This window comes from Pseudomonas sp. J380, from assembly GCF_009827115.1.
Taxonomy (GTDB): domain Bacteria; phylum Pseudomonadota; class Gammaproteobacteria; order Pseudomonadales; family Pseudomonadaceae; genus Aquipseudomonas; species Aquipseudomonas paracarnis.
The window spans coordinates 452,747-683,432 of sequence record NZ_CP043060.1; the positions used below are offsets into that span (position 1 = coordinate 452,747).

The following is a 230,686-nucleotide window of genomic DNA, read 5'->3' on the forward strand; positions in this document are numbered from 1 at the left end:
GGCACCAGCCTGCCGATTCGCGTTCACGGCGCCTTTGTTTCCGATGACGAAGTCCACCGTGTGGTCGAAGCCTGGAAACTGCGCGGCGCGCCCGAGTACAACGACGACATCCTCAACGGCGTCGAAGAAGCCGGCAGCGGCTTTGAAAATGGCGGCGGTGGCGGTGATGACGATGCCGAGACCGACGCTTTGTATGACGAAGCCGTGGCCTTCGTACTGGAAAGCCGCCGTGCCTCGATCTCCGCGGTGCAGCGCAAGCTGAAAATCGGCTACAACCGTGCCGCCCGCATGATCGAAGCCATGGAAATGGCCGGCGTCGTGACCGCAATGAACACCAATGGCTCGCGTGAAGTCATCGCCCCCGGGCAGATGCGCGACTGATTCCGCGCCGCGTGGCAACACGCGGCGTGCCCTGACTACTCAATGAGGACTCCCATGCGCTTTATCCGCATGCTGTTGTTGCCAGCCTTGGCCCTGACCGCTGTTTCGGCTCACGCTGACCCGGCTTCCGTCGCCAGCCTGAAGAACCTGTTGGACAAATCCCAGACCCTCACCGCGCGCTTCTCCCAGCTGACCCTGGATGCCGGCGGCACCCAGTTGCAGGAAACAGCCGGTGAAATGGCCGTGCAGCGCCCAGGGCTGTTCTACTGGCATACCGAAGGCAAGGCGGAGCAGACCATCGTTTCCGACGGCCAGAAAGTCACGCTGTGGGACCCGGACCTGGAACAGGCGACCATCAAGAAGCTCGATCCGCGCCTGAACCAGACCCCGGCACTGCTGCTGTCGGGTGATGTGTCGAAAATCAACGACAGCTTCGACATCACCTCCAAGCAGACCAGCAACGTCATCGAGTTCACCCTCAAGCCAAAATCCAAGGACACGTTGTTTGACACGCTGTCCCTGTCGTTCGGCAACGGCGTGATCAACAACATGCGCCTGGTCGACAGCGTCGGCCAGCGCACCGATATCCTGTTCTCCGGGGTCAAGGCCAACCAGCCGGTGCCCGCGTCCAAGTTCAAGTTCGACATCCCCAAGGGTGCCGACGTGATCCAGGAATAAACTGCCCAGAGGTTTCAAACGCTGCCCATGGATCTGTTTCGAAGTGACCCGATTGCCCAGCCGTTGGCCGCGCGCTTGCGTTCGACCAACCTGGATGAGTACGTCGGTCAGGAACACCTGCTCGCTCGGGGCAAGCCCTTGCGCGAAGCCCTGGAGCAGGGTGCGCTGCATTCGATGATTTTCTGGGGGCCGCCGGGCGTGGGCAAGACCACCCTGGCGCGGTTGCTGGCGAAGGTCTCGGATGCGCACTTTGAAACGGTCTCGGCGGTGCTCGCCGGGGTCAAGGAGATCCGCCAGGCGGTGGAAGTCGCCAAGCAGCAGGCCGGGCAATACGGCAAGCGCACTATCCTGTTCGTCGACGAAGTGCATCGCTTCAACAAGTCGCAGCAGGATGCGTTCCTGCCTTATGTCGAGGACGGTACGCTGATCTTTATCGGCGCCACCACCGAAAACCCTTCCTTTGAATTGAACAACGCCTTGTTGTCACGGGCGCGGGTCTATGTGCTCAAGAGCCTGGATGAAGCGGCGATGCGAAAGCTGCTGCACCGAGCCTTGAGCGAAGACAAGGGGCTGGGCAAGCGCCAGCTGAGCCTCAGCGATGAAGGTTTCAAGATTTTGCTGACCGCCGCCGATGGCGACGGGCGCCGCTTTCTCAACTTGCTGGAGAATGCTTCCGACCTGGCCGAAGACGGCGGCGAGATTGGCGTCGACCTGTTGCAAAGCTTGCTCGGTGACACACGCCGGCGTTTCGACAAGGGCGGCGAAGCCTTCTACGACCAGATTTCCGCGCTGCACAAATCCGTACGCGGTTCCAACCCTGATGGCGCGCTGTATTGGTTTGCGCGCATGATCGATGGCGGTTGCGACCCGCTGTACCTGGCGCGTCGTGTGGTGCGCATGGCCAGCGAAGACATCGGCAATGCCGACCCGCGGGCCCTGAGCCTGTGCCTGGCCGCCTGGGAGGTGCAGGAGCGCCTCGGCAGTCCGGAAGGCGAGTTGGCGGTCGCCCAGGCCATCACTTACCTGGCCTGCGCGCCCAAAAGCAACGCAGTGTACATGGGCTTCAAGTCGGCCCTGCGTGCGGCCGCCGAGCATGGTTCCCTCGAAGTGCCGCTGCACCTGCGCAACGCGCCGACCAAGCTGATGAAGCAGCTGGGGTATGGCGACGAATACCGTTATGCCCACGATGAGCCGGACGCCTACGCGGCCGGCGAAGACTACTTCCCCGATGAGCTGGAGCCGCAGCCGTTCTACCAGCCAGTGCCCCGTGGCCTGGAGCTGAAGATCGGTGAGAAGCTCAACCACCTGGCCACCCTCGACCGTCTGAGCCCCAGGCAGCGGAGAAAAACATGATTCCTTTAGTGGTCGCCGTCTCGGCGGGAGGTATCGCCGGTACACTGCTGCGCTTCGCCACCGGCAATTGGATCAACGCCAATTGGCCGAAACACTTCTATACGGCGACGCTCGCCGTTAATATCGTGGGCTGCCTGTTGATCGGCGTGTTATACGGCCTGTTTTTGTTACGCCCGGAAGTGCCTGTCGAGGTACGTGCCGGCCTGATGGTTGGCTTTCTTGGCGGCCTGACGACTTTTTCATCCTTTTCACTGGATACCGTGCGCCTGCTGGAAAGCGGGCAAGTGCCGCTGGCGATTGGCTATGCGGCCATCAGCGTATTCGGCGGGCTGCTCGCCACCTGGGCTGGCCTGTCCTTGACCAAACTTTGATAACGAGAGACCGACATGCTCGATTCCAAACTGTTACGTAGCAACCTTCAGGACGTAGCGGACCGCCTGGCATCCCGTGGCTTTGCCTTGGATGTTGCGCGCATCGAAGCGCTGGAAGAACAGCGCAAGACCGTCCAGACCCGCACCGAAGCACTGCAGGCTGAACGTAATGCGCGCTCCAAGTCCATCGGCCAGGCCAAGCAGCGCGGTGAAGACATCGCGCCGTTGATGGCGGATGTCGAGCGCATGGGCACTGAGCTGTCCGATGGCAAAATCGAGCTGGAAGGCATTCAGACCCAATTGGATTCGATCCTGCTGGGCATTCCGAACCTGCCCCACGAATCTGTGCCGGTCGGCGAAGATGAAGAAGGCAACGTCGAAGTGCGCCGCTGGGGCACGCCGAAAGCCTTCGATTTCGAGATCAAGGACCACGTCGCCCTGGGCGAATTGACCGGTGGCCTGGATTTTGAAACCGCGGCAAAAATGTCCGGCGCACGCTTTGCCTTGTTGCGCGGCCCGATTGCGCGCATGCACCGTGCACTGGCGCAGTTCATGATCAACCTGCACACCGGCGAGCACGGTTATGAAGAGGCCTACACCCCGTACCTGGTTCAGGCGCCGGCGTTGATGGGCACCAGCCAACTGCCGAAATTCGAAGAAGACCTGTTCAAGATCAGCCGCGACGGCGAAGCCGACCTGTACCTGATCCCGACCGCCGAAGTGTCGCTGACCAATATCGTCGCCGGCGAAATCCTCGACGCCAAGCAACTGCCGTTGAAGCTGGTTGCTCACAGCCCGTGCTTCCGTAGCGAAGCCGGCGCCTCGGGTCGCGACACCCGTGGCATGATCCGCCAGCATCAGTTCGACAAGGTTGAAATGGTCCAGGTAGTAGAGCCGTCGACCTCCATGGAGGCCCTGGAAGGCCTGACTGCCAACGCCGAGCGCGTGCTGCAGCTGCTGGAGCTGCCTTACCGCGTACTGGCCCTGTGCACGGGCGACATGGGCTTCAGCGCCGTGAAAACCTACGACCTGGAAGTGTGGGTGCCGAGCCAGGACAAATACCGCGAGATTTCGTCGTGCTCCAACTGCGGTGACTTCCAGGCCCGTCGCATGCAGGCGCGTTTCCGCAACCCGGAAACCGGCAAGCCGGAGCTGGTGCACACCCTCAACGGTTCGGGCCTGGCCGTAGGCCGTACCCTGGTGGCCGTGCTGGAAAACTACCAGCAGGCGGACGGTTCGATCCGTGTACCTGAGGTGCTCAAGCCGTACATGGCGGGCGTTGAGGTCATCCGCTAAATGGAATTTCTGCCGCTGTTTCATAACCTGCGCGGCAGTCGTGTGTTGGTCGTCGGTGGTGGGGAGATTGCCTTGCGCAAATCCCGGCTGCTGGCCAACGCCGGCGCGGTGTTGCGGGTGGTTGCTCCCCAGATCGAAAGCCAGCTGCGTGAGCTGGTGCTGGGCAGTGGCGGGGAACTGATGTTGCGCGGTTATCAGGAGGCCGACCTGGACGGTTGCACCCTGATTATCGCAGCCACCGACGATGAGCCACTGAATGCGCAAGTATCCAGTGATGCCAAGCGTCGCTGCGTGCCGGTCAATGTGGTGGACGCGCCAGCGTTGTGCAGCGTGATCTTCCCGGCAATTGTCGACCGTTCACCCTTGGTGATTGCCGTCTCCAGCGGCGGTGACGCGCCGGTACTGGCACGGCTGATTCGCGCCAAGCTGGAAACCTGGATTCCCTCGACCTACGGTCAATTGGCTGGGCTGGCCGCGCGTTTTCGGGCTCAGGTCAAAGGTTTGTACCCGGATGTGCAGCAACGCCGGGCGTTCTGGGAAGAAGTGTTCCAGGGCCCGATTGCCGACCGCCAGTTGGCCGGGCAGGGCGAGGAGGCCGAGCGCCTGTTGATCGAAAAGGTCAACGGCGCGCCGCCTTACGCGCCCGGAGAGGTGTACCTGGTGGGTGCGGGCCCAGGCGACCCGGATTTGCTGACCTTCCGCGCATTGCGCCTGATGCAGCAAGCCGACGTGGTGCTGTACGACCGTTTGGTTGCGCCGGCGATTTTGGAACTGTGCCGTCGTGATGCCGAGCGCGTGTACGTCGGCAAGCGTCGCGCCGATCACGCGGTGCCCCAGGACCAGATCAACCAGCAACTGGTAGACCTGGCCAAGCAAGGCAAGCGCGTGCTGCGCCTCAAGGGGGGGGACCCGTTCATCTTTGGTCGTGGTGGCGAAGAGATCGAAGAGTTGGCGGCCCACGGCATTCCGTTCCAGGTGGTGCCGGGTATTACGGCAGCCAGTGGTTGCGCGGCCTATGCCGGGATTCCGCTGACTCATCGCGACTATGCCCAATCTGTACGTTTTATTACCGGGCACTTGAAGAACGGTACCTCGGACTTGCCTTGGCAAGACCTGGTCGGCCCCTCACAGACCCTGGTGTTCTACATGGGCTTGATTGGCTTGCCGATCATTTGCGAGCAGTTGATCAAGCACGGACGCGCGTCGGACACCCCAGCGGCGCTGATCCAGCAGGGCACCACGTCCAACCAGCGCGTGTTCACCGGCACCCTGGCCGACCTGCCGCGCATGGTGGCGGAGCATGAAGTGCATGCGCCGACATTGGTGATCGTGGGTGAGGTGGTGGTGTTGCGTGAGAAGCTCAAGTGGTTCGAGGGCGCTCAGTCTCAAGTCTGAACCGGCTCTTGTGGCGAGGGAGCTTGCTCCCGTTGGAGTGCGAAGCGCTCCCAAAATTTTGGGGCCGCTACGCAGCCCAGCGGGAGCAAGCTCCCTCGCCACAAGAGTTATCAGCCAAAGACACCTTTACCCGGCAGCCGCACCCGATCATGCTTCGTATCAAACCCCTGCAACGGCCCCTTCGGCACAATCCCCGTCGGGTTGATCGTGCGATGGCTGGCATAGTAATGCCCCTTGATATGCTCGAAATCCACCGTCTCGGCCACGCCTGGCCACTGATATATCTCCCGCAGCCAGTTCGACAAATTCGAGTAATCGGCAATCCGCCGCAGGTTGCATTTGAAGTGGCTGTAGTACACCGCATCAAAACGAATCAGCGTGGTGAACAGCCGCACATCGGCTTCGGTCAGGTACTCGCCGGCCAGATAACGATGGCTGCCCAGGTGCTGTTCCAAATGATCCAGCTCGGCAAACACATCATCAAACGCACTTTCATACGCCTGTTGTGAGGTGGCGAAGCCTGCGCGGTACACGCCGTTGTTCACGGCGGGGTAGATGCGTTCGTTGAGGCTGTCGATGGTCGAATGCAGGGCTTGGGGGTAGAAATCCAGGGTATTGCCGGTCAGCGCATTGAACGCACTGTTGAACATGCGGATGATCTCCGCCGATTCATTGCTGACGATGCGCTTGAGCTTTTTGTCCCACAGCACCGGCACGGTCACGCGCCCGGTATAGTCGGCGGTATCGGCGGTGTAGCGTTGGTGCATGAAGTTGAAACCGTCCAGTTTGTCGCCGCTGGAGCCGTGGGCCTTGTCGAAGGTCCAGCCGTTTTCCAGCATCAGCCAACTGACCACCGAGACGTCGATCAGGCTTTCCAGGCCCTTGAGCTTGCGCAGGATCAAGGTGCGGTGCGCCCACGGGCAGGCGAGGGATACATAGAGGTGATAGCGACCGGCCTCGGCCTTGAAGCCGCCTTCACCACTCGGGCCTGGCCCGCCATCGGCGGTCACCCAGTTGCGGCGTTGTGCCTGTTCCCGTTGGAAAGCGCCATCGGCGCTACTTTCGTACCACTGGTCTTTCCACTGTCCTTCGATCAATAAACCCATGACTGGCTCCTTGGCTGATAAGCGTTGGAGCCCAGTCTAAAGGGATGAGTTCGAACTAAAAGCGCAAAGAACCGGCGTGAATGATCGATTAAATCGATTTATCCCGTGCGTCCCAGTACTGCTGGGCCAACTCGAACGCCTGCTGCCGCGGGTGACCAAGGCCGCGCAGGGCCAACGCCATGGTGGCGATCAACGCCAGTTGCGGGTAGCTGTCCTCAACGTCGCCGCGCCACAGTGCTTTTAGGTGCTCGGGCTCAAGCGTTGCTGGCTTGACGTGGCGCTGGACGGAAAGGGCGGGCCACTCTTCGTCCCAGCTCTGGCCGTCGGTGGTGCCATACAGGTGACTGAGGGTGTCGGGGTTGATCTCGATCTCGCCGCCGTCGCCCTTGACCACAATCACGTTGTCACCCAGCAAGCCACTGGCATCACGATGCACGCCCTGGTAACCGGGGTGGAAAATGCTTTGCAGGCCACAGCGCGCATTCAGCGGGTTGAGCAGGCGCGCCAGCGAATGGATAGGCGAACGCAGGCCCAAGGTGTTGCGCAGATCGATCATGCGTTGCAGCTGTGGCGCCCAATCACCCAACGGGATAAATGCCAGGTTGCCGTGGGCAAAGGCGCTCTCGACCTGTTGCCAATCGCGGCACAGCGGGATCTGCAAGCCGTCCAGCAATTGCTCGGTGTACAAGCGCCCCGCAGTGTGGGCGCCGCCGCCGTGCATCAGGATGCGCACGCCGTTCTGTGCCAGGCATTTGGCTGCCAGCAGGAACCACGGCAGGTGGCGCTTTTTACCGGCATAGGTCGGCCAGTCGATATCGACGTTCAGCGCTGGCGCGTGCAGGCGCTCACGTACGGCTTCGGTGAAACCGGCGAGTTCTTCCGGGCTTTCTTCCTTGTGGCGCAGCAGCATCAGGAAGGCGCCGAGCTGGGTGTCCTCGACTTTTTCGTCGAGCAGCATGCCCATGGCTTCCCGCGCTTCCTCGCGGGTGAGGTTGCGCGCGCCACGCTTGCCTTTGCCGAGGATGCGCACGAACTGCGCAAAGGGATGCTCTTGGGGCGTTACGAGAGTCAGGGGGGCAAAGTCGGTCATAAGCAATTCGTCGGCCTGGGCAGGCCCGCCAGCTTGGCGGCGAGTTTGGCGGGAGTGCCGTTGAACAGTTTGTTGAGGTGCAGGCTGTTGCCCTTTTCCGGGCCCAGCTTCAAGGCGGTGTACTTGATCAGCGGGCGCGTGGCGGGGGACAGCTGGAACTCGGTGTAGAACTGGCGCAGCAGGGTGAGGATTTCCCAGTGTGCCGGGGTCAGCTCCAAGGCTTCGGCAGCGGCCAGGGCATTCGCCACTTCATCGGACCAGTCGTTGAGGTCGACGAGATAGCCGTCCTTATCCAGTTCCAGGGTGTGTGCGCCGACGGTCAAGGTGTTCATAGCCAGGTGTTGACCTTGTCGTAGTCGATCGACAGTTGCACGAAGCCTGGGTAATCGACGCTGTCAGCCCAGTCGGGCAGCGGCAGGTTGCGCGCCTGCATGTCTTCGGCCAGCACAAACACCTTTACGCCTTTGGTTTGCAGGGCGGGCGTGTGCAGGCCGTAGGCTCCGTCGCCGCACAGCAGGATTGCGTCCTCGGCGCCACAGATGCGCAGGCAGCTATCGAGGCGGCTGTCGGTAAACGGGGAATGAGACACCACATGTAGAGTCGACATCAGAGGGTAATCACCTGGTCGTAACGGTCAATCAGTTGGGAAATGGCTTGGCTGTCGAGCACCTGTGCGTTGGCGGGTGGCGGCAACCCGCGTGCGGAAAGACTATGGCTGCACGCGAACACGTCATCAATGCCGAACAGGCCCAGGGCCTGCAGGTTGGCACTCAGGTCTTTCTGTTGCACGGCCTTGGCCGCTTGGTTCGGCGCCAGTTGGAACACACCGTCATCCAGGAACAACAGGCCAATGGGCAGATCGAACGCGCCACCGGCCAGCACGATATCCAGTGCTTCCCGCGCACTCGGCCCGGACCACGGGGCCTGGCGGCTGATCACCAACAAGGATCTGGGCATGTCACGGCCCTCCAAAACAGATCAGGCGGTCGGCGTCCTGGATCGCGTCATGCAACTGCCCAAGGCCCGATAACGCCCAGGGTGCCTCCAGATTCACGGCGCTGCGTTGATAGCGCGTAGCCTCTTCGGCATTCAGCACACCACGGCGCAAGGCGGCGGCGATGCACACCACACCGTCGAGCTGGTGCTGGCTGACGAACTCGCGCCATTGGCGCGCAATGTCTGGCTCGTCCTGGGGCGCAACGATGTTACTGGACGCGCTGTACACGCCATCCTGATAAAAAAACATCCGCACAATCTCATGCCCGCCGGCCAACGCCGCCTGTGCGAACAACAGGGCGCGGCGCGAGGAGGGCGCGTGGGCGGCGCTATACAGTGCAATCGCGAACTTCATGGAAGACTCTGCCAACAAACGTCGGCCAATGATAAAGCCGCCGCCGCGAAAAAGCCCGCCGTGATCAAAACGGTCACTGTGGTTGATCGTTCTGACGATTGCCGGCAGGCGCCAGGCTGCCTAGTCTGTGGGTATTCGCAACCCAACTGGAGTCCCCATGTCAGGTCCCTTGGCGTCCCTTAAAGTGCTGGATTTTTCCACCTTGCTGCCCGGCCCGTTTGCCTCCCTGATGCTGGCGGACATGGGCGCCGAGGTGCTGCGTATCGAATCGCCCACGCGGATGGACCTGTTGCGTGTGTTGCCGCCCCATGATCGTGGCACCTCGGCCAGCCACGCCTACCTCAATCGCAACAAGCGTAGCCTGGCCCTGGACCTCAAGCAGGCCGAGGCGCTGGAGATTGTGCGTGAGTTGATCAAGGGCCATGACATCCTGCTCGAGCAGTTCCGCCCCGGTGTCATGGCGCGCCTGGGCCTGGGCTATGAGGCGCTGAAGGCGATCAACCCGCGGCTGATCTATGTGTCGATCACCGGCTACGGCCAGACCGGCCCCTATAAGGACCGCGCCGGGCACGATATCAACTACCTGGCGTTGGCCGGCGTCGCCAGCCATACCGGGCGCCAGGACACCGGCCCGTTGCCCCTGGGCGTACAACTGGCGGATGTGGCGGGTGGTTCGCTGCACGCCGTGGTGGGCTTGCTGGCGGCGGTAATTGCCCGGCAGCAGAGCGGGGTGGGGCAATACCTGGATGTGAGCATGACCGATTGCTCGTTCAGCCTGAACGCCATGGCTGGGGCCGGTTACCTGGCTTGCGGGGTCGAGCCTGGGTGGGAGAACCATGTGCTCAATGGCGGGAGTTTCTATGACTATTACCGCACGCGCGATGGGCGCTGGATGTCGGTGGGCAGTCTGGAGCCGGGTTTTATGCAGCAGCTGTGCGCGGCCTTGGGGCGCCCGGAACTGGCGGCACACAGTGTGACGCCCGAACGGCAGGGCGTGCTCAAGCAGGCGTTGCAGGTGGAGTTCGAGAAGCGCAGTTTTGACCAGTTGTGTGAGTTGTTTGCCGGAGTGGATGCCTGTGTTGAGCCGGTGTTGAGTTTGAGCGAAGCGGTGGAGCATCCCCAGTTGAAGGCGCGGGAGCTGGTCAGCCAGGTGCCCCGGGGTGATGGCTCGACACAAGCGCAATTGGCCTGCCCGCTGAAATTCTCCGGGGGGTTGCCGGCGCCCAGGCATATTGGAGTGGCGGTGGGGGCGCACAGTGATGAGGTGCTGGCGGAGTTGGGGTTCGGTATTGAGCGGATAGAGCAATTGCGGCAGGCCAAGGTTGTAGGTTGACTGAGCCGACGCTTTCGCAGGCAAGCCAGCTCCCACATTTGGGATTGTGTTCACAGATCCAAATGTGGGAGCTGGCTTGCCTGCGAAGAGGCCCTCATTCCACCCGAGTTTCCCCGGTGAACACCAGCGTCTGCCGACACCGCCGACACAAATACCGCCGCCCCTGGTTCACCAGCCCATGGCGCTGCGGTGAAAACGGAAAATCACTGTCCGCACACGGGCAGCGGTAAATATAGCGAGTCACTTGCCGGCGCTTGACCTCGTAGGTATGGCAACGGTCGGGCGGCAGCTCGTAAACCCCGCGCATGATCAACTGCCACTCCTCGCCATGGGGCTGGATACGCTCGCCAAACAATTGGTGGGCAATCAGGTGCGCCACTTCGTGGGCCACGGTTTGCTTGAGAAAGTGTTGGCTGTTTTCACGGTACAACTGAGGATTGAAGCGCAGCAGGTTCTCGTGCAAATGCGCGACACCGGCTTTCTGGCCCCGCAGCTTGAGGCTGACCTGGGGGCGTTTGAAGCTTCGTTTGAAAAAGGATTCGGCTTGCAGGAAACAATCTTCGACGCGGGTATTGAGTTGCTCGGGCATGCTGTACATATCTCCAGAGACGCCCAGTATGCCGCAAAGCTGGGTGTTTCCGAATCTGTCAGGCGCCGAATGGTCATGCATAACGCACAAAGCCACCTTGCGGTGGCCTTGCCTGCGGGGTTTTTCGTTCAACTGGTGTAGATCGGCCCGACGCCCAGGCCCCAGACAATCACGGTAAAGGCCATGATCGCTACCAGCACCACCAGGCCGACGGCCAATACCGAGCTGGAAAACAGGAAGCCTTCATCCGGGTCGATACTCATGAAGGTTGGCAGCCCCACATACAGCAGATACACCGTATAGCAGATCGCCGCCGTGCCCACGACCATGCCCAACCACATATGCGGGTAGAGCGCCGCCAGCCCGCCGATAAACAAGGGTGTGGCGGTGTAAGTGGCAAATGCCACGCAGCGGGCCATGCTTGGGCTGGCGTCGTAGGTGCGGGCCATCCAGTGAATGAACGCGCCCATCACCGCCACGCCGCACAGCATGGCCGCGTAGGACATGAGGGTCATCCACAGCGCGCTTTCCTGGGTCAGCATCACCGGGGCGCGGTTGCCGATGACCCAGCCGACCTGAGTGGTGCCAATAAAGGCGGAAATGGCGGGGATCGCCGCGAGAATCAGGGTATGAGTGAGGTACATGTGGCTGATGCTTTCTTCTTTATCGCCACGGATTTCCCGCCATTCCTGGTCGGGATGGGTAAACAGCCCCACGACGTGATGGATCATGCCAGTCACTCCTGTCGTTATTACCATCGCCCCCCATCGGAGCGCCCACGGGCCAAATGGCCTGAAAGGTCTGGATAGATGTGCGACCTCAAGTCGCAGTATAGAAAGGGATGACCGGAATAACCGTAGGGCCTTTAGAGCAAATTGCGCTGTAAACAGGAGGGCTAATCGCGGTGTGGTCTGTCAGGATTTATGGGATCCAGTGTGGGAGCTGGCTTGCCTGCGATGGCGGCCTGTCAGGAACAGAGATGTTGACTGGCACACCGCTATCGCAGGCAAGCCAGCTTCCACATTGGATCTGCGCCAGTCTTACCGGTAAAATGCTGCGCTTTTCGTCACACACCTTTGCGGATCCAAGCGCCATGGGCACTCTTACAGTCAACCAGAACAAACTGCAAAAACGCCTGCGTCGCCTGGCCGGTGAAGCGGTCGCCGATTTCAACATGATCGAGGAAGGCGACAAGGTCATGGTCTGCCTCTCCGGCGGCAAAGACAGCTACACCATGCTCGACGTGTTGCTGCACCTGCAAAAGGTCGCGCCAATAAAGTTCGAGATCGTGGCGGTCAACATGGACCAGAAGCAACCCGGTTTCCCTGAGCATGTGCTGCCGGCCTATCTGAAAGAACTGGGCGTCGAGTACCACATCGTCGAGAAAGACACCTACTCGGTGGTCAAGGAATTGATCCCGGAAGGCAAGACCACCTGCTCGCTGTGTTCGCGCCTGCGCCGTGGCACGCTCTATACCTTTGCCGATGAGATCGGCGCGACCAAGATGGCCCTGGGTCATCACCGCGATGACATCGTCGAAACCTTCTTCCTCAATATGTTCTTCAACGGCTCGCTCAAGGCCATGCCGCCCAAGCTGCGTGCCGATGATGGGCGCAACGTAGTGATCCGCCCGCTGGCGTATTGCAACGAGAAGGACATCCAGGCTTACTCCGATTTCAAGCAATTCCCGATCATCCCGTGCAACCTGTGCGGCTCCCAGGAAAACCTGCAGCGCCAGGTGGTCAAGGAGATGCTGGTGGACTGGGAGCGCAAGACCCCTGGGCGTACCGAAAGTATCTTCCGCAGCCTGCAAAACGTGATCCCGTCGCAATTGGCCGACCGCAACCTGTTCGACTTCACCAGCTTGAAAATCGATGAGACCGCCGCATCGCGTTTCGTCAATGTAGTGAACCTCTGAGTCTTCCCGAGGCTCTAGTACACGGCGCTTGCGGGCGCCGTTTTCAATTCGACTGACAGGAGAGGGCATGCGCGATTACAAGTGGCTGCACGAATATTGTCTGAACCGCTTCGGTTCGGCGGCCAAGTTGGAAGCCCATCTGCCGGTGCCCAAGACCCCGGCGCAATTGCGCAAGATAACGGATGACCGTTACCTGTCGACCTTGGCGCTGCGGGTGTTCCGCGCCGGTTTGAAGCACAGCGTGGTCGATGCCAAATGGCCGGCGTTCGAGCAGGTGTTCTTCGGTTTCGACCCGGAAAAAGTCGTGCTGATGGGGGCCGAACACCTGGAACGGCTGATGCAGGACACCCGCATCATCCGCCACCTGGGCAAGCTCAAGAGTGTGCCGCGCAACGCGCAGATGATCCTGGATATCGAGCAGGAGAAAGGCAGCTTCGGCGCGTTTATCGCTGATTGGCCGGTGACCGATATCGTCGGGCTCTGGAAGTACCTGAGCAAGCACGGCCACCAGTTGGGCGGCCTGTCGGCGCCTCGCTTCCTGCGCATGGTCGGCAAGGACACCTTTGTACCGAGCGATGACGTGGTGGCAGCGTTGAATGCGCAGAAGATCGTCGACAAGGCGCCGACCAGCCTGCGCGATTTGGCGACAGTACAGGGTGCCTTCAACCAGTGGCATGCCGAGAGTGGGCGGCCGATGTGTCAGCTGTCGATGATGTTGGCCTATACCGTCAACCATTGATACTGATCGTTCCCACGCTGCTGATCGTTCCTACGCTCCGCGTGGGAATGCTGCTCAGGACGCTCTGCGTCCCAGGCCTCGTGCAAGGGTGACGCGGAGCGTCACAGGATGCATTCCCACGCGGAGCGTGGGAACGATCAGTCACGATCAGTCAATCGGCCAGTCGCCGGTTCAATTGATGCCGCCAACGCACGTACAGTAACGCCGTGCAAAACACCGCCAGGCTCGCCAGCATTTCCAGCACACCAAACCACTGGCGGTTCGGGTCATACGCAGCCAGTGCGCCCTTGATGAAATACAGGTTCACCACAAAGCACATCCACGAATGCCCGCGTGCGCTGCCCATCAGCATGCCTGGCGCAAGTATCAGCAGCGGCACCAGCTCGATCAGCAGGATGACCCACGGGCGCGCCCCATGCAGGTCGGCGACCAACAGGTAGTACACGCACAACAAGCCCACCAGGCCCAAGAACGCCAGCAGGCTTAGCGCGCGTGCCACCTTGACCCGTGGCTCCAGCCACTCCCGTGGCGGCAGGACCTTAGGCTTCCTGGCCACGGCCGTTCTCCAACAGCGTGGCGGTCTTGGCCAGGCGCAGGCCCAAGGCCCGGCACAAGGTGATTTCATGTTGATCGAGCATACGCTTGCCGTCTGGCCCGGAATGGTGGCTGGCGCCATACGGCGTGCCGCCGCCCTGGGTGTCGAGCAGCGCCTGCTCGCTGTAGGGCAGGCCGGTGATCAGCATGCCGTGGTGCAGCAGCGGCAGCAGCATCGACATCAGCGTGGTTTCCTGGCCGCCATGCAGGCTGGCGGTGGAGGTGAACACGCCGGCCGGCTTGCCGACCAGAGCGCCGGTGAGCCACAGGTTGCTGGTGCCATCGAGGAAGTACTTGAGCGGCGCGGCCATGTTGCCGAACCGGGTCGGGCTTCCCAGAGCCAGGCCCGAGCAGTGCTTCAGGTCGTCCAGGCTGGCATACAGCGCGCCCTCGTCGGGAATGCTCGGCGCCACCGCTTCGCACTCGGTGGAAATCGCCGGCACGGTGCGCAACCGCGCTTCCATGCCGCCTTGCTCGATACCGCGGGCAATCTGTCGGGCCATCTCGCTCACCGAGCCGTTGCGGCTGTAATACAACACCAGCACATAGGGCGTAGTCACGGCAGGATCTCCAGCACGTTCTCGGGCGGGCGGCCAATGATGGCTTTGTCGGCGGTTTTCAGGATCGGGCGTTCCATCAGCTTGGGATGGGCTGCGATGGCGGCGATCAGTTGGGTGTCGCTGAGGCTGGCGTCGGCCAGGTTCAGGGTTTTGTATTCGTCTTCGCCGGTGCGCAGCAGTTGGCGTGCGCTGATCCCCAGTTTTTTCAGCAGGGCCTCGATTTGCGCGGCATCCAGCGGGGTTTCCAGGTAGCGCACGACGGTCGGGGTGAGGCCGTGGGCTTCCAGCAGTTCCAGCGCACCGCGGGATTTCGAGCAGCGCGGGTTGTGATAAAGCGTCAGATCGGTCATGTGCGGGTCGCATCTTGCGTAAGGTGGCGGGTATTCTACCTGCGCTGGCGCCTGTCCTTAAACCGTAAGAGGCGATAGGCCGCAGCCAACGTTCATTTTTGCGAAGGAATACCCCATGACAAGGCGACTGATCGGTGCATTGGCGATCATCACAACCCTGCTGCTCAGCGGCTGCGGTAACGATTACGGCGTTGACCAATACGGCCAGAAAGTGGCGGCCGAACGCCTGGACAAACAGTGGCTGGTGGTCAACTACTGGGCCGAATGGTGTGGCCCGTGCCGCACGGAAATCCCCGAGCTCAATGCCCTGGCAGAACAGTTGAAAGGCCAGAATGTCGGGGTGTTCGGCGTCAACTTCGACAATGTGCAGGGTGAGGAACTGAAGGCCGCCAGCGACAAGCTGGGGATCAAGTTCACGGTACTGGCCCAGAACCCGGACGGGATCTTCGAGATTCCGCGCAGTGAGGCCTTGCCGGTGACCTACATCATCGACGACAAGGGCAAGGTGCGTGAGCAGTTGATGGGTGAGCAGACAGCGGAAGGGGTGTTGGCCAAGCTCAAGGCCCTGAAAGGCTAGAACTATGGGAGCTGGCTTGTCTGCGATGGCCATGGGTATCTACACAATTTTGGAGTGACGCTGGACCTGTGGCGAGGGAGCTTGCTCCCGTGACGGCTTGACAGCCGACGCTGATCTAACTGAGGCACGGTGATCCAAATGTGGGAGCTGGCTTGCCTGCGAAGGCGGCCTGCCAGCCGACCGGGATATTGGATTTGACCGAGTACATATCCATTATTTAGGTAACGGCCACCGATGGTTCCGCTCTGACAGCGGCTCACTTTTGAAAAGCCGGAATGCCGGCCCAGACAAAAGTAAGCAAAACGCTCTTGCCCCACCACTCGGCACCTCGCTTATGCTCGGTGTGCCCGTAATCCGCCAGTGATTTGGGGGGCCGCCGCCACGCGCCATCCATGGCGCGGGGTGGCTAAACCGGCATCCCTGCCGGTTTACCCCCCAAATCCCTGTCGAATTCCGGCCAGCGTGGTTTGACGGGGCGCCTGAGATCAAGATCAAAAGCAGATCAAGATCAAGAGCGACTCGCTTCGCATCGTGGTTACCGTCTGCTGTTACAACCCACAAAGTTGTGTAGATACCTATGCTGCGATGGCATCGCTGCGGTGTACCTGATACGCCGCGTCGTCCGCATCGCAGGCAAGCCAGCTCCCACAGAGCCCGAGGACAACGCGTTAATACAGGAGAGTGCGCCTAGGTCAGCCTTCTTCGAGCCACAAACGGATCGGCTTGCCTTCGGCCGGCCAGAACCGCGTCTGCTCGAGCGGCGAGATGTCCCAGCGCTGCACGCCTTGCAGGGCCTGGAAGAAGCGATGCTCTTGCTCCATCAGGGCCTCGGCGCACATTTTTCGAGTGCTGCCGACCGGGCCGAAGCTGAGCTTGTCGCCTTCGACCGTGTACGGCGCAAACCAGTGGTTACAGCCGCCATTGCCATAGGCGCGGCCATCGGCGCCCAGGGTGACGGTAAGGTGCGCGTAGTCCATCAACGGCCGCTCACCGATCCATTCCACGACGTAGCTGTGGTCGCGCTCCAGCTTGGCGCCATCGGCGGCGCAGCCTGCCAGGCCCAGGCCGATTGCGGCGAGCAGCAGCCGGCCTTTCATTGCGCGGCCTGCTGGCATTTCGGGCAACGGTGCTTATCGCCTTCGCTGGCCCAGCCCAGTTCTTTGATACGCGCGTTGGCGGCCGGTTGCAGCGGTGCCTTGGTCAGCTTGGTTTCTACCGCGAATTCAAACTCCAGCACGGCGTCGCAGCTGTCGCAATTGACCTTCCAGGTGTGGATCTCGAGTTCGCCGAACTTCGGCCCTTGGGCCATGGCGACCCACTGGCCCGCCGGGCGGATGGAGTAGCGTGCGTCACCTTCGACGGTGAGTCGCATCGACAGGGTTTTACTGCCGCGCAGGCTGACGATCAGGACGTCGCCATGTTTGATCGAACCACCGTTGCCGGTGACCTGGTAACGGCCCGGCACCAGGGCACGGCATTCGATCAGGGTGTGTTGCGGGCTCAGCAAGCTGAAGCGGAAATCGTGTTCGGCCATGGATCCTCCAAATAGGCGCGGCATCCTATCACGGGTGCCGGCCTATCATGAGCCTGGTATGTGACCGCTGATCATCCCTCGACCAGGTTCTGGGCGCGGCCATCGGCCCACGCGGCAATGTTGGCCAGCGTGGTGCCGGCAATCGCCGCCAGGGCCTCACGGGTGAGGAAGGCCTGGTGCGCGGTGATGATCACGTTGGGGAAGGTCAGCAGGCGGGCGAGCACGTCATCCTGCAGGGGCAGGTCCGAGCGGTCCTCGAAAAACAATTGGGCTTCTTCTTCGTAGACGTCCAACCCCAGATAGCCCAACTGTCCCAGCTTGAGCGCTTCGATCAGTGCCGGCGTATCGACCAGGCCACCACGCCCGGTGTTGATCAGCATCGCACCGGTTTGCATCTGCGCGAGCGAGCGGGCATTGATCAGGTGTTTGCTGTCGGCGGTCAGCGGGCAGTGCAGGCTGATGATTTGTGCCTCGGCCAACAGTTCAGGCAGGCTCACGTAGCGGGCCCCGAGGTCCTGCACCTGTGGGTTGGGGAAGGGATCGTAGGCCAGCAACTGGCAGCCGAAGCCGGTCATGATCTTGGCGAAGGTCGCGCCGATCTGACCGGTGCCGACCACGCCGACCGTTTTGCCGACCAGATCAAAGCCGGTCAGCCCGTGCAGGCTGAAATCACCGTCGCGGGTACGGTTGTAGGCACGGTGCAGGCGACGGTTGAGGGCCAGGATCAGGGCGACGGCGTGCTCGGCCACCGCGTGGGGCGAATAGGCGGGTACGCGCACGATGGTCAGGCCCAGGCGCTGGGCGGCGGGTAAGTCGACATGGTTGTAGCCCGCCGAGCGCAGGGCAATCAGGCGTGTGCCGCCCTTGGCCAGTTGCTCCAGCACGGGGGCGCTGAGGTCGTCGTTGATAAAGGCGCAGACCACCTCGTGGTGTTCGGCCAGGGCCACGGTCTCGAGGTTGAGGCGGGCGGGTTGGAATTGCAGTTCCAGGCCAGCCGGCAGCGGTTCGCCGAGGAAACTCTCGCGGTCGTAGGTTTGGCTGCTGAAGAGAATGACGCGCATTAAGAAGGCTCCCTGCAATTTACACATTGGAATGCTGACTGAATGTGGGAGGGGGCTTGCCCCCGATAGCGGTACATCAGCGATGGATTCGTCTACTGACACACTGCTATCGGGGGCAAGCCCCCTCCCACATTGTTGATTCGTTGCCCATGAAAACAGGGTCAGGCACTCACTCTGGCTTCACTGGCCAACCGCGCAATCGCCATGTCCAGTTCGTCCAGCGCGGCCATGGCCTTGGCGTCATCCTGTTTGAGCAGGGTTTCGGCGCGCTGGCAGGCCGCCCGCAATTGCGGTACGCCACAGTAGCGGGTGGCGCCGTGCAGGCGGTGAACGCGTTCGATCAAGGCATGGCTGTCATTGGCTTCGCGGGCGACGGTAATCGCCAGGCGATCAGCCTCCAGGGAGGCCAGTAGCATGGCGAGCATATCAGCGGCCAGGTCGGCCTTGTTGGCGGCCAGGCGCAGGCCTTCTTCGTGATCGAGTACCAAGAGTTGCACGCCCTGGGCCGCGCCTTCATGGGTACGCTCCGGGCCTTGGTTACGCAGCGCCAGGCCGGTCCATTTCAATACCACCTGGGCCAACTGCCGTTCGCTGATGGGTTTGGTCAAGTAGTCGTCCATGCCGCTTTGCAGCAGAGCGCGTTTTTCGTTGGCCATGGCGTGGGCCGTGAGGGCCACCACCGGCAGCGGCGTGCCGTGGCGCTCGCTTTCCCACTGGCGGATCGCCTCGGTGCTCTGACGGCCATCCATGCCGGGCATTTGCACGTCCATCAGCACCAAATCGAACGTTTCCTGCTTCACGGCGTCGACCGCCGCGTAACCGCTTTCCACCGCCTGCACCTTGGCGCCCATGTCTTCCAACAGGGTTTGCACCAGCAACAGGTTGGCCGGGTTGTCGTCCACGCACAGCACCCGTGGCGCACGGCTGGACAACGGCTCACCGGGTTCGCTGCGCGAAGGGCGCGGGCTGATCAGGTCGGCCAGGGAGCGGCGCAACTTGCGCGTACAGGCGGGCTTGGCCTGCAGTTGGCTGTTGGGGTTGGGCACCGATTGGTTGAACAGCATCTGCTCTGTGGTCGGGCACAGCACCAGCACCTTGCAGCCCAGGTGTTCAAGGTCCCACAGGTGTTGGTTGAGGCGCTCGGGCGGAATGTCGTTGGCCGTGACGCCGAGCACCGCCAGGCTGATGGCCTGTTCGGTCTGGTGGGCACTGGTGATGCCGTTGGTCAGGCTTTCCAGGGTATTGAACGGCGTGACTTCCAGGCCGCAGTCTTCCAACTGATGTTGCAGGGCCTGGCGCGCCAGTTCGTGGTTTTCCAGCACGGCCACACGACGCCCCAATAGCGGCGCGGCGGGCAGGTCTTCGACGTCGTCACGGGTCTTGGGCAGGTTCAGGCTGATCCAGAATTCCGAACCTTCACCCGGCGTGCTGTCGACGCCGATTTCGCCGCCCATCTGCTCGATCAACCGCTTGGAAATCACCAGGCCCAAACCGGTGCCGCCGGGCTGGCGCGACAGCGAGTTGTCGGCCTGGCTGAATGCCTGGAACAGGGCGCGCACATCCTGGTTCGACAGGCCAATGCCGGTGTCTTGCACACTGATGCGCAATTGCACGCTGTCTTCCTGCTCGTCCTCGATCATTGCCCGGGCCACAATGGTGCCTTCGCGGGTGAACTTGATCGCATTGCTGATCAGGTTGGTCAGGATCTGCTTGAGCCGTAGCGGGTCGCCCACCAACGCCAGGGGCGTGTCGCGGTACACCAGGCTTACCAGTTCGAGCTGCTTGGCATGCGCGGCGGGGGCGAGGATGGTCAAGGTGTCTTGCAGCAAGTCGCGCAGGTTGAAAGGCACGCTGTCGAGCACCAGTTTGCCAGCTTCAATCTTCGAGAAATCGAGGATTTCGTTGATGATGCCCAGCAGGTTATCCGCAGATTTTTCGATAGTGCCCAGGTAATCGAGCTGGCGCGGCGACAATTCGCTTTTTTGCAGCAAGTGAGTAAAACCGAGGATGCCGTTGAGCGGTGTGCGGATCTCATGGCTCATGTTGGCCAGGAACTCCGACTTGATACGGCTGGCTTCCAGGGCTTCCTTGCGTGCCAGGTCCAGCTCGATGTTCTGGATCTCAATGGTTTCCAGGTTCTGGCGCACGTCTTCGGTGGCCTGGTCGATGCTGTGTTGCAGCTCTTCCTGGGCATTTTGCAGGGTTTCGGCCATGCGGTTGATGCCAGACGCGAGCTGGTCCAATTCCTGGCTGCCCAGGGGTGGCAAGCGTGTTTCCAAGTTGCCGTCCTTGAGCTGCGCCACCGCTTGCTTGATCTGGCCAATCGGCGAATTGATGGTACGGCTGATACGCAGGGCGAGGGCGGCGGTGCACATCAGGCCGATGGCGATCAGCAGCAGGCTGGCGAACAGGCTGCGATAGCCGCGCAACAGCATGCCATTGTGGGACAGCTCGACTTCCACCCAACCCAGCAGCCGGTCGGCCTCATCGGGAATCAACTCGCCCGCCAGGTTGCGATGGCGGCCAAACACCGGCAGTAGATAGCGGGTGGCGTCGTTGCCGGAACGCTGTAACAGTTGCGAGCTGTTGCCGGTGGGTGGCTGGTTGAGCATGGTCGGGCCGGCGTGGGCCAGGGACGCGCGGTCTGGCGCCAGGAACGACACGGCGCGCACATCCGGTTGTTCCAGGGACTGGGTGGCGATACGCTCCAGCAGGTTGGTGTCCTTGTGGCCCATGGCTGGGGCCACCAGCGGTGCCAATTGCTCGGCGATCATTTCGCCGCGTTGCAGTAGCTGGGTCTGCAATTCCGAGAGTTGCATCCAGGTGAAATAGCCGCCCAACAACAGCGCCATCAGGCTGGTCGGTAATAAGGTCAGCAACAGTACGCGGCCTTTTATCCCCATTTTTCTAAGCACGCCACTCTCCTGCTACCACGTTGTTATCAATCATCCACGCCGGCATCCGGCCAGCGCCACCTGCGCAGTGTAGCCATTTGCGCGGCCTGGAATCTTGCAAATTAATGACATGCGGCAATCTTCGGGCCATTCGGCGCCGGGTGGCGATTGCCTGTGAACGTTTAATCTTGAATAATCAGTGATTGAGAATGACTTGCAGACGCTAATGACTCCCGCAGCAGTTGGCCTACCCAGTATCCTGACCATCGAAGATGACCCTGTGTTGGGCGCCTACGTGCACGATCAACTGGGCCGCAGTGGTTTCCAGGTGACCTGGTGCCAGAACGGCCAGCAGGGCCTGCAACTGGCCCGCGCCCAGGCGTTCGACCTGGTGCTGATGGATATTCTGCTGCCGGGGCTGGACGGTTTGTCGATCCTCACTCATTTGCGCCAGAGCCACGCCATGCCCGTGATCCTGATGTCAGCCCTGGGCGCTGAAGCCGACCGTATCAGCGGTTTTCGCCTGGGTGCGGACGACTATTTGCCCAAGCCGTTCAGCATGGTTGAACTGTGCGTGCGTATTGAAGCGATCCTGCGCCGCGTTGCCCTGGATCGCCGGCCCGAGCCGACGCGGCCCCCGGCACTTGAAGATGCCCGGGTGCTGCACTTTGATGATGAACGCTGCGATGTGTCCTGCCAGGACCAGTGGGCCGCGCTCACGCGCAGCGAATACCGCCTGCTGGAAACCCTGCACCGCAACGCCGAAGAAGTCCTCAGCAAAGCCTTCCTGTATCAGCAGGTGTTGCAGCGCGGTTATGCGCCCCATGACCGCAGCCTCGACATGCATGTCAGCCAGATCCGCCGCAAGCTCAAGGCCATCGGTTACATCGAGCGTGAAGTACGCACCGTATGGGGCAAGGGCTACGTGCTGAGCGGTCACGATGAAGGGCTTTGAGCGACTGCCCGGCAAGCACTCGTTGTTCTGGAAGCTGGCCTGCCTGTTGATCGCCTTCTGTTTGCTGATGATTTGGCTCAGTTGGTCGTGGGGCCGCTATATGGAACAGCAGAGCGCGTATCTGTCCGACAAGTCGCGGGAGATTCTCAATGGCTATGCCGCGGGTGCCGAACTGGCGTGGAGCACGCAAGGCAGCGCGGGCGTAGATGCCTGGCTGCAGCGGATGGCCGAGCGCGAAAGCACTTGGGTAGGGGTGATCGGTAACGACCTGCAGTCCCTGGGCAGCACGCCCTTGAGTGACAAGGAAAGCCAGCGCCTGACGTTTTTGCGTGGATTGGACTGGCCGGTCAGCCGGCATGTCATTGGTTTGCCCTGGATGAAAGTACCGTTTCCGGTCGACCCTGGCGCGGGGTCGCTGGTGATCGAGCTGCCGCAGCGCTTTATGCCTGGGCGCTATCAACTGTTCTGGCGGGTGGTCACCAATGGTGTGATCCCAGGTCTGTTTACCCTCTTGCTATGCATCGGCCTTTACCGGCTGTTGATCATGCCCCTCAATCAATTGCGCGAGCAGGCCAATGCCTGGCGTGCGGACCAACTCAATACGCGGATGTCCCTGGATGCCACCAGCCGCCAGGACGAACTGGGCGAGCTGGGCCGCGCCTTTGACCATATGTCCGAACGCTTGCAGGGCACGGTGCGTTTGCAGCAGCAGTTGCTGCGCGATATGTCCCATGAACTGCGCACACCCTTGAGCCGCCTGCGGGTAGCCTGCGACAGCGAGCAAGACCTGGCCAAGCTGCGCGAGCGCCTGGGTCGGGAAATCGACGCCATGCAGCGCCTGGTGGAAGACAGCCTGCAACTGGCCTGGCTCGACAGCGAAACTACACCGTTGCCCCAGGAAGATATTCAGCTCCAGGCCTTGTGGGACATATTGCGCGAGAATGCTTGTTTTGAAAGCGGTTGGTCCGCATCGCGCTTGCCGTGCCTGTTACCCGCGGACAGTTGGGTGCGTGGCAACCTCAATGCACTGGCCCAGGCCTTGGAAAATATCCTGCGCAACGCCATACGCCACTCGCCCCACGACGGCTGCGTGCAACTCGACGGATGTCGGGAGGGGGGCTATTGGCATATCTGGCTGCAGGATCAGGGAGCCGGGATTGCTGAGGATGATCTGGAGCGCATCTTCGCGCCCTTTACCCGCCTGGACGGCTCGCGGCCCGGCGATGGCGGTTTCGGCCTGGGCCTGAGCATTGCCCGCAACGCCGTGCAGCGCCAGGGCGGCCGCTTATGGGCGGAAAATACCGGGCGGGGTCTGCGGGTGCATTTGCGTTTGCTGGCCCGTTAGCGCTCAGCGCCGGCGCAGTTTGCGTTTTTTCCACTGGTGCGCCACCCACCAGCGCCAGTACGCCATGGTCAGGCAATAAGCCAAGGCGCCCAATACCACCCCCAATACCACCGAACCCAGCAGGAATGGCTGCCAAAGAGTGCTCAACTGGCCGCTGATCCATTCCCACGTCAGGTTATCGGGCAAGCTGCGTGGCGGCACATTCATCAGCCAGGCGCCGGTCATATAAGTACAGATGAACACCACCGGCATGGTGATGGGGTTGGTCAACCACACCAGGCTGATGGCGATAGGCATATTGCCGCGCACCGAAATCGCCAGGACCGCGGCAAGCAACATCTGCAATGGAATCGGGATAAACGCCGCAAATAAACCCACCGCCATGGCGCGAGCCACTGAGTGCCGGTTCAGGTGCCAGAGGTTGGGGTCATGCAGCAGCGTGCCAAGAAACTGTAATGACTTGTGTTCCCTGATACTGCTGGGATCGGGCATGTACCGTTTGAATAAGCGCCGGGGCATAAGGGGTCCAGGTCAATTCGAGGGGCAAGTATGCCCGGATTCTATAAACAGAAAATTCAGACTTTGTGACAAAACATCATAGGCGCTGTCGTTCAGCCGGCTAAGACTGAGTGGATCACTGGAAAAGGATGATCCATGAAGACAGGGATGTTGGCGTTGGCGCTGGGGTTGCTGGCGTTGCGGTGGTTACCGGTGTTGCCGCCTGGCGCCGGGTTGTCGGCAATGCTCGTGCTGGCCTTGATGCTGTTGCCTTTTCGGTCCTATCCCGTGGCGTTCTTTCTGGTGGGCTTGAGTTGGGCCTGTCTCAGCGCGCAGCGGGCGCTGGATGATCGGCTGCAGCCGGCCCTGGACGGGCAGACTCGCTGGGTGGAGGGGCGTGTGGTGGGCTTGCCTCAGCAGACGGGTACGGGCGTGCGCTTTGAACTGGCCGACGGCCGGTCGCGCAAGATTCGGCTGCCCAAACGTATCCGCGTGTCCTGGCACGGCGGGCCAGTGGTGAACAGCGGTGAACGCTGGCGTCTGGCGTTGACACTCAAGCGGCCTGCGGGCCTGCTCAATTTCCATGGGGTCGACCATGAAGCCTGGCTGCTGGCCCAGCGTATCGGTGCTACTGCAACGGTAAAAGACGGTGAGCGTCTCGCACCGGCCCGCAATGCCTGGCGCGATGCTGTGCGCCAGCGTCTGATGGCGGTGGATGCCCAAGGCCGCGAGGCGGGCTTGGCAGCGCTGGTATTGGGCGACGGTTCCGGCCTGGCGCCTGAGGATTGGCAGGTGTTGCAGGACACGGGCACGGTGCATCTGCTGGTGATTTCCGGGCAGCACATCGGCTTGCTGGCGGGGTTGATCTACGGCTTGGTCGCGATGCTGGCGCGTTATGGTTGCTGGCCCCGAACCTGGCCGTGGCTGCCGTGGGCGTGCGGTCTGGCATTTGGCGCGGCGTTGGGTTATGGGCTGCTGGCCGGGTTCGGCGTGCCGGTGCAACGGGCCTGCATGATGGTTGGCCTGGTGCTGCTGTGGCGTCTGCGTTTCCGCCATTTGGGCGTGTGGTGGCCGTTGCTGCTGGCACTGAACGGCGTGCTGGTACTGGAGCCCTTGGCCAGCCTGCAGGTAGGGTTCTGGTTGTCGTTTGCGGCGGTCGCGGTGTTGCTGTTGGCGTTCGGCGGGCGCCTGGGGCCTTGGAGCGCCTGGCAGGTGTGGACCCGGCCCCAGTGGCTGATTGCCATTGGTTTGTTTCCAGTGTTGTTGGTGCTGGGTTTGCCCATCAGCCTCAGCGCACCTGTGGCCAATCTCCTTGCCGTGCCTTGGATCAGCCTGGTAGTGCTGCCTTTGGCGCTGCTGGGCACGGCGTTGCTGTGGGTGCCGCTGGCTGGGGAGGGGTTGCTGTGGCTGGCCGGCGGTGCGCTGGACGGATTGTTTAAAGGCCTGGGGTTGCTGGCCGCGCAATTGCCGGCCTGGGTACCCGCCGAGGTACCTTTGGGGTATTGGTTGGTTAGCCTGGCTGGCGCGGTGATTTTGTTGCTGCCCAAGGGGTTGCCGTTCCGGGTGCTGGGCTGGCCCATGCTGTTGATGGCTGTATTTGCGCCCAGGGAGTGGGTGCCCCACGGGCAGGTAGATGTAGTGCAACTGGACGTCGGCCAGGGGCAGGCACTGATCCTGCGCACCCGTCATCATACGTTGCTCTACGATGCCGGGCCGCGCTCGGGGCCTGTCGACCTGGGCGCGCGCGTCGTGTTGCCGTCGTTGAAAAAGCTCGGGGTAGCCCAGTTGGACATGATGCTGCTCAGCCATGCCGATGCCGATCACGCGGGGGGTGCGGCGGCGGTGGCTCGGGGGGTGCCCGTCAAGCGTGTAGTGGGCGGTGAAACCGAAGGTTTGCCAGACTTTCTTGCCACCCAACCCTGTACCAGCGGCGAACGATGGGAATGGGAGGGTGTGTCATTTCAATTGTGGCAGTGGGCTGATGGGCTTGATGGCAATCCGAGGTCTTGTGTGTTGCAGGTTGAGGCCAGTGGGGAGCGCCTGCTGCTCACCGGTGACATTGATCGCGCCGCCGAACAGGCTTTTCTGGCCTCTTCGTTGGCGGTTCAGACCGACTGGCTGCAAGCCCCGCACCATGGCAGCCGCAGTTCGTCATCCTGGCCGTTCCTGCAACGGTTGGCACCCACATCGGTGTTGATTTCCCGCGGGCGCAGCAATACGTTCGGTCATCCCCATCCGCAGGTCCTGGAGCGCTACCACGTGCTGGGCAGCCGGGTTTACGACAGCGCCGAGCAGGGTGCCGTACGCTTGCGTCTGGGGGCGTTTCTGCCACCGATGGTTGCGCGCAGTCAACGCCGTTTTTGGCGCGAACCGTTACCGTAATCGCGTGTTACCAAAGACCCGAGCCGCAACAGGCGGGTGTGTAGCCGACGAACCCCGCTGTCGAACCTATATGATAAAGTGGCGCACTTTTTCGAGGGGGCATTCACTGTGTGGGAATTGGTCAAATCCGGCGGCTGGATGATGTTGCCGATCATTCTGAGTTCCATCGCTGCACTCGGCATCGTTGCCGAACGCCTGTGGACCCTGCGCGCCAGTCGCGTCACCCCTGAGCATCTGCTGGGGCAGGTCTGGGGCTGGATCAAGAACAAGCAGCTCGACAAGCAGAAACTCAAGGAGCTGCGCGCCAATTCGCCGCTGGGTGAAATCCTCGCCGCCGGTCTGGCCAATTCCAAGCATGGTCGCGAGATCATGAAGGAGTGCATTGAAGAGGCGGCCGCCCGGGTCATCCATGAACTGGAACGCTACATCAACGCCCTTGGCACCATCGCCGCCATGGCGCCGTTGCTCGGTTTGCTCGGCACAGTACTCGGCATGATCGATATCTTCAGCTCGTTCACAGGCTCGGGCATGACCACCAACGCAGCGGTCCTGGCCGGGGGGATCTCCAAGGCGTTGATCACCACCGCAGCCGGCCTGATGGTGGGTATCCCTTCGGTGTTCTTCCACCGTTTCCTGCTGCGTCGCATTGATGAGCTGGTGGTCGGTATGGAACAGGAAGCCATCAAGCTGGTGGAGGTGGTGCAGGGCGATCGTGATGTAGACCTGGTCGAGGGTAAAGCGTGAAATTTCGCCGCAAGCAACGGGAAAATGTTGATATCAACCTCGCGTCGTTGATCGATGTGGTGTTCATCCTGCTGCTGTTTTTTGTCGTGACCACCACCTTCACCCGCGAAACCCAGTTGCGTGTCGACCTGCCTGAAGCGGTGAGTGGCTCGCCTGCCGAAGACCAGCAAGTCAAGCAACTGGACATCGCTATCAGCGCCGAAGGGGTGTTTTCGGTGAATAACCAGTTGCTGGAGAAAAATGACCTTGCCAGCCTGATGGAGGCGTTGCAGAAGGAGTCTGGTGGCGACACCCAGTTGCCGCTGTCCATCAGCGCTGATGGCAAAACCCCGCACCAGGCCGTGATCACCGCCATGGACGCTGCCGGCAAGCTCGGTTTCAGCCATTTGCGCATGACCACCGTCGAGGCGGCGAGCCCGCCCTGATGGCCATCTCCGACCGTTTACTCAAGGCATGGTACGAAGGTCATCCAGCACTAATGTTGCTGCGACCGCTGGAATCGCTGTATCGCTGCGTGGTTCAACGTAAGCGTGCGCGCTTCGTGGCGGGCGAGGGCGAGATTTATCAGTCGTCTGTGCCAGTGATCGTGGTGGGCAATATTACAGTGGGAGGCACCGGCAAGACGCCTTTGATCCTGTGGTTGATCGAGCACTGCCGACGCAGCGGCTTGCGCGTAGGAGTGGTCAGTCGAGGCTACGGTGCCAAGCCGCCGCAGTTGCCGTGGCGGGTCGAGGCCGGCCACAGTGCCGAGGTGGCCGGTGATGAACCCTTGCTGATCGTGCAGCGCAGCGGTGTACCGCTGATGATCGATCCTGATCGCAGTCGTGCGGTAAAGGCCCTGCTGGCCTGCGAGCCCCTGGACCTGATCCTCTCCGATGACGGCCTGCAGCACTACCGCCTGGCCCGCGATCTTGAACTGGTGCTGATCGATGCCGCCCGTGGCCTCGGTAACCGCCGGTGCCTGCCTGCCGGGCCGTTGCGCGAACCGGTGGAGCGCCTGCAGAGTGTGGACGGGGTGCTTTATAACGGTGCCGTTACAGACCGTGAAAATGGCTTTGCCTTCCGCCTGCAGCCCACAGCGCTGGTCAACCTGCACAGCGGCGAACGCCAGCCGGTCACCTATTTTCCGCAGGGCCAGCAGGTGCATGCGGTGGCCGGAATAGGCAATCCGCAACGTTTCTTCAATACCCTTGAAACGCTACACTGGCAGGCGATACCCCATGCTTTTGCCGATCACGCGCCCTACAGCGCCGAGGTCTTGAATTTTACCCCGTCATTGCCGCTGGTCATGACCGAAAAGGACGCGGTGAAGTGCCGCGTCTTTGCCCAGCCCGACTGGTGGTACCTTGCGGTGGATGCGGTACCGTCGCCGGCGTTCGTCGCCTGGTTCGACACGCAGCTGATGCGTCTGTTGCCCAACCGTCTTTTGCCTTAAAACGCTTTTTTCCAGGAAACATTCATGGACACCAAACTGCTCGATATCCTTGCTTGCCCGATCTGCAAAGGCCCGCTCAAGCTCAGCGCCGATAAAACCGAGCTGATCAGCAAAGGTGCCGGCCTGGCTTACCCTATCCGTGACGGCATCCCGGTCATGCTCGAAAGCGAAGCCCGCACCCTGACCACCGATGAGCGCCTGGATAAATGACCACCGCCTTTACCGTCGTCATCCCCTCGCGCTATGCCTCGACACGCCTGCCGGGCAAACCGCTGCAAATGATTGGCACCAAGCCGATGATCCAGCTGGTATGGGAACAAGCGTGCAAGAGCAGCGCCGAGCGCGTGGTGGTGGCCACCGATGACCCGCGTATCATCGAGGCGTGCAAAGGTTTTGGAGCCGAAGCGGTCCTGACCCGCGAAGACCATAACTCCGGCACTGATCGCCTGGCCGAAGTCGCCACTCAGCTGGGTCTGGCACCCGACGCGATCGTAGTGAACGTGCAGGGTGACGAGCCATTGATACCGCCGGGTGTCATCGATCAGGTCGCTGCCAACCTCGCGGCCCATGGCGAGGCGCGTATGGCGACCCTGGCCGAACCGATCGAAGACATCGAGACGCTGTTCAACCCGAACGTGGTGAAAGTGGTCAGCGACATCAACGGCCTGGCACTGACGTTCAGTCGCTCCACCTTGCCGTGGGCGCGGGATGCCTTTGCCAAGAATCGCGACGTGTTGCCGGAGGGCGTGCCATATCGCCGCCATATCGGCATCTATGCCTACCGCGCCGGTTTCCTGCACGACTTCGTCAGTTGGGGCCCGTGCTGGCTCGAGAATACCGAGTCCCTGGAACAACTGCGCGCCCTCTGGCACGGCGTGCGTATCCACGTGGGCGATGCGTTGGAAGCACCGCCAGCCGGTGTCGACACCCAGGAAGACCTCGAACGCGTCCGTCGCCTGCTGGGCGCCTGATGGAAGTTCTGTTTGTATGTCTGGGCAATATCTGCCGCTCGCCAACCGCTGAAGGCATCTTGCGCCATAAGTTGCGTGAAGCAGGCTTGGCTGGCCAGGTTGAGGTGGCGTCTGCTGGCACCGGAGAATGGCATATCGGCAACCCGCCGGACCAGCGCAGCCAGCGTGCGGCGCTGGCGCGCGGCTATGACTTGTCGGGCCAGCGTGCCCAGCAGGTTTCCCGTGCTGATTTTGCCCGCTATGACCTGATCCTGGCCATGGACAACAGTAACCTGCGCAACCTCAAAGCCATGCAGCCAGGGCAGGGCAAGGCGGAGCTGGATTTGTTCCTGCGTCGCTTTGATGGCGAAGTGGACGAGGTGCCAGACCCTTACTATGAAGGTGAGCAAGGTTTCGAACGGGTCCTTGACCTGATCGAACGCGCCTGTGACTTATTGGTGATCGAATTGAAGGGGCGGTTATGACCTTGCAAGTGCGTGCGCAGGTATCGCTCAAGCCATTCAACAGCTTTGCCATTGATGTGAGCGCGCAATTATTTGCCGAGGCCCACAGTGATGCTGACGTGCGCGAGGCCATCGCCTATGCCGCCGCACATGCGGTGCCGTTGCTGGTGATCGGTGGCGGCAGCAATTTGCTGCTGACCCAGGACGTTCCGGCGCTGGTGTTGCGTATGGCGACCCAAGGCATTCGTGTGCTGAGCGATGATGGCACGCACGTGGTTGTCGAAGCCGAAGCGGGAGAAGCCTGGCATCCGTTCGTGTTGTGGACGCTTGAACACGGCTTTTGCGGCCTGGAAAACCTCAGCCTGATCCCCGGCACTGTCGGTGCCGCGCCGATGCAAAACATCGGCGCCTATGGCGTAGAGATCAAGGATGTCTTCGCCGGCCTCACTGCCCTGGATCGCCAGACGGGCGAGCTGCGGGAATTCAGTCTCGACGAATGCAAGTTCGCCTACCGTGACAGCCTGTTCAAGCACGAAGTCGGGCGTTGGCTGATCCTGCGGGTACGCTTTTCCCTCAGCCGTGCCACTCACCTGAAACTCGACTACGGCCCGGTGCAACAGCGTCTGGTTGCGCAGGGCATCACCCACGCCACGCCAAGCGATGTGAGCCGCGCGATCTGCAGCATTCGCCGCGAGAAACTGCCAGACCCGGCAGAGCTGGGCAATGCGGGCAGCTTCTTCAAGAACCCACTGGTGTCCCAGGCCCTGGCGATTGAACTGCAAAGCCAGTATCCGGACCTGGTGGCCTACCCTCAGGCAGACGGCCAAATGAAACTCGCCGCCGGCTGGCTGATCGACAAGGCCGGTTGGAAGGGGTTCCGGGAGGGCGATGCGGGCGTGCACAAGATGCAAGCGCTGGTACTGGTCAACTACGGCACCGCCACCGGGCAAGAGATTGCCCAGCTTGCGCTACGCATCCAGCAAGATATCTTCAAGCGCTTCAAGGTCGAGCTGGAAATGGAACCCAATCAGTACTGAGCTTTATCTGCTCTGAAAATGAAAATGCCCCGTATCTCGCGATACGGGGCATTTTTATTGCTGCGATTGATCAGTCATCGCGGCTCATGATGCCGAAGATCTGCAACAGGCTGATGAACAGGTTGTAGATCGATACATAAAGGCTGATGGTCGCCATGATGTAGTTACGCTCACCGCCGTGGATGATGGCGCTGGTCTGGAACAGGATGCACACCGAGGAAAACAGCACAAAACCCGCGCTGATCGCCAGTTGCAGGCCGCTGATCTGGAAGAACATGCTGGCCACCACCGCCGCCAGCAACACGAAGAAACCTGCGGTGATGAAGCCACCCAGGAAGCTCATGTCCTTACGGCTGATCAGTACGTAGGCCGACAGACCACCAAACACCAGGGCCGTCATGGCAAATGCCGAACTGACCACTTCCGCACCGCCGGCCATGCCCAGGTAACGGTTGAGGATCGGGCCGAGGATAAAGCCCATGAAACCGGTCAAGGCAAACGCCGACACCAGGCCCCAGGCCGAGTCACGCAGCTTGTTGGTCAGGAAAAACAGACCATAGAAGCCGATCAACACGACAAAGATATTCGGGTAGCCGACGCGCATCTGCTGGGCCACGTAAGCCATCACGCCGCTGAATGCGAGGGTAAGGGCGAGCAAGCCGTAGGTGTTGCGCAACACGCGGCTGACTTCAAGCTGCTCAGCCTGCGCGTTGCCATTCACTGCGTAATTCTGTTCGCGCATGGCGACACTCCTTCAGTTTTGAAACGTTCAGTCGCAAAGATCATAACAGACGCCTTGTAACAAGCGATGCAGAGAGTTTGACAGTGTGTTTCATTCGGGTATTATGGCGCCCGCTGACACGGGATGGGCTACTATAATCCCGTGATGCACAAGGGAAATTGGCAGAGTGGTTGAATGCACCGGTCTTGAAAACCGGCGGACGTTAATAGCGTCTCCAGGGTTCGAATCCCTGGTTTCCCGCCAAGATTTACACGAAAGCCTCGCGAAAGCGGGGCTTTTGCGTTTCTTGGGTTTGGGTGTGCTGATAATCAAACAAATGCTGTTTGTCGCATTCATACCTTTCAAAGACGAACCACCATTCGTCTAACATCCGGCACTCTCCATCCGTTGCTTCCTCTCAATCTTAAGCACGGATATCCCGAGCGATACACGGAGAGCCAGCATGGAAATCAACGAGAAAGCCCCAGGCAACATTTCCCAGCAAGCGGTTACTCGTAACACCGATAATGAGACGGGACATGACCCGAGGCGCGATGAGGACGATATCCCGCTACCCCCGGATGACGAGGCCCCGATCGAGGAGGACATGTCGGATGTAGACGCGGCGGACTCCGTAGCAAGTGAGCACCCCGCTACCTGAAGACCTCCCGATCAATGAAACCCGGCCCAGCGCCGGGTTTTTATTGCGGTTTTCGGCGCATTTAATTAACCGTAATCCTTAAGTATTGGCATCGCATAATTGTGAATGGCTTCACGATGCCTCTATGATCAGCACGCACTGTATTGGATCGCTGAGCCTCAACCCTTTGAAGGACATGAGCATGGACAAGCATTTCGGTAATTCGGGCCTTTTCAAGAACCCTTCGTATCAAGGCAACGACGCTCACGACGGCTGCAGCACTGCCGACTGGGAGCTGAAAAACAGTGCGCTGAATACGAAGGAGTTTTTGATATGTCCAAAGAATTACTCGGAGTTTTTGCTCTAGGGTTGATGGTGGTCGGTGAGTTTTGTGCAATCTACAGTGAGGTGGTGACCGCCAAGTTGGCCCAGGCCGGCAGTGGTTCCTGGGAGGTCTTTGTACTTCCCGGGGTCTTGATGTGTTTTGCCGGGCTTTGCCTGCTGGGCGCCTATTGGCTGGGGTTTGTGGTTGTCGGTGATATCTGGATTGTCACGGTAGTCTCGGTCACTTCGTTATTGCTTCTGGAGCCTGTGGTGGTCTGGGCGCTGTTTCATGAAGCTCCAGGGCGGGGCGCGTTGATCGGGTTCTGCCTGGGCGCCTTGGGGATGCTTGCGACGGTAGTGCTCTAGCACGCCGGGGAATCAAGTGTCGGGTCAGATCAGCGTCTGTAGTCCGATGCTGATCTGACCCGCACCGCTGCACTTTTTTCCATTCTGCTGATCTACCCTGTCCCAGCCACCCGACTCCCACGGGTGGCCAACAGAATCAGACCCGGTGCCGATGGATCGAACGTCAACTGTTTCCACCTCCCGATGGCCGCTGCTGCTGGCTGCGATATTAACGCTGTGTGCCGCAGGTTGCAGCCAACAACAGGGCCGCGATATCGCCAGGCAGTTCAGCGATGGCAAGCCCGATGAATTCTTCCAGACCAGCGTCGACCGCATGGCCACCCTGGGGATGCGTGACAACCTGCAAAGCCTCTACTTGCTGATGAGCAAGCTCTACCTGCGCAACCCCAACCAGTGGCGTCAATCGGGGTATCCGGATGCAGTGACCGCCGCCCGGCAAATCCGTCAGGCCATCGAAAATCGCCGTCCCTTGCCCGCACTGGGAGATCGTAGTGACCTGGCTGCCCTGAGTTATTCCTTGAGCCCTGACTTTCGCGGCGACCGCGTCGGCGCGTTCATCTACGCGATTGGCAGCATGCTCGTGACCGCTCACGGCGGGCGTACGCAGTTTTATGTGACCGACTCGATCAACCCGCAGTTTGTCAGCAATGCCGCGCGCAATATCGAAAAGGCCACCTGGCTGCTCAGTCAGCGTCAGGATGCCAATGGCGTGCTGCTGTTGTTTTCCAACGAGATATCAGAGGAGGGCAGTAACCTCAGTTTTGCCGTTGAGTTCGGCAAGATCGTCGCGCGTTTGGACCTGCTGACCCAAATCCTTGATGAGCGCTACCGGCGCATTGGCCTCAATTACGCACAAAGCCTGTTGCTGATGAATTTCCTGCCGGTGCAGTGAGGCCCATCGCATCGACCAATCGGTGCGGTGTTTCCCTTTCCGCTGTAGGAAGCGGCCTATCTTGCCTCCGGCGGCTTGAAAGGCTTGCCTGCGGGCAATAGCCTCGGATTTTTCTTAAACACGAGGCCCTCCCTTGGGTAAACGAAAAACGGTTTGGCCCACGGATCGCGAAATACGCTTGCGGTTTATCCTCTATGCGGTGATTGACGCCGCGACCGCCCAGGGCGTGTCTGCCGAGTTATTGCTGCCGGCGCATAAGTTATTGCGTGACTCGCCCACGGAAGTCCAGTTGCGCGACACCTTGGGGGAGATTCTCGCCACTGACGAAATGTATGGCTTCCGCTTTCCGCCGGGGTCGGATGCCGATGACCTGATGCGGGCATTGGCAATGCCTGACGACCAAACCTGATTCATCCTGTTTTTAAAACGCCCCTGTCCGTCATCAAGGAGTGACCTGACGGGCATGCCTGCCTTCCCATCACTGTTCGCGTGGTGGGTTTGGCCTGGCACGTTCCCGGATTCCAAGGACCTGCCCACATGCTGCTGCGCCACCCCCCGTTTATTTTTGCCGCCTTGACCCTCAGTTCGCTGGTACAGGCTGAAAGCCTGCAATTGGCGCCGGTTGAAGTCACCACGGCTGAGGCCAGCGCCGCAGAAATCGCCCAGGCACAGCTCAAAAGCGTGCCCGGTGGCACCAATTACATCGATATGGACAGCGTGCAGCAGGGGCGGGTCAGCACCAACGAGGATGTCTTCAAGTACCAGGCCGGTGTGTACGCCAAGGCGGCCAATAACGAAGGGGTGAAGGTGTCCATTCGTGGCTCGGGCCTGAACCGCGCCCCCGGTGCCCATGCCTCCGGCCTGTATGAAATGTTCGACGGCCTGCCGCTTACCGGCCCAGGCGGCACGCCCTATGAGCTCAAGGACCCGCTGTGGCAAAGCCGGGTAGAGGTGCTGCGTGGCGCCAACGGGTTCGATCAGGGTGCATTGGCCTTGGGCGGTGCGGTCAACTACGTCACCCGCACCGGCTTGGACGCGCCCAAGCTACAGGTACGCTATGAGGTCGGCAGTCGCGGCTATGCCCAACGTGAAGTCAGTTCCGGGCAAGTGCTGGGGGACGCCGACTATTACATCAGCCTCACCGATTCGGAGTCCGACGGTTATCAGCACCAAAGCGCCGGCAGCGGCAAGGGCATCGCCGCGAACTTCGGCTACCGCTTTAGCCCGGACCTGGAAACGCGCTTCTACTTGCGTTACCGCGAAACCACCAACGATTCACCCGGCAGGCTCACGCGTGACCAGATCAGCCATGATCCGCGTGCCGCCAACAGCCTCAATGCCGCCCGCGATTCAAAGCGCCTGCAACCGGGCTCTACCTGGATTGCCAACAAGACCACCTTGCGGTTGGACGATAATGCGCGGGTCGAGGTCGGGCTGGCCTATCACGATTACCCCATGGACCTGCGCGAAGGCACCAACCGCCTCAAAGTTGCCTACACCGATATCAGCGGCACCCTGAATTACATCCGGCAGGACAGCCTGTTCGGCCATGCCAGCACCACCACTCTCGGCCTGCGTACTACCCAGGCGATGCCGAACAATGGCGCGTCGGAATACGTGCGCATCCCTGCGGGCAATACTGCCATTTATGCCCCCGGCACCAAGACCCGCGACTACAGCTACCTGGGCTCCGATACCGTGCTGCATGTAGGCAACGAGCTGGAACTGGTGGAGGATCTGTGGCTGACCACCGGCCTTGCCGCCATCTATACGCGCCGCGAAACCCAGGTCACTTACCCCGACGGCCAGGCGCCGCTCAGTCAGCATGATTGGGACTACGCGCCGCGCATTGGCCTGCGTTACGACTTCACCCCGCAGCTGCAGATTTACGGCAACCTGAGCCGCTCGGTAGAGCCACCGCACGCGTGGTCGATGATCTGGGGCTCGAACAAATACTTTGGCCCGGGCAGTGGGGCAGCCACGGGGTTGCAGCGCGAAGGCGTGAAGCTGCGTAATCAGACCGCCACCACCCTGGAAGTCGGCGGGCGCGGTGAAGCCTGGCTCGGCCAATGGGACCTGGCGCTCTATCGCTCGGAAGTTCGCCACGAGCTGCTTTCTGTAGAGACCCAGGCCCAGACTGCCACCAGCAACGCCATCATCGCCGAATCCAACGCCAGCCCCACCGTGCACCAGGGCGTGGAACTGAGCCTGCTCAGCCCGCTGTGGGACGGCGGCGGCAGCGGTAAGCTCGAGCTGCGCCAGGCCTACACCTTCAGCGACTTCCACTACCGCGACGACGAGCGTTTCGGCGACAACACCTTGCCCGGCATTCCCAAGCACTACTACCAGGCGCAACTGCGCTACAGCCACCCGACGGGTTTCTACACCAGCCTCAATACCGAACATGCATCACGGGTAGCGGTGGACTACGCCAATTCCTACTACGCGGCGGCCTACACCACCCTCGGCGCCACCTTCGGCTACGACGCGCCCAAGCAGGACTGGCAAGCCTGGGTCGACCTGCGCAACCTCACCAACCGCCGTTACGCCAACACCGTCACGCCGGGCTACGACGACAAAGGCATGGACGCTGCACGCTCCACCCCCGCTGATGGGCGTGGTATCTACACCGGCGTTTCCTGGAGCTGGCGTTAAATCAACCTTCGTGTTGGCGCAGGCGCTTGTACAGGGTGTTGCGACTCACCCCCAGCTCTCGCGCCAGGTGGGAAATATTCCCGCCCACGGCTTCCAGGCGCTGGCTCAGGTCGAGACTTTCATCCAGGTGTTCAGGTTTAGACAGCGGCACTGTCGCCTGCAAATCCACAAAAAAATCATCGGGCAGGTGCTCTGCGCGGATCGGCTGCTCCTCGGCCATCGCCAGCGCCACCTGCAACACGCTGCTCACCTGGCGTAAATTCCCCGGCCACGGGTGTTGCTCGAATAGCCTTAGCACCTCGGCGCTCAGCCCGGCCCATTGCGTCGGCTCGCGGTGTTGCTGCCACAGTTGCTGGAACAGCGCCTGCTTGTCGGTACGCTCGCGCAACGGCGGCAATTCCAGGGTCAGGCCGCCGATGCGGTAGTACAAGTCCTCGCGAAAGCGCCCGGCCTGCACCAGCTCGCGCAGTGCGCGGTTGGTCGCCGAGATGATGCGCAAGTCCACCGGGAACACCTCGCTACTGCCCACCGGCTGCACACAGCGCTCCTGCAATACCCGTAACAGGCGGGCCTGGGTGGGCAGCGGCATATCGCCGATTTCGTCGAGAAACAGCGTGCCCTTGTCGGCCTTGCGGATCAGACCGATGCTGCCTTTTTGGTTGGCGCCGGTGAAGGCGCCTTTTTCGTAGCCGAACAGTTCCGATTCCACCAGTTCTGCGGGAATCGCCGCACAGTTCACTGCGATTAACGCCTGCCGGCTGCGGGAACTGGCCTGGTGCAGGGCTTTGACGAACACCTCTTTGCCCACGCCGGTCTCGCCGTGAATCAACAACGGAATGTCCTTTTCCAGCAGGCGCTCGGCCTGGCGCACGGCTTTTTCCACGCGCACATCGCCAAAATGCAGGGTTTGGAGGTTGATCGAGGTCGGTGCTGGCGGCTGCGGTTGGCTGAACACCCGGGCCTGCACCGGCATCTGCCTGGGGCGCTTCAATAGGCACTGGAACCGATTGCGTCCCGCCGCTTGCAACGCAAAGGGAAGCCCTTCCGGCTGGTTGAGCAACTCCAGCAGCGACACCTTGAACAGACCGTCGATCATCACCCGCGAGAGGCTGATGCCCAGCAAGTTATCCGCACGCCGATTGGCCGAGAGCACCTGGCCGCTTTCATCAAAGATCAGCAGGCCGGCCCATTGGCTGTCGAGGTTGCTCAGGCCGGTGTTGAAGGTCAGTTGGAAATGTTCGCCGCGAAACAGGTTGAGGATCAGCCGGTTTTCCACGGTCTGGCTCATCATCTTGACCATGCCCAGGGTGTGGGAGGGCGGCAGGTAACTGTCGCTGGACACGTCCAGCACCGCGATGATTTCGCGCTGGGCGTCGAAAATCGGTGCCGCGGAACCGGTCATGAAGCGGTTGGCCTTGAGGAAGTGTTCATCGTGCTCAATATGCACGGCCTGGGCGCAGGCCAGTGCGGTGCCGATGGCGTTGGTGCCACTGGCGCGTTCCATCCAACTGGCGCCGGGGCTGAAGCCACGGGCCAGCGTGGGTTCGATAAACCGCTGGGTGCCCCACGAGGTCAGCACCTGGCCCTGATTGTCGGCCAGCATGATCAGGCAATTGGAATTGCTGAGGATGTTCTCGTAGTAGGGCAATACTTCCTGGTGGGTGGTCTGCACCAGAGAATGCTGGCTTTCCAGGAGCTGGCGAATGCCTTCGGCGGGCAGTTGGTCAAAGCTGGGGGCGCTCTGGTGGTCCAGGCCGTAGGCGCGGCAACGGCGCCAGGATTCCTGGATAAGGGTGTCGTGGGTCAAGGGTTCGGCCATCGTGCGACCTTCTTTATTATTGTTGTCGGGTCTTGCGCCATCTAATGTCGGACATCGAACAATGTGGGAGCGGGCTTGCCCGCGATGGCAGAGGGTCAGGCACAGCATCTACAAACTGATGCACCGCCATCGCGGGCAAGCCCGCTCCCACATTTGATCTTCGTCGCGCATAAAGTGTTGTTCACAACTGTTCATTGTCAACCCCGGCAGTGTTCAGTTGTTCAGCCGGATTGTTCACTCCTGAACATCATGATTCACCCATCTCCTTACACATCAAGCGCTTGCGGTTTTGGCACGAAACTCGCTCTGACAACGCACCAGATTCATTCCAATAATAAAAAAGGTCGTGTCATGTCATTGACCCTGGATCATGTCTCCCGCGTTGTCGACGGCCAAACCTGGATCGACGACGCCAACCTGCGGTTCGAAGCCGGTTCTTTCAACGTCCTGCTCGGTCGCACCCTGTCCGGCAAGACCAGCCTGATGCGCCTGATGGCCGGCCTGGACAAGCCCGACAGCGGTCGCATCCTGATGAACGGTGTGGATATCACGCAAAAGCCGGTACGCCTGCGCAATGTGTCGATGGTCTACCAGCAGTTCATCAACTACCCGACCATGACCGTGTTCGAGAACATCGCCTCGCCGTTGCGCCAGGCCGGTGTGTCCCAGGAGGTGATCCAGAGCAAGGTGCTGGAAACCGCCAAGATGCTGCGCATCGAGAAATTCCTGCAGCGCCACCCCCTGGAATTGTCCGGTGGCCAGCAACAACGCACCGCCATGGCCCGCGCCCTGGTGAAAGATGCCGAACTGATTCTGTTCGATGAGCCGCTGGTCAACCTGGACTACAAACTGCGCGAAGAGCTGCGCCAGGAAATGCGCGAACTGTTCAAGGCGCGCCACACCATCGCGATATATGCCACCACCGAGCCCAACGAAGCCCTGGCCTTGGGTGGCACCACCACCATTCTTCACGAGGGGCGAGTGATTCAGAGCGGCAAGGCCGCCGAGGTCTACCATCAGCCGCAAACGGTCCTCGCCGCTGAGCTGTTCTCCGAGCCGCCGATCAACCTGATGCCAGGGCGCATCAGCGGCAACGAAGTGAGCTTCGCCAATTTCGTGCATTTCCCACTCAATGTTGACCTGCGTCCTATCGGCGAAGGCGAATTCCGCTTTGGCGTGCGCCCCAGCCATATCAGCCTGGTGCCCAGCAACGATGATGACCTGGAGCTGGCGGTGACCGTGGAAGTCGCCGAAATCAGCGGCTCGGAAACCTTCCTGCATGTGCGCAGTGAGCATTTCCTGCTGGTGCTGCACCTGCCGGGGGTGCATGAATACGATGTCGACGCGCCGATCCGCGTGTATATCCCCACCCATAAACTGTTTGTGTTCGATGGTCAGGGCCGCTTGGTCCAGGCCCCCGGACGCCGTGTCGCGAGGGTTGCCTGATGGCCGAGATCCATTTGCGCAACCTGGCCCATAGCTACAGCCCTACGCCTACAGGGCCAGATGACTACGCCATTCGGGAAATGAACCATGTGTGGGAGCAGGGCGGTGCCTACGCCTTGCTCGGGCCGTCAGGCTGCGGCAAGTCCACGCTGCTCAATATCATTTCCGGCCTGCTCAGCCCGTCCGAAGGCCAGGTGCTGTTTGATACCCAAGTGGTCAACGACTTGACCCCGGAAAAGCGCAACATCGCCCAGGTGTTCCAGTTCCCGGTGGTGTACGACACCATGACGGTGTTCGACAACCTGGCGTTCCCACTGCGCAACCAGGGCATGTCCGAAGCGAGAATTCACAGCAAGGTGCAGGAGATCTCCGAAGTCCTCGACCTGCAAAACCTACTGAGCAAAAAAGCCCGCAACCTCACCGCCGACGAAAAACAAAAAGTCTCCATGGGCCGTGGCCTGGTGCGCGATGACGTGTCGGCCATTCTGTTCGATGAGCCGCTGACGGTGATCGACCCGCACCTGAAGTGGAAACTGCGGCGCAAGCTCAAGCAGATTCACGAGCAGTTCAATATCACCATGGTCTACGTCACCCACGATCAGCTGGAAGCCTCCACGTTCGCCGACAAGATCGCGGTGATGTACGGCGGGCAAATCGTGCAGTTCGGTACGCCGCGTGAATTGTTCGAGCGGCCCAGCCACACCTTTGTCGGTTACTTCATCGGCAGCCCTGGGATGAATCTGATCGAGGTGCAGGCCAAGGCTGGCGGTGTAGGGTTCGCCAATACCCTGTTGCCGCTGTCCGAAGCGATGCAGCAACGTCTCGACACCACCGACTACAAAAAGCTCCAGGTCGGCATTCGTCCGGAATTTATCCACGTGTGGGACGAGTACAACCCTGACGCCCTGCAAGCCGACGTCGTACATGTGGAAGACCTCGGCACCTACAAGATCATGACCCTCAACCTCGATGGCGCCACCCTCAAGGTGCGCCTGGCCGAGGACAAACCGGTGCCGGAAGGCAAGGCCTCCATCAGCTTCCCCGCGCAATGGCTGATGCTCTACGCCGACGATTACCTGCTGGAGGTGGCGCCATGAACAAGGTGCAGAACAACAAGGCCTGGTGGCTGGTGCTGCCGGTGTTCCTGCTGGTGGCGTTCAGTGCAGTGATCCCGATGATGACCGTGGTCAACTATTCGGTGCAGGACATTTTCGACCAATCCAGCCGCTATTTCGTCGGGGCCGACTGGTACAAGCAGGTGCTGCTCGACCCACGCCTGCAAGACTCGCTGCTGCGCCAGTTCATCTACTCGGCCTGCGTGCTGTTGATCGAGATCCCGCTGGGCATCGCCATCGCCCTGACCATGCCCACCAAGGGCCGCTGGTCCTCGCTGGTGCTGATCATCCTCGCCATTCCCTTGCTGATTCCGTGGAACGTGGTCGGCACTATCTGGCAGATTTTTGGCCGTGCCGACATCGGCCTGCTGGGCTCGACCCTCAACGCCCTGGGCATCAGCTACAACTATGCGGCCAACACCATGGACGCCTGGGTCACCGTGCTGGTGATGGACGTGTGGCACTGGACCTCACTGGTGGCGCTGCTGTGCTACTCAGGTTTAAGGGCCATTCCGGACGTGTACTACCAGGCCGCGCGGATTGATCGTGCATCGGCCTGGGCGGTGTTCCGACATATCCAGTTGCCGAAGATGAAAAGCGTGCTGCTGATTGCGGTGATGCTGCGCTTCATGGACAGCTTCATGATCTACACCGAACCCTTCGTGCTCACCGGCGGCGGGCCGGGTAATGCCACCACCTTCCTGAGTCAGACGCTTACCCAGATGGCCGTCGGCCAATTCGACCTGGGCCCGGCGGCGGCGTTTTCCCTGGTGTACTTCCTGATCATCCTGTTGGTGTCCTGGCTGTTCTACACCGCCATGACCCATTCCGACGCCAACCGCTGAGGCCGCCAACATGAGCAAGCGCAAGCTTATTCCATTACTGATCTACATCCTGTTCCTGCTGGTACCGATCTACTGGCTGCTGAACATGTCCTTCAAGAGCAACACCGAAATCCTCGGCGGCCTGACCCTGTTTCCGCAAGATTTCACCCTGGCCAACTACAAGGTGATCTTCACCGACCCGAGCTGGTACACCGGCTACCTCAACTCGCTGTACTACGTGAGCCTGAACACGGTGATTTCCCTGAGCGTGGCGCTACCAGCGGCGTATGCGTTCTCGCGCTATCGCTTCCTGGGTGACAAGCACCTGTTCTTCTGGCTGCTGACCAACCGCATGGCGCCGCCGGCGGTGTTTTTGCTGCCGTTTTTCCAGCTGTATTCCTCCATCGGGTTGTTCGACACACACATTGCCGTTGCCCTGGCCCATTGCCTGTTCAACGTGCCGTTGGCGGTCTGGATCCTTGAAGGCTTCATGTCCGGCGTACCCAAGGAAATCGACGAAACCGCCTACATCGACGGCTATAGTTTTCCCAAGTTCTTCGTGAAGATTTTTATCCCGCTGATCGGCTCCGGTATCGGCGTCACGGCGTTTTTCTGTTTCATGTTTTCCTGGGTAGAACTGCTGCTGGCGCGCACGCTCACCTCGGTCAACGCCAAACCCATCGCAGCGGTGATGACCCGTACGGTGTCGGCTTCCGGCATTGATTGGGGCGTGCTGGCAGCGGCGGGGGTGTTGACCATCCTGCCGGGCATGCTGGTGATCTGGTTTGTTCGCAACCACGTGGCCAAGGGCTTTGCCCTGGGCCGGGTCTAGAGGAGTCGATGATGGAATGGATGGCCTGGACCACCCCCACTGCGCTGTTCTTTGGCGGTATTGCCCTGATTCTGGCGGGCATGACCACTTGGGAATTGCGTTCGCCGAGTATCCCGCGGCGCGGTTTGCTGCCGATCAGCACCACCCGTGGCGATCGCTTGTTTATCGGTCTTCTCGGCAGCGCCTACCTGCATTTGCTGGTGATCGGCGTTACCGACTGGAGCATCTGGGTGGCGTCCGCGCTCTCCCTGGTATGGCTGTTGAGTGTGATGCGTTGGGGCTAGCTGTGCACGGGCTTGTGTGGCGAGGGAGCTTGCTCCCGCTGGAGTGCGCAGCACTCCCAAACCGATAACCGACTCGGATATCTATTTTGGGGCCGCTTCGCAGCCCAGCGGGAGCAAGCTCCCTCGCCACAGCAAGCTCGCTCCTACAAGCCCCGTTTGAAATTAACCTGGAGGTCTCTATGTTGAATAAAAACAATAAGCTGCGACATAGCATTTCATTGGCCGCCGTACTGGCCCTCAGTGGTTTGAGCGCTTCGGCCTGGGCCGATGCGTATGAAGATGCCGCGAAAAAATGGATCGGCAGCGAGTTCAAACCCTCGACCCTTACCGAAGCCCAACAGCTTGAAGAGTTGAAGTGGTTTATCAAGGCGTCGGAGCCGTTCCGTGGGATGAAGATCAACGTGGTGTCGGAAACCCTCACCACCCACGAGTACGAATCCAAGGTGCTGGCCAAGGCCTTCAGTGAAATCACCGGCATCAAGCTGACCCACGACCTGCTGCAGGAAGGCGATGTGGTGGAGAAGCTGCAAACCCAGATGCAGTCCGACAAGAACATCTATGACGGCTGGGTCAACGATTCCGACTTGATCGGTACGCACTTTCGCTACGGCAAGACCGAATCCATCACCGACCTGATGGCCAACGAAGGCAAGGATTTCACCTCGCCCACCCTGGACCTCAAGGACTTTATCGGCCTATCTTTCACCACCGCGCCGGACGGCAAGATCTACCAGTTGCCCGACCAGCAGTTCGCCAACCTCTACTGGTTCCGCGCCGACTGGTTCGAGCGGCCGGAGCTGAAGGCCAAGTTCAAGGAGAAATACGGCTACGACCTTGGCGTGCCGGTGAACTGGTCGGCTTATGAAGACATCGCCAAGTTCTTCAGCGAAGACGTCAAGGAAATCGACGGCAAGCGCATTTATGGGCACATGGACTACGGCAAGAAAGACCCGTCCCTGGGCTGGCGTTTCACCGATGCCTGGTTCTCCATGGCCGGCGGCGGCGACAAAGGCTTGCCCAACGGTTTGCCGGTGGACGAGTGGGGCATCCGTGTAGAGGATTGCCACCCGGTGGGCTCCAGCGTCACCCGCGGCGGCGACACCAACGGCCCGGCAGCGGTATTCGCCACGCAGAAATACGTGGACTGGATGAAAGCCTACGCGCCACCGGAAGCGGCGGGCATGACCTTCTCCGAATCCGGCCCGGTGCCGTCCCAGGGCAACATCGCCCAGCAGATCTTCTGGTACACCGCGTTTACCGCCGACATGGTCAAGCCGGGCCTGCCGGTGGTGAATGCCGACGGTACGCCGAAATGGCGCATGGCACCGTCGCCGGTCGGGCCGTATTGGGAAAAGGGCATGAAGAAGGGCTATCAGGACGTAGGTTCCTGGACCTTCCTCAAGTCCACCCCCGAGAAGCAGAAACTCGCGGCCTGGCTCTACGCGCAATTCGTGACCTCAAAAACGGTGTCGCTGAAGAAAACCATCGTTGGCCTGACGCCGATTCGTGAGTCCGATATCAACTCCCAGGCCATGACCGACATGGCGCCCAAACTCGGGGGGCTGGTGGAGTTCTACCGCAGCCCGGCCCGCACCGAGTGGTCCCCGACGGGCACCAACGTGCCGGACTACCCGCGCCTGGCGCAACTGTGGTGGAGCAATATCGCCGCAGCGGCCAGCGGCGAGAAGACCCCGCAACAGGCGCTGGACAACCTGGCCAAGGAGCAGGATGCGATCATGACGCGCCTGGAACGCTCCAAGGTGCAACCGGTGTGCGGCCCGAAAATGAACCCCGAGCGTGACGCGCAATACTGGTTCGACCAGCCGGGTGCACCGAAGCCGAAACTGGCCAACGAAAAGCCCAAGGGCGAAACCGTGAACTACAACGACCTGCTCAAGCAGTGGGAGGCGGCGCGTAAGTAACAGCGCCATCTCAACCCCTGTAGGAGCGAGCTTGCTCGCGAAGAACTCACCGACGCCGCGTTTATTCAGGAAGCACGCGTTATCGTTGACGTTTTTCGCGAGCAAGCTCGCTCCTACAGGCATTTTTTGGTTTTGTGAGCCCTGACAAACGACCGCTTATCCCTCCCAACCCAACCTCATTTGAATTTTCCGCACGCCCCGAGGCTCTGCATTTTAGAAGCGCGTGATGTTGAGCGCTCTTGCGGGGCCACCTTGTGGGAGGCCCGTTGTAACGGACTTTGCGGAAACTGCCATCATGACACTCCTTACAGCGCTGTCTGGCCAGCCGGCCTCTCTCACCGACTCGGCCCAGGGCCGCCATCAACGGGTCTACCAACAGCTGCATGGCGAAACCCAAGACGCCACCGAACTGGCGCGTGAATACCTGCACGATCAATTGGCCCTGGTAGAGGACACCGACTGCGACTTGCCTGAGGCGCCCGAACAGCTGATGGCCTGGGTCGAGCAACGCTGCGCCGAGGTGGCCCAGGCCTATGCCGACTACCTTGAGCAGCGCCAGCAAGGGGGGCCACGACGGTATTTCCAGAACAAGGCCCATGCGTTGTACTTTCTGCAGCGCGTGGCACCCACCAAACAGGTCGACGGCGCCTGGCTCTATGGCTTGCTGCGCTATTGGCAAGACCAGCGCTTCGACGGCCTGCTCACCACTTACCTGGAAGAATTGGGCGACGGTGAAGCCGCGCAGAACCATGTGGTGATCTACCGCAAGTTGCTCAGCGAACACGATGCCGACAGCGAAGCCGGCCTTGAGGATGACCATTACCTGCAAGGCGCGCTGCAACTGGCGCTTGGCGTGTGCGCCGACGAGTTCCTGCCGGAGGTCATTGGCTTCAACCTGGGTTACGAGCAACTGCCGCTGCACCTGTTGATCACCGCCTATGAACTCAGTGAGCTGGGTATCGACCCTTATTACTTCACGCTGCATGTCACCATCGACAACGCCAGCAGCGGCCACGCGAGCAAGGCGGCGCAATCGGTGCTGAACCTGTTGCCGCTGGGCGAGGGCAGGGCAGACTTCTATCGCCGTGTGGCGGCAGGCTACCGTCTGAATGATTTGGGCCTGGGTACCACGTCTATCATCAAACAATTCAACTTGCAGGACGAGGTGGTGGCGATGCTTGAGCGCAAGCGCGCCTTCGGCCAGCACATGCATTCGGACTATTGCCGCTTCGAAGGGCAGACCGTGAACCAATGGCTGGCCCAGCCTGGGCAGATCGGCGCGTTCCTCAAGGCCCTCGAAGACAAAGGCTGGATCAAACACAACCAGGACCCCGCCAACAGCCGCTTCTGGCAATTGATCGAGGGCGCTGGCGCCGCGATGTTCGGGGTGTTCAGCGGTTATGAAAAACAACTGATCCATGACTGGATTGCGGGTGAATGGGTTACCAGCGAACGCGTGCCGCCCGTGCGGCCGGGACGCGGCAGCCGGTTTTCCCGCGAGCAGCATCGTCCCGCGGATCCTGATACCCAGGCCCTGGCGGAGTCATTGTGCAACTTGCCCGATGTGCAGCAGCTCAATGCACTGATCCCGTGGCTGTCGGCACGCCGTCACTGCACGCCTGCCGGGCTGTATGCCACTCGCCGCTTTATCCAACTGCGTGCGCGCCTGCGCTAAGGAATGTGCCTATGTCTGCGCAACAACTGGCTGATCGTGCCTTGTTGAATTTGGGCCGGGGGTTGAAGGAGGGTGGTTATCGCTTTATCACGCCAACGCCCTTGACCCATGAGCGTGTCTATCGGCGGCTGGCGACGCCCCTGGCAATGACGCTGCGCGATGTGTTCGGTTGGTCGATGCCGTTCGATCAAGGCTTGTTGCCCGAGGCCCTGCGCGAAGAATTGCAGCAAGCGGATGTGATCGAAAAGCACGGCGCGTTATGGCGCAGCGCAGTGCGTTGGTCGAGCCTCGACGGGCTGCTGTTCGCCCATTCGCCTTATCCCACCGACCAGGCGGACGCGGTGTTTTTCGGCCCCGACAGCTACCGCTTTGCCCACGTGATCGAAGCCTATCTGCAACAGCGTTTCGAGCCGCTCAAGCGCGCTGTAGACATTGGCTGTGGCGCCGGCGTCGGTGCGCTGGTGATTGCTAAAGCCCGGCATGACGCCCAGGTGCTGGCGGTGGATATCAACCCCCGTGCCCTGCGCATGACCGCGGTGAATGCCGAGCTGGCCGCGCTGAATAACGTCAGCGTGTACCACAGTGATGTGCTGGCCAGTGTGGAGGGCGAATTCGACCTGATCGTCGCTAACCCGCCGTACATGAAAGATGACCGCCAGCGCGCCTATCGCCATGGCGGCGGCGCCTTGGGGGAGCAGTTGTCGCTGCGCATCGTCAGTGAGTCCATCGGGCGCCTGGCCCTGGGCGGTAGCCTGTTGCTGTATACCGGGGTGGCGATGGTGGCCGGCAGCGATCCCTTCCTGGAGGCCGTCAAGCCGCTGCTGGGCAGCGACGCCTACGGCTGGACCTACCGCGAACTGGACCCGGACGTCTTCGGTGAAGAACTGGAAAAGCCAGGCTATGAGCAGGTGGAGCGCATCGCCGTGGTCGCACTGACTGTCACCCGATTGCGCTGAATACCCGATGCTCACCTTTGGCATTGAAGAGGAATACTTCATCACCGACCTGCACAGCCGCCAGATGGTCGGCGAGCCCTCGGCGGCAGTGCTGGCGGCCTGTCGCGAAGCGATTGGCGCGGGCTTCTCGTTTGAGATGTTCCAGGGCCAGATCGAGGCGGCCTCTCCGGTGTTCACCTCCAGCGCCGAAGCGGCGGACTACTTCCGGGCAGTGCGCGGCAACCTGGCGCAATCCCTGGCTGAGTTCGGCCTCGGTGTGGTGTGCGCCGGCAGCCACCCCCTGGCCGATTGGCGTGGGCAGCGGCCAACCGATCAGGCGCATTTCCGGCACCTGTTCGACGATATTCAATATGTAGCGCGGCGCAGTGTGTTGTGCGGGCTGCATGTGCATGTGCAGGTGCCGCACACGCTGGACCGTATCGCGGTGATGAACCAGGTGTCGCCGTGGTTGCCGTTGTTGCTGCTGCTCAGTTGCTCGTCCCCCTTCTGGGACGGCGCGCCCAGCGGCTTCATGAGCTACCGCCAGGCCGCGTGCGACGAATGGCCCCGTATGGGCGTGCCGGAACACTTCAGCGATTGGGCCGAGTACCAGCGCTACCTGGTCATGTTGCAGCGCATCGGCGCGATCAAGGCCGATGGCAATGGCTGGTGGGGCATCCGCCCCGCGGCGCGTTACCCCACCCTGGAACTTCGCATGACCGACGCCTGCCCACGGCTGGCGGACGCCTTGGCCCTCGCCACGCTGTTTCGGGTAATGGTTACCCATGCCTGCGCGATGCAGCGCCCTGGCGCCAGATTCAATGCCGAGGCGCGCTGGCTGCTCAAGGAAAATCGCTGGCAGGCCAAACGTTATGGTGCCGCCGGCACGTTCGCGTTAGACGACGCAGGCACCCTGGGCAGCGCTGAGCAATGGCTGCAGTGCGCCCGGCAGACCTTTGCCGCCACCGCAGAGGCCATGGGCGAGCCGCTGCTGTTCGATACCCTGCAGGCACTGCTGCGACGCGGCAACAGCGCGGCCGAGCAGTTGCGCTGGGAGGCCCAGGCCCAGGCGAGCGGCGCCGATGCGCTTGCCAGCTTGCGCCAGGTAGTCGACCTGCTGTTGGCCCAGACTCGCGGCGACCATTGATCGGGTCTTGAACGAGGTTGATGGAACACTGATGGTGTTGCTCCGCCCTTAATCAGTAACCCCTCAACGGCAGGAGCGCAGAGCATGCGAGCGATGACTTACCAGGGCGCACACAAGGTGCAGGTGGATACCGTGCCCGATCCGATCATTGAACAACCCGACGACATCATTCTGCGGGTCACCGCCACCGCGATCTGTGGCTCGGACCTGCACCTGTACCGGGGCAAGATCCCGACCGTGGAGCACGGCGATATCTTCGGCCATGAGTTCATGGGCATCGTCGAAGAAACCGGCCCGGCCGTCACCGCCGTGCAACGCGGCGACCGTGTGGTGATTCCGTTCGTGATTGCCTGTGGCGATTGCTTTTTCTGCCAGCTCCAGCAATTCGCCGCCTGCGAAACCACCAACGATGGGCGCGGCGCGATCCTGAATAAAAAATCCATCCCACCGGGTGCCGCGCTGTTTGGCTACAGCCGCCTGTATGGCGGTATTCCCGGCGGCCAGGCGGAGTGGGTGCGGGTGCCCAAGGCCAATACCGGGCCGTTCAAGGTGCCCGGCACCCTGGCGGATGAGAAGGTGCTGTTCCTCTCCGATATCCTGCCCACCGCTTGGCAGGCAGTGACCAACGCTGGCATCGGCAAAGGCTCCAGCGTGGCCATCTATGGCGCCGGGCCCGTAGGCCTGCTCAGTGCGGCCTGCGCGCAGATGCTGGGTGCCGAGCAGATCTTCATGGTCGACGACCATCCGTATCGTTTGGCCTATGCGCAAAAAATGTACGGCGTGATCCCGATCAACTTCGAAGAAGACGAAGACCCGGCGGACACCATCATCCGCCAGACCGCCGGTATGCGCGGCGTCGATGGTGTGGTGGACGCGGTGGGCTTCGAGGCCAAGGGCAGCACCACGGAAACCCTGCTCACCGCGCTCAAGATCGAGGGCAGCAGCGGCAAGGCGCTGCGCCAGTGCATCGCCGCCGTACGTCGCGGTGGTGTGGTCAGCGTCGCCGGGGTGTATGCCGGGTTTATCCATGGCTTCATGTTTGGCGATGCCTTCGACAAAGGCCTGACCTTCAAGATGGGCCAGACCCATGTGCAGCGGTTCTTACTGGAGTTGTTGGAGCACATCGAGCTAGGGCATCTGCACCCGGAAGCGATCATCACTCACAGGCTGCCCCTGGAGCAGGCGGCGCGGGGGTATGAGCTGTTTGATAAAGCCGAGGAGGAATGCCGCAAGGTGATCCTGCTGCCGGGTGGGAGCGACCGGCCGCTGACCGAGCCGCTGGACGAACTGACCCCTGACTTGCGCGTGCAAAGCGTTCCCGGTTTCTAGGCCAATAACCGGAAAAATGTGGGAGCTGGTTTGCCTGCTATAGCGGTGGTTCAGTTGAATATTCAGTGACTGACACGCCGCCTTCGCGGGCAAGCCCGCTCCCACAGGGGATCTGCGCCGGACGCTGATTTTGTGGGCGATGCATGACCAATGTGGGAGCTGGTTCTTCTTTGCTTCGACAGTGGTGTTTCCCACATTAACCGGTGTCAGGCTGCGGCTTGCGGCTGGATGCGCAATTCACCTTCGACATCTTTGACCAACCCGCTGGCGACAAACAGCGGCGCCAGGCGTTTGTGCCACTGTGGCTCGACAAACTCCTTGACCGTATCCAGCGCCAACGTACCACTGAGCGGCAGCTCGGCCTTGGTGTACGACAACCATGCCTTCTTCAACGCCATCAATACATCACTGCCCGCCGTCGAAGCGAAGCGACGGTGCAGGGGCTTGGCGTCGAAGGTGAAGGTGTGTTGGAACTCATAGCCGCTTTCATCGCCGCCGTTGGCCGTGCAGCGCACGCAGGTGCAAGGGCCGTCGCCGAAGGCGCTGCGCAGGTAGGCGTTGAAGTCCACCACGGGCTTGAGTGACAGGCGCTTATCAACCTCGAACAGGTCCCCGGTCATTTTTTCGTCAGTGTTCAACGTCCATTTCCTCGCAGTCGGTTGCTGTGTTTCAAAGCGCGGCACAATACCAGCCGAGCGTGGGTTTGGGGATTATTTGCGTCGTGGGAGGGTCAGCGGAAGAACTCACCGGGGGTGGAATCGAACTGCTGACGAAATGCATTGATAAAGGCTGAGGTCGATTCATAGCCACACCCCAATGCCACATCCGTCACCCGCTCGCCTTGTTCCAGGGCGGGCAGGGCGCTCAACAGGCGCAGGCGCTGGCGCCACGCGCGGAATGTCAGCCCGGTGTCACTCAGGAACACCCGGCTGAGGGTCTTTTCGCTGACCCCCAGTTTGCGGCTCCACTCGCCCAAGGTGGTCTGCTGCTCGGGGTGCAGGTTCAGGCTGCGGTAGATCTGTCGCAGCCGTGGGTCGTGAGGCAGCGGCAACATCAAATCCACCTGGGGTGCGGCGGCGAGCTGATCGAGCAGTACCTGAGCCAGGCGCCCGTCCGGCCCGTCCTCGGTATATTCCACCGGCAATTGGCTGAAGTTGCGGATCAGCTCGCGTAGCAAACTGCTCACCTCCAGCACCTGGCAACGCTCGGCGGCCCACGCGGTGACGCTGCAATCGAGGTACAAGCTGCGCATCTCCGTATGGGGCGAACTGAACACACGATGGGGCATGCCGGCCGGAATCCATACGGCGCGCTGCGGTGGCGCGACGAAACGACCGACGCTGGTCTGGATCTCCAGCACCCCGGAAATCGCGTAGGACAACTGCACCCACGGGTGGCTGTGGCGTCGTGTCAGCGCCCGGTTGGGCAAGGATTCAGTACGCCCGTACACCGGCCTCGGCAGGCTGGAAAGCCCAGGTACACTGCGGCGCACGGCTTTTTCATGTCCTTTAGGCGGCATTTACTGGCTCATTGGCGTTAGTCGGTAACAGGTGGTTACGTTAGAGTCGTCGCGACGCTCTTGGCAACCCCTGGATGAATTGCTTATGACCCGGCCCCGGTTTCTCCCCGACAACTTCACCCTCACCCTGATCGCAACGGTGATCCTCGCCTCACTGCTGCCCGCCAGCGGCCAGACCGCCGTGGCGTTCGGCTGGGTCACCAACCTGGCCATCGCGCTGCTGTTTTTCCTGCACGGCGCCAAGCTGTCGCGCAAGGCCATCGTCGCCGGTGCCGGCCACTGGCGTTTGCATTTGCTGGTGTTCAGCCTGACCTTCGTACTGTTTCCGTTGCTGGGCCTGGCGCTCAAGCCAGTGCTGTCGCCGTTGATCGGCAACGAGCTGTACATGGGCATGCTCTACCTCTGCGCCTTGCCGGCCACTGTGCAATCGGCGATTGCCTTTACCTCCCTGGCCCGCGGCAATATCCCGGCGGCCATCTGCAGCGCGGCGGCGTCCAGCCTGTTCGGCATCTTCCTGACGCCGCTGCTGGTAGCGCTGCTGCTCAACGTGCATGGGGATGGCGGCTCCACAGTCGATGCGATTGTCAAAATCAGCGTGCAGTTGTTGCTGCCGTTCATTGCCGGGCAAGTCGCCAGCCGCTGGATTGGGGGCTGGGTCGGGCGTAACAAAGCCTGGCTGAAATTCGTCGATCAGGGCTCGATTCTGTTGGTGGTCTACGGCGCCTTCAGCGAGGCGGTCAATGAGGGCATCTGGCACCAGATCCCGCTGTGGGAATTGGGCGGGTTGGTGGTGGCCTGCTGCGTGTTGCTGGCCCTGGTGTTGGTGGCGTCGACGCTGCTGGGCAAGGCGTTTGGTTTTAACCAGGAAGACCGCATCACCATCCTGTTCTGCGGCTCGAAGAAAAGCCTGGCGACCGGCGTGCCGATGGCGCAGGTGCTGTTTGCCGGGGCGAGCATGGGGGTGTTGATTTTGCCGTTGATGCTGTTTCACCAGATCCAGTTGATGGTCTGCGCGGCGTTGGCCCAACGCTATGCCCAGCGGCCGGAGAGCATTCCTGAATTGATGGGGCAGGTAGATCCGTGATGCACCTCTCATTCGCGGGTAAATAAGCTCAAGTTAACCGGCGTGCCGACGACTTACTTCTTAACTAACCCAAGAAGGAGTGTCGGCATGAACGTTCGTCGTGTTGCGGTAATGACTGGCCTCCTGGGCCTGTGGGCAAGTACCTGCGGCGCCGCCCAGACCGTGGGGCAGGGCACCATCAGGTTCAGCGGCGCGATTGTCGAGTCAGGGTGTGCGACAAATGCGCGCAGCGGCTCGGTAATGGAACTGCGCGGTTGCGCCCAATCCAGTCGTGGCAGCCGAATCGAGGTGCGCAGTGTCGCGCCGGTGGTCAGCGTCGACGCACCCCATGTGCGGCTGGTAGCGGACACCGGCGAGGGGCGCTATTACGATCAGCGGTACGTGCTGGTAGACCGCGCCGGCAAGCTGATTCAGTCGGGCAATTACGTGATTACCATGACCTCGCCATAAACCCTGGGGCGACGATCCGCAGCAACAGCGGTGCGAGAAACCTATAGAATGCTCGGCGGCGGCGCTTGTCCTGGGTGGCCGCTTGATCACTGTCAGAGTACCGCGCCCGTCAATGAGCCTTTCAGCCGCAACCCCCCAAGCCAATTGGCAACCGGTCATCGCCCTCGCGCTGGCCGCGTTTGTGTTCAATACCACCGAATTCGTCCCCGTCGGGCTGCTCAGCGCCATTGGTGCCAGCTTTGACATGCCCGTGGCCAGCGTCGGCCTGATGCTCACCATCTACGCGTGGATTGTGTCGCTGACCTCGCTGCCGGTGATGCTGCTGACCCGCAACGTCGAACGGCGAAAATTGTTGATTGTGCTGTTCGGTCTGTTTATCGCCAGCCATATTCTCTCCAGCGTGGCCACCAGCTTCGGCTTGCTGATGGTCAGTCGGGTCGGCATTGCCCTGGCCCATGCGTTGTTCTGGTCGATCACGGCTTCGCTGGCTGTACGCCTGGCGCCAGAGGGCAAGCAGGTGCAGGCCCTTGGTTTGCTGGCCACCGGCACGTCCCTGGCGATGGTACTGGGCATTCCGTTGGGCCGTCTGTTGGGCGAGGCCATGGGCTGGCGTACCACCTTTCTGGTGATCGCCGCCTTCGCCGCCGCCCTTGTGTTCTGGCTGGCGCGCACCTTGCCGCTGCTGCCCAGCCAGAACTCCGGCTCCCTGCGCAGCCTGCCGTTGCTGTTCAAGCGCCCGGCGCTGGTGGCGCTCTATGTGCTGACCGCAATGACTGTCACTGCGCAATTCACCGCCTACAGCTACATCGAACCCTTCGTCGAAGGCGTCGCCGGCCTGGGCGGCAGTGCCGTGACCCTGATCCTGCTGGTGTTCGGTGGTGCTGGCATCATCGGCTCGTTGTTGTTCAGCCTGGTTCATCGCTTCAACCCCCACCTGTTCGTGATCGGCGCAGTGTCTATCCTCGCCGCGTGCCTGGCGCTGATGCTGCCGTTGAGCGGCGCCGAGTCTTACCTGGTGGGGCTGAGCATTTTCTGGGGCATGGCGATCATGGGGTTTGGCCTGGCCATGCAGTCCAAGGTGCTGGTGCTGGCACCGGATGCCACGGATGTGGCCATGGCGATGTTTTCCGGGATCTACAACATTGGCATCGGCGGCGGCGCGTTGATGGGCAGTTGGGTGGGCAGCCACTTCGGCTTCGCCTGGATCGGCGCGGCGGGCGGTTTGTTGGCGGGGCTGGCGTTGGTGGGGTATTGCCTGGCGATTCGGCGGTTTGGGCAGGGTGTGCCGCTTAATAAATGAATTTCACAGGGATTGGTGATTGATGAAGTACTTGATCGTTGCATGTGTTCTGTTAGGGCTCAGTGGTTGCGTTACCAACCAGTTGCACTTCGCGGCGTACTCGACGGAGGCCGAGTTGGCGGCAATCAAAAGTAGTGTTGTACAGGCCGACATCGTGCAAGTGACTGGCGCTGAAAAGTGTACGCGCTGCAAGGAGTCGAGCAAGCTTGTTTGGCATGCTGCTAATTACAATGTCGGCCTTTACGAGGGGTTCGCCAACGTTCCTGTTGACGACTGGACCGACTTCACCAAGCGTGCGGTGGGCGTTTCTCCCTCTTCGACACTCAAAACCAGCGTCGAGATCGACAGAGTCTTCGTCAAGACTTGGAACTCTCCTGACTATTACGCCTGTGAGGTTAGCCTGACGGTGGATATCGCCGGCACGAAATATGCCGGGCATTCCCGGCTCAAGTTGAAGCAGGCGGGGCAAAGCTTGATAGGTGACAAGCTTGCTGCCCTTAACGCGAAGGTATTGGATACTGTAGGCCTGACCGTTAAAGCAGCATATATGAATGCTTTGGCCAACTATCACAAGGTACGCTGAATAAATGCGGCTTTGCTGATTTGCTGAGTTTATAGAGGGCGACCGTAAGGTCGCCTGTTTTCGGTTACGACATCCTTGCCCTTAGCCTACGCCCGATCACATCCAGTAAATCGCAGCCGTCCCGCAATGGAATACTCAACAGCGACGCGAAGTCCTGCAGCACCACGGTATCGCTGCTGATTTCATCGCGAAGTGCCAGGTTTTCCAGAACTTGAGTGACTGCCCGAATACGAAAAACTGCTGCGTCATGCAAAGCATCAAGCGGCGCCTGAGTATCGATTAGCAGTGTAGGTATGGTGCAATCGGGGCCCGTTATGGGCATATACCGATCAGATGAGGTCATGGTTCTTGCTCCTATATCTAAGTGAGCCGTCACCTTCTGCCGCCAAGCAGAATTAGGGTGGCGGATTACGCAAGGTTGGCGGACCGGGGATATAGGACCCGGCACTTCCGAAGAAGTCCCTGCGCAACCCGCCATTGCACGAAATCACGGGCGCAAAAAAAGCGCCTGCAATCGTGTTGGGGGCGCCGTTGCGCCTATATCTGGTCGGACCGCCAAGTCCAATCGCAGCACTTGCTGCGAGTTGAAAGAGTAGCCTGCGCGATGCTCCATCGCAACCGGGAAGTGGATGACATCAAAAAAATGGATCGTTCACATCCTGTCATTGTAGTGAGCAACGCGAAGTTCTACGCCACCGGGATCAACGGATCCGCCGCCGCCAACGCCACCTTTCTATCCGCTGCCGGTGGGTAGATCCACACGCTATTGATCTGCTGTTTGAGTTCCTTGGCTTCCTGGCCCACCAGCTTGAGCTGACGGTCCCAGCCTTCGGTGTACACCGCGCCCCAGGCGCCGAGGTCGAGGCAGGTCACGTATTTGGGTTGGCTGTAGGCCATGGGGGCCACGCCGATCAGATCGGCGGCGACGTTGTTGCCGGCGTAGCGGCCCAGCGCGATGGCGTGCTGGCAGGACATGGCAGCGAAGTTGCCCAGCGCGTCTGTGGCGGCGTAGGCCACGTCGCCAGCGGCGAAGATGGCAGCCTGGCCCTTGACCTTGAGGTGGGCGTCCACGTGCAGGCGGCCCTGGGGATCGCGGGTGCCCTCAATCTGTTCGGTCAGCGGGTTGGCGCGAAAGCCGATGGTCCAGATCACGGTGCTCGATTCAATCCGCTGCCCATCTGCCAGGGTCACGCCACCGGCATCCACCGAGGCGACCGAGGTGTTCAGTACCCATTCAAGCCCCAGTGCCTGGCTGGCTTCGATGATCGATGGGCGTATGCCATCGCCCATCGACGCGGCAATCTGCGGCCCGCGGTCGACCACGATCACACGGATGTTGGCCGTCTCACCCAGTGCCGCACGCAGGCGCGCCGGCATTTCGGTGGCGGTCTCGATACCGGTGAAGCCGCCGCCGGCCACCACCACGGTATTGCGGGCCGGGGTGTCGGGCAGGTTTTTCAGGGCGTTGATATGGGCTTCAAGGTGCGCGGCGTCTTCGATCTGATCCACATCGAACACATGCTCGATGCCGTCCATGCCGGGGCGGTTCAAGCGGCTGCCGGCGGCCACTACCAGGCGATCGTAGGCGAGGGTGGCCGGGATGCCGGCCGCGTTGCGGTAGGTCACTTGCTTATTAGTGGCGTCGATGCTGTCGGCGGCGCCTTGCACAAAGGTCACGCCCACAGCGTCGAACAGCGCATCAAGCGGAGCCAGCATGGTATGTACATCGGGCTCGTAGAACCGCGGGCGGATACGCAGCTCCGCTTGGGGGGCGAGCAGGCTGATGCGCACATCGTTGCGGTCGTGTTTATCCAGTAGCCGAGCCGCGCTCAAGGCGCTCCACACGCCACCGAACCCGGCGCCAATGATCAGAATGTGTTGTTTCATGGGGTTGCTCCAGAGACCAGATAAGCCGCAAGGCATTGCCGGATCACTGTAAAAGCAGCAGGGTCTGTCCGAAAGGACATATAACCCTGGATGACTGCCACCTCTGCCGGCCTAGCGGGAAAAGCGCTCGCGGTAGTCGCGCGGTGAGATGGCCAGGTGGCGGTGGAAGGTGCAGCGCATGCGTTCCTCATCGCCAAACCCGCAAAGCCCGGCGATCTGGTCGATGCTGCGCTGGGAGTCTTCGAGCATGCGGCGCGCCGCTTCCATGCGAAACAGTTCGATGGCCTTGGCCGGGGTGCGACCGGTTTTTTGCTTATAGACCCGGGCAAAGTTGCGTGGGCTCATATGGCTCTGCGCGGCCAGGCGCTCGACGCTGAGGTCGCTGTCGCGCAGGTTGTCGCTGATCCACGCATGCAGCGCATCAAAGCTGGCGCTGTCGGCGGTTTGCGCTTGCAGCACCTGGCTGAACTGCGCCTGGCCACCGGGGCGCTTGAGGAACACCACCAATTCGCGTGCCACTTGCAGCGCCACTTCGCGCCCGCAGTCAGCCTCCACCAGCGCGAGCGCCAGGTCGATCCCGGCGCTGACGCCCGCCGAGGTCCACACCTGGCCTTGCTGCACGAAGATCGCGTCCACGTCCACCTCGATGCTCGGGAAACGTTGCTTGAGCAGCTCGCACATGGCCCAATGCGTTGCCGCGCGGCGCCCCTCCAGCAAGCCCGCCAGCGCCAGCAAAAACGTGCCGCTGCACACCGAGGCGGTCCGTCGCGCCTGGCCGGAGGCGTTGCGCAACCAGTCCACCAGCGCGGTATTTTCCAGCATGGCTTGCTCAATGGCCGGCGCGCCGGGTACCACCAGGGTGTCGATGGCAGCGGGGTCAAACTGTGCCAAGGCGACGGTGTCGACGCTCAAGCCCTCGGCGGTCGGCATCAGCCCGCCCGCCAGGCTGGCGTTGTGCAACACATAACCTTGCAAACCGCGCTCGGCCATGGCCTTGGTCGCGGCCCAGAACACCGTCTGGGCGCCAGTCAGGTCGAGCAAGCCCATGTGCGGGTAGGTCAGGAACACCAACGTGCGTGGTTGGGCCAAAGCAGAGAGTGCAGTCATGCGCAGGCCAGCAGCTTTTCCAGTTTTTCCTGATCCCGCGCAAACTGTCGGATCCCTTCGGCACGCAATCGCTCGGCGTATTCCGGGATGGCGCAGGCCTTGAGCAGCAGCGACGGGTTGGTGGTGGCGCCCACGGGCCCCAGGCGGCTGATGGCTTCCAGATTGCCGCTGTCGCAGACCACGGTGGTGAATGGCTTGAGTTGTTCAAGTTTGGACGTCATCGCCGCGTTCTCCGGAAAAGGGCACGGCGCTGTTTTACCATGTCCCGCGCACCTTGTTTACCCTGAGGCTGTCAGCTCCGGGCCGCCTTGGCATCCACAGAGAGGGGTAACCGCCAGAGTCCGGCGGAACCCTTCAGCCGGGCACTTGTCCCCGCTTCCCATGTCACCCCCCAGCCCACAGATACCTTAATTTTCCAAGCCTGCCGGAAGCCACTCCAGGCCCTCGGCTGCGCCCGCTATTTTTTCCTGGGCGCCCGGCACTGCCGATCCAAGCGGCAAAACTGAATACGGACATTCTCGTCAACCGTGAATTATCAGGCAGGTTACCCATGCAGTTCAGCGACTTACTGGCAGCGATCTCCACCCATGCGATCCGTCTGCAGACCGAAGAGGGCGACCTGATCGTCCTGGGCGATGACGAAGCGTTGGACGACGCGCTCTGGGATCAATTGATCGCGCACAAACCCCAACTGTTGCAGTTGGTCGCCGAACATGGCGGTGACTGGCTGAGCCCGGCCTACCGCATCACACCGGACATGCTGGCCCTGGTCAACCTCGACCAGCCGGCCATCGACCGCATCGTCGCGGCGGTCCCAGGCGGCGCGGCGAATGTGCAGGATATCTACCCCCTGGCGCCGCTCCAGGAAGGCATGCTTTATCACCATCTTTCGGCGCAGAAGGGTGACCCTTACGTGCTGCACGCGCAGTTCGTGTTCGACAGCCGCGCACGCCTTGAGGCCTTTGCCGAGGCGTTGCAATGGGTCATCGACCGTCACGACATCCTGCGTACCTCGATGGTCTGGGAGCGCCTGGACGAGCCGCTGCAAGTGGTGTGGCGCAAGGCTGTGCTGGCCTGCGAAGAGGTGCCTCTGGACGGTGCTGACCGCCTCGCTCAATTGCTCGCTCGCTATGATGCCCGCGCTTATCGCATGGACCTGGGCCAGGCGCCGCTGCTGCGCCTGGTGTTCGCTGACGACCCGGCCAACCAGCGGGTGGTGGCGATGTTGCTGTTCCACCACACCATCCTTGACCACACGGCCCTGGATGGCGTTCGGCATGAGATCCAGCTGTACCTGGCCGGGCAGCAAGCCCAGGCCCCTGCACCGGTAGCGTTTCGCAGCTATATCGCCCAGGTGCGCCATGGCGTCAGCGAGCATGCCCATGAGGCGTTCTTCCGCGACATGCTGGCGGATATCGATGAACCGACGCTGCCGTTCGGCCTGCAAGATGTGCAGGGCGGCGGCCAGGGGATCGACGAAGTGCGCATTCCCGTCGACAGCGCTCTGAGCCGCCGCCTGCGAAGCATGGCGCGCCCGCTGGGGGTGAGTGTGGCGAGCCTGATGCACCTGGCCTTGGCGCGAGTGCTGAGTGCGGTTTCGGGGCGGGAGGCGGTGGTATTTGGCACCGTTATGCTCGGGCGCATGGGCGCAGGCGAGGGCGGTGAGCGGGCCTTGGGCATGTTCATAAACACCTTGCCACTGCGGGTGGATGTGGGTGAGCAGGGCGTGCGCGCTGCGGTCAAGATCACCCATGAGCGTCTCACGCGCTTGCTCGATCACGAACATGCGTCCCTGGCGCTGGCACAACGGTGCAGCGGCGTGGCTGCGCCTACGCCGCTGTTCAGCGCGATACTCAACTACCGTCACAGCGCCGCCACCGACATGGCGGCGGTGATCGCAGTCGCCGACGGCATCCAGGTGTTGGGCGCCGAGGAGCGCACCAATTACCCGCTGACCCTGAACGTCGATGACCTGGGTGAAGACTTCGCCCTGACCGTGATGGTTGATGCGTCCATTGGCGCGCAGCGGGTTGCGGGTTATCTGCATACGGCCTTGCAAAGCCTGGCCGACGCCCTTGAACAACGACCGGATATGCCGCTCTGCGGCCTGAACATCCTGCCTGACGCTGAACGCCACCATTTGCTGCACACCTTGAATCATTGCTCCACGCATTACGCCGACACCCAACTTATCCACCAGCAAGTCGAAACCCATGCCGCTGCCCAGCCCGATGCCATTGCGTTGCGCTTCGAGCACCACGTCCTGACCTACCGCCAACTCAACGAACGCGCCAACCAGGTCGCCCACGCGCTCCTGGCCCACGGCGTGTGCCCCGACGCGCGCGTGGCGATTTGCGTGGAGCGTGGCCCGCAGATGATCATCGGCCTGCTTGGCATTCTCAAGGCCGGTGCGGGCTATGTGCCCATCGACCCGGCCTATCCCCAGGAACGCATCGCCTACACCCTGGCCGACAGCCAGCCGGTGGCGGTACTGGTGCAGGCCAACACGGCGCAGCAGGTCGGCGCACTGGCCCGGATCGACCTGGACCACCTGGGCCCGTTGCCCATCACCAACCCTGGGTTGCACCTGAGCCCGGCCAACCTGGCCTACGTCATCTACACCTCCGGCTCCACTGGCCAGCCCAAGGGCGTGATGATCGAGCATCGCCAGGTCGCACGCCTGTTCAGCGCTACCCACCACTGGTTCGGGTTCAACCCGCACGATGTGTGGGCGCTGTTCCATTCCTTCGCGTTCGACTTTTCCGTGTGGGAAATCTGGGGCGCGCTGATGCACGGCGGCCAGTTGCTGATCGTGCCGCAACTGGTCAGCCGCTCGCCGGATGAGTGCTACGCGCTGTTGTGCGACGCCCGGGTGAGCATCCTCAACCAGACGCCGAGCGCGTTCCGTCAGTTGATCGCGGCCCAGGGCAACAGTGCCCAGTCCCATTCCCATTCCTTGCGCCAAGTGATTTTCGGCGGCGAAGCCCTGGAACCGGGCATGCTCAAGCCGTGGTACGCACGGGCAGTGAATGCCGGTACGCAACTGGTGAACATGTACGGCATCACTGAAACCACCGTGCATGTGACCTACCGTGCGCTGGAAGCGGCCGACGCGCACTTGGTCGGCGTGAGCCCGATTGGCGTGCGTATTCCCGATTTGCAGTTGTATGTGCTGGATGAGCGCCATGAGCCCTTGCCCCTGGGTGTGGTGGGCGAGTTGTACGTGGGCGGTGCCGGGGTGGCGCGTGGTTACCTCAACCGCCGAGCGCTGAATGCCGAACGCTTCCTTGCCGACCCGGCCACCGGCTTGCGCATGTACAAGACCGGCGACCTCGGCCGCCTGCTGGCCGACGGCAGTGTCGAGTACCTGGGGCGTAACGATGACCAGGTCAAGATCCGTGGTTTTCGTATCGAACTGGGTGAAATCCAGGCGCACCTGGCCACTGCCAGCGGCGTGCGCGATGCGGTGGTGATCGCCCGTGAAGATCAACCGGGCGATAAACGCCTGGTGGCCTATGTGATCAGCGATGGCGAACTCAACGTGGCCGCCCTGCGTGACCATCTGCTGCTGAGCCTGGCCGAACACATGGTGCCCAGCGCCTTCGTGCGCCTGGATACGCTGCCGTTGACCACCAACGGCAAACTCGACCGCAAGGCCTTGCCCGCACCCGATGCCGACGCCGTGGCCCGGCGCGAGTATGCGGCGCCCCAGGGGGCGGTGGAAACCACCCTCGCCATGCTCTGGCAAGACCTGCTCAACGTCGACCGTGTCGGTCGTGAGGACAATTTCTTCGAACTCGGCGGCCATTCGCTGCTGGCGGTCAAGCTGATCGAACGCATGCGCCAGGTCGACCTCAGCGCCGATGTGCACGTGCTGTTCGGCCAACCGACCTTGGCGGCGCTCGCTGCGGCGGTGGGCGGCCAGCAGACCGTGCAGGTGCCGGCCAACCTTATTCAAGCAGACACCCAGGCCATCACCCCGGACATGCTGCCCCTGGTCGAGCTGGATCAGGCCGCTATCGGCCATATCCTTGAGGCCGTGCCCGGTGGCGTTGCCAACGTGCAGGACATTTATGGCCTGGCGCCGTTGCAGGCCGGCATTCTCTACCATCACCTGGCGACCACCGAGGGCGACCCCTACGTGTTGCAGGTGCAGTTGCGGTTTCACGACCAGGGCGCCGTCGACGGGTTTGTCAACGCGCTGCACACGGTGATCGAGCGCAACGATATCCTGCGCACCGCCATCCTCTGGGAGGGCCTGGAAGAGCCGGTGCAAGTGGTGTTACGCCAGGCACCCTTGGTGATCGAACGCCTGGATGCGCTGGGCAGTGATGCACTGGGGCATCTGCAACAGCGTTTCGACCCACGCCACTATCGCCTGGACCTGTCACGCGCCTCGCTGATGCGCCTGGCGTATGCGCAGGACAGCCACGGCTTGGTCGGCATTTTGCTGCTGCACCATATCCTCCTCGACCACACGGCCCTGCACGTGCTGGTCAAAGAGATGAGTGCCAGCCTGCATGGCCACAGCGCGCAACTGCCTGACGCGGTGCAGTATCGCAACTACGTGGCCCAGGCCCGCCTCGGTGTCACCCAGGCCCAGCATGAAGCCTTCTTCAGCCAGATGCTGGGCGACATCGACGAGCCGACCCTGGCCTTCGGCTTGCAGGACGTGAATGGTGACGGCAGCGGCATCCATGAAGCGCGCCTGCCGCTGGAGCCTGCGCTCAACCTGGGCTTGCGCGAACAGGCGCGGCAACTGGGCGTGAGCACCGCGAGCCTGGTACACCTGGCCTGGGCCCAGGTGCTGGGCCAGGTGTCTGGCCAGCAGGAGGTGGTATTCGGCACCGTGTTGCTGGGCCGTATGCAGGGCGGCGAGGGCGCGGACCGGGCGCTGGGGATGTTTATCAATACCTTGCCGCTGCGGGTCAGCGTTGGCAGCGTCGGCGTGCAGGCCGGCGTGCGCGCCACCCATGCGCGCCTGGCGCAACTGCTCGGGCACGAACATGCCTCGTTGTCCCTGGCCCAGCGTTGCAGTGGCGTGCCGGGCTCGCTGCCGCTGTTCAGCACCTTGCTCAACTACCGGCACAGCGCAGCCGATGAAGCGCCGGGGGACAACCCCTTTGCCGCTTCCGGTATCGAGATTCTCAGCTCCGAAGAACGTAGCAACTATCCGCTGGTGCTCAACGTTGATGACCTGGGGAGTGGCTTTGCGCTGACGGTGCAAGGCGTCGCGCACCTGGATGTGCAACGCGTGGGTGAGTACATGCTCACCGCGTTGCGCCATGTGGTGAGCGCGCTGCAACATGCGCCGACCACGCCGCTGCAGGCGGTGTCGATCCTGCCGCCTTCCGAGCGTCATCAAGTGCTGGTAGGTTTCAACGCCACCGCCCGGCAATACCCCTCGCAACTTACTGTCTCGCAACTGTTTGAAGCCCAGGCGCTGGCCCGCCCTGAAGCGTCGGCGGCGGTGCAGGGCGAGCTGTCACTGAGCTACCGTGACCTCAATCGCCGTGCCAACCGCCTGGCCCATCATCTGATCAGCCAGGGGGTGCAGCCGGGCGAAAGCGTGGCGATTGCCTTGCCGCGTTGCCTGGATCTGCTGGTCTGCCAACTGGCGATCCTCAAGTGCGCTGCGGTGTATGTGCCGCTGGACGTCAACGCGCCTGTCGAACGCCAGGCTTTCATCGTCAAAGACAGCGGCGCACGCCATGTGCTGGACGACCTGGCGCAGTTGGATCTGGACACGCAGTCGCCCGCTAATCCCGACCTGGCCCAATCCGCGCAGAGCGTTGCCTACATCCTCTACACCTCCGGCTCCACCGGGACGCCCAAGGGCGTGCAAGTGCCCCACCTCGCCATCTCGCGGCTGGTGCTGAACAACGGTTTTGCCGAATTCAATGCCCACGACCGGGTGGCCTTTGCTTCTAACCCGGCATTTGACGCCAGCACCCTCGAGGTGTGGGCACCGTTGCTCAATGGCGGTTGTGTGGTGGTGGTCGAGCAGGTGCAGTTGTTATCCCAAGCCGCGTTCGCCGAGCTGTTGCGGGAACAGGCGGTCAGCGTGTTATGGATGACCGCCGGGCTATTTCATCAGTACGCCGATGCGTTGATGCCGGTGTTCCGCCAATTGCGCTACCTGATCGTCGGCGGCGACGTGCTTGACCCTCAGGTGATTGGCCGGGTACTCAAGCTCGGCAAACCCCAGCATCTGCTGAATGGGTATGGCCCGACCGAAGCCACCACGTTCTCCACCACGTTTGAGATCACTACCCTTGGCGAGGGCGCTATTCCGATTGGTCGACCGATTGCCAACGCTCAGGCCTATGTACTGGACGCGCGCCAGCAACCGCTGCCCGTGGGTGTGACCGGCGAGCTCTATATCGGCGGTGCGGGCGTTGCGAAAGGCTACTTGAATCTGCCTCAGCTGAGCGCGGAAAAATTCGTCCCGAACCCATTCGGCGATGGCCAACTCTACCGCAGCGGTGATCTGGCCTGCTGGCGAGCCGACGGCAATTTGATGTATCTGGGGCGCAATGACCTGCAGGTGAAGATTCGTGGCTTTCGTATCGAACCCGGTGAAATCGAAGCGTGCCTGTGTGCCTGTGCCGGGATCAGGGACGTTGTGGTATCGGTTCGCGAAGACGAGCCTGGCCACAAACGGTTAGTGGCCTATTACACCGCCGACGCAACGTTGGATATCGCAACCCTGCGAGCTCATGTGCAAGGCCGGTTGCCCGATTACATGGTGCCTTCGGCTTATGTGTGGCTGGCGCAGTTGCCGCTCACCGCCAACGGCAAGCTCGACCGCAAGGCATTGCCGGTACCCGACCAGGCTGCCTTGATCAGCCGTGGCTACGAAGCCCCACAAGGCGAGGTGGAAAGCCTGCTGGCGCAGATCTGGCAGGACGTGCTCAAGCTTGAACGCGTGGGGCGCCATGATCACTTCTTCGAATTGGGCGGGCATTCGTTGCTGGCGGTCAGCCTGATCGAACGCATGCGCCAGGTGGGCCTGAGCGCCGATGTGCGCGTGTTGTTCAGCCAGCCAAGCCTGGCCGCGCTGGCGGCAGCCGTGGGCAGCGGCAGAGAAATCGTGGTGCCGGCCAATGGCATCCCCACCGGCTGCATACAGATCACACCGTCGATGCTGAGCCTGGTGCAACTCACCCCGCAGGCCATCGCGCGGATTATCGCCAGCGTGCCGGGTGGTGCAGCGAATATCCAGGATATCTACCCGCTGGCGCCGCTACAGGAAGGCATTCTCTACCACCACATCAGCGCCGAGCAGGGCGACCCGTACCTGCTGCAATCGCGCATGGCCTTTGACACTGCCGAGCGCCTGCACGGTTTTATGGGCGCGCTGCAACAGGTGGTGGCGCGCCACGACATTCTGCGTACCGCTGTGGTGTGGGAAGGGCTCGAAAGCCCGGTGCAAGTGGTGTGGCGCACCGCCCATTTGGGGGTGCACGAGGTGATGCTCGACCCGGCACACGGCGACGTGATGGCGCAACTGCATGAGCGTTTCGATGCGCGTCACTACCGCCTGGACATTACCCAGGCGCCCTTGCTGCGCATGGTCTATGCCCAGGACCCGGCGCACAACCGGGTCGCGGCGATCCTGCTGTTCCATCACCTGGCGCTGGACCACACCGCCATGGAAGTGGTCGGCCAGGAAATGCGTGCCTTTATGTTCAACCAGGCCCAGGATTTGCCCGCCGCCGCGCCGTTTCGCAACTATGTGGCCCAGGCGCGACTGGGCGTCAGTGTGGCGCAGCATGAGCAGTTTTTCCGCGACATGCTCGCCGAGGTCGACGAGCCCACCTTGCCGTTTGGCCTGCAGGATGTGCAGGGCGATGGTCGTGCAATCGAAGAAGTCGAGGTGCACCTGGAAGCGGGCCTGGCCCAGCGCGTACGCCAGCAGGCGCGCCAACTGGGGGTCAGCGCCGCCAGCCTGATGCACCTGGCCTGGGCCCAGGTGTTGGGCCTGGTCTCGGGCCGCGACGAGGTGGTATTCGGCACGGTGCTGATGGGCCGTATGCAAGCCGGCGAGGGCGCAGACCGTGCGCTGGGGATGTTTATCAACACCTTGCCGCTGCGGGTCGATATTGCAGCCGGCGCAGCGCAGGCGGTCAAAGCCACCCATGCACGCTTGAGCGCCTTGCTCGGGCATGAGCATGCGTCACTGGCCCTGGCCCAGCGTTGCAGCGGTGTGCCGACCAGCACGCCGTTGTTCAGCGCCTTGCTCAATTACCGCCACAGCAACCCAGGCGAAATGGCCCGCGACGGCCACGGCATCTGGGAAGGCGTGCAACTGCTGGGCGGTGAAGAACGCAGCAACTATCCGCTGACCCTGAGCGTGGATGACCTGGGCGCAGGCTTTGGCCTGAGCGTGCTGGCCGTGCCGCAAATCGGCGCGCAGCGCCTGTGCGACTACATGCTCAGCGCCGTGGAGCAACTGGTTGCCACCCTTGAGACGGCGCCCCACCGCGCGCTGCGCCAGTTACCGATTCTGCCCGCCGCAGAGCGCGACACGGTGCTGCGCGAGTTCAACGCCACTGCCCACGACTTCCCCCGTGGCCAGACGGTGCACGGTGCGTTTGAGGTGCAGGCCGAGCGCCAGCCCCATCGCATTGCCGTGCAGCAAGGCAGCGAGGCGCTGACGTATCAGCAGCTCAATCAACGGGCCAACCAGTTGGCTCATCACTTGCTGGAACTCGGCGTGCAAGCCGATGACCGCGTGGCATTGTGTTGCCTTCGCGGCCCGCAGATGCTGGTGGGGCTGTTGGGCATTCTCAAGGCTGGCGCGGGCTATGTGCCGATCGACCCGGCGTACCCCGCCGAGCGTATCGCCTACTTGTTGCAAGACAGCGCGCCCGTGGCGGTGCTGGCCGAGACCAGCACGCGGGAGCTGCTGGGGCCCGTCGCCGTGGTCGATCTGCAGGACCCCGGTTGGCAGCGCCACGCCGTCAGCAATCCGCAACTGCCCGCCCTGACGCCCGCGCACCTGGCGTATGTGATCTACACCTCCGGCTTCACCGGCCTGCCCAAGGGCGTGATGGTGGAACACCGCACCGTGGAGAACCTGGTGCATTGGCACTGTGAGGCCTTTGGTCTGACAGCGGTGAGCCACACCAGCAGCGTGGCCGGCATGGGGTTTGATGCCATGGCCTGGGAAGTCTGGCCGGCCCTGTGCGTCGGCGCGACCCTGCACCTGCCACCCGCCGACATCGGCAACGAAAACATCGATGAACTGCTGGCCTGGTGGCTGGCACAGCCGTTGGACGTGAGTTTCCTGCCCACCCCGGTGGCCGAGTACGCGTTCAGCCTGCCCCAGCAGCACCCCACCTTGCGCATCCTGCTGATCGGCGGTGACCGCCTGCGTCAGTTCACCCAGGAGCGGCGCTTTGCGGTGGTCAACAACTACGGCCCCACCGAAGCCACGGTGGTTGCCACCTCCGGCCGCGTGCGGGCCGGGCAGGTGTTGCATATCGGCCGGCCCATCGCTAATGCCACCAGCTACGTGCTGGATGCGCACCTGCGTCCGGTACCGGTGGGTGTGGCCGGTGAACTTTATGTGGGCGGCAGCGGCGTGGCGCGGGGTTACCTGAACCGTCCCGAGCTGACGGCCGAGCGCTTCCTGCAAGACCCGTTCAACCCAGGGCAGATGTACCGCACCGGTGATCTGGTGCGTTGGCTGCCCGATGGCAACCTTGAGTACCTGGGCCGTAATGACGACCAGGTAAAACTGCGCGGCGTGCGGGTTGAACTGGGTGAAATCGAAAGCCGCCTGACGGCACTGGACGGCATCCGCGAGGCCGTGGTGCTGGTGCGCGAAGGCCGCCTGTTGGCCTGGTTCACCGAACAGCGCCCGCTGCAGATCGAGACCTTGCGTGCGCACCTGCAAGCCCAACTTCCCGAGGCGCTGGTGCCGGTCGCCTACATGCGGCTTGATCAGTTGCCCCTGACCGCCAACGGCAAACTGGACCGCAAGGCATTGCCAGAGCCAGACCAGTGCGCCTTGCTCAGCCGTGAATACCAAGCCCCCCAGGGTGACGTCGAAACCACCCTGGCGCGGCTGTGGGCCGAGGTGTTGCAGGTGGAGCAAGTGAGTCGCCATGACCACTTCTTCGAACTGGGCGGCCATTCATTGCTGGCCGTCAGCCTCATCGAGCGCATGCGCCAGGCCGGCCTCAGCGCTGATGTGCGCGTGTTGTTCAGCCAGCCAACCCTGGCCGCGCTGGCCGCCGCTGTCGGCAGTGGCCGCGAAGTGCAGGTGCCGGCCAATCGCATCAGTGCCGGTTGTGAGCGCATCACCCCGGACATGCTGGCCCTGGTGGACCTCGACCAGTCGGCGATCGACCAGGTGGTGGCCCAGGTGCCTGGCGGCGCTGCCAACGTGCAGGACATCTACCCGCTGGCGCCGTTGCAGGAAGGGATTTTCTATCACTACCTCACGGCGGCGCAGGGCGATCCTTACCTGCTGCAATCACACCTGGCGTTTGACGGTGTCGAGCGCCTGCAGGCCTTTATGCGCGCACTGCAACAGGTGATCGACCGCCACGACATCCTGCGCACCGGGGTGGTGTGGGAGGGCCTGGCGCAACCGCTGCAAGTGGTGTGGTGCCAGGCGCAGTTGTGCGTGCAGGAACTGCAACTGGAAGGTGACGTACTCGCCGGCCTGCACGAGCGGTTTGATGCGCGGCGGTATCGCCTGGAGATCAGCCAGGCGCCGCTGATCCGCCTGATGTATGCCCAGGACCCGGCCAACCAGCGCGTGGTGGCGGTGTTGCTCTATCACCATATCGTGTTGGACCACACCGCCTTCGACGTGGTGTTGCGCGAAATGCAGGGCCACCTGTTGGGCCACGCAGCACCCACCGCCGCGCCAATGCCGTATCGCAACTATGTGGCCCAGGCCCGTTTGGGTGTCAGCGAACAGGAGCATGAGCAGTTCTTCCGCCAGATGCTGGGCGATGTCGACGAACCGACGTTGCCGTTCGGCTGGCAGGACGTGCGCTGCGACGGCAATGCCATCGATGAACATACCCTGCAACTGGACAGCCAGCTCAACCGCCGCCTGCGCAGCCAGGCGCGGCTGCTGGGGGTCAGCGCTGCCAGCCTGTTCCATCTGGCCTGGGCGCAGGTGCTGGCCGCGGTATCGGCGCGCCACACGGTGGTGTTCGGTACGGTGCTGGTAGGCCGTTTGCAAGGCGGCGAGGGCGCCGACCGCGCCCTGGGTGTGTTTATCAACACCTTGCCGCTGCGCCTGGATATCGACGACCAGGGCGCCCGCGCCGCCGTGCGGGCCACCCATGCGCGTCTGACCCAATTGCTCGGCCATGAACACGCCTCCCTGGCGTTGGCCCAGCGTTGCAGTGGCGTAGCGGCCCCGGCGCCCTTGTTCAGCTCGATGCTCAACTATCGCCATCGCGGCGCCGCCACCCGTTCGGCGGATGCGCAGTTGGCATGGGAAGGCATGCAGACCTTGGTCAATGACGGGCGCACCAATTACCCGCTGACCTTGAACGTGGACGACCTGGGCGACGGCTACGCGTTCACCGCCCTGGCCCAGGTGGATGCGCAACGGGTGTGCGGCTATATGCATAACGCGTTGAGCGGTCTGGTCGAAGCCCTTGAGCAGGCCCCGCACCAGGCGCTGAACCGCCTGCCGGTGCTGGGGCTGCAAGAGCGGCAACAACTGCTGGTGCAGTTCAACGCCACCGAGGTGAACTACAACCTCGACCAGACCCTGCACGGGCTGTTTGAAGCCCAGGTTGTACGTACCCCGCAGGCCGTGGCGGTGAAGGCCGGCGAGCACACCTTGAGCTACCAGCAACTCAATGAACGCGCCAACCGCCTGGCCCATCACCTGCGTGACAGCGGTGTACGCCCGGATGCACGGGTGGGCATCTGCGTCGAGCGCGGCCTGGACATGGTCGTCGGCCTGTTCGCCATCCTCAAGGCCGGCGGTGCCTACGTGCCGCTGGACCCGGCGTACCCGCCAGAGCGCATCGCCTACATGCTGCACGACAGCGCGCCGGTGGTGGTGCTGGCCCAAAGCGCCACCCGCACCCTGCTGGGGGACGTGGCGGTAGTCGACCTCGACCACAGCACCTGGCAACACCAACCCCCCACCAACCCGCAAGTACCAAACCTCATTGCCCAACACGCGGCTTATGTGATCTACACCTCCGGTTCCACCGGCCAACCCAAGGGCGTGATCAACGAACATGCGGGGGTGGTCAACCGCCTGTTGTGGATGCAGGACGCCTATAGCCTCAAGGCTCACGATGCGGTGTTGCAGAAAACGCCGTTCAGCTTCGACGTGTCGGTGTGGGAGTTCTTCTGGCCGCTGTTCACCGGCGCGCGTCTGGTGATGGCGCGCCCTGAAGGGCACAAGGACCCGGCGTACCTGTGCGAGGTGGTCGCGGCGGAGCACATCACCACCTTGCACTTTGTGCCGTCGATGCTCGATGTATTCCTGGCCCACGGCGATGTCAGCCAGGCGGCGGGGTTGGTGCGGGTGATGTGCAGCGGCGAGGCCTTGCCGGGCAGCCTGGTGCGGCGTTTCAAGCAGCAGTTGCCGGGGATTGGTTTGTACAACCTGTATGGCCCCACTGAAGCGGCGGTGGACGTGACGGCCTGGAACTGCGCACGCCCTGAGGTGCCGGACAATACCCCGATCGGCAAGCCGATTGCCAACACCCGCCTGTATGTACTCGATGGGCAGTTACAGCCGGTGCCGCTGGGCGTGGTCGGTGAGCTGTTCATCGCCGGCGTGCAAGTGGCGCGGGGTTACCTGAACCGTCCTGAGCTGACCGCCGAGCGCTTCCTCGACGACCCGTTCACCCCCGGGCGCATGTACCGCACCGGTGACCTGGGCCGCTACTTGCCCGACGGCACGCTCGAGTACCTGGGGCGCAACGACGATCAGGTGAAGATCCGTGGCCTGCGCATTGAACTGGGAGAAATCCAGGCGCGCCTGATCGAGCATCCGGCGGTCAAGGACGCCGTGGTCGTCGCCCGTGACCAGCGCCTGGTCGCGTATTACACCGGCGCGCCCACCGATATCGAAAGCCTGCGCGCCCAACTGTTGCAGCACCTGCCTGACTTTATGGTGCCGGCGCTGTTCATGCACTTGGACGCCTTGCCCCTGAGCCCCAACGGCAAGCTCGACCGCAAGGCCCTGCCTGCACCGGGTATGGACGCGTTGCAGGTACGTGAGTACGCGGCGCCCGAAGGCGACACCGAGATCCTCCTGGCCCAACTCTGGGCCGAGCTGCTCAAGGTGGAGCGGGTAGGGCGCCACGACAACTTCTTTGAACTGGGCGGGCACTCGCTGCTTGCCGTGAGCTTGATCGGGCGCCTGCGCCAGGAAGGCATGGAAGCCGATGTGCGGGGCTTGTTCGAACAACCGACCCTGGCCGGCTACGCCGCAATGACCGAACGAATGGAGATCGTCCTGTGAACATCCTCGAGCTGCTGGCAACCCTGAAAACCAAGGATGTGCAACTGGCGCTCAAGGGCGAGCAATTGTCGGTGAACGGCAACAAGCAAGCCTTGAGCGACCCGGCGATATTGGCCGCCTTGCGTGAACACAAGCCGGCGCTGATCGAACTGATCAAGGCCGTTGAATACACCGCGACCAAGGCCGGTGAGGTGCAGGTACCGGCCAATGGCATCCCGGCCAATGCCGAGCGCATCACTCCCGACATGCTGACCCTGTCGACCCTGAGCCAAGACGAGATCGAGCGCGTTGTCGCCACGGTGCAGGGCGGCGTGGCGAATATCCAGGACATCTACCCGCTGGCGCCGTTACAGGAAGGCATCCTGTTCCACCATGTCAGTGCCGAGCAGGGTGACCCCTATGTGATGCAGTCGCAGTTCGCCTTTGACAACCTTGCGCGTTTCGATGCGTTTGCCCAGGCGCTGCAACGGGTGATGGACCGTCACGACATCCTGCGTACCGGGGTGGTCTGGGATGGCCTGACGCAACCCTCGCAAGTGGTGTGGCGCCAGGCACGCCTGCCGGTGCAAGCCTTGATGCTGGACCCGGCCGACGGCGATATCGCCGCGCAACTGCATGACCTGTTTGATGCCCGCCACTATCGCCTCGACGTCACTCAGGCGCCGTTGCTGCGCCTGGTTCGCGCTGAAGACCCGGCCAACCAGCGCATCGTCGCCACCCTGTTGTTCCATCACATGGCGCTCGACCACAGCGCCCTGGACGTGGTGTGCCACGAAATGCAGGCGTGCCTGTTGGGCCAAGGCGCGGCCCTGGGCCAGGCCGTACCGTTTCGCAACTATGTGGCGCAGGCGCGGTTGGGGATCAGTGAGCAGGAGCACGAACGTTTCTTCCGGCAGATGCTCGGCGATATCAGCGAGCCCACCTTGCCGTTCGGTCTGCAGGACGTGCAAGGTGATGCGCGGGGCATCGCTGAAGTCAGCCTGCCATTGGCGCCGGCACTGGCCCAGCGCTTGCGCGGGCAGGCGCGCCAACTGGGCGTGAGCGCCGCCAGCCTGTTTCACCTGGGTTGGGCCCAGGTGCTGGGGGTGTTGGCCGGCAAAGCCCAGGTGGTGTTCGGCACCGTATTGATGGGGCGCATGCAGGGCAGCCATGACACCGACCGCGCCCTGGGCATTTTCATCAATACCTTGCCGTTTCGCGTGGACGTAGACGCCCAGGACGTACGCACCGCAGTCAAGGCCACCCACGCACGCCTGACCACCTTGCTGCGCCATGAGCACGCGGCGTTGGCCCTGGCCCAGCGTTGCAGTGGCGTGCTCGCGCCGACGCCGCTGTTCAGCGCGCTGCTCAACTATCGCCACAGCGCGCCCGCCGCCAGTGCCGAGGCGGTGTCGGCCTGGCACGGCATCACCGCACTGCGCGCCGAGGAGCGCACCAACTACCCGCTGACCCTGAGCGTGGACGACCTGGGTGAGGGCTTCGGCCTGAGTTTGCTGGCCAGCACCCTGGTTGACCCTCAGCGCGTCTGCGCCTACCTGCACACCGCGCTGGAAAACCTGGTGAGCGCACTGGAGCAGGCCCCCCATACCGCGCTTGATCAACTCTCGGTGGTGCCCGTTGCCGAACAGCGCTTGGTGCTGGAACAGTTCAACACCACCCAGACCGTTTTCCCCCAAGGCACCACCCTGCATGGCCGCGTCGAAGCCCAGGCTAGGCTCACGCCGGACGCGATTGCCGCTGTGCATCAGGGCCGGCAACTGACTTACGCCGAATTGAACCAGCAAGCCAACCTGCTGGCGCATCATCTGCTGGCGCTGGGGGTCAAGCCCGACGACCGCGTGGCGATTGTCGCGCGGCGCGGCCTCGACACCCTGGCCGGGTTGCTGGCGATTCTCAAGGCCGGCGCCGGTTATGTGCCGGTGGACCCGTCCCACCCGGCCGAGCGCCTCCACTATTTGCTCAGCGACAGCGCGCCGGTGGCGGTACTCACCCAGCATGCGTTGCTGACGCGCCTGCCGGTGCTGGAAGTGCCGGTGATCAACCTGGACCGCTTCACCTGGCAGCACCATTCGGCGAGCAATCCCACAATCGCCGTCGGCCCGACGAATCTCGCCTATGTGATCTACACCTCCGGCTCCACTGGCTTGCCCAAGGGGGTGATGGTGGAACACCACAGCGTCGCCAACCTGGTGGACTGGCATTGCAGCGCCTTCGACCTGCGCGCCGGGCGGCATACCGCCAGTGTTGCCGGCTTCGGCTTTGACGCGATGGCCTGGGAAGTGTGGCCGGCGCTGTGTGTGGGCGCCACCTTGCACCTGCCACCGGCCCATGAGGGCGGCGAAGATATCGACGCACTGCTGGCCTGGTGGTGCGCGCAGCCACTGGATGTGAGCTTTCTGCCGACGCCGGTGGCGGAATACGCCTTCAGTCAGAACATCGAGCACCCGACCTTGCGCACCTTGCTGGTCGGTGGCGACCGCCTGCGCCAGTTCGGGCGGGCACAGCGCTTTGAGCTGATCAACAACTACGGGCCCACCGAAGCCACGGTGGTGGCCACTTCCGGCAAGGTCGAGGCGGGCCAGCCGTTGCATATCGGCAAACCCATGGCCAATGCCAAGGTCTACGTGCTCGACTCACACCAGCGTCCGGTGCCGCTGGGGGTGGCGGGGGAGTTGTACGTGGGCGGCAAGGGCGTGGCACGCGGTTACCTCAACCGCCCGGAACTGACCGCCGAGCGTTTTGTGCGCGATCCGTTCAACGAAGGACGCATGTACCGCACCGGCGACCTGGTGCGCTGGTTGCCAGACGGCACGCTCGACTACCTGGGGCGCAACGATGACCAGGTGAAGATCCGTGGCGTGCGCATCGAACTGGGCGAAATCGAAACCCAGCTCAACCAGTTGCCCGGGATTCTGGAAGCGGTGGCGGTGGTGCGTGAAGAACGGCTGGTGGCCTACTTCACCGAAAACCCACAACTGGACCCGCTGACGGTGGCCCAGATTCGCGCCCACCTGGTGGCGCATCTGCCGGACTACATGGTGCCCGTCGCGTTCATGAAACTCGACGCACTGCCACTGACGGCCAATGGCAAGCTTGACCGCAAGGCCCTGCCGGCGCCGGACATGGCCGCCGTCTTTACCCGCGAGTACGCCGCGCCCCTGGGCGAAATCGAAACCGTGCTGGCGCAGATCTGGGCCGATGTGTTGCAGGTGCAGCGCGTGGGGCGCTATGACCATTTCTTTGAGCTGGGTGGGCATTCGCTACTGGCCATGCGCATGGTGTCCCAGGTGCGCCAGCGGCTGGGCGTCGAGTTGGCGCTGGGCGACCTGTTTGCCAACGCCGAACTGGCGGCGGTCGCCGAGGTACTGGCCCAGGCCGGTCGCAGCACCTTGCCGGATATCTTGCCGGCCAACCGTGATGAGGACGTGCCGCTGTCCTTCGCCCAGCAACGCCTGTGGTTCCTGGCCTTGATGGAAGGGGCCAACACCGCCTACAACATTCCCATCGGCTTGCGGTTGCGCGGGCAGTTGCATGTGCAAGCGTTGCAACGGGCCCTGGCGCGCATTGTGGCGCGGCATGAAACCCTGCGCAGCCGCTTCGCCCAGCAGGGTGACCAGGCCCAGGTGCTGGTCGTGCCGGCCGAAGAGGTATTGCCGCTGCAAGTGCAGGACCTGCGTCGCCATCCGCAGCCGCAACAGGCCCTGGACGCGCTGATCCACGGCGAAGCTTCGGCACCGTTCGACCTTGAGCGCGGCCCGTTGCTGCGCGGGCGCCTGGTGGTGATGGCCGATGATCACCATGTGCTGTTGCTGACCCTGCACCATATCGTCTCTGACGGCTGGTCCATGGGCGTGCTGACCCGCGAGCTGATGGCGCTGTACCAGGCTTTCAGCCACGGCCACGCCGACCCGCTGCCTCCCTTGCCGATCCAGTACGCCGACTTTGCCGTGTGGCAACGCCTGTGGCTGAGCGGCGAGGTGCTGCAGCGCCAAAGCAGCTACTGGCAACAGGCGTTGGCCGGTACGCCGGCGTTGCTGACCTTGCCCACCGACCGCCCGCGCCCGGCGCAGCAGGACTACGCTGGCAGCAGCGTCGAAGTGCGCCTGGATGAACGCCTCACCGCCGGGCTCAAGGCCTTGAGCCAACGCCATGGCACCACCTTGTACATGACCTTGATGAGCGCCTGGGCTTCACTGTTGGCGCGCTTGTCCGGGCAGCCCGAGTTGGTGATCGGCACGCCGGTGGCCAACCGCATGCGCACCGAAGTCGAAGGGCTGATTGGCCTGTTCGTCAACACCCTGGCGCTGCGTATCGACACCTCGGGCGAGCTGAGCACCGAGGCGTTGCTGGCGCGGGTCAAGGTGTTGACGCTGCAAGCCCAGGCCCATCAGGACTTGCCCTTCGAGCAGGTGGTGGAAATCACCCGGCCGCCGCGCAGCCTGGCCCACAGCCCGCTGTTTCAGACCCTGCTGAGCTGGCAGGACAGCAGCGCGCCGACCCTGGCCCTGGGCGACCTGGCCCTGGAGAGCATTGTCGAGAACAGCCATTTCGCCAAGTTCGACCTGTCGTTGAACCTGGGGGAAGTGCAGGGCAGCATCCTCGGTGCGCTGGAATATGCCGTGGCCCTGTTTGACGAATCGACGATGCAGCGTTACGTCGGCTATTTCACCCGCGTGTTGCAGGCCATGGTCGATAACGACCAGGCGGTGCTGGCGCAGGTGCCGCTGGTGGATGCGCGCGAGCGTCGGCAACTGCTGGTGGATTTCAACGCCACCGCCGTTGAGTACAACCTCGACCAGACCCTGCACGGCCTGTTTGAAGCCCAGGTACTGCGTACACCCCAGGCCATTGCCCTGAAGGCGGGCGCGCAGCAACTGAGCTATGCCGAACTGAACGCGCGCGCCAACCAGTTGGCCCATCACCTGCAAGCCCTGGGTGTGCAGCCCCAGGCGCGGGTGGCGATCTGCGTGGAGCGTGGCCTGGACATGGTCATCGGCCTGTACGCGATCCTCAAGGCCGGCGCCGCCTATGTGCCGCTGGACCCGGCCTACCCGTTGGAACGCATCGCCTACATGCTCCACGACAGCGCGCCGACGGTAGTGCTGGGCCAGTCCAGCACCCTTGGGTTGCTGGGCGAGGTGCCGGTGGTAAACCTGGATTCGCCCACCTGGCAGCACCAGCCCACCCATAACCCGCAGGCGGCCAGCGTGGCGGCCTACGTGATCTACACCTCCGGCTCCACCGGCCAGCCCAAGGGCGTGATCAACGAACACCCTGGGGTGGTCAACCGCTTGCTGTGGATGCAAGACGAATACGCGTTGACCGCCAGCGATACGGTCTTGCAGAAAACCCCGTTCAGCTTCGACGTGTCGGTGTGGGAGTTCTTCTGGCCGCTGTTCACCGGCGCACGCCTGGTCATGGCTCGTCCTGGTGGGCATAAAGACCCTGACTACCTGTGCCAGGTGATCGAGGCCGAGGGGGTCACGACGCTGCATTTTGTGCCGTCGATGCTTGACGTGTTCCTGGCCCACGGCGATGTCAGCCAGGCCGCCGGGCTGGTGCGGGTGATGTGCAGTGGCGAAGCCCTGCCGGGCAGCCTGGTACGGCGCTTCAAACAGCAATTGCCGGGGGTTGGCTTGTACAACCTGTATGGCCCCACCGAAGCGGCGGTGGATGTCACCGCGTGGGGCTGCGCAGGCGCCGTGGTGCCGGATAACACCCCCATCGGCAAGCCGATTGCCAATACGCGCCTGTATGTACTGGACGAGCAGTTGCAGCCGGTGCCGTTGGGGGTGGTCGGTGAATTGTTCATCGCCGGCGTGCAGGTGGCGCGGGGTTACCTCAACCGTCCCGAGCTGACAGCCGAACGCTTCCTCGACGACCCGTTTACCCCGGGGCGCATGTACCGTACCGGTGACGTGGGTCGCTACTTGCCCGACGGCACTCTCGAGTACCTGGGGCGCAATGATGACCAGGTGAAGATTCGTGGCCTGCGCATCGAACTGGGGGAAATCCAGGCGCGCCTGACCGAGCATCCAGCGGTGCAGGAAGCTGCCGTGATTGCCCGCGAGCAGCGCCTGATCGCCTATTACACCGGCGTGCCGAGCGACGTCGAAAGCCTGCGCGCCCACCTGCTGCAACACCTGCCGGAATTCATGCTGCCGACGAGCTTTATGCACCTTCAGGCGCTGCCGCTGAGCCCCAACGGCAAGCTCGACCGCAAGGCACTGCCGGCGCCGGGCCTGGACGCGTTGAGCGTGCGCGACTATGAAGCGCCCGTGGGTGATACGGAAATCACCCTGGCCGCACTGTGGGCCGAATTGCTCAGCGTGGAGCGCGTGGGTCGGCATGACAATTTCTTTGAATTGGGTGGCCACTCATTGCTGGCAGTCAGCCTGATCGGGCGCATGCGCCGCCTGGGCTTGTCGGCGGATGTGAAAGTGCTGTTCGGTCAACCGACGTTGTCCGCCCTGGCTGCGGCCTTGGGCGGTGGGCGTGAAGTGACGGTGCCGGCCAATCGCATTGCGCCCGATTGCACCCGGATTACGCCGGACATGCTTGCGCTGATCACCCTGGACCCCGCTGCCATCGAGCGCATCGTTGCCAGCATCCCCGGCGGCGCGGCGAATGTGCAGGATATTTACCCGCTGGCACCCTTGCAGGCCGGCATCCTGTATCAGCATCGCGCCGTGCAAGGTGAGGACGCCTATGTGCTGCAGGCGCAGTTTGCCTTCGACAGCCGCCTGCGCCTGGACGCCTTTGCCCATGCCTTGCAGGCGGTGATCCAGCGCCATGACATCCTGCGTTCATCCTTCCACTGGGACGGGCTGGAGGAGCCGGTGCAGGTGGTATGGCGTACCGCCTCATTACGTATTGAAAACGGCTCGGTGCCGCCACGCCTGGACCTCGCCCAGGCACCTTTGATGCGCCTGGTGTATGCCGAGGAGTCGCAGCGGGTGGTGGTGACGTTGCTGTTCCACCATCTGGTGATGGACCACATCGCGTTGGACATCCTGCAACAGGAAATGCAGGCTTTCCTGTTGGGCACGCAAGACACCTTGGCCGCGCCCGTGCCGTACCGCAACTACGTGGCCCAGACTCGTCTGGGCGCTGAGGACCACGAGCCGTTTTTCCGCGAGATGCTCGCTGAGGTCGACGAACCCACCGACGTACCGCACCTGGGTGCCGATGAGCGCGTGAAGGTGAGTCTCGACCTGGGGTTGAGTCGGCGCCTGCGCCACCAGGCGCGTCAAGCGGGAGTCAGCGCCGCCAGCCTCATGCACCTGGCCTGGGCCCATGTGCTGGGCACGGTCTGCGCCCGTGAACAGGTGGTGTTCGGCACGGTGATGCTCGGTCGCCTGCAAGGCGGCGAAGGTGCCGAGCGCGCCATGGGGGTGTTTATCAATACCTTGCCGCTGCGAGTCGACCTGGGTGAACACTCGGTACTGACCGCGCTGCGTGCCACCCATGGCCGCCTGACCCAATTGCTCAGCCATGAACACGCGCCTTTGGCGCTGGCCCAGCGTTGCAGCGGCGTACCCATGGCCACGCCGTTGTTCAGCGTGCTGTTCAACTACCGTCACAGTGCGCTCCAGGCCGGGGGCGTGGCCGAGGCGTGGCAGGGGATCGAGGTGCTCAAGACCGAGGAACACACCCACTACGGCGTGTCGATGAGTGTGGATGACCTGGGTGAAGGTTTCAGCCTCACGGCCATGGGGCAGGGGGCCCGACGCTTGGGCGACTACCTGCATAACGCCTTGGTGCAGGTGGTGCAGGCACTGGAAGAGCGCAGCGACATCGTCCTCAGTGGTTTGCCGATCCTGCCCCTGGCTGAACGCCAGCAACTGCTTGAGGGCTTCAACGCTACGGCTCGTGCGTTCCCACGTGAACACAGCGTGCAGCAGGTGTTCGAAGCCCAGGCGCAGGCGCGCCCCGACGCGGTGGCGGTGCTGCACGGCGAACAACGGATAAGCTATGGCGAACTCAACCGCCGCGCCAACCGCCTGGCCCATCACCTGCTCGGCCTGGGTGTGTGCCCCGGCGATAACGTGGCGATCCTGCTGCCACGCTCGGTGGCGTTGCTGGTCAGCCAACTGGCGATTCTCAAATGCGCCGCCGCCTATGTGCCGCTGGACATCAGCGCGCCGGCCGAACGCCAGGGCTTCATGCTGCAAGACAGCGGCGCGGCCTGGCTGTTGACCGGTAGCGACTGCAGCGTGGAGAGCGCGGCGCAGCGCCTGGACCTGGACACCCTGGGCCTTGACTCGCACCCCGACCACAACCCGGGCCTGCCGCAATCCTCGCAGAGCGTGGCGTACATCATGTACACCTCCGGGTCCACCGGCATGCCCAAAGGCGTATTGGTGCCTCACCGTGGCATCACGCGCCTGGTGCTCAACAACGGCTACGCCGATTTCAATCCCAATGACCGCGTGGCCTTCGCGTCGAACCCCGCCTTCGATGCCAGCACCATGGACGTCTGGGGGCCGTTGCTCAACGGCGGTCAGGTGCAGGTGATCGACCACGCCACCTTGCTCGACCCGCTGGCGTTCGGCGCGGCACTCAACGGCGTGACGGTGCTGTTCGTCACTACGGCGCTGTTCAACCAGTATGTGCAACTGATTCCCCAGGCCCTGGCCGGCTTGCGTATTTTGCTGTGCGGCGGCGAGCGTGCCGACCCGGCGGCGTTCCGCAACCTGCTGGGGCTGGCTCCGGGGCTGCGCCTGGTGCATTGCTACGGGCCGACCGAGACCACCACCTACGCCACCACTTTTGAAGTGCGCGCCATTGCCACTCAAGCCGACAGCGTGCCGGTAGGGCGACCCATTTCCAACACGCAGGTCTACGTGCTGGATGCGCAGTTGCACCTGCTGCCCCTGGGGGCGACCGGCGAAATCTGCATCGGCGGCGACGGTGTCGCCCAGGGCTACCTGAACCGCCCTGAGTTGACGGCGGAAAAGTTCGTGCAAAACCCGTTCAACCCAGGCGCCTTGCTGTACCGCACCGGCGACCTCGGACGCTGGACCGCAGACGGCCTGCTGGAGTGCATCGGGCGCAATGACGATCAAGTGAAGATCCGTGGCTTTCGCATTGAGCTGGGTGAGATCGAAGCACGCTTGGCGACATTCTCCGGAATCCGCGAGGGGGTGGTGCTGGCCCGCGAAGACGTGCCGGGGGACAAACGCCTGGTGGCCTATTTCACCTGTGCGGGCGAGCCGGTCGGCATCGAGCCGGTGCGTGCTTATCTGCAGACGCACTTGCCGGCCTACATGGTGCCGTCGGCCTTTGTGATCCTTGAGCAACTGCCGTTGACGGCCAATGGCAAGGTCGATCGCAAAGCCTTGCCCGTACCGAAGTGGGACGCTTCGGCCAGCGGCACATTTGAAGCACCGGTCGATGCGCTGGAGCAGACCTTGGCCCAGCTGTGGGCCGAGGTATTGAAGCTTGAGCAGGTGGGGCGCCATGACAGTTTCTTCGAACTGGGCGGGCATTCCTTGTTGGCGATTCGCCTGGTCAATCGGCTGGACGAGGCCGGGTTGTTGGTGTCGCTGGCCGAGCTGTTCGAGCATGCCAGCGTGGCCTCGGTCGCGGCGCTGCTGCGCCTGCGCGGTGACGACGTGCTACCTGAGACGGCGGTGATTACAGTGCGTAGCCGCGGGGCGCAGGCACCGTTATTCCTGGTGCATGAGTTCAGTGGCATGGACGTGTACTTCCCTGCGCTGGGCCAGCACCTGCCTGGCGATTACCCGATATATGGCCTGCCGGGCCTGGCGCTCGGCGAGGCGCATCTGGACAGCATGGAAGGCCTGGCCGCGCGCATGGTCGGGCTGATTCGCCAGATCCAGCCCCACGGTCCTTACCGGTTGGCGGGGTGGTCCTTTGGGGGGGTGCTTGCCTATGAAGTTGCCATGCAGTTGCTGGGGCAGGATGAGGCCGTGGCGTTTCTGGGCTTGATCGACAGCTACGTGCCGCGCATGACCGACCAGGGCAAGTCACGCTGGAGCGGGCCGGATGCCCTCAAGCGGCATTTGTTGTTGCAGTGCACGGCCTATTGGAAGGCACAGGGAGGTGTGGATGAGCTGGCGAACCTGGAACAACTGGAGGCAGGCCTTGGACAGCTGGACTTTGCGGCTCTGCTGCAACGCTGTCGCGATCAAGGTTTGCTATACGCGCAAATGGCAGCGGCGACGGACGCCGACCTGCTGAGCTTTTTGCAACGGGAAGTCGGGCATGGGCATGCCCTGGCCCACTACAGCCTGTTCCCGCTGCCGATTCCGGTTCACTTGTTCAGCGCCGAGCAGCGGCCTACCGAACTGTCGCGGCGCAGTGCCGCGCTGGGTTGGGACATCGCCCTGGCGCCTGGGCAACTGCGCCAGGTGCAGGTGCCGGGGGATCACCAGAGCATGATGCAGGCGCCGCATATCCAGAGCCTTGGCCAGGCCATGAGCCGAGCGCTGGCGGCGAGTACTCCGGTGAGTTGCGCTGCGCACTCACCCTTGCTGCGTATCCAGAGCGGGCGCGCCGGTTATGCGCCGGTGTTCTGCGTGCCAGGCGCGGGAGACAGCGTCACCGGCTTTGTGGGTTTGAGCGAAGCGCTGGGGCGCGACTGGCCGCTGTATGGCTTGCAGCCGCGGGGGCTGGATGGCGAGGCGGTGCCCCATAGCCAGGTGGAAGCGGCGGCCCAGTGTTACCTGGCGGCGCTGGAACAGGAGTGCCCCGAAGGGCCAGTGCATCTGGTGGGGCATTCGTTCGGCGGCTGGGTGGCACTGGAAATGGCGCTGCGCTTGCAGGCAATGGGGCGTGAGGTGGGGTCGTTGACGGTGATCGACAGCGAGTCGCCGGGGCGTGCGGGCAAGGCATATACCTCGACGGCGGCGTTGTTGCGGTTGATCGAGGCGATGCAGTTGGCGGCTGGGAAGTCGCTGGGGATTGATCCTGTGGACTTTGCCGGGCGCGATGAGGTGGCGCAGCGACAAGCGTTGCATGGGGGGATGGTGAGTGTGGGGTTGTTGCCGGCGCGTGCGGCGCTGGAGGCGATGGATGGGCCGGCGCGCACTTACGCGGCGGCGTTGCGCACGGTGTATCAGCCGCAAGGGCGGTATGACGGGGTGGTGCGCCTGGTGTTGGCGCAGGACCCGGCGTTGGATTCGGCGGGGAACCAGCGTGAGCAGGGGTTGATGATCGAAGGCTGGCGAGGGCAGGGAGGTGGGTTGGAGGTTTGGTATGGCGGGGGGAATCACTTTACGTTGCTCAAGGCGCCGAATGTTTTGGGGTTGGCCAGGTGGTGGTTGGAAGTTGTTGGGGTTGGGGAGGTGGTGTCTTGAGGGGTGTGCACCGATCCAGATGCGGGCGCTGGCTTGCCTGCGATAACGGTTTGTCTGCGTACATATCCGTTCCTGCGGTAACGGCCACTTATGGTTCCGCTCTTACAGCGGGTCACTTTTGGAAAGGCCCAAAAGTAACCAAAAGGCCTTCGCCCCACCACTCGGCACCTCGCCCAGGCTCGGTGTGCCCGAACGCAGGCTTTGCAGCGTGGGCCGCCGCAATGGGCCATCCCTGGCCCAGTGCGGCTAACCCGGCGTCCTGCCGGGTTACCCACGCTGCAAAGCCCGCGTTCGGCCAGCGTGGTTTAACGGGGCGATTTCAGATCAAAAGCAGAGCGCGGCGGCCTTATAGCCGACCGGGTGGTAAGGGGGAACACGGTGAGACATGGGGGGGCAAACTTGCCCCCGGAAACCACGATGCGAAGCGAGCGGCTTTTGATCTTGATCTGCTTTTGATCTTAGGCGCCCCGTTAAACCACGCTGGCCGGAATTCGACAGGGATTTGGGGGGTAAACCGGCAGGGATGCCGGTTTAGCCGCCCCGCGCCATGGATGGCGCGTGGCGGCGGCCCCCCAAATCACTGGCGGATTACGGGCACACCGAGCCTGGGCGAGGTGCCGAGTGGTGGGGCAAGAGCGTTTTGCTTACTTTTGCGCTTTTCAAAAGTGAGCCGCTGTAAGAGCGGAACCCTAGGTGGCCGTTACCGCAGGAATGGATATGTACGCATTCCAACCCAACTAAATGGTCGACCAGAAGGCCGCCATCGCAGGCAAGCCAGCTCCCACATTTGCACCGAGGGATGTCAGGTAGACAGGGGGCGGCTGTCAGGTCTTTACCCAGGCCAGCGTCAGCGCGCAACCATATTTGTACTCAATCAAGAAGCCAACCATGCAAACGTCTAAATTCCGCAAAATCGGCATTCTGGCTTCAGTGGCCGTCGCAATCGGCCTGGCCATCTACACCGTAAACGCCCCCGCCGACGCCCCCCAATACCTCACCGCGACCGCAGAACGCGGCGATATCGAAAACGCGGTATTGGCCACCGGCCTGCTCGAAGGCGTCAAACAAGTCGACGTCGGTGCCCAGGTCTCTGGCCAGCTCAAGTCGCTGAAAGTCAAAGTCGGCGACAAGGTAAAGAAGGGCCAATGGCTGGCTGAAATCGACCCCTTGATCCTGCAGAACACCCTGCGCAAAGCCCAGGTCGATGAAGAAAACCTCCAGGCCCAACGCCGGGCGACAGCCGCGCAGCTCAAGCAGGCCAGGTCCGTATATGAGCGCTACAAAGGCTTGCAGGCCGATGAGTCGGTGTCACGCCAGGATTTCGAAGACGCCGAATCGACCTACCAGGTGCAGCAGGCCAACCTGCTGTCCCTGGACGCACAGATCAAAAGCGCGCACATCGAGATCGACACCGCCAAGGTCAACCTGGCCTATACCCGCATCAACGCGCCCATCGACGGCGACGTGGTGGGCATTGTCACCCAGGAAGGCCAGACCGTGATCGCCAGCCAGTTGGCGCCCGTGCTGCTCAAGCTGGCAGACCTGGACACCATGACCGTCAAGGCCCAAGTGTCGGAAGCGGATGTGATTCATATCAGCCCCGGCCAGCAGGTGTACTTCACCATTCTCGGCGAGGCGGACAAGCGCTATTACGCCAAGCTGCGCGGCACCGAGCCGGCGCCGCAGAACTTCCTGGAAACCCAGACCGCCGGCACGCCGAAGCAAAACACCGCGGTGTTTTACAACGCGTTGTTCGACGTGCCCAACCCAGAGCACCGCCTGCGCATCGCCATGACCGCCCAGGTGCGCATCGTGCTCGACACCGCCCAGGCCGCGCTGATAGTGCCCGTGGCGGCGCTGGGCGTGCGCAATGCCGATGGCCGCTACGACGTGCGGGTGCTGGATGCCAAGGGCAAGGCGGTCGCCCGCACGGTGAAGACCGGTATCAATAACAACGTCAAGGTGCAGATCCTGGACGGCCTGGCCGAGGGCGACACCGTGGTGATCGGCGATGCTACACCTGCCGTGGCGGGGAGTTGAGTCATGACCCAGCCTCTGTTGGAACTCAAGGGCATCACCCGCAGCTTCATGGCCGGCGAGCGTGAATTCATCGCGCTCAAGGGCATCGACCTGACCATCCATGCCGGGGAAATGCTGGCGATCATCGGCGCCTCCGGTTCGGGTAAGTCGACCCTGATGAACATCCTCGGTGGCCTGGATTACGCTACCGCCGGCAGCTACAAGATCAATGGCATCGAAACCCGCTCCCTGGGCGATGAGCAACTGGCAGAGCTGCGGCGTGATTACTTCGGGTTTATCTTCCAGCGTTACCATTTGCTCGCGCACCTGAGCGCTTTGCACAACGTGGAGATGCCGGCGATCTACGCCGGCACCCCGCAAAGCCAGCGCCATAGCCGCGCCGGGGAATTGCTGGCACGCCTGGGCCTGTCGGGCCACACCAGCCATCGGCCCAGCCAGCTGTCCGGCGGGCAACAGCAGCGGGTGAGTATCGCGCGGGCCTTGATGAATGGCGGTGAAGTGATCCTGGCCGACGAACCCACCGGCGCCCTCGACACCCACAGCGGCAAGGAGGTGATGCGCATCCTCGCCGAACTGCACGCGGCGGGGCACACGGTGATTATCGTCACCCACGACCCCAAGGTCGCGGCGAACGCCCAGCGCATTGTCGAGGTGTGTGATGGCGAGATCATCAGCGACAAGGCCAACGACAGCGTCGGCCTGGAATTGCCCGTCGAGGCGCCGGTCGAGCCCCGACGCAGCGGGGCGCGGCGCCTGGTGGCGAGCCTGGGGCTGTTCAAGGAAGCGTTCAACATGGCGTGGGTGGCGCTGATCTCCCACCGCATGCGCACCTTGCTGACCATGCTCGGGATTGTCATCGGCATCACCTCGGTGGTGTCGATTTCGGCCATCGGCGAAGGCGCCAAGCGCTATGTGCTCAAGGACATCCAGGCGATTGGCAGCAACACCATCGATATCTTTTCCGGCACCAGCTTTGGCGACAGTCGAGCCTCGGCGATCCAGACGCTGATGCCCTCGGATGTGGACGCGCTGAACCAGCTGTATTACGTCGACAGCGCCACGCCGGTGGTGGGCCGCAACCTGATGCTGCGCTTTGGCAACATCGACGTGGATGCACAGGTCAATGGTGTCAGTGACCGCTACTTCAAGGTCAAGGGCCTCAAGCTTGAAGCCGGCATTACCTTCAGCGAAAGCGATGCGCGGCGCCAGGCCCAGGTGGTGGTGATCGACCACAATACTCGCCAGCGCCTGTTCGGGCCCAACATCGACCCGCTGGGCCAGGTGATCCTGATAGGCAACCTGCCGTGCACGGTGATCGGGGTGACGGCGGACAATAAAAACATGTTCGCCGCCAGCAAGGCCCTGAACGTGTGGGTGCCATACGAAACCGCGGCGGGCCGTCTGCTGGGCCAGCGTCATCTGGACAGCATCACCGTGCGCATCAAGGACGGCCAGCCGAGTAAGGTGGTGGAAGACAACGTCAATAAACTCATGCTGCAACGCCATGGCACCAAGGATTTCTTTACCAACAACCTCGACAGCATCATGCAGACGGTGCAGAAAACCAGCCGCTCCCTCGCGCTGCTGCTGTCATTGATTGCGGTGATTTCTTTGCTGGTGGGCGGTATTGGTGTGATGAATATCATGCTGGTGTCGGTCACCGAGCGCACCCGTGAAATCGGGATTCGCATGGCGGTGGGGGCGCGGCAATCGGATATTCGCCAACAGTTTCTAGTGGAGGCGGTGATGGTGTGCCTGATCGGCGGGATCATCGGGATCTCGTTGTCCTACGCCATCGGCTACCTGTTTTCGCTGTTTGTGAAGGAGTGGGAGATGGTGTTTTCGGTGGGCTCGATCATTACCGCGTTTGCCTGTTCGACGTTGATCGGCATTGTGTTTGGTTTTGTACCGGCGCGGAATGCGGCGCGGTTGGACCCGATAGAGGCACTGGCCCGGGACTGACCTGAGGGAGCTGCTGATCGTTCCCACGCTCTGCGTGGGAACGCCGCCATGGACGCTCTGCGTCCACGGTGACGCAGAGCGTCACGGGATCCATTCCCACGCGGAGCGTGGGAACGATCTTAGTCTTCGGTCGAGTACATCCACCACAACAACGAGTGCCGCCCGCTGATCCCCAACTTGATCGCCGCACGCTTGAGGTAGCTCTCGATGGTGTTGACCTTCAACGCCAATTGCTCGGCCAACTCCGGCGCGGTGCGCCCGGCCAGCAGGCCTACGCACACTTGTTGATCGTTCCCACGCTCTGCGTGGGAACGCCGCCATGGACGCTCTGCGTCCACAGTGACGCAGAGCGTCACGGGATCCATTCCCACGCGGAGCGTGGGAACGATCTTAGTCTTCGGTCGAGTACATCCACCGCAACAACGAGTGCCGCCCGCTGATCCCCAACTTGATCGCCGCACGCTTGAGGTAGCTCTCGACGGTGTTGACCTTCAACGCCAATTGCTCGGCCAACTCCGGCGCGGTGCGCCCGGCCAGCAGGCCTACGCACACTTCCAGTTCACGGTTGGACAAGGTCAGCTCCGATTGCAGCAGGCGCTCCTGGATGCGTCGGCGCAAGGTGTCGATGCCCCGGGGTTGAGGCACTGCGCATGGGCTGTCCGGGAGCGAGGGCTGCAGCGCGGTGATGTGCTGATCGTTCCCACGCTCCGCGTGGGAACGCCGCCATGGACGCTCTGCGTCCACGGTGACGCAGAGCGTCACGGGATCCATTCCCACGCGGAGCGTGGGAACGATCTTAGTCTTCGGTCGAGTACATCCACCGCAACAACGAGTGCCGTCCGCTGATCCCCAACTTGATCGCCGCACGCTTGAGGTAGCTCTCGATGGTGTTGACCTTCAACGCCAATTGCTCGGCCAACTCCGGCGCGGTGCGCCCGGCCAGCAGGCCTACGCACACTTCCAGTTCACGGTTGGACAAGGTCAGCCCCGATTGCAGCAGGCGCTCCTGGATGCGTCGGCGCAAGGTGTCGATGCCCTGGGGTTGAGGCACTGCGCACGGGCTGTCCGGGAGCGATGGCTGCAGCGCGGTGATGTGTTTTTTGATCGTTCCCACGCTCTGCGTGGGAACGCCGCCATGGACGCTCTGCGTCCACGGTGACGCAGAGCGTCACGGGATCCATTCCCACACGGAGCGTGGGAACGATCTTAGTCTTCGGTCGAGTACATCCACCGCAACAACGAGTGCCGCCCGCTGATCCCCAACTTGATCGCCGCACGCTTGAGGTAGCTCTCGATGGTGTTGACCTTCAACGCCAATTGCTCGGCCAACTCCGGCGCGGTGCGCCCGGCCAGCAGGCCTACGCACACTTCCAGTTCACGGTTGGACAAGGTCAGCCCCGATTGCAGCAGGCGCTCCTGGATGCGTCGGCGCAAGGTGTCGATGCCCTGGGGTTGAGGCACTGCGCACGGGCTTTCCGGGAGCGAGGGCTGCAGGGCGGTGATGTGTTTTTCCACCATGGGCAGCAACAGCGTGGAGAAGTCCTGGAGCATGCTGCGCTCTTGCGCGGAAAAGCTGTCGGACGGGTGCGAGCGATACACCGACAGCACATAGCGCACATCGTCCTTGCGGCGCGTGAGGTGCAGTTGTGCGGCGAGTTGCTCGCTGCCCAGGGCCGCCGCCGAATCGGTGTACACCGGGCTGATCTTGCGGCGGCCAAGGCCTTCGCGGCTGACTTGCAATTGGGTGATATGGGTGGCGTCCACTGCCAATTGGGTGAGGATCAGGTCATGCAGCATGCGTGGGAAATGGCGGCTGCCGGTGCTGGCGATGACCTTGCCTATCTGTGGGAACAGGTGTGAGTTCATCAATTCGTCCATGAGTTTCGTGCAGGTATTGGGCCTTATAGCGACGGGGGTTAAGAAGGTAACTAATGTGAATAACCTGCAGTGATAGTGCGTCCCGCCGCTGACATGCTAGTACAGCCTGGTTAAAGGAGGGGGATCCAATCTGCGAAAAAAAACATTAAACAGGCAGAGCGGCAGTCGGATCCTTCCGACCGCCGCCCAGGCACCGCATAACCCATGGGGTTGGACGCTATTTCATCGCATACGCCGCTGTCGCAATGGGCCGCAGGTTGGCAGCGCTGCACTTGGCCAGGGCCTGATGGATATCGGCCAGCAGGTCGGCAACGTCTTCAAGCCCCACCGACAAACGCACCAGCCCCTCGCTGATACCGTGCTGCGCCCGTTGTTCGGGCGTGTAGGTGGAGTGGGTCATGCTCGCCGGGTGTTGGGCCAGTGATTCGGCATCCCCCAGGCTGACTGCGCGGGTGAACAGTTGCAGTGCGTTCATGAAGCGCTGGCCGGTTTCGAGGCCTCCCTTGAGTTCAAAGGCGATCATGCCGCCGGGCAGTTTCATTTGCCGGTTTGCCAGTTCGTATTGTGGGAAAGAACGCAGACCGGGGTAGGTTACCCACTGCACCGCAGGGTGCGCCTGCAGCGCCTCGGCCACCGCTTGGGCGTTGCTGCAATGGCGGTCCATGCGCAGGCCCAGGGTCTTGAGGCCGCGCATCAGCAATGCGGCGTCCTGGGGCGACATCACCGCGCCGGTCAGGTCCTTGAGCCCTTGCAGGCGAATGCGCTGCGCCAGGGCCTGGTTGCTCACCGCGATGCCTGCGGTAATGTCGCCGTGGCCACTGAGGTATTTGGTGGCCGAGTGCACCACCACATCGGCGCCCAGTTCCAGGGGACGTTGCAGATAGGGAGTGCAATAGGTGTTATCGACCACCACGGTGACATTTGGCTGCTGATGGGCCAGTTCGGCCACGGCGGCGATGTCGATCAGGCGCAGGTTGGGGTTGGCCGGGGTCTCGCAGTAGAGCATGCGGGTGGCCGGGGAGAACGCTGCTTGCAGGGCGGTGAGGTCGGTCAGGTCGACATGCCGCACCTTGATGCCGAATTCGCTCAGGCCGTGGTGCAGCAGGGCGAACGTACAACCATAGAGCGTCTGGCTGACGATGATCTCGTCGCCCGGGCGCAACAGAGTCCAGAACGTCGCGGCAATCGCGCCCATGCCGGAGCCGAACGCCACGGCGGCCTCGCCGTTTTCCAGGCTGGCCATGCGTGACTCCAGCAGGGCCAGGGTCGGGTTGGAAATGCGCGTATAGAAGTGGCCGCTGGCTTCGCCGGCAAAGCAGGCGGCGCCGTATTCGACGGTGGGAAAGGCGAAGGTCGCAGACAGATAGATCGGCGGGACGAGTGCGCCGTGGTGGTCCTGGGCGTCATAGCCGTGGTGTATGGCACGGGTGGAAAAGCCGAATGTGGTGTGTTTATTGTGCATGTCGGGCGCTCCTTATTTCCTACAATGCTATGCTCATAACCACGGATGAACCTTGCAAAAAAGCCCGGAAAAACCTGCGTTTGTGGATCAAACACCGATAAAAATAATGATTAGAGGCACGTTATGCCCATCAAGCTGGACCGCACCGATAAAGCCCTTTTGAACGCGTTGCAGGGCAATGCCCGCCTGACCGTGGCCGAGTTGGCCGAGCGGGTGGCGCTCACCACTTCACCGTGCTGGCGTCGGGTGCGCACCTTGGAAGAAAGTGGGGTGATCAGTGGCTACCAGGCGATTCTCTCGCCCAAGGCACTGGGCTACGGGGTGACCGCGTTCGTCAGCATCATGATGGAAAGCCACACCCAGGAAATTGCCCGGGCGTTCGAGCAACGTCTGTTGGCCATCCCAGAAATTGTGGCGTGCCATAACGTCTCTGGGCGCTATGATTTTTTGCTGGAAGTGGTGGCCAAGGACCTGGAATCGTTCGGTGAATTTGCCCGAGAGGTCTTGCAGACCTTGCCTTGCGTCAAGGAGATCTATTCGAGTTTTTCCTACAAGTCGGTAAGGCCGCTGCGGGTAATTCCGCTGCCGGGTTGAGGCACGGCTTAGCGCTTCAGTCGACATCGTGTGGATACCCAGGCAAATCGAAGACGAAAAAAAACCGGCTGATCAGGCCGGTTTGGGGTGTCCCGCCAACAGTGCGGGGTTATACGTGGGTGCTCAGCAGACGCTCGGCACCGCCTTCAGCCAGGCCACGTTCCTGCAGACGATCAGCACCGCCTTCAGCCAGACCACGTTCCTGCAGGCGATCGGCACCACCTTCAGCCAGACCACGTTCCTGCAAGCGATCAGCACCGCCCTCAGCCAAGCCACGTTCCTGCAAGCGATCAGCACCGCCTTCAGCCAAACCACGTTCTTGCAGACGATCCGCGCCACCTTCGGCAACACGGGTTTCTATCAGGCGATCCGCGCCGCCTTCAGCGACAACCGGGTGGGCAAAAGCGTTTGCAGCGAGTACCGAGAAAGCGAGGCTAAGCAAGAGTTGGCGTTTCATGATGATGTGCTCCGAGTGTTTTAGTTGGGTGCCGTTTGGCATGGGTTTGATGTTACGCGTTGCATTTTTTTAGAGAACTTCATTGCGCTGATGGTGACTATCGATGCCAACGATGGTCCCGCTGGCGGGACCATCACTGCGGCCGTCATGGCATTTGCGGCAGTTCGTTGGGGCGCAGGTCAAACACCAGTACTTCAGCGTCTTCGCCGTGGCTCAGGCGGATCTGGCGTTCGTCCCGTACGCGTACACCGTCGCCTTCCTGCAAGCGCTGGCCGTTGAGTTCAACGCTGCCGCGCGCCACATGGATGTAGGCGTAGCGATCCGGTGCCAGCTCCAGGCGGGCACTTTCGTCAGCGTCGAACAGCCCGGCATATACCCGTGCGTCCTGGCGCACTTTCAGCGAACCGTTGGTGCCCTCCGGCGAGATGATCAACTGCAAACGCCCGCGTTTTTGCGCTTCTGTGAAGTGCTCCTGCTGATAGCGCGGCTTGGCGCCTGCTTCGTTGGGCACGATCCAGATTTGCAGGAAGTGCACGCCATGACGCTGGCTGTGGTTGAACTCACTGTGGGCTACGCCGCTGCCCGCGCTCATCAGTTGCACATCGCCGGGGCGGATCACCGAGCCGGTGCCCAAAGTGTCCTTGTGTTCCAGCGCGCCTTCGAGCACGTAGGAGAAGATCTCCATGTCACGGTGCGGGTGCTGGCCGAAGCCTTTGCCTGCGGCGACGCGGTCGTCGTTGATCACCAGCAGGTCGGAAAAACCCTGTTCCTTGGGGTTCCAGTAGTTGGCGAAAGAGAAGGTGTGGAACGACTTCAACCAACCGTGATTGGCGGCGCCGCGTTCGGAAGCTTTGCGAAGGGTCAGCATGGGTTCAGTCCTCAAGTGAGCGCGGGCTGCGAGATGCAGAGCGCTTGCGTTGAGAAGAAGGTTAATGGTTAACGAATGATTGATTAAGAAGATGAAAATAGAATAACTGTCTCTTTGAAGTTGACAGTTAAAGTCGTGCCATAATGCCCGTCGCATCCTTCTCGATGGACATTTCCCGCTTATGAAAACCGTGGCCATGGCGCTGTTCCCGGACTTCCTGCTGCTCGACATGGCCGGGCCGCTGGAAGTGTTTTCGATTGCCAACCGCTACCTGCCGGCGACCGACCACTACCAGATCCTGACCATCGGCACTGAGCCCGGTCCGTTGCAGGCCTCCAATGGCGTGAGCGTGCAGACCGACCTGCTGTTGGAACAGGCCCAGGCGGCTTATGACCTGCTGTTGGTGCCGGGCGGCCCCGGCGCCTATAACGAATGCCACCCCGCGTTGTTGCCCTGGCTCAAAGCTGCGGCGCCACGGGCTCGGCGTTTTGGCTCGATCTGCACCGGCGCTTTTGTGCTCGGCCACGCAGGTTTGCTCGACGGGCACCGCGTGACCACCCATTGGCACTACACCGAGCGGTTGATCAAGGCGTTTCCCAGCGCCATCGTCGAGACCGATCGCATCTATTTGCAGGACGGGCGCCTGATCACCTCTGGCGGCGTCACTGCGGGTATCGACCTGGCCCTGTCGGTCGTGGCCCAGGACCATGGCAAGCAAGTGGCGGTGGATGTGGCCAAAGTGCTGCTGGTGGTGATGAAGCGCCAGGGCGGCCAGGCCCAGTTCAGCCCGATGACTGCCGCCGTGGCGCCTCAGGAAACTCCGATCACCCGCGTGCAGAACTACGTCCTGGCGCATCTGGATCAACCCTTTACCATCGAGTCCATGGCTGAGTTGGCCGGAATGAGCGCACGCCACTTCGCGCGGCTGTTCGCCAAGGACGTGCAGATGACGCCCATGGCGTTCCTGCAGGGCGCGCGCATCGACCGGGCCCGGCACCTGCTGGAAACCACCGACCTGCCGCTCAAGACCGTGGCCTTCCACGCAGGCTTTGGCAGCGTGCGGCATATGCGTTTTCTGTTCAGCGAAAAGCTCGGGCTGAACCCTACCCAATACCGACAACAGTTCAGTTAACGACACCATGTCCGTCTCAGGCACCCGATTGTCCGTATCGCTCCCCGTGCCAGCATTGTCCTGTCATCGCCAACTGGCAAGATAGCGTCGAGCCCATGGAAAAAGGATGCGCAGGCACTCAAGCACGGGTGTTTCAGCGCTGTGACGGACATGCAAAATGCTACGGCGGTGAGCTTTGGCCCCTACACCTTTCATCGGCAGCAGCGCCTGGTCAGCAAGGCGGGCTGGCCGGTGCCACTGGGCGGGCGAGCCTTGGATATTCTCGCAGTACTGCTCGAAGCGCCCGGGCACTTCGTCAGCAAGGCGACCTTGATCGAACGGGTGTGGCCCAACAGCGTCGTTGAAGACAGCAACCTGCGTGTGCATATCGCCGCGCTGCGTCGTGCCCTTGACGGCCAACGCTGGATCCTCAATCACCCCCAGCGCGGTTACTGCTTCGCTGCGCCTGCGCAGGACGCGCTGCCGACGCTGCTGCCTCAGCACAACCTGGCTGCACGGCTCAGCCCGGTGTGGGGGCGAGATGAACTGGTGGGCGTGCTGGCGCGACGGTTGCCTGTGCAGCGGTTATTGACCCTCACCGGCGTGGCCGGCATTGGCAAGAGCACGCTGGCCCTGGCCCTGGCCGAGCGGGTATTGCCGCGTTATCGCGACGGCGTATGGTGGGTCGACATGGCCGTTGTGCAAACCCCGAGCGAACTGCTCGGTAGCCTGGCCAGGGTGTTGCAGTTGCATTCGACGCCCGCGAGCCTCAACGAACTGGGCCGGCGCCTGGCCTCGCGCCACGTGTTGCTGGTACTCGACGGCGCTGACCTGCTGCTGGGCGCGTGTCGACAACTGATGCGTGCGCTGCGCGAGGCGGCGCCGGGCATCAGCGTGCTGATCACCAGTCGCGAAGCCTTGCTGGCCCCTGGCGAGTGGATAGTGCGCGTGCCTCGGCTGGCAGTGCCGTCGCCAAAGGCGTTGGCCAATGTCGAGCAGGCGATGGCCTGTCCTGCGGTGCAACTGTTCGTGGCGCGCGCGCGTGCCAATCAGCAGGGGTTTGATTTGCGGCCCCAGGACCTGGCGCCGCTGGGCGACCTGTGTCGGCGTCTGGACGGCCTGCCGTTGGCCCTGGAATTGGCGGCCGCCCAGGTGGATGCGTTGGGCATCGGCGGTGTGCAGACGCAAGTACGCACAGGCTTGCAAGTGCTGGCCCGTGGGCGCCGCACGGCAGTGGAGCGCCATCGCTCACTGACCGCGGCCCTGGATTGGAGCTACGAGCGCTTGAGCCTGCCGGAGTGCTGGCTGTTTCTGCAATTGAGTCTGTTCAAGATGGCAGTCACCTTACCCACCCTGAGTGACCTGGTGACCGGTACCGAGCTCGAACATGCCGACCTTTCTTACCTGCTGGCGCGTCTGGTCAACGTCTCGCTGCTGAGCGTCGAGCCCGGCCTGGGCCCGGCGCGCTATCGGCTGCTCAACTGTGTGCGCAGCTACGCTTTGGGGCAACTGCGCGACCCGCGTCAGGTCGCGCGTTTGCAGCAGGGCTACGCGCCTTGCCTGGGGGCGTTCTCAGGCCGTCCGTTTGTCCTGCAACTCGTCGAGCAGGCAGCGCACGCGCAGTAGATCCTGAGTGGCGAAGCCTTCGCTGAAACGTGCGTGGATTGAACTGAGCAAGTCCCTGGCGAGCTGAATGCGCCCCTGCTGTTGCCACAGTTGCGCCAGGGCTGCGCCGCAGCGCAGCTCCCAGGCCAGGGCGCCTTGCTGGTGCGCCAGGCCCAGCGCCTCCAGCAGCAGGGTTTCAGTGGTGTGCTCATCCTCTAGCTGCAAGGCGTACACCCGCAGAATCTCCGGGGCGCACCAGCCCGCAGCGCCACTGCGCGCACGTTCCAGGGTTGGTGCATCCACGGCATGGGTGCCGAAGGTGATCAAGGTGTCTTGGATCAGACCCAGACCCTGCCAATCCGGTTGGCCAAGAATACCGGCGTAATGCCCGGCCCAGGTCTGGAACAACTGCACAGAATGCTTGTGCGACTGCTCCAGCAGCAGCCTTTGCAGGGCTTGGGCGTCGTCTTCGGCGCCGTTGTAGCGGGCGATCACCACCCCAGCCAGGGCCAGGGTGTAGCAAATCGAGGTGCCGTGGTTGATCTGTAGCGCCAACTCCAGCGCCTGACTGGCGGTGCGCCAGGCGCGCTCGGGAAAGCCCTGCAACCACAGGATTCGCGCCAGCACGGTCAAGGAGGCGACGCCCTGGTCGTACTGCACGCCTACCCCGAAGGCAAAGCGGTTGACGTGACCGCTTTGGGACATGCGCTGCAGCACCTGCTCGGCGTGGTGCCGGGCGAGCGTCTGGTTGCCGGTGTAATGCTGACCCAGCGCACGCAGCCGCTGCGCGCTAAGGCCCAGCAACGGCTCGGTGCGTGGGTCGAGGCGTTCAAACTGCACACTCAGCGCCTGCGCTGGGCCGTAGCGCCCGGCGCACAGGTTCACCGCCATCAGCCCGGAGACCGCCCGCAACTGGCCGCCAAGGTCCTGGGTTGTCTCGGCCAGGCGTGCGGCACCCTCGAATGCCGCAATGGTCCGAGGTGCGGCGCCCATGGCGTGGTAGGAGAGGCTGCCCAGGGCCAATTGCAGTTGCAGGGTCAATTGCGTGCAGGGCGTGGTGACCTGGCCGATCAGCGCCAGCGCCTGGTCCACATAGCCGCCGTGCTCACGCAGCAACGACAACTCTTGCCACAGCGGCATCGCGCTGACCGTCAGGCGGATAGCCAGCAGCTGCGCACCGTCGTCAGCAAAGCCCCAGTCGAGGGCGGCACGCACGTCTTCGCGCAGCGGTGCGTAACGGTCGATCCACGGCTGTGTGGCGATCAGGTCCCAGTCCCCCTGGGCCTGTTCCATCAGCGCCAGGCAGCGTGCAGCGTGGCGCTCTCGTGTGGCATGCAGTTCGCAGGCCTGGCTGAGCTTTTCCAGGGCGTAGGTGCGGGTGATGTCCAGCAGGCGATAGACCATCTCGTCATCGCTTGCTTCCACGTTCAACAACGACTTGGCCACCAGTTGCGTAATGGAGCCCAGCACTTCGGCGGGGGCCACTTGCTCCCCGGCGATCACCGCCGCTGCGCTGACCAGGCTGAAGCCGCCACGGAAGACCGCCAGGCGGCGCAGGCAGATTTGTTCGCACGCGGTGAGCAGGTCAAAGCTCCAGTCGAGCGTGGCGCGCAGGGTTTGCTGGCGTGGCAGGGCACTGCGTCGGCCGCGGGTCAGCAGGCGAAAGTTGTCTTCCATCTGCACCAGCAGGCCCGGCAAGCCAAACCGTTCAATTTGCGCGGCCACCAGTTCGATCGCCAGGGGAATGCCGTCCAGGCGCTGGCAGATATCAATCGCCAGGGGCAGTTCAGCGTCGCTGAGGGCAAAGCTCTCCTGGTGGGACATGGCGCGCTCGATCAGCAATTGCATGGCCGGGTAACCCAGGGCCTGGGCGCGGTTGCCGGTGGCGGGCGGGCAGGCCAGCGGTTCAAGGCGCTGCACATATTCACCTTCGGCGCGCAGGGCTTCGCGGCTGGTGGTGAGGATGTGCAGGTGCGGTGCATGGCGCAACAGGGTTTCACTGATCAGGGCGATGTCGTCGAGCAGGTGCTCGCAGTTGTCGATCACCAGCAGCATCTGGCGTGCCTGCAGGCTGCGGGCGAGGCTGGCCAGGGAGGCATTCTCGCCCGGTGTCAGGCCGAGCAGGGCGGCCAGGTTGGGCAGGATCATGGACGCGGCACTGAGCGGCGCCAGGTCCAGCAGGTGAATACCGTCGCGGTAATGCCCGATCAGCAATTCCGCGACGCGCAGGGCGACGGTGGTCTTGCCGATGCCACCGGCGCCGGTCAGGGTGATAAAGCGCTGCTGCGGCAGTTGTTGTACCAGGGCGTCGATCAGCGCTTGGCGGCCGATCATGCGCGTGCGCCGCAGGGGCAGGTTATGGCTGGGGCGTTGGGGCGCACCGTCGGTGGGCAGCGTCATGGGTTCGATGCTCAGTGGCGCAACAAAACTGTAGCCGCGCTGGGCGACCGTGACGATATAGCGCTGCCCGGCCTGGCCGTCGCCCAGTGCCTTGCGCAACGCAGCCATGTGCACCCGCAGGTTGCCGTCTTCCACCACGCTTTTGGGCCAGACCCTTGCGATCAACTCCTGTTTGCTCACCACATTGCCGGCGTGCTCCAGCAGGATCAGCAGAATGTCCACCGCCCGCCGCCCCAGGCGCAGCGGGCGGCCGGCCTCCAGCACCAGGCGCTGGCGCGGGTGGATGCGGTAGGGGCCGAAATGCACGGCCTGGTCGCTCAAGTCATTCATGGCTGCCCAGGTTCTGGAGGAAGGGAGCGACCAGCATATTCCAGGTACGTGCAGACCACTAGGCAGCGATCACATCAGGTTTGCTGCGCGAGTGGTGATTTCGCCAGGTCATCGGGTTGACGCCTTCGCTGCGGGTGAACATATGGCAGAAGTGCGCCTGGTCGCAAAAGCCACATTCGAGGCTGATCTGTGTGAGGCTCAGGGACGAGCCGGTAATCAGTTCCTTGGCGCGCTGGATGCGTTGCTGGCGAATCCATTCCTGGGGCGACAGCCCGGTGGTGCACTTGAAGGCGCGGGAAAAATGGCTGCGCGACAAGGCGCAGGCCTGGGCCAGGTCGGCGATCGCCAGGCTTTCGCCGAGGTTGGCGAGGATCAGTTGCTTGGCGATGCGCTCGCGCCGGGGGCACAGGCCACCGGTGGCGGGCAACCGGGGGGAATATTGCTCGAGTCGGGCCATGACAAATATCCGCAGTCGATGGGAACGTTCCCGGTGGATGGGTGCAGTGTAGACGCGCTTCATCTTGTTGCCGGAGCGCCTGGCTGACGAGTTAATCGTTGTTAATTTCGCCAGGTGCGGTGCCGGAAAAGACAGCACAGCTATGCAATCCCAGGCGTGCAGTGCATGCTTCCCTGGCCCCCTGGAAAACGTTTGGATAGCGCCCATGAACCGCAACGATCTGCGCCGCGTCGATATGAACCTGCTGGTGATTTTCGAAGCCTTGATGTTCGAGAAAAACCTGACCCGAGTCGCCGAAAAACTGTTTATCGGCCAACCGGCAGTGAGCGCCGCGCTGGGCCGTTTGCGCGATTTGTTCGACGACCCGTTGCTGCTGCGTAACGGCCGTGCCATGGAACCCACGGCGCGCGCACTGGCGATACTCAAGGAGCTGCAACCTGCCATGGACACCATCTCGGGCGCCGTCAGCCGCGCCAAGGATTTCGACCCCTCCACCAGCTGCGCGGTGTTTCGTATCGGCCTGTCCGATGATGCGGAGTTCGGGCTGTTTCCCTCGTTACTCAGCCGCCTGCGCGAAGAAGCGCCAGGCATCATCGTGGTGGTGCGCCGCGCCAATTACCTGTTGATGCCTTCGCTGCTGGCCAGCGGTGAAATCTCCGTGGGGGTCAGCTACACCACCGATCTGCCGGCCAATGCCAAGCGCAAGAAACTGCGCGATATCCCCTGCAAGGTCCTGCGCGGCGATGACGGCGAGGCGCCGCTGACCCTGGATGATTACTGCGCCAGGCCCCATGCAATGGTGTCGTTCTCCGGTGACCTGAGCGGCAATATCGACCTGGACCTGGCCCGCATCGGCCGCTCGCGCCGCGTGGTACTGGCGGTGCCGCAGTTCAGCGGGTTACGGGCGTTGCTGGCGGGGACGCAGATTATCGCGACCGTGCCGGATTACGCCGCGTGCGCGTTGACCGAAGGCACACGCCTGCGCGCCGAGGACCCGCCGTTTGCGATTGATGCGGCGGAGCTGTCGATGGTGTGGAGCGGGGTGCATGACAACGACCCGGCGGAGCGGTGGTTGAGGGGCAGGATTGCGGAGCATATGGCGCGGGCCACATAGATTTGCCGGCCATTGCAGGAGCGAGCCTGCTCGCGAAAAACTCCCAGGCGCCACGTTTATTCAGAAAGTAGGGGGTATCGTTGACGTTTTTTGCGCGCAAGCCCGCTCCTGCAACAAGCCAAACAGCACATACATCCAATTCTCCCCAGCCGCCAAGCCGCCAGACTCTCCCCATCGCTCAATACCCCGGGGAAGCACTCAGCCATGGATTCAACCACCAACACCAGCCCCGACGAAGTCGTCACCCTGGTCGTCAAGCACCGGGTCAAACCCGGTTTTGAAGTCGAGTACGAAGCCTGGTTGCGCCGCATCGTGCGCATCGCGGGCGAACGCCCTGGGCACCTTGGTGTTGACGTGGTGCGCAGCCAGCAAAACGGCATGGCGCTGTTCACTTGCGTGCTGCGCTATCGCTCCACCAGCGCCCTTGAGCTGTGGCTCGGCTCCCCGCAACGCCAGGCCCTGATCGACGAAGCCGCGCCCATGCTGGCGGACGGCGACCAGACGGAAATCGGCGCGGCCAATGAATTCTGGTTCACGCCCCAGGCCGAGGGTGGTGCCAAGCCGCCGCGCTGGAAGCAGGCGGTGGTCAGCCTGTTTGTGATCCTGCCGCAAACCCTGCTGCTGCCGTTTATCTGGGGGCCGATCCTGCGGTTGCACCCGTTTCTGTCCAATTACGTGGTCTCCACCTTCCTGGTCACGCTGACCATCGTGTTGCTGGTGGTGTACCTGCTGATGCCGGCGGCCACCCGCCTGTTCGCTCCCTGGCTTGAAGCCTCTGTGAAGGAAACCCTATGAACGCCGATCTGATTCTGTTCAATGGCCAGTTCCACACCGTGGACCGGGAAAACCCACGCGCCACCGCCGTGGCCATCCACCAAGGGCGCTTTGTCGCCGTGGGTACCGACGGCGAAGCCATGGCCCTGCGCGGCAGCGGCACCCAGGTCATCGACCTCAAGGGCCGCACCGTAATTCCCGGCCTCAACGACTCGCACTTGCACCTGATTCGTGGCGGGTTGAACTACAACCTTGAACTGCGCTGGGAAGGCGTGCCGTCCCTGGCCGATGCCTTGCGCATGCTCAAGGACCAGGCCGACCGCACGCCCACGCCGCAATGGGTACGCGTGGTGGGCGGTTGGAACGAATTCCAGTTCGCCGAAAAGCGCATGCCCACCCTGGAAGAACTCAACCAGGCCGCCCCGGACACCCCGGTGTTCGTGCTGCACTTGTACGACCGCGCCTTGCTCAACCGCGCAGCCCTGCGGGTGGCGGGCTACACCAAGGACACGCCGAACCCGCCGGGCGGTGAGATCGTGCGCGACAGCAACGGCAACCCCACCGGCATGCTGGTGGCGCGGCCTAACGCGATGATCCTGTATGCGACCTTGGCCAAGGGCCCGAAACTGCCTTTGGAATACCAGGTCAACTCCACCCGCCAGTTCATGCGGGAACTCAATCGCCTGGGCCTGACCAGCGCCATCGATGCCGGCGGCGGCTTCCAGAACTACCCCGATGACTACGCGGTGATCGAGCAACTGGCCAAGGATCAACAGTTGACGGTGCGCATCGCCTACAACCTGTTCACCCAGAAGCCCAAGGAAGAGCTCAGCGACTTCAAGAACTGGACCGGCAGCGTCACCCTGCATCAGGGCGATGACTACCTGCGCCATAACGGGGCCGGCGAGATGCTGGTGTTCTCGGCGGCGGACTTTGAAGACTTCCTCGAGCCCCGCCCGGACCTGCCGCTGACCATGGAACAGGAGCTGGAACCGGTGGTGCGCCACTTGGTGGAACAGCGCTGGCCGTTCCGTCTGCACGCCACTTACGACGAGTCCATCTCGCGCATGCTTGACGTGTTCGAGAAGGTCAACCGCGATATTCCGTTCAATGGCTTGCCGTGGTTCTTCGACCACGCCGAAACCATCACCCCGAAAAACATCGAACGCGTGCGTGCCCTTGGTGGCGGTATTGCGATTCAGGATCGCATGGCGTTCCAGGGCGAATACTTCGTCGAGCGCTACGGCGCCAAGGCCGCCGAAGCCACACCGCCGATCAAGCGCATGCTGGCCGAAGGCGTGCCGGTTGGGGCGGGCACCGATGCCACCCGCGTGTCGAGCTACAACCCCTGGACCTCGCTGTACTGGATGGTCAGCGGCCGTACCGTCGGTGGCCTGGAGCTGCACGCCGAGGGCTTGCCGCGCCTTACCGCATTGGAGCTGTTCACCCACGGCAGCGCCTGGTTCTCGTCCGAGCAGGGCAAGAAAGGCCAGATCAAGGTCGGTCAATTGGCGGATGTCGCCGCGTTGTCGGCGGACTTTTTCAGTGTCGAGGAAGAAGCTATCAAGTGGATCGAGTCGGTGCTGACAGTGGTCGGCGGCAAGGTCGTGTACGGCGCTGGCGACTTCGAAGATTTCGCACCGCCACGGGTACCGGTGCTGCCCGACTGGTCGCCGGTGGTCAAGGTACCGGGGCACTGGCGCCCGACGTCGCCGATGCAGGCCCAGGTTCACCAGTGCAGCGGCCCTTGTGGCGTGCATGCCCACAGCCATGAAAAAGCGCGCCTTTCCAGCGTGCCGGTCAGCGACTTCCAGGGTTTCTGGGGGGCGTTCGGCTGCTCCTGCTTTGCTTTTTGAAAAACACCCCATCCCCAAAGGAGTTACCCATGACTTACAAGCGCTTGAACAAAGACGATGCTGTTGTGCTGTTGGTTGATCACCAGACCGGCCTGATCTCCCTGGTGCAGGATTTCTCCCCCAACGAGTTCAAGAACAACGTGCTGGCCCTGGCCGACGTGGCGAAGTTCTTCAACCTGCCGACCATCCTGACCACCAGCTTTGAAAGCGGCCCCAACGGCCCGCTGGTGCCTGAGCTCAAAGAACTGTTCCCCGACGCGCCGTACATTCCGCGCCCTGGCCAGATCAATGCATGGGACAACGAAGATTTCGTCAAGGCCGTCAAGGCGACCGGCCGCAAGCAGATCATCATTGCCGGTGTGGTGACCGACGTGTGCGTGGCATTCCCGACCCTGTGTGCCCTTGACGAAGGCTTCGAGGTTTTCGTGGTCACCGACGCTTCCGGCACCTTCAACGAAACCGTGCAACAAGCCGCCTGGGCGCGTATGACCGCCGCCGGTGCGCAACTGGTCAACTGGTTCTCGGTGGCCTGCGAGCTGCAAGTGGACTGGCGCAACGATATGGAAGGCCTGGCCAACCTGCTTTCGCCGCGCATTCCCAACTACCGCAACCTGATGAACAGCTACTCGGCGTTCGCTGCCAAGTAACCTGCTCTGTAAAACACCGCAAAACCCTGTGGGAGCTGGGCTTGCCCGCGATTGCGATGCATCAGTCAACAGTATTGCTGGCTGATACACCGCTATCGCAGGCAAGCCAGCTCCCACATGGGTTTATATTGCCCACAACATCAGCGCCTGACACAGCTCCAACATTTGATGGTGTTCACATTTTGGTTTGTGGTGTGACCACTGACGGGCTATAAAACAGCCTATCGTCCCCTGAGAAGCGACAATGAACCCCTTCGAAGACATGCGCCTGTTCTGCCAGGTCATGGAATCCGGCAGTTTCACTGCCGCCGCCGAGCAATTGGGCTTGTCCAAGCAATTCGTCAGCCGCCGCCTGATCCAACTGGAAGACCGCCTGGGCGTACGCCTGCTCAACCGCTCCACACGGCGCCTGGACGTCACGCCGCTGGGCCAGAGTTACTACGAGTCGGCCTTGCGCCTGCTCGGTGAGGTGGAGCAAGTGGAGCAGGGCATCGCCGGCCAGAACAGCGAACCCCGCGGCACCATTCGCCTCAGTGCACCCTTGTCGTTCGCGATGGCGCACCTGGGTTGCCTGTTGCCGTTGTTCCTGCGCCAGCATCCGCAGGTCTGCGTCGAAGTCGACCTGAGCGACCGTCCGGTGGACTTGATCGGCGAAGGCTACGACCTGGTGCTGCGCATCGGCACTCTGGAAGACTCCACCCTGATCGCCCGGCGGATCGCCGCTATCGAGCGGGTGTACTGCGCCAGCCCCGACTACCTGGCGCTGCGGGGTACGCCATTGAAACCCGAGGATTTAGCCACGCACGACTGCCTGCCTTACGGCCACGGCCGTCAGGTGCAATGGCGTTTCAAAGGCAAGGTGCAAGCGTTGAGCGTCAGTGGGCGCATGCGCGTCAACAACGGTGACCTGCTGCGCGATACCGCGATAGCCGGTTTGGGCGTTACCTACCTACCGACGTTCATTGTCAGCGACGCCTTGAAGGATGGGCGTCTGGTCAAGGTACTGGAGGACTTCGCTCCTGAGGCCTTGACCCTGTCGGCGGTGTACCCGCAGCACCGCCAGAGTTCACGCCCGGTGCAAGCGCTGGTGGAGTTCCTGCGCGAACGCCTGGCTAGCGGCTGCTGAACAGTTGGCGGATCAGGTTGGGCGTGCTGCCCGTCCACCGCTTGAATGAGCGCCGAAAATTCGCCGCATCGTTGAAATTCAGGTACGCCGCTACTTGTTCGTTACTCCACCCCTTGGCCTGGTACAGGTGCAACGCCACATGCTTGCGCACCCGGTCGACCTGTTGCTGAAAACCGGTGTCGTGCCGTTGCAACTTGCGCTTTAGCGTGGCCGGGCTCATGGCGAAGGTGTGGGCGGCCTGTTCCAGGCTTGGTGGCTGGCGCACGTGTTCGCGCAGGTAGGCATCGAGGCAGTCCAGAAGACTTGTGGCAAAGCCCAGTTGCTCGATTTGTTCAAGGGCTTGCTGGCGCGCGACCTGGCCCGCCGTGGCCGAAGCACCCGGCCAGGTGTGGGTGAGGTATTCACGGGGGAGGCACATCATGTTCAGAGGGCGTTCGAAGCGCGTGTGTTCGCCCAGATGCACCCAGTATTGCTCGACATACCGAGGTTCGGCGTGGCTGAAGCTGCACACCCACGGCAAGCGCTGGCCGCTGAGCCATTGGCTCATGGCAACCAGCGAAGTCATGCTGGCTTCGAGCAGAAAGCGCCAGTGTTCGCCGGCGCCGCAACTGTCCAACCAATACAGGTAAGCGTGGTGCTCATCCAACTCCAGTTGCAGCGTGGCCAGCGGGCTGAGCAGCACTTGTTGCTGGATCAGGATATCCAGGGCCTGATGAAGGTTCTGTGCATGCCCCAGCGCATGACTGGCGGCGCCGTAGTAGCCGGGCAGCAGGCGTTGGCCAAACAGGAAACTGCTGTCATCGGCATCCAGCAGTTTGCGGCTGTTGCCGATCAAACCCAGGAACTGCTGCGGGCTCAATCGCGCATTGCCGGCCAGGATGTCTTCGTGGAACAGGCCGGTGCCGCGCAGTAGGCGATGGCTGTCGATGTCCCGGGACAAGCCCAGGTCGATCAACGTGGCGGGTTGATAGTGACCGGGGATGAAGCGGCTGTCGTTTTCATACCAGCTGGTTTTCACGGCCATTTCAGGCACTTTTCGCAAGGGGTTGCTTGGCCCGGGCCAGGCCGATATTCAGCCGTTTGAGCAGCTCGTGGGGTGACTCTTGCAAGGCCATCACCACCGCCGTGGTCGCCGTCAGTTGCAGGCGTTCGCCCTGTTGCCGGGTCTTGTGGGCGAGGCTCTGCACCGCGTGTTGCAACTCCAGCGCCAGGCCCTGGGCCTGGCGCTCGCCGGTGTTGGGCAGCAGCACCACAAAACGATCGCCCGCCAGGCGGCACAACAGGTCCTGGCGGCGCAGGTTGAGCAGCAGCACATGGCTGACCGCCTGTAGCACCGCATCGCCCTCGGCATGCCCGTAGACCTGGTTGATGGTGGCGAAGTTATCCAGGTCCAGGGCCAGCAACGACAGTGGTTGTTGCTGAGCTTGGCTGTCGCGCAGGCTGTCGGCGAGTTGGCGCTTGAGGTAGTCGGCACCGGCCAGGGGCGTGAGTTTGTCGAACAGCCGATGCTCGCGAAACAACCGCTCGCGTTTTTCCATCTGTGCGCTGATCGCCAGTTGTTCGTGGTGCCAGTGATAAATGCCAATCGTCAGCAGGATCATGCCCACCGGCATTGGCCCTGACTCCAGCCAGTGATCCCAGGAGATGCTGTCAGGCAGGCGGATGAATTCGTCGAGGCTGTCGATCCACCAGGAAAAAAAAATGCACGACAGCCCCAGCGCCAGGTATTGGGTGACCCGTCCGGCGGGGCGGCTTTTCAATACCAGGCCCAGCCAGATCAGCGCGAGCAGCGCCGAACCGCCTTCGCCGATGATATCCAGCCACACCCATTCGCTGACGCTCTTGAGCTCGCCGCAGGCCAGGTGCAGGATCAGCCCGAGGTTGGCGGCGATCAGGAGCAATGCGAGTTTCCAGCGGTGGGGTTTGAGCACGGAAAACATGGCCACGGGTCCTTGGGCAAATGAGTAATGGGCGTCAGCACAGCAGATGGATGTGACGGTTGGATGACGGGCGGGGAGGGTCGAATCAGCTCATGCCGTCGGCCTATTTTTTAGCTGGACATAGAGCCCATGTGGGAGCTGGCTTGCCTGCGATGGCGACCTGACAGGCGACACTGTTATACCGAGTACATATCCATTCCTGCGATAACGGCCACTTAGGGTTCCGCTTTTACAGCGGCTCACTTTTGAAAAGAGCCCAAAAGTAAGCAAAAGGCTCTTGCCCCACCACTCGGCACCTCGCTTAGGCTCGGTGTGCCCGTAATCCGCCAGTGATTTGGGGGGCCGCCGCCACGCGCCATCCATGGCGCGGGGCGGCTAAACCGGCATCCCTGCCGGTTTACCCCCCAAATCACTGTCGAATTCCGGCCAGCGTGGTTTAACGGGGCGCCTAAGATCAAAAGCAGATCAAAAGCAGATCAAGAGCAAGATCAAGAGCGGCTCGCTTCGCATCGTGGTTACCTGTGGGGGGCACATTCGACCTCTGTGTCGATTGAACCGCCGCCTTCGCAGGCAGGCCAGCTACCACAGGTTGAGTGAGGTCATTTCAGCTCATTTACACGCTCCAGAAGCCTGTAAACCCCGCTTTGACAGGCTCTGCCCGCAACCTTGTCACAGAACCGTCACGCCTGCCCCCTAGCGTGCCCTCCCAGTTGCCGGGCCCCTTGCCTGGCGCCAACGGATTCTTGGGGAGGGTTTCATGTACAAGCGCACCGGGCTCGTCAGCTTTACGCTTACCGCCTTGGCTCTGGCGATAGCCTGCGAGCGGCTCAACGCCGCGGAAGCGGCCACCGAGCATGTCGATGTGGTCGGCCAAGCCGCTGCGATCGACAGCGCCCTCAAGGAGCAGCGCTCTTCCGACAGTATCAAGAGCGTGGTGCATGCCGACGGCGTCGCCCAGTTGCCGGATGAGAACGTTGCCGAGGCGGTGCAGCGCTTGCCGGGCATCAGCGTTGAACGTGACCAGGGCGAAGGCCGCTTTGTCAGCGTGCGCGGCCTGGGCCCGGACCTCAACAGCGTGACCATCAACGGCACCCTGGTGCCATCCCCCGAGAGCGAGCGCCGCGCCGTGGCCCTCGATGTTCTGCCTTCGGAATTGGTGCAGTCGCTGTCCGTGATCAAGACGCTCACACCGGACATGGACGCCAACTCCCTCGGCGGCACCGTCGATGTGAAAAGCCTCTCGGCGTTCGATCACAAGGGCCTGTTCTATACCGGCAGCACCGAGGCCAGTTACGACAAGAACACGCACCAGACCAGCCCGAAATTCTCCGGCGCCGCCAGTAACCGGTTCAGCCTCGGCGACGGTATCGACAACTTTGGCGTGGCCGCGGCCCTCAGTTGGCAGAAGCGTGATTTCGGCTCGGACAACGTCGAAACCGGCGGCGCCTGGGACTTCAGCAACGGCCCCCGGCTCAACGAATTCGAGCAGCGCGACTACGACATCAGCCGTGAACGCGCCGGTGGTGGCCTTAACTTCGATTACAAGCCCGATGACCTGAGCAGCTACTACCTGCGCACCCTCTACAGTCGCTACAAGGACACCGAAACCCGCAACGCTGCCAGCCTCGAGTTCGCTGACCCGCAAGCGCCCGGCCAATTGGGCGACGCCGAGGGTAAGCGCAAGCTCAAGAACCGCGAGGAAACCCAGCAAATCCAGTCCTACGTAGTGGGCGGTGAACGCATGCTCGGCCTGTGGACCTTGAGCGGCCAGGCCGGTTACAGCCGTTCCAGTGAAGACAGCCCGGGGCATATTGCCGGTGCGACCTTCGACGGCGGTGACTTTGCCGACAGCGGCTTTTACGACACGGCCAAGCCGCGCCCGATCATCGGCAGTGGTTTCTACGACCCCGCCAATTTCAGCCTGGACAAAGTCGACTGGGAAAAACAGCACACCCAGGACACCGAGAAGAACCTGCGCCTGGACCTGGCCCGCGACTATGACCTCAGCGGTTACGCATCCCAGTTCAAGTTCGGCGGCAAGGTCAGCCGGCGCCACAAGGACAATGACCTGGAGGCCTGGGTCTACAAGGACCTGGATGAACAGGGCTTGAGCGATGAACAACTCAACCTCACGCAGTTCCAGAAGGGCAACGTCGACTACCGCCTCGGCCGCTTTGGCCCAGGTATCAGCGCGGGCAATATCCGTCAGTTGATCGGCGGCCTCAATCGCGATGACTTCTATGACCCGACCGAATCCACTGTCAACGACTTCACCATCCGCGAAGACATCAATGCCGGCTACCTGATGAACACCGTCGATATTGACGACTGGCGCTTCATCGCCGGTATGCGTTACGAGGGTACCGAGTTCGAAGCCAAGGGCACCGGTGCCACGGACGGCCAGTTCAGCGCCACCGAGACCAAGCGCCGTTATCACCATTGGCTGCCGGGCCTGCATGCGCGCTACCAGATTGACAAGAACACCCAGGTGCGCGCCGCCTGGACCAAATCGGTGGTGCGCCCGACCTTTGGCCAACTGGCCCCGGGTTTTGTGATCGACGATGACGAGGCCACGTTCGGCAACCCGGACCTCAAGCCTCTGGAATCGAGCAACCTGGACCTGGGCATCGAGCATTTCATGGGCCGTGCCGGTACCGTGTCGGCCTTCGTGTTCTACAAAGACATCCAGAACTTCGTCTACAACACCGACGTTGCTGGTACCGGTGCCTGGGCCAACTTCGCCGAGGCGCACACCTTTGCCAACGGCGACAGCGCCAAACTGTATGGCCTGGAACTGGCCTACTCACAGAAGTTCGACTGGCTGCCTGCACCATGGAACGGCCTGATGATCGGTGCCAACAGCACCTTCAGCCGTTCCAGCGCGGACATCGAGGGCTTCGACAGTGCCAGTGGGCGCAATCGCAAGCGCAACATCAGCCTGCCCAACCAGTCGGACACGGTCGGCAACCTGATGCTCGGCTGGGAAGACGACACCCTCAGCCTGCGCCTGTCGGCCAATTACAAATCGGCCTATTTGTATGAGTTGGCGTCGATCAATGACAAGGCCCATGACCTGCACGTCGACGCGCAAACCTTCGTTGATTTCAGTGCGCGCTACTCACTGACCAAGAACCTGCAGGTCAGTTTCGAGGCACAGAACCTCACCGACGAGTCGTACTTCGTCTATACCGGCCACCGAAGCTACAACGGCCAGTACGAAGAGTACGGCCCCACCTACAAGTTGGGCCTGACCTTCACCCATTTCTAACCCTGGCCCCTGTAGGAGCGAGCTCGCTCGCGAAAAACTTCAACGATGACGCGGGGCGCCTGAATGAATGCGGCGCCTGGGAGTTTTTCGCGAGCAAGCTCGCTCCTACAGCGCATCAGGGCAAGCCCTCCCAAACGGGATCTCCATTGTTTTCGAAGGATTGTCTGTTCATGAGAATTTCCAAGCTGTGCCTGCTGGTCGTACTGGTTAGCAGCGCCAATGCGTTCGCCACTGACCTACCGCTGACCCCTTGGGCACCCAGCCTGAACGCCCAGGCCGTTGCCTTCCTGCCCGGCGGCACCCAGCGCGTGGCCGCCAGTGCCCGCGACGGCCTGCTGCTGCTCGACGATAAAGGCGTCGAACTGGCCCGCTTCAAAGGCCGTTTCAGCAGCCTCGACACACGCGCTGCCGGCACTCAATCGCTGATCGCCAGCCTCGATAACGACCGCCAGCAGGCCTTGCTGATCGGTCTCGATGGCGCCGGCAAAACCTGGGGTACGCCGCTGTACCTGCCGACCCGCGACTTCGCGGTAAATAGCCTGTGCCTCTATCGCGATTCGGCGGCCAACCTGTTTGTGTTTCTGGTCGGTGAAGAGGGCAAGGGCGAGCAGTGGCTGGTGGGCAATGGTTCGACGCTGTTGGCCCAGGCGCAGCGTGTTCGCAGCCTGCCACTGCCACCATCGGCGCAATACTGCCAAGTGGATGATGCGGCCGAGCGATTGGTGGTGAACGAGCAAAACGTCGGCTGGTGGGCCTACCCGGCACACCCGGAAGCCGAGGTGACGCGCACGCCCGTGGCGCTGTTCGACGATCCCCAGCGCGAAGCAGGCGCCATGGCACTGGTGCCGGGCGGGATGCTCGCGGTGGACCCGAAAACCGCGCAATTGCACCTGTTCCAGCAAGTCGGGGAACGTTGGGTTGAGCAACCCAGCCTGGCCTTGCCGGGCCTCAAGGAACCGGAGCAGTTGGTGATACAGGGCCGGCAACTGCTGGTGCGGGACGACGACAGCGAGCAGCTCTATCAGGGCCGCCTTGACTGGCAAGCCACGCCGGTGCCGGTTGCGCCGATACTTGCGCAAGTCGCCGCACTGCGCCAGACCGAACCCGTGGGTCGCCAAGGCGACGCGGCGGATGACCCGGCCATCTGGGTTCACCCTGAAACGCCGGCCAAAAGTCGCGTGCTGGGGACCAACAAGAAACAGGGCCTGTTGGCCTACGATCTCGACGGCAAGCTGCTGCAGGAGCTGGCAGTGGGGCGCCTGAACAATGTCGACATACGCCCTGGCTTCAAACTCGGTACGCACACCGTCGACCTGGCCGTGGCGAGTAATCGCGACCGCAATAGCCTGAGCCTGTTCAGCATCGACCGCCAGAGCGGCGAGTTGCTTGAAGCCGGTGAGGTCCCCACGCCACTCAAGGACATCTACGGCATCTGCCTGTACCAGCCCGCCAGCGGTGAGCTCTACGCGTTCGCCAATGACAAGGATGGCACCTTCCTGCAATACCGCCTGAGTGCACCGGCTGGCCGTGTGCAGGGCGAGTTGGTGCGTCAGTTCAAGGTCGACAGCCAGCCCGAGGGCTGTGTGGCTGATGACCAGCGTCAACGCTTGTTTATCGGTGAGGAAGATGTCGGCGTGTGGGCGATGGATGCCCGTGCCGACCAACCGGCCACGCTCACTCCGGTGATCAAAGTCGGCCCGCAACTGCACGCAGATGTCGAAGGCCTGGCGCTGTATCAAAGCCCCGCGCGGGATTACCTGGTGATCTCCAGCCAAGGCAATGACAGCTACCTGGTGCTGGACGCCGAGCCGCCATTCGCTGTGCACGGCGCCTTGCGCGTTGGCCTCAATGCGGCAGCAGGCATTGATGGCGCCTCGGAAACCGATGGCCTTGAGGTCACTGCCGTCAACCTCGGCGGGCCATGGAGCCAAGGCATGCTGGTGGTACAGGACGGGCGCAAGCGCATGCCCGAGCAAGCCCAGAACTTCAAGTTTGTGCCCTGGGCCGAGGTGAGCCGCGCGTTGAAATTACCCTGAGCTGTCATCACGCAGTCATCCGTTTTTAATCGAATAGGGGCTTTACCATGCACGCGACGATGGAACATATGACGATCTGGAGTTTGATCAGCGACGCCAGCCTGTTGGTCAAGGCTGTGATGGTCACTTTGTTGCTGGCTTCCTTGCTCAGCTGGTATCTGATCATTCAGCGCAGCAGTGTGCTGCGTGGTCTGGAACGGCAGCTCAACGGCTTCCTGGCGCGCTTTCGCGTGGCGTCGGACCTGCAACCCTTGTATCGCGACACCGTGCAGGCGGGCGAGGGCGGTGTGGCGCCGATCTTTATTGCCGGCATGCAGGAATACCAGCATCTGCACCACCACGATCCGGCAGTGCTCGAGGGTGTGGAGCGCGCCTTGCAGGTAGCGATCACCGAGCAGGAGCTGGAGCTGGAAAAGGGCCTGCAATTTCTGGCGACGGTGGGGTCGGTCAGCCCCTATATCGGCCTGTTCGGGACGGTGTGGGGCATCATGAATTCGTTCCTCGGCTTGTCGCAGGTGCAACAGGCCACGCTATCGACCGTGGCACCGGGTATTGCAGAAGCCTTGATTGCCACGGCCATTGGCCTGTTTGCGGCGATTCCGGCAGTAGTCGCCTATAACCGCTTTGCGGCCCGCAGCCAGACTTTGCTCACGCGCTACTACGCTTTTGGCAATGAGCTGCAAGTGCACCTGCACCGCACACTGCGCGGTACCTCGAACAACCTGGCCGTGGCCGCCTGAACAAGGAGCAAAGCGATGTTGATCAGGCCGCAACGCAAGCACGGGCCCAAGGCCGAGATGAATGTGGTGCCCTACATCGACGTGATGCTGGTGCTGCTGGTGATCTTCATGGTCACTGCGCCCATGCTCACCCAGGGCGTAAAGATCGAACTGCCCAAGGTCGCCGCCGAGGCGCTGGCCACCGATACGCGCCAGCAGATCCTGACGTTGTCGGTGAAGGCGGACGGTGGCTACTACTGGAACCTGGGTGGCGAGCTGGATACGCGCCAGCAGACCGATAGCGCGGTGACCCTGGAAGAAATGAGCGCCAAGGTCATGCAGGTGGTGGCGGCGCGCAGCGATACCCAGGTGTATATCCGCGCTGACGACAATGCAGGTTATGGCCGTGTAGTGGCGGCCATGGCGGTGCTGCAGAAGGGCGGCGTCAGCAATCTTGGGCTGGTGACAGAGGCCCCACAATGACAACGATGATCCTGCACAGTCCGGCACTGGCCTTGGCGCCCAACGGCGATGGTTTATGGCGTAAAGGCCTCGCAGCGAGTCTGGCCGTGGCGCTGCATGGTGCGGTGGCAGTGGCGTTGATGCTGGGCTGGTCGACGGAGCGACCAGGGGTGGATGCGCCGCGGGTGATGCACACGCAGTTGGTGGTTTTACCCGCTCCGGCGCCGGCGCCGGCGCCGGCGCCTGTGCCGACACCCGAGCCCGTAGCTGCCGCGCTGTCAGAACCTGTTGTGATCCCGGTACCGACCAGGCCGACGGTTGATCCGCAGGTGCAGGCGCAAAAGCTCGAGAAAGCCGCGCTGGCGCGCAAGCGGGTTGAAGAAAAGAAACTCGAGCAACAACAGCAGCGCATGGCGACCGAGCAGCGCAATCGGGCGTTGGAACAGCAACGTCTGAGTCAGGAGCGTGCCGCTTCGGAAAAAGCCCGAGCCGCCGTGCCTGCGCCTACCCCTGCATTCGACAGCCGCCAGTACCAACCCTTGAGCAAGGCCGCCCCCGACTACCCCGAACGCGCCCTGGACAAGAACATCGAAGGCGACTGCTCGGTGGAGTACACCGTCAACACCCAGGGGCACGTGGAAAACCCCAAGGTATTGGAAGGCTGTCACCCGTTGTTCATCAGGCCCTCATTGGCGGCGGCCAATACTTTTCGCTACCAGCCGAGAATCGTCGATGGCAAAGCTGTTGCCGTACCGGCAGTGCGCAGTACCTTCCACTACCGCATCAAATGAATTTCTCCTGGCGGTGGTTCAGTTGAAGATTCAGTGACTGACACACCGCCTTCGCGAGCAAGCCCGCTCCCACAGGAGATCTGTGCCAGGCGCCAATTCTGTGGGCAATCCATAACCAATGTGGGAGCTGGCTTGCCTGCGAAAGCGGTGGTTCAGTTAAAGATTCAGTGACTGACACACCGCCTTCGCGAGCAAGCCCGCTCCCACAGGGGATCTGCGCCGGGCGCTGATTTTGTGGGCAATACATGATGAATGTGGGAGCTGGCTTGCCTGCGAAAGCGGTGGTTCAGTTGAAGATTCAGCGACTGACACACCGCCTTCGCGAGCAAGCCAGCTCCCACAGGGATCTGTGCCAGGCGCTGATTTTTGTGGGCAATGCATGACCAGTGTGGGAGCTGGCTTGCCTGCGATAGCGGTGGCTCAGTTGAATATTCAGTGGCTGGCCCCCCCTTTGTGGGCAAGCCGTCAGACATTCGCGAGGTTACTTAACTCAAGGCCCGCCACATACCGTTCCAGATTAGCCAGGAACGTATCCGCAATTTCCTCCTTGCTGCGGGTCGAAATAGCCGAAGTATGCGGCGACAGCCGTACCCTTGGATGGCTGTACAGCGGATGCCCATCGGGCAGTGGCTCTGGCTCGGTGACGTCGAGGGAAGCCAGGCCGATCTGGCCGTTATCCAACGCGTGCAACAGCGCTTGCTGATCGATCAGGCCACCGCGGGCGATATTGATCAGGTGCAGCCCCGGCTTGGCGCTGGCCAGTACATTACGATTGATGATATGCCGCGTTGCTTCCGTCAGGGGGGCCGCCACCACCAGGTGATCGGCGCGGGCAAACAGGTCGTGGATGTCCTTGGCCGCTTCCACGCCATCGAGGCCGAACGGGGTTGTGCTTTGACGCAGCGCCATCACCTTGAGCCCCAGTGCCAGGGCCTTCTGTGCCAGGCTTGTGCCAATCGCGCCGAAGCCCAAAAGGCCCAGCGTCGTGCCCTTGAGCGGGCGCAGCGCGGTGAACTGCCACTGGGCATCCTTTACCCAGATGTCCGGCAAATGCTTGGCCGCGGCAAAGATCGCCGCCAGGGCGAACTCGGCCAGGTTATCGGCGGCGCTGCCACGGGAAGTGGTCACGGGTGGGCCGTTGAATAGCCACTGGGGGTAGAAGTCGATACCCGACGACACCAGGTGCACCCACTGTGCGCCGTAGGGCCAGCCCGGTGGCGGGGTGTCGGGGGCGGTGTAGCCCCGCACATTGATCGGGCGCAGCAGCAGGATATTGGCGTGGGGCGGCAAGTCACTGGGCACACCGACCGGCACGCCGATTACCTGGGCTTCGGGGTGCAGTGGGGCAAGGCGCTCCCGGATCACCTGGTTGTAATCTTCGTCCAGTTGGCTGGCAATAATCACCTGACTCATGTGCGTTCCTTTTGGCGCTGGTTGAACACAGCTTTGCCGACGCCTTGCAGCACGGCGTCATTTTGCGGAGTGTGGACGCGGCTGCACAGCACATCGCGGTAATGCCGTTGCAGTGGGCTGTGCCGTGACAGGCCAGGGTTGCCCGAGGCTTCGATGGCCAGCTCGACCGCACGGATCGCATTGCCGGTCACCAGGTACTTCACTTGTGCGGCATTGGCCGTCGGTGTGTGCCCTGCGGCAGCAGCATCGAGCAGGCTACGGTTGGCGAACAGCAAAGTGTCGATATGGCCGACGGTCTCCTGAAAACGCGGCAGGGTGGACAGTGCCGCGCCGAGATTCGACGGCTTGCGCTCCTCCAGCCAGTCCACCAGCCAGTCTCGTGCCGCCTGGGCCACGGCGTCGTACACCGAGGACAACAACACCGACATCCAGAGGAATCCTTCGCCATCCAGCTCCGCTTGCGGGGCGCTCCAGGGGCTGACGCTGACCGCATGGTCCAGGGGCACCCATACGTTGTCCAACACCACCTCATGGCTGCAGGTGGCGCGCATGCCCAAGTGGTCCCAGGTGTCGATGATGCTGACGCCGGGGCTGGCCTTGGGCACCAGCCAGGCGCCTACCAGCGGGTCGGCGTCATCGCTGCGCGCCCACACGCTGAACCAGCTCAGGCCATGGCTGCCGGTGGAGTAGAGCTTGCGCCCACTGATACGCCAGCCGTCGGCGGTGCGCACGGCAGTGGTGGCCGGCAAACCGCCACGGGCTGGGGTGCCAAGGTCAGGTTCGACACGCAGGGCATTGATCAGCGCGCCGTTCTGCACCGCCTCCTGCGCGACCTGCACGCGCAGGTGTGCGGGCCAGCTCTGGTTGTCTTGCAGGCGGGCGTGTTGCAGGTATTGCATCACCAGGATCAATGCCGTGGACGGTTCGCCCTTGGCGATGGCGCTGATGACCTTGCGCGCCTGGGACAGGCTGGCGCCACCGCCGCCGAGTTTTTTCGGCACGGTCAGGGCGATGAGTTGGTGTTGGTGCAGGAGCTTGAAATTAGCGTGGGGGAAGGCGCCGCTTTCGTCATAGAGGGGCGCGGTACTGGCCAGCTCGGCGCTGAGATGATCAAGCAGGGCGTCGAAATCGACGGCTTCCACAGCCTTGAGAGACGGTTGAGTCATGAGTCTGTACTCGGTCAAAAGTGTGGGAGGGTGGCAAGCCCTGACCCCCTTGTAGGAGCGAGCTTGCTCGCGAAAAACTCACAGGCACCGCGTTTATTCAGGAAGTACGCGTTATCGTGGGCGTTCTTCGCGAGCAAGCTCGCTCCTACAGGGGGTAGCATTCAGGCCAGGGCTTGTTCGGTGGCTTCGATCACGCTGTAGCGGTTCGCTGGCACTTCCAGGCCGAGGTTGTCCCGTAGGGTGTGGCCGCTGTACTCGGTACGGAACAACCCTCGCTGTTGAAGCACCGGCACCACCAACTCAGTGAAATACTGCAGGCCATCCGGCAGTACCGAGTTGATGATGAAACCATCGCTGGCGCCGCTCTCGAACCAGGTCTGGATGGCATCCGCGACCTGTTCCGGGGTGCCGACAAAGTCGCGCTGGGGCCGCGAGAAACGCAGGGCCACTTCGCGCAGGGTCAGGCCTTCGTCACGGGCCAGTTGCTTGATACGTTCGGAGCCACCTTTCTGGCTGTTGGCGCCCAGGTCGCCCAGTTCAGGGAAGGGCGCATCCAGCGGGTACTGGCTGAAATCATGGTCGTTGAACGGTCGGCCGAGGGCGACGATGGCGTCTTCCACAGTGACCAGCGCCACGGCTTGCTGGTAGCGGCTTTCCACTTCGGCGGCATCGCGCCCGACAATCGGGCGGATGCCCGGCAGGATCGACAGGCTGTCCGGGTCGCGGCCAAAGCCCTTGGCGCGGCGTTTCAAATCGGCGCTGTAGGCCTTGGCCTCATCGATAGTTTCCACATGCACGAAAATCGCATCGGCGTTTTCGGCGGCAAAGTTACGCCCATCCTCCGAAGTGCCCGCCTGGAAAATCGCCGGTTGGCCCTGGCGCGAACGCGCGATGTTCAGCGGGCCTTTGACCGAGAAGAATTCGCCCTTGTGGTTAAGCGCATGCAACTTGCCTGGGGTGAAGAATTCGCCGCTGTGTTTGTTATAGGCAAAGGCATCGTCCTCCCAGGAATCCCACAGACCCTTGACCACATTCAGGTGTTCCTTGGCGATGCGGTAGCGCACGGCGTGGGGCGGATGCTCGGCCTTGCCGAAGTTATCGGCGGTGCCACTCAGCCACGAGGTGACGACGTTCCAGCCGGCACGGCCGCCGCTGATGTGGTCCAGGGAGGCGAACTGGCGTGCTACCTGGTAAGGCTCGGTGTAGCTGACGGTCACGGTGGCGACCAGGCCGATATGAGTGGTCAGCGCGGCCAGGGCCGAGAGGATCGTCAGCGGCTCGAAACGGTTGAGGTAATGGGGGCTGGACTTGGGGTGGATATGCAGGCTGTCGGCGATGAACACGAAGTCGAACCGGGCGGCTTCGGCCAGTTCGGTCTGCTGCTTGTAGAAGCCGAAATTGGTGCTGGCGTCGGGTTGTGCCTGCGGGTGGCGCCATTCGCCCCAACCGTGGCCGACACCGTGCACCATGGCACCGAGTTTCAATTGACGTGGCTTGCTCATGTTCTGCTCCTTAGCGCGAGGCTTGTTCGAGGGGGATACGCTTGGCGTTGAAGCTGGAATCGAAGCCCTGGGAGACGTCGATGTGTTTGCTCAGCAGGCCTTCTTTTACATAGGTGTCGGCGGTGGCTTGCAGGCCATGGATCACCGTATCGTCAATCGTGACCGGGGAAAGATGGGTGTCCTGGGCCACTTCTATATGCACGGCCAGTGGCAGGCCAGTGATCTTGGCTTGGGCAGCGGCGTATTGCTCGGGATGGGTATTGGCCCAGGCGTAGGCGCGATCAATGCGGGCGACAAAGTCGTCCAGTTGCACGCGCTTGTCGGCAATGGCCTGGCCGGTAGCGGCGAAGTACAGATGATTGCTCAGCAGGTGCTTGCCGCTCACCAGCACGCGAGCATTGCTCTGTGAGGTGACCACGGTGGTGTAAGGGTCCCACGTCGCCCAGGCATCGGCGGTGCCGTTGTCGAGTACCAGCCGGGATTCGGCGGGCAGCAGGAAGATGAACTGCACATCCTGGGTGGTCAGCCCGGCATCGTTCAGGGCCTTGATCGCCAGGTAGTGCCCGATGGAGCCGCGCCCGGTGACGATTTTCTTGCCCTTGAGGTCGGCCGCGGTCTTGATCGGCGAATCCTTGGGCACCAGCAGCGCCGTGGTGTTACGGCCTTCGGCATGGATGATGCTGATCACCTTGATCGAGGCACCGGCGCCGAGGGCGAACACATAAGGGGCATCGCCCAGGGCGCCGACATCCACAGCGCCGGCGTTCAGCGCTTCGCCCAGGGGCGAGGCCGAGGGGAATTCCGACCATTTGATCTCGTAGGGCACGTTCTGGCTTTCGCCCGAGGCTTCCAGCAGTGCCTTGATCGTGGATTTCTGGTTGGCCACGCGCAGCGGTTGCAGGTCGCCAGCCTGGACGGTAAAAAGCACGCCGAAGGCCAGGGCGGCGCCCCACAGCAGGCGTTTGAATGGGAGGGCATACAGCATGGGAAAAACTCCAGGCGTTGGGTAAAGGGAGATACCTCCGCCTGGAGAAGGGGTCGGTTGGGCGAAACGATGCAGCTGTGAATCAGATCACGTAGAAGCCATGGGTGCCGTCGCGGGCCAGTTGCTCCACGAGGCCGAACTCCCAATCCAGGTAAGCCTGCATGGCTTCCCGTGGGTTGTCGGTGCCTTCGTAAGGGCGGCGGTAGCGGTCGATACGCGGGGAAGCCAGGTGGCTTTCGCCTGACTCAAGGGGCAGTTGCGCATGGATCCAGCCAGCCGTGCCGTCCTGCAGCAAAAAGACCGGCTTGCCGGTGAGGGCCTCGACTTCCGGCACGGCCAGGCGCGCCAGTTGGCTGCTGCCGCAGGTCAACACATAGCGCTGGGCGCTCGGTACCTTGCTCAGGGCCTCGGGCAGTTGCGCGCGCAGCACCCACCAGGCGCCGGGGATATGACGTTTCACGTAGTTGGCGCTGGCGGTGAAGTCCAGCACCTGCGTGTCGCCATGGCTGAGCCAGTCGGCAAGGGTGTGGGGGCTGATCAGTTCGGCCTGGGGCGGTGGCGGCACGGGTGCGACCCATGCACCGCGTTCGCTGAAGTGCGTGGCTTGCAGGTCGTCCAGCACCGAGACCTGCCAGCCCAACTGGGCCAGCCATGACGCGGACATATTGGCGCGCACGCCGTCGTCGTCCACCAGTACCAGGCGCGCACCGCGCACACTGGCAACGTGGTCGGTCTCCTGCACCAGTTGCCCGCCCGGAGTGGCGCGGGCGCCCGGCAGGTGGCCGGCTTCGAATTCTTCTACGGTGCGCACATCGAACAGGTAGGTGGTGCGGGTCGCGTCCTGTTGCCAGCGCTGCAGGTCATTGAGCGTTGCACGTTTTACCCCGGCTTTGTCGGCAACACCACGTGCCTTTTGGGCGGCGAGCTGGCGATGGTTTTCCGAGGTCGGCGCAAAGCGGCGCGCCTGGCCATGGGCGAGGGTCTGCCCGGCCAAGGTCCAGCCGATGGTGCCGTTGCGCAGGGCTGCCACCGGGTTGGGGAGGCCGGCGTTGATCAACGACTGGGTGCCGATAATGCTGCGGGTGCGCCCGGCGCAATTGACGATAATGCGCGTAGACGGATCGGGCGCCAGCTCACGGGCGCGCAATACCAACTCGGCTCCCGGCACGCTGATGCCGGTGGGGATGCTCATGGTCTGGTATTCGTCGAAACGGCGCGCATCGAGCACCACCACATCGGCCTGGCTGTCGAGCAGGGCCTGGACCTCTTCGGCGGCCAGGGACGGCGTGTGACGCTGGTTCTCTACCAGTTCGCCAAACGCCTTGCTGGGTACATTGACGTCGATAAACAGCTCGCCACCGGCCCGGCGCCAACCGTCCAGCCCACCCTCCAGCAGGCTGACCTGGGTGTAGCCCAGTGCAACCAGGCGTTCGGCGGCGCGGTGGGCCAGCCCTTCGCCGTTGTCGTACAGGGTGACCTGGGTATCGCGGCGTGGAATGCGCGCGTACACCTCCAGTTCCAGCTTGGACAAGGGGATATTCGCGGCGAACAGAGGATGGGCCTCGGCAAAGGGGGCTTCCTCACGCACGTCGATCAGCGCGACTTCTTCACGTGCCAACAGGGCCTGGCGAATCTGCGCAAAGCTGCGGGTCGATAGGGTGGTCATAGGGCAGGGCTCTTTTCTTTGGACAGGTCCCAGATGTTCGGGAGATAGGCGTTGGAATAACCGGAGATAAACAGTTTCTCGCTGCCGTCGGGTTGATACACCGCCCGACGCACCGCACCGATATTGGCGCCGTATACATGGATGCTGATGGACACCTGATCGCCGTGGGCATTGCTGACCTGGTGGATATCGCCGACCTTGGGCGACACTGCCTCGACCTGGCCCGGCAGCAATTGCACGGGTTCGCCTCGCGCTATCAGGCTGGCGCCCGGCGCCCGGGCAAACCCCTGGGAAACCTCCGCCCCGCGCAACATGCCGATCAGCCCCCACACCCTGTGGTCATGAATCGGCGTGCGTTGCCCTGGCCCCCATACAAAGCTGACCACGCTGAACCGCTGGCGCGAATCGGCATGCAGCAAAAATTGCTGGTAGCGCTCGGGGTCGGGCTGGGCGAACTCATCGGGCAGCCAATCATCGTGGCTGACCAGTTGCGCCAGCAGCTTGCCGCCACGGTGCAGCAGGTCGCCTTCACGCGGGTTGCCGTCGATCAATTCCGCCAGGGCGCCTATGAAGGCTCTGAGTCTCTCGGGGTGTCGGGCCTGGGTCATGACCATTCCATCGGGCTGTTGGTATGCATTTATCTAAGCATAATGTTTATTTTTAATATGCTATTTTTTAATGATTAGCTTATAGCCGGAGGTAATTTAGAACCGGTTTGAATAGTGTTAGACGTTATTGATCACTGGCTGGGCTATCCAGACCTGTGTGCGGCCACTATGCTTCACGCACATCTTAATGACTGATCTGTATGTGCGGCCCAAATGAAAATTGACGATATCGATGCCTTTGTCGAAGTGATTCGTTGCCAGTCCATCAGCCATGCCGCCGCGTCGTTGCAGCTGACCCAGCCAGCCATCACCCGCCGCGTGCAGAACTTCGAGCAGGCTCTGGGAGTGGAGCTGTTCGACCGCAACACCAAGCCCCTCAAGCCAACGCTGATCGGTACCCGTGTCTATGAGCAATGCCGGTTGATCCTGCGCGAGATGGATGCCCTGCGCGAACTGGTGGCTACCGATGCGCCGCCCACCGGCGTGCTGCGCCTGGGCGTACCGCAGACCATCGGCGATGTGGTGCTGCTGGACGCACTCAAGCACCTGCGCAGCGAATACGCCGACTTGCGCGCCCAAGTTGCCACCGGCTGGGGCAGCCAATTGGTCGGCAAGATCGAACGCGGCGAACTGGATGCGGCGGTGGCGTTGTTCCCCGCGGGCAAGATCTTCCCGGACAACCTGGTCGGTGAGTCCATCGGCAAGATGGAGTTGGTGGTGGTCTGTGCCAAGGCGCAGTTGCCGAAGAAGCCTTGCAAGCTGGCGGACGTGTACCAGAGCGGTTGGATCCTCAACCCGGACGGTTGCGGGTTCCGTGCGGGGTTGCAGCGGACCTTGTCTGACCAGGGCCTGGCGCTGCGGGTGAACCTGGAAACCTTCGGCACCGAACTGCAACTGGGCCTGGTGGCCGACGGCCTCGGCCTTGGCCTGGTGCCGCGTCCGTTGCTGGAACGCAGTGCTCATCGCGAGCACCTGGCGGCGATGCCCCTCAAGGACTTCAAGCCGGTGATGGATTTGTGGCTGATCTATCCGCATTTTCTCGGCAACCTGCAAGGACCGGTGGATGCGTTTGGTCAATGGGTGGCGGATGCTTTGCACAAGATCCGCAGCGCTGCCTGACGCCCTGCCAGCCGACATTTACCTACCTGACACCCCGCAATCCAACTGTGGGAGCTGGCTTGCCTGCGATGACGGGCTGCCAGCCGACATTTACCTACCTGACACCCCGCAATCCAACTGTGGGAGCTGGCTTGCCTGCGATGACGGGCTGCCAGCCGACATTTACCTACCTGACACCCCGCAATCCAACTGTGGGAGCTGGCTTGCCTGCGATAGCGGCCTGACAGCCGATACAGGGTGTCAGACCGAGTACATATCCATTCCTGCGGTAACGGCTACTTAGGGTTCCGCTTTTACAGCGGCTCACTTTTGAAAAGAGCCCAAAAGTAAGCAAAAGGCTCTTGCCCCACCACTCGGCACCTCGCTTAGGCTCGGTGTGCCCGTAATCCGCCAGTGATTTGGGGGGCCGCCGCCACGCGCCATCCATGGCGCGGGGCGGCTAAACCGGCATCCCTGCCGGTTTACCCCCCAAATCCCTGTCGAATTCCGGCCAGCGTGGTTTAACGGGGCGCCTAAGATCAAGATCAAAAGCAGATCAAGAGCAAGAGCAAGAGCAAGAGCAGGAGCGGCTCGCTTCGCATCGTGGTTACCGTCTCCAGATGGCCGGCTTGCCCTTTTTGTAGGAGCGAGCTTGCTCGCGAAAAACGCTCAGGCGCCGCGTTCATTCAGGAAACACGCGTTATTGTTGACGTTTTCGCGAGCAAGCTCGCTCTACACAGGGTTTGCATCACTGCACGTCCACCCGCTGCACCTGCAACCCCAACTGTTCATATGCTTGCACCTCCGGCGCGTCCCACTCGGTAATCAGCGTATGAATACGGCTGCAAGGCGCCACCACAAAGGGTTCCACCGCGCCGAGCTTGTCTGAGGTGGTCACGGCGATGACGTGGGACGCGCTGTCGAGCAAGGCTTGCTTGACGGCGACTTCACCAAAATGCAGCGAGGTGATGCCCACTTGCGGATGCAGTGCGCAAACCCCGGTGAACAACAGGTCGGCCTTGACGCTCTGGATCAGCCGCACCGCGTCATGGCCGCCGGTGGAGAGCGTGGCGGGGTTGAGTTGGCCGCCGGCCAGGATCACTTTTATATGCGGATGGTCGGCCAGGGCGATGGCGATCATGGGGGATGGCGTGACCACGGTCAGGTGCAGTGCATGGGGCAAGCACTGTGCGATCTGCAAGGTGGTGGAGCCAGAATCGAACAGCACGATCTGGCCGTCTTCAACCCGCTCCGCCGCCACGCGAGCGAGGTGGCGCTTGACCTCGTTGGTTTCCCCGACACGGGTAAAGAAATCCTTGCCGGTGTCCTTGGGTCGGGGCAGGGCGCCGCCATGTACGCGTTGCAACAGGCCTGCGGCAGCGAGTTCGCCGAGGTCGCGGCGGATGGTGTCCTGGGACACGGCAAAATGCTCGACCAACTCGGAGGCAGTGACCTTGCCGTCGCGTTCCAGCAACAACAAGATCTTCTGTTTGCGCAGGGAAGGCAGGTCGATGGCTTGATGAGTGTTATGCATGTTTGTGCGCTTTATTGCGGGTTTGTGCGAGATTAATCGCCGGCCCATCTAAACGCAACGGCTGGTTGCCCACGCTCCTGCCGGTTACTCTCTGTGTTCAGTTCAGGGAGAGGTGACCCGATGCCGTTGATCACAACCATCGAAGACTTACGCAAGCTGGCGCAAAAACGTGTCCCCCGCATGTTCTACGACTACGCCGATTCCGGCTCCTGGACTGAGAGCACCTACCGCGCCAACGAAACTGATTTTGCGCGTATCAAGTTCCGCCAACGGGTGGCGCGCAATATCGACGAGCGTTCGATCCGCGCCAGCATGATCGGCCAGGACATGGCCATGCCTGTGGCGTTGGCGCCGACTGGCCTGGCGGGCATGCAGCACGCCGATGGCGAAATCCTCACTGCCCGTGCCGCTGCTGCGTTCGGGCTGCGCTACACCTTGTCGACCATGAGTATCTGTTCGCTGGAAGACATCGCCGAGCATGTCGGCCAGCCGTTCTGGTTCCAGTTGTATGTGATGCGCGACCGCAGTTTTATCGAGCAGTTGATCGAGCGCGCCAAGGCGGCCGGGGTGGATGCATTGGTGCTGACCCTGGATTTGCAGATTCTGGGGCAGCGCCACAAGGACTTGATCAATGGTTTGTCCGCGCCGCCCAAGCTGACCCTGCCGAACATTCTCAACATGATCACCAAGCCGCGCTGGGTGATGGGCATGCTGGGTACCCAGCGGCGTGGTTTTGGCAATATCGTCGGGCATGTGAAGGGCGTGGCCGACATGAGTTCGCTGTCGTCGTGGACCGCCCAGCAATTTGACCCGCGCCTGAGCTGGGACGATGTGGCGTGGATCAAGCGGTGCTGGGGCGGCAAGCTGATCATCAAGGGCATTCTCGATGTGGAGGATGCGCGCTTGGCAGCCGATTGCGGTGCCGATGCGTTGGTGGTGAGTAACCACGGTGGCCGCCAGCTTGATGGCGCGCCGTCGAGCATCAGCCAATTGCCGGCGATTGTCGAGGCCGTGGGCAACCGCATTGAAGTGTGGCTCGACGGCGGTATTCGTTCCGGCCAGGACGTGCTCAAGGCCATGGCGCTGGGCGCCAAGGGCACCATGATTGGCCGCCCGCACTTGTATGGGCTAGGGGCTATGGGCGAGGCGGGCGTGACCAAGGCCCTCGATATCATCGCCCGCGAACTGGATGTGTCGATGGCGCTCTGTGGCTATAAGGATATACGCGAAGTGAATCGCGAAATCCTGTTGCCCGGTACCTTTCCTGGAAGCACGGCTTGAGCAAAAAAAACGTAAAAATATAAAAAGAGTTGTCCACGAAAACCGTGGGTATCTCTGTGGATAACTTTGCGAAGGCCCGGCAGCGTTGGCGATTTCAGCGAAGGTCATTATTTGATCAACTTGTATTTCGGGCCAACATGGCCAGGGTTTGCGCTTGACAGCCAAGCGCTAACCCAGTGCCGAAAAGCGTATTTATGAGGCGTTATCGCGGCCTGTGGAGTGTGTTACCACCTGAGCCGGCATCTTCGTGCGCATCAGGTTTTCCAGCGCCTGGCCATAGCTGCGTCCGGCGAGGTTCATGCTGTTGTTATGGCTGGCACCTGGCACCAGCAACAGGTGTTTGGGTTGCTGGGCGGCTTCGAATAACTGCTGGCTGAAGCGCGGCGGCACGTAGCGGTCGTCGAGGCCGTGGACCACCAGCAGCGGCATGTGGATGTCGGCAATCTTGTCGATGGAATCGAACTTCTGCGACAGCAACCAGCGTACCGGCAATGAGGTGTTGGCAACGGCCGTGGCGACATCCGCCAGGGAGGTGAACGTGGACTCGATCACCAGCCCACGCACCGGCAATGGCACCTGCTTGCCCAACTCGGCAGCGAGGTCGATGGCGACCGCGCCACCCAGGGAGTGCCCGTAGATCAGGCGTTTGCCGGGGTCTGGTTGCAGGGTCTGGAAACGCTCCCAGGCAATGCGTGCGTCCTCGTACACCGTGGCTTCCGAGGGCAGGTCGCCCTGGCTTTGGCCAAAGCCGCGATAGTCGATGGCCAGGACCGAAAAGCCCAGGGCATGCAGTTGCTCGATGCGAAACAATTGGCCCGTGAGGTTCCAGCGTACCCCGTGCAGGTAGAGGATGGCGGGCGCGTCTTTGTTGGCTGCCGGGTACCACCAGCCATGAATGTTCTGCCCTGCTTTGAAACTGGCGGGCGTGAGTTCGAATTCCTGCACCGCCTTGGGCAGGCCGGTGTACCAGCCGGCGGTTCCCGGCTCGATGCGAAACACAAGTTCGCGCTCCTTGTGTTGCAACACGGCGCAGCCGACCGGCAGGCCGACAATCAACACGGCCATGCACAGCCAGACAAGCCAGCGCAGGCCCCGGCGGGGCATAGAAACAGAAGACATGAAGGTTCCAGAACAAAGATGAAGCACGGGTTTTACCAGATGGCCTGGGCGGGTAGGCATTAATGCGACGGCCGTGACGGATGAAAGTGTTACAGCATTGAACAATCCTCGCGCGGGTTGATAGGGTGGACGGCTCGAACCTGCCCTACCTGCAAAGGCCCGCACATGAACAACAGCCCCGTGCGCATCACCGCCGAAGAAACCCTCTCGGACAACTGGTACCTGCTGAAGAAATACAGCTTCGACCTGCGCCGTCGCGACGGCAGTTGGCAAGCCCAGACCCGCGAGGTGTATGACCGGGGCAACGGTGCGACCATCCTGTTGTACAACCGTGAGCAACGCACAGTCTTGCTGATTCGCCAGTTCCGCATGCCCACTTTCGTCAACGATTACCCCGGCTACCTGATTGAAGCGGCGGCCGGTTTGCTCGATAACGCCAGCGCCGAAGAACGCATCCGCCTGGAGGCCGAGGAAGAGACCGGCTATCGCGTCGGGCATGTTGAGAAAATCTACGCGGCGTTCATGAGCCCGGGATCTGTGACGGAGCGGATTCACTTTTTTATCGGTGAATACCAGCCAGGCGACCGAGTGGGAGCGGGCGGAGGCCTGGAAGAAGAGGGCGAGGATATCGAGGTACTGGAGCTGGGCTTTGAGCAGGCACTGGCGATGGTGCAGAGCGGGGAGATTGTGGATGGCAAGACGATTATGTTGTTGCAGCATCTGGAGCTGCGGATGTTGAAAGAGGGGTGGTGAGGTATGCCTTCATGTGCATAGGTATCTACACAACTTTGGCACGACGCTGAATCTGTGGCGAGGGAGCTTGCTCCCGTGACGGCCTGGCAGCCGACACAGATATAACTGATGCCCCGCGATCCAATGTGGGAGCTGGCTTGCCTGCGATGGCGGCCTTCTGGTCGACCATTTAGTTGGGTTGGAATGCGTACATATCCATTCCTGCGGTAACGGCCACCTAGGGTTCCGCTCTTACAGCGGCTCACTTTTGAAAAGCGCAAAAGTAAGCAAAACGCTCTTGCCCCACCACTCGGCACCTCGCTTAGGCTCGGTGTGCCCGTAATCCGCCAGTGATTTGGGGGGCCGCCGCCACGCGCCATCCATGGCGCGGGGCGGCTAAACCGGCATCCCTGCCGGTTTACCCCCCAAATCCCTGTCGAATTCCGGCCAGCGTGGTTTAACGGGGCGCCTAAGATCAAAAGCAGATCAAGATCAAGATCAAGAGCGGCTCGCTTCGCATCGTTTTAACCGTTGAGCTTACAGACTTAAGTAGATACCTATGCCTTCATGTGGGAGCTGGCAATTAGCAGACTGACGGTTATTGTCAGAAATTTCCCACAGGAGTACAAATGTACTCCATGACAAACCTGACTCCCCGCCGCACCGCCATCCTGACCTTCATTCGCGAGCGCATCGCGCAACAAGGCCAGCCTCCCAGCCTCGCCGAGATCGCCGAGGCGTTCGGCTTCGCCTCGCGCAGCGTCGCCCGCAAGCATGTGGTGGCGCTGACCGAAGCTGGGTTTATCGAGGTCAACCCCAACCAGGCCCGTGGCATTCGCTTGCTCAATCAACCTGCGCGTCCCGAGTGGCTGGATGTACCGGTGCTCGGTCGTGTGGCGGCCGGTCGGCCGATTGGCGCCGATGCCGAGGTGCACAGCCGCTTGCAACTGGACCCCGCCACTTTCGCCAAAACCCCCGATTACCTGCTGCGGGTGCAGGGCGATTCGATGATTGAAGATGGCATTCTCGATGGCGACCTGGTGGGCGTGCGCCGCAGTGCCGAAGCCTTGAACGGGCAGATTGTGGTGGCGCGCCTGGACGGCGACGTCACCATCAAGCGTTTCGAGCGCAGTGGCGACAGGGTTCGCCTGTTGCCGCGCAACCCGGCCTATCAACCCATCGTGGTCGGGCCCGAGCAGGACCTGGCCATCGAAGGCGTGTTCTGCGGCCTGGTGAGGCAAGGCTGATGGGCGCCGTGGTTGCCCTGGACTCGCTGTTCAATGGCGGGCGAGTCTGGAAGGGCCGGCCCGCCGCGCCCCCGGCCAGCGTGCACCCCACGGGGCTGGCGGCGCTGGATGCGGTGCTGCCCAGTGGCGGCTGGCCGGAATCGGCCTTGAGTGAAATCCTGATGGCCCAGGACGGGGTGGGCGAGTTGCAACTGGTGCTGCCTACCCTGGCGCGCCTGTCGGCCTTGGGCGAGCGCATTGTGCTGGTGGCGCCGCCCTATACCCCCTATCCCCATGCGTGGCAGAACGCCGGGGTGGATGTGCGCCAGCTGTCCATCATCCGGGCCGAGGAGCGTGACGCGTTGTGGGCGGTGGAGCAATGCCTGCGTTCTGGCAGTTGCGGGGCGGTGTTGTGTTGGCCGCGCAAGGCCGATGATCGTGCCTTGCGGCGTTTGCAGGTGGCGGCCGAAACCGGGCAGACCCTGGCGTTTGCCTGGCGCTCCCTGAGCGAGGCGATCAATGCCTCGCCTGCCGCCCTGCGCCTGGCGGTCGAGGCCAGGCCCGCGCAAGTGCGGGTGCTCAAGTGCCGTGGCGGGCTGGCCCATCCGGCGCCAATTGCCCTGGCGGGGCATTGAGGTTGCCATGCGTTGGGTGTGTATTGTCTTCCCGCAATTGGCGCTGGACGGGGCACAGCGTGTGCACCCCGAACCCGAGCAGCCGCTGGCGCTGCTGGCCGGCACGCCGCAGCGGCGTGTACTGCAAACCGTCAACGCCGCCGCCCGCGCCTTGGGCCTGCGCCCCGGGCAATCGTTGACGGCGGCCCATGCCCTGGTCAAGCACTTTGCCTGTGTGGAATACGACCCGTTGGAGATCGAGCGCCTGCAGCAGTTTCTGGCCGCCTGGGCCTACCGGTTCAGCTCCCAGGTCAGCCTGTATTACCCACGGGCCTTGTTGTTCGAGATCGAATCGAGCCTGGGCCTGTTCGGCCCCTGGCCGCAACTTGAGGCGCGTTTGCGCAAAGAGCTGACCGAACTTGGCTTTCGTCATCGCATCGTCGCTGCGCCCAACCCGGCGGCGGCGCGGATATTGGCAAACGGCTACGACGGCCTGGCCGTGGCCGATGACAGCGCCCTGATGCAGGCCCTGGCGTCGCTGCCTGTCGACCGTGCAGGCCTTGAACCCCAGGCCGCCACCGCCTTGTCGCGCATGGGCCTGCGCAGCCTGGCCCAGGTGCAGGCCTTGCCCCGGCATACCCTGGCGCGACGTTTTGACGCCAGCCTGCTCAAGCACCTCGACGCCCTGAGCGGGCAGCGGCCATTGGCCCTGGATTTTTATCAACCGCCCGACCAGTTCGATGCACGCATCGAGTTGAATTTCGATGTGCAATCCCACCAGGCGCTGTTGTTCCCCTTGCGGCGTTTGACCGGCGACCTGTCCGCTTTCCTGTGCGGCCGCGACAGTGGCGTGCAGCGCTTTGACCTGCACCTGGAACACGCCCAGGCACAAGACAGCGTGATCAAGGTGGGCCTGCTCAGTGCCGAGCGCGAGCCTTCGATGTTGTTCGAACTGGCCCGTGGGCGCCTGGAGCAGGTACAGGTCACCGCGCCGGTGCGAGGGGTGCGCCTGGTGGCCGAGGACTTGCCGGTGTTCGTGCCGCAACGCCAGGACCTGTTCGACGACCGCCCGCAACAAACCCTGCCGTGGGAACAGTTGCGCGAACGCCTGCGTGCACGCCTGGGGGATGAGGCGGTGCAGGGCCTGCGTTTTCAGGCCGACCATCGCCCCGAATGCGCCTGGCAGGCTGCGACCGACCACCAGGCGTGCCCGAGCTTGAACAAGGTCCGCCGCCCAGGCTGGTTATTGCCGCAACCGACCTTGCTGGCCGAACACGGCGTACAGATCCTGATGGGTCCGGAGCGCATTGAATCGGGCTGGTGGGATGGCGCCGATGTCCGCCGCGACTATTACCTGGTCCAGACCCGCGCCGGCCAGCAGGGTTGGGCCTATCGCACGGTGGGGCAAGGCGATGGGCTGTGGTTGCAAGGGTGGTTTGCATGAGCATCCCCTCAGCTGGAGCGCACTTACTGTGGCGAGCAAGCTTGCTTGCGCTGGGGTGCGTAGCGCCCCCAATAAAAGCCGGAGACTGCTGCGCAGTCAGCGGGAGCAAGCTCCCTCGCCACAGCAAGCTCGCTCCTACAACAGGGGGTGGGGGCGCATGAATTATGCCGAGCTGCACTGCCTGTCCAATTTCAGCTTCCAGCGTGGTGCCTCCAGTGCGCTGGAGCTTTTCGAGCGCGCCAAGCGCCAAGGCTACAGCGCCCTGGCGATTACCGATGAATGCACGCTGTCAGGCATCGTGCGTGCCTGGCAAGCCGCCAAAGCCGTGGACTTGCCGTTGATTATCGGCAGCGAAATGCACATCGAAAATGGCCCGAAACTGGTGCTGCTGGTGGAGAACCTGAGCGGTTACCAGCACCTGTGCCGGCTGATCACCCTGGCCCGGCGTCGGGCTGAAAAGGGCAGTTATCGCCTGCTACAGGAAGATTTCGAGCAACCGTTGCCCGGCCTGTTGGCGTTGTGGGTGGCGCAAGACCGCGACACCCAGGCCAGCCTCGACTGGCTGCGCCGCACCTTCGACCAGCGCCTGTGGCTGGCGGTACACCTGCACTGTGGGCAGGACGATGCGCGCCATCTGCAACAGCGCTTGCAACTGGCCCACAGCCTGCAAATCCCTGCCGTGGCCTGCGGCGATGTGCATATGCATGCGCGAGGCCGCCGTGCCCTGCAAGACACCATGACCGCCATCCGTCACCACGTGCCGGTGGCCGAAGCTGGCACGCGCCTGCACCCCAATGGCGAACGCCACCTGCGCAGCCTCGACGCGCTGGCGGCGCTGTACCCCCAGGCCTTGCTGGATGAAACCCTCGCCCTCGCGCGGCGCTGCACCTTCGACCTCGGCCAGTTGCGCTATCACTATCCACGCGAGCTGGTACCCGCGGGGCATGACGCCCAATCCTGGCTGCGCACCCTCACCGAAGAAGGCATCGCCCAGCGCTGGCCCGAAGGCATCGACGACAAGACCTTGCAGCAAATCCATCGTGAACTGCAGCTGATCAGCGAGCTGGGTTACGAAAGCTATTTCCTTACGGTGCATGACATCGTGCGTTTCGCCCGCAGCCGTTCGATCCTGTGCCAGGGCCGTGGTTCGGCGGCTAACTCGGCGGTGTGTTTTGCCCTGGGCATCACCGAAATCAACCCGAGCCTTACCAACCTGCTGTTCGAGCGCTTCCTGTCCAAAGAGCGCAACGAGCCGCCGGACATCGACGTGGATTTTGAGCACGAGCGCCGCGAAGAGGTGCTGCAATACGTGTTCCAGCGCTATGGCCGCACCCGTGCAGCCTTGACGGCGGTAGTCAGCAGTTACCACGCCACGGGCGCGGTACGTGATGTGGCCAAGGCCCTCGGGCTGCCGGCGGACCAGATCAACGCCTTGGCCGATTGCTGCGGGCGCTGGAGCGATGAGGCGCCGCCGTTGGAGCGCCTGCGTGAAAGCGGCTTCGACCCGGACAGCCCACTGCTGCGGCGTGTCTTGACGTTGACCCAGCAACTGATCGGTTTTCCGCGGCACCTGTCCCAGCACCCTGGCGGCTTTGTGATCAGCGAATACCCGCTGGACACCCTGGTGCCGGTGGAAAATGCGGCCATGGCCGAGCGCACCATTATCCAGTGGGACAAAGACGACCTCGACGCCGTCGGTTTGCTCAAGGTGGACATCCTTGCCCTGGGCATGCTCAGCGCGATCCGCCGCTGCTTCGATTTGCTGCGCCGACATCGCCACCGGGACTTGAGCCTGGCCACGATTCCCAAGGAAGACCCGGCCACCTACGCCATGATCAGCAAGGCCGACACCATCGGTGTGTTCCAGATCGAGTCGCGGGCGCAGATGTCGATGTTGCCCCGGCTCAAGCCGCAGACGTTTTATGACCTGGTGATCGAGGTTGCCATTGTGCGGCCTGGGCCGATCCAGGGCGGCATGGTGCATCCGTACTTGCGTCGGCGGAACAATGAAGAGCCCACAACCTATCCCTCGCCCGCACTGGAGGCCGTATTGAAACGCACCCTGGGCATCCCGCTGTTCCAGGAACAGGTGATGCAAATCGCCATGGTCGCCGCCGACTACAGCCCCGGCGAGGCCGACCAGTTGCGCCGCTCCATGGCCGCCTGGAAACGCCACGGCGGCCTAGAGCCCCATCAGCAGCGCCTGCGCACCGGCATGCTGAAGAATGGCTACACCGAAGCCTTTGCCGCGCAGATTTTCGAGCAGATCAAAGGCTTTGGCAGCTATGGTTTCCCGGAGTCCCACGCCGCCAGTTTCGCCTTGCTGACCTATGCCAGTTGCTGGCTCAAATGCCATGAGCCGGCGGCCTTCGCCTGCGCCCTGATCAACAGCTGGCCCATGGGCTTCTACAGCCCGGACCAGATCCTGCAGGACGCCCGGCGCCATCGCTTGCAGATCCGCCCGGTGGATGTGCAGGCCAGCGACTGGGAATGCAGCCTGGAGCCCATCGACGGCCAGCAACCGGCGATTCGCCTGGGCTTGCGCATGATCTCGGGGTTTCGCGAGGACGACGGGCGGCGTATCGAAGCGGCGAGGCAGCAGCGGCGGTTCAACGACATCGCTGACCTGGACGCGCGCGCCGGGCTGGATACGCGTGCCCAGGCGCTGTTGGCGGATGCCGGGGCCTTGCGCGCCCTGGCCGGCAACCGCCATCAGGCGCGCTGGGACGTGGCCGGTGTGCATCAGCAACTGGGCTTGTTTGCCGGCCTGCCGAGCCCCGATGAAACGCGGGTGGCATTACCCGAGCCCACGGTAGGCGAAGATTTGCACGCCGATTACGCCACCCTCGGTACGACCCTGGGGCCCCATCCCCTGGCACTATTGCGCGCCGAGTTACGCCGGCGCCGCTGCCGCAGTTCCCAGGAGTTGCTGACGGTGGAACATGGGCGCAACGTGAGCATCGCCGGGCTGGTCACTGGCCGCCAGCGCCCAGGCACGGCGAGCGGCGTGACCTTTGTCACCCTGGAGGATGAGTTCGGCAACCTCAATGTGGTGGTCTGGCGCGACCTGGCCGAGCGTCAGCGCCAGGCGCTGGTGGGCTCGCGTTTGCTCAAGGTGGACGGCCGTTGGGAGGCGGTAGGTGAGGTGCGGCATTTGATCGCGGGGCGCCTCACCGATTTGACGCCGTTGCTGGATGGAATGGTGGTGCGCAGCCGGGATTTTCATTGAGTTCCAGGGGTTTGTGCATTCCTCTGTGTTCAGGATGAAACCATCCACCGCTGGCGCGCTCCAAAACTTGCGACTGTCTTGTCCCTGCACAGAGCCCAATCATGCAATTTTTATCCAACCCCCATGGCTGTGAAGGCTGGGCCGGCGAAATGGCCCAGCGGATTCGCACGTTCGACTGGTCAAGTACCGACCTTGGCCCCTTGGATCAGTGGTCCACGAGCCTGGCTTGCACCGTGCAAATGATGCTCGCCTCACCCGTGCCGATGGTGATGCTGTGGGGGCGGGCGGGGTACATGATCTACAACGACAGCTATTCGGTATTTGCCGGCGGGCGCCATCCCTACCTCTTGGGCACTCCGGTAGAACTGGGCTGGCCGGAAGTGGCCGAGTTCAATCGGCATGTGGTGGATACGTGCCTGGCGGGCGGTACCTTGTCGTTCAATAACAAGGAGCTGGTGTTATCGCGTCACGGCCAACCGGAAAGCGTATGGCTGGACCTCTATTACAGCCCCGTGGCCGGGGACAACCAACAGCCGGCCGGGGTGCTGGCGATTGTGGTGGAAACCACTGAACTGGTGAAGTCCGAGCGGGTGCGCCAGGAGCTCACCCATAATCTGGAGCAACGCGTAGCCGCTGAAGTGCAGGCGCGGTCTGCCGCAGAAGACCAGTTGCGCCAGTCACAGAAGCTGGAAGCGATTGGCGGCCTGACCGGTGGCGTGGCCCATGACTTCAATAACCTGCTGCAAGTGATCGCCGGCAACCTGCATTTGCTCGCCCGGCATGAGCCGGACAATTGTCAGGTGCAACGTCGCGTCACCGCGGCCATCGCCGCCGTGGAGCGAGGGGCCAAGCTGTCGTCGCAACTGCTGGCCTTTGCCCGTCGCCAGCCCTTGTCTCCGGCGGTGTACAACCCGCAGCGCATCTACGCCGGCCTGGGCGAGCTGTTGCAACGGGCGTTGGGGGAAACCATCCATATCGACGTGCAACTGCCCCAGGACTCCTGGTGCATCAATGTCGACCGCAACCAGCTGGAAAACGCGCTGCTCAACCTGGCGATCAACGCCCGCGATGCCATGCAAGGCGAGGGTGTGATTCGTATCACCGGGGAAAACGTCATCCTCAACCCGGACGATTGCATCGGTAAAAGCATCAAGCCCGGCGAATACGTGCGCCTGGCAGTGGCCGACACCGGCGTGGGCATGTCCGAGGCGACCCTCAAGCGCGCATTCGAACCCTTCTTTACCACCAAGCGCGAAGGCCACGGCACCGGCCTGGGGTTGAGCATGGTGTTCGGTTTTGTGCGCCAAAGTGGCGGGCACGTGGACATGTGGAGCGAGGAGGGCAAGGGCTCGGTGGTGCAGATGTATTTCCCCCACTGCCTGGAGCCTGAATGCCTCGACGACTACAGTGATGCGGACCTGCAAGGCGGCGGCCAGGAAACCATCCTGGTGGTCGAGGACAACGAAGGCGTGCGCCTGACGGTGGTCGAGTTGCTGCAGCAGTCGGGTTATACCGTACTGACCGCCGAGGATGGCGACCGCGCGATGCAAGTGTTGCAGCGCGGCGTGTCGCCGGACCTGATCTTCACCGATGTGGTGATGCCGGGTCGGGTCAAGAGCACCGACCTGGCCACCTGGGCCCGCGCGCAGAACCCGCCGGTGCCGGTGCTGTTTACCTCGGGCCACACCCGCGACATTCTGTCTTCCAATCATCTGCTCAGCGCCGATATCCACCTGCTGAGCAAACCCTACAGCCCCGATGCCCTGACCCAACGCGTGCGCAGGGTGCTAAGCGCAAGACAAGGTTGCCCATGACTTCACAGCGCAACATCCCACCGCTCACCGCCCGGCAAACGGGCTTTGTCAGGGTGCGTGGCGCCCGTGAACATAATTTGCGCAATGTCGATGTGGATATTCCCCGGGACGCCCTGGTGGTGTTTACCGGCGTGTCTGGCTCCGGCAAATCGTCCCTGGCGTTTTCCACGGTGTACGCGGAGGCCCAGCGCCGCTATTTCGAATCGGTGGCGCCCTATGCGCGGCGCTTGATCGACCAGGTCGGCGTGCCGGACGTAGACAGCATCGAAGGCTTGCCGCCTGCCGTGGCCCTGCAACAGCAACGGGGTACACCCAGTGCGCGCTCGTCGGTGGGCAGTGTCACCACCTTGTCGAGCTTGATCCGCATGCTCTATTCCCGCGCCGGCCGCTATCCGAAAGGGCAGGCCATGTTGTATGCCGAGGACTTCTCGCCGAACCTGCCCCAGGGCGCGTGCCCGCAATGCCACGGCCTGGGCCGCGTGTATGAAGTGACCGAAGCGCTGATGGTGCCCGATCCGTCCTTGACCATCCGCCAGCGTGCAGTGGCGTCCTGGCCGTTGGCGTGGCAGGGCCAGAACCTGCGCGACATCCTCGTGACCCTGGGTTATGACGTGGACATCCCGTGGCGCGAGCTGCCGAAAAAGCAGCGCGACTGGATCCTGTTCACCGAAGAAACCCCCACCGTACCGGTGTACGCCGGCTTCACCCCGCAGCAGACCCGCGAGGCGTTGAAACGCAAGTTGGAGCCCAGTTACCAAGGCACCTTCAGCGGCGCTCGGCGCTATATCCTGCACACCTTCGCCCACACCCAAAGCGCGCTGATGAAAAAGCGTGTATCGCAGTTCATGCAAGGCAGTGCCTGCCCATTGTGCAAGGGCAAACGCCTGAACCAGGCGGCGTTGTCGGTGAAGTTTGCCGGGGTGGATATCGGTGAGCTGTCGCAATTGTCCCTGGCGCAATTGGCCGAGTTGCTGCAGCCGGTGGCCGCGGGGCACGACACGATGAAGCTGTCGGTGGAAAAACGCCTGGCGGCCCAGCGCATCGCCCAGGACCTGCTCGAACGGGTCAACACCTTGATCGAACTGGGCCTGGGCTATCTGTCCCTGGAGCGCAGCACGCCGACCCTGTCGTCCGGGGAACTGCAGCGTCTGCGCCTGGCTACCCAATTGGGCTCGCAGTTGTTCGGTGTTATTTATGTGCTCGATGAGCCTTCGTCGGGCCTGCACCCGGCGGATGGCGAAGCATTGTTCACCGCGCTTGATCGTTTGAAGGCCGCGGGCAATTCGCTGTTTGTGGTGGAACATGACCTGGAAACCATGCGCCGCGCCGACTGGCTGATCGACGTGGGCCCGGCTGCCGGCGAACATGGCGGGCAAGTGCTGTACAGCGGGCCGCCCGCAGGGTTGGCGGATGTCGAGGCCTCGCAGACCCGCGAATACCTGTTTGCCTCACCTCGCCCGGCCAATGTGCCAAGCCGCGAGCCGGCCGGTTGGCTGAAGCTCAAAGGCGTGACGCGAAACAACCTGAAAGATTTGAACGTGGATTTCCCGCTGGGCTGTTTCACCGCGGTGACGGGGATTTCCGGCTCGGGCAAATCCAGCCTGGTCAGCCAGGCGCTGCTGGAATTGGTGGGCACGGGCCTGGGGCGTGTGCTGGAAAGCGACGATGAACCGAGCCTGGAAGATGCTGCACCGCAAGCCAGTGGCGGGCGCATCAGCGCCGGGCTCGAGCACATTCAGCGCCTGGTGCAGGTGGACCAGAAGCCCATCGGCCGCACGCCGCGTTCCAACCTGGCGACCTACACCGGGCTGTTCGACAACGTGCGCAAACTGTTTGCCGCCACGCCAGCGGCCAAGAAACGCAATTACGATGCCGGGCAGTTCTCCTTCAACGTCGCCAAGGGCCGTTGCCCGAACTGTGAGGGTGAAGGTTTTGTCAGCGTTGAATTGCTGTTCATGCCCAGCGTGTACGCGCCATGCCCGACCTGTCACGGCGCGCGCTATAACCCCGACACCCTGGCGATCAAATGGCAGGGCTTGAACATCGCCCAGGTGCTGGGGCTGACGGTGGAGCAAGCGGTGCAGGTGTTTGCCGAGCAGCCGGGCATCCTGCGTTCGTTAGTCGTGTTGCGCGATATCGGCCTGGGTTATCTGCGCCTCGGGCAGCCGGCCACCGAGTTGTCTGGCGGTGAGGCACAGCGCATCAAGCTCGCTACCGAGTTGCAACGCAATGCCCGGGGCGCCACCTTGTATGTGCTGGACGAGCCGACCACCGGGTTGCACCCCAGGGACGTCGATCGTTTGCTCAGCCAACTGAACCAGTTGGTGGATGCGGGGCATACGGTGGTTGTGGTGGAGCATGAAATGCGCGTGGTGGCCCAAAGTGACTGGGTGATTGATATCGGGCCGGGAGCAGGGGACTTGGGCGGGAGAGTCGTGGCGTGTGGGGCGCCGCAGAAGGTGGCCAAGAGCAAGACCAGCCGGACTGCGCCGTTTCTTGCTCGGGAGCTGGTCTGACTGGAGGCTGGCCTTTTGTGGGAGCTGGCTTGCCTGCGATGATGGCCCCCAGCCGACCCCTATCTGCCTGATCCAACACGATCCATTTGCATTGTCTGTGGAAGCAGTGTTTGGCTCAGCGGATCGAGTCCAGCATGCGCCCCAACATGGCATCACATCCCGCCAATTGCGCTACGCTCACAAACTCATCCGGCTTATGCCCCTGCTCCATGCTCCCGGGCCCGCATACCACGGTGGGAATGCCTGCCGCATCAAACAGCCCGCCTTCGGTGCCAAACGCTACGGTGCCGAACGCTTGCGAGCCGCAAAACGCCGCAATCAGCTGCGCCGCCTGGCTGTGCTCATCCGTGACCAGCCCCGGGTAGGCCGACAGCTCTGTGAACCGAATGGAGCTCTGCTTGCTGACCGCCTGCATACGCGGCAGTACCTGCTGCATGGCGTACGCTTGCAGTTCTTGAGCGACTTCAGCGGGGTCCGAGGCGGGCAGGGCGCGTACTTCAAAGTCAAAGCGACAATCGGCCGGGACGATGTTCAATGCCTTGCCACCACTGATCAGGCCGGTCTGTACCGTGCTGAAAGGTGGGTTGAAACGTGGGTCTTGGTGCGAACGCAAGCGCTGGCCGATGCGCCCGAGTTCGCAGATCAGATCGGCGGCATGTTCGATCGCATTCACCCCCGAGGGCGCATACGCCGAATGACATGCTTGACCCTGTATGTCGCAGCGCATTGCCAACTTGCCCTTATGACCCAACACCGGTTTGAGTTCGGTCGGTTCGCCGATGATGCACAGCATGGGTTTCACCGGGCGCTGTTCCAGAACAGCGAGCAATGAGCGTACGCCCAGGCATCCGACTTCTTCATCGTAGGACAGGGCGATATGCACCGGCAGGCGCAACGGTGTTTTGACCAGTGCGGGTACCAACGCCAGTACGCACGCGATATACCCCTTCATGTCGGCGGTGCCGCGCCCGAACAGCTTGCCGTCACGCTCGGTCAACGTGAACGGCGGCAGGGTCCAGGGTTGCCCATCCACTGGCACCACGTCGGTATGCCCCGACAGCACGATACCTGGCAGCTCAACCGGGCCGACGCTGGCAAACAGGTTGGCCTTGGTGCGTTGCGCGTTGTAGACCAACTCGCTGGCGATACCAAACCCGGCCAGGTAATCGCGCACAAACTCGATCAACTGAAGGTTGGACTCACGGCTGGTGGTGTCGAAGCCCACCAGCGTTTCCAGCAGGTCGCGGCTGCGGCTCATCGCTCGTCTCCGGCCACGCCGTAGCCGGGGGAGCGGTCGGGGGCGAGGGCGCGATCGATATAGTCCTGTACCTGTGGGCGGTAGGCGTCCCAGAGTTTTTGCAATTCGCCAATCGGCGCTTCGTCGGCCCAATCCACGCGCAAGTTGATGATCGGCCAAGTCAACTCGCCCACCACCACCAGCGCGGCGGAATGCACCGGACCGGCTTCGCCACCGGCGGCGATGGCGGCATGCATCGCTGCCAGCAACCGGTCTGCGAGCTGGCCTTCGCCCTGTTCAAAGGCCGAGACCATCGCGGTGATGACTTCACGGTCGGCGAGCATATTGCCCGCCGCCACGCATTGCTCGCCCGATACCGCGTGATGGGTACCCAGGGTCTGGCTGCCGCTGAAATGCACGCTACGGCCCAGGTGGTCTATCGCCGTCAGTTGTCGATACTGGCTGTAGCCGTTGCGGGTGAGTGCTTTGTCGACGGCATCGTCTGGGGCCAGGCCCTGTTCCAGCCCGTCGAGCACGTCTGGGCCGAGGGCCGGCAAGGTGATGTTCTGGGTCGATACCGCGCCCACGCCGGGCCGCAGCCATGGGCAGCGAGCGCCTACGGCGATACTTGATGAGCTGATGGCAACGCCCAACTGGCCGGTTTCCGCGCAGCGGCCAACGATTGAAAAGGTCATGGCTAGCCTCCTTACTCTGGGATAACCGCGATCACATCAATTTCCATCAGCCACTGCGGCTGGCCCAGGGCCGAGACCACCAGCCCGGTGGAAATCGGGAATACGCCCTTGAGCCACTTGCCCACTTCCTGATACACCGGCTCGCGGTAGCGTGGGTCGATCAAGTAGGTGGTGGTTTTGACGATGTGGCTGAGGTCGCTGCCGGCTTCTTCGAGCAGTTGCTTGACGTTTTTCATCGCCTGTTCGGCCTGGGCCCGAGGGTCGCCGAGGCCCACCAGGTTGCCATCGAAATCAGTGCCCACCTGGCCGCGTACATACACGGTGTTGCCGGCGCGCACGGCCTGGCACAGGTCGTTATCCAGGCTCTGGTTGGGATAGGTTTCTTTGGTGTTGAACATGCGGATGCGAGTGTGAGTAGGCATCAAAAAACTCCAGGAAAAAGTGATCAGGCGCTGACAGGGGTCTGGCGGGCAACCGGCGCAGCTTCGCGGTACTCGAGGTACTGACGCTGGATAGCGATATGGTCGGCTACGTATTTGGCGTCGTGCCACACCCCCCAGATAAACGACGAGCCACGCCGCGATTGCCATGGCAAACCGAGGAAGTAGATGCCGGCTTCGCTGGATACACCACGTTGGTGTTGCGGCTTGCCGGCGGCGTCGAAAGCGTCCACCTGTAGCCAGCTGTAGTCCACGACAAACCCGGTGGCCCAGATGATCGAGGTGATGCCCGCTTGGGCCAGGTCCAGCGTCAGGATTGGCTGCTTGATGCATTCAGCGTCGGGAAACACGCGACGTGCTTCGGGCTCCAGGGGCAGGTCGAGACCATTGCGTTCGATATACGCGTCGGCCGCGTCCAGCAGGGCCCGGTAGTTCTCATCCCCGCGTGCCAGGTTTTCCACCAGGTTGGGTTGGAACGTCGCCACCGTACCGTCGAAGGCTTGGGTCAGGCCAACCAGGGTCATGCCTTGCTGGGCCAGTTCACGGAAGTCGATGGTCTTGCCGCCGTGGGCGCCGCTCACAGCAATGGTCACGTGTTCACGGCCAGGTTTCATCGCCGCCTGGTCCCACTCGCCCAGAACCCCCAGCCACCAGCAGAAATCCCGGTTGCGATAGGCGCGGGGCGGGCGGTCATGGGCGCCTACCGACAGGTAGACCTGGCGACCGGCGCGCTGCAGTTCATCGGCGATTTGTACGCCGGAAGAACCGGCGCCCACCACTAATACGGCGCCTGCCGGCAGTTGCCCTGGGTTGCGATAGTCGGCGGAATGGATCTGGTGCAGTGCCGTGCCTGTAGGCGCTATGCCTGGAATCACGGGCTTCTGGAATGGCCCGGTGGCGGCGACCACGCGGTTGGCTTCGATCACACCTTCACTGGTGTGCACGGTGAAGCCGGGGCGGCCGATGTTACGTACCACTGACGTCACGTCCACGCCAGTGCGGATCGGCGCATTGAATTTGCGTGCGTAGGCTTCAAAGTAATCGGCGACACGCTCTTTTGGCGCGAAGCCATCGGCAGGGACGTCGTCGAATTCCAGACCGGGGAAGCGGTCATGCCAGGCCGGGCCGTTGGCGACCAACGAGTCCCAGCGCCCGGTGCGCCAGCGTTCGGCGATACGGCTGCGCTCCAGCACCAGGTGCGGCACGCCTTGCTTGCTCAAATGCTCGCTCATGGCCACGCCAGCCTGACCTGCGCCCACCACCAGCGTGTCTATTTTTGTTATTGCTTGAGTCATGTGTCTGTCCTTGCGTAATGCAGTTGGATTCAGCTTGGGCATGACGTCAAGTTAGGGGGCGGGCGGTGATTAATAAAATATTATTAAGTTGGGAATTGAGCATAAATATCGGATGCAGAGGGGGCTGTAGGAGCTAGCTTGCTCGCGAAAAACGTCAACGCTAACGCGTGTTTTCTGAGTCAACGCGGCGCCTGTGGTTTTCTCGCGAGTAAGCTCGCTCCTACAAACAGCTTAGAGCTCTCCGGAGTACTTCACCGCCGCCGCCGCCCGCGACGGTACCTTCAGACTGCGCAGCAGGGAGGACACATGAATGCGCACGGTAAACGGCGAGATATCCAGGGCCTTGGCGATTTCCTTGTTGGTCTTGCCCTGGGCAATCAGGCGCAACACTTCCTGCTGGCGGGTGGTAAGGGTATGAGTGTCCAGCGGCAGCAGGCCCGACGGCGCGAACTTGACCAGCACTTCGCCGGCGCGTATCGCCAGCAGCGCCTGGCCGATCTCGTCCGGGGCGATGTTCTTGCCGATAAAACCGTCGACGCCCAAGGCCATGACTTGTTCGATCAGCGCAGGGTCGTCGACCATCGACACCACCACCAAGGTGGTGCGTCGCAGTTGCTGGCGCAGTTCGGCCAGTTGGCTGATGCAGGTCAGGCCGGGAAAGCGCAAATCGAGGATCAGGGTATCGACCTCGCCCGCCTCGCGCAGCAACGTATTCACCGTGGCCAGGTCGCCGGCCTCTTGCACCTGGGCGTCGGGCAGCAAGCGTTGCACGGTGCGCGCCATGCCTTCGCGAAACATGGGGTGGTCGTCGGCGATGATGATCCGGCCGGTCATGGTGAGCTCCTTCCTGGGGCCAGGTTGTGTCGAGGCATGCTACTTTATTTACTGTCGGCGCAGGAGCGAGCTTGCTCGCGAAGCACGCCCAGGCACCACGTACTTCCAGGTAAAACGCGTTGTCGCTGACGTTTTTTCGCGAGCAAGCTCGCTCCTACAGATGATAGGTCAAGGATATGACGATGAGCCCCGAGACCAACTCCGAACTCGATCAGGCTAATCTGCGCATCGTGGTGGCCAGCATCGCTATCGTTTACATCGGCGTGCTGGGCTTTTTGCCTGGGCAGTCGTTGGACACCTATCTGCCGGTGATCCTGTATATCTTCGTGTTCCTGCTGGCATCCATCGTGTTGCGCCAGGTGATCGCACGCTGGCCCGGGCATTATCCGGCGCGGCGGATCTTCGGCATGATCCACGACTACACGGGCACTTCGTTCGGCCTGGTGATGGGCGGTGAGGCGGCATTGCCGCTGTATGCGGTGATGGTCTGGGTGAACCTGGGCAACGGCATGCGCTACGGTTCGCGCTACCTGGCAATCGCGACGGGGCTGGCGTTGCTGGCGCTGTTGATCGTGTACCAACTCACGCCGCTGTGGCAGGCGCAACCCTTCATGATGCTGATGCTGATGATCACCAGCACAGTGATCCCGGTGTACGCCCATATCCTGTTGGAGCGCACACGCAAGGCTTCCGAGCAAGCCATCGCAGCCAACCTGGAAAAGTCGCGCTTTCTTGCCCAGGCCAGCCATGACCTGCGCCAGCCGATCCACTCCATCGGCCTGTTCACCGCCTGCTTGCGCGAAGCCCGCTTGGGGGAGGACGAACAGCGCCTGGTGGACAATATCGACCGCTCTTTGCTTAACGTGTCGCAATTGTTTCGTTCGATTCTCGACCTTTACACCCTCGACAACGGACGCCTGTTGCCCAAATACCAAGTGATTCACCTGGGTGACTTTCTCGCCGACCTGGTGCGCCAGAACGCCGAGGCTGCGCGCTGGGCTGGAGTGCAGTTGCGCTTGCGCGCCGGCGCTCACTGGGTGCTGGTCGACCCGGCCATGTTGGCAACGATGGTGCAGAACCTGCTTTCCAATTGCTTCAAATACGGCGCGCAACGACCAGTGCTGATCGGTGTGCGTGTTCGCGATAACGGCTTGGTGGTGGAGGTGCACGACCAGGGGCGGGGCATTGCCAGGGAGCATCTGTCAAAGGTCTTCGAAGAGTTTTATCGCGTGCGCCAACTGCGTGACAAGGACGTTGAAGGCGTGGGCCTTGGGCTGTCCATCGTCAAGCGCCTGGGGCAGTTGATGGGGTTGCAGGTGAGCCTGCGTTCGCGGGTGGGCCATGGCACCTCAGTGAGTCTGCATGGCCTGGCCCTGGCCACCGCGCCGCGTCAACCGGCAGTGCGTGACGATGCTCGCCAGGCCGGTCTGCTCAGCGGTCTGAAAGTGTGCCTGGTGGAGGATGACTACAACGTGCTGCTCGCCACCCAAGCTTTGCTCGAGCGCTGGGGGTGCGAGGTGCAGGCCGAGTCCACGGGGCAGGGCTTGGTCAGCGACTGCGACATCATCGTTGCCGACTACGATCTGGGCAACCATGCCACCGGCATTGAATGCATCGACCAGCTACGCGAACAACGCGGCTGGGCGGTGCCAGCGCTGATCCTCACCGGGCACGATGTGGAGAAAATCCAGGCCGCGTTGCATGATCGGCAGATCGCTATCCTCTCCAAACCGGTACGCCCTGCGGAGCTGCGCGGCACCCTGCGTGAGCTCAGTCAGGAAAAAATTACTGCATGAACGGCGTCAACCCATTGCCTTTGGCGCCCTTGGGCATGCAGTAGGCCGCGGGCTTCATCAGGCCGAAGCTGGCAATCGCGAACGCGCCGCCGCTCGCACCGCTGGGCACGGAGCAGTTGTACTCGCCGGAGGCTGTGTTAGCGACGTAGTAGGTGGTCATGGAGTCGCTGCGCACATTGGAAATACGTTTTACCGGCTCGCCCAGATTGGTTTCCGAAAGCTTCTTGAGATGATCTTCGGTGGGTTTGATATTGCTGCAACCGGCGACGCCGATGATCAAGGCGCCCAGCAGGGCAAGGCGAGTGACAGGGGAGTGGAGTTTCATGGTGCTTCTTCCTTGGGGTTGTTTTGGTTTTTCCAACGCGCAAAGAACCCGCGCGCATTGAGTGCGCGGTGTGGGTGAGAACGTTGGAAGTGCCGCGGAATATAGCGCCGCCGTGGGGTGGGGTCGATTAGCACAAATGGGCTAGTGGCAGTTTGAGGTCATGGAAGGAGCTTGCGATGCTGGAGATAAAACGTGCCACGCCGGATGACGCCGAGCGTGCGTTCGAGATTCGACGCGAGGCCATTCGCGGCCAATGCATTGGCGCCTACAGCGCTGAGCAAATGGCGCTCTGGACCCGAGGTCACGCCAGCGATGGCTACAGCGTGTTGATGGAAAAACAGTTCTACATGGGCTGGCTGAATGACGAGCCTGTCGCCACCGGTATGCTCGATCTTGCCGACGGTGAAATAGGGGCCTTGTTTGTATTGCCCGCTTACATGGGGCAAGGCCTTGGCAAGGCAATGCTTGCTCATCTGGAAGGCGTGGCACGCCAGCAAGCGATTGAACAGGTTGTGCTGGATGCGACCTTGAACGCGGTAAGTTTTTATAGCGCGTGCGGGTATGTAGGCGATGAGCAGGCGGTGTATCGCTCTCCGTCCGGGTTGGTGCTGGCGTGTGTGCCGATGGTGAAGCGGCTGCGCGTTATGAGTCCCGCTTGAATGCAGCGCGCAATTGCTCGATCACCTGCGCCACCCCTGGCCCGTGAACCTGCGGCGGGGTGAGGCTCTCGCCAAACTCGCGCCATACAAACAGGGTCAGTTCAGCGCCATCGGTCATGGGTTCGAGGGGCGGCGTACCGAAAGCGTACAGCGAGCGGTAGCGTTCGTCCTGCCAGAACGCTCGCTCCACCCAGTCATAGACAGGAATGAAGTGAAAGTGCAGCGGGAAACCCGGCATATGTCCGTAGCGGCTGATATATAGCCACTTCGGCTGGAGCTGGGCTTGCATCACTCGTTGGATGTTGGCGAGCAAACCGCCCATTTCGGCCAGTGCGGCTTCTGGCATGTCAGCGAGGGAGTCAACCGGTACCTTGGCGCCAAGCATCAGGTAGCCCGGCAGCTTCGACGCTAGGTGGTGGTTGAGCTGCCAGTGCTCGGTCTGGTGAAGGATGAAGGCCGGGTCGATGTGCATACGCGCTCGTCCGTGTGGGCGGGAGCGCCAGGATAACAAAACTGCGGGCTTGCTCGCGAAGGCGGCCTGATAGCCGACCAGATGTCAGATCAGACCGCGTACATATCCGTTATTCAGGTAACGGCCACCTAGGGTTCCGCAATGGCGGCGGCTCACTTTGCAAAAGCGGCAAATCAAGCAAAACGCTCTTGCCCCATTACTCGGCACCTCGTTAGCGGGGCCCTATCGCCCTGCTTAGCCGCCGGCCACTGGACTGCGCCAGTCGTCCGAACCGGACGTCCCGGCGACCTCGTGAGTCCAGATGATCTTGCGATAGCTGAAGTGCACGTCCTCCAGATGGGTGAAGTGGGCGTTGTCGGGGTCCTGGCAGTTGGGCATGCGCGATTGGATGTCCACGATGGTCGCGCCTTCCAGTTCAATGGTGAAATAGTGCTCCAGAGTCCCGGAGGAAGAGTTGCGCAGCCATTCCAACCGGCAGGACACTTCTTCGCCGGTAGTCAGGGCGCTGAACAGCAAAGGTGAGGATTTATCGAAAACCTTGCTGATCATCAGCGGTTTGTGCACGCGCTGACCGGTTGGCTGGCCGGATTGCGGGTCGCGAGGAATGATCACCTGGTGGGCAAATGCTTGTACCAGTATCTGGTCCTCATGACCTTCCTGATAAATGCTGCCTACCGAGTCCTGAGTAAATGTGCCTGCCGTAATCAAACCTTGTTTGACACCGGTGATGGAGAGATACGCGGGTGTTGGCATGACGGGTTTCCTTGCCTGATTGAGTAGGTATTGCCGAACAGCAAAAGCGCTGAAGGGGCAGAGGCCTATAACAAGAAGCGTGCCTGAAAGTATGAAAGCCAATGAAATAAAGACCAAGGCGGCTCTGTGTTCGTTTGTTCAGAGCTTATTGTCGAGCGGTAGGTGGATTTCAGCGCTATTAGTTTCACGCCTGCGCGCACTTAGTTGCTCATGCCCTATAAGTTGTAAATGCGCGGCTGTCGGAGATAAAGCGTGGATTTTTCGATGAAGAGGTGCGCAAATAGTTGCGCATTCCTTTATTTGTTGGGTGTGTAGGACGTTTCTTAAGTTCCGTTCCGTTACTTGCTGATTGTTTTTGTCGTGGCTAAGGTTCACTCACTTCGATGAGTTTTGAATGGAAGTTCAAGGGCGTTTCGACAATGGCGTTAAGTCCTCCTATTTACCTCGGACGGATGTGTGCAACTCAAAATGGCTTATTCAGAAGAACTTTATGTTCATTACCGCAAGCTTGCACGGACAGCATGTTGCTCAAGCAGTTTTGTTGGTAGTGACGTGCGTTTTTCGAGCGAGTTTGAAGCGCTGGAGGCCGAGCTTGGCAAAGCCCAGTCTATCCATGTTGCGGGCCAGCCGGATTGGCAGAGGGTCAGCGAAATCAGCGAGCATTTGCTGCGTGATCACTCCAAGGATCTACGCGTCGCCGTCTGGTTGGTCTGGGCCCTGTATCAACGTGATTCATTTGCCGGATTGCTGGCCGGTCTCGGTTTGCTGCGTGACCTGTGTGAACTCCATTGGGAGCAGGTTTACCCTGGCAAGCTACGAACCCGTGCTGCGGCGTTTGGCTGGCTGGTGTCGCGCCTTGAGCAAGCGTTTGCACTCAACCCGTCGCTCAGCGATCAACGGCCTTTATTCCAGGCCCTGTTGGAACACCTGGCATGTCTCGACCAGCTATGGGGCGAACAACTTGGAAGCGATGCACCTTTGCTGCTGCCGATTCGCCGGCAATTGTCGGAGCGCTTGGCGCAGGGTGTATCCGAACCTGGCGGTGTCGCGAACGTCATTGCCCAGGTCAAGCAGACGACCCAGTTGCTGAGTCCCGGGCAACCGATCAACAACGAAAAAGACGCGCACAGACTGCTGCGCACTTTACAGGAGCAGGCCCGCCCGTTATGTGCCTGGTGGTTGCGCCAGGACGCAACCGACCTGCGTGCCTTGCGCCTGGGTCGAACCTTGGCGTGGTTGATGCTCGTCAATTATCCCGACGCCAACAGTGAGCGAGTAACGGCGTTGCGCCCGTTGGTCGCGGACAAGCGCAAGCGCTATCAAGAGCGTCTCAGCCAAGGCCATCACGCCGATCTGTTGCCTGAGCTTGAGGTAAGCCTGGCGGGTGCGTTGTTCTGGTTGGATGGTTTGCGCATGGTCTGGGAGTGCCTGGACGCCTTGCATGCAAACCTGGCCATGACTGAACTGGAGATGCATTTGGCTCTGCTGCTGCAGCGCCTGCCGCACCTGCCTGAATATCGGTTCAACGACGGCACCCCCTTTGCCGACCCTGCGACAGGTGAGTGGATCGCGCTGCATGTGATGCGTCACGTGCACAAGCCCGAGCCCTCCCATGTTGTCGCCGACAGTCACACGCAGCCGTGGGAGACCACATTGCAAGCGGTGATGCCTTGCCTGCGAAAGGACGGCCTCAAGGCAGCAGTGGCCGTACTCAAGCAAGGGCTGCAGGCGGCGTGCGGTGATCGAGCGCGCTTTCATTGGCGCCTGGCGCTGGCCAGGTTGTGCGTGGCGGCTGGCAAGCATGAGCTGGCCAGGCTTCAGCTGGAAGAACTCGACCTTCAATTACAGCGCACAGGTCTGGAAAGTTGGGAGCCGGCGCTGACCTTGCAAGTCGGCAAGCTTCTGTACCGCTGCTATGAGCTGTTGCCACAAACCCAGCCCATATGCGACTGCAAAGACGCACTGCATCGCAGGTTGTGCCATTTCGATCTTGAAGCAGTACTTGAATAGCGCCTCATCAAAAAGGAAAAGCACCATGGCCAAAGACGGTTCGGTAGCCCCCAAGGAACGTATCAATATTACTTTCAAACCCGCTGTCGGTGGGGCCCAGGAAGAAGTCGAGCTGCCGTTGAAGCTGCTGGTGCTGGGAGATTTTTCCCAGCGTGCGGACCATCGCAAACTCGAGGATCGCAACCCCATCGGTATCGACAAGCACACCTTTGACGAGGTGTTGGCCAAGCAAGCCTTGAGCCTGACGCTGAGCGTACCCAATCGCCTGCAGGATACCGCTGATGTGGAGGAGTTGCCGATCCAGGTGCAGATCAACGTCATGAGGGACTTCAACCCCGCAAACCTGGTCGAGCAGATCCCGGCGTTGCAAAAGCTGATGGCATTGCGTGAAGCCCTGGTGGCGCTCAAGGGGCCTCTGGGGAACACGCCGAACTTTCGCAAGGCTATCGAGCAGGCATTGGCCAATGACGACTCCCGCGCTCGAGTCCTGGCCGAACTGGGGCTGGACAGCCCTCAAGCATTGCCGTTTCAGTAAAGGGACACTGACACCATGAACACGATTGAACACAGCTCGAAACTCGTACAAACCACCGAAACCTGCAGCATCCTCGATAACATCATTGCCCAGACCTTGCTCAGTGCCGACGACGAGGCTTACGGCATCGCCAAGCGCGGCGTGTCGGCGTTCATTGCAGAGCTGGTGAAGCCACATAACTGTGATGAGCCGGTAAAGAAACACCTGGTCGACCGCATGATTGCCGAGATCGATACCAAGCTCAGCCAGCAAATGGATGAAATCCTGCACCATCCGGACTTCCAGGCACTGGAGGCTTCATGGCGAGGCTTGCAGTTGCTGGTCGAGCGCACCAATTTTCGCGAAAACATCAAGATCGAGCTCTTGAATGTCTCGCGCCAGGACCTCCTGGACGACTTCGAAGACTCATCGGAGATCACCCAGTCCGGGCTTTACAAACATGTCTACAGCGCTGAATACGGCCAGTTCGGCGGACAGCCGGTGGGCGCAATCATTGCCAACTACTTTCTCTCGCCCAACGCACCCGACGTGAAGCTGATGCAGTACGCATCCAGCGTCGCCAGCATGGCCCACGCGCCTTTTATCGCCGCTGCCGGGCCCGGGTTCTTCGGTTTGGAAAGTTTCACCGGGCTGCCGGACCTGAAGGATCTGCGAGATCATTTCGAAGGTCCGCAATTTGCCAAGTGGCAAAGTTTCCGGCAGAGCGAAGACGCCCGTTATATCGGCCTTACCGTACCGCGCTTTCTGTTGCGTACCCCGTATGACCCCCTTGAGTATCCAGTCAAGACCTTTGCCTACCAGGAGAATGTGGTTAATAGCCACGAGCATTACTTGTGGGGCAATACCGCGTATGCCTTTGCCACCCGCCTGACCGACAGCTTTGCGCGATTTCGCTGGTGCCCGAACATTATCGGCCCGCAAAGCGGCGGAGCGGTCGAGGACCTCCCGCTGCATCACTTCCAGAGCATGGGCGAGATCGAAACCAAAATCCCTACCGAGGTGCTGGTATCGGACCGACGCGAATACGAGTTGGCACAAGAAGGTTTCATCGCCTTGACCATGCGCAAAGGCAGCGATAACGCGGCGTTCTTTTCCGCCAGCTCCGTGCAGAAGCCAAAATCCTTTGGTATCAGTGAGGAGGGCAGGGCCGCAGAGCTGAATTACCGGCTGGGCACCCAATTGCCTTACATGATGGTAGTCAACCGCTTGGCGCACTACCTCAAAGTGCTGCAGCGCGAGCAGTTGGGCGCATGGAAAGAGCGCACAGACCTGGAGCTGGAACTCAACAAGTGGATTCGCCAGTACGTGGCGGACCAGGAAAATCCTAGTGCCGAGGTACGTGGGCGGCGCCCGTTGCGAGCTGCACGCATTGTCGTCAGTGATGTCGATGGCGAACCTGGCTGGTACCGGGTCAACCTGACTGTGCGCCCGCATTTCAAGTACATGGGGGCAGATTTCACTTTGTCCCTGGTCGGTAAGCTGGATAAAGAATGAGCAGAGGCTACGGCATGCCAGAGCACGGCAGCCTTTTCGAACGCCTCGAATGCGGTGCGTCGCCCCCGGAGGGCGGGGCGGCGTCCATTGCTGCCCATCTGGGGAAAATGCTCAGCACTCGCGCGGGCAGTGTCAAGACATTGCCTGATTATGGGCTGCCGGACCTCAATGACATGCGGCTTAGCTTGCATGAGTCCTTGAGCCAGTCGCGTCTACATATCGAGCGCTTTATCCAGGCCTATGAACCGCGGTTGACGAATGCACGTGTCAGGCTGTTGCCGGGGGCGCGTGAATCCCTGGAGTTGGCGTTTGCCATCGAGGCTGAGCGGGCCATTGACGGCATCCTGCAGCCCGTGGTGTTCCACGCCCGCCTCACGGATGCCGGGCGGGTTGAGGTTTTTACCGATGACGCTTGACCGATATTTTCAAAGCGAACTCAGTGCCCTGCGCCAACTGGGCAGGCGTTTTTCAGAGCGCAATCCCGCCCTGGCGCCGTTTCTCGCCGAGGCTGGCCAGGACCCGGATGTCGAACGCTTGCTGGAGGGTTTTGCCTTTTTGACCGCGCGCCTGCGCCAGAAGCTGGATGACGAACTGCCGGAGTTGACGCATTCGTTGATGCACTTGCTCTGGCCTCATTACATGCGGCCGATACCGGCCTTCAGCATCCTGCAATTCGATCCGTTGAAACGCGCTGGTCCCGGTGTTCGAGTGGGTCGGGACACCGCCGTGGAAAGCGCCACCATCCACGGCGAGCGTTGCCGGTTCCGTACATGTTACGCCACCGATGTCATGCCCCTGCAACTCAGTGGCCTGGAATACCGGAGCCAGGGCGAAGGGGCCTGTCTGGATTTGCACCTGAGCATGAGTGTCGCAGGTAACTTCAGCGAGTTGGCATTTGATTCACTGCGCTTGCACCTGGCCGGAGACCCCTATGTCAGTCAGGGCCTGTATCTGAACCTGTTGCGTCATCTCGATGGGATCTGCCTGCTGTTACTGGATCACGACGGTATGCCGATCATCGCCAGCGATGGCATGCCCGTGATGCTACGGCTCGCTGCTGACCAGGTTCGGCCGGTGGGATTCTCCAAGGAGCAGGCGTTGATTCCTTATCCGCAGAATGCCCTGGGGGGTTATCGACACCTGCAGGAGTACTTTGCTTTTCCCGAGAAGTACCTGTTTGTCGACGTTGAAGGTCTGAGTGTGCTGCACACGCTGTCTCACGAGCTGCTCCGGCAGGCGCATGGCATGGTAATGCGCTTTGAACATCGCACTCACGGCCGTGAACCTCAGCGTCCCACCCTGGACAACATAAAGTTGTATTGCACGCCCATCGTCAACCTGTTCAAGCAGGATGCGATTCCTATTCGCCTGGATGGAAAGCAGGATGAGTACCTCTTGGTGCCCGGGGAATATACGCCGGGTAATGCCAGCGTCTTTTCCGTGGATCAGGTCACTGGGTGGCGCCCCGGTGGCTTGGGCTATCAAACCTACGTGCCGTTCGAGTCGTTTGAGCATGACTGCGACACTGAGCCCCTGGCGGCACCGCCCAGCTACAGCATTCGCCAACGCTCGTCGGTTCAACATGCCGGGCTCGATACCTGGATGGGGTTTGGCAACCGCCGCGAACGGGGCCATGAAACCTTGTCGGTCGAACTGACCTGTACTAATTGCAACCTGCCGCGCCAACTGCGTGCGGGTGATATCAATCTGCCCGGTGAGCAGACGCCGGAGTCGTTGACGTTCCGCAACATCACCGCGCCAACGGCGAGCTTCGCACCACCACTGGACCAAGACTATCTGTGGAAGCTCATCAGCAACATGTCGCTCAACTATTTGTCGTTGACCGATATCAATGCCTTGAAAGTGATTCTGGAGTCCTACGATTTGTCGCGTTATTACGATCGCCAGGCCCTGAAGGTCAGCCAGAAAAGACTGGGCGCCTTGCTCTCCATCCGCCAAGAGCCAGTGGATCGCCTGCACCGCGGGCTGCCCATCCGAGGCGTGCGGATCGATCTGACGGTCGATTCCCAGGGCTTTGTTGGCCAGGGCGACCTGTTTGTATTCGCTTGCGTTCTAAATGAGTTTTTTGCGCTTTATGCCAGCCTCAATTCGTATCACGAGTTGCGGGTCATCAGCACACAAGGAGACGTGTATCTATGGCCATCCCAGATGGGACAGCAACCCCAGCTCTGACTCAACTTTGTCGCGTTATCCGTGAGTTCACGTTGTTTCAGGCGGTTCTGCAGGTTATCGAGCATTTGCGCGAGGCCCATCCGCTTTTAGATGACGACGCGCTGTACGACCAGTTGGAGTTCCAGGCCAACCCTGGTCTCGGGTTTGCCGCGCACGATATTGACCGGGTGGAGTTCTTTATGGAACAGGGCCAATTGCGCGCACGCCTGCGTCTGAATGTGTTGGGGTTATTCGGTGCGGGGTCACCACTGCCCGCGTTTTATGGTGAGCAGGCATTCGCCGAGCGCTCGGGTGGCAACCCGACTCGGGATTTCCTCGACCTGTTCCACCATCGGCTGCACCGGCTGATGCTGCCGATCTGGCGCAAGTACCGCTATCGGGCGTGTTTCCGGGCAGGTGCCAACGATAGGTTTTCCGAGCAGATGTTTGCCTTGATAGGGCTGGGCGCAGCTGCGATACGGGGCGTTTGCCAAGTCGATTGCAAGCGCTTGCTGCCTTACCTTGGCTTGCTGAGTTTACGGGTGCATTCGGCGGCGTTGATCGAGTCGGTCCTGCGTTACTACTTCATGCACGAGGCGTTGTTTCTAGAGCAATGGGTTGCACGTACGGTCGAGGTCTGCCAGACGCAGCGCAATCATCTGGGGCGGGCCAATAGTGCTCTTGGCGATGACCTGGTTCTGGGGCACCGCATCGCTGACCGCAGTGGCAAGTTCAGGGTGCATGTCCGGGCGCTGTGCTGGGAGCGTTTCCACGATTTTCTGCCCACCGGAAGTGCCTACCAACCACTGCGTTCGCTGGTGCGCCTGACCCTGCGGGACCCCTTGGACTACGACCTGAGCCTGATGTTGGCGCAGGGCCAGATCAAGGCCTTGCATATTGGTGAGAACACAGTTTGCCGCCTGGGCTGGACCACTTGGCTGGCGCATGAACAGGCCGATGGCGTGGTCACGCTGACCCACAATTCATCAGGGATTAATGACCATGACTAATGCGGACCTGCAACAACTGATCGGCGCGCTGTCGGCAAGACCGACACAGTGCTGGCCCTGGCGTGTTTCGACGAGTGCAGCCCATGACCGATAACCTGCTTGGTAAAGAGGCCGACCCGCTGGTTTATGTCGACGCGCTGTCTGCCTGTTTCACACGCTTGGGGTTCGAGCGCGATGAACATTCGTTACTTGAAGGATGCGTTACCGGGGCGGCACGGCTGAGCCAGTGTGAGCTCAGCCAATTGTATCTGCTGGACGAAGTGACCGGCCGGCTTGAACTGACCGCTCAACATATGGCCCAGATACCATCGCTCTCCGTTGCGCCTGCGTGTCCCGATCAGTCCCACCAAGGGCTGCTGCACGCAACCTTGAACCAGGGCTCCGTCCTGAGTCTGGAGGATGTGCAAGACAGTGGGTATGACACCCGCTTCCTCCCGGCAATGGCGATACCCTGGCGTGCGCTATTGATCGTGCCGCTGCTCAGCCGATGCAAACGTATGACCGGTGTGCTGGTCTTCGCCCGCCAGCAGTCGGTCCAGTTGCGAGTCTACGCCTCATCCTTGGGGCATTTGGGCAGCTTCGCCTTGAATCAGTTACTCGCACTGCGCGATATCCAGCCCATCGTTGGCACAAAGCGCAGATGCGACAAACCGTTGGCTGGAACATATGGCTTGATTGGCACCAGTGCGGCAATGGAGCAGGCGTGCCGGCTGATCAGTAAAGTGCTGCACACGTCTTATACCGTGCTGCTGCACGGTGAGACCGGCACTGGCAAGGAAGTGGTGGCCCGCGCCATCCATGCCGCCGGGCCGCGCAAGGCCAAGGCCTTTGTCGTGCAGAACTGCGCAGCGTTCCCGGAAGGGTTGCTTGAAAGCGAACTGTTCGGCTACCGAAAAGGCGCGTTCACTGGCGCCGAGCGCAATCACGCGGGGCTGTTCGACGCTGCGCATGGCGGTACGTTGCTGCTGGATGAGATCGGCGATATGCCGCTGTCACTGCAAGCCAAGTTGCTGCGGGTATTGCAGGAGGGCGAGGTTCGCCCACTGGGCGCCAGTGCAGCCCATAAGGTTGATGTCCGCATCATTGCTGCCACCCATCGCGACCTCGCGGCGATGGTTGCCGAGGGGCGCTTTCGCGAGGATCTCTATTATCGGCTTGCTCAGTTTCCCATCACTCTACCGGCCCTGCGCGAGCGAGACGGCGATGTACAGCAACTGGCGCGCTATTTCACGGACAAGGTTTGCGAAGCGCTGGAAAGGTCACCTGTCGATTGGTCGAATACCGCCCTTGATCAACTTTCCAGCCACAGCTTCCCCGGCAACATACGCGAGCTCAAATGCCTGGTGGAGCGCGCCGTGCTGTTGTGTGACGACAGCGTGATCCGACCGGAGCATCTGGCGCTGCCAATGACACTGACGCCAGCCGCTACCGATGAAGCGACCCTGCGCCAGCGCATGGAGCGAGTGGAGCGCACGTTTTTGCTCGATTGCCTGCACAAGAATCGCGGTAATCGCACCCGTACGGCACGGGAGCTAGGGGTTGCCCGGCGTACGCTGCTCTACCGTCTTGCCCGCTTGAACATTACCTTTGGCGATGCCAGGGAAGAACGCTGAATGACGCACCTTATTTTCACTATGGGAGAAAGCCGATGCCTGATCGTCCATGGCACATCGTCGTGCTTGTACTGTTTTTGCTGGGTGGCTGTAACGCCAACTATGTATTCGATGACGCTGAGTACCATCCTGTGGGTGACCCACAGGCGATCACTCGTGGCCGCTGAATGGAGGGTCATGAAGATGCAGCTTGTGTTTGAGATCTGCGCGCCCGAGAGCGAAAAGAACGTGCCCCTGGACCGCAAAGTGTTTGACGTGAGTGGTGGCGTGATCGGCCGCGGCTCGGAATGTGATTGGGTAATACCTGACGCCAGCCGCGTGCTCTCCAGCCACCATGGACTGGTCGCCTACCGCGAGGGCCGCTATTTCCTCACGGATATCAGCCGCAACGGAATCAGGGTGGCAGGGAGTCATGAGCGCCTGCGCAAGGGGCACGCGCGATTGATCAGTGATGGCGAAGTGTTCGAGCTGGGAGCGTTGGCGATACGTGCGCGCTTGCTGGAGCCACCGCAACCTGCTGGCGGCTTGCAGGCCGCCTCGGCAGTAACGATCCCTGAAGACGCCTTCCTCTCGCTGGGCCCTTCGCATCAGTTGGACCTTGATTGCCGTATGCATGCCTTTTCGCAGGATCTGGAGGCATTGAACGAGTCCGCCGATGAGCAGCAAGTGTGGACGGATCGCTACGGGGCTGACCGGGAGCACGTGGTCTTCCCACGTCGGGAAGAACCCGCGGTAGAGGTTGCTACGGTACAGGCAGCGATGACTGTGCCGACTGATGACGAGTTCTGGCCACAATTTGCAGCAGCCTTGGGCCTGGACCTGAATACGCTCGATCAACCGGGTCGGCAAGCACTGGCGATCAAGGTGGCGCGCTTATTTCGCCTGACGATCGAAGGGTTGCAACAAAGTTTGCGCACCCGTGACGAATTGAATAACGAGTTGGATACAGCGCCGTTCGGCAGCCATGGTGTGGGCCTTAATCCCTTGAAAGCGTGTAGCGACATCGATGCTGCGGTAGCTGCGATGTTGGATATAAGTGCGTTAGGCCAGATGCCCGCTGTACGGGCTATCACCCAGGCTCACCGGGAACTGCAAGCGCATCAGGTCGCACTGTTGGCCGCCTGTCGAAGCACCTTGCGCAACGCCCGTGCGGCCTTTGAGCCCAGCTATCTGTTGGGATGCTTCGAGTCCTCGGGCAAGTCGGTCGGGTTTTTCTCGGATGGTGGGCATTGGCGTGCGTACCAGCGTCATTACCAGCGTCTGGTGGCGCAAGAGCGATTGAATGATCGTCCTTTGGGGGGCGACTTCGCCAAGGCCTATGAGGAGCAGGTGCGCCTGATCTCCAGCCTGCATATTGATTTTCCAGGATAATGCTCATGTACCGAGTCACCCTTGCTTTGCTGTTGCTCATGTTCGGGCTATTGACAGGTTGCAGCGCCGCCTCGCCTTTTTCTAAGCTGACCAAGCTAGACATGGCGCTGACCGCCAGTGAACTCGTCAACCCGGATCTGCATGGCCGCCCCTCGCCAGTTGTGGTGCAGTTGATTGAACTGCGCCAGGGCGTCGCTTTTGAACATGCCGACTTCTTCGGTCTGTATGGCAATGCGCAGCAGACGCTGTCCAAGGACTGGGTAAACAGCGACGAACTTGAATTGCGCCCTGGGGACCGCCTGGGGCTCAAGCTTCGTATCGGACCTGACAGTCGTTTCGTGGGGGTGCTGGCGGCTTATCGAGACCTGCCCAATGTCCAGTGGCGGCTACTGATCCCGCTGACCGTGCAACAACGTAACCGTGCTGATCTGGTATTGGATCAGACCGGTATACGCGTTGCTGGCTCACTCGCCGGCCTGGAGGCGCAGTGACATGCAGGCTCAGAAAGTTATCTGGCAAGAAGGCATGCTGTTGCGGCCACAGCACTTGCAGCACAACGACCGTTATTATCATCAACAACTCACCCAGACGCGCTTGTTGGGCAGTGATACCTGGGGCTTGCTCACGCTGGAACTCAATTTGCAGTACCTCAAGCTGGGCAAGCTGGTGGTCAACCAGGCCAGCGGCGTTTTGCCGGACGGTAGCCTGTTTGAGTTGAGCCCCGGCATGGAACCTCTGGTGTTGCAGGTACCCACCGACACGGGCAGACAAGGCGTTTTCCTGGCGCTCCCGTTGGCCAGTGGCAGTCACCTTGAAGTTCGCCAGCCAGGACAGAGTGATGTGCTGGCACGCTACGTCAGCTGCGAAGTGGAAGTGGGAGATGCCAATGCGGGTGTGGATACGCGTTGCCGGATCAACTGCGCACGTCCCGACTTACGTCTTCTGTTGGGCGAACACCCGCATGACGAGCACTTCGTCAAACTCAAGATCGCCCAGGTACTGGACGCCACCGACGAGGGGGGAGTGAACCTGGATACAACGTTCATCCCTACGTTCATTTTCGTGCAGGAGCATGGGTACGTGGCGTCGTGTCTCAAGGAGGTGATCGGCCTGCTTGTCAGCAGGGGCGATGCCATCGCTGCACGTATTCGTGGCGAGAGCACGACCGCAGGCACACAAATCGCTGACTTCCTGATGCTGCAAGTAATCAATCGTACCGAGCTGGAGCTGCGCCACTGCCTGAGCCAGGCTCGGGTGCGGCCCGAAGCAGTGTTCCGTGCGCTGGTGTCCCTGCTCGGTGAGTTATCAACGTTCGCCAGTGACAGTAAGCGTGCGCAGTTGAACGTTCATTACCAACACGGTGATCAGGGCGCCAGTTTTCGTGGGCTGATGGAGCAGGTGCGCTTGGTGCTGTCTGTGGTGTTGGAGCAACAGGCGATCAAGTTGGCTTTGCAGCCGCGCCAATATGGCGTCCTGGTATGCCCAGTCAGCGAGTTGAAATTGCTTGGTACGGCCACCTTCATTTTGGCGGCCACTGCGCAGTGTGAGGCGCAGGAACTGCGCCAGCGTCTGCCGGCACACCTGAAAGTCGCGCCGGTTGAGCGCATACGTGAATTGGTCAACCTGCACTTGGCCGGTATCAAGGTCACGTCGTTGCCAGTGGCGCCGCGACAGATTCCATTTCACGCCGGCAAGACCTACTTCATGCTCGATATGAGCGCTCGTGATATCGCACAACTGGAGCAGTCAGGTGGTTTCGCTTTCCACGTAGGAGGTGAGTTCACCGGGCTTGAACTTGACTTCTGGGCCATCAGGAATTGAACGCCATGGAAAGTGAATGCACTCAAGATGAAAAAACCGTCTTGCTTGACCGGGAAAGTCATGGGCCTGCCCAAGGACCATTAACGGACTTCCCGTCGCCGCCGCGTTATGAGCAGTTGGAAGATCGGATGATCTACGCCGGCCTCAGGCTCGATACGCAAAGCTTCCAGGTTGGGCTCAACCCTATAGTCGACGCAGCCTGGGCGGTATTGTCCGAGGTTGTAGGGCTCAGGCGCTGCTCTGGCCGTGAAAGTTGGGACACGCTCAACGAGCGGTTGTCGTTGGCTGTCAATCAATTTGAAACCCACGCTTTGCAGGGCGGCGTGGAAAGCAGCCAGATAATATCGGCGCGTTATGTGTTGTGCAGTGTGATTGACGAGGCGGTCTTGATAACTCCGTGGGGGGCGCAGAGCGAGTGGTCGAAAAAGAGCCTGTTGAGCCGCTTTCATAACGAAACCTTCGGGGGCGAAAAAGTTTTCCAACTGCTGGAGCGGCTGTCGCGCGACCCCCTCAAGCACCTGGCGATGCTGGAGCTTTTGTACCTGTGTCTATCTTTGGGGTTCGAGGGCAAATACCGGGTCATGGAGCGGGGCGCGTCACAACTTGAGGCTGTTCGTGATGCCTTGTATCGCCAGATCAGGCATGTACGTGGGGAACCGCTGAAGGCGCCGCTACTGCCTGCCATACAGGGGAAGGACCCGCACAAGCGGATCCGTGTCATTCCCGTCACCTGGTGTGTGGCATTCACCCTGAGCTGTTTGTTGGCTCTGTATACAGGATTTGCCTGGGTACTGAGCAAGGAACGATCGAATGCACTGCAACCCCTTCAATTCTCGGCGTCGGACCTGATTCGTACGCCCTTGTAAACGCTGGAGCAATGAATGAGCGCATTCTTCAAGAGGATGGGCGCCGTGCTGGGCAGGGTTTGGGTTTGGAGCCTTCTGCTGGCGCTTTCCTGTGCGGCACTCGTGTGGTTTTTAGGGCCGCTGTTGGCAGTGGATGACTATCGTATCTGGCAGGGGACGACTGCTCGCCTGCTTACCATCAGCATCGTGTTTTTACTGTGGGGGCTGGTGATAGCGCTTACGGATACTGGTAGTGCTACCAGGCGCCAAAGGCCCCCGCGTGAGCAGCCGTTGAAGTGGGTCGAGGATGAGCGCCGTCAGGTAAGCGTTCGATTCAAAAACGCTGTGCATCTGCTGAAAACATCCAGCCATTATGGCGTGCATAACGCACGGTGGCGCCATGATCTGCCGTGGTACCTGTTGATCGGCGAGCCGGGCAGTGGCAAAACGCAGTTACTGGCTGCCGCCGGCTTGCCGTTGGCGCTCGACCCTGCCCAAGGGCGACCAATGGGCAGTAGCACTCATTGTGAATGGTACTTTGCCGCCGCAGGCATACTCGTCGACACGCCGGGGCGCTACCTTACCCAGCCTGACAGCTCAGTGGATGCCGCAGGTTGGGCAACCCTGCTCAATCTGCTCAGATGGCGGCGCCGAGTGCGTCCGCTGAATGGTGTAGTGGTGACGCTGTCGGTCGACACGTTGTTGAGCATCAACGAGTACGACCTGGATCATCACGCACGCCGTGTGCACTCACGTTTGCAGGAGATTCAGCAGACGTTGCATGTGGATGTGCCGATCTACCTGGTTTTGACCCAGGCCGATCGGTTGTCGGGATTCGCTGAGTTCTTCGACCTGCCCCACGCAGAGAGTGCTGACAGCTTGCTTGGGCAGCACTTGGACGCCCATGTCGAGGATACTGACACTACGCAGGTTCGCCGGGCCGTCGAGCGATTGTTACAGCGCTTGAATAGTGAGCTGATCGGGCGATTGCACCAGGAGCGCAATGTCGAGCGCCGGGGGCTGATGCTGGGATTCCCCCAGCAGGTGGCACGAATAGGTGAACGCGTGAATCTGTTCGCTGAAATGGCGTTTTCCTCTCATCGCTACCAACCCATCAATGGTCTGCGAGGGATTTTCCTGACCTGCGCCGATGGCCGGCACCCGCGATTTGTGCAGGGCCTGTTCAGCCAGGCAATCTTTGCCGAAGCCGACCTCGCTGGCTTGCAGGCCGAGGAACGACAGCGAATCCGTTGGCGCCAGGGGTTGCAAGCGATGGCCGTAGCCTTGGTTATTGGCGGTGTCGGCGGGCTGTGGTGGCACAGTTATGCCGTCAACCATCAACGACTGGCGCAGTTGGCGGCACTGGTAGCTCTCCCGCCGCTTGGCTCGCAAGCCAGCGATGACAGCACGGCGCTGTTGGCGCTGTTGGATGCGCGGCTGGCGGCGACCCGGGTTTTTCCCAGGTCGGCAGATGTGCGCCTGGTCGAGCACGTTGGGCTGTATCAGGGCGAGCTGAGTCGGCCCAGTGTCGAACACGCCTATGAGCAGGCACTGCACCAGCAATTGCTGCGTTGGATAACCGCCCAACTGGACGAGCAGGTATATGCCAGCCTGGGAGATCGGGACCGGCTATTGGACAATCTGCGCGCGTATTTGATGCTCAACTTGCGCGAGCGCCGTGAGACTGCTTGGCTGGCACAACATATGGCGAGCCTCTGGTCGGAGCGTTTTGCCGGGGACATGTCGACACAAAAGCGCCTGAATGATCACTTTGCGCGGCTGCTTGAGCGTCCGTTTGTCGGGCCGCTCAACGAGGAACGGGTGGCTCAGGCTCGCGAAGCACTGAGGGGCGAGTCATTGGCCGACGTGGTGTATCGGGTACTGCGCGAACAAGCCCGCGATCTGGAACCCTTGCGCCTGGCCGAGGGCAATGTATTCGCTGGTATCGCCCCCTCCGTACCGGGTTTCTATACCAAAAGGTATCTGCAGTACTTTGAGACGCAGGGTCCACGGTTGGTTGACACCATTGCCCGGGATAACTGGGTGCTCGGTGAGGGTACCGATCTGGGCCATCAAGATTTGAGTCGGCTGATGGCGCAATTGCAGCAGCGCTATTTCAGTGAATATGCCGATGCCTGGAGCGATGTTCTCGGCCGTATCACGCTGCAAGAGACCGACAGCCTACGCCAGGACGCCGAGCAGCTCATGAGCCTGACTTCGGCCCAGTCCCCTTTGATTCGGTTGTTGCAACAGTTGCGTGAAAACACGCGTTTGCTGCCAGGTCATGAGCTGCTCGATAAAGCAGTGCAACATCCCGCAGACGTGGCCAAGGCGGCGCTGGTGGCTGGGACTGATGCTGCGCGGCGGGCGCTGCAACAAAAATTCGAGCCTTTGCATCAATTGCTGGATGAGCAGAACAACCCCGGAGCAGAGCTGACCCAGGCTTTGCGTCAGTTGGATGAACTGCACTTGCAACTGACGGCATTGAACCGTGACAGCGCACCCGAGCAGGCAGCCTTCCTGCGTGCCCGGCAGCGTATGGAGGGGCAGCAGGATGTGCTGGGTAGCCTGCGTGATGCCGCTGCGCGTCTGCCGCTACCCGTTGCCGGCTGGCTTGAGGGCCTGGCCGACGAGAGTTGGCGGCATTTGCTGGAGCAGGCCTATGTGCACGTCAACCAACGCTATCAGAGCGATGTGCGTAGCCCTTACGCCAAGGCAATTGGACGACGTTACCCGTTCCATGCCAACGCGAGCAATGACGTAGCCCTTCATGATTTTCAGGAGTTCTTCAAGCCACGAGGGGTGATGGTGCGCTTTTATGAGAACTACCTGCGGCCTTTCATCAGTGTCGACGGCACTCGCTACCGATTGCGTGGGCTGGATGGCCAGAGCTTGCCGGTTTCGCGTTCGCTGTTGGAGCAATTGACAAAAACCCAGGCCATACGCCGCGGTTTTTTTACCGAGGACACGGAGGAGTTATCTGTGCGGTTTACCGTGGCGCCCTACAGCCTGGACCCATCGATCAGTCGTGCGATTCTGCGCGTGGGTGACCAGCAATTGGAATATCGCCACGGTCCCATCGTGCCCGTGGCGTTCCGTTGGCCCACCGATGCAGACAATGGGCGCAGCAGTCTCGTCCTGGAGAAAGGCACCGAGCAGCGACCCTTGGGAATCGAGAAGAACACAGGGGCTTGGTCACTGTTCCGGTTTCTGGACCAGCTGCAGAGAGAACCCGCCAGTGGGCAAAATGCTCAGGTTTTCAAGGCAGACCTCGCCGGCCTGCGCGTCAATTACCTGCTGACCAGCCAACGCACGCCTGTCCCGTTTGATGTGGATACGTGGCGCACCTTTCGCTTGCCGGAGCAACTGTGAAGATGGCAGCCCCCTGGCGCAGCGCTGGTCGTACACAGCAGGGGCAGGCGCGGCTGCGCAACGAGGATGCATTCCTGGACGACCCGCGCCGCAGCTGCTGGGCGGTTGCGGACGGCATGGGCGGGTATCGCAACGGGGATGTCGCCAGCCGATGGGTAATCAGGCAGTTGGCAGCCGTGTCGGCTCAGGGCAACCTCGATCAGCGTATCCAGGCCGTTCGCAGTTGTTTGCAGGGCGTCAACCAAGGGTTGAGGCGTGCATGGACAGAACCTGGCGCACCTGCTGACGCGACGATGGGCAGTACCGTAGTTGCACTGCTGCTGGAGAAAGGCCGGGCGGCTTGTCTCTGGGCGGGAGACAGTCGCTGCTATCTATGGCGCGGGCAGAGTCTCTACCAATTGTCGAAGGACCACTCGTTGCTGCAGCGGCTCATGGACGAGCGTCACCTCAGCGCCGCGCAAGCCCAGGCCTACCCCGATGCCAGGGCCTTGACCCGAGCCGTGGGCGCGGGTTCGCGGTTGCACCTTGAGGCATTGGAACTCAGTACCCGCCCAGGGGATGTATTTTTATTATGCAGTGATGGTTTGTATCAGGCCCTCAGCCATGTGGACCTGGGACGAGCGTTGAGTATGCAAACGCCCCAGCAGGCAGTGGAACGGCTATTTGCAGGGGCGTTGCGCAGGCCGGTACATGATGACCTGACCGCGGTTGTCGTGCAGCCTTGAGCGCGTCGCCACAAGCCTTGCGTCTGCTGGTTGGGCGTTATCACCTTGAGCATGTCTTGGGCAGAGGGGGTATGGGCGTTGTGTACCGTGCGCGCGACCTGCTGCACGAGCAATTAGGCGAGCGCTGTTCGAACGTGGCGCTCAAGCTGGTGGACGAATCCATTTCCCAATGTCCCGATGCGCATGTGTTGTTGTACAACGAGTTTGCGTTGACCCGCAGCCTTCGGCACGACCGCGTGGTACGGACGTTCTCGTTCGAAGTCGACACACACAGCCAGGTCGCGTTCTTCACCATGGAGTTGTTGCAGGGGCTGACCCTGGACCGTCTGCTGCTGGAATGCCCTTATGGGTTGCCCTGGCGCGAACTGCAACCCATCGCCGTGCAGTTGCTGGATGCCTTGGTCTACACCCACCAGCAAAACGTGCTGCACGGTGACGTCAAACCAGCCAATGTCATGGTGGGCGAGGAGGGCGTGCGCTTGTTCGACTTCGGGCTAGGCCATGCCGCCGGGCAGGCTGGGGTGGGTTTGCCGAGTGTCAGCCGCAGTCGTTTCAATGCCTGGACACCTGCCTACGCAGCCCCGGAACTGTTGGCCGGCGGGGCGTTGACCGCGGCCGCCGACTTGTACGGCGTGGCCTGCATCCTATACGAACTGGCCCATGGCAAGCGTGTTGGCGAACGTTGCGCAATGGACCGACTGTCCCGGCCTGCGCAGTTGCCCAGGCATTGCTGGGCGGCGTTACAGGCTGCGCTCGCGGTGGACCCGCAGCACCGAAGCATAACGGTCGCCGAGTTGCGCCAAGTCATGGGGCGCAACCGGCCACGCTGGCGCTTGTAGGGTAGAGGTCAAACGGCCAATCCGTGCAACTGGCAGTACTCCAGCCAGTCCATGCCCGCCATCTGTGCGACTTCTTTATGCACTTCACGGCGCTGGGCCTCGAAGACTTCGGTGGAATCGGCCGTCAGCTTGAGGGTCAATTCCCAGGCGAACAGCTGTTGCTGTTCAGCGTGTGCCTCGAAAGCCTCATGCAGGCGTTCAGCGCGATACTGCGCCAGGGTTTCGCCCCTGGCCTGGGCTACCAGCGGGTTAAGACTGTCCAGCTCGGCAGCGACCTGCGGTTGTTCGCGCAGAAATCTGTCCAGTGCAAGCTGATAAGTATCGTTAGGCGTCGACACAGATAGACACCTTAACGAGAAGGATGAGAGCTGCTATCGGACGTGCGTGCGTTGAGGTGATGGCGGGCACGCTTGCGCGACCTGCGTCGCATCCAGTTCTGCAACGGCGCCAGCAAGAAAAACATCAGATAGGCGATCAGCACCAGCGTCAGGTCTACCCAGGTTTCAGCCACAGGCCCGGTAAACAATTCAATGACGTTCTTGATCACAAACAGCAACACCACGCTGCACAACCACAGCACAATGGTGACGAATAGAGGACGCATGTTACTTGAGCGCTTGTCTTGCATAGTGAGGTTCTCTCCTTTGGCCTGTTGTCGTTCCAGGCAAGATTCCCTGAGTGCGTACCCATTATCAGACAGGTTGTAACATCGTTTAACACGCACAAACCGTGCGGATGATACCGACTCAGACAGCCTTAGGGGATGATTCAAGTCAGAAAGTTCGATAAATCTGTAGGGATTTAGTCTAGCAGCCAGGCATTCACTGGTAAAAAGCCGGGCTGGGGCGGGGATAAAGGCTTTCGCTTCGGCTATCAGGGCGTGTAGCGTTAGCGGTGTTTCCGGCCGCTGATCTTCAGCGGCAGTCGGTGACAGGCAGAGGACGGCCCATGGCGCACACCCTGTTCAAACTTTTCCTGACCCAGCGCCTGGCGGTCCTGGCCAGCACGGAGTCGTTGCGTGCGATTCGTGAGGGGCTGCTGTGGATTCTGCCGTGCCTGTTGGTGTCCGCCGGCTTCCTGATTCTGTCCGAATGCGCCCTGGCGCTGGGGTTCGATCCCCAAGTGGTGAGTTTCCTGGCGGGGTTGCATAAACAGATCAGTTCGGTGATCCCACTGCTGGTCGCGGCCTCCATCGGTTATATGTTGGCGATTCAACACCGTCTGCCACAGCTGCCGGTTGCCTTCCTGTGCCTGGCCCATGTGGTGGTCGCCACCTTCGTGCTGCGTGATTACCCGCGTGCTTCGGCCACGTTCCTGCTGTTTATTGCCATTGCTTCGCCCTTGATCAATGTGCCTGCCATTGCCTGGCTGCACCGCTTTCGCTGGACACGCCTGGTCAACCAAGACCTGGTCGGCCATAACCTCAAGGGCACCATCAACATGGTGATACCCGGCGCACTCACGGCCTTGTCGTTGGTGACCGTGTTGTCGTTGCTGCTGTTGATCCCCCATGTGGCGCAAATCCAGGGGCCGCAGGTGCTTGATGCGTTGCAGACGCCTTACGGCAGCGGGTTGTTTGTGACACTGATGAATTCGCTGCTGTGGTTCTTCGGCATTCACGGCGTGTATGCCATGCAGCCGCTATTCGATGCCCTGGACCAGGCAGTGGCGCTCAATGGCGCAGCGTTGGCGGCGGGGGAGCCGGTGCTGTACTTGCTCAATAACGGCTTGCTGGGCAGTTTTGCGTTTATCGGTGGTTCGGGGGCAACCTTATGCCTGCTGCTGGCGATCCTGCTGTTTTCCAAAAGCCAGTCCATGCGCTTGCTGGCGGTAGCGAGTTTGCCGTTGTCGTTATTCAATGTGAGCGAGGTGCTGTTGTTCGGTTTGCCGATCATCCTCAACCCGCGCCTGTTTATACCGTTTCTACTGGTACCGGCGTTCAACGCGATGGTGGCTTTGATGGTGGTACAACTGGGCTGGGTGTCGCCGGCGGTGGCCAGCGTGCCGTTTACCGCCCCGGTGCTGCTCAATGCATACCTCAGCACCCACGGCGACGTGGCGGCGGTGGTGTTGCAGATCGTTCTGCTGGGGGCCGGGACGCTGGTGTATGCGCCCTACGTGAGAGCGATTCATCGCCAGTCCAGCGATGGCGGCACGGTGTATCTCAAATCTTTGGACATGACCTTTCGCGGCCTTGAGGAAAAAGGCCGTCTGCTAGAGTTCGACCCGGTGCTGGCCACCCACCAGACATTGGCCCGCCAGGCCGCTGAGTTGAACCGCATCCAGCAGATCAGCGATTACGAGTTCTATCTTGAGTTTCAACCCCAGGTCTCCACCCGTACCGGTTTATGCACCGGGTGCGAGGCGCTGATGCGCGCCCGGGACAGCCAGGGCACGGTGCATTCGCCGTGGGAGTTCCTGCAATGGCTGGCGCACGCCAGGCTGATGCCGGACGTGGATGTGTGGGTGGCATCCCAGGCCGTGCGCCAGTATCAGAAATGGCAGAAGGTGGGTTTTGAACTGCCGATGACCATCAATATTTCCAGCACCACACTAAAGGATGCCGCCTATGGCGACCGCCTGGTGGAAATTCTTGGCCAGGCCCGTGGGCAAGTTTCAGTGGAAATTACCGAAGACGCGCTGGTCAGCGACATCCCGGCCACCCGCCAGACCATCCAGAAGTTGCAAGCCATGGGGGCCAAGGTCTATCTGGATGATTTTGGCACTGGGTTTTCTGCGTTGAGCTATCTGCACCAGTTTCCTGTGGATTTCATCAAGATCGACCGCAGTTTTGTGGTTGCCCAGCACGACCCTAAAGGCGCCCAGGTGCTCACCGGTATGTTGCGCTTCTGCGAGGCCCTGGACCTGGGCGTGGTAGTGGAAGGGGTCGAGACGGCTGAGCAATTGGCCTTTTTGAGTAACGGGCCTGAGTTGTTTATCCAGGGCTGGTATTTCAGCAGGGCACTGCCTGGGGATCAGTTGCCGCGCTTTGTGCTTGAGCGCAGGGCGTTGGTCTGATGACCGACCCTATCTACCTGGCACCCCGATCCAACTGTGGGCGCTGGCTCGCCGGCGACGACCATAGGTAACTACACAACTTTGGTGCGACGCTGGACCTGTGGCGAGTGAGCTTGCTCCCGTGACGGACTGACAGCCGACGCTGATCTAACTGACGCACCGCGATCTAACTGTGGGAGCTGGCTTGCCTGCGAAGACGGCCTGACAGCCGATACAGTTGGATCGTGTACATATCCATTCCTGCGGTAACGGCTAATTGGGGTTCCGCCCTGACGCCATCACCTACCATCGCCAAGCCTTGAAAGAATTTTCCTACAGGTGTTGACCTTGCCACTACGGGAACCTTTAGGCTTTTTTCCGAGTATGTCCAACCACAAAAACAAGATTCAGGGGTTATCAATGGATACTGCTGCCCTGCAACAACGCTCGGATTCCGATCTGTTCACCACCGCCTCGCGGCTGATGACGAATGCCTTGGAACCCGGCGCCAACTACACCCAGGTCACCCGCGCGCTGGAAGCGCTGCTCGCACTGACTCGGCAAGGCCTGGCGGGAGACGCTGGCGCCTACGCGCACTACCAGTCAGCCCTGCTGCAACTGCATATTCCAGGTGACCCGCGCACCGAGCCGACCCGGCGCTGGATGGCCAGCGAGGTCTACCGCGTCGAAGATGAGTTCGCCGCCGACGTGCCGGGCTTCACCGCGTTGCCGGTGGAGGAGTTCCGTCAACAGGTCGACGCTGAAATCGCCGCACGCAGCCGGGTCAACCACCCGATGTCGGTACACCTGTTCCAAGGTACGCCGCCGGTGCAGGATGTGCGCTTCTTCCTGGAGCATCACTGGACCCGTTCCTACAACTTCTACAGCCTGCTGGCCGAACTGGCTTTTCGCTTCGAAGCCATCGAGGACGCCTCGGTGTTTTACCGCAACCTGTACGGCGAAGCAGGGGCTGAGACACCGGAGCGTTCGCACCCGGCGATGCTCGCCCATCTGATGGAGTATTTCGATATTCCGCTGGCCATCGACTTTCCCGCGCTGCATCCGCTGGAAAAGGCCTACCTGAATAATCGTATTCGCTGTGTGCGCCACACGGATGTCGCCTGGGGCCTTGCGCTGCTGTATGCGGTGGAGTCTGTCAGTTGCGTCAACCATCGGCGCATCTACGAGCTGTTGCAGCGCCTCGACGTTCCAGAGCAGCCCAGCGAATTCCACCGCTTGCATGGCACCCAGGATGAAATCGACACCGAGGAAATGTGGGCACTGATTGCCAAGTTTGCCAGCGAGGAGGGCTTTCAGCGCACGTTCATGCGCGCACTCAAGCGCCACTTCGAAATCAACAAAGCCTACTTCGACAGCCTGTGGCAGCAGATGCAGGCCCAACGCCTGTCTGCCTGAATGGCCTGCGATCCGAAAACAAAAATAATGGAGCACATGATGAGCCCACGTAATTTTTCCCTGCCGCAATTGCAGAATATTCACACGGCCGAAGCCCGTCTGTTGGCGGAAGCCTTGAAGCCGGACGCGACGTTCAATCGCATCGAAATTGCTGCCAATATGCTGCGCGCCCTGTGCGAGACCGGCCAACGTGGCGACGCCGCGAACGCAGCGCAGTGCCAGCAATTGCTGTACATCCTGTCGCTGAGCGATGACGTGGCCACCGCCTCGACCCGGCGCTGGCTGGCCAATGCCGTCTATAGCGTACAAGAGCGTTTCATGCCGTCAGCCGACCTGGCATCACCCTTGTCCGAGGCCGGTTTCCAGCAACGCCTGGAAGAGCAGATTGCCGCGCAGTCGCGGGAAAACCATCCGATGTCGCAGTATGTGTTTGAAGGCAAAGCCTCTCGCGAGCAACTGCAGGTGTTTTTGCGCCATCAATGGTTCCGCACGTACCGCCTGTACCGGGATGCCGCCGACCTGCTGGTCAACCTGACTGATGTGGACGAGGCGGCCGCCCTGGCGCGTTATCTCTACGGCGAGTTGGGCGAAGAAGACGAGCGGCGCTCCCACCCCCGCCTGTTAGCCAAGCTGCTTGCCGCCGTGGGCCTGAATGCCGATTTCGAGGCGCTCTCGACGATGCCCGAGGAAATCGCCTACCTCAACAACCGCGCACGCTGTTTCCGCAACCCCGATGTCGGCTGGGGCCTAGCGGTGTTCTACATCACCGAACTGGTGGTGCCGGGCAACCACGGCAAGCTGTACAACGCCCTGCGCAACGCGGGCTTGAGCCAGGATGACGCGGAGTACTACGAAGTGCATATCAGCCTGGTGCCGCCGCGGGCCAAGCGTGAATGGACGCTGATCTCACGGCGTATTCCGGACCTCGGGTTTCAGAATGCGTTCCTGACGTCTTTGGCCGAGCACTTCCGGCTGGAGCGGGCTTATTACGATGCAGTCTGGGAAGAAGTACAACGCGTGAAGTAGCCCTCCCTGGACAACCCGAGTAACCCGACATGCCAAGTCATATCACTGAATCCCGTATCCACGGGGGCGCTTACTCGTCCCCGGAATTTGCTGCGATCTTCTCTGATGCCAATCAGGTGCAGAAGTGGCTCGATGTTGAAACAGCGCTGGCGGCGACCCAGGCGCAGATGGGCCTCATCCCCCACGAGGCCGCCCGGGAGATTGCCCGGGTAGCCAGCGTGGAACTGCTGGACCTCGACGCGTTGGGGCGCGAAGGCCTGGAAACCGGGCACATCCTGGTGCCGACCCTGCGCGCATTGCAGGGGTTATGCGCCGATGGGCTGGGCGAATACGTGCATTACGGCGTGACCACCCAGGACATCCTCGACACCGGGCTGATCCTGCAAATCCGCGATGCCTGGGGCCTGGTGGTGCAGCGTTTGCGCGGGATCCGTGGGCATCTGCTCACGCTCGCCCTGCGCCATAAGCACACGCCGATGGTCGCCAGGACCCATGGTCAACACGCTTTGCCCACCACGTTTGGCTACAAGGTGGCGGTGTGGGTCGATGAGATTGATCGACACCTTGAACGCTTTGAAGAAGCCTACGCCCGGGTGATGGTCGGCAACCTGACCGGCGCCGTGGGCACCCTGGCCGGGCTTGGCCCGCAGGGTTTGGAAGTGCAGCGCCGTACCCTGGAAAGCCTCGGCCTGTCGGCACCGTTGAGCAGTTGGCACAGCGCCCGCGACCGCATCCTGGAAGCAGCGTGGTTGCTGGTGCAGGCGTCGGCGACGTTGGGCCGTGTCGCCAATGAGATCTACCACCTGCAGCGCACCGAGATCGACGAAGTGCGCGAGGGGCGGCGAGCAGGGCAAGTGGGGAGTAGCACCATGCCCCACAAGCAAAACCCATCGACCGTGGACCTGATCAGCGCGCTGTCGCGGCTGGTGCGCGCGCAGATGGTCGCGCTGACCGACGCCGCTTTCCAGATGCACGAGCGTGACGGCACCACTTGGCGCATCGAATGGGCGGCCTTACCCGAGCTGTTCATTTACGCCGGTGCGTTGCTCGCTCGTATGGAAGGCTTGCTGCAGGCTGGGCTGCAGGTGCGTGAAGCGCGCATGCGCAGCAACCTGGACTTGCTGGGCGGGCTGATCCTGTCGGAGCGCGTGATGCTTGCGCTGGCGCCTCGGTGTGGCAAGCAGACGGCCCATCATCTGGTGCACGACATCGCCCTGCAGGCCCAGGACGCGGGCGTTTGCTTTCGCGATGCGCTGCTTGGCGACCCTCGGCTGCGCGGTTGTTTCAGCGCGCAAACGCTCGACGACTTGCTTGACCCGACAGCCTACACAGGGCTGGCGGCCGAGATGGTCGATCTGGTGGCAACTAAAGCAAGACCTCGCGCTTCAGGCGATGGCGCTGAGGCGGTGATGGCAACCCAAGGCAATACCAGTCAGTCCCTGTACGCTACGGAGGGTATGTGATGGATGCGCAAACATTGGAAGTGACAGCCCGTGCGTCTTGCACCGCACGTTCGGACCACCCGGGCTTTGATCATGACGGCGAGCAATGCCGCCACGAACACAGCCACATCCTCGATTCGAAAACCCACGGTTCGGGTTATGCCGGCCCGCAGAGCCGCAAGATCTTCTGCAGTCATTGTCGCCTGCAACGTTGGCTGGACGTGGAAGCTGCGCTGGCCATGGCCCAGGCCGATGTCAACATCATCCCGCGCGAGGCGGCCCTGGAGATCGAAAAGGCCGCGTTGCTATCGGGCATCAATGTGCGCCAACTGGCCGAGGGCGTGGCTGCCACTGGGCATTCGCTAATGCCATTGCTGAGCGCCCTACAAAAAAATTGTAGCCCCAGTGCCCGTGAATACGTGCATTACGGCGCTACCACCCAAGACATCCAGGACACCGCCCAATCCCTGGAGATGCGCGATGTGCTTGATGCGATGGATCAGGCCCTGGAGACTTTGCTGGGCAAGTTGTCGACCCTGGCCGATGCGCACCGTGACTCGCTGATGGTCGCCAGGACCCACTCGATTCCCGCTTTGCCGACCACCTTCGGGCTGAAGGTCGCCGGCTGGATCGATGAGCTGTTGCGCCACCGGCAGCGCTTGGCCGAAGCCCGCCAGCGTGTACTGGTGGTGCAACTGTTCGGCGGGGTCGGCACCATGGCGGCGTTCGGCCCGGACGCCATGCCGATGCTGGATCGTTTTGCCCAGCGCTTGTCGCTGCAAGTGCCCCTGACGGGCTGGCATGTGTCCCGTGACCGCGTTGCGGAGTTCGTCAGCACCCTGGCCATGGTCACCGCCTCGTTGGCCCGCGTAGCCGATGAAATCCGTACGCTCAATCGTTGGGAAATCGCTGAAGTGGAAGTGGGCTGGAGCGACCAGCAGATCGGCAGCAGCACCATGCCGCACAAACGCAACCCCGAAGGCTGCGAGCAGGTGGTGGTGTTGGCACGGCTGGCCAAGGCCCAGGTCATGCTCGCGCTGGACGCGATGATTCTTGAGCATGAGCGCGATTACCGCGGTACGCGGTTGGAGTGGTGCGCGGTCGCGGACGTTTCCCACTATGCACTGATGGCGCTCTCGATTCTGACCGAGACCATCGATGGGCTCACCGTGAATGTGCAGAAAATGGAATGCACCGCCCAGGCCTATGGCGATGCCATCTGCACCGAAGCGGTGGTGTTCGAAATGGCGCGCAAGCTGGGCAAGAGCAGCGCCTACCAGATCATCTTCGAAGTGTCCCAGGCCAGCCAGCGCAATCACGTGTCGATCCGCGAGGCAATCGAGGCCGATGCGCGGGTGCTTGCGGTCATGAACGACGGCGCCCTGGCCCGGCTGTTCGAGCCCCGTACTCACTTGGGCATGTCCGAACGCATCGTTGACAACGTGCTGGCCAAACTCGCCGGCCACTGATCCCTTAACAGATTTGCATATTCATCAAGGAGCGACAGATGTCCAACGTTATGGAAGTTGATAAAGCCAAGGTCCAGCAATTTTCGGCGCGCATCATGGAGGATTACGGCAACACGCTGCGCGGCGCCATGCTCTACATCGGCGACCAGCTCGGTTTGTTCAAGGCTTTGGCCGACGGCCAGGCGGTGACCCTGGAAGAGTTGGCGCACAAGACCGGCTACAACGCACGTTACTTGCGCGAATGGCTGGGCAGCATGGCCACCGGCAATTATGTGACCTACGACGCGCAAACCCGCCGCTACCAAATGCCCGCCGAGTTTGTGCCGGTGCTGGCTGATGAAGATTCGCCGTATTTTGCCGGTGGCATTATCCAACTGAGCGTGCCGTTCGTGAGCATGGCGCCCAAGGTCATCGAGGCCTTCCGCCATGGTGGTGGTTGCGCTGAAGAGGCGTTCCCGCTGGAAACCTGGAAAGGCATGGAGCGCATGACCATGCCCTGGTACAAGCACTACCTGGTCCAGCACTGGATTCCATCCCTGGACGGCGTCGAAGAGAAGCTCAAGACCGGCGGCAGTGTGCTGGATTTCGGCTGTGGTGCGGGCCTGGCGGCGATCACCATGGCCAAGGCCTATCCTGAGGCGCGCATTGTCGGCTGCGACTTCCACCTGCCTTCCATCGAGTTGGCGCGGGCCAACGCCGAGGCGGCTGGTGTGGGTGACCGGGTGCAATTCGAGGTGAACGACTCCGATGCGTTGCGCGGCCAGCAATTCGACTTCGTGACCACCTTTGTGGTGATCCACGATGCCACCGACCCTCAGCAGATGCTCAAGGATTTGCGCGCCGCCACGGCCGAAGACGGTACTTACCTGATGGTGGAGCTCAACCTGTCCGAGGAACTGCACGAGAACATGAACCTGTTCGGGCGCGTCATGTACCCGCAGAGCACCCTCTATTGCATGACCTGTTCGCTGTCCCACGGTGGGGCAGGGCTGGGGGCATTCATGGGCGAGAAGCGTGCCCGCCAGATGGCTGAGGCAGCCGGGTTCAGCCGCTTTCGTAAAGTGCCTTCGCAGTGGCCACCGATGCCGGCGCTCTTCGAACTCAAGCCTTGATAGGAAGCATCCACGAGTCGCTTTGCGCAGTAAGGCAATTTAATGGCCCCTTTGTAACAAAATCCTCGCCAAAATCACTTTTATTTTCAGGTGGTTAGGTGAGGATGCAAATGCGCTCTGTGGGAATGATGCTGATTGCCTGCTCCCTGGCCGGCGGCGCGACTGTCGCGCAGGCCAGGGAATTGCGCGAGGGTGACAAGTACATGTGCAGTTGGGGCGCAGGCACGGCCGCCAGGGCCCAGGAGCTAAAGTTATCCGGCGTTTCGCTATACGCGGCCCGGCAGAAGATCCAGACCCTCAAGTTCAGCAAATCGTGGATGCGCATGATGGCCATGGGCATCACCGAGCAGACCTATGACAGCCGCTCAAGGCTCAAGCCCGAGGCGATTCGTCAAAGCTTTTACCAGGATTGCCTGCGCTACAAGGTCGCGCGCAAGTAATCCGTAGCCCGCACCAGCCGTGGGGCCTTTACAAATCCACGACAAACCCCGTGTGAGTATTTGCATACAATTGCGCACTTCTTGATGGAGGCGGGTATGCAAGTGCTGATTCGAACGGCGACACCTGATGACGTCGACACGCTGTGCGCGATTCGCACCTCGGTAGTGCAAAACCACCTGAGCCTTGAACAGATGGCTGGCCTGGGGATTACCCCGCAGGTATTGAGCGATACGTTGCGCGCAGCACCTTGCGGCTGGATCGCGGAAGTGGACGGCCAGGCGGCGGGGTTTTCCATGGTCGACCTGGATGAAGGTGAAGTGTTCGCAATGTTCGTGCTGCCCTCGCACGAGAAGCTTGGGCTGGGCCGTCAACTGATGGCGGTGGCCGAGGCGGCCCTGTTTGAGCACCACGACACGCTCTACCTGGTGACTGATGGGCGTGATGAAATCCGCGCCAATGGGTTCTATCAGCGCCTGGGCTGGTCCGTCGTGGGCCCGGTCGATGGTGATGACGTTCGTTATGAAAAGAGCAGGGCGCCATAAGGCCATGAATGCCCCAGAGCCTCCATCGTCCAACGGCTTGCGCTACCTCGCGGTGGGTGTGCTGGGCATCGCCGTGCTGCTGGGGTTCTATTTCATTCAACTCAACGCCAAGGTCGACCGCCAGCGCGAAGAGGCGGCTGAACGCCTGACGCTGTGTCGTCATCTGGAGGCCGTGGTGGGCGCCACTGCTTCCAGTCGTGAGGCCCTTCAAGAAACATGCAAGCAGTTAAGTGAACAGTTACTTGAAAGCGCTACGCCCGATCAATAACCATTTTTTATACAGGGACTTACTGTCGTTACTTGCACCAAAAAGTAGCACGACTACTGCCTTCTACCTTAAAAAATATGTGGTTATTGAATGACTTACGACGCTTTCAATCCGACGAAAGGATTAAAATAATCTTGTTACATGTTTTTACAATCGCTACTATAGCCGGGCGTTCACCTCCCACGGTTTATGCATTTTTAAATCCCAAGTTTCCATCAGCTACTTGGGATTTTTTTTGCCCGCGATTTAATCTCGGCCTGTCGTTCATGGCCGGTGACGCCCTACTAAAGTGAGGGCTGGCTAACACTTTTGCATTAATTGTCCGGCGGCCGGCAAAACCTTATCTATGCTGCTTGCATCACCTCAATCGGGTAGAACCCAGGGACGGGGGGCTGATCATGATTTCCATCACCGAATTCAACCGCATCATGGCCTCAGGCTTCCTGCCGCTTGCGTGTGAGTGCTGCCTCAATAGTGACGGCTCGCTGCGCATCAGCGTGTTCGAGCCTGCGTCCGGTCGTGTCGACTTGCTGCTGACCCGCGTATCACCCGAAGGCCTGGACAGCATCCGTGCCATCTCTAACCTGATTGGTGAGTTGCGTACCGAGATAAAGGCCGGGCGCCGTGGGTTTGCTGCGGTAGGTTAAGGGCCGTCCAGCGCGTCAGAGGCGCCGCAGGAAGGATTTGACGATGTGGCGGGTAGCGTCTGTGGTATCCAGCTCGTCCACGGCGCTGTAGGCGTACCACTGGCAATCGACAATCTCATTGCACGGCCGTGCCTCGTCGATATTGACCACTGAGGCCTCAAATACATGGTGGACGGTGTCGCGGGCCTTGAGCTCCTGCAGGTACAGCAAGCCGTCCACATTTAAACCGGTTTCTTCTTCCAGCTCGCGTTCCGCCGCGCCTACCGGGCGCTCGTGCGCTTCTACTTTCCCGCCGGGCAATGCCCATTTAGATCTGGCCTTGCGTACGAAGAGGATATGCCCCTCATGTTCGCAAATGACGGTCGCCCTAATTTTCATCGAATGTGCCCCCGCGCCGGATGAATGTCATAAAAGTGTAATGCAATTGTCATGCTAAGTGGTTATGGCGCGCCAGGGCCTGTATGTGGATACTGCCCGATTGACGAATACGACCGAGGACATTAGATGAAGACCATACGCTGGGGCATGATCGGCTGTGGCAGTGTCACTGAATTGAAGAGTGGACCGGCTTTCTATAAAGCGCCAGGTTCGGCATTGGTCGCGGTGATGGGGCGGCGTGCCGAGGCGGTGCGCGATTATGCGGCGCGCCATGGCATTGCCCGTTGCTATACCGATGCCCAGGCCTTGATCGATGACCCCGAGGTGGATGCGGTCTACATCGCCACTCCGCCCGACAGTCACCTTGAGTACGCCCTGAGAGTGGCCGCGGCGGGCAAACATTGTTGCGTCGAAAAGCCGATGTCGCTGAATGCTGAACAGAGCGCGTTGATGCAGCGCACATTCGAGCGCGCCGGGCTGCATCTGTTTGTCTCCTACTACCGGCGTTCATTGCCACGCTTTCAGCAAGTGCGCACCTGGCTGCAGGAAGGCCGTATCGGTGAGTTGCGCCACCTGACCTGGACCTTGTGCAAACCCGCTGCCGTAACAGACTCCGACGCCACCAATTGGCGCACCGATCCGGCCATTGCCGGTGGCGGTTACTTTGCCGACCTGGCGAGCCATGGGTTCGACCTGTTCCAGTACCTGGCCGGGGACATCGTCGAGGTCTCAGGCTTTTCGGCGCGACAGGCTGGGCGCTACGCGGCAGAAGATGCCGTGACGGCCTGCTGGACATTTGCCAGCGGTGCATTGGGCATGGGCTGCTGGAATTTTGTGGCGGACCGACGCGAAGACCGGGTCGAACTGATCGGCAGTCGCGGTCGTATTCAGTTTTCGGTGTTCGAGGACCAGCCGCTGCGTCTTGAAGGCGAGACCACCGAGGTGTTGGACGTGCCGTGTCACACCCATATTCAATGGCACCACGTCCTGAACATGAACGCGCATATTCGTGGCGAGGCCGAGCATCCGTCGCTGGGCATCGAAGCGCTGAAGACCGATATCATCTTGGACAAGGTGTTACACCGTTACTCCCAGCATCCCTAGGCGTGGCAATAGCGTAAGGCTTTACTCTTTTAAAGGAATACCGGGATGAAATACTGGATGGTGATGTGGCTGCTGATGGCCACCGCGGCAACGGCGGCGCCACGCAGCCAAGGGCAGGCGGGTGAGTTTGATTTCTATGTGCTATCGCTCTCGTGGTCACCCACGTTTTGCCTCACGCACTCAGGCAACGAGCAATGCTCAGGTAAAGGCTACGGCTTTGTGCTGCATGGTTTGTGGCCGCAATACGCACGGGGAGGGTGGCCGGCGTCCTGTACACCGCAGACGCGCTTGAGCGCGGCAGAAATGGACAAGGGCGCGGCGCTGTTTCCCACCCGCACGCTGCTCAAGCATGAGTGGGCCAAGCATGGTACCTGCAGTGGGCTGGAGCCGTTGGAGTATCTGGAGAAGACCGATGTGGCGCTCGGTGCGGTTGCCATTCCGCAGCAACTGCAGCCGTTCAATACGCCGCCGTCATTGCGGGCCAACGAGATCGAGGCGCTGTTTCGCGAGAGCAACCCACGCATGGGCAACCACGGTATGGCGGTGATCTGCAAGGGCAAGGTGCTGTCGGAAGTGCGGGTGTGCCTGACCAAGGATCTCGCGTTTGCCGGTTGCCCGCGCAGTGTGAAGAGCCAGTGTCGGGGGGGCGATATTCGTATTCCCACCCAGCGCTGAGAGGTGCCCTGGATCCCACTATGAAAGCTGGCTTGTTGGGTCGCCGTATCGCTGCGATCGCGGCGTGCCAGCCGATGGCTATCTACCTGACGCCCCCGCGATCCAACTGTGGGAGCTGGCTTGCCTGCGAAGACGACCTCACAGTCGACACCGTAATACCGAGTACCTATCCATTCCTGCGGTAACGGCTACTTAGGGTTCCGCCCTGACGGCGTCTCACTTTTGAAAAGCCGGAATGCCGGCCCAGACAAAAGTAAGCAAAACGCTCTTGCCCCACCACGTTACCCACGAATTCAAGCCTGCGTTCGGCCAGCGTGGTTTAACGGGGCGCCTGAGATCAAGATCACAAGCAGATCAAGATCAAGAGCGGCTCGCTTCGCATCGTGGTTACCTGTGGGCGGCACATTTGACATCTCTGTCGATTGAACGGCCGCCATCGCAGGCAAGCCAGCTCCCACAGTTTATCGCGGGGGCACTAATCAGATCAGCGTCCGTTTCTGAAGTACCCAGGGGCATTTTCTTCAATACCCTCGTGTCCCTGCGCGGTACCGTGATCTAAACCTCGTTTGGGATCACAAAAGGAACTGCAATGAGCTTGATTCTCTCCATGGCCGCCTTTGCCCTGGCCACGTCCATCACGCCGGGACCGGTGAATGTGGTCGCTTTAAGTTCTGGCGCACGTTTTGGTTTCGTCGCCAGCCAGAAACATGTCTTCGGCGCCGCCGTGGGTTTTACCTTGTTGTTGGTGTTGATCGGCCTGGGGTTGCATGAAGTATTGGTGCGCTGGCCGATCCTGATTCAATTGATCCGCTGGGGCGGCGTGGCGTTCTTGTTGTATATGGCTTGGAAGCTGGCGGTGGATGATGGCCGTCTGGACGCTGACGGTGCGCACTCCGCGCCGTCGATGTTGTATGGCGCGATCATGCAGTGGCTCAACCCGAAAGCCTGGCTGGCGTGTGTGGCAGGCATGGGGTTGTTCGTGGCCGATGGCGATGCGGCGCAGGTATGGTTGTTTGCCGTGCTTTACCTGGTGATCTGCTACCTGTCGGTGGCGTGCTGGGCGTATGCGGGGACGTTTTTGCGCCGCTACTTGAACAACCCCAAAGGTGTGCGCCTGTTCAACCGCTCAATGGCCGCGTTGCTGGTGGCCAGTGTGGGTTATTTGCTGATGGCTTGAGGTTCTCGCGGTATTGCCCCGGCGTGGCCGCGAAGTGTTGTTTGAAGGTGCGCTGGAAGTGCGCCTGGTCGGCAAAGCCCGCGGCCAGGGCGACGTCGGCAATCAGTGCGCCATTGCGCAGTTGGCTGCGGGCGAACTGGATGCGGCGGTTGACCATGAAGGCGTGGGGCGTCAAGCCGTAATACTGCTTGAATGCGCGGATCAGATAAGACGGCGACAGTTCAGCGGCCTGGCAAATGTCTTCGAGTTTCAAGGCCTGTGTGCAGTGGGCGCGGATGTAGTCGGCGGCGCGTTCCAGTTTGTGGTTGACCTCGCGTACCGGCGTCAGTGAAGGATTCAGGCGCTGTTGCACCTCGGTGAAGTAACTCACTAGCGCACTCTGTTTTTGCAGCAGTTCGGCCTGCTCATCCACTAGCGTGCGGTACAGGTCAAGCAAGCCGTGGTACAGCCCGGTGTCGCGAGTATGGGGTGTGTCGAATGGCCGGTAGCCCTGGTCGGTACTGAACCCCAACTGGTATTGCAGGTCGGTCAGCCACGGCGTGTCGAGGTACAGCATGTGGTAGGACCAGGGCTGGTCATGGATGGGGTTGCACGCATGCACATCGCCGGGGTTCATCAGCACCACGGTGCCGGCGCTGATTTCGAAGGTGTGCGCGCCGTAGTGGTAATAGCTGCAGCCCGTGGTGATCGCGCCGATGGAAAAATGCTCATGGGCGTGTCGGGTATAGGTGACCTTGCGCCCGTCGGCGATGCTGCGGGCTTCGATGAACGGCAGGCGTTCGTCGCGCCAGAAGCGCGGCGTGTCTGCGGGACGGGTGATCGGGCTGAGCGACATGGCGTTATTTCTCCTGCATTCTCACCCGCGTTACCTCAGGCCGGTACCAGAAAAGCGGCCTTGAGCAACTGCCGGGTATAGGCATGTTGCGGGTCGGCAAAAATAGCCTGGGCATCGCCTTGCTCCACCACCTGGCCTTGCTTGACCACCATCAATTGGTGACTCAGCGCCTTCACCACCGCCAGGTCATGGCTGATAAACAGGTAGGTCAGGTTGTACTTGGCCTGCAAGCCGCGCAGCAACTCTACCACCTGGCGTTGTACCGTGCGGTCCAGGGCCGAGGTGGGTTCGTCCAGCAGGATCAGGCGCGGCTTGAGCACCAGCGCTCGGGCGATAGCGATGCGTTGGCGCTGGCCGCCGGAGAATTCATGGGGGTAGCGATGCCGGGATTCGGGGTCCAGGCCCACTTCCTTGAGCGCCGCGATAATCGCCGCTTCCTGTTCGGCGGGCGTGCCCATCTTGTGGATACGCAGGCCTTCGCCAACGATCTCGCTGACGCACATGCGCGGGCTCAGGCTGCCGAACGGGTCCTGGAACACCACCTGCATTTCCCGGCGCAACGGGCGTACCTGTTGTTGGCTCAGGCGATCCAGTTGCTGACCTTCGAAGCGAATCCCGCCCTGGCTGCCGATCAGGCGCAAAATTGCCAGGCCCAGGGTGGACTTGCCCGAGCCACTTTCACCAACGATGCCCAGGGTTTGGCCCTGAGGCAGGCTGAAGTTGATGCCGTCCACGGCCTTGACGTAATCCACGGTATTGCGCAAAAAACCTTTCTTGATCGGAAACCAGACTTTCAGGTCGTCCACTTCCAGCAGCGGAGGGCCGACATCATTGTTGGCTGGCCCACCGCTGGGCTCCGCCGCGAGCAACTCCTGGGTATAGGGATGCTGGGGCGACTGGAACAGTGTCTCGCAATCGGCCTGTTCAACGATGCAACCTTGCTGCATCACACACACACGGTGGGCGATGCGCCGTACCAGGTTGAGGTCATGGCTTATCAGCAGCAGCGCCATGCCCAGCCGCGCCTGCAGCTCCTTGAGCAATTCCAGGATCTTCAACTGCACGGTGACATCCAGCGCCGTGGTCGGCTCGTCGGCAATCAACAACTCCGGCTCGTTGGCCAGAGCCATGGCGATCATCACTCGCTGGCGCTGGCCGCCGGACAGCTCGTGAGGCAACGCCTTGAGGCGTTTGTGTGGCTCGGGGATACCTACCAGCTCCAGCAACTCCAAGGTGCGTTGGGTGGCGACCTTGCCGGTCAGGCCCTTGTGCAGGCCGAGCACTTCGTTGATCTGCTTTTCGATGGAATGCAGCGGGTTCAACGAGGTCATCGGCTCCTGGAAGATCATCGCAATGCGGTTGCCGCGTATATGCCGCAGGGTTTTCTCTTTGAGCGTCAGCAGGTCTTGCCCTGAATACTCGATAGTGCCAGACGGATGCCTGGCCAACGGGTAGGGCAGCAGGCGCAGGATCGAATGGGCGGTGACCGATTTGCCTGAACCGCTTTCGCCCACCAGCGCCAGAGTTTCGCCGCGCTTGATGTCGAAACTGACGTGGTTGACCACGCGGTGATGATGCTCGCCGGTGACGAACTCGACACTGAGGTCGCGGATTTCGATCAGGTTGTCCGGATTCATCTCATTTCCTCGGGTCGAACGCATCGCGAGCGGACTCGCCGATAAACACCAGCAGGCTCAACATGATCGCCAGCACCGCAAAGGCACTCATGCCCAGCCACGGCGCCTGCAGGTTGGATTTGCCCTGGGCCACCAGCTCACCCAGCGACGGCGAACCTGCCGGCAGCCCGAAGCCGAGAAAGTCCAGGGCGGTCAGGGTGCCAATGGCGCCGGTAAGGATGAAGGGCAGGAAGGTCATGGTCGAGACCATCGCATTGGGCAGGATGTGACGGAACATGATCGCGCCGTTCTGCATGCCCAGCGCCCGCGCCGCGCGTACGTATTCCAGGTTACGACCGCGCAGGAACTCGGCGCGCACCACATCCACCAGGCTCATCCAGGAAAACAGCAGCATGATCCCCAGCAGCCACCAGAAGTTGGGTTGCACGAAGCTGGCCAGGATGATCAGCAGGTAGAGCACCGGCAAGCCGGACCAGATCTCCAGGAAACGTTGCCCGGCCAGGTCGACCCAACCGCCATAAAAGCCCTGCAAGGCGCCGGCAATCACGCCGATGATCGAGCTGAGTATGGTCAGGGTCAGGGCAAAGAGCACCGACACGCGAAAGCCGTAGATCACCCGCGCGAGCACATCGCGCCCCTGGTCATCGGTGCCCAGCAGGTTGACCGAGGACGGCGGCGCCGGGGCCGGGACTTTCAGGTCGTAATTGATGCTCTGGTAGCTGAACGGAATCGGTGCCCACAAGGTCCAGGCGTCCTTGGCTTTCAGCAGCTCCTGGATGTACGGGCTCTTGTAGTTGGCTTCCAGCGGGAATTCACCGCCGAAGGTAGTCTCCGGGTAGCGCTTGAGCGCCGGGAAGTACCAGTCGCCGTCGAAGTGCACCGCCAGGGGCTTGTCGTTGGCGATCAACTCAGCGCCCAGGCTCAACACGAACAGCACCAGGAACAGCCACAGCGACCACCAGCCACGCTTGTTGGCCTTGAACCGCTCGAACCGGCGGCGATTGAGGGGGGACAGGTTCATCTCAATGCTCCCGGCTGGCAAAGTCGATACGCGGATCGACCAGGGTGTAGGTGAGGTCGCCGATCAGTTTCACGATCAGCCCCAGCAGGGTGAAGATAAACAGCGTGCCGAACACCACCGGGTAGTCACGGTTGATCGCCGCTTCAAAGCTCATCAGGCCCAGGCCGTCGAGAGAGAAGATCACCTCCACCAGCAACGAGCCGGTAAAGAAGATGCCAATGAAGGCCGAAGGGAAACCGGCGATCACCAGCAGCATGGCGTTGCGGAACACGTGGCCATACAGCACGCGGCGATTGGTCAGGCCCTTGGCCTTGGCGGTGACCACGTACTGCTTGTTGATCTCGTCGAGAAAGCTGTTCTTGGTCAGCAGGGTCATGGTCGCGAAGTTGCCGATCACCAGGGCGGTGACGGGCAGCGCCAGGTGCCAGAAGTAATCGAGGATCTTGCCGCCCCAACTCAACTCCTCGAAGTTGTTGGAGGTGAGCCCGCGCAAGGGGAACCAGTCGAAATAACTGCCACCGGCAAACACCACGATCAGCAGAATCGCAAACAGGAACGCCGGTATCGCGTAGCCGACGATGATCGCCGAGCTGGTCCACACATCGAAATGGCTGCCGTGGCGCGTGGCCTTGGCGATCCCCAGGGGGATGGACACCAGGTACATGATCAGGGTGCTCCACAACCCGAGGGAAATGGACACCGGCATCTTTTCCTTGATCAGGTCGATGACCTTGGCGTCCCGGAAAAAGCTGTCACCGAAGTCCAGCTGGGCGTAGTTCTTGACCATGATCCACAAGCGTTCCGGCGCCGACTTGTCGAAGCCGTACATCTTTTCGATTTCCTTGATCAGCGCCGGGTCCAGTCCCTGGGCGCCACGGTAGCTGGAACCGGCCACCGCGACTTCGGCGCCGCCGCCAGCAATGCGGCTGGTGGCGCCGTCGAAGCCTTCGAGCTTGGCGATCATCTGCTCCACCGGGCCGCCGGGAGCGGCCTGGATGATGACAAAGTTGATCAACAAGATCCCGAACAGCGTGGGAATGATCAGCAACAGGCGGCGAACAATATAGGCCAGCATTTAATCGCCTCCGCTCGCCGCATCGGCGCGTGTGTCCAGGGGGACGGCAGGTGTGACGTCGGGTTTGCTCCACCAGGTCGCGGTGCCGACGTCGTAGCGTGGCGAGACCTTGGGGTGGCCCAGGTGGTCCCAGTACGCGACGCGAAAGGTCTTGATGTGCCAGTTGGGAATCACGTAGTAACCAAACTGCAGCACACGATCCAGCGCCCTGGCGTGGGCGATCAGGCTTTGCCGCGAACCGGCGTCGATCAGCTCTTCCACCAACTGGTCGACCGCGGGGTCCTTGAGGCCCATGTAGTTGCGGCTGCCGGGCTTGTCGGCGCTGGAGGATTTCCAGAACTCGCGCTGCTCGTTTCCCGGCGAGGTGGATTGCGGGAAGCTGCCCACCAGCATGTCGAAGTCGCGCGAGCGCAGGCGGTTGACGAACTGTGAGACGTCCACGCGACGAATCACCAGGTCGATGCCCAGGTCTGCCAGGTTGCGCTTGAACGGCAGCAGGATGCGCTCGAACTCGGTCTGGGCCAGCAAAAACTCTATGGTCACTGGCTTGCCGGTGCTGTCGACCATTTTGTCGTCAACAATCTTCCAGCCCGCTTCCTGCAGCAGTTGGTAGGCCTCGCGTTGCTGGGTGCGGATCATGCCGCTGCCGTCGGTGTGGGACGGTTCGAATGCCTGGGTGAAGACTTCGCCAGGGATCTTGTCGCGCAGCGGCTCGAGAATCGCCAGCTCGTCCGGACCGGGTAGGCCGGTGGCGGCCATTTCCGAGTTTTCGAAATAGCTGCGGGTACGGGTGTAGGCACCGTTGAACAGTTGCTTGTTGCTCCACTCGAAATCCAGCAGCAGGCTGATGGCCTTGCGCACCCGCACGTCCTGGAACATCGGCTTGCGCATGTTGAACACAAAACCCTGCATGCCGGTGGGGTTGCCGTTGGGAATTTCTTCCTTGATCAATCGGCCTTCTTTCACCGCTGGAATGTTGTAGGCATTGGCCCAGTTCTTGGCGCTGAACTCCAGCCAGTAGTCGAACTGCCCGGCCTTCAAGGCTTCCAGGGAGACAGTGCTGTCGCGGTAGTAATCGGTGATGCGGGTATCGAAGTTGTAGAAGCCCTTATTGACCGGCAGGTCCTTGGCCCAATAATCCTTGACCCGCTCGTAGCGAATCATGCGGCCCGGCTTGACCTCGGCCACCTGGTAAGGCCCGCTGCCCAAGGGGATTTCCAGGTTGCCCTTGGAAAAATCCCGGCTGGCCCACCAGTGTTTGGGCAGTACTGGCAACTGCCCAAGGATCAACGGCAACTCGCGGTTGTTGGTGCGCTTGAACTTGAACAGCACGCGCAACGGGTCTTCGGCCACCACCTCATCGACGTCGGCGTAGTAGTTGCGGTACAGCGGGTTGCCTTCCTTGATCAGGGTCTGGAAGGTAAACACTACGTCTTCGGCGCGTATCGGGTGGCCGTCATGGAAGCGCGCTTCGGGGCGCAGATAGAAGCGCACCCAGCTGTTGTCCGGGGCTTTTTCGATCTTGCCGGCCACCAGGCCGTATTCGGTGATGGGTTCGTCCAGGCTTTGCATGGCCAGGGTGTCGTAGATCAGTGGCAGGTTGTCTGCCGGTACGCCCTTGCTGATATAGGGGTTGAGGCTGTCGAAGCCGCCCATGGCCGATTCGCGGAAGGTTCCGCCCTTGGGGGCGTCGGGGTTTACATAGTCAAAATGCTTGAAGTCGGCGGGGTACTTGGGGGGCTCGTTGTAGAGAGTCAGCGCATGCTGAGGCGCGGCGTGCGCCGCGGTGCACAGCAACAGGCTGGCGAGCAGGGTAGTACGCAAGGACATCATTGGGCTTTCTCCGAAGCTTTCAGCCACCATGCGCTCAGGCCCAGGCTGTAGGGCGGCGTGGTGACGAAGGCGAACCGGTTGCGGTACGCCAGGCGATGATAGTTGAGGTACCAGTTGGGAATGCTGTAGTGCTGCCACAGCAGCACCCGGTCCAGGGCGCGGCCGGCAGCCAGTTGTTCTTCGCGGGTCTGCGCCGCCAGCAGTTGGTCCAGCAGGTGGTCGACCACCGGGTTGGCGATACCGGCGTAATTCTTGCTGCCTTTGATTGCGGCCTGGCTGGAGTGGAAGTACTGCCACTGCTCAAGGCCGGGGCTCAAGGTCTGGTTGAGAGTCATCAAAATCATGTCGAAATCGAATTGATCGAGGCGCTGTTTGTACTGTGCGCGGTCAACGGTACGCAAGCGGGCGTCGATGCCGATGCGGGTCAGATTTTCGACATAGGGTTGCAGGATGCGCTCGAGGTTCGGGTTGACCAGCAGGATTTCCAGGCGCAGCGGTTGCCCGTCCTTATCCAGCAGGCGCTGCCCTGACAGTTTCCAGCCGGCCTCGCTGAGCAGGGCCAGGGCCTGGCGCAGGGTTTCGCGGGGAATGCCACGGCCATTGGTGTGCGGCAGACTGAACGGTTGGGTAAACAGCGCGGCCGGCAGTTGGTCGCGGTAGGGCGAAAGCATCAACCACTCATGGCCCACGGGCAGGCCGGTGGCCGAGAATTCACTGTTGGGGTAATAGCTCACCGAACGCTTGTAGGCGCTGCTGAACAGCGTGCGGTTGGTCCATTCAAAATCGAATATCAACCCCAGGGCTTCACGCACCTTGGCCTGGCTGAACGCCGGTCGCCGGGTATTCATGAACAGGCCCTGGCTCTGGGTGGGGATCTGATGGGCGATCTGCGCCTTGATCACATCGCCGCGGTTGACCGCCGGGAAGTTGTAACCGGTGGCCCAGTTCTTGGCCTGATGCTCGATATAAATGTCGAATTCACCGGCCTTGAAGGCTTCAAAGGCCACGTCGCTGTCGCGATAGAACTCCACTTCGACCTTGTCGTAGTTATAGAAACCCTGGTTGACCGGCAGGTCTTTGCCCCAGTAATCCTTGACCCGTTCAAACACCAGTTGCCGCCCAGGCGCAACCTTGGTGATGCGGTAGGGCCCACTGCCCAGGGGCGGCTCGAAGGTGGTGGCCTTGAAGTCACGGTTTTTCCAATAGTGCTGGGGCAGCACCGGCAACTCGCCCAGGCGCAGGATCAGCAAGGGGTTGCCGGCGCGCTTGAACACAAAGCGGATACGGTGAGGGTTGAGGATATCGACCCGGGCCACTTCCTGCAGGTTGGTGCGGTACTGCGGGTGGCCTTCGGTCAGCAGGGTGCGATAGGAAAACGCCACGTCATCGGCGGTGATCGGCTTGCCGTCGTGAAAGCGTGCTTCGGGGCGCAGGTTGAACACCACCCAACTGCGGTCTTCGCTGTATTCCACCGATTGGGCAATCAGGCCATAGCTTGAGGTGGGTTCATCGCCCGACGGCGCGTATTGCCCGGTGCCCACCATCAAGGGCTCATTGAGCTCGTTGACGCCGTACTGCAGGAAGTTGGCGGTGGAAACCGGGCTTGAACCTTTGAAGGTGTAGGGGTTGAGCGTATCGAAGGTGCCAAATGCCATCACCCGCAATGTCCCGCCTTTGGGCGCTGCAGGGTTTACCCAATCGTAATGGGTGAATTTGGCCGGGTACTTGAGTGTGCCGAACTGCGCATAACCGTGGCTTTCGGTGATCGTCGCGTTCGCCGCAAAGCTCAAGGCCAGACTTATTAGTAGAAGGAGGGGACGCTTCAAGTCAGAGATCCGATCCAGGCGGCTTGGGCTTTATGATCGGTACAGTAACAGCTTGTTCCGGTTGGAAAAAGGCTGTCGGGAAGGCCATTTTGCGGACTGCAAGCTATTGGACGGTGTGAAGGTCAAATGTGGGAGCTGGCTTGCCTGCGATAGCATCACTGCGGTCTGACTGATAGACCGAGGTGCCTGCATCGCAGGCAAGCCAGCTCCCACACAAGCCAGCTCTCCCCGAGGTATTAGCGCGGCCCGGAAACCACCAGCATCTGCCCTGGTTTCAATGCCTGGCCGGTGCGCGGGTTCCAACGCTTGAGATGTTGCATCTCGACGTTGAAGCGCTTGGCCACCATGTACAGCGAGTCACCTTTCTTGACCTTGTACTGCACCGGTTTTTTCGCCGCGACTTTACGCGTGTCCTGCATCACCAGGGTCTGGCCGACCTTGAGGGCCTGGCCGTTGAGCTTGTTCCAGCGCTGCAGGTCATGCACATCGACCTTGTTGGCCTTGGCGATCAGCGTGAGGTTGTCGCCACTGCGTACCTTGTAGCTGCGGGTACGCCCTGCGACCGCCTTGGTCTCGACTTCGTCGAATACCGGCTTCTTGGGGCGCATGCTCAGCAATTCTTCCGGCTTCATCGTCGAAAGGGTGCTGGTCAGCAGTTGGGCCTTGGAGGTCGGCACCAGCAGATGCTGGGGGCCATCCAGGGTGGTGCGTTGTTTCAAGGCCGGGTTGAGCTGAAACAGTTCGTCTTCGTCGATCTCGGCCAGCGCGGCAACCCGTGACAGGTCCATGCTTTGCTTGACTTCAACGACCTCGAAGTACGGCGTGTTGGCAATCGGGTTCAGGTTGACGCCGTAGGCTTCGGGCGCCAGTACTACCTGGGACAAGGCCAGGAACTTGGGCACATAGTCCTTGGTTTCCTGAGGCAGGGGCAGGTTCCAGTAGTCAGTGGGCAGGCCGAGCTTTTCGTTGCGCTCGATTGCCCGGCTGACCGTGCCTTCGCCGGCGTTATAGGCCGCCAGGGCCAGCAGCCAGTCGCCGTTGAACATGTCATGCAGACGCGTCAGATAGTCCAGGGCGGCGGTGGTGGAGGCCGTGATGTCGCGGCGGCCATCGTAGGCGCGGGTCTGGCGCAGGTTGAAGTAGCGCCCGGTGGAGGGAATGAACTGCCACAAGCCCACCGCATCGCTGCGCGAATAGGCCATTGGGTTGTAGGCACTTTCAATCACTGGCAGCAGCGCCAGCTCCAGGGGCATGTTGCGTTCTTCAAGGCGCTCGACGATGTAATGAATGTAGAGGCTGCCGCGTTCGCCGGCATTCTCCAGAAAGGAGGGGTTACTGGCGAACCACAGGCGCTGTTGCTCGATGCGCGGGTTGACGCCGACACCGTCCTGCAATTGAAAGCCCCGACGCATGCGTTCCCAGACGTCCTGGGGTACTTCGGGGCTGGGCTTCTCTGATAGCCAAATAGGTTTTTGCTTGATCTTGGCAGCAAGATTCGGTTTGGGTTGCACGGTGGATTGTGCAGCGTAATTGGTCGATTGGCAGCCCGCCAGAGTCGCGGAAACGGCCACCGCCACGGCTTGAGCCAGGCGGGTCAATGCGTCTGAAGAAATGGATTTACGAATAGATGACGACATTGGCTGGAAGTAAGTTCCGGGCAAAAATGTCGGGCGATTCTAGAAAGCGCTTTGGTTCCGGTCAACCATTCAGAAATTACGTATCAGATTGCATCTGGTTAGAACTTATCTTTCCAAGCCCTCAAGCTAGCAAACACCTCGGCCCCAGAGCGGTTGTCGCGGCCGTTCCGTTCGTCCGCTTTTTGTTTAACGGATGTTTCAGCGGTGCGCAGAAAAGGGTTAGTACGTTTTTCCAGGGCCAGGTTGGATGGCAGCGTCATCTGGCCACGGGCGCGAAGTTGGGCGACATTTTCCACCCGTTCGGCGATGTCGGCGTTGTGCGGTTCCACGGCCTGGGCAAATTTCAAGTTACTTTGCGTGTATTCGTGGGTGCAGTACACCTGCGTATCGGCGGGCAGGGCGGCCAGGCGTTCCAGAGAGTTGTACATCTGTTCGGGTGTGCCTTCGAACAGGCGACCGCAACCCGCGGCGAACAAGGTATCGCCACACAGCAATACGCCCTGGTGGTAAAAGGCGATGTGGCCGAGGGTGTGGCCAGGCACGGCGTACACGTCGAAGTCCCAGCCCAGCACGCTGATACGGTCGTTATCCTGCAAGGCCACATCCCGCGCCGGGATCTTTTCGTTGGCCGGGCCGTAGACCGTGGCGCCGGTGACAGTTTTCAGTTGCTCCACACCGCCCACATGATCATGGTGATGATGGGTGACCAGAATGTCGCTGAGGCGCCACTCGGCATTCTGCTTGAGCCAGGCCAGTACTGGCGCGGCATCGCCGGGGTCGACCACGGCGCAGCGCCGGGTCGTGGGGTCTTGTAACAACCAGATGTAGTTGTCGGTGAAGGCGGGTAGGGCACTGATCTGTATCATTCTTCGATTCGCCAAGCTGAACACATTGGTGCATCTTAGAACGTCTAGGCGAGTTGGAGAATGCAATGACTGATAAAGCGTTCGCCCAGGCCGATCCTGAGTGGCTGGCCCTGATCAGCGCCGCCCGCGAATGGTTGTCCGGGCCGATTGGGCAGTTTTTGCTGGAAGAAGAGCGGCGCATGCTCGAAGACGAGCTGGGCCGGTTCTTTGGTGGCTACCTGGTGCATTACGGGCCGTCGGCCGACACGCCGCCCTCGGCACCGCAGGTGCAACGCAATGTGCGCCTGGGTGCACCGTTGCCGGGCGTGGAGATCGTCTGCGAGGAACAGGCCTGGCCCTTGAGCGAACACGCCGCCGATGTAGTGGTGTTGCAGCACGGCCTGGATTTCTGCTTGTCGCCCCACGGTTTGTTGCGCGAAGCGGCGAGCAGCGTGCGCCCTGGTGGCCATTTGCTGATTGTCGGCATCAACCCCTGGAGCAGTTGGGGCCTGCGCCGTGTGTTCGCCCATGACGGACTGCGTCAGGCGCGTTGCATCGCGCCATCACGGGTGGGCGACTGGCTCAACCTGCTGGGCTTCGCGCTGGAGAAACGCCGCTTCGGGTGCTATCGTCCGCCGCTTGCGACGGCCAAGTGGCAGGGCCGCCTGGCCGGTTGGGAACGCCGCGCAGGGGCCTGGCAGCTGTCGGGTGGTGGCTTCTATTTGCTGGTTGCACGCAAGATCGTGGTCGGGCTGCGACCGGTGCAACAAGTGCGCCGCGAGCCGATCGGCAAGCTCGTGCCGATGCCGTTGGCCAAGGTCAACCGCGAACAACGCGAACCGTAAAACCTCTTTTTGATTTCAGGCCGAATAACCGATGACCGATAGCGTAGAACTCTTCACCGATGGCGCCTGCAAGGGCAACCCCGGCCCGGGCGGCTGGGGCGCCTTGCTGGTGTGCAAGGGCGTGGAGAAGGAACTGTGGGGCGGCGAAGCCAATACCACCAATAACCGTATGGAGCTGATGGGCGCCATTCGCGGCCTCGAAGAACTCAAGCGGCGCTGCAACGTACTCCTGGTGACCGACTCGCAGTATGTGATGAAGGGCATCAACGAGTGGATGGTCAACTGGAAAAAACGCGGCTGGAAGACAGCGGCCAAAGAACCGGTCAAGAACGCCGACCTGTGGCAATTGCTCGATGAACAGTGCAACCGTCACGACATCACCTGGAAATGGGTACGCGGGCACATCGGCCACCCTGGCAACGAGCGCGCCGACCAGTTGGCCAACCGTGGCGTGGATGAAGTACGCGGCTACAAGCAGAGCTGAATCAACGACACCGCAGCGGCCGTTCGAGCCGCTGCTTCACTGCCGCCATCGCGTGGGGCGAATCTACCAGCACGGCATTGAGCTTCAGGCAGGCATACTTTGGCCTGATCACAAAGATGCCGTGAGTGTTGTCGCTTACAGAGCCAGGATTGCACGGGCGAGTTGTTCGTCCGTGCATCGCAGGTCCACTCTTGTCTGGCGAATATGCCGCAAGGCTGACTCCAACTGGGCACCGCGTATTGCACCTTCGCTTGCGACAAACGATGCGGCATCGGCCTTGGCCGCCAGCACAATCTTGTCGTCCTTGAAGCTGCTGCTGGTGCCGCCCGTGGCACTCATCGACAGGCTCACCAAGGCGTCAGTGGTCATCACGAAACTGGTGGCTTGCGCACCGGCAGCGCTGAACAGGCAGGGGATGAACAGCCATTTCAGGTTGAACATGAGTCAGTGAATTCCGTATCTGGAGGAGGCGCGCAGGTTAGCGGCGAGGGACGTAGAAAACCGCAGCAAGTTTGCGAAACCTTGTAAATAACTGTTGGGTGTCCACCGGTGATTGGGTGCCATGGGCGCTTCGTTTACAGAGCGTGCTAATATCCCGCCCCTTGAACTGTACCGAACCGTTGAGAGCTGAACCCTGATGGCCATCCGATCTGTTGTACTCGATACCGAAACCACCGGCATGCCGGTGACCGATGGTCACCGGATCATCGAAATCGGCTGTGTCGAACTGATGGGGCGCCGCCTGACCGGCCGCCACTTCCACGTCTACCTGCAACCGGACCGCGACAGTGACGAGGGCGCGATTGGCGTCCACGGCATCACTGACGAATTCCTCAAGGGCAAGCCGCGCTTCGCCGAAGTGGCCGATGAGTTCTTCGAATTCATCAATGGCGCCCAGTTGATCATCCATAACGCGGCGTTCGACATCGGCTTCATCAACAACGAATTTGCCCTGATGGGGCAGGCCGACCGTGCAGACATCTCCCAGCACTGCACGATCCTCGATACCCTGATGATGGCCCGCGAGCGTCACCCGGGCCAGCGCAACAGCCTTGATGCCTTGTGCAAGCGCTATGGCGTCGACAACTCCGGCCGTGAACTCCACGGCGCCTTGCTTGACTCCGAGATCCTGGCCGACGTTTACCTGACCATGACCGGCGGGCAGACCAGCCTGTCCCTGGCCGGTAATGCATCCGATGGCAGCGGTTCGGCTGAAGGTTCGGGCAACCGCCCTTCGGAAATCCGCCGCTTGCCGGCTGATCGCAAGCCGACGCCGATCATCCGCGCCAGCGAGCAGGACCTGGCCGAGCATGCGGCGCGGCTGGAGGCGATTGCCAAGGCGGCCGGTGCGCCGGCGTTGTGGACTCAACTCACCCAGCAATAACCGCTCATGTAGGAGCAGGCTTGCAGCCATGGGTACTTACACAGTTGCATCTGTGGCGAGGGAGCTTGCTCCCGTGACGGCCTGCCAGCCAACACCTATCTACCTGACGCTGCGCGATCAAACTGTGGGAGCTGGCTTGCCTGCGATAGCGGCCTGCCAGCCAACGCCTATCGACCTGACGCCCCGCGATCAAATTGTGGGAGCGGGCTTGCTCGCGAATGCGGCCTGACTGTCAACACGGTTGGATTGAGTACATATCCATTGCTGCGGTAACGGCCATTTAGCGTTCCGCTCTGACAGCGGGTCACTTTGGAAAAGCCGGAATGCCGGCCCAGCCCACCGACATTTGGATTGCGGAGCCTCAGGTAGATAAGTGTCGGCTGGCAGGCCGTCATCGCAGGCAAGCCAGCTCCCACAGTTTGATCGCGGGGTGTCAGGTAGGTATGGCCCAGCTGGCAGGCCGTCACGGGAGCAAGCTCCCTCGCCACAGGTTCAACGCCGTACCGACGGTTATGCAGGTACCTCTCGACCACCTGTGAAATCTTCATTCGCCACTTTTGCTTCCAGCTTCTACCCTTGTGCAAAGCCTCCGGAGTAAGAGTGCTCATGTACAAAGACCTGAAGTTCCCCGTTCTGATCGTGCACCGTGACATCAAGGCCGACACCGTTGCCGGTGACCGGGTTCGAGGCATCGCCAGGGAGTTGGAACAGGAGGGCTTCAGTATTTTTTCTGCGGTGGACTACGCCGAGGGGCGGCTGGTGGCCGCTACCCATCACGGTCTGGCCTGCATGCTGATAGCCGCCGAAGGCGCCGGGGAAAACACCCATCTGTTGCAGAACATGGTGGAGTTGATTCGCTTGGCGCGCCTGCGCGCACCCAACCTGCCGATCTTTGCGCTGGGCGAGCAAGTCACCCTGGAAAACGCGCCCGCCGATGCCATGAGCGAGCTCAACCAGCTGCGCGGCATTCTTTATCTGTTCGAAGACACCGTGCCGTTTCTGGCGCGCCAGGTCGCCCGCTCCGCACGCACGTACCTGGATGGCCTGTTGCCGCCGTTCTTCAAGGCGCTGGTGCAACACACCGCCGATTCCAATTATTCCTGGCACACCCCCGGTCATGGCGGTGGCGTGGCCTATCGCAAAAGCCCGGTGGGGCAGGCGTTTCATCAGTTCTTCGGGGAAAACACCCTGCGCTCTGACTTGTCGGTATCGGTGCCCGAACTGGGCTCGCTGCTCGATCACACCGGGCCCTTGGCCGAAGCCGAGGCACGCGCCGCGCGCAACTTTGGCGCCGACCATACGTTCTTCGTGATCAACGGCACGTCCACCGCCAACAAGATCGTCTGGCATTCCATGGTGGGGCGCGATGACCTGGTGCTGGTAGACCGCAATTGCCACAAGTCGGTGTTGCATTCGATCATCATGACCGGCGCGATCCCGCTGTACCTGTGCCCGGAGCGCAACGAGCTGGGGATCATCGGCCCGATCCCCCTGGGCGAATTCAGCCCTGAGTCGATCCGCGCCAAGATCGACGCCAGCCCCTTGACCCGTGGGCGACCACCGAAAGTGAAATTGGCGGTGGTGACCAACTCCACCTATGACGGCCTGTGTTACAACGCCGAACTGATCAAGCAGCAACTGGGCAACAGTGTCGAGGTGCTGCATTTTGATGAGGCCTGGTATGCCTACGCCGCCTTTCACGAGTTCTTCGCCGGGCGTTATGGCATGGGTACCTCGCGCACGCCGGACAGCCCCTTGGTGTTCACCACCCACAGTACGCATAAGTTGCTGGCGGCATTCAGCCAGGCGTCGATGATCCACGTACAGGACGGCGGCGCACGGCAACTGGACCGTGACCGCTTCAATGAAGCCTTCATGATGCATATCTCCACCTCGCCGCAATACAGCATCATCGCGTCGCTGGATGTGGCCTCGGCAATGATGGAAGGCCCGGCCGGGCGCTCGCTGCTTCAGGAAATGTTCGACGAGGCCTTGAGTTTTCGTCGCGCCCTGGCCAACTTGCGCCAGCATATCGCGGCGGAAGACTGGTGGTTTTCCATCTGGCAGCCACCCTCGGTCGCGGGTATCGACCGGGTCGCCACTGCGGATTGGCTATTGCACCCTGGGGATGAGTGGCATGGCTTTGGCGACGTTGTTGAAGACTACGTGCTGCTGGACCCGATCAAAGTCACACTGGTGATGCCTGGCCTCAACGCCGGTGGGGCATTGAGCGAGTGTGGGATTCCCGCTGCAGTGGTCAGCAAGTTCCTCTGGGAGCGCGGGCTGGTGGTGGAGAAGACTGGGCTGTATTCGTTTCTCGTGCTGTTTTCCATGGGCATTACCAAAGGTAAATGGAGCACCTTGCTCACCGAGCTGCTGGAGTTCAAGCGTAGCTACGATGCCAATGTCAGCCTGGCCACTTGCTTGCCGTCGGTGTATGCCCAAGGCCCGGCACGTTATCAAGGCCTGGGGCTGCGCGACCTTTGCGACCAGTTGCACAGCTGTTACCGTAGCAATGCCACGGCCAGGCACCTCAAGCGTATGTATACGGTATTGCCGCAAATCGCGATGAAACCCGCCGATGCCTACGACCAGTTGGTCAGGGGCGAGGTGGAGGCGGTCTGCATCGATGCCTTGGCAGGACGCATCGCTGCCGTGATGCTGGTGCCTTACCCTCCGGGCATACCACTGATCATGCCCGGCGAACGCTTCACCGAGTCAACCCGTTCAATCATCGATTACCTGGCATTTGCCCGCACGTTCGATAGCAGTTTCCCCGGTTTTGTCGCGGATGTGCATGGGCTGCAACACGAAGATGACGGCAGTGGCCGTCGTTATACCGTCGACTGCATCAAGGGTTAAGGAAGTCTATGCAAGCTGTAATGAACCCGAAGTATCCAGGGCTCAGTGTGCGAGTCGCCGACGAAGGTTTTGATGCCTATGTGTGGGGCAATGATTTCAGCTTTGAAGTCAGTGCCTATGGGGTGCCGCAAATGGGCCAGCGCGTCGAACAATGGCCGGTGGAAAAAGTGCTGCCGTACCGCAAGTGCTATGGCATCGACCCGGAAGAGTTCGCCAGTTTCCGTGATGCCGCCGACAGCTCGATCTTCATGGCGTACCTGGATGACCGCGCAGTGGGGCATATCGTGGTCAGCACCAACTGGAACGGTTTCGCCCATGTTGACGAGTTGGCTGTGGCGTTGCCGGCGCGCCGACATGGCGTGGCCAAGTCGTTGTTGGACGTGGCGCAGTTCTGGGCTCGCAAGAAGAACCTGCCGGGCATGATGCTTGAGACCCAGAACAACAACCTCGGCGCCTGTCGCCTGTATGAGCGTTGTGGCTATGTAATGGGCGGCATCGATCACCTGCGTTATCGCGGGATTGACCCGCAAACCCGCGAGGTCGCGATTTTCTGGTATCGGTTGTTCAAGGCGCAGGTGGAGGCTGTCTGACCCCTGTAGGAACGAGCTTGCTCGCGAAAAACGCCAAGGCGCCGCGTTACATCAGCATGAGCGTGTGATCGTTCACGTTCTTCGCGAGCAAGCGCGCTCCTACGGGGACTTGGTGTCGTTGCCAAGCAGGCTTTCGGCTTTCTGGATGACGATTTCCAGCAGCGCATTCAATGCCGGGGAGGGCGCAGCGTCTTTCAAGGTCAGCGCATACAGGCTGACCACTATCGGTGGTGACACCGGGCACGCATCAAGCCCGGACTCGCGTGCACCCAAGGCGGTGAACGGGTCGACAATCGCCAGGCCTTCTCCGGCTTCTACCAGGCCGCGCATCATCGGGTAGGTTTGCACCCGCGTCTGCACCACGGGCAGCGGCCGCAGGGCGTGCAGCTTGGCATCCAGCAAGCGGCTGAGCGGGTCATGGCCTTCAAGGCCGATCAGGGACTGGCCGGCCAACTCCTGCAGCGCAATGTATTTTTGCTTGGGCTTGAGCCAGCCATGGGGGGCCAGCAACTGCAATTTGCCTTGGGCCAGCACCGTGCTCTGGATATGGGGATGTTCTGGGTCACGCAGGCTCAGGCCCACATCGACTTCATGCAACAGCAGGCTGTTGATGATCTCGCCAACTGGCTGGCTCGACAGGTTGCACGGCATGTCCTGGAAACGTCGACGCAGTGCAGCAATGCTCTGGGGCAACAGTTGGTTGGCCAACGGCGGCGTGCAGAGCGCGCGCAGGGGCGGCGCATGATGGTGTTTCAAGCGGCTGGCAAGGCGTTGCAACGGCTCCAGGGCTTCATACAGAGCAGTGATTTGTGCCTGCAATTCCAGGGTTTCCCGGGTGGCCTGCAAACGCCCGCGTACGCTGGCGAACAGCATGAAGCCCAATTGCTGCTCAGCGTCCTTGAGGGTGGTGTCTACTTCGCCCACGGGGAGTTGCAACCACTCGGCGGCGGTGCCGAGGTGGCCGGTCTGCAAGATGGCCTGAATCACTTCGATATGACGTAAACGCATGGCCGGAGTCTATGTGCAGTGCGCAGGGGATTCAATGGCGCAGGCCTTCGTGCGCAAAAAAGACTGCCGGGGTCGTCCCGGCCTATGGCGCTCAGCCAGGACCCCATTAGAATGGCGGGTCTGATCAGCAACGACCCCTGCCGGTTTCCCGGTACTTAAAATAAAAAACAGGTCTGGTCTCATATGCCTCTACCCTCGACGTTCTTCGGGGTAACGGCCAAGCAACTCGTGGTCATGGTGACCGTGGGAGGCCTGGCGGCTTACTTCTTCAATCATCAGGATGAACCGACGCCGGACAATCTCGCACTGGAGGCCTTTATTCGCTCCCAGCAACAGGTGGGCGAGCAGGTGGGCGCAGTCGTGGGGATCACACTGGTCAGGGAAGTGGAGGCGTACCCCGCGTACAATGCGGCAGGTTACAAGCGCTCGATGTTTACCGTGCAAGGGGAGCACGGCCAGGTGCTGGTGACGCTCAAGCAAGACGAGCAGGGCATAGAGGTGACGCAGATCCGCCGCCCATGAACGTCCCCAGCCCAGCCGCCAGGACTGAGCAGGTGAACAAGGCAAGCGCTTACGATGCCAGAGTGGTTTCGGACTCGCGCACGAGAATGGTGCCCGACTGGATCAGTTTGAATTCATCACCTTCCAGCTTTTCTACACGGTCGCCAATGGCCAGCTTGTAGGTCGTGGTGGGCGTCGATCCGGCCAGGTCGCCTTGCGCCGGGTTGGATTCCTGAAACTCATGCACCGAATAAACGCGGCCTTCCGCGTCTCTGGCATGAAACTGTCCAACAAGTACTGCAGCCATCTGTTTAGAACCTCTGGAGATAAACACTCGATTTGCGGTTCTGTAGACCGTCAGGGAGCGGGGTAGTTTACCTATAAGAAAAAAATACTATTCGCTGATATTTTCAGACGCTTCCTACGCAAGTGCTTGCACGGAAAACGGCGAGGGAATCCGCACAACCCTCTGGTGAACGCGTCGCGAAGCCTCTATAACTACAAGCTCCTTTATTCAGAAGTCGGGAAACCTCAATGAGCAAGGTCTACACGATTGCCGTCCTGGTGGGCAGCTTGAGAAAAGAGTCGATCAACCGCAAGGTCGCCCTGGCCCTGGCCGAACTGGCCCCTGCCAATCTCAAGTTGAACATTGTTGAAATCGGCGACTTGCCGCTCTACAACGAGGACATCGACGGTGCAACACCGCCCGCAGCCTACAGTACTTTCCGCAAACAAGTGAGTTCATCCGACGCGGTGCTGTTCGTCACCCCCGAATACAACCGCTCCGTGCCGGCGGCCTTGAAAAATGCCATTGACGTGGGCTCGCGCCCATACGGGCAGAGCGCCTGGAGTGGCAAGCCGGGGGCGATCATCAGCGTGTCGCCGGGTGCCATTGGCGGCTTTGGCGCCAACCACCATTTGCGCCAGTCCCTGGTGTTCCTGGATGTGTGGTGCATGCAACAGCCGGAAGCCTATCTGGGCGGGGCAGGCAGTGTGTTCGATGAGGCGGGGAAGGTGTCGGACAAGACCAAGCCGTTCCTGCAGGCATTCATCGATGCCTACGGCAAGTGGGTGGAAAAGCAGAAAGGCTGAAATTAGCCCGGCACCTGTAGGAGCGAGCTTGCTCGCGAAAAACTCGACGACAACGCGTTCATTCAGGATGTCAGCGTTACCGTTAGCGATCTTCGCGAGCAAGCTCGCTCCTACAGTAGGGGGTTATCGCAACCAGTTGGTGCGTGCCAGTTCGATAACCTCATCGCCACGCCCGCTCATCACCGCCTTGAGCATGTACAGGCTGAACCCCTTGGCCTGTTCCAGCTTGATGCTCGGCGGCATCACCAGTTCCTGAGTCGCGGTCACCACATCCACCAACACCGGGCCATCGTGGGCCAGGGCTCGGCGCAGTGCCGGCTCCAAGTCTTCGGATTGCTCCACACGTATGCCCAAAATGCCCATGGCATTGGACATGGCCGCGAAGTCCGGGTTTTTCAGCTCGGTGCCGGTGTCCAGGTAACCCGCAGCCTTCATCTCCATCGCGACAAAGCCCAGGGACGAATTGTTGAACACCACGAGTTTGACCGGCAATTGCAGTTGCGCCAGGGAAATGAAATCCCCCATCAACATGGTGAAACCACCGTCCCCGGACATCGAGATCACCTGTCGTCCAGGGAACGCCGCCTGAGCGCCGATAGCCTGAGGCATGGCGTTGGCCATCGAGCCATGGTTGAACGAGCCGATCAGCCGGCGCTTGCCGTTCATCTTCAGATAACGCGCCGCCCACACGGTGGGTGAGCCGACATCGGCGGTAAAGATCGCATCATCATCGGCCAGTTCGCTGAGCAAGCGCGCCACATACTGGGGATGGATTGGCCGGCCGGCCTTGGACGGTTGCGCCAGGTCATCCAGGCCTTGGCGGGCTTTTTCGTAGTGCTTGAGGGAGGTTTCGAGGAAGCTGCGATCGGTCTTGCGGGTCAGGCGCGGCAACAGCGCGTCGATGGTTTCACTGACGTCGGCGGCGATGCCCAGGTCCAGGGTCGCACGGCGCCCCAGGGCTTGGGGGTTGCGGTCCACCTGGATGATCCTGGCGTCGGTCGGGTAGAACTGGCGATAAGGGAAGTCGGTGCCGAGCATGACCAAGGTGTCGCAATCGAGCATGGCGTGGTAGCCGGAGCTGAAACCGATCAGGCCGGTCATGCCGACGTCGAACGGGTTATCCCACTCCACGTGCTCCTTGCCCCGCAGTGCGTGCACCACCGGCGCGCCGAGGGCGTCGGCCAGCGCCACCACTTGATCGTGGGCACCGGCACAGCCGCTGCCACACAGCAGGGTGACTTTCTCGCTGCTCTGGAGCATGTCGGTGAGGCGCTGCAAGTCCTGCTCAATCGGCACGGTGCGCGGTGCGTGCAAGGCCGGCCACGGCTTGAGCTTATCTTCCACCTCCAACAGCGACACATCCCCCGGAATCACCACCACCGCCACGCCTCGGTTGAGGATCGCCGAACGCATGGCACGGTGCAGCACCTGAGGCATCTGCTCGGGGTTGCTCACCAGCTCGATAAAGTGGCTGCATTCCTTGAACAGCTCCTGGGGATGGGTTTCCTGAAAGTAATTCAGGCCAACCTCCGAGGACGGAATTTGCGCGGCAATCGCCAGCACCGGCACATGGTTGCGATGGCAATCGAACAAACCATTGATCAAATGCAGGTTACCCGGCCCGCAACTGCCGGCGCACACCGTCAACTCGCCGGTGGCCGCCGCTTCGGCACCGGCAGCGAAGGCGGCGACCTCCTCGTGGCGCACATGCATCCACTCGATGCTGTCCATGCTGCGCAGGGCGTCGGTCAGGCCATTGAGGCTGTCGCCGGTGAGCCCCCAGATACGCTTGATACCCGCTTGTTCCAGGGTGGTCGCCAACTGCTGGGCCAGGTTGATTTTCGCCATGAGGAACTCCAATCGTCAGTGAGGTTGAAAAACTGCTGATCAGTAGGGGACAGTTCAATCACGGCGAATGCTCCGCCATTAATGTGAAGATTGCGTCATGCTCGCGCGATACTGCCGCGTACGCCGCGCGATAAACCACTGGTCACAGGCCAATGCCAGCCAGGGCGCAACGTTGGGTTTGGGCAGACGGCCGCGGCTCAGGCGACGCATCTGGTCGCGCACCACGGCGAGGGTGGCGAGGGCGGCCAGCGGTTTGCGCTTCCATTCCATGGGCCGCAGTTGTGGGTTGAGGTCGCGACCTTCACGCCACTGTTTGATCAGTTGCGGCTCCAGGGTCAGGGCGGTGGCGATGCCGGCCATGGCGATGCCGCTGTCCAATACTTGCTGGACCACCGGCAAGCGGCGAATACCTCCGGTCACCATCAGTGGCATGGTGGCGATGCTCGCCATTTGCGTGGCGAAATCCAAAAAGTAGGCTTCACGGGCCAAGGTGCGGCCGTCCCGCGCTTCACCTTGCATGGCCGGCGCTTCATAGCTGCCGCCGGACAACTCAAGCAAATCGATCGGCAGTGTATTGAGCATTTCCACTACAGCGCGTGCATCGGTCTCATCGAAGCCGCCGCGCTGGAAGTCTGCGGAATTGAGCTTTACCGACACACAAAATGAAGGGCTGACATTGGCCCGCACGGCACGGATGACTTCTAGCAGCAGGCGTGCCCGGTTTTCCAGGGAGCCGCCCCAACGGTCGGTGCGATGGTTGCTCAAGGGCGAGAGGAACTGACTCAACAAATAGCCATGGGCGCCGTGGATCTGCACCCCGGTGAACCCGGCTTGCTCGGCCAGGCGGGCGCTGGTGGCGAAGCGCTTGATGACGTCCTGGATGTCGTCTTCGGTCATGGCCTTGGGTTTGGCGAACATCTTGGAAAAACTGCCCACATCCAGCGCAATAGCCGAGGGTGCCAACGCTTGTTGACCGAGGTTGGCCATGGTCTGGCGGCCCGGATGGCTGAGCTGTACCCAGAAGTGCACACCTTTGGCCCGGGCTACGTCGGCCCATTCACGAAAACTGGCCAGGTGTTGCTCGTTTTCCAGCGCGACACCGCCAGGGCCGGTCATGGCGCGGCGGTCGATCATCACGTTACCGGTCAACAGTAAGCCGGGCTCGCCGTCGGCCCAGGTCTTGTATAGCTGCTTCAATGCTTTGGACGGTGCCTGATGCAGGTCCGCCATATTCTCTTCCATCGCGGCCTTGGCGATGCGGTTGGCGATGACTTGGCCGTTGGGCAGTTGCAGCGATTCGAACGGTGACATGGGTTAACTCCTGAGCAGGGGAGGTCTCAGGCTAAGCTTAAAGTTAACTTTAATGTCAAGCGGGAGTCGATCACGAAGGATTGACGGGCGACGGAACTGTAGGAACGAGGGGGACGCCCAGTTCTTGCTCGCGAAGAACGCGAGGGCGCCGCTACAGCCAGGCGACCTGCGTTATCGTTCAGGTTTTTCGCGAGCAAGCTCGCTCCTACAGGGACAAGGTGTCAGCGGCGGCGGAACAGCGGCAGTGGTTCATCGGTGGCCGCTTGATAGGTCACCGAGAAATCCTTGAGACTTTCCAGCGCTTCGTACGGGTCTTTGTCCGCGCGCAAGGCGAAGGCATCGAACCCGCAGCGGTGCAGGTAGAACAACTGGTCACGCAGCACGTCGCCAATGGCCCGCAGTTCACCCTTGTAGCCATAACGGTCACGCAGCAGGCGGGCGTTGGAGTAGTTGCGCCCGTCGGTGAAGGCCGGGAAGTTCAGGGCGATGACCTGAAAATGCTGCACGTCATCACCGATTTCTTCGGCTTCTTCATCGGCGTCCAGCCATACACCCAAACCGCCGTCGCGGGCCTTGAGGGCGTGGCCGTGCTCGCGCCACAGGGCCAGCGGCACGATCAGGTCGTCGCAGTTGGAGATGCCGTCGAAGCTCGCGTCCTTGGGCAGCAGGTGCCAGGTTTCGTCGACGACTGCGTTGTTCTTAATGATTCGCTGCATAGACACGCTCCTTGAACAGGTCGATGCCGATGCGCTGGTAGGTGTCGATGAAGCGCTCATCTTCGGTACGCTGTTCGATATACACGTCGATCAGCTTGCCGATCACCTCTGGCATGGCTTCCTGGGCGAAGGATGGGCCGAGGATCTTGCCCAGGCTCGCATCGCGGCTGGCGCTGCCACCCAGGGACACTTGGTAGAATTCTTCGCCTTTCTTGTCCACGCCCAGGATGCCGATGTGGCCGACGTGGTGGTGACCACAAGCGTTCATGCAACCGGAGATGTTCAGGTCCAGCTCGCCGATATCGAACAGGTAATCCAGGTCGTCGAAACGGCGTTGGATCGACTCCGCAATCGGGATCGACTTGGCGTTGGCCAGGGAGCAGAAGTCGCCGCCCGGGCAGCAGATGATATCGGTCAGCAGGCCGATGTTCGGCGTAGCAAAGCCGCCTTCGCGCAGTTCGCCCCACAGGGTGAACAGTTGGCTCTGTTCAACGTCCGCAAGAATGATGTTCTGCTCGTGGGAGGTGCGCAGTTGGCCGAAGCTGTAGCGCTCGGCCAGGTCGGCGACCGCGTCCAGTTGCTTGTCGGTGATGTCGCCAGGCGCAACGCCGGTGGGCTTGAGCGACAGGGTCACTGCCACGTAGCCCGGCTTCTTGTGCGCCAGCGTATTGCGCGTGCGCCAGCGGGCGAAGCCTGGGTGTTGCTGGTCGAGTGCGGCCAACTCGGCGTCCTGATTGCTCAGGGCCTTGTACTCAGGGTCGACGAAGTGCTTGGCGACGCGGTGCACTTCGGCTTCGGTCAGGGTGGTCTGGCCGCCGCGCAGGTGTTCCATTTCGGCATCGACTTTCTGGGCAAACACCTCAGGGGTCAGCGCCTTGACCAGGATCTTGATCCGGGCCTTGTACTTGTTGTCGCGACGGCCATAGCGGTTGTAGACCCGCAGGATGGCGTCGAGGTAGCTCAACAGGTCCTGCCACGGCAGGAACTCGTTGATGAACGCACCGACCACCGGCGTACGACCAAGGCCGCCACCCACCAGCACACGGAAGCCCAGCTCGCCTGCAGCGTTGTACACCGGCTCCAGGCCGATATCGTGGACTTCGATGGCGGCGCGGTCCGAGGTCGAGCCATTGATGGCGATCTTGAACTTGCGTGGCAGGTAGGCGAACTCAGGGTGGAAGGTAGTCCACTGGCGCACGATTTCGCACCACGGCCGTGGGTCGATCAACTCGTCGGCAGCGACGCCGGCAAATTGGTCGGTGGTCACGTTGCGCAGGCAGTTACCGCTGGTCTGAATGGCGTGCATCTGCACGGTAGCCAGTTCAGCCAGGATATCCGGCACATCTTCCAGGGCCGGCCAGTTGAACTGCACGTTCTGGCGGGTGCTGATATGGGCATAGCCTTTGTCGAAGTCGCGGGCGATCTTGGCCATCATTCGCGTCTGGCGCGACGTCAGTTGGCCATAGGGCACGGCCACCCTCAGCATCGGCGCAAAGCGCTGAACGTAAAGGCCATTTTGCAGGCGCAGAGGGCGGAACTCTTCTTCGCTCAGTTCACCTGCTAAGTAGCGTCGGGTCTGATCACGGAACTGCTTGACGCGGTCCTCGATGATGCGCTGATCGTATTCGTCGTATACGTACATATAGGTCCTGTTCTCGGCAAATCTGCGCGCACGGCCGCGCACTCCCAACGGAGCCGGCGCACGATACCAGTTTGCGTATATGCGCAAAAGTGATGTTTGGGTATATGCACATAACCAAACTGACTAATGAGAACAGTTATCGCGATACCCACATTTGTCATGGGGGCAAGACTGGTCTTTACTGTGGACGAGTCTTAGTGCAGTCACCTATAAAACCGACAAGAGGCGATGCGATGAGTAATTCCACCAAAGCCCGTAAACCTGACAGTACCGTTGATGCCTGGGCCATTTTGTTTCTGATTATTCTCGTGGTCGGCACCGCTGTATTTTGGGTCAGCCACCAGTAATAAAACCGTTGATTGAGCAGCGATTGGTTGTCGAGTAGCCAAGATGATGGCGGTCGATATTCAAGGTTTATCTGAGCGCCTGCATTTGTCAGCGCCGCCAGCGCCGGTGGATTCCGTGCGCTGGCGGTCGTTGGCAAACCGGCGTCCTGTTTATGCGTTCAGTCTGCATCGGCGGCGTTAAACACCGGCCAGGTACAGCACCAGCTTGACGATGCCAAACAGCGTCAACGCAAACACCACCGTGAACGCAACGCCCAGGATCACAAAGTGGCTGGGTTTGCCATGGGTGAAATCGCGGGCGCGATTCTTGCCGCTTTGCACACCGAACGCGGCGGCCGTCACGCTGTGCAGCATCTGCCGGAAGGTCGGTGGTTTGTCATCGATTGGATCGTCCATAAACCCCTCGTCAACAAGGTTCTCATGCAGAGTATAGACAGTCTGTCGAGGCTCATTTGGAAGCCAGTACCTCCAACCCCAGGAATAGCCGCTGATCAAGCGGTGGCTTGATCTCGGCTTTCTCCAGGTTGACCACGGCGCGGTTGTCGGCACGCGCCTGTTCAATCAGTTCCCGGCGCGTATATCGCTGTTCACTCGGGGTTTTAAGGTGACCGAAATCAGGTTGGGAGGGCGCTTGATCGACGGCCGAATAATGAAAATGCGCGTACCACAAAACATTGTCCTTTCCCTTTATACCCGCCCTGATTTTGCTTTTATCGCGTACTGCATACTCGGTGAGAAAGTCACCGGCCTTCAACGGCACGCGGCTCTTCACCAGGTTGATATCGACAAAACCGTGTTTCCACAAGTAATCGACGTGGGAGGCTTTGGGGCGTTGCAACTTGTACCCTTCGCTGCAACGCTCACGTGCCTGTTGCGTTGCCTCGGCCGCCAGGCTGCGGTACTGATCGATCAACGTTCGAGCGCCGGGATCGTTGGCGTGATCGCGCTGGAGTTCTTCGGCAAGGGTTGTGAACTTCGCTGCGTGCTGGGTCAGTATCACATCCCACTCAAGGGGATCGAGGCTTTCCAGTCGGCCCGGGTCGCGTAACTTTCGTTGTTGGAAGGCGATGCTGCTGTCAATGCCGGTGCGCTCGTCCCTGACGGTTTGCGCCTGTGCTTCTATGGTCTTCAGCGAACGCTTGATTGCCGTCGGCGCGGGCGCTGAGGGCCCGACCTCTTCAACCACGTTCCATACACCTTCGCCGGGGTGTTCAAGGTAGGTGGCGAGGGTTTTTCCGGTGAGCGGGTCCTTGATATCGACGAAGTTACCCGGTGTGTCGCGCTGGGCAGGGCGCACTTCACCCACCAGGGTCCTGCGGTCACGGGTCTTGATCACTCTTCGGTTCGGTGCTTTCTGCCGTGTGATGCGCTCGGGCGTTGGCAGTGGCGCGAAGCCTTCTTCCACCAGAATCAAATTGGCCAACTGCGCCTCAAGGCTGGTGCGGGCATAAGCCAGATAGTCCAGAAACGGTTGGCGATGCTCCTCGCGAATGAAGCCGGAATTCATTTCAGCCAGCGACGTGACAGCGTTTTCCAATTGCTCATATCGCTCCAGAACGTCCTTGAGGACGTCGATCTGCTCTCGGGCCGAATAGCCGGTAGTGGTGAGCATTTCCGTATGCGCCATCAAGCTGGTTGCGGTTCTCTTGTCGGTCAGCTCGCGTACGAATGGAAATTCCGTTGGGTTGCGCGAGTCATTCATGCGATTGAACACCAAGTCCATGAACACCAGCAGGGCGTGCTGTTTGATCGCGACCGAGCGGATGTTTTGATCAGAGGGCTTGCCTTGCAAGAGTATCTGGCGCAGGGCCGGGTCTGCCTCTTTGAGTAACGTCTCGATCTTTTCAGCGGGCTCGACCATTTCCGTAAGCGCGGCAAGCTGGCGTTTTTTGGTGATGATGTAGTCGTCGTAGGCGCCGCTGATGTTTTGCGGCAGCTCCCGTGATGCGCGGGCGCTGAGTTCAGCGTCGGTTTCGCCACGATCGGTTTCCAGGGCGTCTGCCATTTTTTGCGACACCGATTCGTAGATGCCTGCCCAGAAGTCAAAATTGCTTTTGCTTGCCCTGTTTCGCTCCCTTACATAAGTGGGGTCAGTCCTGTCGACAGCCATCAGTTCGCTGGTCTTGGCTTCGACTTTTTTCATCAGCGTCATTACCTCGCGGCCGTACTGCTGGAAGTTATCGAGGGCGATATTCCACTGCGTCCTGGCTTGGGCCGCCGCGACGCGCCGTTTCTCATGACGGATAAGAACTTCTGCGTGCAACTTCGGTATGTTCGCGGAACTAGCCAGCAATAACCAATCCTTGCGCAGGCTTTTGCTTTGTTCAACAAGTTGGGCACGGGCTGCGTTCAGAGTGCTTTGTAGCGAAAGCGAAGTGGGTATCAGCGAGAATATTTCGGCATTCAGTGCTTGCAATTCGGCCTTTAATACACCCAGTTTTTCGGCACGTTCCTTCTGCCATTTACTCAAGCGTTCCCGGGGCATTCCGCCCTCCAGCCTGGCGTGAGTGTCCAGGCGCCAGTGCCCCTGGTGGTCGCTTATCAGCTTGAAACCGGGGTGTTGCGGATATTGCGGGTGTACCAGATAGACCTCGTTGAATCCCGGCACCACATTGACCTGGAACAGCAACCCGCCGAGGCTGGCGTGCCAGGTGCCATTTATGCGGTAAAGGCCTTTGAGCGGGCCGCTGCCTTGCGCAGTCGGCAAGGGTTCAGGCCATGGCACATTGATGTCCAGCATCGCCCTCAGTCGTTCGCTTGCGTGTGGGCTTGCCAGCGAGCGAATGAAGTCCAGGGCGGTGTGGCCTGATGCCGGGGGTTCTCCCGGCAATGACACTGCGCCAGAACGTATCACTGGCGCATCCTGTGGTGGCGGCAGGCCTGGTGCACGGCGCCAGGTTTCAAGGCGCAACGCGCTGTCGGTTGCACTCGGTGGCGACAACGGTTTGGCAGAAGGCGATGCGCCATGCAGCAACACCATCGCAGTATTGAGCAGCAGATCAATCAGCGCCAACTCGCGGGTGGTGGGATCGTTGCTGTCCAGGCCCGCCAAGTCCTGCTCCAGGCTGGCAACCAGCACCAGGAACCAGCCGGCCAACATGGCTGGGCCCTGTACCAAGGGCAGCAGCAGTGTATTGAACAACAACCAGGCACCCTCCATCACAATGGCCCATCGGCTTTCGGTGTTGGAGATCGACTCGCGGTCCGCCAGGTCGACCAGTGCCCGTGCGGTGCTGCCAAACAGATGGTTGGGCAGTTGGCCGTTGAGCTGGGACTGGAGCCATTCACCGGCGCCGTCATCGACGGCCAGGGTCGCGGGCGCTGGTTTCTCGGGTCGGTTGAACTCGTCGCCGGGCAAGAAACGGATGATGTGCGGCTCTTTGATGCCGCCGTGTGCATAGATGGGGCGCGCCTTGTCCGACAGCCAGGTCAGCACGCTGTCCTGCAACGCACCCGGTTCGGCGATGGCCTCCAGCAGCGCCTGGCGCGTGGGGTATTCGTTGAGGGACTCGGCGTACAGCGGTCGGTACAGCAAGTGTGGGCCGACCTGGGAGTCGCGAGGCTCAATGATAAACATATTATTCACTTCGTCCGGCGTGGCCCCGGCTTTACGGCACAACGCCAGGGGGCGCAGGACGATTTCCTGATCGTTGACGAGTCTGAGCGAAGGCGTTTCTCCCATGAGCGCCTTGACATACTGATAACCCGTCACGGTCATGCCATGCTGCTGGCGGACCTTGAATTCCAGCGCCTGCATCGGCAGATGAGCCTTCAGTTCGCGAGTAAACAGCAACTCGCGGCGACGCGCCTCGACGGTATCGGACAGCAGCAGATCTTTGAGGGCATTAGGGTAGGTGGTGCCGATATCGACGCGCTGGATCAGGCCGTTGCTGCCCATCAGATAGTCTTCATTCAACCAGCCAGGCAGTGGCGTGGCTGTTGTGGAAGACAGCTTCAACGTACCTTTGGGCTTGCCGGCCAGATTCTTCAGGGCCAGCTCCGTCAGCGACATGCGCACGTGTTCGATGATTCCCGCGCCGCCCGGATAACCTGCCGCTACCGCAAAGTCCAACAGCACCGCATCAGGGTCGAAATCGCCGTGATCGGTTTGCATCTGCTTGCGCAATGCGCTGCGGCTGAATGTGTGGATGTTTTCAATACCCTCGTTGAACGATCGCCCCTGGTTTTTTTGCAGAGCATGCGCCATATCCTGCAAGTGGCGGTGATAGGCGAAACGATCCGCGGGCTCGGCTTGCTTGAGCCATTGCGGCAGTTGCTGGCTCACAGTGCCAAGGCGCTCGGTGTCGGGCAACTTGATGTCGGTAAAATACCTGGCCGGGTTGGTGATCATGTCCAGGCGTTGATCGAGTTCTTTTTCGTCTTGCCCCTGGAACGATAGGGCTGCCAGGTCTTCGAGTTGTTGGTTGAGGATCAGCCCGGCCTGTTGTTCAAACACGTTGGCGGCAGTTTCGTTGCGTTGCCAAGTGAGGCTGTCGAACTGAAACTCGCGTTGCATCCTGCTCCCCCAGGCCTGGCTGAACGCCTCCAGCGAATCAAACGCCTGGATTGCGCCGGCTACGCTGTAGAGCAACACCTGTTTATCGCGTACCAATAACAGGTCCGGGGTCAATACCCGCACCGTCTTGCCGAGGCGGGTGAGTGTGCTCTCGATGAAATATACATAGGTGGCGGGTGAGGAACGGGGCAGGCGCTCACGTTGCGCTGGCCAGGCGGCGACTACCGCCAGCATATCGCGCTGCACGTCGCTCAGCGGTGACTGGCTGGCCGCAGTGGCAATCATCTGACCATTGAGAAACTCTGCAAGCCACTGCCAGCGGCTGTTGCCATGATTGTCGACCTGGCTCCAGTAGTCGGCCAGATCGTGTTGCATGTACAAGTAAAGGGACGCGGGAAATTCGTCAAGAATCTGGGCGACCACCTGCATGTCGAGCGGCTGGCCATCCCCGGTCTTGAGCGCGGCGGGGGGCTGTGTCGTGAGGAAGTACGGACGCTCGCGTACGGCGCGCAGGTCAAGTAACTGTGGGTTCAGTACATGGGCGACAGCCACCTCCATGAGTGCGGGGTAGGTGTATTCGCCATTGGGCTGAGGGCTGGCCAGTTTGACCGCAAGCCAGTCGAGGTCCAGCGACGGGTAGTGCTCCAGCATCCGGCTGCGCAATGCCTTGAAGACGACGGAATACAGCGCCGGCCGCGTAGCGAAGCGCTCATGCACTGCCTGGGCGGGCAGTTGGCGAAAGGCTGAGTTTGACGAGGGAGTATTGGGTTCGGTCATGATGACATGCGTTTCCTGTATAAAACCGGTTGTGCTGAGCTGCCGGTTCAGCGGACCGAGAATCGGTCCGACACAGGAAATCGCATTGAGTCATCGTAGGTGCGGTAAACGGTTACCGCAGCCAGTAGCAGCGTTACCTCAGTTGTCGTAGCCCAGATTCGGCGCCAGCCAACGCTCCGTCACGCTCAGGTCCTGGCCTTTGCGTGCCGTGTAGCTGGTGACCTGATCCTTGTCGACCTTGCCCACGGCGAAGTACTGCGCCTGTGGGTGGGCAAAATACCAGCCGCTGACCGCTGCCGCCGGGAACATTGCGTAGTGCTCGGTGAGGAACACGCCGCTGCGACCAGCGTGCATTTCGCGGGCTTCGGGGTCGAGCAGTTGGAACAGCTGGGCTTTTTCGGTGTGATCCGGGCACGCCGGGTAGCCGGGGGCAGGGCGTATGCCGCTGTATTGCTCCTTGATCAGCGCCTCGTTGTCCAGTTGCTCGTCCTTGGCGTAGCCCCAGTGTTCTTTACGCACTTGCTGGTGCAGCCATTCGGCGCAGGCTTCGGCCAGGCGGTCGGCGAGGGCCTTGACCATGATCGAGTTGTAGTCATCGCCCGCGTCCTGGTAAGCCTTGGCCACTTCCTCGGCACCGATGCCGGCGGTGGTGATGAACCCACCGATGTAATCGGTCACGCCGCTGTCCTTGGGGGCGACGAAGTCGGCGAGGGAGAAGTTCGGTTTGCCGTCGGTCTTGATGATCTGCTGGCGCAGGTAGTGCAGCCTGGCAATAGGCTGGCCGTCGTCGCCGTAGACTTCCAGGTCGTCATCCTGCACTTGGTTGGTCGGCCAGAAACCGAACACCGCACGGGCGCTGATGAGTTTCTCGTCGATCAACTTCTTGAGCATTTCCCGGGCATCGGCATACAGCGCGGTAGCCGCTTCACCTACCACCTCATCGGTGAGGATGCGCGGGAACTTGCCGGCCAGGTCCCAGGAGATGAAGAACGGCGTCCAGTCGATGTACTCGGCCAGGACGTTGAGGTCGATATTGTCCAGTACCCTGGCGCCGGTAAAGGTTGGCACCACCGGGGTGTAGCTGCTCCAGTCGAACTGCGGCTTCTTGGCGATTGCCGCCGGGTAGCTCAGGCGCTCGGTGCGCGCACTGCGGTTGGAGGTGCGCTCACGTACGTCGATGTATTCCAGGCGGGTCTTCTCGACGAAACCGGCCTTCAATTCCTTGGACAGCAACTGGGTGGCCACGCCCACGGCGCGGGAGGCGTCGGTGACGTAGATCACCGCGTCGTTGCTGTACTTGGGCTCGATCTTCACCGCCGTATGCGCCTTGGAGGTGGTGGCGCCACCGATCATCAGTGGCAGGTGGAAATCCTGGCGCTGCATCTCGCGGGCCACATGCACCATTTCATCCAGGGACGGCGTGATCAGGCCGGACAGGCCAATGATGTCGCATTTCTGCTCCTTGGCCACCTGCAGGATCTTCTCCGCCGGCACCATCACGCCCAGGTCGACAATGTCATAGCCGTTGCAACCCAGCACCACGCCGACAATGTTCTTGCCGATGTCATGCACGTCGCCCTTGACCGTGGCCATCAGGATCTTGCCCTTGGCTTCGGGTTTGTCGCCTTTTTCCAGCTCGATGAACGGAATCAAGTGCGCCACCGCCTGCTTCATCACCCGGGCGGATTTCACTACCTGGGGCAGGAACATCTTGCCGGCGCCAAACAGGTCGCCAACGATGTTCATGCCCGACATCAACGGGCCTTCGATCACTTCGATCGGGCGTGCGAACGACAGGCGCGACTCTTCGGTGTCTTCGACGATGTGCGTGGTGATGCCCTTGACCAGCGCATGTTCCAGGCGCTTGTTGACCTCCCAGCCGCGCCATTCCTCGGTCTCGGCTTCCTTGACGCTGCCGTCGCCCTTGTACTTGTCGGCAATCGCCAGCAGGGCGTCGGTGCCTTCGGGTGTGCGGTTGAGTACCACGTCTTCGACGGCGTCACGCAGCTCGGCGGGGATCTGGTCGTAGATCTCCAACTGGCCGGCGTTGACGATACCCATGGTCAGGCCCGCACGGATCGCATGCAGCAGGAACACCGAGTGGATCGCTTCGCGCACCGGGTTGTTGCCGCGGAACGAGAACGACACGTTGGACACGCCACCGGAGGTCAGCGCATACGGCAGTTCGTCGCGGATATAGGCACAGGCGTTGATGAAGTCGACGGCGTAGTTGTTGTGCTCTTCGATACCGGTGGCGACCGCGAAGATGTTCGGGTCGAAGATGATGTCTTCCGGTGGGAAGCCGACTTCGTTGACCAGGATGTCGTAGGAGCGTTTGCAGATTTCTTTCTTGCGCGCTTCGGTGTCGGCCTGGCCGGCTTCGTCAAAGGCCATCACCACCACCGCCGCGCCGTAGCGCTTGCACAGTTTGGCGTGGTGAATGAACTGCTCCACGCCTTCCTTCATGCTGATGGAGTTGACGATGCCCTTACCCTGGATGCATTTGAGGCCGGCTTCGATCACTTCCCACTTGGAGGAGTCGATCATGATCGGTACGCGGGAGATGTCTGGCTCGCCGGCGATCAGATTGAGGAAGGTCACCATGGCCTTCTTCGAATCCAGCATGCCTTCGTCCATGTTGATGTCGATCACCTGGGCGCCGGCTTCCACCTGCTGCAGGGCGACTTCCAGGGCTTCGGTGTAGTTGTCTTCGCGGATCAGGCGGGCGAACTTGGCCGAGCCGGTGATGTTGGTACGTTCGCCGACGTTGACGAACAACGAACTGCGGTCGATGGTGAACGGCTCCAGGCCCGACAGGCGGCAGGCCTTGGGAATGTCCGGGATCGGGCGCGGCGCGTAACCGGCCACGGCCTTGGCGATGGCTTCGATATGCCCCGGCGTGGTGCCGCAGCAACCGCCGACGATGTTCAGGAAGCCGCTTTGGGCGAATTCTTCGATAACCTTGGCGGTTTCTGACGGCAGTTCGTCGTACTCGCCGAATTCGTTGGGCAGACCGGCGTTGGGGTGCGCCGACACATGGGTGTTGGCCTTGTTCGACAACTCCTCCAGGTAGGGGCGCAGTTCACTGGCGCCAAGGGCGCAGTTCAAACCGACCGAGATCGGCTTGGCGTGGGCCACGGAGTTCCAGAACGCTTCGGTGGTCTGGCCCGACAGGGTACGGCCGGAGGCGTCGGTGATGGTGCCGGAGATCATGATCGGCAGTTCCACGCCCAGTTCCTCGAACACCCCTTGCACGGCGAAGATCGCGGCCTTGGCGTTAAGGGTGTCGAAGATGGTTTCGATCAGGATCAGGTCGGCGCCGCCTTCGATCAGGCCCTTGGTGGCTTCGGTGTAGTTTTCCACCAGCTCATCGAAGGTCACGTTGCGGTAGCCGGGGTTGTTCACGTCCGGCGACAGCGAGCAAGTGCGGCTGGTCGGGCCCAGTACACCGGCGACAAAACGCGGTTTGGCCGGGTTCTCGTGGGTTTTGGCGTCGGCCACGTTGCGCGCCAGGCGTGCGCCTTCCACGTTCAGTTCATAGGCCAGTTCTTCCATGCCGTAGTCGGCCATGGAGATACGCGTGGCGTTGAAGGTGTTGGTTTCAAGGATGTCGGCGCCGGCGTCCAGGTAGGCTTTTTCAATGCCGCCGATCACGTCCGGGCGGGTCAGCACCAGCAGGTCGTTGTTGCCCTTGACGTCGCTTGGCCAATCGGCGAAGCGTTTGCCACGGTAGTCCTGCTCCTCGAGCTTATAGCTCTGGATCATCGTGCCCATGCCACCGTCCAGGATCAGGATACGTTCCTTGAGGGCTTGGTGAAGGGCTTGCAGGCGAGCGCTACGATCGGGCATGGGACTACTCTGGTCAGGCATTACGGAGGGCGTGAATCATAGCAAACCTGTGCCGATTTGGAGCATGTCCGGGTTGTGCATGAATATCGCTCATGTTGCTGGCGGTCATGGCCCGGTAGAATCACCGCCATTTAACAGACCGCACGCCTTGAATCGGGACCCGATACATGTCACTTCGTTTGATCGTCAGCGCCGTCCTGGCCTTGATAGCCAGTACTGCGCAGGCAGAGGGTCCCGCTTCGGCGATTTCCTATACCCGCGATATCCAACCGATCTTCACCGAGAAATGCGTGGCCTGCCACGCCTGCTACGACTCCGCCTGCCAGCTCAACCTGGGGAGCGCCGAGGGCGCCGCACGCGGGGCAAGCAAAATGCCGGTGTATGACGGCGAGCGCAGCCAGGCCACGCCAACTACGCGGTTGTTTTATGACGCATTCGGTAAGCAGGCGTGGCAGCAGAAGGGCTTCTATTCGGTGCTGGACGCCCAGGGCAGCCAGGCTGCGCTGATGGCGCGCATGCTGGAGCTGGGGCACAACGCGCCGCTGGCGCCCAATGCCAAGCTGCCCGACAACATTGTGCTGGGGCTCAACCGCGAAAATATGTGCGCAACGCCCGGAGAGTTCAATGCCTATGCCGGCGCTCACCCCAAGGAAGGCATGCCGCTGGCGGTCACCGGCCTGACCGATCAGCAGTACCAGACTTTGCAACGCTGGCTGGCCTCCGGCGCGCCGATTGACGAGCAGGGCCTGGCGCCGAGCGCCAGGGAAGCGTTGCAAGTGCAACAGTGGGAAAACCTGTTCAACCAGCCGGGCGCCCGGGAAAGCCTGGTGGCGCGCTGGCTGTTCGAGCATTTGTTCCTGGCGCATATCTATTTCGAGAACGGCGAGCCGGGGCATTATTTCCAGTGGGTGCGTTCGCGTACGCCCAGTGGCCAGCCGATTGACCTGATCGCCACCCGCCGCCCCAACGACGACCCCGGCACCCAGGTGTACTACCGCCTGTGGCCGGTGCAGGGCGTGATCGTGCATAAAACCCACATCACTTACCCCTTCAGCGCGGCGAAGATGGCGCGGATCAAGGCGTTGTTCTACGCAGGCGACTGGCAAGTCACGGCCTTGCCAGGCTACGGCCCCGGCAGCCGCGCCAACCCGTTCGCGACATTCGAAGCCATCCCGGCTAAAGCGCGCTACCAATTCATGCTCGATAACGCTGAGTACTTCGTGCGTACCTTCATTCGCGGGCCGGTGTGCCGTGGGCAGATCGCTACGGACGTGATCCGCGATAACTTCTGGACGCTGTTCCAGGACCCCGACCACGATCTGTACGTCACCGATGCGCGTTATCGCGGCCAGGCCACGCCGTTGCTGGCCATGCCCGGGCAGAATGACGACGTGGGCAGTGTGCTGAGCCTGTGGCTGGCCTATCGCGACAAGCGCAACCAGTACGAAGCCTTGCGCCGTGACAACTATGCAGACCTGCCGGCGCCGAGCTGGTCGACATTGTGGGCGGGCAATGACAATGCCTTGTTGAGCATTTTCCGCCATTTCGACAGCGCCTCGGTGACCAAGGGCCTGATTGGCGAGGTTCCGCAGACGATGTGGCTGTTCGACTACCCACTGCTGGAACGCACCTATTACCAGTTGGCGGTGAATTTCGATGTGTTTGGCAACGTCTCGCACCAGGCCCAGACCCGCCTGTATTTCGACCTGATCCGCAACGGTGCCGAGCAGAACTTCCTGCGCCTGATGCCCGCCGACACCCGCGAAGACTTCATGGACGACTGGTACCAGAACAGCGGCAAGCTCAAGCTGTGGCTGGACTACGAAGCGATTGACGATGATAAGGCCAGTGGTTTGCACCTGAGCGAAAAAGACCCCAAGCGTGACTTCGCCAATCAGTTGCTGACCCGCTACGGCCATTTGAACGCCAGCCCCGACCCGATCAACCGCTGCAGCGGCGCGTTCTGCTCCCGCGACGGCATCGACCCGGCCTTGCAGGATGCCGAACAAGCGCTGAGCCGCCTGACCTCGCGGCCGGCGGCAGGGCTCAAGGTGATCGAGCAATTGCCCGAAGCCACGATGCTGCGCATCGAAACTGCCAGCGGCAAGCGCGAGGTCTACAGCCTGCTGCGCAACCGTGCCCACAGTAACGTGGCGTTCCTGCTGGGAGAGGCGTATCGCTATCAGCCGGGCCTGGACACGGTGACCATTTACCCTGGCGTGCTCAGCAGCTACCCGAACTTCATGTTCAATATACCGGCCCGGCAAGTGCCTGAGTTTGTCGCGCTGATGGAGCAGGCCAAGGACGCCAAGAGCTTCGAGAAAATCGTCGACCGCTGGGGTGTGCGGCGCAGCCATCCGTTGTTCTGGCAGTATTTCCACGACTTGTCGCAGTACATCCGCGAAACCACGCCGGTGGAAGAGGGTGTATTGGACATGAACCGCTATGAGAACCTATAACGAAGTGCATTGATCCGGTCATTTCTCCATGTGGGGCTGAAGCAGTCGGATATTTACCTACAGATTGGAAAGGGGTAGGCCGATGCTGATTTCAGTGCAGTTGTTGCGCGCGTTGGCTGCATGGGTGGTGGTGGGTCACCATGTCATGCAGCTGTTTTTCAACTTCGAGGCCCACAACGCCTTCGAGGACCTGTTGGTCGAAAAGGGCGGCGCCGGGGTGGACGTATTCTTCGTCATCAGTGGCTTGGTGATTTTCCTCGCGAGCGCCGATAAAGCGCTCACGCCCTGGCGCTTCATGCTGATGCGCGTGGCCAGGATTGCTCCGGCGTACTGGTTCTATACCGTGCTTTTGGCTGTGCTGGTCACGGTCATGCCCTGGATGTTTCCAGACGTTCAGCTAGAACTGGGTCATGCGCTCCTGTCGATGCTCTTTATTCCCGCGCAAAACCCGGCGGGCTACGGCGTGTATCCACTGCTGGATGTGGGCTGGACACTGAATTTCGAGATGCTGTTCTACTGCCTGTTTGCTGTTGCGCTGCTGGTGCGTGAAGCCTATAGGCTCTGGGTGGTGGCGGTACTGCTGTATCTGCTGTGCTACGTCATTGGCCCCGCCTTTGACTTGGCCGATGGGTTTTACCGTAATGACATTGCTCTGGAATTTCTCATGGGCATGGCAATCGGCATACTTTACCGCCGCGGTCTGTGCCGAGCCAGGCCTTGGCTGGCGTTGCTGGGTGTCGTCGCGGCATTGGCAGCGATTTACCACGGCGCGGATGTACCCCGAGTATTGGAATGGGGAGTGCCCAGCGCCGTGTTAGTGATCAGTTGTGTGGCGCTGGAGCCTTACTTCCATGGTTCGCGCTTGATAAAACTGCTGGGGGACTGCTCCTACTCGGTCTATCTGCTTCACGTACTGGTGCTGTGTGCTGGGCGCTGGGCCATCGAACACAGGGCAATAGACCCCTACGCAATGATACCGGTGTGCATCGCCGTCATTGCGCTGGGCGCCTTGGCCAGTTATCAAGTGTTGGAGCAGGCTACGCATCGCAGGCTCAAACATTGGTTTGGCATTGATGATGCGTTACCCATAAGGCAAAAGCATTAGGACTGCTGTTTGGCGGCTCAGGGCCTCACGTACTTCCAGTAGGCTTTCCCATAGTCCATCAGCAACTCGGTCCCGGCAGGGATGTCCCGCCAAGCGACTATAAACACCATGTATTTGCCTACGTACAGGGCGCCGACATTTTCGATGCCAACGTCGGGCAGGTTGGGCACCTTGACCGCATTGATCAGGCTCAGCGTATTGCTGTTACCGTGGCCGCTGATAGTCGCGCCATGAGTGTGGGTTTGGAATAAGTACGTGCCGACGGCCGCTTCACCTTTTTCCAGTATCTCGGTATTGAGCGAGGCTTGATTCAAGTGCACCTTGCCGGTGTACGGCCCAATGACATCAAAACGTTTTATATCGGTTCGGGCCACCACCGACAGGCCACGCTCCGGGCCCTCGGCCAGTTTCCTGACCTCCAGCAGTCGATCGAGTCTGCGATGATGGTTGCCTTCTTTAGAGATCCAGTCGCGGATACTCTTGGTTGCAGCCTCTTTGACTTCGACGTGTTGCAGCCCTGTGAACTCGTCAAAAAACTGGTTGGCGTCGGTGATCTCTATGTTTTGCAACGGACCTTCAAGTTCAAGGGTCAAGCTGCGCCTGACGTCGTTGGGATCTTGCAGAATTGGCGCATTATTGTTGATTTTATGATCAAAAGACGCGGTGATTGAAGTGGATCGGCGCCGCGTGGTTGCGGTGTCGTCCTCCAGGCGCGGACGTTTTGAGCTGCTTGCGGTGGGCGGCGCAGGCCGCTTCCTGGCCACAGGCTCGTCCAGCGGGCTTCTTTGTCCGAACAGCCACCTTTCTCTACCGGCGCGGGTCATGCTGCCATTGTCATTGACGTAGTTGCTCCAGATAACCGGATTGAGGTTGTTCTGCTCGACAAATGCGTGCATGGACACCCTTGAATTGGGGGCGTTGTAGTGCTTGTTCCACTCTTGCAGGTGTTCGGGTTTCAGGTCGTCGAATTGTTCACCCCTGGCGTATTTGGCCAGTACCTTGCCTGCCGCTCTATAGGTGCCATCAAGGTTTACATGCTCGGCAAGGGCCACCGGGTCCAGGTTATGGTCGGCGGCGAAGCCCTCAAGGGTGAGGTTGTTGCGCTCGCGCTGGGACGCCTTGCTCCAGTGCTCCATATGCTCGTAAGTGACGCTGGTGCGGGCGGTTCCCGCGCGGTCTAGCATCTTTAGCCCCCGAGGTGTCAGGGTGTTGCGGCTGTTGACGAACTGCCGAAAGGCGCTGGGGTCCAGGTTGTAAGTGCTGACGAACTTGTCCATGGTTTTTTTCAGGGCGTCTTCACTGGCTTCGGTCCATTTCAACAGCACTGAGGGCGTTACAACGCTTGGCGCATCCGGCGCGCCGCCCGTGAGCTTGATCGGGCCTGAATACCAATGACCGGGTTCCACCGACGACAGCGTGATCGACAAATCCCGGTTGGTCCTCGGATTGACCAGCACGATAGAAAAGCTGTTGTCGGCGCTCGTGGCGGCCTCCTGAATGAACCCATAGGAGTTGTCGCGGATCTGGTACACCGCGATTTTGCCCTTGTCATCGACATTACAGATGAACTTCTGGTTGTAGTCCGCCCGGGAGAAGATACCGCGCGCGTCGGGCTTGAGGCCTCTGATCAACTCTGGGTCAACCGCGTACTGACGGATCAACGGGCTGCTGTTGCTGATGACCGTGATCGGTTCTCTAAAACGCGGCCCGAAGGCTTTGTTGGAGGCGGTATCGATCAAGCGATAATCCGGCGCCTCGAGGCTGCCGACGTTGCGCATCGGGACATTGGCGAAGCCGTCCACGGTAAACAGTTGATCGCCCGCCTGCAGCGGCTTCCAGCTGTCAGGGTCGACCGAGCGCATATGCCTTGCGGCGATCGTCCCATCGCGCAGCTGGGCGATACCCCGTTTTGCCTGGCGCATCAGTTTGTGGCCCAGCTTGAGCAAACCAAAGCGCGCGAGCCTGAGCAGGCTTGGGAGGGCGGCCAGGGGGTTGAGTTCCTGGAGTGTGGCGATCACCAGTTTTCCGGTCAGTTTCGCCAGTTTTGGCAATGCCAGGCGCAGCCCGGTTTTACCCGCCTGGATGAGCAAGCGAGTCGAGCCAGCCACATACCGCCCCACCGGCAGCGCGAAAGCCACGATGTCGATGAACAGGCTGGCGACGCCGGATTTGATGCGCTGAGGATCGCCGGAAGCGATGTCGTCGATGCCGCCCCAGAACGGCACAAATATCTTGCCCCAGAACGCCAAGTCTTCGAGTACCTCAGTGGGGATGTCCACTTCCCGCGTGTCTTTACGGGTTTTTTCCAGCAGGGCCTGTTCGTCGCAGAAAAACAGCTCGCGGGCAATCATGCTCGCCAGGGTTTCACTGCGCGGCGCATACAGCGTGTTGGGCGCGAACGATTGGATACGCGGCCCTGCGTCGATGGCAGGCAGTGTCTCGCCGACTTGTTCAACGATCAACTCGGCTTTTTTGCCTGGTCTGGGCGCTTTGTTCTCGCGGTAGGCCTCGCGATCAAATGGCACGTCGGTGGCCAATCGGTATTTGCACCAGCTCATGGCGTCGCGTAGCTCTACCACTTTGCCGTTCAGCGGTAGGCTTTGCAGGTCTTTACGTCGACGCAGCAGACCGGCGAAGGGGAATACCTCGATGTAAATGGCATGGAAGGGCGAGCGGGGCTTGACGATGCGTAGGATAAAACCTGTCCGGTAACGAATGGCATCGGTCTTGGCTTTGGTTTCATATTCGATGGGCACCTTGTTCAGGGCCTCTCTTAATGAATACACGGTGATCTCGTCCTGATCCACATTCAGAGTCGCGCTGCCCAGATGGGCAAGCAGTGATTGGATTAAGGTCTTATAGGCGTTTCTCGGCACCTGGAGGGCTTCGTGAAAGGCTTTGTCGTACTCCGTGTCCGAGGCAAAGCGCCAACGGCTGGGCAGCTTGAGTTTGAGGTTCTGAACCGCGTTGAACATCTCATATTCATGCTGCTCCAGTGCAGTGACGGCCTGGGTGAGCTCGTCGCGGGAGTGGCCCGACGATCGGTTGGCGATCAGGCCGTTGGCCTGTGCCCATTGCACGGTGGGGCCCAATTTGGCCGCTGCGACCAGTGCCTGTTGTTTGATGTCATCGCCACTGGCGCGAAAGTGTTCCGCCGCCAGGTTGAGCAATTGTTCGAAACTCATGTGGCGCGATGAACCAGGTGCAATCGTTTCGGCCAGCAGAAAGCCGCTTCTGAAATTGACCCAGGTACTGGTTGCAGCGTAGGGCAGGTCATCGGGAATATCGGCCACCCACACTTCACTGGCGACATTGGCCTTGATCACGCACACGGCCAATAGCGCTGCGTCAGTGCTGATCGACAAGTCGTGGTGATAGCGGCTGATCAGGTGTTGGCGGATCGTCCTATAAGATGCCCCCGGCGAGATGAATAACTTCAATTCGTTATCCACCGGCGAGTCGGGGTTGGGGATGATCGTCAGCCACAGCGCGCGCCACAGTAATTTCACCCGTACCGGGTCTGGGCAGATTTCGTCCTGTTGGCTGCCATACCAGTCCAAGGCCTTGGCGATCCGTTCGCCCAGCGCCAGGTTATCGGGGCTATTGAGCAATTGCTCAAGCAGCACGGTGGGGGTGGTGGTGAGCATGTCCTGTTGTGAGGCGGTAAATGTTTCGGGCAATACATGACGGAACAGCGATTGACGTGTTTGTGTTTCGATCTGGCGGATAACCTCTTTGATTTTCTGGTCGGCAGGCGCATCCAGCAAGTGCTGCAAATCGCTGAGGTCGCCTTCGTGTCCGAGTTTTCTCAGAGTGTGGTGTTCCTGCAAGCCAGCGAGAACCGCTTTCCACTGTTCGCGGGTTTTGGGCTGTGCCGGGATGAGCGAGTAATACTTGAGCGCCAGGTCAAACCGCACCGAGCCATCACTTTTAAGGCCGTTACCCACACGCCGGTTGATATCCAGCAACACGTCGGCGTCGATGTACCAATAGGTGGGTATATGGCGCAGGATCACCGAATGGTCGGCGATGCTGAACGTCTCGGCAGGGTCGGGTATCGGTGCGCGCACGCTGCTGAGCATGGTGGAGAGCAGGTCGTAAAGAAAGTCCCGGCCGAGAATGGAAGCATCTGGTTCGGGCTTTTCCCGCAGGAACTGCTGAAAGTCTTCATCGGCTTCCAGCTTTGCCAAGACACGAAAGGCTTCCTTGCATTCGCGATGCAGTTCGCTGTTGTGCGGCGGGGAGTAGTACACCTCGGCGGCGGATGCCGTCAGCGAGCTTTGTGCCGTCACGAAATCAATCAGATGGTCCAGATGCGCTTGCTGTTCCGGCAAACCCTTGAAATAGAAACTCTGCAACGCGTTATTCATTCAATCCTCACAATCCGTAGTCGAAGAGGATTCACTCTATTGAGCCGGGTTTTGCGGGGGGGCTATATAGGTAGGCACAGGTTTTCGCAGAAATGGCCAGGTGTCACGATGCGTCAGGTCAACAGAGACAAGTCTTTCCCGACAAAAATACTAGGACTTTGTACCTGCGTAATAATTTGGCGTAAACTGCGGGCAAGCCTGTGAGGAGTTTCCATGACTGCCATAACCATTACCGACGCCGCCCACGATTACCTGGCTGACCTGCTGTCCAAGCAGAACACCCCGGGTATCGGCATCCGCGTCTTTATCACCCAGCCCGGCACCCAGTACGCAGAGACCTGCATCGCGTATTGCAAGCCCGGCGAAGAAAAGCCTGAAGACACCGCGCTGGGGCTCAAAAGCTTCACCGCGTATATCGACGCCTTCAGCGAAGCCTTCCTTGACGACGCCGTGGTCGACTACGCCACCGACCGAATGGGTGGCCAGTTGACCATCAAGGCACCCAACGCCAAGGTCCCGAACGTCAACGCCGACAGCCCGGTCAATGAGCGCATCAACTATTACCTGCAAACCGAGATCAACCCGGGGCTGGCCAGTCATGGCGGCCAGGTAAGCCTGATCGACGTGGTGGATGACGGTATCGCCGTACTGAAGTTCGGCGGTGGTTGCCAGGGCTGCGGCCAGGCGGACGTGACCTTGCGTGAAGGTATCGAGCGTACTTTGCTTGAGCGTATTCCGGAGCTCAAGGGCGTACGTGACGTGACCGACCACACGCAGAAAGAAAACGCCTACTACTGAGCAAGGTGTTCACTGCGAGCATAAAAAACGGCGCCCCGTGAGCGCCGTTTTTTTATGCGCTCTTTGTAGGAGCGAGCTTGCTCGCGAAAAGCGTCAACGATAATGCGTGCTTGCTGAATAAACGCGGCGCCTATGGGGTTTTCGCGAGCAAGCTCGCTCCTACGGGGATTAGGGCAAGCCACCCCACATAATCAGGGTCTGTAAAGGTGGGCATGCCCGGCCCGATACAGCGACGACTCGCCGAAACTGTCGCTGGCCAGCACCCGGCCCACCACAATCAGCGCCGTGCGCCGGAACCCCTTGGCTGTGACCTTGGCGGCAATATCTGTCAGGGTGCCGACAACCCAATCCTGATCCGGCCAGGTCGCTCGGTGCACCACGGCAATTGGGCAATCAGCGCCATAGTGGGGCAGCAGTTCGGCGACGATCTTTTCCAGGTGATTGACCCCCAAGTGAATCGCCATGGTCGTACCATGGCGGGCCAGGCTGTCGAAGCTCTCACCGGGCGGCATGTTGGTTTTGTCGGCGTAGCGGGTCAGGATCACGCTCTGGGCGATGTCCGGCAGAGTCAGCTCGGTTTCCAGCAACGCGGCGCAGGCCGCTACTGCCGTAACCCCGGGAATGATCTGAAAAGGAATACTTACTTCCCGCAAGTGGCGGATCTGCTCGCCAATCGCGCCATACAGGCTCGGGTCGCCGGAGTGCACCCGCGCCACATCCTGGCCTTTGGCATGGGCCATCTTGATCAACTCCATGATCTGTTCCAGGTGCAGCTCGGCACTGTTGACCACCTGGAGCGCCTGATGACCTTCCAGTACGGCGGCGGGCACCAGCGAGCCGGCGTAGATGATCACCGGGCAACTGCGGATCAGCCGCTGGCCCTTGACGGTGATCAATTCCGGGTCGCCGGGGCCGGCGCCGATAAAGTAGACGGTCATGGAGAAGTCCTGTTCAGAAACGGGTGAGCATGAACACGGCTCATGCTCAAAAGCGGCAATTATCGGGATTTTAGCCCGCGCAGGCCAATGCAAGGGTCGCCTGTGCGCTTTTCTGGCGGGTGATCAGCAGGAGCGCGGGGCCGTTGGACAGGTGCTCGGCCAGGGCCAGGGCGGCGCTTTCGGCCACCCCATAACAGCCGGTTTGGGCAAAAGCCAGCGTTGAGCGATGACTTAGCCGATGCTCATAGCCCGCCAGTTGCTCGGCGCTGAAGCACTGCAAGGGCAGGTTCAACCGCTGGGCCAGCGCCAGCAGCCCAGGTTCATCGCGCTTGCGATCAATGCTTGCCAGCGCAGTTATGCGTGAGCGATCAATGCCTGCCGAGGCCAGGGCTCCGTCCAGCAACGCCAGCAGGCTGTGAACCTCACAGCCACGCTGGCAGCCCAAACCGACAACCAGCATCATGCCGAGTATTGGTCGTCGCGGTTGCGGCGGAACAACCAGGCGCTGATCAGGCCCAGGGCCAGCCAGAAGGCGACGTTGGTCAATTGCGAGGCGATCTTGAACTGCGCTTCGAGCGCCTCCGGGGCCAGCATCGAATGTACCTCAGGTTGCGGAGCGCCGATGACGTGGGGTACGGCAAGGATCGCCAGTCCAAGGCCTTTCAACAGCCAGTTGCGGCCGAACACGATCAGCGCCAGGCCTACAGCGGTGGAGGCTGCGGTGCCGATCCACCAGGTCTGGCGTAGCGTCAGGTCAGCCGCCGCAGTGCCCGGCAGTTCCGGCGGCAGGCCCAGGGTGGGTGCCAGTACAAAGGTCGCGTAGCCGGCCAGGCCCCAGAGCAGGCCTTGGGCAGTGCGGGTCGGCGCACGCAGCGTGTAGAGGCCGGCGAGCATCAGTGCAAAGCCTACGGCCACCACCAGGTTGCCTCCAGTGGTGGACAACACACGCTGCCAGCCATCTTCCGGCTCCCAGGCTTGGGCATCGTGGCTGTGGGCAGCAGCGCCAGCGGCGTGCTCGTGCACCACTTCAGCGGCTGGCGGGGCTTTTTCAAAGCTTTCCGCCTGCAGGATCAGCGGTGCCACCCAGAAACTTTGCAGCAGGGTCAGCAGCAAGGCAGCCAAAAGCCCAGTGAACCCTGCGGTTTGCGCAATACGCTTGATCATGTCGGCAGCTCTCAATGGCACGGGAACGCGGCGCTGTGGCGGGTATCGTGGGCGGCGTTGTGCACCGCCTCGATATGCGAGAACCCGGCGAAATACACCAAACACGCGCCGAGTATCGACGCACCGATGGCGGCGGTCAGGCGTTGGCTGAGGGTGGCGGTGCTAGTAGCGGTGTGCGAAGTGCTGCTGATGATCGACATGGCGCGTCCCTTTCAGGTGTCAGGGTGAAACGAGCGCATGAAAACCCCACGCGCCAGGCACGCAGGGTTCTGAACAGCGCCCGCCCACCGCGGGTTTGTTATCTGAATTTTTCGGGCCGGTCTCCGGGCTTGCGAGGGGCGGCTCTTGAAAGAGTCCTCCTGAAAGCATCGCCTTCCCATGCAAAAGCACAGTGGCCGTGACGCTTCGCTCGCTTACCGTTGCGGGGGCAGCACCGGACTGGTCATAGGTCTATGACGCACCGGTTTCCCGTTTCACCCTGTGAAGGGCACCCGAAACAAGGCGTGTAGGAGAGCATGGGCCGGGACGGTAGTCAAATGCTGCAAGCCACTGTAGCCTTGCACCTTCGAGGTTCTTCGGCCCAGGCCGAAGCTAAGAAGGGAACGCGGTTCAAGCCGCGGCTGCCCCCGCAACTGTGAAGGGTTCAGTTGACTGCCACGCCACTGCCGATAGGGCGGGAAGGCGCAGTCAGCGTTGGTCGCAAGACCTGCACACCCCAAGCCAGGAGACCTGCCTCGCAACCGATTTTCCAATTCAACCGGGCGGGGTGATCCGGTGACGAAATCCGCTGCTGCGCGCTGCCGCAGGGCCTGTCGTCCCGTATGCCCGCCCCAAAGGGCATCCGATGAAAACACTGGCCAAACTCCCCGTCACCATCGTTACCGGCTTCCTTGGCTCGGGCAAAACCACGCTGTTGCGCCATATGCTCGACAACGCCCAGGGCCGTCGCATTGCGGTGATCGTCAACGAGTTCGGCGAGCTGGGCATCGACGGTGAAATCCTCAAGCAGTGTTCTATCGGTTGCACCGAAGAAGAGGCCAATGGCCGCGTCTACGAGCTGGCCAACGGTTGCCTGTGCTGCACCGTGCAGGAAGAGTTCTTTCCGGTGATGCGCGAACTGGTCGCCCGTCGCGGTGACCTGGACCATATCCTCATCGAAACCTCGGGCCTGGCCCTGCCCAAGCCGTTGGTGCAAGCCTTCCAGTGGCCGGAAATCCGCAGCGCCTGTACCGTTGACGCGGTGATCACCGTAGTCGACAGCCCAGCCGTGGCCGCCGGTACCTTTGCCGCCTTCCCGGACCAGGTCGACGCCCAGCGCAAACTCGACCCTAACCTGGACCACGAATCACCCTTGCACGAACTGTTCGCCGACCAACTGGCCAGCGCTGACCTGGTGATCCTCAACAAATCCGACCTGATCAGCGCCGAAGACCTGGCCCGCGTGCGCCTGGAAGTCGCCGAAGAACTGCCGCCCGCGGTGAAGATCATCGAAGCCAGCAGCGGTCGTCTGCCCCTGGACGTACTGATCGGCCTGGGCGCCGGTTCCGAAGAGCATATCGACGGGCGTCACAGCCATCACGACCATCACCACGAGGGTGAAGACGACCACGATCACGATGCCTTTGACTCCATCTCCATCGACTTGCCCCAAGCCGATGAGGCGCTGCTGCTCGACGCCCTGACCCAATTGGTGGTGCAGCACGGCATCCTGCGGGTGAAAGGTTTCGCCGCGATCCCCAACAAACCGATGCGCCTGCTGATCCAGGGTGTGGGCACGCGCTTTGACAAACACTTCGACCGTGCCTGGGGCGCTGACGAAGCACGCACCACGCGCCTGGTGCTGATCGGCCAGGAACTGGACGCCGCTGGCCTCGAAGCGCAATTGCGCGCTGCCCTCAGCGTTTAACCATGCACCTGCTCAGGACCCAACCCGGTGGTTTCGTCGCGGACGACAATATTGCCGACCTTGGCCAGACCCCCGCTGAACTGGTGATCCTGTGCAGCGGCGATTCCAGCCTGGCGCTGCTCGCCGAAGCCGCCCAGCAATTGCCCGAGGATTACCCCAGCCTGCGCCTGGCCAACCCGATGCAGGTGCAGAACCATGCCTCGGTTGACCTGTACGTCGACGAGGTATTGCGCCACGCCAAGGTCATCCTGCTGTCATTGCACGGCGGTATCGGGTATTGGCGCTACGGCATCGAGCGCCTGGTGGAGTTGGCCGAACGTGGCGTCACCCTGATCCTGGTGCCGGGTGACGACCGTCCGGACCCGGAACTCAGCGGCCTGAGCACTGTTGCTGCCGAACACCGCGAGCGTCTGTGGCACTTCCTGCGCCAAGGTGGCCTGGGCAATGCCCTGGATTTTTATCACTGCCTGGCCAGTGTCCACCTGGGCTGCGACTATGCCTGGGCCGAGCCACAAGCGCTGCCGCGCACGGCGATCTATCACCCGCACAACGCCAATGCCCGCCTCAATGACTGGCAGGCCGATTGGCAGCCCGATTGGCCTGTGGCTGCGGTGCTGTTCTACCGCTCCCATTTACAGGCTGCCAATACCGGTTTTATTGATGTGTTCTGCCAGCGCTTACAGGCGGCGGGCCTCAACCCGTTGCCTGTCGCGGTGGCCAGTTTGAAAGAACCCGGCTGCCTCTCGGTGGTCGAGGACCTGTTGGATGACGTGCAAGCCGCGGTAATTCTGAACACCACCGGCTTTGCCCAATCGAGCCCGGAAGCGCCGCATTTGCGCCCGTTTCGCCGCAATATCCCGGTAATCCAGGCGATCTGCGCCCAGGACAACCAACCCGGCTGGCAGGCCAGCGAACAAGGCCTGGGGCCCCGCGACCTGGCGATGCACATTGCCTTGCCGGAGTTGGACGGGCGCATCATCAGCCGGCCGATCAGCTTCAAGGACCTGGCCTGGCGCAGCGAGCGCAGCCAGTCGGACGTGGTGTGCTACCGCGCAGCGCCCGAACGCATGGATTTTGTCGCTGAGCTGGCACGCCGTTGGGTCGAGTTGGCGCGGGTGCCCAATGCCCAGAAAAGGATTGCGTTGATCCTCGCCAACTACCCGACCCGCGACGGTCGCATCGGTAACGGCGTGGGCCTGGACACCCCGGCGGCAGCGCTGAATATCCTGCGCGCCTTGCAAATCGAGGGCTACCCGGTAGCGGAGCGGCTGCCCGACAGCGGCACCGCGCTGATCCAGGAACTGCTCGGCGGCGTCACCAACGATCTCGACAGCCTCGACCTGCGCCCCTGCCATCAAAGCCTGGGCCTTGTGGAATACCAGGCGATGTTTGATCGTTTGCCAGCCTCCAATCGCCAGGCCGTGCTGGCGCGTTGGGGTGCCCCCCAAAACGATCCGATGTGCCGCGATGGCCGCATGATGATCGCCGGCCTGCGCCTGGGCCTGACCTTCGTCGGCATCCAGCCGGCCCGGGGTTACCAGGTAGATGCCAGCGCGGTGTACCACGACCCGGACCTGGTGCCGCCCCATGGCTACCTGGCGTTCTATTTCTGGCTACGCCATACCTACGGCGCCCACGGCGTGATCCATGTGGGCAAGCACGGCAACCTGGAGTGGCTGCCCGGCAAAGGCGTGGGCCTGTCGGAGCACTGCTGGCCGGATGCATTGCTGGGGCCGCTGCCGAATGTCTACCCGTTTATCGTCAACGACCCGGGTGAGGGCGCCCAGGCCAAGCGGCGCACCCAGGCGGTGATCATCGATCACCTGATGCCACCGCTGACCCGCGCCGAAACCTACGGCCCGCTGCGTGACCTTGAGTTATTGGCCGACGAATATTACGAGGCGCAATTGCTTGACCCGCGCCGTGCGCTGGAGCTGCAAAAAGACATCCTCAAGCTGGTGCGCGAAACCCGTATCGACCAGGAGCTTGAACTGGGCAGTGAGGCGGACGCGGCGGTGTGGCTGCCGCGCCTGGATACCTACCTGTGCGACTTGAAGGAATCGCAGATCCGCGATGGCCTGCATATCTTTGGCGAGTCGCCCGAGGGCCGTTTGCGTATCGACACCTTGCTGGCGCTGTTGCGCATTCCCCGTGGCGATGGCCGGGGCCCGCAGTCGAGCCTGCTGCGTGTGTTGGCCAAGGCATTCGACCTGGGGTTTGATCCGCTCGATTGTGCACTGGCCGAGCCCTGGACGGGGCGGCGCCCGTTGGTGTTGCGGAAGATTGACGATCAGCTGTGGCGTACGGCCGGGGATACCCGTGAACGTCTGGAGTTGTACGCGGCGCGCTTGATCGAGCAGGCGTTGGAAGGCCCCATCGAACAGTTGGAAGAGCCCGGCTGGCAGGAGGTGAAGTCGGTGATCGAAAGCCTGCGCATTGTCGTCGCGCCACGCCTGGATGCCTGCGGCCCCGCAGAGATGCGCGGCTTGCTCGATGCCTTGAATGGGCGTTTCGTCCCGGCCGGGCCCAGCGGTGCGCCGAGTCGCGGTCGGCTGGATGTGCTGCCTACGGGGCGTAACTTCTTTACCGTGGACGTACGCAACCTGCCAACCACCACGGCGTGGCGTCTCGGTTTCCAGTCGGCCAACCTGATTCTTGAGCGGCACCTGCAAGACCATGGCGACCACCTGCGCCAGCTCGGCCTGTCGGTATGGGGCACCGCGACCATGCGCACCGGCGGTGACGATATCGCCCAGGCCATGGCACTGATGGGCGTGCGCCCGGTATGGGCCACTGGCAGTCAGCGGGTGGACGATTTCGAGATCCTGCCGATCAGCTTATTGGACCGCCCGCGGGTGGACGTGACCCTGCGCGTATCCGGGTTCTTCCGCGATGCGTTTGCCAACCTGATCCGCCTGTTCGATGCGGCGGTGCAGGCGGTGGCCGCCCTGGATGAACCCGACGACATGAACCCGCTGGCCGCCAAAGTACGCAGTGAACGCCAAGCATTGCTTGAGGCGGGCCTGGATGAAGGTGCCGCGGCCAAGCAGGCCGGCTGGCGCATTTTCGGCGCCAAACCGGGTGCCTATGGCGCGGGCGTGCAGGGCGCGATTGACGGGCGCTTGTGGCAGAGCCGCGAGGACTTGGCCGAGGTCTACCTGAACTGGGGTGGTTACGCCTATGGTGGCGCTGACGAAGGCACTGCGGCCCGGGAGCAATTTGCCCAGCGTTTGAGCCAGGTGCAGGCGGTGTTGCAGAACCAGGACAATCGCGAGCACGACTTGCTCGACTCCAACGACTACTACCAATTCCAGGGCGGCATGCTGGCCGCCGTGGAAACCCTGAGCGGGGAAAAGGCCGCCAGCTACCATGGCGACCACAGCCAGCCGGACGTGCCGAAAATCCGCACCTTGAAGGAAGAGCTCAACCGGGTGATCCGTTCCCGTGCGGCCAACCCCAAGTGGATCGAGGGCGTGAAGCGCCATGGCTATAAAGGCGCGTTTGAAATGGCCGCGACTGTGGACAACCTGTTCGCCTTCGACGCTACCACTGCGCTGATTGACGATCACCAATACGCCTTGCTCGCCGATGCCTACCTGTTGGACCCTGACACCCGTGCCTTTGTGCAACAGCACAACCCCGATGCCCTGCGCGACATGACCGAGCGCATGCTCGAAGCCCAGCAACGTGGCTTGTGGCAGGCACCGGGGGCGTACCGCGAAGCCTTGGAAAACCTGTTGCTGGACATAGAAGAAGACAGCTGAGTGCTCGTTCCCGCGCTCCGCTGAGCGTTGATCGTTCCCACGCTCCGCGTGGGAATGCAGCCCGTGACGCTCTGCGTCACAAGAACGGACGCCGAGCGTCCAGCGAAGCGTTCGCACGCGGGAGCGTTGGAACGCGTTATTAAGAGTTGACTATGACTGATATTCCCCATTTTCCGCTGGCCGCTGTGGTCGGCGCTGATGACTTGAAGCTCGCGCTGTGCCTGGCCGCCATCGACTCGAAGATCGGCGGCGTGCTGATCGAAGGGCCACGGGGCATGGCCAAGTCCACTCTGGCCCGTGGGCTGGCAGACCTGTTGGCCAGCGGGCAGTTTGTAACCTTGCCCTTGGGCGCGACCGAAGAACGCCTGGTCGGCACCCTGGACCTGGACGCAGCACTGGGCGAAGGCCGTGCGCAATTCTCCCCGGGTGTGTTGGCCAAGGCTGACGGCGGCGTGCTGTACGTGGATGAAGTCAACCTGCTGGCCGACCACTTGGTGGATCTGCTGTTGGACGTAGCCGCCAGCGGCACCAACCTGATCGAACGCGACGGGATTTCCCATCGCCATGCGGCGCGCTTTGTACTGATCGGCACCATGAACCCGGAGGAGGGCGAGTTGCGCCCGCAGTTGCTCGACCGCTTCGGCTTCAACGTGGCCTTGAGCGGGCAGACTCTGCCCGCCGAGCGCGGGCAGATCATCCGGCGTCGCCTGGATTTCGACACTGACCCGGCAGCGTTCTGCGCGCAGTGGGCGCCAGCGCAAGCTGCCTTGCGCGAACGCTGCACCCTGGCACGGGCACGGCTAGACAGTATCGCCCTGGATGACCAGGCGTTGTCCCGCATCACCGAGCGCTGCTTTGCCGCAGGGGTCGACGGCCTGCGTGCCGACCTGGTCTGGTTGCGTGGCGCCCGTGCCCATGCGGCTTGGCGTGGCGCCGCTGCTATCGAGCAGGAAGATATCGACGCGGTGGCGGAGTTCGCCTTGCGCCATCGCCGCCAGCAGCAAACCCCGGCAGGCGCGCCGCCCCAGCCGGATGACGGGCCGTCATCGTCACCCTCTGATACCTCGCCCGGCCAAGGCCAGTGGGGCGATATGCTCGCCCCCGCCTTGCCCACGGGCGCACGCCGCGATGTACCCACCTGGCCAAAAAAGCCCTAGGCATCCGCCCCCGACCTGACGCGGGGGCGGATGCCCGGCCCCAGGCGGGGCGATTGAACACCGGCAGGCAGGGCAAGGCCCGCAGCGCACAGCGCGGGGCGATCAATTGGCCGGGCACGTTGCTGGGTGGGCGGCCGCAATGCCGTGAGGACCTGCTGTTCCACCTGCGCAGCCGGTCGGCTCCTGAACTGTGGCTGGTGATTGTCGATGCCTCGGCGTCCACGCGGCGCCATCGGGCACTGACCGATGCCAAGGGGCTGCTGGCCCAGCTGTTTGATGATGCTTATCGCCAACGGGCGCGTATGGCGTTATTGACGGCCAGCGGGCAATCGCCGAAGTGGCAGGTGCAAGGTTTGAAGGTGGCGAAAGGCTTGTCCGATTGGTTGGAGCAGTTGGGGGCGGGCGGGGGCACGCCGTTGCTGGCTGCGCTGACCGAGGCGGGGCATTGGTTGGCGGCGCGACGCAAGCGCTATCCCGCCGAGCAACAGAAGCTACTGGTGGTGACCGATGGGAGGCTCAAGGCGATTGGTGCGCTGCCGCGATTGGAGTGTCCAGGCATGTTGATTGACATCGAGCGTGGGCCGATCAGGTTGGGGCGGGCTGAGGAATTGGCGGTGGGGTTGCAGTTGGAGTATCAGCACATCGATAAGCTGTAGCGCCTGGGCTATCGCCATCGCAGGCAAGCCAGCTCCCACATGGAATCGGCGCTGCGGTCAATTCTGTAGGAGCGAGCTTGCTCGCTCCTACAAAAGGCAAGCCAGCGGCGCGGTCAAACTGTGGGAGCTGGCTTGCCTGCGATGAGGCCCTCAAACACCCCACACCTATCAGCCTGTCCCCGGCACATTCGGCCAAAGATCGGCCACCAGAAACAAACGCTCGGCTTCCTCCCACTCCTCACCGTTCGGCACCATGCGCACCAGCAACTGCGCCGGGGCCATTGGGTCTAGCTCTGCCAGCCAGTCTTGCATCTGCACCTCACTCCACACTTCATCGGCCGGGTAATGCGCGGGCGCCAGCCAGGCATGGCGGGGCAGGGGTTGCCAGCGACCCTCTGGGCGGGTGCTG

At 61.5% G+C, this 230,686-nt stretch carries 185 protein-coding genes, 1 tRNA gene, 3 pseudogenes and 2 riboswitches (2 of these 191 cut by a window edge); of the genes and pseudogenes, 111 read left to right on the plus strand and 78 right to left on the minus strand.

Annotated features, from left to right (window positions below):
- The 6 genes in view from ftsK to cysG are tightly spaced (at most 54 nt apart) and all read left to right on the plus strand, a layout consistent with a single transcriptional unit that may run on beyond the window.
- Positions 1–381: the final stretch of a DNA translocase FtsK gene (ftsK, locus tag FXO12_RS02270; protein ID WP_032896677.1), read on the plus strand. 2,028 nt of this gene lie to the left of the window's left edge; the window shows 381 of its 2,409 coding nt (coding positions 2,029–2,409); its start codon lies beyond the left edge, outside the window; it ends in the stop codon at positions 379–381.
- Between the two features lie 54 nt (positions 382–435).
- A complete protein-coding gene (lolA, locus tag FXO12_RS02275; RefSeq protein WP_003174700.1) occupies positions 436–1,059 on the plus strand; it encodes an outer membrane lipoprotein chaperone LolA in 624 nt (207 codons plus the stop codon).
- 27 nt (positions 1,060–1,086) lie between these two features.
- Entirely contained in the window at positions 1,087–2,412 is a 1,326-nt protein-coding gene (locus FXO12_RS02280) for a replication-associated recombination protein A (RefSeq protein WP_034127878.1), read from the plus strand.
- A complete protein-coding gene (gene crcB, locus FXO12_RS02285; RefSeq protein WP_003192080.1) occupies positions 2,409–2,783 on the plus strand; it encodes a fluoride efflux transporter CrcB in 375 nt (124 codons plus the stop codon). The genes FXO12_RS02280 and crcB overlap by 4 nt, the downstream gene beginning before the upstream one ends.
- Positions 2,784–2,798: 15 nt before the next feature.
- The gene (gene serS / locus FXO12_RS02290) at positions 2,799–4,079 is read left to right on the plus strand and encodes a serine--tRNA ligase (RefSeq protein ID WP_034127876.1); all 1,281 of its coding nucleotides are present in this window, start codon (positions 2,799–2,801) and stop codon (positions 4,077–4,079) included.
- Entirely contained in the window at positions 4,080–5,474 is a 1,395-nt protein-coding gene (gene cysG, locus FXO12_RS02295) for a siroheme synthase CysG (protein ID WP_057974906.1), read from the plus strand.
- A 110-nt stretch (positions 5,475–5,584) separates the two neighbouring features.
- Here cysG and FXO12_RS02300 read toward each other — a convergent pair whose 3' ends face one another.
- From FXO12_RS02300 to tusD, 6 genes are all read right to left on the minus strand, one after another.
- Positions 5,585–6,580, minus strand: a complete 996-nt coding sequence (locus FXO12_RS02300; RefSeq protein WP_057974905.1) for a glutathione S-transferase family protein — start codon at positions 6,578–6,580, stop codon at positions 5,585–5,587.
- Between the two features lie 88 nt (positions 6,581–6,668).
- Positions 6,669–7,670: a glycosyl transferase family protein gene (locus FXO12_RS02305; RefSeq protein ID WP_057974904.1), complete on the minus strand. Its 1,002-nt coding sequence runs from the start codon at positions 7,668–7,670 to the stop codon at positions 6,669–6,671.
- A complete protein-coding gene (locus FXO12_RS02310) occupies positions 7,667–8,002 on the minus strand; it encodes a TusE/DsrC/DsvC family sulfur relay protein (RefSeq protein WP_034127872.1) in 336 nt (111 codons plus the stop codon). The genes FXO12_RS02305 and FXO12_RS02310 overlap by 4 nt, the downstream gene beginning before the upstream one ends.
- Positions 7,999–8,277 carry a sulfurtransferase complex subunit TusB gene (gene tusB, locus FXO12_RS02315; protein ID WP_054898293.1) on the minus strand — a complete coding sequence of 93 codons (279 nt, stop codon included), beginning with the start codon at positions 8,275–8,277 and terminating at the stop codon, positions 7,999–8,001. The genes FXO12_RS02310 and tusB overlap by 4 nt, the downstream gene beginning before the upstream one ends.
- Positions 8,277–8,627 (minus strand): sulfurtransferase complex subunit TusC, encoded by a 351-nt coding sequence (gene tusC, locus FXO12_RS02320; protein ID WP_054898292.1) that lies wholly within the window; start codon positions 8,625–8,627, stop codon positions 8,277–8,279. The genes tusB and tusC overlap by 1 nt, the downstream gene beginning before the upstream one ends.
- 1 nt (position 8,628) lies before the next feature.
- Positions 8,629–9,021, minus strand: a complete 393-nt coding sequence (gene tusD, locus FXO12_RS02325; RefSeq protein ID WP_160049514.1) for a sulfurtransferase complex subunit TusD — start codon at positions 9,019–9,021, stop codon at positions 8,629–8,631.
- A 157-nt stretch (positions 9,022–9,178) separates the two neighbouring features.
- Between tusD and FXO12_RS02330 the strand changes: the two genes are divergently transcribed.
- Complete coding sequence (locus FXO12_RS02330; protein WP_057974903.1) at positions 9,179–10,354, plus strand: CaiB/BaiF CoA-transferase family protein; 1,176 nt, start codon at positions 9,179–9,181, stop codon at positions 10,352–10,354.
- 94 nt (positions 10,355–10,448) lie between these two features.
- On the opposite strand, the gene FXO12_RS02335 is transcribed toward FXO12_RS02330, so the two are convergent.
- A complete protein-coding gene (locus FXO12_RS02335) occupies positions 10,449–10,943 on the minus strand; it encodes a SprT family zinc-dependent metalloprotease (RefSeq protein WP_003192067.1) in 495 nt (164 codons plus the stop codon).
- A 128-nt stretch (positions 10,944–11,071) separates the two neighbouring features.
- A complete protein-coding gene (locus FXO12_RS02340; RefSeq protein ID WP_014718889.1) occupies positions 11,072–11,674 on the minus strand; it encodes a Yip1 family protein in 603 nt (200 codons plus the stop codon).
- 362 nt (positions 11,675–12,036) lie between these two features.
- Between FXO12_RS02340 and ttcA the strand changes: the two genes are divergently transcribed.
- Together ttcA and FXO12_RS02350 are read left to right on the plus strand one after the other, a co-directional pair.
- Positions 12,037–12,861: a tRNA 2-thiocytidine(32) synthetase TtcA gene (gene ttcA / locus FXO12_RS02345; RefSeq protein ID WP_054917314.1), complete on the plus strand. Its 825-nt coding sequence runs from the start codon at positions 12,037–12,039 to the stop codon at positions 12,859–12,861.
- 67 nt (positions 12,862–12,928) lie between these two features.
- Entirely contained in the window at positions 12,929–13,600 is a 672-nt protein-coding gene (locus tag FXO12_RS02350) for a DNA-3-methyladenine glycosylase I (protein ID WP_034127867.1), read from the plus strand.
- 151 nt (positions 13,601–13,751) lie between these two features.
- Here the strand turns inward: FXO12_RS02350 and FXO12_RS02355 are convergent, their stop codons facing one another.
- From FXO12_RS02355 to arsC, 3 genes are read right to left on the minus strand one after another with little or no spacing between them, the layout of a single operon-like run.
- Complete coding sequence (locus FXO12_RS02355) at positions 13,752–14,156, minus strand: DUF2069 domain-containing protein (protein WP_034127866.1); 405 nt, start codon at positions 14,154–14,156, stop codon at positions 13,752–13,754.
- Positions 14,140–14,754, minus strand: coding sequence for an NAD(P)H:quinone oxidoreductase (gene wrbA / locus FXO12_RS02360; RefSeq protein WP_014718885.1), 615 nt, complete (start codon positions 14,752–14,754; stop codon positions 14,140–14,142). The genes FXO12_RS02355 and wrbA overlap by 17 nt, the downstream gene beginning before the upstream one ends.
- Complete coding sequence (arsC, locus tag FXO12_RS02365) at positions 14,751–15,104, minus strand: arsenate reductase (glutaredoxin) (RefSeq protein ID WP_057974902.1); 354 nt, start codon at positions 15,102–15,104, stop codon at positions 14,751–14,753. The genes wrbA and arsC overlap by 4 nt, the downstream gene beginning before the upstream one ends.
- A gap of 115 nt (positions 15,105–15,219) precedes the next feature.
- On the opposite strand from arsC, the gene FXO12_RS02370 reads away from it, so the two are divergent.
- The gene (locus tag FXO12_RS02370) at positions 15,220–15,681 is read left to right on the plus strand and encodes a TlpA disulfide reductase family protein (protein ID WP_003192057.1); all 462 of its coding nucleotides are present in this window, start codon (positions 15,220–15,222) and stop codon (positions 15,679–15,681) included.
- A 692-nt stretch (positions 15,682–16,373) separates the two neighbouring features.
- Here the strand turns inward: FXO12_RS02370 and FXO12_RS02375 are convergent.
- The 4 genes from FXO12_RS02375 to FXO12_RS02390 all read right to left on the minus strand — a co-directional run bounded on the left by FXO12_RS02375 (position 16,374) and on the right by FXO12_RS02390 (position 21,191).
- On the minus strand, positions 16,374–16,778 hold the full coding sequence (locus FXO12_RS02375) for an META domain-containing protein (protein WP_054898286.1): 405 nt from the start codon (positions 16,776–16,778) through the stop codon (positions 16,374–16,376).
- On the minus strand, positions 16,775–17,215 hold the full coding sequence (locus FXO12_RS02380; protein WP_003192054.1) for a hypothetical protein: 441 nt from the start codon (positions 17,213–17,215) through the stop codon (positions 16,775–16,777). Before FXO12_RS02380 ends, FXO12_RS02375 begins: the two co-directional genes overlap by 4 nt.
- Before the next feature lie 71 nt (positions 17,216–17,286).
- A complete protein-coding gene (locus FXO12_RS02385) occupies positions 17,287–18,276 on the minus strand; it encodes a 2-hydroxyacid dehydrogenase (RefSeq protein ID WP_054917246.1) in 990 nt (329 codons plus the stop codon).
- A gap of 161 nt (positions 18,277–18,437) precedes the next feature.
- The gene (locus tag FXO12_RS02390; RefSeq protein WP_057974901.1) at positions 18,438–21,191 is read right to left on the minus strand and encodes a response regulator; all 2,754 of its coding nucleotides are present in this window, start codon (positions 21,189–21,191) and stop codon (positions 18,438–18,440) included.
- A 205-nt stretch (positions 21,192–21,396) separates the two neighbouring features.
- Here FXO12_RS02390 and FXO12_RS02395 point away from each other — a divergent pair, with 205 nt between their 5' ends.
- Together FXO12_RS02395 and FXO12_RS02400 are read left to right on the plus strand one after the other, a co-directional pair.
- The gene (locus FXO12_RS02395; protein ID WP_054917242.1) at positions 21,397–22,125 is read left to right on the plus strand and encodes a response regulator transcription factor; all 729 of its coding nucleotides are present in this window, start codon (positions 21,397–21,399) and stop codon (positions 22,123–22,125) included.
- Entirely contained in the window at positions 22,112–23,470 is a 1,359-nt protein-coding gene (locus FXO12_RS02400; protein WP_054898282.1) for a sensor histidine kinase, read from the plus strand. Before FXO12_RS02395 ends, FXO12_RS02400 begins: the two co-directional genes overlap by 14 nt.
- Before the next feature lie 3 nt (positions 23,471–23,473).
- On the opposite strand, the gene FXO12_RS02405 is transcribed toward FXO12_RS02400, so the two are convergent.
- Positions 23,474–23,989, minus strand: a complete 516-nt coding sequence (locus FXO12_RS02405) for a DUF2062 domain-containing protein (RefSeq protein ID WP_003192045.1) — start codon at positions 23,987–23,989, stop codon at positions 23,474–23,476.
- A gap of 135 nt (positions 23,990–24,124) precedes the next feature.
- On the opposite strand from FXO12_RS02405, the gene FXO12_RS02410 reads away from it, so the two are divergent.
- The 8 genes from FXO12_RS02410 to murB all read left to right on the plus strand — a co-directional run bounded on the left by FXO12_RS02410 (position 24,125) and on the right by murB (position 30,980).
- The gene (locus FXO12_RS02410) at positions 24,125–26,350 is read left to right on the plus strand and encodes a DNA internalization-related competence protein ComEC/Rec2 (RefSeq protein WP_232458760.1); all 2,226 of its coding nucleotides are present in this window, start codon (positions 24,125–24,127) and stop codon (positions 26,348–26,350) included.
- 108 nt (positions 26,351–26,458) lie between these two features.
- Entirely contained in the window at positions 26,459–27,094 is a 636-nt protein-coding gene (locus tag FXO12_RS02415) for a MotA/TolQ/ExbB proton channel family protein (protein ID WP_034128146.1), read from the plus strand.
- A complete protein-coding gene (locus FXO12_RS02420; protein ID WP_014718877.1) occupies positions 27,091–27,519 on the plus strand; it encodes a biopolymer transporter ExbD in 429 nt (142 codons plus the stop codon). The genes FXO12_RS02415 and FXO12_RS02420 overlap by 4 nt, the downstream gene beginning before the upstream one ends.
- On the plus strand, positions 27,519–28,529 hold the full coding sequence (gene lpxK, locus FXO12_RS02425; RefSeq protein ID WP_057974899.1) for a tetraacyldisaccharide 4'-kinase: 1,011 nt from the start codon (positions 27,519–27,521) through the stop codon (positions 28,527–28,529). Before FXO12_RS02420 ends, lpxK begins: the two co-directional genes overlap by 1 nt.
- A gap of 24 nt (positions 28,530–28,553) precedes the next feature.
- Positions 28,554–28,739, plus strand: a complete 186-nt coding sequence (locus FXO12_RS02430; RefSeq protein WP_003174668.1) for a Trm112 family protein — start codon at positions 28,554–28,556, stop codon at positions 28,737–28,739.
- A complete protein-coding gene (kdsB, locus tag FXO12_RS02435; protein ID WP_054898278.1) occupies positions 28,736–29,500 on the plus strand; it encodes a 3-deoxy-manno-octulosonate cytidylyltransferase in 765 nt (254 codons plus the stop codon). The genes FXO12_RS02430 and kdsB overlap by 4 nt, the downstream gene beginning before the upstream one ends.
- Positions 29,500–29,964, plus strand: a complete 465-nt coding sequence (locus FXO12_RS02440) for a low molecular weight protein-tyrosine-phosphatase (RefSeq protein ID WP_054917236.1) — start codon at positions 29,500–29,502, stop codon at positions 29,962–29,964. The genes kdsB and FXO12_RS02440 overlap by 1 nt, the downstream gene beginning before the upstream one ends.
- Positions 29,961–30,980, plus strand: a complete 1,020-nt coding sequence (murB, locus tag FXO12_RS02445) for a UDP-N-acetylmuramate dehydrogenase (protein ID WP_060773014.1) — start codon at positions 29,961–29,963, stop codon at positions 30,978–30,980. Before FXO12_RS02440 ends, murB begins: the two co-directional genes overlap by 4 nt.
- A gap of 70 nt (positions 30,981–31,050) precedes the next feature.
- On the opposite strand, the gene FXO12_RS02450 is transcribed toward murB, so the two are convergent.
- Entirely contained in the window at positions 31,051–31,722 is a 672-nt protein-coding gene (locus FXO12_RS02450) for a Bax inhibitor-1/YccA family protein (RefSeq protein WP_003192030.1), read from the minus strand.
- A 152-nt stretch (positions 31,723–31,874) separates the two neighbouring features.
- On the opposite strand from FXO12_RS02450, the gene FXO12_RS02455 reads away from it, so the two are divergent.
- From FXO12_RS02455 to FXO12_RS02480, 6 genes are all read left to right on the plus strand, one after another.
- Positions 31,875–31,965, plus strand: a tRNA-Ser gene (locus FXO12_RS02455).
- Between the two features lie 199 nt (positions 31,966–32,164).
- A complete protein-coding gene (locus FXO12_RS02460; RefSeq protein WP_032900739.1) occupies positions 32,165–32,362 on the plus strand; it encodes a hypothetical protein in 198 nt (65 codons plus the stop codon).
- A 312-nt stretch (positions 32,363–32,674) separates the two neighbouring features.
- Positions 32,675–33,031: a hypothetical protein gene (locus tag FXO12_RS02465; protein WP_082631478.1), complete on the plus strand. Its 357-nt coding sequence runs from the start codon at positions 32,675–32,677 to the stop codon at positions 33,029–33,031.
- A gap of 151 nt (positions 33,032–33,182) precedes the next feature.
- Entirely contained in the window at positions 33,183–33,923 is a 741-nt protein-coding gene (locus tag FXO12_RS02470) for a hypothetical protein (protein WP_057974897.1), read from the plus strand.
- A 133-nt stretch (positions 33,924–34,056) separates the two neighbouring features.
- A complete protein-coding gene (locus tag FXO12_RS02475; protein WP_057974896.1) occupies positions 34,057–34,332 on the plus strand; it encodes a hypothetical protein in 276 nt (91 codons plus the stop codon).
- 128 nt (positions 34,333–34,460) lie between these two features.
- A complete protein-coding gene (locus FXO12_RS02480) occupies positions 34,461–36,578 on the plus strand; it encodes a TonB-dependent receptor domain-containing protein (RefSeq protein ID WP_057974895.1) in 2,118 nt (705 codons plus the stop codon).
- Between the two features lies 1 nt (position 36,579).
- On the opposite strand, the gene FXO12_RS02485 is transcribed toward FXO12_RS02480, so the two are convergent.
- Positions 36,580–38,397 (minus strand): sigma-54-dependent Fis family transcriptional regulator, encoded by a 1,818-nt coding sequence (locus tag FXO12_RS02485; protein WP_057974894.1) that lies wholly within the window; start codon positions 38,395–38,397, stop codon positions 36,580–36,582.
- Positions 38,398–38,748: 351 nt separating this feature from the next.
- Here FXO12_RS02485 and FXO12_RS02490 point away from each other — a divergent pair, with 351 nt between their 5' ends.
- The 10 genes from FXO12_RS02490 (at position 38,749) to FXO12_RS02535 (ending at position 49,906) form a co-directional block, all read left to right on the plus strand.
- Positions 38,749–39,843 (plus strand): ABC transporter ATP-binding protein, encoded by a 1,095-nt coding sequence (locus tag FXO12_RS02490; protein ID WP_160049515.1) that lies wholly within the window; start codon positions 38,749–38,751, stop codon positions 39,841–39,843.
- A complete protein-coding gene (locus tag FXO12_RS02495) occupies positions 39,843–40,940 on the plus strand; it encodes an ABC transporter ATP-binding protein (protein WP_057974892.1) in 1,098 nt (365 codons plus the stop codon). Before FXO12_RS02490 ends, FXO12_RS02495 begins: the two co-directional genes overlap by 1 nt.
- Positions 40,937–41,803 (plus strand): carbohydrate ABC transporter permease, encoded by an 867-nt coding sequence (locus FXO12_RS02500; protein ID WP_057974891.1) that lies wholly within the window; start codon positions 40,937–40,939, stop codon positions 41,801–41,803. Before FXO12_RS02495 ends, FXO12_RS02500 begins: the two co-directional genes overlap by 4 nt.
- A gap of 10 nt (positions 41,804–41,813) precedes the next feature.
- Positions 41,814–42,614, plus strand: coding sequence for a carbohydrate ABC transporter permease (locus tag FXO12_RS02505; protein ID WP_003232361.1), 801 nt, complete (start codon positions 41,814–41,816; stop codon positions 42,612–42,614).
- 11 nt (positions 42,615–42,625) lie between these two features.
- Positions 42,626–42,898 (plus strand): DUF2160 domain-containing protein, encoded by a 273-nt coding sequence (locus tag FXO12_RS02510; protein WP_014718862.1) that lies wholly within the window; start codon positions 42,626–42,628, stop codon positions 42,896–42,898.
- Positions 42,899–43,077: 179 nt separating this feature from the next.
- A complete protein-coding gene (locus FXO12_RS02515) occupies positions 43,078–44,820 on the plus strand; it encodes an ABC transporter substrate-binding protein (protein WP_003192009.1) in 1,743 nt (580 codons plus the stop codon).
- Positions 44,821–45,115: 295 nt separating this feature from the next.
- Positions 45,116–46,495: an iron-containing redox enzyme family protein gene (locus FXO12_RS02520; RefSeq protein ID WP_054917148.1), complete on the plus strand. Its 1,380-nt coding sequence runs from the start codon at positions 45,116–45,118 to the stop codon at positions 46,493–46,495.
- 11 nt (positions 46,496–46,506) lie between these two features.
- On the plus strand, positions 46,507–47,451 hold the full coding sequence (locus FXO12_RS02525) for a class I SAM-dependent methyltransferase (protein WP_038450491.1): 945 nt from the start codon (positions 46,507–46,509) through the stop codon (positions 47,449–47,451).
- Positions 47,452–47,458: 7 nt separating this feature from the next.
- Positions 47,459–48,577, plus strand: a complete 1,119-nt coding sequence (locus tag FXO12_RS02530; protein WP_057974890.1) for a carboxylate-amine ligase — start codon at positions 47,459–47,461, stop codon at positions 48,575–48,577.
- Between the two features lie 84 nt (positions 48,578–48,661).
- Entirely contained in the window at positions 48,662–49,906 is a 1,245-nt protein-coding gene (locus FXO12_RS02535; RefSeq protein WP_057974889.1) for a zinc-dependent alcohol dehydrogenase, read from the plus strand.
- Between the two features lie 206 nt (positions 49,907–50,112).
- On the opposite strand, the gene FXO12_RS02540 is transcribed toward FXO12_RS02535, so the two are convergent.
- Positions 50,113–50,544: a hypothetical protein gene (locus tag FXO12_RS02540; protein ID WP_054917143.1), complete on the minus strand. Its 432-nt coding sequence runs from the start codon at positions 50,542–50,544 to the stop codon at positions 50,113–50,115.
- Between the two features lie 92 nt (positions 50,545–50,636).
- Positions 50,637–51,425: a helix-turn-helix domain-containing protein gene (locus FXO12_RS02545; protein ID WP_032896737.1), complete on the minus strand. Its 789-nt coding sequence runs from the start codon at positions 51,423–51,425 to the stop codon at positions 50,637–50,639.
- A gap of 85 nt (positions 51,426–51,510) precedes the next feature.
- Here FXO12_RS02545 and FXO12_RS02550 point away from each other — a divergent pair, with 85 nt between their 5' ends.
- From FXO12_RS02550 to FXO12_RS02565, 4 genes are all read left to right on the plus strand, one after another.
- Positions 51,511–52,509: a bile acid:sodium symporter family protein gene (locus tag FXO12_RS02550; RefSeq protein WP_034127750.1), complete on the plus strand. Its 999-nt coding sequence runs from the start codon at positions 51,511–51,513 to the stop codon at positions 52,507–52,509.
- Positions 52,510–52,596: 87 nt separating this feature from the next.
- Positions 52,597–52,959, plus strand: a complete 363-nt coding sequence (locus FXO12_RS02555) for a type 1 fimbrial protein (RefSeq protein ID WP_034127749.1) — start codon at positions 52,597–52,599, stop codon at positions 52,957–52,959.
- Between the two features lie 112 nt (positions 52,960–53,071).
- Complete coding sequence (locus tag FXO12_RS02560; RefSeq protein WP_054917142.1) at positions 53,072–54,259, plus strand: sugar transporter; 1,188 nt, start codon at positions 53,072–53,074, stop codon at positions 54,257–54,259.
- A gap of 22 nt (positions 54,260–54,281) precedes the next feature.
- On the plus strand, positions 54,282–54,842 hold the full coding sequence (locus FXO12_RS02565) for a hypothetical protein (protein WP_054898764.1): 561 nt from the start codon (positions 54,282–54,284) through the stop codon (positions 54,840–54,842).
- 64 nt (positions 54,843–54,906) lie between these two features.
- Here the strand turns inward: FXO12_RS02565 and FXO12_RS02570 are convergent, their stop codons facing one another.
- The 4 genes and pseudogenes from FXO12_RS02570 to FXO12_RS02585 form a co-directional block, all read right to left on the minus strand.
- Complete coding sequence (locus FXO12_RS02570) at positions 54,907–55,164, minus strand: hypothetical protein (RefSeq protein WP_054917309.1); 258 nt, start codon at positions 55,162–55,164, stop codon at positions 54,907–54,909.
- A gap of 365 nt (positions 55,165–55,529) precedes the next feature.
- Positions 55,530–56,729 (minus strand): NAD(P)/FAD-dependent oxidoreductase, encoded by a 1,200-nt coding sequence (locus FXO12_RS02575; protein ID WP_057974888.1) that lies wholly within the window; start codon positions 56,727–56,729, stop codon positions 55,530–55,532.
- A 111-nt stretch (positions 56,730–56,840) separates the two neighbouring features.
- Complete coding sequence (locus FXO12_RS02580; protein WP_034127747.1) at positions 56,841–57,836, minus strand: GlxA family transcriptional regulator; 996 nt, start codon at positions 57,834–57,836, stop codon at positions 56,841–56,843.
- A 62-nt stretch (positions 57,837–57,898) separates the two neighbouring features.
- Positions 57,899–58,057 (minus strand): annotated as a pseudogene (locus FXO12_RS02585) (transaldolase family protein); the annotation flags it as partial.
- A 329-nt stretch (positions 58,058–58,386) separates the two neighbouring features.
- On the opposite strand from FXO12_RS02585, the gene FXO12_RS02590 reads away from it, so the two are divergent.
- The 4 genes from FXO12_RS02590 to FXO12_RS02605 all read left to right on the plus strand — a co-directional run bounded on the left by FXO12_RS02590 (position 58,387) and on the right by FXO12_RS02605 (position 86,630).
- Positions 58,387–71,304, plus strand: coding sequence for a non-ribosomal peptide synthetase (locus tag FXO12_RS02590; protein ID WP_160049516.1), 12,918 nt, complete (start codon positions 58,387–58,389; stop codon positions 71,302–71,304).
- On the plus strand, positions 71,301–82,628 hold the full coding sequence (locus FXO12_RS02595) for a non-ribosomal peptide synthetase (RefSeq protein ID WP_057974885.1): 11,328 nt from the start codon (positions 71,301–71,303) through the stop codon (positions 82,626–82,628). The genes FXO12_RS02590 and FXO12_RS02595 overlap by 4 nt, the downstream gene beginning before the upstream one ends.
- 888 nt (positions 82,629–83,516) lie before the next feature.
- Positions 83,517–84,668 (plus strand): macrolide transporter subunit MacA, encoded by a 1,152-nt coding sequence (gene macA, locus FXO12_RS02600; protein ID WP_054898758.1) that lies wholly within the window; start codon positions 83,517–83,519, stop codon positions 84,666–84,668.
- 3 nt (positions 84,669–84,671) lie between these two features.
- A complete protein-coding gene (locus FXO12_RS02605; protein ID WP_057974884.1) occupies positions 84,672–86,630 on the plus strand; it encodes a MacB family efflux pump subunit in 1,959 nt (652 codons plus the stop codon).
- Between the two features lie 119 nt (positions 86,631–86,749).
- On the opposite strand, the gene FXO12_RS02610 is transcribed toward FXO12_RS02605, so the two are convergent.
- The 5 genes and pseudogenes from FXO12_RS02610 to FXO12_RS02630 form a co-directional block, all read right to left on the minus strand.
- A complete protein-coding gene (locus tag FXO12_RS02610; RefSeq protein WP_160049517.1) occupies positions 86,750–86,986 on the minus strand; it encodes a hypothetical protein in 237 nt (78 codons plus the stop codon).
- 34 nt (positions 86,987–87,020) lie between these two features.
- Positions 87,021–87,326: pseudogene (locus tag FXO12_RS02615) on the minus strand (helix-turn-helix transcriptional regulator); the annotation flags it as partial.
- 100 nt (positions 87,327–87,426) lie between these two features.
- A pseudogene (locus FXO12_RS02620) lies at positions 87,427–87,735 on the minus strand (helix-turn-helix transcriptional regulator); the annotation flags it as partial.
- A 101-nt stretch (positions 87,736–87,836) separates the two neighbouring features.
- Entirely contained in the window at positions 87,837–88,496 is a 660-nt protein-coding gene (locus FXO12_RS02625) for a helix-turn-helix transcriptional regulator (protein WP_173647453.1), read from the minus strand.
- 229 nt (positions 88,497–88,725) lie between these two features.
- The gene (locus FXO12_RS02630) at positions 88,726–89,970 is read right to left on the minus strand and encodes a methionine gamma-lyase (RefSeq protein WP_057974882.1); all 1,245 of its coding nucleotides are present in this window, start codon (positions 89,968–89,970) and stop codon (positions 88,726–88,728) included.
- Positions 89,971–90,093: 123 nt separating this feature from the next.
- Here FXO12_RS02630 and FXO12_RS02635 point away from each other — a divergent pair, with 123 nt between their 5' ends.
- Positions 90,094–90,564, plus strand: coding sequence for an Lrp/AsnC family transcriptional regulator (locus FXO12_RS02635; RefSeq protein ID WP_014718112.1), 471 nt, complete (start codon positions 90,094–90,096; stop codon positions 90,562–90,564).
- Positions 90,565–90,679: 115 nt separating this feature from the next.
- On the plus strand, positions 90,680–91,045 hold the full coding sequence (locus FXO12_RS02640) for a hypothetical protein (RefSeq protein ID WP_157717961.1): 366 nt from the start codon (positions 90,680–90,682) through the stop codon (positions 91,043–91,045).
- A 121-nt stretch (positions 91,046–91,166) separates the two neighbouring features.
- Here the strand turns inward: FXO12_RS02640 and FXO12_RS02645 are convergent, their stop codons facing one another.
- Positions 91,167–91,889: a pirin family protein gene (locus FXO12_RS02645; RefSeq protein ID WP_057974881.1), complete on the minus strand. Its 723-nt coding sequence runs from the start codon at positions 91,887–91,889 to the stop codon at positions 91,167–91,169.
- A 181-nt stretch (positions 91,890–92,070) separates the two neighbouring features.
- On the opposite strand from FXO12_RS02645, the gene FXO12_RS02650 reads away from it, so the two are divergent.
- Together FXO12_RS02650 and FXO12_RS02655 are read left to right on the plus strand one after the other, a co-directional pair.
- Entirely contained in the window at positions 92,071–93,021 is a 951-nt protein-coding gene (locus FXO12_RS02650; RefSeq protein ID WP_060772643.1) for a GlxA family transcriptional regulator, read from the plus strand.
- 150 nt (positions 93,022–93,171) lie between these two features.
- Entirely contained in the window at positions 93,172–94,626 is a 1,455-nt protein-coding gene (locus FXO12_RS02655) for a winged helix-turn-helix domain-containing protein (protein WP_057974879.1), read from the plus strand.
- On the opposite strand, the gene FXO12_RS02660 is transcribed toward FXO12_RS02655, so the two are convergent.
- Both FXO12_RS02660 and FXO12_RS02665 read right to left on the minus strand, forming a co-directional pair.
- Complete coding sequence (locus FXO12_RS02660; protein ID WP_057974878.1) at positions 94,573–97,335, minus strand: winged helix-turn-helix domain-containing protein; 2,763 nt, start codon at positions 97,333–97,335, stop codon at positions 94,573–94,575. The genes FXO12_RS02655 and FXO12_RS02660 overlap by 54 nt on opposite strands.
- Before the next feature lie 58 nt (positions 97,336–97,393).
- The gene (locus tag FXO12_RS02665) at positions 97,394–97,792 is read right to left on the minus strand and encodes a helix-turn-helix domain-containing protein (protein WP_034127392.1); all 399 of its coding nucleotides are present in this window, start codon (positions 97,790–97,792) and stop codon (positions 97,394–97,396) included.
- 205 nt (positions 97,793–97,997) lie between these two features.
- On the opposite strand from FXO12_RS02665, the gene FXO12_RS02670 reads away from it, so the two are divergent.
- The 5 genes from FXO12_RS02670 (at position 97,998) to FXO12_RS02690 (ending at position 103,309) form a co-directional block, all read left to right on the plus strand.
- Positions 97,998–98,906: a LysR family transcriptional regulator gene (locus FXO12_RS02670; RefSeq protein ID WP_003191909.1), complete on the plus strand. Its 909-nt coding sequence runs from the start codon at positions 97,998–98,000 to the stop codon at positions 98,904–98,906.
- Between the two features lie 204 nt (positions 98,907–99,110).
- The gene (locus FXO12_RS02675) at positions 99,111–99,701 is read left to right on the plus strand and encodes an antibiotic biosynthesis monooxygenase (protein ID WP_057974877.1); all 591 of its coding nucleotides are present in this window, start codon (positions 99,111–99,113) and stop codon (positions 99,699–99,701) included.
- Positions 99,698–101,536, plus strand: coding sequence for an amidohydrolase (locus FXO12_RS02680; RefSeq protein WP_057974876.1), 1,839 nt, complete (start codon positions 99,698–99,700; stop codon positions 101,534–101,536). Before FXO12_RS02675 ends, FXO12_RS02680 begins: the two co-directional genes overlap by 4 nt.
- A 29-nt stretch (positions 101,537–101,565) precedes the next feature.
- Entirely contained in the window at positions 101,566–102,183 is a 618-nt protein-coding gene (gene ycaC / locus FXO12_RS02685; protein ID WP_003191905.1) for an isochorismate family cysteine hydrolase YcaC, read from the plus strand.
- Between the two features lie 244 nt (positions 102,184–102,427).
- Entirely contained in the window at positions 102,428–103,309 is an 882-nt protein-coding gene (locus FXO12_RS02690; RefSeq protein ID WP_057974875.1) for a LysR family transcriptional regulator, read from the plus strand.
- Here FXO12_RS02690 and FXO12_RS02695 read toward each other — a convergent pair.
- Both FXO12_RS02695 and FXO12_RS02700 read right to left on the minus strand, forming a co-directional pair.
- On the minus strand, positions 103,296–104,333 hold the full coding sequence (locus tag FXO12_RS02695) for an AraC family transcriptional regulator (protein ID WP_057974874.1): 1,038 nt from the start codon (positions 104,331–104,333) through the stop codon (positions 103,296–103,298). The genes FXO12_RS02690 and FXO12_RS02695 overlap by 14 nt on opposite strands.
- A gap of 1 nt (position 104,334) precedes the next feature.
- Positions 104,335–105,249 (minus strand): GGDEF domain-containing protein, encoded by a 915-nt coding sequence (locus FXO12_RS02700; protein ID WP_057974873.1) that lies wholly within the window; start codon positions 105,247–105,249, stop codon positions 104,335–104,337.
- Positions 105,250–106,006: 757 nt separating this feature from the next.
- On the opposite strand from FXO12_RS02700, the gene FXO12_RS02705 reads away from it, so the two are divergent.
- From FXO12_RS02705 to FXO12_RS02725, 5 genes are all read left to right on the plus strand, one after another.
- Positions 106,007–108,517 (plus strand): TonB-dependent receptor, encoded by a 2,511-nt coding sequence (locus FXO12_RS02705; RefSeq protein ID WP_057974872.1) that lies wholly within the window; start codon positions 106,007–106,009, stop codon positions 108,515–108,517.
- A 170-nt stretch (positions 108,518–108,687) separates the two neighbouring features.
- Positions 108,688–110,553, plus strand: coding sequence for a phytase (locus tag FXO12_RS02710; RefSeq protein WP_057974871.1), 1,866 nt, complete (start codon positions 108,688–108,690; stop codon positions 110,551–110,553).
- Between the two features lie 47 nt (positions 110,554–110,600).
- Positions 110,601–111,293, plus strand: coding sequence for a protein TolQ (gene tolQ / locus FXO12_RS02715; RefSeq protein WP_057974870.1), 693 nt, complete (start codon positions 110,601–110,603; stop codon positions 111,291–111,293).
- 15 nt (positions 111,294–111,308) lie between these two features.
- Entirely contained in the window at positions 111,309–111,755 is a 447-nt protein-coding gene (gene tolR / locus FXO12_RS02720; RefSeq protein WP_034127399.1) for a protein TolR, read from the plus strand.
- Positions 111,752–112,525 (plus strand): energy transducer TonB, encoded by a 774-nt coding sequence (locus FXO12_RS02725; protein WP_160049519.1) that lies wholly within the window; start codon positions 111,752–111,754, stop codon positions 112,523–112,525. Before tolR ends, FXO12_RS02725 begins: the two co-directional genes overlap by 4 nt.
- Before the next feature lie 465 nt (positions 112,526–112,990).
- Here the strand turns inward: FXO12_RS02725 and FXO12_RS02730 are convergent, their stop codons facing one another.
- The 6 genes from FXO12_RS02730 to FXO12_RS02755 form a co-directional block, all read right to left on the minus strand.
- Complete coding sequence (locus FXO12_RS02730; RefSeq protein ID WP_057974868.1) at positions 112,991–113,938, minus strand: D-isomer specific 2-hydroxyacid dehydrogenase family protein; 948 nt, start codon at positions 113,936–113,938, stop codon at positions 112,991–112,993.
- On the minus strand, positions 113,935–115,104 hold the full coding sequence (locus tag FXO12_RS02735) for an acyl-CoA dehydrogenase family protein (RefSeq protein WP_057974867.1): 1,170 nt from the start codon (positions 115,102–115,104) through the stop codon (positions 113,935–113,937). The genes FXO12_RS02730 and FXO12_RS02735 overlap by 4 nt, the downstream gene beginning before the upstream one ends.
- Positions 115,105–115,265: 161 nt before the next feature.
- Positions 115,266–116,606, minus strand: a complete 1,341-nt coding sequence (locus tag FXO12_RS02740; protein ID WP_034127403.1) for an LLM class flavin-dependent oxidoreductase — start codon at positions 116,604–116,606, stop codon at positions 115,266–115,268.
- Positions 116,607–116,616: 10 nt separating this feature from the next.
- Positions 116,617–117,591, minus strand: a complete 975-nt coding sequence (locus FXO12_RS02745) for an ABC transporter substrate-binding protein (RefSeq protein ID WP_057974866.1) — start codon at positions 117,589–117,591, stop codon at positions 116,617–116,619.
- A gap of 82 nt (positions 117,592–117,673) precedes the next feature.
- A complete protein-coding gene (locus FXO12_RS02750) occupies positions 117,674–119,257 on the minus strand; it encodes a rhodanese-related sulfurtransferase (protein WP_057974865.1) in 1,584 nt (527 codons plus the stop codon).
- Positions 119,254–119,865, minus strand: a complete 612-nt coding sequence (locus FXO12_RS02755) for a cysteine dioxygenase (protein ID WP_054898673.1) — start codon at positions 119,863–119,865, stop codon at positions 119,254–119,256. The genes FXO12_RS02750 and FXO12_RS02755 overlap by 4 nt, the downstream gene beginning before the upstream one ends.
- 213 nt (positions 119,866–120,078) lie before the next feature.
- On the opposite strand from FXO12_RS02755, the gene FXO12_RS02760 reads away from it, so the two are divergent.
- Entirely contained in the window at positions 120,079–120,984 is a 906-nt protein-coding gene (locus FXO12_RS02760; protein ID WP_032896831.1) for a LysR family transcriptional regulator, read from the plus strand.
- 727 nt (positions 120,985–121,711) lie between these two features.
- Here the strand turns inward: FXO12_RS02760 and FXO12_RS02765 are convergent.
- A complete protein-coding gene (locus FXO12_RS02765; RefSeq protein ID WP_054898675.1) occupies positions 121,712–122,497 on the minus strand; it encodes a DeoR/GlpR family DNA-binding transcription regulator in 786 nt (261 codons plus the stop codon).
- 120 nt (positions 122,498–122,617) lie between these two features.
- Here FXO12_RS02765 and FXO12_RS02770 point away from each other — a divergent pair, with 120 nt between their 5' ends.
- Positions 122,618–123,778, plus strand: a complete 1,161-nt coding sequence (locus FXO12_RS02770) for an alpha-hydroxy acid oxidase (RefSeq protein ID WP_057974864.1) — start codon at positions 122,618–122,620, stop codon at positions 123,776–123,778.
- A gap of 192 nt (positions 123,779–123,970) precedes the next feature.
- Here FXO12_RS02770 and FXO12_RS02775 read toward each other — a convergent pair whose 3' ends face one another.
- Positions 123,971–124,897: an alpha/beta hydrolase gene (locus FXO12_RS02775; RefSeq protein WP_054898677.1), complete on the minus strand. Its 927-nt coding sequence runs from the start codon at positions 124,895–124,897 to the stop codon at positions 123,971–123,973.
- Between the two features lie 165 nt (positions 124,898–125,062).
- Between FXO12_RS02775 and FXO12_RS02780 the strand changes: the two genes are divergently transcribed.
- The 7 genes from FXO12_RS02780 (at position 125,063) to uvrA (ending at position 136,472) form a co-directional block, all read left to right on the plus strand.
- Positions 125,063–125,650, plus strand: a complete 588-nt coding sequence (locus tag FXO12_RS02780; RefSeq protein WP_034125680.1) for an NUDIX domain-containing protein — start codon at positions 125,063–125,065, stop codon at positions 125,648–125,650.
- A gap of 608 nt (positions 125,651–126,258) precedes the next feature.
- The gene (lexA, locus tag FXO12_RS02785) at positions 126,259–126,876 is read left to right on the plus strand and encodes a transcriptional repressor LexA (protein WP_054917138.1); all 618 of its coding nucleotides are present in this window, start codon (positions 126,259–126,261) and stop codon (positions 126,874–126,876) included.
- A complete protein-coding gene (imuA, locus tag FXO12_RS02790; RefSeq protein ID WP_003191873.1) occupies positions 126,876–127,490 on the plus strand; it encodes a translesion DNA synthesis-associated protein ImuA in 615 nt (204 codons plus the stop codon). The genes lexA and imuA overlap by 1 nt, the downstream gene beginning before the upstream one ends.
- A gap of 7 nt (positions 127,491–127,497) precedes the next feature.
- Positions 127,498–128,913 (plus strand): DNA polymerase Y family protein, encoded by a 1,416-nt coding sequence (locus FXO12_RS02795; protein WP_057974863.1) that lies wholly within the window; start codon positions 127,498–127,500, stop codon positions 128,911–128,913.
- Positions 128,914–129,070: 157 nt separating this feature from the next.
- On the plus strand, positions 129,071–132,142 hold the full coding sequence (locus tag FXO12_RS02800; protein WP_057974862.1) for an error-prone DNA polymerase: 3,072 nt from the start codon (positions 129,071–129,073) through the stop codon (positions 132,140–132,142).
- Between the two features lie 101 nt (positions 132,143–132,243).
- Positions 132,244–133,956, plus strand: coding sequence for an ATP-binding protein (locus FXO12_RS02805; RefSeq protein WP_054917134.1), 1,713 nt, complete (start codon positions 132,244–132,246; stop codon positions 133,954–133,956).
- On the plus strand, positions 133,953–136,472 hold the full coding sequence (gene uvrA, locus FXO12_RS02810) for an excinuclease ABC subunit UvrA (RefSeq protein WP_057974861.1): 2,520 nt from the start codon (positions 133,953–133,955) through the stop codon (positions 136,470–136,472). The genes FXO12_RS02805 and uvrA overlap by 4 nt, the downstream gene beginning before the upstream one ends.
- A 115-nt stretch (positions 136,473–136,587) precedes the next feature.
- Here the strand turns inward: uvrA and argE are convergent, their stop codons facing one another.
- From argE to FXO12_RS02835, 5 genes are all read right to left on the minus strand, one after another.
- On the minus strand, positions 136,588–137,730 hold the full coding sequence (argE, locus tag FXO12_RS02815; protein WP_054917132.1) for an acetylornithine deacetylase: 1,143 nt from the start codon (positions 137,728–137,730) through the stop codon (positions 136,588–136,590).
- Positions 137,727–138,404, minus strand: coding sequence for a DUF1028 domain-containing protein (locus tag FXO12_RS02820; protein ID WP_054898520.1), 678 nt, complete (start codon positions 138,402–138,404; stop codon positions 137,727–137,729). The genes argE and FXO12_RS02820 overlap by 4 nt, the downstream gene beginning before the upstream one ends.
- 11 nt (positions 138,405–138,415) lie before the next feature.
- The gene (locus tag FXO12_RS02825; protein WP_014718154.1) at positions 138,416–138,826 is read right to left on the minus strand and encodes a RidA family protein; all 411 of its coding nucleotides are present in this window, start codon (positions 138,824–138,826) and stop codon (positions 138,416–138,418) included.
- A 23-nt stretch (positions 138,827–138,849) separates the two neighbouring features.
- A complete protein-coding gene (locus FXO12_RS02830) occupies positions 138,850–140,181 on the minus strand; it encodes a flavin-containing monooxygenase (protein ID WP_372241968.1) in 1,332 nt (443 codons plus the stop codon).
- A gap of 189 nt (positions 140,182–140,370) precedes the next feature.
- The gene (locus FXO12_RS02835) at positions 140,371–140,973 is read right to left on the minus strand and encodes a response regulator transcription factor (RefSeq protein ID WP_034126113.1); all 603 of its coding nucleotides are present in this window, start codon (positions 140,971–140,973) and stop codon (positions 140,371–140,373) included.
- A 182-nt stretch (positions 140,974–141,155) separates the two neighbouring features.
- On the opposite strand from FXO12_RS02835, the gene FXO12_RS02840 reads away from it, so the two are divergent.
- The gene (locus FXO12_RS02840; RefSeq protein ID WP_057974859.1) at positions 141,156–142,769 is read left to right on the plus strand and encodes a hybrid sensor histidine kinase/response regulator; all 1,614 of its coding nucleotides are present in this window, start codon (positions 141,156–141,158) and stop codon (positions 142,767–142,769) included.
- Here FXO12_RS02840 and FXO12_RS02845 read toward each other — a convergent pair.
- Entirely contained in the window at positions 142,759–143,094 is a 336-nt protein-coding gene (locus FXO12_RS02845; protein ID WP_044273082.1) for a hypothetical protein, read from the minus strand. The two genes, FXO12_RS02840 and FXO12_RS02845, sit on opposite strands and share 11 nt — an antisense overlap.
- 176 nt (positions 143,095–143,270) lie before the next feature.
- On the opposite strand from FXO12_RS02845, the gene FXO12_RS02850 reads away from it, so the two are divergent.
- Positions 143,271–143,753 (plus strand): GNAT family N-acetyltransferase, encoded by a 483-nt coding sequence (locus FXO12_RS02850; RefSeq protein WP_054917124.1) that lies wholly within the window; start codon positions 143,271–143,273, stop codon positions 143,751–143,753.
- Here FXO12_RS02850 and FXO12_RS02855 read toward each other — a convergent pair.
- Positions 143,737–144,225 carry an HIT family protein gene (locus FXO12_RS02855; protein WP_054898524.1) on the minus strand — a complete coding sequence of 163 codons (489 nt, stop codon included), beginning with the start codon at positions 144,223–144,225 and terminating at the stop codon, positions 143,737–143,739. The two genes, FXO12_RS02850 and FXO12_RS02855, sit on opposite strands and share 17 nt — an antisense overlap.
- A 234-nt stretch (positions 144,226–144,459) precedes the next feature.
- Positions 144,460–144,978 carry an Hcp family type VI secretion system effector gene (locus tag FXO12_RS02860; protein ID WP_034126109.1) on the minus strand — a complete coding sequence of 173 codons (519 nt, stop codon included), beginning with the start codon at positions 144,976–144,978 and terminating at the stop codon, positions 144,460–144,462.
- A gap of 468 nt (positions 144,979–145,446) precedes the next feature.
- Between FXO12_RS02860 and tssA the strand changes: the two genes are divergently transcribed.
- The 15 genes from tssA (at position 145,447) to FXO12_RS02935 (ending at position 162,785) form a co-directional block, all read left to right on the plus strand.
- Positions 145,447–146,988, plus strand: a complete 1,542-nt coding sequence (gene tssA / locus FXO12_RS02865; protein ID WP_057974858.1) for a type VI secretion system protein TssA — start codon at positions 145,447–145,449, stop codon at positions 146,986–146,988.
- Between the two features lie 25 nt (positions 146,989–147,013).
- Entirely contained in the window at positions 147,014–147,523 is a 510-nt protein-coding gene (gene tssB / locus FXO12_RS02870) for a type VI secretion system contractile sheath small subunit (RefSeq protein ID WP_057974857.1), read from the plus strand.
- A gap of 15 nt (positions 147,524–147,538) precedes the next feature.
- A complete protein-coding gene (gene tssC / locus FXO12_RS02875; protein ID WP_054898527.1) occupies positions 147,539–149,017 on the plus strand; it encodes a type VI secretion system contractile sheath large subunit in 1,479 nt (492 codons plus the stop codon).
- 14 nt (positions 149,018–149,031) lie between these two features.
- Entirely contained in the window at positions 149,032–149,433 is a 402-nt protein-coding gene (gene tssE / locus FXO12_RS02880) for a type VI secretion system baseplate subunit TssE (protein WP_054898539.1), read from the plus strand.
- Positions 149,423–151,210: a type VI secretion system baseplate subunit TssF gene (gene tssF / locus FXO12_RS02885; RefSeq protein WP_057974856.1), complete on the plus strand. Its 1,788-nt coding sequence runs from the start codon at positions 149,423–149,425 to the stop codon at positions 151,208–151,210. The genes tssE and tssF overlap by 11 nt, the downstream gene beginning before the upstream one ends.
- Positions 151,174–152,199 (plus strand): type VI secretion system baseplate subunit TssG, encoded by a 1,026-nt coding sequence (tssG, locus tag FXO12_RS02890; protein WP_054898529.1) that lies wholly within the window; start codon positions 151,174–151,176, stop codon positions 152,197–152,199. Before tssF ends, tssG begins: the two co-directional genes overlap by 37 nt.
- A gap of 83 nt (positions 152,200–152,282) precedes the next feature.
- A complete protein-coding gene (locus FXO12_RS02895; RefSeq protein WP_057974855.1) occupies positions 152,283–153,812 on the plus strand; it encodes a sigma 54-interacting transcriptional regulator in 1,530 nt (509 codons plus the stop codon).
- Positions 153,813–153,847: 35 nt separating this feature from the next.
- Positions 153,848–153,979, plus strand: coding sequence for a hypothetical protein (locus FXO12_RS02900; RefSeq protein ID WP_034126102.1), 132 nt, complete (start codon positions 153,848–153,850; stop codon positions 153,977–153,979).
- 10 nt (positions 153,980–153,989) lie between these two features.
- Complete coding sequence (gene tagH / locus FXO12_RS02905) at positions 153,990–155,183, plus strand: type VI secretion system-associated FHA domain protein TagH (RefSeq protein ID WP_057974854.1); 1,194 nt, start codon at positions 153,990–153,992, stop codon at positions 155,181–155,183.
- A gap of 5 nt (positions 155,184–155,188) precedes the next feature.
- Positions 155,189–155,674: a type VI secretion system lipoprotein TssJ gene (gene tssJ / locus FXO12_RS02910; protein ID WP_034126100.1), complete on the plus strand. Its 486-nt coding sequence runs from the start codon at positions 155,189–155,191 to the stop codon at positions 155,672–155,674.
- Position 155,675: 1 nt separating this feature from the next.
- Complete coding sequence (gene tssK, locus FXO12_RS02915) at positions 155,676–157,004, plus strand: type VI secretion system baseplate subunit TssK (protein WP_054898532.1); 1,329 nt, start codon at positions 155,676–155,678, stop codon at positions 157,002–157,004.
- Between the two features lie 5 nt (positions 157,005–157,009).
- Positions 157,010–157,870 carry a type IVB secretion system protein IcmH/DotU gene (gene icmH / locus FXO12_RS02920; RefSeq protein WP_054898533.1) on the plus strand — a complete coding sequence of 287 codons (861 nt, stop codon included), beginning with the start codon at positions 157,010–157,012 and terminating at the stop codon, positions 157,868–157,870.
- Between the two features lie 15 nt (positions 157,871–157,885).
- Positions 157,886–161,221, plus strand: coding sequence for a type VI secretion system membrane subunit TssM (tssM, locus tag FXO12_RS02925; protein ID WP_057974851.1), 3,336 nt, complete (start codon positions 157,886–157,888; stop codon positions 161,219–161,221).
- Positions 161,222–161,223: 2 nt separating this feature from the next.
- The gene (locus tag FXO12_RS02930; protein ID WP_057974850.1) at positions 161,224–161,946 is read left to right on the plus strand and encodes a PP2C family serine/threonine-protein phosphatase; all 723 of its coding nucleotides are present in this window, start codon (positions 161,224–161,226) and stop codon (positions 161,944–161,946) included.
- A 71-nt stretch (positions 161,947–162,017) separates the two neighbouring features.
- Entirely contained in the window at positions 162,018–162,785 is a 768-nt protein-coding gene (locus FXO12_RS02935) for a serine/threonine-protein kinase (RefSeq protein ID WP_034126095.1), read from the plus strand.
- Positions 162,786–162,793: 8 nt separating this feature from the next.
- On the opposite strand, the gene FXO12_RS02940 is transcribed toward FXO12_RS02935, so the two are convergent.
- Positions 162,794–163,123: a DUF6388 family protein gene (locus FXO12_RS02940; protein WP_054898536.1), complete on the minus strand. Its 330-nt coding sequence runs from the start codon at positions 163,121–163,123 to the stop codon at positions 162,794–162,796.
- A gap of 11 nt (positions 163,124–163,134) precedes the next feature.
- Positions 163,135–163,389, minus strand: coding sequence for a hypothetical protein (locus FXO12_RS02945; RefSeq protein ID WP_230032401.1), 255 nt, complete (start codon positions 163,387–163,389; stop codon positions 163,135–163,137).
- Positions 163,390–163,733: 344 nt separating this feature from the next.
- Here FXO12_RS02945 and FXO12_RS02950 point away from each other — a divergent pair, with 344 nt between their 5' ends.
- The 10 genes from FXO12_RS02950 (at position 163,734) to FXO12_RS02995 (ending at position 174,145) form a co-directional block, all read left to right on the plus strand.
- Positions 163,734–165,803: an EAL domain-containing protein gene (locus FXO12_RS02950; RefSeq protein WP_057974849.1), complete on the plus strand. Its 2,070-nt coding sequence runs from the start codon at positions 163,734–163,736 to the stop codon at positions 165,801–165,803.
- Between the two features lie 399 nt (positions 165,804–166,202).
- A complete protein-coding gene (locus FXO12_RS02955) occupies positions 166,203–167,198 on the plus strand; it encodes an HOASN domain-containing protein (RefSeq protein WP_034126091.1) in 996 nt (331 codons plus the stop codon).
- A gap of 39 nt (positions 167,199–167,237) precedes the next feature.
- Complete coding sequence (locus FXO12_RS02960) at positions 167,238–168,224, plus strand: HOASN domain-containing protein (protein ID WP_057974848.1); 987 nt, start codon at positions 167,238–167,240, stop codon at positions 168,222–168,224.
- A 29-nt stretch (positions 168,225–168,253) separates the two neighbouring features.
- Positions 168,254–169,687 carry an adenylosuccinate lyase gene (gene purB / locus FXO12_RS02965; protein WP_054920866.1) on the plus strand — a complete coding sequence of 478 codons (1,434 nt, stop codon included), beginning with the start codon at positions 168,254–168,256 and terminating at the stop codon, positions 169,685–169,687.
- Positions 169,687–171,135: an adenylosuccinate lyase family protein gene (locus FXO12_RS02970; RefSeq protein WP_054897490.1), complete on the plus strand. Its 1,449-nt coding sequence runs from the start codon at positions 169,687–169,689 to the stop codon at positions 171,133–171,135. Before purB ends, FXO12_RS02970 begins: the two co-directional genes overlap by 1 nt.
- A gap of 38 nt (positions 171,136–171,173) precedes the next feature.
- The gene (locus FXO12_RS02975) at positions 171,174–172,247 is read left to right on the plus strand and encodes a class I SAM-dependent methyltransferase (protein WP_014718237.1); all 1,074 of its coding nucleotides are present in this window, start codon (positions 171,174–171,176) and stop codon (positions 172,245–172,247) included.
- A gap of 110 nt (positions 172,248–172,357) precedes the next feature.
- Positions 172,358–172,687, plus strand: a complete 330-nt coding sequence (locus FXO12_RS02980; protein ID WP_003191756.1) for a hypothetical protein — start codon at positions 172,358–172,360, stop codon at positions 172,685–172,687.
- A 96-nt stretch (positions 172,688–172,783) separates the two neighbouring features.
- The gene (locus tag FXO12_RS02985; RefSeq protein ID WP_034126087.1) at positions 172,784–173,230 is read left to right on the plus strand and encodes a GNAT family N-acetyltransferase; all 447 of its coding nucleotides are present in this window, start codon (positions 172,784–172,786) and stop codon (positions 173,228–173,230) included.
- Between the two features lie 4 nt (positions 173,231–173,234).
- Entirely contained in the window at positions 173,235–173,498 is a 264-nt protein-coding gene (locus FXO12_RS02990) for a hypothetical protein (protein ID WP_057974847.1), read from the plus strand.
- Between the two features lie 398 nt (positions 173,499–173,896).
- A complete protein-coding gene (locus FXO12_RS02995; protein WP_003191753.1) occupies positions 173,897–174,145 on the plus strand; it encodes a DUF1652 domain-containing protein in 249 nt (82 codons plus the stop codon).
- Between the two features lie 15 nt (positions 174,146–174,160).
- On the opposite strand, the gene FXO12_RS03000 is transcribed toward FXO12_RS02995, so the two are convergent.
- Entirely contained in the window at positions 174,161–174,523 is a 363-nt protein-coding gene (locus FXO12_RS03000) for an NUDIX hydrolase (RefSeq protein ID WP_057974846.1), read from the minus strand.
- 126 nt (positions 174,524–174,649) lie between these two features.
- Here FXO12_RS03000 and FXO12_RS03005 point away from each other — a divergent pair, with 126 nt between their 5' ends.
- The 3 genes from FXO12_RS03005 (at position 174,650) to FXO12_RS03015 (ending at position 177,479) form a co-directional block, all read left to right on the plus strand.
- A complete protein-coding gene (locus tag FXO12_RS03005) occupies positions 174,650–175,627 on the plus strand; it encodes a Gfo/Idh/MocA family protein (protein ID WP_054920858.1) in 978 nt (325 codons plus the stop codon).
- Positions 175,628–175,672: 45 nt separating this feature from the next.
- Positions 175,673–176,302 carry a ribonuclease T2 gene (locus FXO12_RS03010; protein WP_054920856.1) on the plus strand — a complete coding sequence of 210 codons (630 nt, stop codon included), beginning with the start codon at positions 175,673–175,675 and terminating at the stop codon, positions 176,300–176,302.
- A 589-nt stretch (positions 176,303–176,891) separates the two neighbouring features.
- The gene (locus FXO12_RS03015; RefSeq protein WP_054920851.1) at positions 176,892–177,479 is read left to right on the plus strand and encodes a LysE family translocator; all 588 of its coding nucleotides are present in this window, start codon (positions 176,892–176,894) and stop codon (positions 177,477–177,479) included.
- Here FXO12_RS03015 and FXO12_RS03020 read toward each other — a convergent pair.
- The 8 genes from FXO12_RS03020 to gloB form a co-directional block, all read right to left on the minus strand.
- Positions 177,421–178,314, minus strand: coding sequence for an AraC family transcriptional regulator (locus tag FXO12_RS03020; RefSeq protein WP_057974845.1), 894 nt, complete (start codon positions 178,312–178,314; stop codon positions 177,421–177,423). The genes FXO12_RS03015 and FXO12_RS03020 overlap by 59 nt on opposite strands.
- Before the next feature lie 35 nt (positions 178,315–178,349).
- The gene (locus FXO12_RS03025; RefSeq protein ID WP_014718252.1) at positions 178,350–179,951 is read right to left on the minus strand and encodes an ABC transporter ATP-binding protein; all 1,602 of its coding nucleotides are present in this window, start codon (positions 179,949–179,951) and stop codon (positions 178,350–178,352) included.
- Position 179,952: 1 nt separating this feature from the next.
- Positions 179,953–180,972 carry an ABC transporter permease gene (locus tag FXO12_RS03030; RefSeq protein WP_057974844.1) on the minus strand — a complete coding sequence of 340 codons (1,020 nt, stop codon included), beginning with the start codon at positions 180,970–180,972 and terminating at the stop codon, positions 179,953–179,955.
- 1 nt (position 180,973) lies between these two features.
- A complete protein-coding gene (locus FXO12_RS03035) occupies positions 180,974–182,047 on the minus strand; it encodes a microcin C ABC transporter permease YejB (protein ID WP_034126078.1) in 1,074 nt (357 codons plus the stop codon).
- Positions 182,048–183,880 (minus strand): extracellular solute-binding protein, encoded by a 1,833-nt coding sequence (locus FXO12_RS03040; protein ID WP_054920846.1) that lies wholly within the window; start codon positions 183,878–183,880, stop codon positions 182,048–182,050.
- Complete coding sequence (locus FXO12_RS03045) at positions 183,877–185,706, minus strand: extracellular solute-binding protein (RefSeq protein ID WP_057974843.1); 1,830 nt, start codon at positions 185,704–185,706, stop codon at positions 183,877–183,879. The genes FXO12_RS03040 and FXO12_RS03045 overlap by 4 nt, the downstream gene beginning before the upstream one ends.
- A gap of 236 nt (positions 185,707–185,942) precedes the next feature.
- Positions 185,943–187,343 carry a transglycosylase SLT domain-containing protein gene (locus tag FXO12_RS03050; RefSeq protein ID WP_020301567.1) on the minus strand — a complete coding sequence of 467 codons (1,401 nt, stop codon included), beginning with the start codon at positions 187,341–187,343 and terminating at the stop codon, positions 185,943–185,945.
- Between the two features lie 98 nt (positions 187,344–187,441).
- On the minus strand, positions 187,442–188,209 hold the full coding sequence (gene gloB, locus FXO12_RS03055) for a hydroxyacylglutathione hydrolase (RefSeq protein WP_020301566.1): 768 nt from the start codon (positions 188,207–188,209) through the stop codon (positions 187,442–187,444).
- A 65-nt stretch (positions 188,210–188,274) separates the two neighbouring features.
- On the opposite strand from gloB, the gene FXO12_RS03060 reads away from it, so the two are divergent.
- Positions 188,275–189,033, plus strand: a complete 759-nt coding sequence (locus tag FXO12_RS03060; RefSeq protein WP_003190694.1) for a class I SAM-dependent methyltransferase — start codon at positions 188,275–188,277, stop codon at positions 189,031–189,033.
- A gap of 31 nt (positions 189,034–189,064) precedes the next feature.
- Entirely contained in the window at positions 189,065–189,517 is a 453-nt protein-coding gene (gene rnhA, locus FXO12_RS03065) for a ribonuclease HI (RefSeq protein ID WP_003173571.1), read from the plus strand.
- Positions 189,518–189,652: 135 nt separating this feature from the next.
- Here the strand turns inward: rnhA and FXO12_RS03070 are convergent, their stop codons facing one another.
- Positions 189,653–189,958, minus strand: coding sequence for a DUF2388 domain-containing protein (locus FXO12_RS03070; protein WP_057974842.1), 306 nt, complete (start codon positions 189,956–189,958; stop codon positions 189,653–189,655).
- Positions 189,959–190,160: 202 nt separating this feature from the next.
- On the opposite strand from FXO12_RS03070, the gene dnaQ reads away from it, so the two are divergent.
- The 3 genes from dnaQ to FXO12_RS03085 all read left to right on the plus strand — a co-directional run bounded on the left by dnaQ (position 190,161) and on the right by FXO12_RS03085 (position 194,353).
- Entirely contained in the window at positions 190,161–190,901 is a 741-nt protein-coding gene (gene dnaQ / locus FXO12_RS03075; protein WP_164919366.1) for a DNA polymerase III subunit epsilon, read from the plus strand.
- 606 nt (positions 190,902–191,507) lie between these two features.
- A complete protein-coding gene (locus FXO12_RS03080; RefSeq protein WP_057974839.1) occupies positions 191,508–193,763 on the plus strand; it encodes an Orn/Lys/Arg decarboxylase N-terminal domain-containing protein in 2,256 nt (751 codons plus the stop codon).
- Between the two features lie 20 nt (positions 193,764–193,783).
- Positions 193,784–194,353, plus strand: coding sequence for a GNAT family N-acetyltransferase (locus FXO12_RS03085; protein WP_054897500.1), 570 nt, complete (start codon positions 193,784–193,786; stop codon positions 194,351–194,353).
- Between the two features lie 99 nt (positions 194,354–194,452).
- On the opposite strand, the gene FXO12_RS03090 is transcribed toward FXO12_RS03085, so the two are convergent.
- Complete coding sequence (locus tag FXO12_RS03090; protein ID WP_057974838.1) at positions 194,453–195,361, minus strand: LysR substrate-binding domain-containing protein; 909 nt, start codon at positions 195,359–195,361, stop codon at positions 194,453–194,455.
- 183 nt (positions 195,362–195,544) lie between these two features.
- Here FXO12_RS03090 and FXO12_RS03095 point away from each other — a divergent pair, with 183 nt between their 5' ends.
- Entirely contained in the window at positions 195,545–195,883 is a 339-nt protein-coding gene (locus tag FXO12_RS03095) for a hypothetical protein (protein ID WP_060772654.1), read from the plus strand.
- 49 nt (positions 195,884–195,932) lie between these two features.
- Here FXO12_RS03095 and FXO12_RS03100 read toward each other — a convergent pair whose 3' ends face one another.
- A complete protein-coding gene (locus FXO12_RS03100) occupies positions 195,933–196,169 on the minus strand; it encodes a hypothetical protein (protein WP_032874044.1) in 237 nt (78 codons plus the stop codon).
- A gap of 227 nt (positions 196,170–196,396) precedes the next feature.
- Here FXO12_RS03100 and FXO12_RS03105 point away from each other — a divergent pair, with 227 nt between their 5' ends.
- Positions 196,397–196,954: an NADPH-dependent FMN reductase gene (locus FXO12_RS03105; RefSeq protein WP_003190705.1), complete on the plus strand. Its 558-nt coding sequence runs from the start codon at positions 196,397–196,399 to the stop codon at positions 196,952–196,954.
- 123 nt (positions 196,955–197,077) lie between these two features.
- Here the strand turns inward: FXO12_RS03105 and poxB are convergent, their stop codons facing one another.
- From poxB to metH, 8 genes are all read right to left on the minus strand, one after another.
- Positions 197,078–198,802, minus strand: a complete 1,725-nt coding sequence (poxB, locus tag FXO12_RS03110) for a ubiquinone-dependent pyruvate dehydrogenase (RefSeq protein WP_054897504.1) — start codon at positions 198,800–198,802, stop codon at positions 197,078–197,080.
- Positions 198,803–198,880: 78 nt separating this feature from the next.
- Positions 198,881–200,113 carry an NADH:flavin oxidoreductase/NADH oxidase family protein gene (locus tag FXO12_RS03115; RefSeq protein ID WP_054897505.1) on the minus strand — a complete coding sequence of 411 codons (1,233 nt, stop codon included), beginning with the start codon at positions 200,111–200,113 and terminating at the stop codon, positions 198,881–198,883.
- A gap of 221 nt (positions 200,114–200,334) precedes the next feature.
- Positions 200,335–200,829 (minus strand): DUF934 domain-containing protein, encoded by a 495-nt coding sequence (locus FXO12_RS03120; RefSeq protein WP_003190711.1) that lies wholly within the window; start codon positions 200,827–200,829, stop codon positions 200,335–200,337.
- Entirely contained in the window at positions 200,813–202,471 is a 1,659-nt protein-coding gene (locus FXO12_RS03125; RefSeq protein ID WP_003190712.1) for a nitrite/sulfite reductase, read from the minus strand. The genes FXO12_RS03120 and FXO12_RS03125 overlap by 17 nt, the downstream gene beginning before the upstream one ends.
- Positions 202,472–202,649: 178 nt before the next feature.
- A complete protein-coding gene (locus tag FXO12_RS28695; protein ID WP_162557049.1) occupies positions 202,650–202,955 on the minus strand; it encodes a hypothetical protein in 306 nt (101 codons plus the stop codon).
- 40 nt (positions 202,956–202,995) lie between these two features.
- Positions 202,996–203,214 (minus strand): DUF2970 domain-containing protein, encoded by a 219-nt coding sequence (locus FXO12_RS03130; RefSeq protein WP_034126066.1) that lies wholly within the window; start codon positions 203,212–203,214, stop codon positions 202,996–202,998.
- Between the two features lie 52 nt (positions 203,215–203,266).
- The gene (locus tag FXO12_RS03135; protein WP_060772653.1) at positions 203,267–208,111 is read right to left on the minus strand and encodes a dermonecrotic toxin domain-containing protein; all 4,845 of its coding nucleotides are present in this window, start codon (positions 208,109–208,111) and stop codon (positions 203,267–203,269) included.
- A gap of 138 nt (positions 208,112–208,249) precedes the next feature.
- A complete protein-coding gene (gene metH / locus FXO12_RS03140) occupies positions 208,250–211,960 on the minus strand; it encodes a methionine synthase (RefSeq protein ID WP_057974835.1) in 3,711 nt (1,236 codons plus the stop codon).
- A 167-nt stretch (positions 211,961–212,127) separates the two neighbouring features.
- Between metH and FXO12_RS03145 the strand changes: the two genes are divergently transcribed.
- Positions 212,128–214,419 carry a fatty acid cis/trans isomerase gene (locus FXO12_RS03145; protein WP_057974834.1) on the plus strand — a complete coding sequence of 764 codons (2,292 nt, stop codon included), beginning with the start codon at positions 212,128–212,130 and terminating at the stop codon, positions 214,417–214,419.
- Between the two features lie 82 nt (positions 214,420–214,501).
- Positions 214,502–215,524, plus strand: coding sequence for an acyltransferase (locus tag FXO12_RS03150; RefSeq protein WP_054897511.1), 1,023 nt, complete (start codon positions 214,502–214,504; stop codon positions 215,522–215,524).
- Between the two features lie 17 nt (positions 215,525–215,541).
- Here FXO12_RS03150 and FXO12_RS29335 read toward each other — a convergent pair whose 3' ends face one another.
- Positions 215,542–216,801, minus strand: a complete 1,260-nt coding sequence (locus FXO12_RS29335; RefSeq protein ID WP_372242002.1) for an SET domain-containing protein — start codon at positions 216,799–216,801, stop codon at positions 215,542–215,544.
- Between the two features lie 3,306 nt (positions 216,802–220,107).
- On the opposite strand from FXO12_RS29335, the gene nfuA reads away from it, so the two are divergent.
- On the plus strand, positions 220,108–220,692 hold the full coding sequence (gene nfuA / locus FXO12_RS03160) for a Fe-S biogenesis protein NfuA (protein ID WP_003190728.1): 585 nt from the start codon (positions 220,108–220,110) through the stop codon (positions 220,690–220,692).
- Between the two features lie 191 nt (positions 220,693–220,883).
- Here the strand turns inward: nfuA and cobM are convergent, their stop codons facing one another.
- The 4 genes from cobM to FXO12_RS03180 form a co-directional block, all read right to left on the minus strand.
- The gene (gene cobM / locus FXO12_RS03165) at positions 220,884–221,630 is read right to left on the minus strand and encodes a precorrin-4 C(11)-methyltransferase (RefSeq protein ID WP_057974832.1); all 747 of its coding nucleotides are present in this window, start codon (positions 221,628–221,630) and stop codon (positions 220,884–220,886) included.
- Positions 221,631–221,700: 70 nt separating this feature from the next.
- On the minus strand, positions 221,701–222,093 hold the full coding sequence (locus tag FXO12_RS03170) for a cobalamin biosynthesis protein (protein WP_057974831.1): 393 nt from the start codon (positions 222,091–222,093) through the stop codon (positions 221,701–221,703).
- Positions 222,090–222,794, minus strand: coding sequence for a CbtA family protein (locus FXO12_RS03175; protein WP_057974830.1), 705 nt, complete (start codon positions 222,792–222,794; stop codon positions 222,090–222,092). Before FXO12_RS03175 ends, FXO12_RS03170 begins: the two co-directional genes overlap by 4 nt.
- Positions 222,795–222,805: 11 nt before the next feature.
- On the minus strand, positions 222,806–222,994 hold the full coding sequence (locus FXO12_RS03180; protein ID WP_003190735.1) for a CbtB-domain containing protein: 189 nt from the start codon (positions 222,992–222,994) through the stop codon (positions 222,806–222,808).
- 96 nt (positions 222,995–223,090) lie between these two features.
- A riboswitch (cobalamin riboswitch) is annotated at positions 223,091–223,304 on the minus strand.
- A gap of 41 nt (positions 223,305–223,345) precedes the next feature.
- Positions 223,346–223,546: riboswitch (cobalamin riboswitch) on the plus strand.
- Positions 223,547–223,638: 92 nt separating this feature from the next.
- Here FXO12_RS03180 and cobW point away from each other — a divergent pair.
- The 4 genes from cobW (at position 223,639) to FXO12_RS03200 (ending at position 230,277) form a co-directional block, all read left to right on the plus strand.
- On the plus strand, positions 223,639–224,700 hold the full coding sequence (gene cobW, locus FXO12_RS03185) for a cobalamin biosynthesis protein CobW (protein ID WP_054920821.1): 1,062 nt from the start codon (positions 223,639–223,641) through the stop codon (positions 224,698–224,700).
- Positions 224,701–224,702: 2 nt separating this feature from the next.
- Positions 224,703–228,464 (plus strand): cobaltochelatase subunit CobN, encoded by a 3,762-nt coding sequence (cobN, locus tag FXO12_RS03190; RefSeq protein WP_057974829.1) that lies wholly within the window; start codon positions 224,703–224,705, stop codon positions 228,462–228,464.
- Between the two features lie 152 nt (positions 228,465–228,616).
- Complete coding sequence (locus FXO12_RS03195; protein ID WP_057974828.1) at positions 228,617–229,621, plus strand: ATP-binding protein; 1,005 nt, start codon at positions 228,617–228,619, stop codon at positions 229,619–229,621.
- Between the two features lie 53 nt (positions 229,622–229,674).
- Entirely contained in the window at positions 229,675–230,277 is a 603-nt protein-coding gene (locus FXO12_RS03200) for a VWA domain-containing protein (RefSeq protein ID WP_057974827.1), read from the plus strand.
- Between the two features lie 168 nt (positions 230,278–230,445).
- On the opposite strand, the gene FXO12_RS03205 is transcribed toward FXO12_RS03200, so the two are convergent.
- Positions 230,446–230,686 carry the 3' end of a DUF1853 family protein gene (locus FXO12_RS03205; RefSeq protein ID WP_057974826.1) on the minus strand. The gene runs 707 nt beyond the window's last position, so the window shows 241 of its 948 coding nt (coding positions 708–948); its start codon lies beyond the right edge, outside the window; its stop codon occupies positions 230,446–230,448.

Coding starts and splice junctions, on each gene's coding strand:
- lolA (WP_003174700.1), top strand. CDS start 436: ATGCGCTTTATCCGCATGCTGTTGTTGCCAGCCTTGGCCCTGACCGCT.
- FXO12_RS02280 (WP_034127878.1), top strand. CDS start 1,087: ATGGATCTGTTTCGAAGTGACCCGATTGCCCAGCCGTTGGCCGCGCGC.
- crcB (WP_003192080.1), top strand. CDS start 2,409: ATGATTCCTTTAGTGGTCGCCGTCTCGGCGGGAGGTATCGCCGGTACA.
- serS (WP_034127876.1), top strand. CDS start 2,799: ATGCTCGATTCCAAACTGTTACGTAGCAACCTTCAGGACGTAGCGGAC.
- cysG (WP_057974906.1), top strand. CDS start 4,080: ATGGAATTTCTGCCGCTGTTTCATAACCTGCGCGGCAGTCGTGTGTTG.
- FXO12_RS02300 (WP_057974905.1), bottom strand. CDS start 6,580: ATGGGTTTATTGATCGAAGGACAGTGGAAAGACCAGTGGTACGAAAGT.
- FXO12_RS02305 (WP_057974904.1), bottom strand. CDS start 7,670: ATGACCGACTTTGCCCCCCTGACTCTCGTAACGCCCCAAGAGCATCCC.
- FXO12_RS02310 (WP_034127872.1), bottom strand. CDS start 8,002: ATGAACACCTTGACCGTCGGCGCACACACCCTGGAACTGGATAAGGAC.
- tusB (WP_054898293.1), bottom strand. CDS start 8,277: ATGTCGACTCTACATGTGGTGTCTCATTCCCCGTTTACCGACAGCCGC.
- tusC (WP_054898292.1), bottom strand. CDS start 8,627: ATGCCCAGATCCTTGTTGGTGATCAGCCGCCAGGCCCCGTGGTCCGGG.
- tusD (WP_160049514.1), bottom strand. CDS start 9,021: ATGAAGTTCGCGATTGCACTGTATAGCGCCGCCCACGCGCCCTCCTCG.
- FXO12_RS02330 (WP_057974903.1), top strand. CDS start 9,179: ATGTCAGGTCCCTTGGCGTCCCTTAAAGTGCTGGATTTTTCCACCTTG.
- FXO12_RS02335 (WP_003192067.1), bottom strand. CDS start 10,943: ATGCCCGAGCAACTCAATACCCGCGTCGAAGATTGTTTCCTGCAAGCC.
- FXO12_RS02340 (WP_014718889.1), bottom strand. CDS start 11,674: ATGATCCATCACGTCGTGGGGCTGTTTACCCATCCCGACCAGGAATGG.
- ttcA (WP_054917314.1), top strand. CDS start 12,037: ATGGGCACTCTTACAGTCAACCAGAACAAACTGCAAAAACGCCTGCGT.
- FXO12_RS02350 (WP_034127867.1), top strand. CDS start 12,929: ATGCGCGATTACAAGTGGCTGCACGAATATTGTCTGAACCGCTTCGGT.
- arsC (WP_057974902.1), bottom strand. CDS start 15,104: ATGACCGATCTGACGCTTTATCACAACCCGCGCTGCTCGAAATCCCGC.
- FXO12_RS02370 (WP_003192057.1), top strand. CDS start 15,220: ATGACAAGGCGACTGATCGGTGCATTGGCGATCATCACAACCCTGCTG.
- FXO12_RS02375 (WP_054898286.1), bottom strand. CDS start 16,778: ATGAAAGGCCGGCTGCTGCTCGCCGCAATCGGCCTGGGCCTGGCAGGC.
- FXO12_RS02380 (WP_003192054.1), bottom strand. CDS start 17,215: ATGGCCGAACACGATTTCCGCTTCAGCTTGCTGAGCCCGCAACACACC.
- FXO12_RS02385 (WP_054917246.1), bottom strand. CDS start 18,276: ATGCGCGTCATTCTCTTCAGCAGCCAAACCTACGACCGCGAGAGTTTC.
- FXO12_RS02395 (WP_054917242.1), top strand. CDS start 21,397: ATGACTCCCGCAGCAGTTGGCCTACCCAGTATCCTGACCATCGAAGAT.
- FXO12_RS02400 (WP_054898282.1), top strand. CDS start 22,112: ATGAAGGGCTTTGAGCGACTGCCCGGCAAGCACTCGTTGTTCTGGAAG.
- FXO12_RS02405 (WP_003192045.1), bottom strand. CDS start 23,989: ATGCCCCGGCGCTTATTCAAACGGTACATGCCCGATCCCAGCAGTATC.
- FXO12_RS02410 (WP_232458760.1), top strand. CDS start 24,125: ATGAAGACAGGGATGTTGGCGTTGGCGCTGGGGTTGCTGGCGTTGCGG.
- lpxK (WP_057974899.1), top strand. CDS start 27,519: ATGGCCATCTCCGACCGTTTACTCAAGGCATGGTACGAAGGTCATCCA.
- FXO12_RS02430 (WP_003174668.1), top strand. CDS start 28,554: ATGGACACCAAACTGCTCGATATCCTTGCTTGCCCGATCTGCAAAGGC.
- kdsB (WP_054898278.1), top strand. CDS start 28,736: ATGACCACCGCCTTTACCGTCGTCATCCCCTCGCGCTATGCCTCGACA.
- FXO12_RS02440 (WP_054917236.1), top strand. CDS start 29,500: ATGGAAGTTCTGTTTGTATGTCTGGGCAATATCTGCCGCTCGCCAACC.
- murB (WP_060773014.1), top strand. CDS start 29,961: ATGACCTTGCAAGTGCGTGCGCAGGTATCGCTCAAGCCATTCAACAGC.
- FXO12_RS02450 (WP_003192030.1), bottom strand. CDS start 31,722: ATGCGCGAACAGAATTACGCAGTGAATGGCAACGCGCAGGCTGAGCAG.
- FXO12_RS02460 (WP_032900739.1), top strand. CDS start 32,165: ATGGAAATCAACGAGAAAGCCCCAGGCAACATTTCCCAGCAAGCGGTT.
- FXO12_RS02465 (WP_082631478.1), top strand. CDS start 32,675: ATGTCCAAAGAATTACTCGGAGTTTTTGCTCTAGGGTTGATGGTGGTC.
- FXO12_RS02470 (WP_057974897.1), top strand. CDS start 33,183: ATGGATCGAACGTCAACTGTTTCCACCTCCCGATGGCCGCTGCTGCTG.
- FXO12_RS02480 (WP_057974895.1), top strand. CDS start 34,461: ATGCTGCTGCGCCACCCCCCGTTTATTTTTGCCGCCTTGACCCTCAGT.
- FXO12_RS02485 (WP_057974894.1), bottom strand. CDS start 38,397: ATGGCCGAACCCTTGACCCACGACACCCTTATCCAGGAATCCTGGCGC.
- FXO12_RS02490 (WP_160049515.1), top strand. CDS start 38,749: ATGTCATTGACCCTGGATCATGTCTCCCGCGTTGTCGACGGCCAAACC.
- FXO12_RS02495 (WP_057974892.1), top strand. CDS start 39,843: ATGGCCGAGATCCATTTGCGCAACCTGGCCCATAGCTACAGCCCTACG.
- FXO12_RS02500 (WP_057974891.1), top strand. CDS start 40,937: ATGAACAAGGTGCAGAACAACAAGGCCTGGTGGCTGGTGCTGCCGGTG.
- FXO12_RS02505 (WP_003232361.1), top strand. CDS start 41,814: ATGAGCAAGCGCAAGCTTATTCCATTACTGATCTACATCCTGTTCCTG.
- FXO12_RS02510 (WP_014718862.1), top strand. CDS start 42,626: ATGGAATGGATGGCCTGGACCACCCCCACTGCGCTGTTCTTTGGCGGT.
- FXO12_RS02515 (WP_003192009.1), top strand. CDS start 43,078: ATGTTGAATAAAAACAATAAGCTGCGACATAGCATTTCATTGGCCGCC.
- FXO12_RS02520 (WP_054917148.1), top strand. CDS start 45,116: ATGACACTCCTTACAGCGCTGTCTGGCCAGCCGGCCTCTCTCACCGAC.
- FXO12_RS02525 (WP_038450491.1), top strand. CDS start 46,507: ATGTCTGCGCAACAACTGGCTGATCGTGCCTTGTTGAATTTGGGCCGG.
- FXO12_RS02530 (WP_057974890.1), top strand. CDS start 47,459: ATGCTCACCTTTGGCATTGAAGAGGAATACTTCATCACCGACCTGCAC.
- FXO12_RS02535 (WP_057974889.1), top strand. CDS start 48,662: ATGCGAGCGATGACTTACCAGGGCGCACACAAGGTGCAGGTGGATACC.
- FXO12_RS02545 (WP_032896737.1), bottom strand. CDS start 51,425: ATGCCGCCTAAAGGACATGAAAAAGCCGTGCGCCGCAGTGTACCTGGG.
- FXO12_RS02550 (WP_034127750.1), top strand. CDS start 51,511: ATGACCCGGCCCCGGTTTCTCCCCGACAACTTCACCCTCACCCTGATC.
- FXO12_RS02555 (WP_034127749.1), top strand. CDS start 52,597: ATGAACGTTCGTCGTGTTGCGGTAATGACTGGCCTCCTGGGCCTGTGG.
- FXO12_RS02560 (WP_054917142.1), top strand. CDS start 53,072: ATGAGCCTTTCAGCCGCAACCCCCCAAGCCAATTGGCAACCGGTCATC.
- FXO12_RS02565 (WP_054898764.1), top strand. CDS start 54,282: ATGAAGTACTTGATCGTTGCATGTGTTCTGTTAGGGCTCAGTGGTTGC.
- FXO12_RS02570 (WP_054917309.1), bottom strand. CDS start 55,164: ATGCCCATAACGGGCCCCGATTGCACCATACCTACACTGCTAATCGAT.
- FXO12_RS02575 (WP_057974888.1), bottom strand. CDS start 56,729: ATGAAACAACACATTCTGATCATTGGCGCCGGGTTCGGTGGCGTGTGG.
- FXO12_RS02580 (WP_034127747.1), bottom strand. CDS start 57,836: ATGACTGCACTCTCTGCTTTGGCCCAACCACGCACGTTGGTGTTCCTG.
- FXO12_RS02590 (WP_160049516.1), top strand. CDS start 58,387: ATGCAGTTCAGCGACTTACTGGCAGCGATCTCCACCCATGCGATCCGT.
- macA (WP_054898758.1), top strand. CDS start 83,517: ATGCAAACGTCTAAATTCCGCAAAATCGGCATTCTGGCTTCAGTGGCC.
- FXO12_RS02605 (WP_057974884.1), top strand. CDS start 84,672: ATGACCCAGCCTCTGTTGGAACTCAAGGGCATCACCCGCAGCTTCATG.
- FXO12_RS02625 (WP_173647453.1), bottom strand. CDS start 88,496: ATGAACTCACACCTGTTCCCACAGATAGGCAAGGTCATCGCCAGCACC.
- FXO12_RS02630 (WP_057974882.1), bottom strand. CDS start 89,970: ATGCACAATAAACACACCACATTCGGCTTTTCCACCCGTGCCATACAC.
- FXO12_RS02635 (WP_014718112.1), top strand. CDS start 90,094: ATGCCCATCAAGCTGGACCGCACCGATAAAGCCCTTTTGAACGCGTTG.
- FXO12_RS02645 (WP_057974881.1), bottom strand. CDS start 91,889: ATGCTGACCCTTCGCAAAGCTTCCGAACGCGGCGCCGCCAATCACGGT.
- FXO12_RS02650 (WP_060772643.1), top strand. CDS start 92,071: ATGAAAACCGTGGCCATGGCGCTGTTCCCGGACTTCCTGCTGCTCGAC.
- FXO12_RS02655 (WP_057974879.1), top strand. CDS start 93,172: ATGCAAAATGCTACGGCGGTGAGCTTTGGCCCCTACACCTTTCATCGG.
- FXO12_RS02660 (WP_057974878.1), bottom strand. CDS start 97,335: ATGAATGACTTGAGCGACCAGGCCGTGCATTTCGGCCCCTACCGCATC.
- FXO12_RS02665 (WP_034127392.1), bottom strand. CDS start 97,792: ATGGCCCGACTCGAGCAATATTCCCCCCGGTTGCCCGCCACCGGTGGC.
- FXO12_RS02670 (WP_003191909.1), top strand. CDS start 97,998: ATGAACCGCAACGATCTGCGCCGCGTCGATATGAACCTGCTGGTGATT.
- FXO12_RS02675 (WP_057974877.1), top strand. CDS start 99,111: ATGGATTCAACCACCAACACCAGCCCCGACGAAGTCGTCACCCTGGTC.
- FXO12_RS02680 (WP_057974876.1), top strand. CDS start 99,698: ATGAACGCCGATCTGATTCTGTTCAATGGCCAGTTCCACACCGTGGAC.
- ycaC (WP_003191905.1), top strand. CDS start 101,566: ATGACTTACAAGCGCTTGAACAAAGACGATGCTGTTGTGCTGTTGGTT.
- FXO12_RS02690 (WP_057974875.1), top strand. CDS start 102,428: ATGAACCCCTTCGAAGACATGCGCCTGTTCTGCCAGGTCATGGAATCC.
- FXO12_RS02695 (WP_057974874.1), bottom strand. CDS start 104,333: ATGGCCGTGAAAACCAGCTGGTATGAAAACGACAGCCGCTTCATCCCC.
- FXO12_RS02700 (WP_057974873.1), bottom strand. CDS start 105,249: ATGTTTTCCGTGCTCAAACCCCACCGCTGGAAACTCGCATTGCTCCTG.
- FXO12_RS02705 (WP_057974872.1), top strand. CDS start 106,007: ATGTACAAGCGCACCGGGCTCGTCAGCTTTACGCTTACCGCCTTGGCT.
- FXO12_RS02710 (WP_057974871.1), top strand. CDS start 108,688: ATGAGAATTTCCAAGCTGTGCCTGCTGGTCGTACTGGTTAGCAGCGCC.
- tolQ (WP_057974870.1), top strand. CDS start 110,601: ATGCACGCGACGATGGAACATATGACGATCTGGAGTTTGATCAGCGAC.
- tolR (WP_034127399.1), top strand. CDS start 111,309: ATGTTGATCAGGCCGCAACGCAAGCACGGGCCCAAGGCCGAGATGAAT.
- FXO12_RS02725 (WP_160049519.1), top strand. CDS start 111,752: ATGACAACGATGATCCTGCACAGTCCGGCACTGGCCTTGGCGCCCAAC.
- FXO12_RS02730 (WP_057974868.1), bottom strand. CDS start 113,938: ATGAGTCAGGTGATTATTGCCAGCCAACTGGACGAAGATTACAACCAG.
- FXO12_RS02735 (WP_057974867.1), bottom strand. CDS start 115,104: ATGACTCAACCGTCTCTCAAGGCTGTGGAAGCCGTCGATTTCGACGCC.
- FXO12_RS02740 (WP_034127403.1), bottom strand. CDS start 116,606: ATGAGCAAGCCACGTCAATTGAAACTCGGTGCCATGGTGCACGGTGTC.
- FXO12_RS02745 (WP_057974866.1), bottom strand. CDS start 117,591: ATGCTGTATGCCCTCCCATTCAAACGCCTGCTGTGGGGCGCCGCCCTG.
- FXO12_RS02750 (WP_057974865.1), bottom strand. CDS start 119,257: ATGACCACCCTATCGACCCGCAGCTTTGCGCAGATTCGCCAGGCCCTG.
- FXO12_RS02755 (WP_054898673.1), bottom strand. CDS start 119,865: ATGACCCAGGCCCGACACCCCGAGAGACTCAGAGCCTTCATAGGCGCC.
- FXO12_RS02760 (WP_032896831.1), top strand. CDS start 120,079: ATGAAAATTGACGATATCGATGCCTTTGTCGAAGTGATTCGTTGCCAG.
- FXO12_RS02765 (WP_054898675.1), bottom strand. CDS start 122,497: ATGCATAACACTCATCAAGCCATCGACCTGCCTTCCCTGCGCAAACAG.
- FXO12_RS02770 (WP_057974864.1), top strand. CDS start 122,618: ATGCCGTTGATCACAACCATCGAAGACTTACGCAAGCTGGCGCAAAAA.
- FXO12_RS02775 (WP_054898677.1), bottom strand. CDS start 124,897: ATGTCTTCTGTTTCTATGCCCCGCCGGGGCCTGCGCTGGCTTGTCTGG.
- FXO12_RS02780 (WP_034125680.1), top strand. CDS start 125,063: ATGAACAACAGCCCCGTGCGCATCACCGCCGAAGAAACCCTCTCGGAC.
- lexA (WP_054917138.1), top strand. CDS start 126,259: ATGTACTCCATGACAAACCTGACTCCCCGCCGCACCGCCATCCTGACC.
- imuA (WP_003191873.1), top strand. CDS start 126,876: ATGGGCGCCGTGGTTGCCCTGGACTCGCTGTTCAATGGCGGGCGAGTC.
- FXO12_RS02795 (WP_057974863.1), top strand. CDS start 127,498: ATGCGTTGGGTGTGTATTGTCTTCCCGCAATTGGCGCTGGACGGGGCA.
- FXO12_RS02800 (WP_057974862.1), top strand. CDS start 129,071: ATGAATTATGCCGAGCTGCACTGCCTGTCCAATTTCAGCTTCCAGCGT.
- FXO12_RS02805 (WP_054917134.1), top strand. CDS start 132,244: ATGCAATTTTTATCCAACCCCCATGGCTGTGAAGGCTGGGCCGGCGAA.
- uvrA (WP_057974861.1), top strand. CDS start 133,953: ATGACTTCACAGCGCAACATCCCACCGCTCACCGCCCGGCAAACGGGC.
- argE (WP_054917132.1), bottom strand. CDS start 137,730: ATGAGCCGCAGCCGCGACCTGCTGGAAACGCTGGTGGGCTTCGACACC.
- FXO12_RS02820 (WP_054898520.1), bottom strand. CDS start 138,404: ATGACCTTTTCAATCGTTGGCCGCTGCGCGGAAACCGGCCAGTTGGGC.
- FXO12_RS02825 (WP_014718154.1), bottom strand. CDS start 138,826: ATGCCTACTCACACTCGCATCCGCATGTTCAACACCAAAGAAACCTAT.
- FXO12_RS02830 (WP_372241968.1), bottom strand. CDS start 140,181: ATGCCCAAGCTGAATCCAACTGCATTACGCAAGGACAGACACATGACT.
- FXO12_RS02835 (WP_034126113.1), bottom strand. CDS start 140,973: ATGACCGGCCGGATCATCATCGCCGACGACCACCCCATGTTTCGCGAA.
- FXO12_RS02840 (WP_057974859.1), top strand. CDS start 141,156: ATGAGCCCCGAGACCAACTCCGAACTCGATCAGGCTAATCTGCGCATC.
- FXO12_RS02845 (WP_044273082.1), bottom strand. CDS start 143,094: ATGAAACTCCACTCCCCTGTCACTCGCCTTGCCCTGCTGGGCGCCTTG.
- FXO12_RS02850 (WP_054917124.1), top strand. CDS start 143,271: ATGCTGGAGATAAAACGTGCCACGCCGGATGACGCCGAGCGTGCGTTC.
- FXO12_RS02855 (WP_054898524.1), bottom strand. CDS start 144,225: ATGCACATCGACCCGGCCTTCATCCTTCACCAGACCGAGCACTGGCAG.
- FXO12_RS02860 (WP_034126109.1), bottom strand. CDS start 144,978: ATGCCAACACCCGCGTATCTCTCCATCACCGGTGTCAAACAAGGTTTG.
- tssA (WP_057974858.1), top strand. CDS start 145,447: ATGGCTTATTCAGAAGAACTTTATGTTCATTACCGCAAGCTTGCACGG.
- tssB (WP_057974857.1), top strand. CDS start 147,014: ATGGCCAAAGACGGTTCGGTAGCCCCCAAGGAACGTATCAATATTACT.
- tssC (WP_054898527.1), top strand. CDS start 147,539: ATGAACACGATTGAACACAGCTCGAAACTCGTACAAACCACCGAAACC.
- tssE (WP_054898539.1), top strand. CDS start 149,032: ATGCCAGAGCACGGCAGCCTTTTCGAACGCCTCGAATGCGGTGCGTCG.
- tssF (WP_057974856.1), top strand. CDS start 149,423: ATGACGCTTGACCGATATTTTCAAAGCGAACTCAGTGCCCTGCGCCAA.
- tssG (WP_054898529.1), top strand. CDS start 151,174: ATGGCCATCCCAGATGGGACAGCAACCCCAGCTCTGACTCAACTTTGT.
- FXO12_RS02895 (WP_057974855.1), top strand. CDS start 152,283: ATGACCGATAACCTGCTTGGTAAAGAGGCCGACCCGCTGGTTTATGTC.
- FXO12_RS02900 (WP_034126102.1), top strand. CDS start 153,848: ATGCCTGATCGTCCATGGCACATCGTCGTGCTTGTACTGTTTTTGCTG.
- tagH (WP_057974854.1), top strand. CDS start 153,990: ATGAAGATGCAGCTTGTGTTTGAGATCTGCGCGCCCGAGAGCGAAAAG.
- tssJ (WP_034126100.1), top strand. CDS start 155,189: ATGTACCGAGTCACCCTTGCTTTGCTGTTGCTCATGTTCGGGCTATTG.
- tssK (WP_054898532.1), top strand. CDS start 155,676: ATGCAGGCTCAGAAAGTTATCTGGCAAGAAGGCATGCTGTTGCGGCCA.
- icmH (WP_054898533.1), top strand. CDS start 157,010: ATGGAAAGTGAATGCACTCAAGATGAAAAAACCGTCTTGCTTGACCGG.
- tssM (WP_057974851.1), top strand. CDS start 157,886: ATGAGCGCATTCTTCAAGAGGATGGGCGCCGTGCTGGGCAGGGTTTGG.
- FXO12_RS02930 (WP_057974850.1), top strand. CDS start 161,224: ATGGCAGCCCCCTGGCGCAGCGCTGGTCGTACACAGCAGGGGCAGGCG.
- FXO12_RS02935 (WP_034126095.1), top strand. CDS start 162,018: ATGGGCGTTGTGTACCGTGCGCGCGACCTGCTGCACGAGCAATTAGGC.
- FXO12_RS02945 (WP_230032401.1), bottom strand. CDS start 163,389: ATGCGTCCTCTATTCGTCACCATTGTGCTGTGGTTGTGCAGCGTGGTG.
- FXO12_RS02950 (WP_057974849.1), top strand. CDS start 163,734: ATGGCGCACACCCTGTTCAAACTTTTCCTGACCCAGCGCCTGGCGGTC.
- FXO12_RS02955 (WP_034126091.1), top strand. CDS start 166,203: ATGGATACTGCTGCCCTGCAACAACGCTCGGATTCCGATCTGTTCACC.
- FXO12_RS02960 (WP_057974848.1), top strand. CDS start 167,238: ATGAGCCCACGTAATTTTTCCCTGCCGCAATTGCAGAATATTCACACG.
- purB (WP_054920866.1), top strand. CDS start 168,254: ATGCCAAGTCATATCACTGAATCCCGTATCCACGGGGGCGCTTACTCG.
- FXO12_RS02970 (WP_054897490.1), top strand. CDS start 169,687: ATGGATGCGCAAACATTGGAAGTGACAGCCCGTGCGTCTTGCACCGCA.
- FXO12_RS02975 (WP_014718237.1), top strand. CDS start 171,174: ATGTCCAACGTTATGGAAGTTGATAAAGCCAAGGTCCAGCAATTTTCG.
- FXO12_RS02980 (WP_003191756.1), top strand. CDS start 172,358: ATGCGCTCTGTGGGAATGATGCTGATTGCCTGCTCCCTGGCCGGCGGC.
- FXO12_RS02985 (WP_034126087.1), top strand. CDS start 172,784: ATGCAAGTGCTGATTCGAACGGCGACACCTGATGACGTCGACACGCTG.
- FXO12_RS02990 (WP_057974847.1), top strand. CDS start 173,235: ATGAATGCCCCAGAGCCTCCATCGTCCAACGGCTTGCGCTACCTCGCG.
- FXO12_RS02995 (WP_003191753.1), top strand. CDS start 173,897: ATGATTTCCATCACCGAATTCAACCGCATCATGGCCTCAGGCTTCCTG.
- FXO12_RS03000 (WP_057974846.1), bottom strand. CDS start 174,523: ATGAAAATTAGGGCGACCGTCATTTGCGAACATGAGGGGCATATCCTC.
- FXO12_RS03005 (WP_054920858.1), top strand. CDS start 174,650: ATGAAGACCATACGCTGGGGCATGATCGGCTGTGGCAGTGTCACTGAA.
- FXO12_RS03010 (WP_054920856.1), top strand. CDS start 175,673: ATGAAATACTGGATGGTGATGTGGCTGCTGATGGCCACCGCGGCAACG.
- FXO12_RS03015 (WP_054920851.1), top strand. CDS start 176,892: ATGAGCTTGATTCTCTCCATGGCCGCCTTTGCCCTGGCCACGTCCATC.
- FXO12_RS03020 (WP_057974845.1), bottom strand. CDS start 178,314: ATGTCGCTCAGCCCGATCACCCGTCCCGCAGACACGCCGCGCTTCTGG.
- FXO12_RS03025 (WP_014718252.1), bottom strand. CDS start 179,951: ATGAATCCGGACAACCTGATCGAAATCCGCGACCTCAGTGTCGAGTTC.
- FXO12_RS03030 (WP_057974844.1), bottom strand. CDS start 180,972: ATGAACCTGTCCCCCCTCAATCGCCGCCGGTTCGAGCGGTTCAAGGCC.
- FXO12_RS03035 (WP_034126078.1), bottom strand. CDS start 182,047: ATGCTGGCCTATATTGTTCGCCGCCTGTTGCTGATCATTCCCACGCTG.
- FXO12_RS03040 (WP_054920846.1), bottom strand. CDS start 183,880: ATGATGTCCTTGCGTACTACCCTGCTCGCCAGCCTGTTGCTGTGCACC.
- FXO12_RS03050 (WP_020301567.1), bottom strand. CDS start 187,343: ATGTCGTCATCTATTCGTAAATCCATTTCTTCAGACGCATTGACCCGC.
- gloB (WP_020301566.1), bottom strand. CDS start 188,209: ATGATACAGATCAGTGCCCTACCCGCCTTCACCGACAACTACATCTGG.
- FXO12_RS03060 (WP_003190694.1), top strand. CDS start 188,275: ATGACTGATAAAGCGTTCGCCCAGGCCGATCCTGAGTGGCTGGCCCTG.
- rnhA (WP_003173571.1), top strand. CDS start 189,065: ATGACCGATAGCGTAGAACTCTTCACCGATGGCGCCTGCAAGGGCAAC.
- FXO12_RS03070 (WP_057974842.1), bottom strand. CDS start 189,958: ATGTTCAACCTGAAATGGCTGTTCATCCCCTGCCTGTTCAGCGCTGCC.
- FXO12_RS03080 (WP_057974839.1), top strand. CDS start 191,508: ATGTACAAAGACCTGAAGTTCCCCGTTCTGATCGTGCACCGTGACATC.
- FXO12_RS03085 (WP_054897500.1), top strand. CDS start 193,784: ATGAACCCGAAGTATCCAGGGCTCAGTGTGCGAGTCGCCGACGAAGGT.
- FXO12_RS03090 (WP_057974838.1), bottom strand. CDS start 195,361: ATGCGTTTACGTCATATCGAAGTGATTCAGGCCATCTTGCAGACCGGC.
- FXO12_RS03095 (WP_060772654.1), top strand. CDS start 195,545: ATGCCTCTACCCTCGACGTTCTTCGGGGTAACGGCCAAGCAACTCGTG.
- FXO12_RS03100 (WP_032874044.1), bottom strand. CDS start 196,169: ATGGCTGCAGTACTTGTTGGACAGTTTCATGCCAGAGACGCGGAAGGC.
- FXO12_RS03105 (WP_003190705.1), top strand. CDS start 196,397: ATGAGCAAGGTCTACACGATTGCCGTCCTGGTGGGCAGCTTGAGAAAA.
- poxB (WP_054897504.1), bottom strand. CDS start 198,802: ATGGCGAAAATCAACCTGGCCCAGCAGTTGGCGACCACCCTGGAACAA.
- FXO12_RS03115 (WP_054897505.1), bottom strand. CDS start 200,113: ATGTCACCGTTCGAATCGCTGCAACTGCCCAACGGCCAAGTCATCGCC.
- FXO12_RS03120 (WP_003190711.1), bottom strand. CDS start 200,829: ATGCAGCGAATCATTAAGAACAACGCAGTCGTCGACGAAACCTGGCAC.
- FXO12_RS03125 (WP_003190712.1), bottom strand. CDS start 202,471: ATGTACGTATACGACGAATACGATCAGCGCATCATCGAGGACCGCGTC.
- FXO12_RS03130 (WP_034126066.1), bottom strand. CDS start 203,214: ATGGACGATCCAATCGATGACAAACCACCGACCTTCCGGCAGATGCTG.
- FXO12_RS03135 (WP_060772653.1), bottom strand. CDS start 208,111: ATGACCGAACCCAATACTCCCTCGTCAAACTCAGCCTTTCGCCAACTG.
- metH (WP_057974835.1), bottom strand. CDS start 211,960: ATGCCCGATCGTAGCGCTCGCCTGCAAGCCCTTCACCAAGCCCTCAAG.
- FXO12_RS03145 (WP_057974834.1), top strand. CDS start 212,128: ATGTCACTTCGTTTGATCGTCAGCGCCGTCCTGGCCTTGATAGCCAGT.
- FXO12_RS03150 (WP_054897511.1), top strand. CDS start 214,502: ATGCTGATTTCAGTGCAGTTGTTGCGCGCGTTGGCTGCATGGGTGGTG.
- FXO12_RS29335 (WP_372242002.1), bottom strand. CDS start 216,801: ATGGACAAGTTCGTCAGCACTTACAACCTGGACCCCAGCGCCTTTCGG.
- nfuA (WP_003190728.1), top strand. CDS start 220,108: ATGACTGCCATAACCATTACCGACGCCGCCCACGATTACCTGGCTGAC.
- cobM (WP_057974832.1), bottom strand. CDS start 221,630: ATGACCGTCTACTTTATCGGCGCCGGCCCCGGCGACCCGGAATTGATC.
- FXO12_RS03170 (WP_057974831.1), bottom strand. CDS start 222,093: ATGATGCTGGTTGTCGGTTTGGGCTGCCAGCGTGGCTGTGAGGTTCAC.
- FXO12_RS03175 (WP_057974830.1), bottom strand. CDS start 222,794: ATGATCAAGCGTATTGCGCAAACCGCAGGGTTCACTGGGCTTTTGGCT.
- FXO12_RS03180 (WP_003190735.1), bottom strand. CDS start 222,994: ATGTCGATCATCAGCAGCACTTCGCACACCGCTACTAGCACCGCCACC.
- cobW (WP_054920821.1), top strand. CDS start 223,639: ATGAAAACACTGGCCAAACTCCCCGTCACCATCGTTACCGGCTTCCTT.
- cobN (WP_057974829.1), top strand. CDS start 224,703: ATGCACCTGCTCAGGACCCAACCCGGTGGTTTCGTCGCGGACGACAAT.
- FXO12_RS03195 (WP_057974828.1), top strand. CDS start 228,617: ATGACTGATATTCCCCATTTTCCGCTGGCCGCTGTGGTCGGCGCTGAT.